General features: G+C 71.0%; 141 protein-coding genes, 2 pseudogenes and 1 riboswitch (1 of these 144 cut by a window edge). Of the genes and pseudogenes, 74 read left to right on the top strand and 69 right to left on the bottom strand.

Annotation, left to right across the window (positions count from 1 at the left end):
* Positions 1-161 precede the first annotated feature (161 nt).
* Both ACFY6S_RS06695 and ACFY6S_RS06690 read right to left on the bottom strand, forming a co-directional pair.
* Positions 162-437 (bottom strand): helix-turn-helix domain-containing protein, encoded by a 276-nt coding sequence (locus ACFY6S_RS06695; protein WP_388823570.1) that lies wholly within the window; start codon positions 435-437, stop codon positions 162-164.
* Positions 434-1,123, bottom strand: a complete 690-nt coding sequence (locus ACFY6S_RS06690) for a hypothetical protein (protein WP_388823568.1) — start codon at positions 1,121-1,123, stop codon at positions 434-436. Before ACFY6S_RS06690 ends, ACFY6S_RS06695 begins: the two co-directional genes overlap by 4 nt.
* A 794-nt stretch (positions 1,124-1,917) precedes the next feature.
* Here ACFY6S_RS06690 and ACFY6S_RS06685 point away from each other — a divergent pair.
* Complete coding sequence (locus ACFY6S_RS06685; protein ID WP_388823566.1) at positions 1,918-4,650, top strand: tetratricopeptide repeat protein; 2,733 nt, start codon at positions 1,918-1,920, stop codon at positions 4,648-4,650.
* A 25-nt stretch (positions 4,651-4,675) separates the two neighbouring features.
* Here ACFY6S_RS06685 and ACFY6S_RS06680 read toward each other — a convergent pair whose 3' ends face one another.
* Positions 4,676-5,578 (bottom strand): serine/threonine protein kinase, encoded by a 903-nt coding sequence (locus tag ACFY6S_RS06680; protein WP_388823564.1) that lies wholly within the window; start codon positions 5,576-5,578, stop codon positions 4,676-4,678.
* Positions 5,579-5,731: 153 nt separating this feature from the next.
* Between ACFY6S_RS06680 and ACFY6S_RS06675 the strand changes: the two genes are divergently transcribed.
* From ACFY6S_RS06675 to ACFY6S_RS06655, 5 genes are all read left to right on the top strand, one after another.
* On the top strand, positions 5,732-7,237 hold the full coding sequence (locus ACFY6S_RS06675; RefSeq protein ID WP_388823562.1) for a PD-(D/E)XK nuclease family protein: 1,506 nt from the start codon (positions 5,732-5,734) through the stop codon (positions 7,235-7,237).
* Positions 7,234-8,436, top strand: a complete 1,203-nt coding sequence (locus ACFY6S_RS06670; protein WP_388823560.1) for a hypothetical protein — start codon at positions 7,234-7,236, stop codon at positions 8,434-8,436. Before ACFY6S_RS06675 ends, ACFY6S_RS06670 begins: the two co-directional genes overlap by 4 nt.
* A gap of 13 nt (positions 8,437-8,449) precedes the next feature.
* Positions 8,450-11,962: a hypothetical protein gene (locus ACFY6S_RS06665; RefSeq protein ID WP_388823558.1), complete on the top strand. Its 3,513-nt coding sequence runs from the start codon at positions 8,450-8,452 to the stop codon at positions 11,960-11,962.
* A 9-nt stretch (positions 11,963-11,971) separates the two neighbouring features.
* Positions 11,972-14,767, top strand: a complete 2,796-nt coding sequence (locus ACFY6S_RS06660; RefSeq protein ID WP_388823557.1) for a pPIWI_RE module domain-containing protein — start codon at positions 11,972-11,974, stop codon at positions 14,765-14,767.
* An 888-nt stretch (positions 14,768-15,655) separates the two neighbouring features.
* Positions 15,656-15,842, top strand: a riboswitch (cyclic di-AMP (ydaO/yuaA leader).
* A gap of 4 nt (positions 15,843-15,846) precedes the next feature.
* The gene (locus ACFY6S_RS06655; protein WP_388823555.1) at positions 15,847-16,641 is read left to right on the top strand and encodes a transglycosylase SLT domain-containing protein; all 795 of its coding nucleotides are present in this window, start codon (positions 15,847-15,849) and stop codon (positions 16,639-16,641) included.
* Between the two features lie 87 nt (positions 16,642-16,728).
* On the opposite strand, the gene ACFY6S_RS06650 is transcribed toward ACFY6S_RS06655, so the two are convergent.
* Positions 16,729-17,634 (bottom strand): nitrilase-related carbon-nitrogen hydrolase, encoded by a 906-nt coding sequence (locus tag ACFY6S_RS06650; RefSeq protein ID WP_388823553.1) that lies wholly within the window; start codon positions 17,632-17,634, stop codon positions 16,729-16,731.
* Between the two features lie 49 nt (positions 17,635-17,683).
* Between ACFY6S_RS06650 and ACFY6S_RS06645 the strand changes: the two genes are divergently transcribed.
* The gene (locus ACFY6S_RS06645; protein WP_388823551.1) at positions 17,684-18,598 is read left to right on the top strand and encodes a LysR family transcriptional regulator; all 915 of its coding nucleotides are present in this window, start codon (positions 17,684-17,686) and stop codon (positions 18,596-18,598) included.
* 37 nt (positions 18,599-18,635) lie between these two features.
* On the opposite strand, the gene ACFY6S_RS06640 is transcribed toward ACFY6S_RS06645, so the two are convergent.
* Both ACFY6S_RS06640 and ACFY6S_RS06635 read right to left on the bottom strand, forming a co-directional pair.
* On the bottom strand, positions 18,636-19,685 hold the full coding sequence (locus tag ACFY6S_RS06640) for a Gfo/Idh/MocA family protein (protein WP_388823549.1): 1,050 nt from the start codon (positions 19,683-19,685) through the stop codon (positions 18,636-18,638).
* Positions 19,686-20,003: 318 nt separating this feature from the next.
* Positions 20,004-20,690 (bottom strand): ScbR family autoregulator-binding transcription factor, encoded by a 687-nt coding sequence (locus tag ACFY6S_RS06635; RefSeq protein ID WP_388823547.1) that lies wholly within the window; start codon positions 20,688-20,690, stop codon positions 20,004-20,006.
* A 162-nt stretch (positions 20,691-20,852) separates the two neighbouring features.
* On the opposite strand from ACFY6S_RS06635, the gene ACFY6S_RS06630 reads away from it, so the two are divergent.
* From ACFY6S_RS06630 to ACFY6S_RS06615, 4 genes are all read left to right on the top strand, one after another.
* Complete coding sequence (locus ACFY6S_RS06630) at positions 20,853-21,860, top strand: ScbA/BarX family gamma-butyrolactone biosynthesis protein (RefSeq protein ID WP_388823545.1); 1,008 nt, start codon at positions 20,853-20,855, stop codon at positions 21,858-21,860.
* Between the two features lie 229 nt (positions 21,861-22,089).
* A complete protein-coding gene (locus ACFY6S_RS06625; protein ID WP_388823543.1) occupies positions 22,090-22,836 on the top strand; it encodes an HAD family hydrolase in 747 nt (248 codons plus the stop codon).
* Between the two features lie 45 nt (positions 22,837-22,881).
* Positions 22,882-23,310: a hypothetical protein gene (locus tag ACFY6S_RS06620; protein ID WP_388823541.1), complete on the top strand. Its 429-nt coding sequence runs from the start codon at positions 22,882-22,884 to the stop codon at positions 23,308-23,310.
* A gap of 148 nt (positions 23,311-23,458) precedes the next feature.
* Positions 23,459-24,601 carry a DUF5954 family protein gene (locus ACFY6S_RS06615; protein ID WP_388823539.1) on the top strand — a complete coding sequence of 381 codons (1,143 nt, stop codon included), beginning with the start codon at positions 23,459-23,461 and terminating at the stop codon, positions 24,599-24,601.
* Positions 24,602-24,645: 44 nt separating this feature from the next.
* On the opposite strand, the gene ACFY6S_RS06610 is transcribed toward ACFY6S_RS06615, so the two are convergent.
* From ACFY6S_RS06610 to ACFY6S_RS06590, 5 genes are all read right to left on the bottom strand, one after another.
* Positions 24,646-25,449, bottom strand: coding sequence for an endo alpha-1,4 polygalactosaminidase (locus tag ACFY6S_RS06610; protein ID WP_388823537.1), 804 nt, complete (start codon positions 25,447-25,449; stop codon positions 24,646-24,648).
* Positions 25,450-25,568: 119 nt separating this feature from the next.
* Complete coding sequence (locus ACFY6S_RS06605; protein WP_388823535.1) at positions 25,569-26,510, bottom strand: carbohydrate ABC transporter permease; 942 nt, start codon at positions 26,508-26,510, stop codon at positions 25,569-25,571.
* Positions 26,507-27,493 (bottom strand): carbohydrate ABC transporter permease, encoded by a 987-nt coding sequence (locus ACFY6S_RS06600; RefSeq protein ID WP_388823533.1) that lies wholly within the window; start codon positions 27,491-27,493, stop codon positions 26,507-26,509. Before ACFY6S_RS06600 ends, ACFY6S_RS06605 begins: the two co-directional genes overlap by 4 nt.
* A gap of 183 nt (positions 27,494-27,676) precedes the next feature.
* Positions 27,677-28,921: an extracellular solute-binding protein gene (locus ACFY6S_RS06595; RefSeq protein ID WP_388823531.1), complete on the bottom strand. Its 1,245-nt coding sequence runs from the start codon at positions 28,919-28,921 to the stop codon at positions 27,677-27,679.
* 142 nt (positions 28,922-29,063) lie between these two features.
* Entirely contained in the window at positions 29,064-30,113 is a 1,050-nt protein-coding gene (locus tag ACFY6S_RS06590) for a LacI family DNA-binding transcriptional regulator (RefSeq protein WP_388823529.1), read from the bottom strand.
* A gap of 155 nt (positions 30,114-30,268) precedes the next feature.
* Between ACFY6S_RS06590 and ACFY6S_RS06585 the strand changes: the two genes are divergently transcribed.
* The 7 genes from ACFY6S_RS06585 (at position 30,269) to mmuM (ending at position 37,232) form a co-directional block, all read left to right on the top strand.
* Positions 30,269-32,386, top strand: coding sequence for a glycogen debranching N-terminal domain-containing protein (locus ACFY6S_RS06585; protein ID WP_389461623.1), 2,118 nt, complete (start codon positions 30,269-30,271; stop codon positions 32,384-32,386).
* Between the two features lie 129 nt (positions 32,387-32,515).
* Entirely contained in the window at positions 32,516-32,902 is a 387-nt protein-coding gene (locus ACFY6S_RS06580; RefSeq protein WP_388823525.1) for a cell division protein SepF, read from the top strand.
* 101 nt (positions 32,903-33,003) lie between these two features.
* Positions 33,004-34,158: an ATP-binding protein gene (locus tag ACFY6S_RS06575; RefSeq protein ID WP_388823523.1), complete on the top strand. Its 1,155-nt coding sequence runs from the start codon at positions 33,004-33,006 to the stop codon at positions 34,156-34,158.
* 11 nt (positions 34,159-34,169) lie between these two features.
* The gene (locus tag ACFY6S_RS06570) at positions 34,170-34,505 is read left to right on the top strand and encodes a nucleotide pyrophosphohydrolase (protein ID WP_388823888.1); all 336 of its coding nucleotides are present in this window, start codon (positions 34,170-34,172) and stop codon (positions 34,503-34,505) included.
* Positions 34,506-34,650: 145 nt separating this feature from the next.
* Positions 34,651-35,196, top strand: coding sequence for a DUF6099 family protein (locus ACFY6S_RS06565; RefSeq protein WP_388823521.1), 546 nt, complete (start codon positions 34,651-34,653; stop codon positions 35,194-35,196).
* 58 nt (positions 35,197-35,254) lie between these two features.
* A complete protein-coding gene (locus ACFY6S_RS06560; protein WP_388823519.1) occupies positions 35,255-36,178 on the top strand; it encodes an LLM class F420-dependent oxidoreductase in 924 nt (307 codons plus the stop codon).
* 154 nt (positions 36,179-36,332) lie between these two features.
* A complete protein-coding gene (gene mmuM / locus ACFY6S_RS06555; protein WP_388823517.1) occupies positions 36,333-37,232 on the top strand; it encodes a homocysteine S-methyltransferase in 900 nt (299 codons plus the stop codon).
* Positions 37,233-37,458: 226 nt separating this feature from the next.
* Here mmuM and ACFY6S_RS06550 read toward each other — a convergent pair whose 3' ends face one another.
* Positions 37,459-37,704, bottom strand: coding sequence for a hypothetical protein (locus tag ACFY6S_RS06550; protein ID WP_388823515.1), 246 nt, complete (start codon positions 37,702-37,704; stop codon positions 37,459-37,461).
* Positions 37,701-37,904, bottom strand: a complete 204-nt coding sequence (locus ACFY6S_RS06545; protein WP_388823513.1) for a hypothetical protein — start codon at positions 37,902-37,904, stop codon at positions 37,701-37,703. Before ACFY6S_RS06545 ends, ACFY6S_RS06550 begins: the two co-directional genes overlap by 4 nt.
* 174 nt (positions 37,905-38,078) lie before the next feature.
* Between ACFY6S_RS06545 and ACFY6S_RS06540 the strand changes: the two genes are divergently transcribed.
* The 6 genes and pseudogenes from ACFY6S_RS06540 to argF all read left to right on the top strand — a co-directional run bounded on the left by ACFY6S_RS06540 (position 38,079) and on the right by argF (position 43,432).
* Positions 38,079-38,831 carry a DUF6879 family protein gene (locus ACFY6S_RS06540; protein WP_388823511.1) on the top strand — a complete coding sequence of 251 codons (753 nt, stop codon included), beginning with the start codon at positions 38,079-38,081 and terminating at the stop codon, positions 38,829-38,831.
* Positions 38,832-38,841: 10 nt separating this feature from the next.
* The gene (locus ACFY6S_RS06535) at positions 38,842-39,693 is read left to right on the top strand and encodes a helix-turn-helix domain-containing protein (protein WP_388823509.1); all 852 of its coding nucleotides are present in this window, start codon (positions 38,842-38,844) and stop codon (positions 39,691-39,693) included.
* A gap of 89 nt (positions 39,694-39,782) precedes the next feature.
* Positions 39,783-40,328 (top strand): hypothetical protein, encoded by a 546-nt coding sequence (locus tag ACFY6S_RS06530; protein WP_388823507.1) that lies wholly within the window; start codon positions 39,783-39,785, stop codon positions 40,326-40,328.
* Between the two features lies 1 nt (position 40,329).
* Positions 40,330-40,770: pseudogene (locus tag ACFY6S_RS06525) on the top strand (metallophosphoesterase); the annotation flags it as partial.
* Positions 40,771-41,028: 258 nt separating this feature from the next.
* Positions 41,029-42,261, top strand: coding sequence for an arginine deiminase (locus tag ACFY6S_RS06520; protein WP_388823886.1), 1,233 nt, complete (start codon positions 41,029-41,031; stop codon positions 42,259-42,261).
* 151 nt (positions 42,262-42,412) lie between these two features.
* The gene (gene argF / locus ACFY6S_RS06515; protein WP_388823505.1) at positions 42,413-43,432 is read left to right on the top strand and encodes an ornithine carbamoyltransferase; all 1,020 of its coding nucleotides are present in this window, start codon (positions 42,413-42,415) and stop codon (positions 43,430-43,432) included.
* Between the two features lie 33 nt (positions 43,433-43,465).
* Here the strand turns inward: argF and ACFY6S_RS06510 are convergent, their stop codons facing one another.
* Positions 43,466-43,876 (bottom strand): ATP-binding protein, encoded by a 411-nt coding sequence (locus ACFY6S_RS06510; RefSeq protein WP_388823503.1) that lies wholly within the window; start codon positions 43,874-43,876, stop codon positions 43,466-43,468.
* A 294-nt stretch (positions 43,877-44,170) separates the two neighbouring features.
* Here ACFY6S_RS06510 and ACFY6S_RS06505 point away from each other — a divergent pair, with 294 nt between their 5' ends.
* Positions 44,171-45,001, top strand: a complete 831-nt coding sequence (locus ACFY6S_RS06505; protein WP_388823501.1) for an enoyl-CoA hydratase family protein — start codon at positions 44,171-44,173, stop codon at positions 44,999-45,001.
* A complete protein-coding gene (locus ACFY6S_RS06500) occupies positions 44,998-47,352 on the top strand; it encodes a bifunctional salicylyl-CoA 5-hydroxylase/oxidoreductase (protein ID WP_388823499.1) in 2,355 nt (784 codons plus the stop codon). Before ACFY6S_RS06505 ends, ACFY6S_RS06500 begins: the two co-directional genes overlap by 4 nt.
* On the opposite strand, the gene ACFY6S_RS06495 is transcribed toward ACFY6S_RS06500, so the two are convergent.
* A complete protein-coding gene (locus tag ACFY6S_RS06495; RefSeq protein WP_388823497.1) occupies positions 47,339-48,163 on the bottom strand; it encodes a PaaX family transcriptional regulator C-terminal domain-containing protein in 825 nt (274 codons plus the stop codon). The two genes, ACFY6S_RS06500 and ACFY6S_RS06495, sit on opposite strands and share 14 nt — an antisense overlap.
* Before the next feature lie 4 nt (positions 48,164-48,167).
* On the bottom strand, positions 48,168-49,850 hold the full coding sequence (locus ACFY6S_RS06490; protein WP_388823495.1) for an AMP-binding protein: 1,683 nt from the start codon (positions 49,848-49,850) through the stop codon (positions 48,168-48,170).
* 117 nt (positions 49,851-49,967) lie between these two features.
* Here ACFY6S_RS06490 and ACFY6S_RS06485 point away from each other — a divergent pair, with 117 nt between their 5' ends.
* Together ACFY6S_RS06485 and ACFY6S_RS06480 are read left to right on the top strand one after the other, a co-directional pair.
* Positions 49,968-51,116, top strand: a complete 1,149-nt coding sequence (locus ACFY6S_RS06485; protein WP_388823493.1) for an acyl-CoA dehydrogenase family protein — start codon at positions 49,968-49,970, stop codon at positions 51,114-51,116.
* Positions 51,116-51,514, top strand: a complete 399-nt coding sequence (locus ACFY6S_RS06480) for a RidA family protein (protein WP_388823491.1) — start codon at positions 51,116-51,118, stop codon at positions 51,512-51,514. Before ACFY6S_RS06485 ends, ACFY6S_RS06480 begins: the two co-directional genes overlap by 1 nt.
* A 144-nt stretch (positions 51,515-51,658) precedes the next feature.
* On the opposite strand, the gene ACFY6S_RS06475 is transcribed toward ACFY6S_RS06480, so the two are convergent.
* Positions 51,659-53,311: a hypothetical protein gene (locus ACFY6S_RS06475; protein WP_388823489.1), complete on the bottom strand. Its 1,653-nt coding sequence runs from the start codon at positions 53,309-53,311 to the stop codon at positions 51,659-51,661.
* Between the two features lie 241 nt (positions 53,312-53,552).
* Entirely contained in the window at positions 53,553-55,202 is a 1,650-nt protein-coding gene (locus ACFY6S_RS06470; protein WP_388823487.1) for a hypothetical protein, read from the bottom strand.
* 349 nt (positions 55,203-55,551) lie between these two features.
* Here ACFY6S_RS06470 and ACFY6S_RS06465 point away from each other — a divergent pair, with 349 nt between their 5' ends.
* Positions 55,552-58,902, top strand: a complete 3,351-nt coding sequence (locus ACFY6S_RS06465; RefSeq protein WP_388823485.1) for a S8 family serine peptidase — start codon at positions 55,552-55,554, stop codon at positions 58,900-58,902.
* 108 nt (positions 58,903-59,010) lie between these two features.
* Here the strand turns inward: ACFY6S_RS06465 and ACFY6S_RS06460 are convergent, their stop codons facing one another.
* Complete coding sequence (locus tag ACFY6S_RS06460; RefSeq protein ID WP_388823483.1) at positions 59,011-60,063, bottom strand: LacI family DNA-binding transcriptional regulator; 1,053 nt, start codon at positions 60,061-60,063, stop codon at positions 59,011-59,013.
* Positions 60,064-60,343: 280 nt separating this feature from the next.
* Between ACFY6S_RS06460 and ACFY6S_RS06455 the strand changes: the two genes are divergently transcribed.
* The 4 genes from ACFY6S_RS06455 (at position 60,344) to ACFY6S_RS06440 (ending at position 65,634) form a co-directional block, all read left to right on the top strand.
* On the top strand, positions 60,344-61,717 hold the full coding sequence (locus ACFY6S_RS06455; RefSeq protein WP_388823481.1) for an extracellular solute-binding protein: 1,374 nt from the start codon (positions 60,344-60,346) through the stop codon (positions 61,715-61,717).
* A 23-nt stretch (positions 61,718-61,740) separates the two neighbouring features.
* Positions 61,741-62,694 (top strand): carbohydrate ABC transporter permease, encoded by a 954-nt coding sequence (locus tag ACFY6S_RS06450; RefSeq protein ID WP_388823479.1) that lies wholly within the window; start codon positions 61,741-61,743, stop codon positions 62,692-62,694.
* Between the two features lie 2 nt (positions 62,695-62,696).
* Positions 62,697-63,596: a carbohydrate ABC transporter permease gene (locus ACFY6S_RS06445; protein WP_388823477.1), complete on the top strand. Its 900-nt coding sequence runs from the start codon at positions 62,697-62,699 to the stop codon at positions 63,594-63,596.
* A gap of 214 nt (positions 63,597-63,810) precedes the next feature.
* Positions 63,811-65,634, top strand: coding sequence for a glycoside hydrolase family 2 protein (locus ACFY6S_RS06440; protein WP_388823475.1), 1,824 nt, complete (start codon positions 63,811-63,813; stop codon positions 65,632-65,634).
* A 91-nt stretch (positions 65,635-65,725) separates the two neighbouring features.
* Here the strand turns inward: ACFY6S_RS06440 and ACFY6S_RS06435 are convergent, their stop codons facing one another.
* From ACFY6S_RS06435 to ACFY6S_RS06420, 4 genes are all read right to left on the bottom strand, one after another.
* Positions 65,726-67,390, bottom strand: a complete 1,665-nt coding sequence (locus ACFY6S_RS06435) for an RICIN domain-containing protein (RefSeq protein ID WP_388823473.1) — start codon at positions 67,388-67,390, stop codon at positions 65,726-65,728.
* 557 nt (positions 67,391-67,947) lie between these two features.
* On the bottom strand, positions 67,948-68,640 hold the full coding sequence (locus ACFY6S_RS06430; RefSeq protein WP_388823471.1) for an SRPBCC family protein: 693 nt from the start codon (positions 68,638-68,640) through the stop codon (positions 67,948-67,950).
* 109 nt (positions 68,641-68,749) lie between these two features.
* The gene (locus ACFY6S_RS06425) at positions 68,750-69,163 is read right to left on the bottom strand and encodes a Dabb family protein (protein WP_388823469.1); all 414 of its coding nucleotides are present in this window, start codon (positions 69,161-69,163) and stop codon (positions 68,750-68,752) included.
* Between the two features lie 32 nt (positions 69,164-69,195).
* Complete coding sequence (locus ACFY6S_RS06420) at positions 69,196-69,339, bottom strand: hypothetical protein (protein ID WP_388823467.1); 144 nt, start codon at positions 69,337-69,339, stop codon at positions 69,196-69,198.
* 155 nt (positions 69,340-69,494) lie between these two features.
* Here ACFY6S_RS06420 and ACFY6S_RS06415 point away from each other — a divergent pair, with 155 nt between their 5' ends.
* The 3 genes from ACFY6S_RS06415 to ACFY6S_RS06405 all read left to right on the top strand — a co-directional run bounded on the left by ACFY6S_RS06415 (position 69,495) and on the right by ACFY6S_RS06405 (position 77,842).
* A complete protein-coding gene (locus ACFY6S_RS06415) occupies positions 69,495-71,336 on the top strand; it encodes a multicopper oxidase family protein (protein ID WP_388823465.1) in 1,842 nt (613 codons plus the stop codon).
* A gap of 25 nt (positions 71,337-71,361) precedes the next feature.
* Complete coding sequence (locus tag ACFY6S_RS06410) at positions 71,362-74,052, top strand: ATP-binding protein (protein WP_388823463.1); 2,691 nt, start codon at positions 71,362-71,364, stop codon at positions 74,050-74,052.
* Positions 74,053-74,722: 670 nt separating this feature from the next.
* A complete protein-coding gene (locus ACFY6S_RS06405; protein WP_388823461.1) occupies positions 74,723-77,842 on the top strand; it encodes an amino acid adenylation domain-containing protein in 3,120 nt (1,039 codons plus the stop codon).
* 84 nt (positions 77,843-77,926) lie between these two features.
* Here the strand turns inward: ACFY6S_RS06405 and ACFY6S_RS06400 are convergent, their stop codons facing one another.
* Positions 77,927-79,498, bottom strand: coding sequence for a glutamate--cysteine ligase (locus tag ACFY6S_RS06400; RefSeq protein WP_388823459.1), 1,572 nt, complete (start codon positions 79,496-79,498; stop codon positions 77,927-77,929).
* A 1,008-nt stretch (positions 79,499-80,506) separates the two neighbouring features.
* Here ACFY6S_RS06400 and ACFY6S_RS06395 point away from each other — a divergent pair.
* Positions 80,507-81,454 carry a lytic polysaccharide monooxygenase gene (locus tag ACFY6S_RS06395; RefSeq protein WP_388823457.1) on the top strand — a complete coding sequence of 316 codons (948 nt, stop codon included), beginning with the start codon at positions 80,507-80,509 and terminating at the stop codon, positions 81,452-81,454.
* A gap of 355 nt (positions 81,455-81,809) precedes the next feature.
* On the opposite strand, the gene ACFY6S_RS06390 is transcribed toward ACFY6S_RS06395, so the two are convergent.
* Together ACFY6S_RS06390 and ACFY6S_RS06385 are read right to left on the bottom strand one after the other, a co-directional pair.
* Entirely contained in the window at positions 81,810-83,339 is a 1,530-nt protein-coding gene (locus tag ACFY6S_RS06390; protein WP_388823455.1) for a helix-turn-helix domain-containing protein, read from the bottom strand.
* A gap of 209 nt (positions 83,340-83,548) precedes the next feature.
* Positions 83,549-85,135, bottom strand: a complete 1,587-nt coding sequence (locus ACFY6S_RS06385) for a trypsin-like serine protease (RefSeq protein ID WP_388823453.1) — start codon at positions 85,133-85,135, stop codon at positions 83,549-83,551.
* A gap of 336 nt (positions 85,136-85,471) precedes the next feature.
* On the opposite strand from ACFY6S_RS06385, the gene acnA reads away from it, so the two are divergent.
* Entirely contained in the window at positions 85,472-88,186 is a 2,715-nt protein-coding gene (gene acnA / locus ACFY6S_RS06380; RefSeq protein WP_388823451.1) for an aconitate hydratase AcnA, read from the top strand.
* A 103-nt stretch (positions 88,187-88,289) separates the two neighbouring features.
* On the opposite strand, the gene ACFY6S_RS06375 is transcribed toward acnA, so the two are convergent.
* A complete protein-coding gene (locus ACFY6S_RS06375) occupies positions 88,290-92,156 on the bottom strand; it encodes a GH92 family glycosyl hydrolase (protein WP_388823449.1) in 3,867 nt (1,288 codons plus the stop codon).
* Between the two features lie 502 nt (positions 92,157-92,658).
* On the opposite strand from ACFY6S_RS06375, the gene ngcE reads away from it, so the two are divergent.
* From ngcE to ACFY6S_RS06330, 9 genes are all read left to right on the top strand, one after another.
* Positions 92,659-94,104 (top strand): N-acetylglucosamine/diacetylchitobiose ABC transporter substrate-binding protein, encoded by a 1,446-nt coding sequence (ngcE, locus tag ACFY6S_RS06370; RefSeq protein ID WP_388823447.1) that lies wholly within the window; start codon positions 92,659-92,661, stop codon positions 94,102-94,104.
* 190 nt (positions 94,105-94,294) lie between these two features.
* Positions 94,295-95,218: a carbohydrate ABC transporter permease gene (locus tag ACFY6S_RS06365; protein WP_388823445.1), complete on the top strand. Its 924-nt coding sequence runs from the start codon at positions 94,295-94,297 to the stop codon at positions 95,216-95,218.
* Entirely contained in the window at positions 95,218-96,168 is a 951-nt protein-coding gene (locus ACFY6S_RS06360) for a carbohydrate ABC transporter permease (RefSeq protein ID WP_388823443.1), read from the top strand. Before ACFY6S_RS06365 ends, ACFY6S_RS06360 begins: the two co-directional genes overlap by 1 nt.
* A gap of 247 nt (positions 96,169-96,415) precedes the next feature.
* Positions 96,416-97,615, top strand: coding sequence for an ROK family protein (locus tag ACFY6S_RS06355; RefSeq protein WP_388823441.1), 1,200 nt, complete (start codon positions 96,416-96,418; stop codon positions 97,613-97,615).
* 133 nt (positions 97,616-97,748) lie between these two features.
* Positions 97,749-98,849: a sugar ABC transporter substrate-binding protein gene (locus ACFY6S_RS06350; protein ID WP_388823884.1), complete on the top strand. Its 1,101-nt coding sequence runs from the start codon at positions 97,749-97,751 to the stop codon at positions 98,847-98,849.
* A 336-nt stretch (positions 98,850-99,185) separates the two neighbouring features.
* A complete protein-coding gene (locus tag ACFY6S_RS06345; protein ID WP_388823439.1) occupies positions 99,186-99,974 on the top strand; it encodes an ATP-binding cassette domain-containing protein in 789 nt (262 codons plus the stop codon).
* The gene (locus ACFY6S_RS06340; protein ID WP_388823437.1) at positions 99,971-101,293 is read left to right on the top strand and encodes a sugar ABC transporter permease; all 1,323 of its coding nucleotides are present in this window, start codon (positions 99,971-99,973) and stop codon (positions 101,291-101,293) included. Before ACFY6S_RS06345 ends, ACFY6S_RS06340 begins: the two co-directional genes overlap by 4 nt.
* A gap of 277 nt (positions 101,294-101,570) precedes the next feature.
* Positions 101,571-103,478, top strand: coding sequence for a 1-deoxy-D-xylulose-5-phosphate synthase (gene dxs / locus ACFY6S_RS06335; RefSeq protein WP_388823882.1), 1,908 nt, complete (start codon positions 101,571-101,573; stop codon positions 103,476-103,478).
* Between the two features lie 164 nt (positions 103,479-103,642).
* Positions 103,643-105,169: an amino acid permease gene (locus ACFY6S_RS06330; RefSeq protein ID WP_388823435.1), complete on the top strand. Its 1,527-nt coding sequence runs from the start codon at positions 103,643-103,645 to the stop codon at positions 105,167-105,169.
* On the opposite strand, the gene ACFY6S_RS06325 is transcribed toward ACFY6S_RS06330, so the two are convergent.
* Positions 105,166-105,549 (bottom strand): NTP pyrophosphohydrolase, encoded by a 384-nt coding sequence (locus tag ACFY6S_RS06325; RefSeq protein WP_388823880.1) that lies wholly within the window; start codon positions 105,547-105,549, stop codon positions 105,166-105,168. The two genes, ACFY6S_RS06330 and ACFY6S_RS06325, sit on opposite strands and share 4 nt — an antisense overlap.
* 149 nt (positions 105,550-105,698) lie before the next feature.
* Here ACFY6S_RS06325 and ACFY6S_RS06320 point away from each other — a divergent pair, with 149 nt between their 5' ends.
* Positions 105,699-106,829: a hypothetical protein gene (locus tag ACFY6S_RS06320; RefSeq protein WP_388823433.1), complete on the top strand. Its 1,131-nt coding sequence runs from the start codon at positions 105,699-105,701 to the stop codon at positions 106,827-106,829.
* A gap of 87 nt (positions 106,830-106,916) precedes the next feature.
* Here the strand turns inward: ACFY6S_RS06320 and ACFY6S_RS06315 are convergent, their stop codons facing one another.
* From ACFY6S_RS06315 to ACFY6S_RS06295, 5 genes are all read right to left on the bottom strand, one after another.
* Positions 106,917-109,043: a 3-hydroxyacyl-CoA dehydrogenase NAD-binding domain-containing protein gene (locus ACFY6S_RS06315; protein ID WP_388823431.1), complete on the bottom strand. Its 2,127-nt coding sequence runs from the start codon at positions 109,041-109,043 to the stop codon at positions 106,917-106,919.
* Positions 109,040-110,260: a thiolase family protein gene (locus ACFY6S_RS06310; protein ID WP_388823429.1), complete on the bottom strand. Its 1,221-nt coding sequence runs from the start codon at positions 110,258-110,260 to the stop codon at positions 109,040-109,042. Before ACFY6S_RS06310 ends, ACFY6S_RS06315 begins: the two co-directional genes overlap by 4 nt.
* A gap of 153 nt (positions 110,261-110,413) precedes the next feature.
* On the bottom strand, positions 110,414-111,694 hold the full coding sequence (locus tag ACFY6S_RS06305) for a ribonuclease D (protein ID WP_388823427.1): 1,281 nt from the start codon (positions 111,692-111,694) through the stop codon (positions 110,414-110,416).
* A 76-nt stretch (positions 111,695-111,770) separates the two neighbouring features.
* The gene (locus tag ACFY6S_RS06300) at positions 111,771-112,430 is read right to left on the bottom strand and encodes a LuxR C-terminal-related transcriptional regulator (RefSeq protein WP_388823425.1); all 660 of its coding nucleotides are present in this window, start codon (positions 112,428-112,430) and stop codon (positions 111,771-111,773) included.
* Positions 112,431-112,732: 302 nt separating this feature from the next.
* Positions 112,733-113,422 carry a DUF3000 domain-containing protein gene (locus ACFY6S_RS06295; protein WP_388823423.1) on the bottom strand — a complete coding sequence of 230 codons (690 nt, stop codon included), beginning with the start codon at positions 113,420-113,422 and terminating at the stop codon, positions 112,733-112,735.
* 91 nt (positions 113,423-113,513) lie between these two features.
* Between ACFY6S_RS06295 and hemE the strand changes: the two genes are divergently transcribed.
* Positions 113,514-114,578, top strand: coding sequence for a uroporphyrinogen decarboxylase (gene hemE, locus ACFY6S_RS06290; RefSeq protein WP_388823421.1), 1,065 nt, complete (start codon positions 113,514-113,516; stop codon positions 114,576-114,578).
* Between the two features lie 29 nt (positions 114,579-114,607).
* Here hemE and ACFY6S_RS06285 read toward each other — a convergent pair whose 3' ends face one another.
* Both ACFY6S_RS06285 and ACFY6S_RS06280 read right to left on the bottom strand, forming a co-directional pair.
* Positions 114,608-115,984 carry an FAD-dependent oxidoreductase gene (locus ACFY6S_RS06285; RefSeq protein WP_388823419.1) on the bottom strand — a complete coding sequence of 459 codons (1,377 nt, stop codon included), beginning with the start codon at positions 115,982-115,984 and terminating at the stop codon, positions 114,608-114,610.
* Positions 115,985-116,159: 175 nt separating this feature from the next.
* Positions 116,160-116,282, bottom strand: a pseudogene (locus ACFY6S_RS06280) (DUF4349 domain-containing protein); the annotation flags it as partial.
* Between the two features lie 140 nt (positions 116,283-116,422).
* Here ACFY6S_RS06280 and hemG point away from each other — a divergent pair.
* Together hemG and hemQ are read left to right on the top strand one after the other, a co-directional pair.
* Positions 116,423-117,880, top strand: coding sequence for a protoporphyrinogen oxidase (gene hemG, locus ACFY6S_RS06275; RefSeq protein ID WP_388823417.1), 1,458 nt, complete (start codon positions 116,423-116,425; stop codon positions 117,878-117,880).
* Positions 117,881-117,884: 4 nt separating this feature from the next.
* Positions 117,885-118,601 (top strand): hydrogen peroxide-dependent heme synthase, encoded by a 717-nt coding sequence (hemQ, locus tag ACFY6S_RS06270; RefSeq protein WP_388823415.1) that lies wholly within the window; start codon positions 117,885-117,887, stop codon positions 118,599-118,601.
* A gap of 302 nt (positions 118,602-118,903) precedes the next feature.
* On the opposite strand, the gene ACFY6S_RS06265 is transcribed toward hemQ, so the two are convergent.
* The 3 genes from ACFY6S_RS06265 to ACFY6S_RS06255 are packed head-to-tail and all read right to left on the bottom strand — an operon-like array spanning position 118,904 to position 121,682.
* Complete coding sequence (locus ACFY6S_RS06265) at positions 118,904-120,034, bottom strand: hypothetical protein (RefSeq protein WP_388823413.1); 1,131 nt, start codon at positions 120,032-120,034, stop codon at positions 118,904-118,906.
* On the bottom strand, positions 120,031-120,936 hold the full coding sequence (locus ACFY6S_RS06260; protein WP_388823411.1) for an NAD(P)-binding domain-containing protein: 906 nt from the start codon (positions 120,934-120,936) through the stop codon (positions 120,031-120,033). Before ACFY6S_RS06260 ends, ACFY6S_RS06265 begins: the two co-directional genes overlap by 4 nt.
* Entirely contained in the window at positions 120,933-121,682 is a 750-nt protein-coding gene (locus tag ACFY6S_RS06255; RefSeq protein ID WP_388823409.1) for a hypothetical protein, read from the bottom strand. Before ACFY6S_RS06255 ends, ACFY6S_RS06260 begins: the two co-directional genes overlap by 4 nt.
* On the opposite strand from ACFY6S_RS06255, the gene ACFY6S_RS06250 reads away from it, so the two are divergent.
* Complete coding sequence (locus ACFY6S_RS06250; protein ID WP_388823407.1) at positions 121,681-122,277, top strand: transcriptional regulator; 597 nt, start codon at positions 121,681-121,683, stop codon at positions 122,275-122,277. The two genes, ACFY6S_RS06255 and ACFY6S_RS06250, sit on opposite strands and share 2 nt — an antisense overlap.
* Positions 122,278-122,290: 13 nt before the next feature.
* A complete protein-coding gene (locus tag ACFY6S_RS06245) occupies positions 122,291-122,872 on the top strand; it encodes an HD family hydrolase (protein WP_388823405.1) in 582 nt (193 codons plus the stop codon).
* Positions 122,873-122,914: 42 nt separating this feature from the next.
* Here the strand turns inward: ACFY6S_RS06245 and ACFY6S_RS06240 are convergent, their stop codons facing one another.
* The 5 genes from ACFY6S_RS06240 to ACFY6S_RS06220 all read right to left on the bottom strand — a co-directional run bounded on the left by ACFY6S_RS06240 (position 122,915) and on the right by ACFY6S_RS06220 (position 129,057).
* The gene (locus tag ACFY6S_RS06240) at positions 122,915-124,582 is read right to left on the bottom strand and encodes an alpha/beta hydrolase (RefSeq protein ID WP_388823878.1); all 1,668 of its coding nucleotides are present in this window, start codon (positions 124,580-124,582) and stop codon (positions 122,915-122,917) included.
* A gap of 192 nt (positions 124,583-124,774) precedes the next feature.
* Entirely contained in the window at positions 124,775-125,734 is a 960-nt protein-coding gene (locus ACFY6S_RS06235; protein ID WP_388823403.1) for a TIGR04222 domain-containing membrane protein, read from the bottom strand.
* 8 nt (positions 125,735-125,742) lie between these two features.
* Positions 125,743-127,197 (bottom strand): DUF692 domain-containing protein, encoded by a 1,455-nt coding sequence (locus ACFY6S_RS06230; RefSeq protein ID WP_388823401.1) that lies wholly within the window; start codon positions 127,195-127,197, stop codon positions 125,743-125,745.
* 181 nt (positions 127,198-127,378) lie between these two features.
* Entirely contained in the window at positions 127,379-128,170 is a 792-nt protein-coding gene (locus ACFY6S_RS06225) for a DUF4142 domain-containing protein (protein WP_388823399.1), read from the bottom strand.
* A 113-nt stretch (positions 128,171-128,283) separates the two neighbouring features.
* A complete protein-coding gene (locus ACFY6S_RS06220; protein WP_388823397.1) occupies positions 128,284-129,057 on the bottom strand; it encodes a peptidyl-tRNA hydrolase in 774 nt (257 codons plus the stop codon).
* A 95-nt stretch (positions 129,058-129,152) separates the two neighbouring features.
* On the opposite strand from ACFY6S_RS06220, the gene ACFY6S_RS06215 reads away from it, so the two are divergent.
* Together ACFY6S_RS06215 and ACFY6S_RS06210 are read left to right on the top strand one after the other, a co-directional pair.
* A complete protein-coding gene (locus tag ACFY6S_RS06215; RefSeq protein WP_388823395.1) occupies positions 129,153-129,821 on the top strand; it encodes an AIM24 family protein in 669 nt (222 codons plus the stop codon).
* 100 nt (positions 129,822-129,921) lie between these two features.
* Complete coding sequence (locus ACFY6S_RS06210) at positions 129,922-130,080, top strand: hypothetical protein (RefSeq protein ID WP_388823393.1); 159 nt, start codon at positions 129,922-129,924, stop codon at positions 130,078-130,080.
* Positions 130,081-130,176: 96 nt separating this feature from the next.
* On the opposite strand, the gene ACFY6S_RS06205 is transcribed toward ACFY6S_RS06210, so the two are convergent.
* The 5 genes from ACFY6S_RS06205 to zapE form a co-directional block, all read right to left on the bottom strand.
* The gene (locus tag ACFY6S_RS06205) at positions 130,177-131,040 is read right to left on the bottom strand and encodes a polysaccharide deacetylase family protein (protein WP_388823391.1); all 864 of its coding nucleotides are present in this window, start codon (positions 131,038-131,040) and stop codon (positions 130,177-130,179) included.
* A gap of 67 nt (positions 131,041-131,107) precedes the next feature.
* A complete protein-coding gene (locus tag ACFY6S_RS06200; RefSeq protein WP_388823389.1) occupies positions 131,108-132,082 on the bottom strand; it encodes a PPK2 family polyphosphate kinase in 975 nt (324 codons plus the stop codon).
* Between the two features lie 92 nt (positions 132,083-132,174).
* A complete protein-coding gene (locus tag ACFY6S_RS06195; RefSeq protein ID WP_388823387.1) occupies positions 132,175-133,542 on the bottom strand; it encodes an alkaline phosphatase PhoX in 1,368 nt (455 codons plus the stop codon).
* A gap of 196 nt (positions 133,543-133,738) precedes the next feature.
* On the bottom strand, positions 133,739-134,164 hold the full coding sequence (locus tag ACFY6S_RS06190; RefSeq protein WP_388823385.1) for an OsmC family protein: 426 nt from the start codon (positions 134,162-134,164) through the stop codon (positions 133,739-133,741).
* A 109-nt stretch (positions 134,165-134,273) separates the two neighbouring features.
* A complete protein-coding gene (zapE, locus tag ACFY6S_RS06185) occupies positions 134,274-135,374 on the bottom strand; it encodes a cell division protein ZapE (RefSeq protein WP_388823383.1) in 1,101 nt (366 codons plus the stop codon).
* A 37-nt stretch (positions 135,375-135,411) separates the two neighbouring features.
* Between zapE and ACFY6S_RS06180 the strand changes: the two genes are divergently transcribed.
* From ACFY6S_RS06180 to ACFY6S_RS06155, 6 genes are all read left to right on the top strand, one after another.
* A complete protein-coding gene (locus tag ACFY6S_RS06180; RefSeq protein ID WP_388823381.1) occupies positions 135,412-136,185 on the top strand; it encodes a pyrimidine reductase family protein in 774 nt (257 codons plus the stop codon).
* 163 nt (positions 136,186-136,348) lie between these two features.
* Positions 136,349-136,801: an indole-3-glycerol phosphate synthase gene (locus ACFY6S_RS06175; RefSeq protein WP_388823379.1), complete on the top strand. Its 453-nt coding sequence runs from the start codon at positions 136,349-136,351 to the stop codon at positions 136,799-136,801.
* A 64-nt stretch (positions 136,802-136,865) separates the two neighbouring features.
* Positions 136,866-138,281, top strand: coding sequence for a UDP-N-acetylmuramate--L-alanine ligase (gene murC, locus ACFY6S_RS06170; RefSeq protein WP_388823377.1), 1,416 nt, complete (start codon positions 136,866-136,868; stop codon positions 138,279-138,281).
* A gap of 10 nt (positions 138,282-138,291) precedes the next feature.
* A complete protein-coding gene (gene msrB, locus ACFY6S_RS06165) occupies positions 138,292-138,699 on the top strand; it encodes a peptide-methionine (R)-S-oxide reductase MsrB (protein WP_388823375.1) in 408 nt (135 codons plus the stop codon).
* Between the two features lie 90 nt (positions 138,700-138,789).
* Complete coding sequence (locus tag ACFY6S_RS06160) at positions 138,790-139,749, top strand: hypothetical protein (RefSeq protein WP_388823373.1); 960 nt, start codon at positions 138,790-138,792, stop codon at positions 139,747-139,749.
* Positions 139,750-139,843: 94 nt separating this feature from the next.
* A complete protein-coding gene (locus tag ACFY6S_RS06155; RefSeq protein WP_388823371.1) occupies positions 139,844-140,974 on the top strand; it encodes an aminopeptidase P family protein in 1,131 nt (376 codons plus the stop codon).
* Between the two features lie 19 nt (positions 140,975-140,993).
* On the opposite strand, the gene treZ is transcribed toward ACFY6S_RS06155, so the two are convergent.
* Positions 140,994-142,763: a malto-oligosyltrehalose trehalohydrolase gene (gene treZ, locus ACFY6S_RS06150; RefSeq protein WP_388823369.1), complete on the bottom strand. Its 1,770-nt coding sequence runs from the start codon at positions 142,761-142,763 to the stop codon at positions 140,994-140,996.
* Positions 142,764-142,983: 220 nt separating this feature from the next.
* Here treZ and ACFY6S_RS06145 point away from each other — a divergent pair, with 220 nt between their 5' ends.
* Complete coding sequence (locus tag ACFY6S_RS06145; RefSeq protein ID WP_388823367.1) at positions 142,984-143,532, top strand: FHA domain-containing protein; 549 nt, start codon at positions 142,984-142,986, stop codon at positions 143,530-143,532.
* Between the two features lie 242 nt (positions 143,533-143,774).
* Here ACFY6S_RS06145 and treY read toward each other — a convergent pair whose 3' ends face one another.
* The gene (treY, locus tag ACFY6S_RS06140) at positions 143,775-146,132 is read right to left on the bottom strand and encodes a malto-oligosyltrehalose synthase (RefSeq protein WP_388823365.1); all 2,358 of its coding nucleotides are present in this window, start codon (positions 146,130-146,132) and stop codon (positions 143,775-143,777) included.
* A 612-nt stretch (positions 146,133-146,744) separates the two neighbouring features.
* Here treY and ACFY6S_RS06135 point away from each other — a divergent pair.
* Positions 146,745-147,038 (top strand): hypothetical protein, encoded by a 294-nt coding sequence (locus ACFY6S_RS06135; protein WP_388823363.1) that lies wholly within the window; start codon positions 146,745-146,747, stop codon positions 147,036-147,038.
* An 836-nt stretch (positions 147,039-147,874) separates the two neighbouring features.
* Here ACFY6S_RS06135 and ACFY6S_RS06130 read toward each other — a convergent pair.
* From ACFY6S_RS06130 to ACFY6S_RS06110, 5 genes are read right to left on the bottom strand one after another with little or no spacing between them, the layout of a single operon-like run.
* On the bottom strand, positions 147,875-148,966 hold the full coding sequence (locus ACFY6S_RS06130) for a hypothetical protein (RefSeq protein ID WP_388823361.1): 1,092 nt from the start codon (positions 148,964-148,966) through the stop codon (positions 147,875-147,877).
* Between the two features lie 53 nt (positions 148,967-149,019).
* Positions 149,020-152,811, bottom strand: a complete 3,792-nt coding sequence (locus tag ACFY6S_RS06125; RefSeq protein WP_388823359.1) for a hypothetical protein — start codon at positions 152,809-152,811, stop codon at positions 149,020-149,022.
* The gene (locus tag ACFY6S_RS06120; protein ID WP_388823357.1) at positions 152,804-155,425 is read right to left on the bottom strand and encodes a hypothetical protein; all 2,622 of its coding nucleotides are present in this window, start codon (positions 155,423-155,425) and stop codon (positions 152,804-152,806) included. The genes ACFY6S_RS06125 and ACFY6S_RS06120 overlap by 8 nt, the downstream gene beginning before the upstream one ends.
* On the bottom strand, positions 155,422-161,028 hold the full coding sequence (locus ACFY6S_RS06115) for a DUF6603 domain-containing protein (protein WP_388823355.1): 5,607 nt from the start codon (positions 161,026-161,028) through the stop codon (positions 155,422-155,424). The genes ACFY6S_RS06120 and ACFY6S_RS06115 overlap by 4 nt, the downstream gene beginning before the upstream one ends.
* An 8-nt stretch (positions 161,029-161,036) precedes the next feature.
* A complete protein-coding gene (locus ACFY6S_RS06110; protein WP_388823353.1) occupies positions 161,037-163,280 on the bottom strand; it encodes a hypothetical protein in 2,244 nt (747 codons plus the stop codon).
* On the opposite strand from ACFY6S_RS06110, the gene ACFY6S_RS06105 reads away from it, so the two are divergent.
* Complete coding sequence (locus tag ACFY6S_RS06105; RefSeq protein ID WP_388823351.1) at positions 163,264-163,896, top strand: transposase; 633 nt, start codon at positions 163,264-163,266, stop codon at positions 163,894-163,896. The two genes, ACFY6S_RS06110 and ACFY6S_RS06105, sit on opposite strands and share 17 nt — an antisense overlap.
* 671 nt (positions 163,897-164,567) lie before the next feature.
* Here ACFY6S_RS06105 and glgX read toward each other — a convergent pair.
* Positions 164,568-166,688: a glycogen debranching protein GlgX gene (glgX, locus tag ACFY6S_RS06100; protein ID WP_388823349.1), complete on the bottom strand. Its 2,121-nt coding sequence runs from the start codon at positions 166,686-166,688 to the stop codon at positions 164,568-164,570.
* Positions 166,689-167,087: 399 nt separating this feature from the next.
* On the opposite strand from glgX, the gene ACFY6S_RS06095 reads away from it, so the two are divergent.
* The 3 genes from ACFY6S_RS06095 to ACFY6S_RS06085 all read left to right on the top strand — a co-directional run bounded on the left by ACFY6S_RS06095 (position 167,088) and on the right by ACFY6S_RS06085 (position 170,243).
* A complete protein-coding gene (locus tag ACFY6S_RS06095; protein ID WP_388823347.1) occupies positions 167,088-168,320 on the top strand; it encodes an SAV2148 family HEPN domain-containing protein in 1,233 nt (410 codons plus the stop codon).
* A gap of 109 nt (positions 168,321-168,429) precedes the next feature.
* Positions 168,430-169,143 carry a 3'-5' exonuclease gene (locus ACFY6S_RS06090; RefSeq protein WP_388823876.1) on the top strand — a complete coding sequence of 238 codons (714 nt, stop codon included), beginning with the start codon at positions 168,430-168,432 and terminating at the stop codon, positions 169,141-169,143.
* Between the two features lie 266 nt (positions 169,144-169,409).
* A complete protein-coding gene (locus tag ACFY6S_RS06085) occupies positions 169,410-170,243 on the top strand; it encodes a class I SAM-dependent methyltransferase (protein ID WP_388823345.1) in 834 nt (277 codons plus the stop codon).
* A gap of 105 nt (positions 170,244-170,348) precedes the next feature.
* Here ACFY6S_RS06085 and ACFY6S_RS06080 read toward each other — a convergent pair whose 3' ends face one another.
* Together ACFY6S_RS06080 and ACFY6S_RS06075 are read right to left on the bottom strand one after the other, a co-directional pair.
* A complete protein-coding gene (locus ACFY6S_RS06080; RefSeq protein WP_388823343.1) occupies positions 170,349-170,882 on the bottom strand; it encodes an EF-hand domain-containing protein in 534 nt (177 codons plus the stop codon).
* 276 nt (positions 170,883-171,158) lie between these two features.
* Positions 171,159-172,025 (bottom strand): phosphotransferase enzyme family protein, encoded by an 867-nt coding sequence (locus ACFY6S_RS06075; protein ID WP_388823874.1) that lies wholly within the window; start codon positions 172,023-172,025, stop codon positions 171,159-171,161.
* A gap of 175 nt (positions 172,026-172,200) precedes the next feature.
* Here ACFY6S_RS06075 and mgt point away from each other — a divergent pair, with 175 nt between their 5' ends.
* From mgt to ACFY6S_RS06060, 3 genes are all read left to right on the top strand, one after another.
* Positions 172,201-173,406 carry a macrolide-inactivating glycosyltransferase gene (gene mgt, locus ACFY6S_RS06070; protein ID WP_388823341.1) on the top strand — a complete coding sequence of 402 codons (1,206 nt, stop codon included), beginning with the start codon at positions 172,201-172,203 and terminating at the stop codon, positions 173,404-173,406.
* 37 nt (positions 173,407-173,443) lie between these two features.
* Positions 173,444-173,998 carry a DUF1697 domain-containing protein gene (locus ACFY6S_RS06065; RefSeq protein WP_388823339.1) on the top strand — a complete coding sequence of 185 codons (555 nt, stop codon included), beginning with the start codon at positions 173,444-173,446 and terminating at the stop codon, positions 173,996-173,998.
* Between the two features lie 314 nt (positions 173,999-174,312).
* Positions 174,313-174,741 (top strand): hypothetical protein, encoded by a 429-nt coding sequence (locus ACFY6S_RS06060; protein ID WP_388823337.1) that lies wholly within the window; start codon positions 174,313-174,315, stop codon positions 174,739-174,741.
* Between the two features lie 32 nt (positions 174,742-174,773).
* On the opposite strand, the gene ACFY6S_RS06055 is transcribed toward ACFY6S_RS06060, so the two are convergent.
* Positions 174,774-175,604 (bottom strand): ABC transporter ATP-binding protein, encoded by an 831-nt coding sequence (locus tag ACFY6S_RS06055; protein WP_388823335.1) that lies wholly within the window; start codon positions 175,602-175,604, stop codon positions 174,774-174,776.
* Positions 175,605-175,822: 218 nt separating this feature from the next.
* Between ACFY6S_RS06055 and ACFY6S_RS06050 the strand changes: the two genes are divergently transcribed.
* The 4 genes from ACFY6S_RS06050 to ACFY6S_RS06035 all read left to right on the top strand — a co-directional run bounded on the left by ACFY6S_RS06050 (position 175,823) and on the right by ACFY6S_RS06035 (position 179,360).
* Positions 175,823-176,815, top strand: coding sequence for a hypothetical protein (locus ACFY6S_RS06050; RefSeq protein ID WP_388823333.1), 993 nt, complete (start codon positions 175,823-175,825; stop codon positions 176,813-176,815).
* Positions 176,816-176,846: 31 nt separating this feature from the next.
* Complete coding sequence (locus tag ACFY6S_RS06045; RefSeq protein WP_388823331.1) at positions 176,847-177,575, top strand: sortase domain-bontaining protein; 729 nt, start codon at positions 176,847-176,849, stop codon at positions 177,573-177,575.
* Between the two features lie 189 nt (positions 177,576-177,764).
* Positions 177,765-178,811 carry a ketopantoate reductase family protein gene (locus ACFY6S_RS06040; RefSeq protein ID WP_388823329.1) on the top strand — a complete coding sequence of 349 codons (1,047 nt, stop codon included), beginning with the start codon at positions 177,765-177,767 and terminating at the stop codon, positions 178,809-178,811.
* Between the two features lie 141 nt (positions 178,812-178,952).
* On the top strand, positions 178,953-179,360 hold the full coding sequence (locus ACFY6S_RS06035; RefSeq protein ID WP_388823327.1) for a hypothetical protein: 408 nt from the start codon (positions 178,953-178,955) through the stop codon (positions 179,358-179,360).
* Between the two features lie 57 nt (positions 179,361-179,417).
* Here ACFY6S_RS06035 and ACFY6S_RS06030 read toward each other — a convergent pair whose 3' ends face one another.
* From ACFY6S_RS06030 to ACFY6S_RS05985, 10 genes are all read right to left on the bottom strand, one after another.
* Positions 179,418-180,272 (bottom strand): sirohydrochlorin chelatase, encoded by an 855-nt coding sequence (locus ACFY6S_RS06030; protein ID WP_388823325.1) that lies wholly within the window; start codon positions 180,270-180,272, stop codon positions 179,418-179,420.
* 5 nt (positions 180,273-180,277) lie between these two features.
* A complete protein-coding gene (locus ACFY6S_RS06025) occupies positions 180,278-181,213 on the bottom strand; it encodes an ABC transporter permease (RefSeq protein WP_388823323.1) in 936 nt (311 codons plus the stop codon).
* A complete protein-coding gene (locus ACFY6S_RS06020; RefSeq protein ID WP_388823321.1) occupies positions 181,200-181,991 on the bottom strand; it encodes an ABC transporter ATP-binding protein in 792 nt (263 codons plus the stop codon). Before ACFY6S_RS06020 ends, ACFY6S_RS06025 begins: the two co-directional genes overlap by 14 nt.
* 34 nt (positions 181,992-182,025) lie before the next feature.
* Complete coding sequence (locus ACFY6S_RS06015) at positions 182,026-183,141, bottom strand: aliphatic sulfonate ABC transporter substrate-binding protein (protein ID WP_388823320.1); 1,116 nt, start codon at positions 183,139-183,141, stop codon at positions 182,026-182,028.
* 255 nt (positions 183,142-183,396) lie between these two features.
* Positions 183,397-184,755 (bottom strand): sulfate adenylyltransferase subunit 1, encoded by a 1,359-nt coding sequence (locus tag ACFY6S_RS06010; RefSeq protein WP_388823318.1) that lies wholly within the window; start codon positions 184,753-184,755, stop codon positions 183,397-183,399.
* Between the two features lie 2 nt (positions 184,756-184,757).
* Positions 184,758-185,696 (bottom strand): sulfate adenylyltransferase subunit CysD, encoded by a 939-nt coding sequence (gene cysD, locus ACFY6S_RS06005; RefSeq protein WP_388823316.1) that lies wholly within the window; start codon positions 185,694-185,696, stop codon positions 184,758-184,760.
* The gene (gene cysC / locus ACFY6S_RS06000; protein ID WP_388823314.1) at positions 185,693-186,238 is read right to left on the bottom strand and encodes an adenylyl-sulfate kinase; all 546 of its coding nucleotides are present in this window, start codon (positions 186,236-186,238) and stop codon (positions 185,693-185,695) included. Before cysC ends, cysD begins: the two co-directional genes overlap by 4 nt.
* A gap of 23 nt (positions 186,239-186,261) precedes the next feature.
* On the bottom strand, positions 186,262-186,960 hold the full coding sequence (locus tag ACFY6S_RS05995; RefSeq protein ID WP_388823312.1) for a phosphoadenylyl-sulfate reductase: 699 nt from the start codon (positions 186,958-186,960) through the stop codon (positions 186,262-186,264).
* Entirely contained in the window at positions 186,957-187,133 is a 177-nt protein-coding gene (locus ACFY6S_RS05990; RefSeq protein WP_329062232.1) for a hypothetical protein, read from the bottom strand. The genes ACFY6S_RS05995 and ACFY6S_RS05990 overlap by 4 nt, the downstream gene beginning before the upstream one ends.
* Positions 187,130-187,973, bottom strand: partial view of a nitrite/sulfite reductase gene (locus ACFY6S_RS05985; RefSeq protein WP_388823310.1) — the 3' portion only. It continues 854 nt past the right edge of the window; the window shows 844 of its 1,698 coding nt (coding positions 855-1,698); its start codon lies beyond the right edge, outside the window — the gene reads right to left on this strand; the stop codon is at positions 187,130-187,132. The genes ACFY6S_RS05990 and ACFY6S_RS05985 overlap by 4 nt, the downstream gene beginning before the upstream one ends.

Below are 187,973 nucleotides of genomic sequence, written 5' to 3'. Positions count from 1 at the left end.
CGTACGGGGGGGGGGGGGGGGGGGGGGGGGGGGGGGGGGGGGGGGGGGCGGGGGGGGGGGCGGGGGGGGGGGGGGGGGGGGGGGGGGGGGGGGGGGGGGCCCCGGGGGGGGGGGGGGGGGGCCCCCCCCCCACGGCCGGACGTCCGGCCGTCGCACCTGATCTACGGAGCGGCTCCGAGGCTGCCCGTATCCGTTTCCAGTTCCACTGTGTACACGGGGCGTTCCTCGATGCCCAGGACGCGCATCAACTCAGATGTCGGAATCCGGTACCTGCCGCCGACGCGAAGGACCGGGCAGGGGAATGTGTTTCTGCGGATCAGCAGGTACGCGGTCGTGGTGCAGATGCCGAGCGCCCGGGCCGCGGTCCGCAGATCGACCGCGACCGGCAGTTCGAAGATCTCGGTGAAGCTGAGCTGACCGTACGGCGGGTGCGTCACGGCCGCCTCACGGCACGGCGGATCGGCGAGGTGCCGACGCGACGCCTGATCCGACGCTTCCGGGGGCCACGCTCCACCCTTCGTGCCCCCGTCTCGTCCACGCTGTCGTCGAAGGTGTCTTCGCGCAGGTGCTCCGGGCGTACCTGGAAGCGCAGAGGGGCCTGGGGGCCGTCCGGTCCGTCCAGGCGGTCGACTCGGACGTCCAGACTCTCCCGCGTTGTCGTGGGGGTGTCGGCTGTCTCGTCGGTTGTGCTGACGGCACGGTCCTGCGCGAGGTCCTCCACCTGGGTGAAGGGAATCTCACGCATGCCGGCGCGGGCGAAACACCATGCCCTGATCCGCGCCGTGTCGATCAGGGTCGCGATGGCGACGTGGCTCGGGTCGTCCGAGGCCGTCTGCCCTTCGAGAAGGGCCAGGGTCATCTCGGCCTCCACGTCGGATCGATCGACGTGCAGGCGATCGCAGATACGATCGGCGGTCTCGGACAGCCTCGGCAGTGCCAGCCAGATGACCAGAAGCTTCTCGGTCCCGTGCGAAGTGCGGTCGGCCAGGGCGGTGCCGAGCACCGCCTGCCAGATCGCGGCTGAGAACTCGGGGTCGGCACCCGGCCCGTACAGGGCCGTGTGTGCTTCGGAGGGGGTCAGCCGAACCGGCTCGGACCCGGTCGCGTCTGCGGCGACAGTCACCAGGACCGCATCCCTGACGCGAGGGTTGTCGAAGTACTGCCTCACCGAGGCGAACACGCTGGCAGGAGGGGGATACATCAGGAAAAATCCTCTCTTGTGGCCAAATGTACTCGGGTGTTGGGCGGACTGAGCTGTGGTGCGGGACGGCCCTGTTTCGCGATCCGGACAAAACGGAAAGCAGTCACACGCGCCTCACTTTCCCGCGTTCGTGTGAGGTAGTGAACTCGTTGGCCGGGAAACGGTGTCGCGGACCACCGAGGTGTAACAGGTACCGAAGGGGAAAGCGTTCGCCGCCGCACGGGGGTGGCGACGAGCCGGCGCGGTGCGGGGCAGAACAGAGGGGGAGGGCGCCCGCCCGTGAGCGGGCACCCTCAAACTTGTGGTGGTCAGGCGGATTCGGGGGACGGCGTTTCCGGGGTCTCGGTCGGCTGCTGCGTGGGAGCCGTGCCCTCGGGGCGGTTGGTCGTTCGCCGGCGGTGGCTGGGAGGGAAGCCGGGAGACTGCCTGAGACGGCTCATTCGACGGCTTCGCTGACGATTGTTCATGAGGACAGGACGTCCTTCCTGATCGTGGCTGAGCCGGCATCTCGCTCTTCTGCGAGCGGCTGATGCCATCGTGCCCGGACGGACGAGGGCATCGCAGAGCGGAAACTGAGGGAAATCTGAGCCTCGGGGGCGTGAAGGAGCACACGCGTGTGAAGCGGGTTGCGGCTGCGCACAGATCAAAGGGCGCCGTTGAAGGGCGCGCGGCCCGCTGCTGTCGGCGTGTGGAGGGAGAAGGCGTTGGAGGGACATGTGCTGGGCCCGGTCAGAGCCCAAGTAGCCGGTCACGGGCGGGTCTTCGGGAAGACGAAGGCGGCCGCGCTGTTCGGGCTGTTGGCGACATCACCGGGATGCCGGTGCACCAGGAAGGAGGTCGCGGAGGTTCTCTGGCCGGGGAACGACAACGCGGACGGCTTGGTGGCTCGGGCGGTCGCGGACCTCCGGAAGCAGCTGGGCAAGGAGATCGTGCCCCGGGGCAAGTCGGGCTTCTGCATGCTTCGTCTGCCGGATGGGAGCGTCGACTACCTGCGCTTCCGTGAAGAAGTGCGGAGAGCCGCCCTGTCGAATCTCCCGGAGCGGTTCGAGCGGCTCGGCGTCGCCTTGGCGGAATGGGCCGACGACGAACCACTGCGAGGGTTGCCACAGAAGGGTTTCGGGGTCCGCAGGGAGCGGATGCGAGCGGAGCGGATGGCCGCCGTCTACGACCAACTGGACGCGGGGTGGAGATGCCGGGAGGAAAAGTGGCTCCGTGAGGAGACGGAGAGATGGTTCGAGCGCGCTCCGGAACAGCCCGAGATATTCCGGTTCTATCTGCTCGCCCACGGAAAAGAACTGTCGGACCGCCAGCGTGAACGCGTCATCAGCCAGTGGACGAGGCGCCACGGGAGTCCGGACGCCGATCTCCAGAGCACCATCGACCAGATGTCTGGGGGCGAAATCCAGTCCGGTGGGGCGATGCTCCCACCGGTTCCGAACCAGTTACCCGCTGATGAGCGACAGCCCATCGGGCAGGAAGACCTGCTCCGGGACCTCTTCGAAGCCGTATGCGAGCGGCAGGACGCCGGCCGTACGGCGCTCGTCGTCATCAGCGGCATGGCAGGCGTGGGCAAGACCACGGTGGGTCACTCCCTCGCGCACAGATTGAGGGAGCGGTTCCCGGACGGCATCCTCCACGACGAACTGAACGGATTCGCCGACGGCGAGACCCAGCCCGCCGATCCGGAGCAGGTCCTCGACGGGTTCCTGGCCGCCCTGCCGCCTTATTCCACGGCGACAGGGCGGCAGGGCAAGAGCGCGGCACTGCGTTCCGCCCTGGCCCACCGCTCGGTTCTGCTGGTGCTCGATGACGCGTTGAACGCCCAGCAGGTGCTGCCGCTGCTCCCGGGCGTCGGCACCAGCGGTGTGATCATCACGAGTCGCAATGACCTGGGCGGTCTGCGTGCCAAGAAGGAGGTGCAGTTTCGCAAGGTGGAGCCGTTGCGGGAGGAGGACGCCCTCGAAGTGCTGCTCGAAAAAGTCGCCCCGGCGGACCGGTCGACATACTTCCAGGCATTCGCCGAACTGGTCTCTCTGTGCGGCCGGTTGCCTCTCGCGCTGACGGTGGTGGCGCGGCAACTGGAGTTCCGTCCGATGGGCACCATTTACGCGTTGGTCCGGGAAATGAAAGAGGAGCGGGCGAGGCTGGACGCTCTGCACCTACCGGAACACGAGATGTCGGTGCGCGTGGCACTGAACTGCTCGGTGAACGCGCTCAGCGAGGAGGCCCGGCTGCTGTTGTGGCAGTTGGCCGTTCACCCTGGCCCCAGTGCTGCTTGGGATGCCGTGATGGATCTCGGGGCATCGGAGGGCGGGAGGATGCGCGCTGACCGCGCTCTGGGAGAACTCGTGGCGGCGAACCTGGTGGAACTCCACTCCGAACGCTACCGCCTGCACGATTTGGTGCGTGCCTTCGCCCGCCACCTCGTCCATCCCGTGCCCGCCGAGGAGACGGCCGACCTCAGGAGGAGAACACTGCGGCAGGTATGGGAACACCAATTGCAGAATGTACGCGCCTGTGACCGGATACTCGACCACCAGCGCACCCTGCCCATCGGGGAGCCGGACGGGGTCACGCTCATCGAACCCGCGGCGCCGGAGGAGGCGATGGCGCTGCTGGACAAGGAGTACGACACCGTGCAGCGAGGGGTCCAACTGGCCGTCAATCAGGGGATCGAACGGTACGTATGGCTGCTGCCGATGGCCCTGGTCACCTATCAGTGGCGTCGCCACCGGCTCACGGACGCGCTGACGGGCCTCGGGCGCGCCACCGAGGCAGCGGAAGCCGCCGCCTCTCCGGTCGACTGCGCCATGGTCTACCGGATGCTGGCGGGAACGGAGTGGCGATTGGGCAAGTTCGACTTGGCCACCGTGCATCTGAGTCGTGCCGTCCGGCTCAGCGAAAAGGACGACAGCAGCACCGGTCGGCTGAGTCTCGCCCGCTCGCTGTACGCGCTCGGGATCACGTTGCGCAAGCGGGGTGACGGAGAGGGCGCGGAAGAAAATCTCCACCGGGCGAAGGAGTTGTACCGGGAGGTGGCGGACCCGGTGGGAGAGGCGGCGGCCCTGAACGCCGTCGGGGCCCTCCACTACGACCGGGGGGAGTTCACGGACGCCTTGAGCCGGTGCGCGGACGCACTTCGAGCGGTTGAGCGGACGGACGAGCGCAATGGCCGGGCTGACGTGTTGTTCACCCTGGCCAAGGTGCGTCTGGCCCGCGCGGAGCGGGACGCGGCCATCTCCTTGTACCGGCAGGCCTCCGATATCTATCGCGAGCAGGGGAACTGGCCCAGCGAGGACCAGGTGCGACGGCTTTTCGCGGACGTCCTGGTGTCAGCCGGTCTCATCTGTGAGGCGGTGGCCGAGCTGGAGAGGGTCATTGTGCTGCGTGAGCGGATGGGGGACGTGGACGTGCAGGAGGCCCGGGATCTGCTGGAGGGACTGAGGTGAGGCTCACCGGCAGGCGATCGCGCTGTCACAGCCGCGGCGGATGGTTGCGGTAGTACTCGGTGGGGTCGGGACGCAGACGCCTGGACGGTCGCGACGAGCCGAGTGGGGGAAGATGCCGGCGGAGCCGGTCGAAGACCTCCTGGACGTCCGACGGGCGGTCCTCGGCCTTCCACCGGACCATCTGCAACGCGAGGGCCGCGAACTCCGGGGGAAGGGCGGCAAGTCGATCGGGGGGCAGCACTGGGCATTCCCGCTCCGCCCGTTCCTCCAGCCCGCCGTAGGGCAGCCGCATCACGGTCATCTCCAGCAGTATGCAGCCCAGCCCGAAGATGTCGGCCCGCTCGGTCAGACCCTGATCACTGGCGTCCGACTGCTCGGGCGAGGCGTAGCCACGGGTGCCGTGTGGCTCATGTGTCGTCGCTCCCACCCTGACCGCGTGCCCCATGTCGATGAGACGTAGGCGGCCGTCCGGTTCCACGATGACGTTCTCGGGCTTCAGATCGCAGTGCACCAGTTTCTTGTCGTGTACTTCCCGCAGGATCTCGCACAGCTGACCGATGATCGAGGCCACGATTCGCGTGTCTCTTACCGGACGTTTGGCCATCACGGCATCGCGGAGTTGTTTACCCTCGATGAATTCCATGACAAGGCACTCTCGACCCTTGTACGTGCCGGTGTGCAAGATGTCGGGAATTGCCTGAATGGCGGCCAATTGCAACATGCGGTCGCCCTCTTCGTAAAGATCTGAGCCCGCCCATTGGAAATCACTCAAGGGCCCCAGGTCCCGGGCTTTCTGAGTCTTCAGTGCCACCTTCGCCCCGGTCTTGTGATGACGGCCGACGAAAAGGTCGCCCTGGCCTCCGTCGCCGAACAGGCCCAGCACTTCATAGTGATCTTCGATTTCAAGAAGTCTCTCGATCTTCTTCATGATCGCTTCCGTCTCCTGTTCGAAATCCCGTCGGCGGGACGCCGATCCATCCCTGACGGCTGTACCCGAGAAAAGAGGCAAGGAATGTCACAGACATGGCTTCCCCCGGACGGGGTGCGCCGCACATCCGAGATCATCAAGGTATCTGCCGGCATGTTCAAGGGGGGAGAGTTCCGGTGCCCGGCGGCTGATGCCCTCAAGGCACGTGGCTATCAACCCGTCGAGCCCGCGCCACGTCGCCGTGAGCGGCTGGAGCACTTCGCTCTCGGCCCGTTCATGGCGGCCTGCGACGCCCGCGTCCGGCCCGCCGGTGCCACTGCCCATCAGGGTCGGAGGCGCAGCACGACGCCGCACGACGGCCTCCGGGTCTGGTCGGACCATGGGCTGAAGGCGTACGACGCGGCTTTCCCCGCAGATCCGGACCGTCCCCTGCGGGAGGTTCCGGAACCGTGGACGTACCGCTATCGGCCCGCCGGGCCGGCCCCGCTGAACGCGGCGGAGTTCCGGTTCACCGTGTGGGGGCGCTGTCTGGCCTCCAGTGACGGGGCGTTCCGTGAACTCCGCCTGCCCGTGAACCGCCTGAGTCGAAATCCTCCGCCCGAAGGGTTCATCGCCGCGGCCGCCCTGGTGCTGGCCGAGGGTACGCCCGGGCCGCTGCCGGAGCGGGTACGGATCGTGGAGTTCGCGCTGCTCGACGGCCGTACCCGTGAACTCCTCGCCGGAAGCCGGGCGCAAGCACTCGCCCGATACCGCGAACACGGTCCCGGCGCGCTGGCCGGCGTACTGGACGGCCGGGAGTACCGCCCCGGTGCCTCGTGCGGCGAGTGTCCCTATGCGTCCGTCTGCCCCGCTCTGCGTTCCGCGCACGGACTGCTGGGAATCGAGGCGACGCATCGACCGCGGCGAACGTGGTCGGTGACCAATGGGCGTAACTACCGTGTCTGTCCGGCGCGTGACCACATGCGCCGGTTGCACCTGCCCGCGGCGGACTCCATCGAACGCGAAGTGACGGCCGAGCGCGGCAGGGCGCTGCACGCCTACCTCGCCGACCGCCACGGCCACGGCTCTCCCCGACCCTGCACCGTTGAGGTGCCCGAAGACTGGGTGCCGGACGGATTCGATCTTCCCGACCACGAACGCACCCTCGGTGTGGACCTGTTGCGCCGGCACGCTGCGGTCTGCCCGCTGGGGTGCGTCAGGAACAGTACGGATGTGAGGACCGAACCCCGGGTGGTCCGGCACGACACAGCCGCGGACGTGGTGGTGGTAGCCGCCCCCGACCTGCTCTACCGCGACGAGGGCTCCTGGGTGTGGCGGGAGACCAAGACGTCGGCCGGCGACCGCCGGTCGAACCGCCCACTGTTGGAGCTGTACCCCCAACTGGCCCTGGCCGTCGTGCTTGTCGCGCGCGGCGATCTGGGGGGTACGTCGGCCCGTGCCCGGGTCGAGTTGGAGGTGCTGCGTCCCGGCGGCGCGGATCTGGAGATCGTCGACCCCTTCACCACCGCCAACAGGACGGCCGCGGAGCGGGTCCTGCGGAGCATGCTGGCCGATTGGCACGGGGACGACGACTACGCGCCCGTCCCCGGACCCGCCTGCCACCGGTGCGAAGTCGCCCGCTGGTGCTCGGCGTCGCGCACCACCGGGGTCGGCGCGTGAGCGCGGGGACGGCCGGGCGCCGGAGCGTCCCGCCGGGCTCCGGCGAGGCAGAGCGGAGTGCCGGAGCGGAGTTGTTCCGCGAACTCGCCCGCGCGGTGGCGGCTCTGGCCGAGGTACGGGGACTCCGCTCGTTCACATTGCCCTACCCCAGTCTCGCCCAGCGCGCGCTGGACCGTACGGTGACACACTGCCTGGACATCGGGGAGACCCCGCCGAGAAGTCTTCCGGAGCTGTGGGAGTGGTGCCGGAGCAGACCGGCCGGGGACCCGCTTTTCGAGGTTCCCGCCTCCCTCGTCACCCCGGACGCGACGCTGGTGCATCCCGTCGGCCTGATGCCCACCCGGACCTGTCTCGAAGTCGCCTCTCACGGATCGGCCGGGGGTGTGGCGGCGGACGCCCGCACGCTGCTGGGTGAACTTGAGGCACGGTGCGGAACGGCCGAGTGGTACCGGCGTAGCCGGAACTTCCTGGCGCGCCACCCCGTGGTGCTCCAGCAGGACCGCTTCGGGACCGGCTGGAGCAAGGCCGTCTGGAGCAGGGTCAAGGAGCTGTACCGGCCGCTGCCCGAATCCCTGCTCGTCGAGGATGTCTTCCTGCGCTGTCCTTCCTGCGGGCTTCCCGCACTGCCCCGCGGCCGTACCATCCCCGTTCCTGGGCCGCCCGTCACCGGATCCGGCTTCTGGTGCGAGGGCGAGGAATGCCCGCACGGTGAACCTCTCGGACTGATCCGCGACCCGGACCACGCCTGGGTGCTGCGGCGCTCGTTGCGCGCCTTCCTCGCGCTGCCGCACGGAGTCGAGGAGGCGGTCCTGAACCAACTCGATCGCGCCGGAATCGGCTACGAGGCCGTATCGGGGCACCTGTGCGCCTACCGCCTGCCGGTCGCGGGTTCCGAGACCGCGAGCGTCCAGGTGTACGACCGGTTGCAGCCGGGCCTTCTCGCCGCCCATCTCACCGCCGGCGCGCCGTCGGCGGACCGCACCTTTGTCGTGGTGCCGTCCCGGCTCGCTCGGCGGGACGGCTACCGCGCGACCTTCACCGCCGCCCTGCCCACCCCGTTCCGGGAACGGCTGGTGCTGACCACGCCCGCCGAACTCCTCCACCGCCTCGGGGAGGCACCCGCGAACCGCTACGACGCCGGGGTGGCACACCACCGAGATCCGGGGGTTCTCCGGGGAGAGAAGAGAGACGATGCGTAGCATCACACCGCCCTTGACCGATGTACTCCGGGCCCTGCAGGCATTCCTGGGATCGTCCGTGCGCAAGCCCGCGCTGGAGGGAATGTGCCAGGTCGAACTCGGCCTGTACCTTCAGCAGAGACTGATGCCCGGCAGCCCGGCCGGCAGTGCCTGGGTGCTGTTCAGCGGGTATGGATTCGCGGAGGCCCATGGAGCGCCGCTGCCGCCGGACGCCGAGAAGACGTTGCGCGTCGCACGGTATTCGCTGTGGACCCTGCGCAGGGGACGGGCGTGGCGCGAGGCCCTCGAAAGCTATCAGCGGTTCGATCCGAGGGTGCGCGGCTATGACGTGCCGGACATCGAGGCCCCGGCCCTCCGCCGCGAGATCTCCGTCGCGAGCGACCGCTTCCAGGCGTACGAGCAACTGCTGCGGGCCGCTCCGCCGCTGGCGGGCAAGCGCCCGCCGGTCGCGGGCCCGGGGCCACACGCTTTCCCCGTCAGCCGCTCTCTGGCGGTGGTCGACCTGCCCGTCGTCCCCGACACTCCCGTCGTGGCCCACGACATGGACCTGTGCCCCGCCGGGGCCGGCGAGCCTCTGATCTTCACCAGGAGCGGCCTGGAGCACACCGCTGCGGAAATGGACGCCACGCACGCCCGTGCCGGTACCGGAAGTCCGCCGCGCTGGCTGGAGCGACTCCGGGCCTTCGAGCTGTCCGCCAAGGAGAAAGAGGGGGGCACGTTTCACAAGACGCACGACTTCACATTCACGATCGACAAGATCCTGCACCTGCTCGGCATCGTCGGCGCCGGCAAGAGCACACTGCGCGACATCATCGCCGTCCATCTCGCGAAGCTCGGCAAACGCACCACCGTGGTGGTCTCCGACGTCGCGGAGGTGCTGAAGCTGGTCGAGCTCTACAACCTGTACACCGAGGGTGCGGCCGCCCCCGTGCTCGGCTCCTCCGGCCGGGAACGACACGCCCAGCGGCTGCACCGTCGGCTGGCCGGGCGGGGGGAGCACCGATTGCTCGCCCATGACGACCCCGCGTTCGTATACCTGGGGACCTCCTGCGCGCTGAACGTGCGAAGGCGGGAGTCCACGCCGTCAGCCGAGCCGCTCGCCTTCGGCGAGGCTCCCTGCACCCGGCTGCGACCGCCGTCGGACCCGCGACGTGGTAGAGGGCGCGGCCAGTCGTCCCCCTGGCAGAAGAGTCAGACGAGCTGCCCGTATTGGTCGGTCTGCCCCCGGCACCACGGATCCCGCGCGTTGGTCGAGGCCCGCATCTGGGTCGCCACGCCCGCCGGTCTGATCGACTCCTCGCCACCCCGCCCGCAGAACGGTGAACGTATCCGCTACCTCGAACTCGCCTGCCGCCGCAGCGACCTCGTGATCATCGACGAGGCCGACCACGTGCAGATGCAGTTGGACCGGACCTTCGCGCCCGCGGTCGTTCTCGCCAGCGACCAGGACAAGGGCCTGATCGATGAGCTGAGCCGGCACAAGATCCGGGAACTCGCGGAGAGCGGGCGCACCCAGCTCTCCGAGAGGGACGTGGAGATCTTCTCCGCCGCGCTGAACACCGCCGGAGCCGCGACGGACCGGTTGTACGCGATGCTCGTCACCGGGCATGACCTGCGCCGCTGGGTACGGACGGGATACTTCAGTGCCTGGACGCTCCAACTCGGGCTGCTGGACGAGCGCTATCCGCTCTCCGATGACGGTGAGCCGGACAGCCGCGACCAAACGCCGCGGGAGGCTCTGGGCAACTTCCTCGACGCGTTCCGCGACAACCCCTTCGGCGATCGCCTCCGACGGACGGACCAGGACTTCGGCGAGCTGACCGGACTGCTCAACGAACTGCTCCACACCGGAAATCCCGAGAAGACCCGGCGCCACCTGACGACGATCATGGACGAGGTCTTCCGCATCGACGCGACGTACCTGGCCTCCCGGCGACAGGATTACGAGGAGAAGCTCGCGCTGTGGCGCCTCAAAGAAGAGGAACGGCAGAAGAGACGCGTGCGCCCGGGGCGCGAGACCAAGCCGTCACCGCCGCCGCAGACCCCTGAGGAATGGCACGGAGAACTCGCCAAACGCTTCGAATTCACCCTGCTGCTGTGTGCTCTCGAACCCCGACTCGCCATGATCAACGCCATGTGGCCCCGGGTGGAGGCGGCCCTCAGCCTGGGCTACAACGAGATGTACCGCAGGCCACTCGACTACGGACCCATGGTGCCCGAAGCGCCCATGGGCAACGTACTCGGATTCCAGTTCCGGGTTTCCGGCGAGGACGAGGGCGGCATCCGCAGCGGCGAGCTGACCTTCTTCCGCTGCAGTGGGGTCGGCCGGGAGCTGCTGCGCGCCATGCCCCACCTCACCACCGTCGACGGCCGCCCCGGAGCCCATCTGCTGCTCATGTCCGGCAGCAGCTGGGCGGGCGCCTCCAGCCGTTACCACGTCTGCGTCCCGGTCGGCGTGATCATCGAACCGCCGGCCGACGTGACCGAGCGCATCGCGGAAGGGAGCCGGATGCGCTTCGAGTTCATCGATGACGGTGACGAGAAGCTGCGCCTGTCCGGTACCGATCCCGACGAGCGCCCCGAGAAACTGCGCCGCATCGCCACGCATCTGGGAGCGGGTGAGTACGACATCCTCGACGGCGGCCCGCTGGAGCGGGAGATGCTGTCTCTGCCGCCGGAGCGCCAGCAGATCCTTCTCCTGGTCGGCAGCTACGCCGAGGCACGTGTCGTGGCCGACACCCTCCACAACCTCAACCCCCGTTGGCGCGACAGCGTGTTGTGCCTTGTCTCGGACGACGAGGAGATCGCCCCGGAGGACGAGGCTCCGTCCGCCTACCGCGCCCCGTCGCTGCGCCGAGGCGACGTCGAGCGACTCAAGGACCTCGACACGAACATCCTCGTAGCACCCCTGCTGGCCGTCGAGCGTGGCCACAACATCCTCAACAGTGACGGTGAAGCAGCCATCGGCACGGTCTACTTCCTGGCCCGCCCCAATCCACACCCGGACGACCTGTCCCTGGCCGTCCACGCGGTCAACGACTGGATCGTCCGCGCCATCACGGGCGGCGACTTCGACTCGTGGGTGCGCGGATGCGCCACCGTCGAGCAGGGCGCGGACGAGGTCCGCCGACTTGCCCGCTCGCGCTGGTACCAGGTGCTCGAACGCTCGATGGCATGGAGCCGCCTCGGCGATGAACGGGAGCGGGTGACCTGGGACATGCTGGTTCTGATGTGGCAGGTGATCGGGCGGCTGGTGCGTGGTGGTGTGCCGGCCCGGGTGGTCTTCGTCGACGCCGCCTTCGCTCCGAACCGCGAAGCGACACCCCCGCGCCCCGACACCCCGAAATCCAGCCTTCTGCACAGCGTGCTCGACGTACTGGACCCGTACTTCGACGGCGACACGAAGAGCGCCGAAGAGCAGTTCATCGCCCGGGCCCTGTACGAACCGTTGCGGCGCATGCTCGCCCGGTTGCTCGCCGACCCACCCGCACCGGCCCACCCGAAAGAGCTCAGTCCCGCCCGCTAGGAGGCATCCGTGTACCAGACCATTCGCGTCACTGCCTACGAACCCGACCTGCTCCACGGCCCGTGGCGGGAGGAACTACGCGTCCTGCGGCTCGGCACGGACCTGTATACGGAACTCACCCGGCTTCATGGCGAGGCCAACGCCGGTGCGGGCCGCCCCGACCGGCTCCCCGTCCGTCAGCTGAACTCCCTGCTCCAGGCCATGGCACCGGGCGCCATCGCGACCGGACGCAACGCGGGAACCGACGGCAGCCTGCCGTGGCTCTACGCACGGGAAGCCGTGCCGCCGGAGGTCCTCGCCCCGCTGATCGGTACCTGGGCGGCGGGGCGGCTCCGGGAGGACGACGACGGCGGGGGACCCGATCTGGAAGAGCGGCTGCTGTCCGAGAACCCGGCTGCCGCGGTGCCGCTCCCGCAATGGGAGACCGAGCCTGTCGACCTCACCGAGACGGTGACATCGCCGGGAGGCACCGCCGAGCCCGTCCGACGGCTCTACAGCCTGTTGCCGGAGTGGATCGCCTTCCGGCTGGCAGCCCGACCGTTCCGTACACGAGGTGTCACCCTTCGATTCCGCGTCGAGAGTTCGGACAACGGAGCGCGTCTTGTCTCCTGGCCACCACAGAGGTACGAGTACCGCAAGCAGACCTGGTACTACTCCGCGTGCCTGAACATCACCGTCCACACGGTGCCGTTCGCCTCGCGGTTCCGTGTCCATGTCTCCACCCAGGTACGTCGGTGGGCCACGCGGCTGGACGTACGCCCCCACCGGCTCGGTGGAGCGACGGTCCTGCTCGACGCCCCACTGCCGTGGCCGGAAGGGCCTGACCGGGGCCACCGGCTGACGGTGAACTCCCTCGGTTACGACCGGCGTCGCAAGGAGCTTGCCTGGCGCCGCCACAGCCCCGCGCTGCTGCTGCCCGAACTGGACATCGTGCGTGGCTACCCGGAACCCGAGGAACTTTTCACCCATCCGGAACGCTGGATCAATGGATGCCGTGACGTGGCCGCCGGCATCGTCTACCACCCTTCGGTCGGTCCGCACGCGGTGGGCCCCGGGCTGATGCCCCGGGAGCGGGCGGACCTGGACGCCTGGGTGGAGGAAGGGCTGCGTCCGGTGCTGCGCCGGGTCAGCGATCTCACGCGAGTCACCAGACGCAACACCCCATCCCTGCTTCCCCGTTCGGCCACCAAGGGGCAGCCCGGGGTCCGGGACGCGCAGCTGGCGCTGCAGCGCCGCGCGGCACTGGCACGCGCTCTGAACGGCCGCCGCTTGGAGGTCGAGGTCTTCTGGCAGTCCCCGGAGACACGTGCCGCGCTGCTGTCGGAGCTGCCCAAGCTCATCGGTTCGGCCGCCGGGGAGAGAGTGGGCCCGAGCACCGACGACATCTGGCAGTGGCGGGATGACGGCATCGACATCCGCGTACGCGCCCGGCCCGCCGGACCCTTGGCCGAGGCACTGCCGGTCTCCCGGGACCGTAGGCGTTCCCGTGCCACGCGGCTCGCCGAGGCGACCGAAGGGCGGTGTGAAATCGTGGCGGACCGGTTGGCGCCGCCGCGTGGCGACGACGCCGGTGTCGTGATCGCGGAAATCGCGGGCAAGGGCCGCTTCGCCGCTGTCCCGGATTCCGATCCCAAACACGCGTTGCGTATCGCCTGGGCACGGCAGGGGTGGGTCAGCCAGTTCGTCAACGCGCCCGAGGACGCCGCAAGTGCCTTGGAACACCGGGCCCGGTGGACCTGGCTGGACGCGTTCCGGCAGATCGGTGCGATCAGCCCACCCGCCCACAGGGTGGGCGCCGGAATTCCCGGCGACCTCCAGTACGCGGCACTCTGGCTCGTCCGCCACACCCGGAAGGGACCTACGCGTTGCCCTGTCCGCCGTCTCGTCGCGGTGCGGATCCGCCCCGGAGACGGGCCCGACGCGATCGAAGGGTGGGACGCCGAGCGTGCTCAGTGGGTGCCGTACCCGAAGCTGTTGCTGCTGCTCTCCAAGACCCCCGGTCCGACAGCCGAGGCAGTGGACTCGTACGAGGGGCATGACGACGCGACCACCGGAACGGAGCGCGGGCCCGCCGAACGCCTGGGCGCGCGGCAACGCCAGGAGCGGGAGACCGAGCGGCAGCTTCGCGCCCTGCTCTTCCAACTCCGCGACCGCCCGACGCTCCTGCTGGCGGACGCGGCCAATCTGCGCCAGTGCTGGCCGCGCCTGCGCAACGGATCGTTGGCCCGCGACATGCTCGGTTTCGGCACCGAACCCGATCAGCGCCTCACCATCTACGGGAACGACCTGCGGTTGGTGCTCGTAAGGGATGCGAACGCGCGCGAGGAGGTGGCGGAGTGGTATGCCCATGACGGCAAGGAAAAGATCGGCTTCGCCGAGGGCGTGTGGGGGACGGCCGAGGATGAGAGCAGGGTGTTCGCCAGTACGACCGCCACTCCGCACACGGCGGCGAAACTCCCCAAGGGACTGATGAAACTGGTGCCGACGGCCCGGGGACGAACAGCCCCCGGCAAGTCCGCCTGGAACCCCGGGCAACTCGAAGTGACCGTGCTCGGCTGTCTGTCGGAGAAAGCGCTGGCGGACGCGGGGCGCGAAGGGGAGACGCCCGACCGGCCGGCGGAGTGGGCGACGCTGACGCATCAGCTGCGCTACCACGACGATTACCCACCGCTGGCCCGCCCGCTCCCGCTGCACCTCGCGCGCCTGGCCGGCCAGTATGTGCTTCCCCTGGCCGCCGCGCGGGAAAGCCGGAGCGTGCGGCCCTGCCCCGCTGATCCGGTCGGTTCTGTCCCCGACTCCCGGTGAGCGGGCTGTCGAGGGCGCGCGCCCGGGACGGCCCGTAGGGGTGCTCGGATTCGACCTGCTCGCCCGGACCAGGCTGAGGGCACCCGTGCCGGGACACGTTGGACGCACCGGCGTGTCCGATTCGCGGGGCACGGGTGCCTTCGGAGCCACGGGGCGATGACCGAGCTCGTGGAGGTGGTGGCGCCGACTCGGTCGGTCGGCCCGGTCTCCCTGGCACCACAGGCGGTGAGGCAGTCGCGGCGGGGCTCGCCATTCTGGATCTTCTCAGTGGCGGCCTCGCGGCCCCATGTGCTTTGGCGACCGACTCGGCGCCGTGTACGGCGGCCTTGAGAGCGGACGGTCCGGTTCGGGTATTCCTGTTCAGCGGGCGCGATGCCGAAACGCGAACAGAGCCCGCATTCGCGCGGAGGCGCGCTGAATTCTGACGTCGCATCAAGCCGTCACTGCTGTGAATTGACGACACATCAGCGTGCCCTTTGTTCGTGTTGATCTTTTCTTGGGCAAAGGGGAGTGGAGGCCGAACTGTGGCGTCTCGGACGGGTGAATCCCGATCCGGAGTCGCTCGGGCGGCAGCTCGCCCCTTCGTAGAGCTTTTGGGTGTTTTGGTGCTCTTGTCCTTGGTGGCGATATGGGTGATATTCGTGCATCTTGTAGCCCTCTGGGTGGCGTTGTGGCGACAGAAGATCCACTCGAACCCGTGACATGTGTCACGTAGATGATCGTTTCATGGGTATGCCTTCTCGTTCACTTGGCCCACGGGAATGGAGAGTTGAAGCCCTTCGGGGCCGAAGAATATTTCTGATCTTCCCGGCTGCAATGGCCTCTCGGATTGCGTTGCGATTTCTGGACTTGTCTCTCCCGGGACTTCTCGCTTACGTTCTCGTCACTCCGGACAGAACGCCGAATCCTGCCGCTGCCCGGAATCCCACACCTACTCACGTACGGCAGGAGCGGGGGACCCAGGTAAGTCGCCGGTTCAGTGGTTGGACCGGCTCGGGGTGAAGTCGTCGTTGTGGCGGCCGGGCATCTCCTGCCCGAACCCGACAGCTCACCTCGCAGGCGACGGAGAGGAATGCGTCATGTCCGCAAAGGCCAAACACCGCCGTCCCAGAACCGGCCCGCTCGCTCGTGGTGTCGTCGCCGTGAGCGCGGGAGGCGCCGTGCTCGCGCTGCCGCTGCTGGCGGCCACCACCGCCCAGGCGGCGCCCGCGACCGGGCACGCCACCGCCGGGGCCGCGGCGTCGACCGCCGGGGTCACCCGGCAGGCGCCCCTGACGTACTCCGTCGTCGCCGGTGACTCGCTGTCCAAGATCGCGAAGGCGCACTCCCTGACCGGCGGCTGGAAGAAGCTCTACGAGGACAACCGGGGCGCCATCGGAAGCAACCCGTCCCGGATCGTCCCCGGCCTGAAGCTGACCCTCGGCTCCACCGCGAAGGCCACGACCGCGAAGGCCACGACCGCGAAGACCGCCACCGCGAAGACCGCGACGGCGAAGACCGCCACCGCCACGAAGACCGTCGCCAACGCCACGCCGGCCGCGCTGAAGACGTACTCCAACAACCTCGACGGTTGGATCCGCGAGTCGCTGGACGTCATGGCGACGCACGGCATTCCGGGCTCGTACGACGGGATCTACCGCAACGTCATGCGCGAGTCCTCCGGCAACCCGGCGGCCATCAACAACTGGGACTCCAACGCCGTCGCCGGTACCCCGTCCAAGGGGCTCCTCCAGGTGATCGACCCCACGTTCCAGGCGTACCACGTGCCCGGCACGTCGACGGACAGCTATGACCCGGTCGCCAACATCACCGCCGCGTGCAACTACGCCGCCGCCAGGTACGGCTCGATCGACAACGTGAACGGCCCCTACTGACGGCCGGCGCCTGACAGCCGCGGCCCGACAGCCGACGCCCGGCCCCTCATCGCACCCCGGCAGGACTCCGACAGGACTCCCGCAGGACTAACGGGCGGTTTCGTCCACCGCCAGGGTGAAGATGTCGGGCCGGGCGTAGTGCCCTGTCACATCCAGGTCGAACCGGCCCCTGGCGATGTCCCCCAGGTCCAGCTCGGCGGTGAGGATCCCCTCCCCGTCCCTGAGCGGTCCCGCCAGCACCTCGCCCAGCGGGGAGACGATGGTGCTGCCGCCGCCGATCAGCACGGTTTCCGGCGCGTCGCCCTGTACGGGGTGGACATCGGCCGGGAGGTCGGCGCGGCGCAGGTACTGGTTGGCGCTCAGCACGAAGCAGCGGCCCTCCAGGGCCACGTGGCGCATGGTGGCCTGCCAGTTCTCCCGGTCGTCCACCGTCGGCGCGCACCAGATGTCGACGCCCTTCGCGTACATCGCCGCGCGGAACAGCGGCATGTAGTTCTCCCAGCAGATCGCCGCGCCGAGCCGGGCGCGGCCCGTCCCCACCACCGGCATCGTGGAACCGTCGCCGGTGCCCCAGATCACCCGCTCGGCGGCCGTCGGCATCAGCTTGCGATGGTGGGAGACGAACCCCTCCGGGCCGAAGAACAACGCCACGCAGTGCAGTGTCGAACCGCTGCGCTCGACGGCCCCCACCACCGCGTGGCAGCCCAGCTCGCGCGTGAGCGCGGCCAGCTCCGCCGTCTCGGGGCCGGGGACGCCGATGGCCGACTCGGCGTAGCGGCGGAACAGCTCCCGCCCCTCCGGCGTGCGGCTGCCGACGGTGACACCGAAATCCAGCCCCTTCGGGTAGCCGCCTAGGAACGCCTCGGGCAGTACGACGACCTCGGCCCCCCGGCCGGCCGCCTCACGGATCAGGTCCCGGGCCCTGCCGAGATCGCCGGGTGTGTCGAAGAGTCGGGAGCCCGCCTGGACGACGGCCGCGGTCAGATGCGTCATACGGCGACCGTACGAAGGGCTCGCGGCATCCGGCAAACTGATATCCACGATGATCGATATCTATGAAACCGAATTCAGGCGGGCCGATCTCAATCTGCTGATCGTGTTCGCGGCGCTGATGCGCGAGCGGAGTGTGACCCGCGCCGCCGCCGAGCTGCGGCTGAGCCAGGCGGCGGTCAGTGCCGCTCTCGGCAGGCTGCGCCGCCTCTTCGGTGACGACCTCTTCGTCCGGGTACGTACGGGTATGGAGCCCACCCCGCGCGCCCATGAGATCGCCCGGACCACCGAACCGGCCCTGCGCATCCTGCACGGCGCCCTCACCGGCGCGGCACGGTTCGACCCGGAGACCTCGGAGCGGACGTTCACGCTGGGCATGTCCGACGACATCGAGGCCCACCTCATGCCGAGACTGATCGAGCGGGGCGGCGCCCACCCCGGCGTGCGGTTCGTGGCGCGTCAGACCAACCGCACCGTGGTCGCGGACATGCTCGACCGGGGCGAGATCGACCTCGGCGTCGCCGTCGCACCGGCCCTCGGGGCCGCACACCGCCAGGAGGAGCTGTTCACCTCCGGCTACGCCTGCCTCTTCGACGCCGGGCTGCTGGACCTCCCCGTACCACTGACCCGCCGGGACTACCTCGCGCATCCGCATGTCCTGGTCTCGCACGACGGCCGCCGGGGCATCGTCGACGACCTGCTCGACGCCCAGGGGCTGACCCGGCGGGTGGTCGCCGCGACGACACACTTCGCCGGAGCGGTGGTGATGCTGCGCTCCGTCCCCGCCCTCGCGACCGTCCCGCGGCACGCGGCGGAGGTCTACGCCCGGATCGCGGGGCTCACGATCAGCCCGCCGCCGATCGCGATGCCGGAGTACCCGGTCTCCTCGGTGTGGCACGCCTCCCTCGCCGACGACCCCGCCCACACCTGGCTGCGGCGGACCGTACGGGAGTGTGCCGCGCCGTAGCGCCGGCGGACTGCCGCGCACCCCGGCCCCCACCGTCCTAATGACCCGCCCCGGCCGCCGGACCCGTCGCCGCGCCGCCTCCGTAGAAGGCGGGGCGCTGCTCCAGGGCCTCGACCCGGATCACCGCGCCGGACTCCAGGGCCTGGACGAGGGCGTCCGTGATGACGGTCGCGGCGTAGCCGTCCCAGGACGAGGGGCCGGTGGGCTCGGTTCCGGTCGCCACCGAGGCGGCCCATTCGCGGAACTCGGTGTCGAAGGCGCCCTCGAAGCGGCCCTGCCAGTCCTGGAGCACCCCGGTGGAGTTCCGGCCGGCCCCGCGCACCGCGACGGTCGCCGGATCGGGGAGGCGGACGAGGCCCTCCTCGCCGACGGTCTCGCACTGGATGTCGTATCCGTAGCGGCAGTTGACGAAGACCTCCAGGTCGATCCTGACTCCGGCGGCGGTCTCGAAGAGCATGATCTGCGGGTCCTGGAGGTGCTCGTGCCGGTTACGGGTACGGCGCGGCTTCAGCACCTGTACGGACCGGATCTCGTCGTCCAGCAGCCAGCGCAGTACGTCGATCTCGTGCACGGCCGTGTCCTGGGCGGCCATCGCGGAGGTGTAGGAGGCCGGGGCGGTCGGATTGCGGTGGGCGCAGTGCACGATCAGCGGTTCCCCGATCGCGCCCGACGCGATGACCCCCTTCATCTCCCGGTACCCGGCGTCGTACCGGCGCATGAAGCCGACCTGTACGAGCCGGCTGCCGTGGGCCGTCTCGGCCTCGATGATCTTGAGGCAGTCCGCCGCGGTGGTGGCCAGCGGCTTCTCGCAGAAGACCGGCTTGCCGGCGGCGACGGCCGCGAGGACGTGTTCCGCGTGGGTGGGGCCCCACGAGGTGACGACGACGGCGTCGACATCGGCCGACCCGATCACCTCGGCACCGCTGCGCAGGGCGCGGGCGCCCACGGGGGCGGCGGCCGCCTCGGCGCGCGCGGCGTCGATGTCGAAGACGGCGGTGACGCGGGTGCCGGTGACGACTTGGGTCAGACGGCGGATGTGATCCTGCCCGATCATTCCGGCGCCGATCACGCCGATACGGACGGTCATACGGGGATCTCCCTTACGGAGCGGCTCGGTTGGAGGAGGGAGCGGGGAGGCCCGGAGGCGGTGGCGGTGGCGGGGACGGCCGGGGGCGGTGGCATGGGCAGGTGGGGGTGGGCGGGACAGGCGCTCCGGGCGAGGCGGCGCGGGACCTTCGACGAACCCGACTCGCCACCAAACCCCTTACGCCGGTGGCCAGTACGATCCTGGATGTCCATATGTCATGTCAATCCCCATGGTGAACGCCCGCGCCGTGCGGGGGAGTTGCCGGGCGGCATCCGGCATCCGGCACACGTACCCGCACTTCGCCGGTCCCGCGTTCCGTCAGCCGACCGGGCGCAGGGCCGGTGTCCCGTCCCGGCCCTGCTCGCGCGCGCAGTACACGCGCACCCGCGCGAGCAGCGCCTCGGGATCGGGCTCCGGCTGGAGCGAGTTGAGATGCAGCAGCCACAGGTCGTGCAGCCCCTCCTCGATCTGCCGCCGCCCCTCCAGGGCGTCGGAGACGGTGTGCAGTCCGAAGAACGCGCACACCAGGCCGTACGCCGCGACCTCCGGCGGCACGCCGCGCGCGAGCTGCCCCTCCCGGCGCGCCTCTTCGAGCAGTCCGGTCACCGTCTCCAGCCAGCCCACGAACGGGCGCGGCAGCGTGACGTCGATGGCGCCGCGCTCCGCCCACAGCCGTGCTCCGGCCCGGGTGACGACATCGTCGCGGAATGCCCTGGCCACATCGAAACTCAGTGCGACCAGTTTTTCGAGTGAGGCGAGTTCGGCCGACGCGTAACGGCCGATCAGACCGGGCCAGGTCGCGAAATGTTCCTCGACAATGGCCAGCGCCAGATTCTCCTTGCTCGCGAAATGGAAGTAGATGGCTCCACTGGTGCGCCCCGACCGCGCGCTGATGTCACTGATGCTGGTTCCGGCATAACCTCGCTCGTCGAACAGGTGTGCCGCCGACTCCAGGAGAAACCTCCGCGTCGTTTTCGCTCGCACCTGCGCCGCTCGAACCTGCACGTGTACTCCGGATTGCCGTTCCGTTAACTGACAGCAGGCAATGTAGCGCGTTTGGCCGAACCGGGCTGGGGTGCGCAGTCGGGTGAATTGAGTTGTTCTTATCCTATGAACGCATCGGTGGATGGTGTAGCGGTCGGCGGCACGTCCGCGAGTGGCACACCCGTGAGCGACGCACCTCCGGAAAGCGCCCCCGTACTCCCGGACCGCACCCCCGCACCCCCGGAGCGCACCCCCGCGCGCCGCGCGCCGGCCCGGCTCCGCCCGCTCTCCTGGTCGCGCACCGTCCCCCGCGAGTGGGTCCACCGCGACTCCGTCGCCGAGGTGCTGCTCACCGATGTACGGCGGGCCAGGGGCGGCGGGTTCGAGGCGGCTGCCTCCTGGCCTCGGTCCCATCCGACGTTCCCGCGCGACGGCGCCGACCTGCACAGCCCGCTGATGATCGTCGAGACGCTCCGGCAGCTCGGCATCTGCCTGCCGCTCCGGTACTTCGGGGTGGCGCCGTCGGCCCGGCTGGTGATCACCGATCTGTACTTCGAGATCGATCCGCGCAGCGAACCCCTGGCGCGCTCCGGCGCCACCAGGGTCGGCTGCCATGTGCTGGTCGACGGGGTGCACCGGGGGCCGGACGGTGAGGTCACCGGGTTGCGGCTCCAGGTCTCCTACCGGTCCGGCGGAGCGGTCTTCGCGCGGGCCGGCGGCGGCTCGCGGTTCCTGAGCGCGGAGCGGTACGACGCCGTACGGACGGGGGGCGCGCGGCCTCCCGTCCGTACGGCGTGGGAGGCGCCGGGCGCGCCCGCGCCCGCGCCCACGGTCCGGCCGGTGCGGCCCGCCGCGCACCGGCTCGGGGTGAACGGCGCGCACGACGTCATGATCGCCGCCGACGGGCCCACCCTCATGGTGGAACCCGCGGATCCGCGACACCCCTACTTCTTCGATCACGCCACCGACCACCTCCCCGGCATGATCGTCCTGGAGGCGGCCCGGCAGGCGGCGGCGCTGGCAAGCGGGGGAAGACTGATGCGGCCTACCGCCGGTCGGCTGAAAACCGCGCGGTTCATCGAATACGCGCCGCCCGCCCGAGTTCTGTGCGTGCCGCACCACACGACCTGCGTCTTCCGCTTTCTTCAGGGCGGCGAACAGAAGGCATTCGGCGTGCTGCGCTACCAATAAACACATAGGGACACTAATGGCAATCGCTTGACTGCCCTGAGTGATGCTCCCTAGCGTAGTGATCGTTATGTTCTTCGGCGGTCGCCCGACAGGGTCTCCGTAGAGGCCGGTGCCCGCCTGGAATCCCACCCGCATGTCCGCGGGTGGCCACAACGCGCCCCCGGTGTTTCGCACCGGTGCGGCGGCCAGCGCTGCCGCGATCAGGGCTTTCCCGAATGGAAAAAGCCGGATGACAGCTCACCGCATCCTTTCCTGGACCCCCGCCGCCATCGTTTTCGACTGTGACGGCACACTCATGGACACCGAAATCCACTGGCAGGACGCGCGGATCAACGCTTTGCGCGAGTACGGATTCACCCCGGCTCCCGGTTTCGCCGAGCGGGCCAAGGGCCTGCACTACACGGAATGCGGCGTCCTCATGGCCGAGGAGGCGGGCCGGCCGGAGCTCGGCGAGGAGATGACGGGCAGACTGCTCGCGCACTTCCGCACGCTGGTCGACGACAACCCGCTGACCATGCCGGGCGCCCGCGAACTCGTCGTGGCGGCCGCGAGGTTCGCCCCGCTGGCGGTCGCCAGCAACTGCCCGAGAGAGGTGGTGGAATCCTGCCTCGGCACCGCGGGTCTGCTCGGCCACTTCGGCCATGTCGTCGTGCCGGACGGCTCGATCAGGCCCAAACCCCACCCCGACGTCTATCTCGCCGCCGCCCGGCTCTGCGGCGCCGAGCCCGCCGACACCCTGGCGGTCGAGGACTCCCATGTCGGCATCCAGTCGGCGGAGCGCGCGGGGATGCGCGTCATGGGCGTCGGCCCCTGGCCGGGCGACCGGACCGTCGCGCTGGTGGACCTGTGGGTCCGCTCCCTGGACGAGCCGGAGGTGCGCGGCTGGGCGGGCACCCGGGTGCCCGCCCAGTTGTCCCGCCCGAGTCTCCCGCCCGAGCGCGCCGGTGCGGGAAATCGGCCTACCATGAAGTCCTGAGGGACAGATCAGCCCCGATGCCGCCGCGCAGGGAGATGGCCACGGATGGATGAGGAACGCGCCGGCCGTCTCGTCTCGTCGCTGCGCGCCCGGGGTGTGCCCGCGCACCTCGCCCATCTGGGCGTCTACCAGTGCGGAGTGCAGATCGTGCTCATCGGCGGCGGTGAGGCGATCTGGGACATGGACGCGGCGATGGGGCTGCGGGCGGAGGTCGTGCGCGACGGCGTGCTGGTCGGATTCGTTCCGCAGGTGCGCGGCTCCGAGGAGTTCACCGAGGAACAGCTCGTGGAGACCATCGCCACCACCCGGTACGACGAGGAGGGGCTGCACCCTCCGCTGGACACCGGAACCGGCCCCGAGGGAACGGGCGGTGGCGACACCGGCCTGCCCTACCGGGGCGCCGGTCCCGCGCTCCCGCCACGGGCGCGCCGCCGAGGTCTCCGGCTTCCCCGCTGGCCCCGGCGACCGGGATAGCGCGCCGCGAACGGAACGGCGTGCGGCGGCTCCCGACGCGCCCCTTGTTCTCAGACGTATGCACGAGTGTGGATCCATGTCACGCGGTCGGCTGTTGTTTCCGCTGATTCACCCCGTCCGCCCGGTACGAGTGGGCATGCTGGTGGGCATGGCTGAGCATGGTGAGAACGTGCCCGCGTACCGCACGATCCGGGTGACAGGCCCCGACGGCCCGGTCGACGCGGTGGCGGACGTGGCGGCGTGGCAGGCGCGTGAGGCGTACCCGGACATTCTTTCGGCGGGTGGTCCGCTCTTCGGTGTGGTGCGTGAGCGCGAGGCGGGCGGCTGGGAGCTGGTCTCGTCGCTCTCGGGTCTGGCTCCGCAGGACGGCCGCGACAGCATGGGCGCGCAGTTCCGGCTGCTCGCCCAGAAGTGTGAGCGCGCCGGTGACGAGAGCGCGCGCGAGGAGTGCATGCGCGCGGCGGAGCGGACCGAGTGGGAGACGAACGACGAGATGACCGTGCTCGGCGCCCGCTACCGGGTGGCGCGGGCCGAGTGCTACGTACGGTCGGGACCCGACGGGCCCGAGCCGCCGCGTGCCACCGACCCCGATCCCATGGAGCCGGGCGAGTCGCACCGGGCTCCGGACCCGGCCGCCGGGTTCGTCTTCGATCCGGTCATCGCCACCGGTATGTCGGAGGGCATCCTGAAGGTCGAACTCCTCTCCCTGATGCCGAAGGCGGGCACGGTCCCGGCGGACGTACGCGGAGACGCGCTGGCCGCGGCCCGGACACATCCCGGAGGGGTGCTGCTGCCGGCCGCCTTCATGACGACCGAGTGTGTGCGCGGGCAGTGGCGGCCGGACTCCCCCGCCACCTCCGTCACCCCGCAGGCCGCGCGGGACTCCCTGGCCATGAGGCTGCGGGTGATGATCCCCTGGAAGCGCGGGCTCGGGCCGGCGGAACGTGTGCCCTACTCGGCGGCGGCGGACCACCTCGACGCGGAGCGCTGCGACGAACTCACCGTCGAGGGACGCCACTTCAGAATCGTGCGGATCGAACGCCTGGTGCGCATCGGCCCCGACGGCCCGGAGGGCCCGCGCCCCTCCGACCACGACCCCGAGCCGCCGGTGATGGTGCAGCACCAGCAGCAGCTCGAACAGGGGCTGATCTCGGAGGACGACGACGAGGACGAGGACGCCCCTGACGAACACGACGAGTACTCACGGCGGTTGACCGCGCTCTTCGAGGAGGAGGACACGCGCCGCAAGAGGCTGCGGGCCGGGCGCGGCCGGGCGGGCGGAGATTCCTGAGCGGCGCCCGCGGCCGGGCGTGCGGTGACCCGTGCCCGAGCCGGTCAGCAGCGCTCGTTCACATGGCCCGGCTCTCCCGCCGGTACGAGATCGCGGTCGCGCAGCACGATCGCGAGCCGCCCGTCCCACTCCCGGCAGGCGGCCTTCAGATCCGCCCGGCGGTACTCGATGACCAGCACCTGGTCGTCGTAGGCGTCCGCGTAGGCCGCGCACTCGTCGTAGCGCGCGCACTCCTCGGCGATGGCGAAGTCGAACCCGAGCTTGTGGCCCAGCGGCGCCATCTCCGCCGCGTTCTTCTGGCCGATCGCCAGCCCGGCCTGGTGGGCCCGTGCCACCAGCAGCTCGGCGAAGGCGGCCGCCTGCTTCCGGTCGAGAAGCCCGTCCGAGCGCAGATACGAATCCAGGTTGTCCGAGTCGAGCCCGTCGAACCCCTTCTCCGCGCAGCCGTCAAACCAGCCGCCGACGATACGTGCCAGCCGCTCACGGCGGTCGGCCGTGGAGATGTCCAGCAGCGGTTCCTGCCAGTCCTCGTCGACGACCAGTTCGTCGTCCGCGTCCCGCAGCAGCAGATCGGGGTGGTTCTTCTGCCACCACTTCACGGCGTCCGGCTGCGTCTGGTACGCGTTGACGTAGCAGATGTTGTACGCCCCTGGCTCCGGCGAGGCCGTACGGTCACGGACGACCGTACGCACCCCCTCGGGCGGGGTGTAGGGGCCGCCGAGCTGGTAGTCGAAGGGCCGGTCGGCCGGCAACTGCTTGACCTGGCGGTCGGGGGCGGCGGTGGAGTCGCCGGTTCCGGTGGCGCACCCCGACAGGGCGAGCGGGAGAGCGAGCAGCAGGGACGCCACCGATATACGGGTGACGGGTCTACGGGGGACGCGGATGAACGGCAAAGTGGCGCCTTGAGTCGGAGGGGACGGCGGACGCGTCAAGTTTCCCACCGCGCCCGCCGCCCCCTCTGACCAGGTCACTCCTTGACGGCTCCCGAGTTGGCCCCGTTCACGAAGTAGCGCTGGAAGCAGAAGAACAGCGCCGCGACCGGCAGGGTGGACAGCAGCGCCGCCGCCAGCTTCAGCGGATACTGGGTGCCGCCGCCGAGCCCGCCCGAGACGAAGCGCGCCAGCCCCGTGGTGAGCGTCTCGTACTGGCCGGACTGGGTGGCCACGAGGAAGTGCGTGAACTCGTTCCACGACCCCTGGAACGACAGGATCGTCAATGTGATCAGCGCGGGCCTGGCCATCGGCAGCACCACCGACCAGAAGATCCGGAACACCCCGGCCCCGTCGACCCGGGCGGCCTCCTCGACCTCGCGCGGCACCGACTCGAAGAACTGCTTCATGATGAAGATCCCCGCTGCGTCCACCAGCAGCGGCACGATCATCGCGGTGTAGGTGTCGAAGATCCCGAAGGTGTTGAGCACCAGGAACTTCGGGATGAGCAGCGCCACCCCCGGCACCGCCATCACCGCGAGCACGAAGCCGAACAGCACGGAACGGCCCCGGAAGCGCAGCCGCGCCAGCGCGTACCCCGCCATCGAGTCGAACAGCACCCGGCCGGCGGTCACCAGTACCGCCACGAACGCCGAGTTGGACAGCCAGCGCAGGAAGGGCACCCCCTGGGCCGACTCGCTCAGCCCGAACAGCCGCTGGTACGCGGCCGTCGTCGGGGTGGCGGGCAGCAGCGACAGCGGATGCGACGCCGCGTCCGGGTCCGTCTTGAACCCCGTGACCAGCTGGATCGCGAAGGGCAGCAGATAGAGCAGCCCCACCCCCACCACCAGGGTGTATCCCAGCACCCTGGCCGGAGTGGGGAATCGGGGCAGCACCGGACGGGACGCGGCGCGCGCGGCCCTGCGACGGTCCCGCCGGGACCGCCGGTCCTCGGCCGTGACGGTGGCGGTGGCGGTCATCGCTTCCTCCCGGTGCGCTCGCCGCGTTCCCGCAGCACCCAGCGCTGGAGCGCGGTCAGGCAGAGGATCAGGGCGAGCAGGATGAACGCGATCGCCGAGCCCTGACCGAAGTCCGCGTTGTCGAAGCCCGAGGAGTACGACAGGAACGCGGGCGTCAGCGTCGTATTGCCCGGGGCGCCCTGGCCCATCACGTACACCTGGTCGAAGACCTGCCAGGTGGAGATCAGTCCCAGGGTGAGGACCAGGAACAGCACGGGGCGCAGCGCGGGCAGCGTCACGTACCGCAGCAGCTGGCGGCGGTTGACCCCTTCCAGGGCGGCCGCCTCCTCCAGCTCCCGGGGGATGTCCTGGAGCGCCGCGAGGAAGATCAGCATGAAGGTGCCGGAGGTGGTCCACACGGCCAGCAGGATGATCGTGCACATCGCGACCGAGGGGCCCGAGAGCCACTCGAACCAGGACAGGCCCATGAAGGAGTGGTCCGCCAGCGCCCCGGCCGGCTTCGCGGGATCGACGATGCCGAGATCGCCCAGGATCAGGGAGAGGACACCGCGCGGGTCGGCGAACCAGTTCGGCCCCTTGACCCCGATCCAGGAGAGCAGGGAGTTGACGGCCCCGCTGCCCTGGAAGAGGAAGAGGAACACCGTCGAGACGGCGATGGAGCTGGTGACCGAGGGGAAGAAGAACGTCGTGCGCAGGGCGCCCCTGGCCCGCAGCACCTTCTGATTGACGATCAGCGCCAGACCCAGCGCGAGCAGGGTCTGGAGCGGCACCGTCAGCAGGACGTAGTACGCGTTGTTGCGCAGCGAGGTCGCGAAGAGCGTGCGGTCGAGACCGTCCTGGGTGAGCAGCGCCCGGTAGTTGTCCAGGCCCACGAAATCGGCCTGGGCGCTGAACGGGTTGGACTGCCCGTCCCAGTGCAGCAGGCTCACCCAGAGTGCCATCAGGATGGGCAGCACCAGGAAGAGGCCGAGGACGATCACCATGGGGCTGACGAACAGCCAGCCCCAGGCGCCTTCCCCCCGACGGCCCGCGCGCGGGGCACGGTTGCGGGCCGTCGGGGGCGTACCGGCGGCACCGGGCGTGTCAGGTTCGCCCGGTGTGCCGGTCGTTCGGGGTGCGCCGCGCTCCGCGGGGCGCGCGCGTGTGGTGCGGAGGGACATGAGGGCTCAGTTGCCCTTCGCGATCGCCTGTTCGCCGTTGCGCTGAAGGTCGGCGAGGATCTTCTTCGGGTCGGCGGTACGCAGCGACTGGAGGTCGGTGTTGAACTGGCTGAGCACCTTGTCGAAGCCCGCGATGGTCACCGGGCCCTGCGCGTAGGCGCTGCCGTCCACCCACGCCTTGGCGGTGGGGTGCTTCTTCGCGTATGTCGTGAGCGCGGAGGTGCGCGAGGGCATCACACCGAACGCGTCGGCGAAGGTGTTCTGCTGCTCGGCGGAGGTGAGGTACTTCACCAGGTCGACGCCCGCGGCGCGGTGCTCGCTCTCCTGCGCCACGCCCCAGCAGTTGCTGTAGGCGAGCGTGCCCTGGCCGGCCGGGCCCGCGGGCAGCGGGGCGATGGCGTACTCGACGTCGGGGTAGTCGAGCTTCATCCCGCCGTCGAGCCAGTTGCCCTCGATGGTCATGGCGGCCTTGCCCTTGCCGAGCGCCTCGCCGCCCCAGCTGGTGTCGACCTGCTTGGCGAACTTCATCGAGCCGGACTTCAGCATGGACTGGACGAAGGTGAGCCCCTTGACGTTGGCGGCGGAGTCGGCGGTCATCTTCTTCTGGTCCGCGTCGGTGATCCAGCCGCCCGCCTCCTTCATGAAGACCCCGAGCCGCTGGAACTCGTCGCTGGTGACCAGCCCGGTGACCCCGCCGCCGGTGAGCTTGCCCGCGACGGACTTCAGCTGGTCCCAGTCCTTCGGGTAGTCCTTCTCCGTCAGCCCGGCCTTCTTCCACAGGTCGGTGTTGATGGCGAGGCCGAGGGTGGAGGTGTCCTTGGGCAGACACACCAGCTTGCCGTCGTACGAGAACGAGGTGCGCAGCTGCTCGGAGAAGTCGTCCGCGTCGGATATCTGGTCGCCGTACGGGTACAGCGAGCCGCCCTTGGCGTAGTTGGCGAACTGGTCGGAGTTGACATAGAAGACGTCCGGCGGCTTGTGCCCGGCGAATGCCTGGGCGAGCTGCTGGTTCATGTCCTTGGCCACCTCGACGGTGACCGAGTTGCCGGACTGCTCGGCGTACGCGGCGGTAGCCGCCTTGACCGCCTGGGTCTCGGCGTCCCCCGAGGTCGCGATCAGTACGGTCAGCTTCTGCTGGGCGGCCTTGTCCTGGGCCGGCTCCTTGCCGCTGTCGAAGCTGGACGAGCAGCCGGTGGCGGTCAGCAGCGCCGCGCAGGTGGCGAGGGCGGCGACGGCCGTGCGGGTGACCATGTGTTCCTCCATGAAAGATGAGAAGTGCGGCTCAATCGCCCTGAAGGGGGCGTGGTTCGAGTGACTCTGGGGGCGCCTCGGGCGCTGCGGCTCCGGGGACGGCCCGGGCGGTGGCCGGGGGAGTGTGCCGGGCGGTACGGGTTCAGCCGCCGGGCGGCGGCGCGCTGTCCCGTACGACCAGCGTGGGTTCGAGCAGGACGCGCTCGGGGGCGGCGTCGGGCTTCGCCATCCGGGCCAGCAGCAGCCGGACGCACTCGCGGCCCACCGCCTCCAACGGCTGGGCGAGGGTGGTCAGTCCGGGGGAGAGCAGCGGGGCGGTGGGGGAGTCGTCGAAGCCGATGACGGCGACGTCCCCGCCCGGCACGGCGTCGCGCTCGCGCAGCGCCCGGTAGCAGCCCATCGCCAGCACGTCGCTGGCGGCGACCACGGCCGTCGCGCCCGCGTCGAGGAGCGGACCCGCGGCCTCCCGCGCCGCTTCGATGTCATCGACGCTCTGCCCCCGCCGGCCGCGCACGGGCAGTCCGTGCCGGCGCATGGCCCGCCGCCAGCCGTCCGCGCGGTCGTCGCCGACGCCGGAGCCGCGCGGCCAGCCGAGGAAGGCGATCCTGCGATGGCCGAGGCCCACCAGATGCTCGACCGCCGCGTCGGTGCCCGAGGCGCCGTCGACATCGGCCCAGTCGCCGATCTGCCGGCCCGACCACATCCGGCCGAAGCCCACGAACGGCACCCCGCTCCTGGCCAGCCACGCCTGACGCGGGTCGCCCCGGTCGGTGCCGCTCAGCACGAAACCGTCGACGCTGTGCAGATCGAGCAGTTCCTCGTGTCCGTCCAGGCTGGCGCTGCCGGGCGGCGAGGCGAACAGCAGAATCCGGTATCCGGCCTCGTCGGCGGCCTCGGACAGGGCGTGCAGGAAGCGGTCCATCACCGGGGCGGGGGCGCCGGGGGCGGTGGGGCGTATGCCGTAACCGATGAGCTTGCTGGAGCGGGTGCGCAGCGTCTGGGCGGCGCGGTGCGGGCGGTAGCCCATCTCGTCGATGGCGCGGCTGACCCGTTCCAGCGTCTCGGGACGCAACAGCCCGGGGGAGTTCAGCGCGTTCGAGACGGTCTGCGGGGACACACCGGCCCGGCGCGCCACCATGGCCAGGGTCACGGGACCGGCCTTGGGCGCGGGGCTGTCGGCGGGGCGGGGCATGACTGTCTCCGGAACCGTTCGTGCGAAGTGATGAGTTGATTGGAGCGTTCCAATGCCATTGTCAACGAGCTGAAGTCGTCGTTAGGGTTCTTGGAACGCTCCAATAATTGAGAGGTTCTGCTCTGTTGTCCACTACTGTCAAGACCCACGACGTTATGAACTCCGTCGCGGCGGCGGCCGGCCCCTCGGCCGAGGGCCTCCAGCCCTTCCTGCACGACGCGTGTGTGACGCTGTACGCGCCGAGCTTCGCGATATCCCACGCGGACGGTCAGATCGCCGGGGGTGCCGACGGCTTCTACCACGGCGACAGCAGAGCGCTGGCCCGGCTGACCGTCGAGGCGGACGGCATCGCCGTCGTACCCGCCAGGGGCGGACTCGACGGCGCGGACCGGGCCGCCTTCCGCGCCGTGCTGCGCGGCCTGGGCGAGTCGACACCCGACCCCGCCGTCACCCTGCACCGGCGACGCCGCCTCACCTCCGGGCAGTTGGAGGAGACCCTCGAAGTGAGCAACGCGGGCATCCGCGACGTCACTTTCCGGATCGTCGTCACCGCCACCACCGACCTCGCCCCGATGGAGCGCGTCAAGCAGGGCGACGCGTGTGATCTCCTGCCCGCGACCCCCAACGCCGCCGGCGACGGGTTCGGCTGGACCCGGGACACCTTCTCCTCGGACCTGACCAGCTCACCCCGGCCGACCGCCCTCGACGCCGGGTCCGGACGCCTCGCGTACGACGTCGACCTGGCACCCGGCGGGACCTGGACCGCCGTACTGCGCTGTGACGCTTCTCATGCGGACGGCGACCAGTTCCCGGCGCCCCCGGCCGGCGCCCTCCCCTGGAGCACCCCGGTCCTGCGCAGCGCCGACCGGCGCTTCGACCAGTGGCTCAGCCAGTCGGTCGCGGATCTGGACCGGCTCCGGCTGACCGACCCGACCACGCCCGCCCAGTCGGGCCCGGCCGATCAGTTCCTGGCCGCCGGCGCCCCCTGGTTCCTCACCCTCTTCGGCCGCGACTCGCTCTGGGCCGCCCGGATGCTGCTGCCGCTGGGTACCGGTCTCGCCGCCGGCACCCTGCGCACGCTCGCCCGCCGCCAGGGCACCGCGACCGACCCGGCCACCGAGGAACAGCCCGGCAAGATCCTGCACGAAGTGCGCAGGGCCGCCCAGAACTTCGACGACGACTTCTCCCTGCCGCCCTGCTACTACGGCACGGTCGACGCCACCCCGCTGTGGATCACCCTGCTGCACGACTCCTGGCGCTGGGGCCTCGCCCCCGAGCAGGTCGAACAGCTGCTGCCGCACGCCGAATCGGCCCTGGACTGGATGCGCGCCCAGAGCGACGCCGACCCCGACGGCTTCCTGAAGTACGTCGACCAGACCGGGCGCGGCCTGGCCAACCAGGGCTGGAAGGACTCCGGCGACTCCATCAGACACCGCGACGGCCGCCTCGCCGCCTCCCCGATCGCGCTGTGCGAGGTCCAGGCGTACGCGTACGAGGCGGCGCGCGGCGGCGCCGCCCTGCTGCGCGCCTTCGGCCGGCCGGGCGCCGACCGCTGGGAGGAGTGGGCCGAACGGCTCGGCGACCGCTTCCGCAGCCGGTTCTGGGTGGAGGACGAGCGCGGCGCCTACCCGGCCGTCGCCCTCGACCGGGACGGCAGGCCGGTCGACTCGGTCACCTCGGGCTTCGGCCATCTGCTCGGCACCGGTCTGCTCGACCAGGAGGAGAGCGCCCTGCTCGCCGCCCGGCTCGGCGCGCCCGACCTCGACTCGGGGCACGGGCTGCGCACCCTGAGCAGCGACTCCGTGGGGTTCAACCCGTACGGCTACCACATCGGTTCCATCTGGCCGCACGACACCGCGATCGCGGTCCACGGGCTGGCCAGGGCCGGGTTCGCGGACACCGCCGCGAGCCTCGCGGGGGGTCTGCTGACGGCCTCCGCCGGGTTCGACGCGCGGCTGCCCGAGCTGTTCGCCGGCCATGGCGCGGCGAGCGATCCGGTGCCGTCGCCGTACCCCGCGTCCTGCCGCCCGCAGGCGTGGGCGGCGGCCTCGTCGGTCGTGGTGCTCCAGTCGGCGCTGGGGCTCTCCGCCGATGTGCCCGGCGGCACGCTGACCGTCGCGCCCGCCTTCGCTGAGGCGTACCGGCCGCTCAGGGCCGAGGGGTTCGAGGTCGCGGGCGGCCGGCTGGACATCTCCGTGGACGCCGACGGCACCGCGCGCATCGAGGCGCCGGCCGGTCTGGAGATACGACGGGAGCACCCGACGGCCCGCTGACCCGGACGGCCGACGGCGGGCGGCCCGGCCGAAGCCGATCACCGGCCGGGCCGTGTCGCTGATGGGCCGAACGGGTGAGGGGCGGGAGGATGTCCGGATGCAGACACAGTGTGCGGGCGAGGTGATCCGGTGAGCAGGTACGACAGGTACGACGCCACCGACGAGCAGTGGGAGGGCCTGGCCCAGGTCGTGCCGCTGCGCGGACGTGACGAATGGCCGTCGAGGGTCGACCACCTGACCGTCCCCGACTACGCGGCGGAGACCCGGAGGTTCATCGTGCTGCGGGTGCAGGTGTTCGGCGACGCGCGGGAGGTCGCCGACCACCTGCTCGCCGAGATCCCCGTGCTCCTGGACCTGACCGCCGCCGAACCCGATGTGGCCAAACGGATCCTGGACTTCAGCAGCGGTGTCGTCTTCGGCCTGGGCAGCGCGATGCACCGGGTCGACAAGAACGTCTTCCTGCTGGCTCCCGACGGTACGGAGGTGGAGGGGGCGCCCGAGGACACGCTGCCCTGACCGGCGCCCGGTCCGTGCCGTTGTCCCGGCCGTCCCCCGATGGTGGGAAGGGGGCTCCGCAGGAACGGTTCGGCGCACGGGCCGCCGCATACGGTCCGGCCATGGAACCTTTCCGTCCCCGTCCCGCCGTCACCGAGCTGCGGCTCTCCGCCTTCACCTCGCACCGCGGAGCGGCCTTCCCGCTGGGCCCGATGACGCTTTTCACCGGGGCGAGCGGCAGCGGCAAGTCCACGGCGCTGCGCGCGTACGAGTCGCTCGCCCGGCTCGGCGCGGGCGCCCCGCTGACGGAGGTCTTCCCCGACGCGGCGGCCTGTGTCCCGGAGCGGGCCGCCGCCGACGCGCAGGGACGGCGCGGGTTCCGTATCGGCTGCACCGTCGACGGGCCCGCCGGTCCCGTACGGCTCGATCTCGCGGTCCAGGCCGAACCCGAACTGCGCATCGTCGGCGAGCGGCTCACCGGCGGCGGGCAGACCCTGCTGGCCACGGCGCTGCGCGATCCCGGTCGCCCCACGGTCCAGGCGGCCTGGCACACGGCGGGCACCGTGCCCGTGACCCGCGCGCCGCTGCCCGACGACCGGCTGAGCACGGCGCTGCTGCCGCTGCGGGTCGCGGGCCGGACACAGGGGCAGCTGCGGGTGCTCGCCGCCGCCGAGCAGACGGTGCTGGCGCTGCGGTCCGTCCTCGTCTGCGACCCGCAGCCGCAGCTCATGCGGCGACCGGTGGCCGCGGGGCGGGCACGCCTCGGCCGCGGCTGCGAGAACCTCCCCGCCGTCCTCGACCGGCTCCTCGCCCGCGCCAGGGACCCGCACGGCGGGCTGCCCGCCCGGCTGGCAGCGGCCGCGCGGGCCGGCTGCGCGGGCCCGGTCACCGAACTGGCCGTCGAGCGGCTCGCCGACGGCACGGTACGGGCGCTGCTCGCCCGGGACGACTCGGGTCGCCGGGCCCCGACACCGCTGGAGCGGCTGGGCGAGGGCGAGTTGCGGTATTTGGCGCTCGCCCTCGTGCTGATCAGCGGGGTGAGCACCCCCGGCGTGGCCATACCGGCCGGTCCCGCCGAGGTGGACCCGGCGCTGCGGTCCCTCACCGTGCTCGCCGACGGGTTCGACCGCAGTCTGGACCGGCGGCAGGCGCGGGAGCTGCTCTCCCTGGCGGCGGGTGCGTGCGCGGAGGGCGGCCTCAGACTGGTGGGGACGGTCGCCGACGCCTCGTGCGTGCGGGGGACCGCCGGGGCAACGGTGGTAGACCTGACCCCGTGACGGACATGGATATGGCACGGCTGCGGGAGCGATTGACCGAGTTCGCGGCGGCCCGCGACTGGGAGCGGTTTCACACCCCCAAGAACCTGGCGGCGGCGCTGAGCGTCGAGGCGTCCGAACTGCTGGAGATCTTCCAGTGGTTGACACCCGAGGAGTCGGCGCGGGTGATGGAGGACCCGGAGTCGGCGCACCGGGTGGCCGACGAGGTCGCGGACGTGCTCGCGTATCTCCTCCAGTTCTGCGCGGTGCTGGGGGTCGACCCGCTGACGGCGCTCGCCGCGAAGCTGGAGCGGAATGAGGCCCGCTTCCCGGTCAAGGAGTCGACACAGCCCCCGGATTCCGCCTGATCGTCACTCTGCGGAGTGAGCGACTTATGCACAACGAGTCAGCTGTCCACAGATTTCCGCAATGCTCTGGCCTTTCTGTCGCTATTCCCTCACTCTGGGTAGTGGGAGTTGGTGGGCAGGATTGTCGTACGAATGGGGGCAGCGGATGAATGCGGAACGGCTCATCGGGGTGAGCCGCCATGCCCTGGCGGGAAGCACGGAGGCGTGGGAGGTCCTCACGGAGGCATGGCAGGCCCAGGCACTCGCCCGGGCGATCGGCCACTGTCTCGCGCTGGGCGGGCCGGCGGAGCTGCGGGGCGAGGCGCGGGAGCTGTGCGAGGCGGGCGGGCGCGGCTGCGGACTGCCGGACCAGCCGGGGCTCGTCGAAGGGGTGATACGGGCGCGCAGGCTCTCGGGGATGCCCGACGCGCGGGCGGCGTTGACCGCACTGGCCGCGCTGCTCGGCGAGGTGGGGATCGCGCTGGTCGCCGTGGCGTGCGACACGGACGAGGAGGGACTGTACTGGCAGTGCATGGAGGCGATCGACGCCGCCGACGAGACCGGCGACCGGGTGGGCGGGATGCTGCGCCGGCTCCTGACGCGGGACCGTGACCGCGAGCGGGAGCGGGAGCGGCACCCGGAATGGGCCGGGGCCCCGGAGCTGTGCTGGGAGCGGGACGGCGCGGAGGACTCGCCGGTGGGGCCGGTGTGACATCGGCCGCGGTGGGACGGTGCGGAAGTGCACCGGGCGAAGGTGCAGGATGGAGACCATGGATCTTCGAATCTTCACCGAGCCCCAGCAAGGGGCGAGCTACGACACACTGCTGACCGTGGCCAGGGCCACCGAGGACCTGGGCTTCGACGCCTTCTTCCGCTCCGACCACTACGTGAAAATGGGCTCCGTCGACGGGCTGCCGGGGCCGACGGACGCCTGGATCACCCTCGCCGGGCTGGCCCGGGAGACCAAGCGGATCCGGCTCGGCACCCTGATGACCGCCGGGACGTTCCGGCTGCCGGGGGTGCTGGCCATCCAGGTCGCGCAGGTGGACCAGATGTCGGGCGGCCGGGTCGAGCTGGGGCTCGGCGCGGGATGGTTCGAGGAGGAGCACACGGCGTACGGGATTCCGTTCCCCAAGGAGAAGTTCGCCAGGCTGGAGGAGCAGCTGGCCATCGTGACCGGGCTGTGGGCCACGGAGGTCGGCGAGACCTTCAGCCACGACGGTACGCACTACCAGCTCACCGACTCGCCGGCGCTGCCCAAGCCCGCACAGCACAAGGTGCCGGTCCTGATCGGCGGACACGGCGCGACACGCACCCCGCGGCTCGCCGCGCGGTACGCCGACGAGTTCAACATCCCGTTCGCCTCGGTCGAGGACACCGAGCGGCAGTTCGGCCGGGTGCGGGCCGCCGCCGAGACGGCCGGGCGCGAGGCGGACGACCTCGTGTACTCGAACGCGCTGGTGGTCTGCGTGGGCAAGGACGACGCCGAGGTGGCCCGGCGGGCCGAGGCGCTCGGCCGGGAGGTGGAGGAGCTGAAGGCGAACGGGCTCGCGGGCTCGCCCGCCGAGGTGGTCGACAAGATCGGCCGCTACGCCGCCGTCGGCTCGTCCCGGATCTATCTCCAGGTGATGGATCTCGACGACCTCGACCATCTGGAGCTGATCTCCGCGCAGGTCCAGTCCCAGCTGAGCTGAGCGGACGGCGGCGGCCGGGAGACACCCGGTACCGAGTCCTGACCTCTCCGGTGCCCCGGGCGTGGAAGCGCCTCGGGCGCCGGAGCGCCGGAGCAGCCGAGCATCTGAGAGCTGGAGCATCCGAGAACCGGAGCGCCGGAGAACCGGAGCAGTTGTGAAGCCCACCCGTACCCTCGCCTCGGCCATCGCCGAGGAGACCGTCGTCCTCGACGGCGGTCTCTCCGACCAACTCGTGGCCCAGGGCTGTGACCTGTCCGACCCGCTCTGGTCGGCCCGGCTGCTCGTCGACAGTCCCGAGCAGATAGAGGCGGCGCACGCCGCGTACGTACGGGCGGGTGCGCGGGTGCTGATCACCTCCAGCTACCAGGCGACCTATGAGGGCTTCGCCCGGCGCGGCGTCGCCCGCGACGGGGCGACCGCGCTGCTGGCCCGCAGCGTGGAGCTGGCGCGCCGCGCGGCCGACGCGGGGGAGCGGGAGGTGTGGGTGGCCGCCTCGGTCGGCCCGTACGGCGCGATGCTCGCGGACGGCAGCGAGTACCGGGGGCGGTACGGGGTGCCGGTCGGGGAGCTGGAGCGGTTCCACCGGCCCAGGATCGAGGCGCTCGCCTCGGCGGGTCCCGATGTGCTCGCCCTGGAGACCGTGCCCGACACGGACGAGGCCCGGGCCCTGTTGCGGGCCGCCGAGGGTTGCGGCGTACCCGTGTGGCTCTCGTACTCCGTCGAGGGCGGGCGCACCCGTGCCGGTCAGCCGCTGGCCGAGGCGTTCGCCCTCGCCGCCGGGAACGATCAGGTCCTCGCCGTGGGCGTCAACTGCTGCGACCCCGCCGACACGGACCGGGCCGTCGAGATCGCCGCCTCGGAGACGGGCAAGCCGGTCGTCGTCTACCCGAACAGCGGCGAGCAGTGGGACGCGACGGCGCGGGACTGGCGCGGGCAGGCCGCGTTCGACCCGTCCGGGGTGCGGTCCTGGGGCAGGTCGGGGGCGCGGCTGGTCGGCGGCTGCTGCCGGGTGGGGCCCGCCGGGATAGCGGAGCTGGCCGCGCTGACGGCATAGCGCCTTTCCGGAGGGACCGCTCCTGCTTCCCGGACCCGACCGCGTCCCGCACAGGGCCCCGCCCGGTGAAAACTCCTCGTCGTGACGGGGGCGAGGGGCGCTACGCGGCCAGGTGTTCCTGACGGCCCGGGAGGGCATTCTCCCGGGCCTCGCGTCTGCCCGCCGGTCCTGGGGGCCGGGGGCGGGGTCTCGTGCGCTCCGTATTGCCACCGGAGGCCGGGACGATCTATGTGGCGGCTCCGGGCTCTGCGGGCTGGACGCGCTCCAGCGGTACGTCCCACTCAAGTCCGCCCCCCTCCGGCACTATGAACGCTTGCTGGCTGACCAGCTTGCCCGACCCTTTCAGACGCTCCTCGAGGACGCCCATCAACAGGCCCTTCCGCTCCGAGATCGTGTCCACCACGAGCGTGCCGCGCGGGTAGGGCAACGCACCATGGCTGAGGGTCGTCGGCGGCTTCTCGAATCCGGTCACTCGTGGCCCCTTCGCTGAAGTGCTTCGGCCGGGCGGCTGACCACGTCGGCACGCGACCGCCCCAGTTCAATGAGCCGCAACGCGGGGGACGCGCTGTCCGAGCTCGGGGAGAGAAGGACGAGCCCGACATCGGCCAACGCTGCCCGCAGCGACTGGATCGCCACGAAGGGGGCGATGTCCTGCTGTTCCTTGATTGCCATGAACGTGACGCTAGAAGCAGGGAGCCGCCCGACAGTATGCTGATTTCTCGAATTTGCTCGACCGATAACGAAGATTGCTGCTGTTTTCTCCTGACCCGTGCTTGACCTCATGGTGTCGAGCTGAGGCCCTGGCCATGCTGTTGGATCAACCCCCCCTTGGAAGGGAGAGCGTCCATGGCTCGTCAGTTGCGCTTCACCGGCACAGACAGCAAGGTCGACGGTTGCCCCGCTCTACACACAGGCGAGGGCGCCGGCGAGGTCATCGTTCAAGGCAAGCCCGTGACGGACCCCGGAGAGCTCGCACAGCTCCAGCACTTCGGGCCGGACGACGTAGCGGTGGCCGTCCCGCGCGAACTGCTCGTGAACTGGGGACCGAAGGAGATGGAGCGTGTGCCGGAACTGGTCGACCGGGACACCTTCCGGCGTCTCTTCAAGACCTTCAAGCACACGGCTTGGCGACTGGAGACGCGGCGTGGTTACGCGTCGGATCGACAGGACCTCGACTTTCAGGCGTTCTTGGCCACCGGGTCATCGCCCTGCGATCCCAACGAGCCCTGGTTCGTCAACATCAAGGCGCAGACGGAAGCCGGCAAGCGCGTCGGCCGCGTACGTGTCGCCGACAACCCGCCCACCACCGAGCAACTGTTCCTGCTCGACTACGCCCGGCACAACGCGGCGGTCGGCGAGGACATGCGCTACCTGTGGCGCGCGGACGCAGACAGGGCCGCTCTGCCCGCTGAGGACTTCTGGATCTTCGACTCACGCATCGTCGCTCTGCTGCACTTCGATGACGAGGACAACATGCTCGACACCGAGCTGATCACCGAACCGGCCGCAGTCGTGCGGTACGCCATCATCCGCGACGCGGCCGTACACCACGCTGTCCCGTACGGCCAGTTCGCCGCGCAAGTGGCCCCGACCGAATAGCGCGTGACGGATGATCACCGACTACCAGCAGGCACGGGCAGCCTTGGGGAAGCGGCTGCGCGAACTCAGGTTCACGTGCCCTGGCGGTCGGCTCACCGGTCAGCAGCTCGCCCAGCGGCTCGGCTGGCAGGGCTCCAAGGTCAGCAAGCTGGAGAACGGTAAGCAGACAGCCACCCCCGAGGACCTTCGAGCGTGGGCCGCCGCGACCGAGCAGCCGGGCGTGTACGCCGAGCTTGCCGCCCGACTGGCCGGGTTCGAGTCACACATCAGGTCATGGCGTCGCGCCCTGGCGAACGGCTTCAAGCCGCTGCACGACGGGCTGAGCGCGGAGATCGAGCACACCTCGGAGATATGGATCTGGGAAGAGTCGGTTATCCCTGGGCTGTTGCAGACCCCCGAGTACACGCGCCACGTCATCCGGCGCTACTCGGAGCTGCTGGGCGGAGCCAGCGACATTGAGGCCGCCGTGCTCTCCCGGGCACAGCGCCAGGAGTGGCTGTACCGACCCCGCCGCAAGCTGCACGTGCTGATGTGGGAGGCCGCGTTGCGGTCGCTGATCTGCCCGCGCTCAGCGCTGGTCGCCCAGCTCGACCGCCTCAACGGCATGATCGGCATGGACACGGTGGAGCTTGGCGTCATCCCGTTCACGGCGTCCGTGAAGATCGTGCCCGCCAACGGTTTCTGGATCCTTGATGACCGCCTGGTGGTCGCGGAGGACTGGCACGCCGAGATGTGGTTGGACGACGCCGACAACGTCGCCTTGTACTCGAAGGTCTGGCGCACCCTCCGCGAGTCGGCCGTGTACGGGGCCGACGCCCACCATGTCATCAACTCGGCCATGCGTGCGCTGAACCCGCGTTGAGACGCGCTGGCGTGCCCTTCGATCATGACTGCCGGAGTTGCTCTGGATGGAGTTGACGGAACGTCAGTCGCTGTGAACGGGGGCCCGAGGTGGTGGAGACGACAGGCGATGACGACACCCCTGAGAACGTCATCATTAACGGAGACGTAGACGCCGGGCGTGTCTATCAGGCTGGACGCGATGCGAGCCTCCCGGAGCAGCGACAGAAGTTCTACTTCGACTTCCTGAACCACACGCTGAAGCAGGCGGAGTGGACATTTCGCCTGAGCGTGTGGTTCATGACGGGCGGCGGGGTGGTGATCCTCGCCGGGGCCGTTCTGGCGCTGGTGCGCGCGGGGAATCCCTACCTCAGCCACCTGCCGCTCCTGACGAGTCTGACCGGCGCGCTGATTACCGTCGGCGGTGGCGCTTCGGCGCTTCACTCGAAGCGCACCATGGCCAGCCTCACGAAGGCCGCCGAGGATAACGAGAAGAAGATCGACATCGATCACAAGCTCGAAATCGCGACGACCTTCATCGACCGTGTTCAAGACCCAACCTCCAAGGCTCGTCTGAACTCGGCGGCGGCCATGAAGGCTCTGGATATGCGGGCGGAGCCCGAGACGATGGTCAACCGGCTGCTGCCTGACCGGTAGGCCAGGCCATGTGATCAAGCGGCACCAGCGCGAACTGCGCCGCTCGCTGCGCGGCCTGGAGCGCGAGGGCTTCCGGAAGGTTCACATCCTGCGCGGTGAGGCGGAGGCGGCCGGCGTCCGGGTCGTGCTCGAACGCCGCTACAACGACCTCGGACACCGGCCCCCTCGACATCATCGGGGACGTCCACGGCTGCCACTCCGAGCTGGAGACCCTGCTCTCCCGGCTCGGTTATGTGGACGGGGCCCACCCCGAAGGCCGTACGGCGGTCTTCGTCGGCGACCTCGTCGACCGGGGCCCCGACAGCCCCGGTGCGCTGCGCCGGGTGATGGACATGGTCGCGTCGGGCGACGCGCTGTGCGTGCCGGGCAACCAGGAGAGCAAGCTCGGCCGCCTGCTCCAGGCAAGAAGGTCCAGGTCACCCACGGACTCGCCGAGACCGTCGCCGACGTGCGGGGCAGGCGGATCGTGGAGACCTGCCACCTCGCGCGCCTCGCCGTACGCGAGGAGAACGCGGCGGCGGCCCTGGAGGTCATGAGCCGCCTCGCGGTCGCCCCCTGGAGTCGGAACCGGTCGACCCCCGGCTCCGACACCGACCGGCGGCGGGACCCGGAACGCCGTCCGGCGGCGGCACGGCCCGGATCCGGCCGCCGCCGGACGGTGACGGTGGTGCTCCCGGGACGATCGCGCCACGATGGGGCCATGGGATTCCAGGTGAACTCGGAGACCGGGCGGCTGCGCCGCGTCGTACTGCACCGCCCCGGCTTGGAGCTGAAGCGGCTCACCCCGGGCAACAAGGACGCGTTGCTCTTCGACGATGTGCTCTGGGTACGCCGCGCGCAGGAGGAGCACGACGCCTTCGCCGCCGTGCTGCGCGAGCGGGGGGTACGGGTCCACCTCTTCGGCGATCTGCTCCGGGAGTCGCTGGAGCTGCCGACCGCGCGCGGGCTCGTACTGGACCGGGTCTTCCACGAGAAGGAGTACGGCCCGCTCGCCACCGCGCACCTCCGGGACGTCTTCGACGAGCTGCCCACGGACGAGCTGGTGGAGGCGCTGGTCGGCGGGATGACCAAGCGGGACTTCCTGGAGCGGCACGCCGAGCCGACCTCGGTCCGCTTCCATGTGATGGATCTGGACGACTTCCTCCTCGACCCGCTGCCCAACCACCTCTTCACCCGGGACACCTCCGCCTGGATCTACGACGGGGTGTCCATCAACGCCATGCGCTGGCCGGCGAGACAGCGCGAGACCGTGCACTTCGAGGCGGTCTACAAGCACCATCCGCTTTTCACGGGAGCGCTCGCGGCCGGGTTCCACCACTGGTCGGAGGGGCAGGACGACTACCCCTCGACCATCGAGGGCGGCGATGTCCTGGTCATCGGCAGGGGCGCCGTGCTGATCGGGATGAGCGAGCGCACCACCCCGCAGGCGGTGGAGATGCTGGCGCGCGGTCTCTTCGCGGCGGGCTCCGCCACCACGATCGTGGCGCTGGACATGCCCAAGCGGCGGGCGTTCATGCATCTCGACACGGTGATGACCATGGTCGACGACCACACCTTCACGCAGTACGCGGGGCTCGGCATGCTCCGCTCGTACACCATCGAACCGGGCGTCGGCGGCCGGGAGCTGAAGGTCACCGACCATCCGGCCGAGCACATGCACCGGGCCATCGCGGCGGCGCTGGGGCTCGACGCGATCCGGGTGCTGACCGCCACGCAGGATGTGCACTCGGCGGCGCGCGAGCAGTGGGACGACGGCTGCAACGTGCTCGCCGTCGAGCCCGGGGTCGTTGTCGCGTACGAGCGCAATGTCACCACCAACAGCCATCTGCGCGAGCAGGGCATCGAGGTGATCGAGATCCCCGGTGGCGAGCTGGGCCGGGGGCGCGGCGGGCCCCGTTGCATGAGCTGCCCGGTGGAGCGGGACGCCGCCTAGCGCGAGGCCGCCCGGTGGCACGGCGGGGTCCGGTGGGGCGGCGGTCGGGGGCGGGCGCTCCACGGCGGCTGTATAGCAATACGGGACATCGTATATAGTTACGGTTTCGACCGTTCTTCCGCCACCCTCACGCGCTCCGGGAGCAGCCATCATGGCGATACACCTCGAAGGCCGCCACTTCCTCAAGGAGCTGGACTTCACCGCCGAGGAGTTCCGCGACCTGATCGATCTGGCCGCGGAACTCAAGGCCGCGAAGAAGGCGGGCACCGAGGTCCAGCGGCTGCGCGGCAGGAACATCGCGCTGATCTTCGAGAAGGCGTCGACCCGGACGCGCTGTGCCTTCGAGGTGGCGGCCGCCGACCAGGGGGCCGCCACGACGTACATCGACCCGGCGGGCTCGCACATCGGGAAGAAGGAGTCGGCCAGGGACACTGCCCGGGTGCTCGGCCGGATGTTCGACGGCATCGAGTTCCGGGGGGACGCCCAGGCGACGGTCGAGGAGCTGGCGGCGCACGCCGGTGTCCCCGTGTTCAACGGCCTCACGGACGACTGGCACCCCACCCAGATGCTCGCCGACGTGCTCACCATGACCGAGCACTCCGACAAGCCGCTGACGGAGATCGCCTTCGCCTATCTGGGTGATGCCCGCTTCAACATGGGCAACTCGTATCTGGTCACCGGCGCCCTGCTCGGGATGGACGTACGGATCGTCGCGCCGCGTGCCTACTGGCCGAGCGAGGAGATCCGCGCCCTGGCCGACGAGGCGGCGGCCGTCAGCGGCGCCCGGGTCACCCTCACCGAGGAGGTCGCGGACGGCGTCGCGGGCGCGGACTTCGTGGCCACCGACGTCTGGGTGTCCATGGGGGAGCCCAAGGAGGTCTGGGACGAGCGGATCGCGGCCCTGGGGCCGTACGCCGTGACGATGGACGTGCTGCGTGCCACCGGCAACCCCGAGGTGAAGTTCCTCCACTGCCTGCCGGCCTTCCACGACCTGGGCACCGCCGTCGGCCGCGAGATCCACGAGCGGCACGGATTGACGGAGCTGGAGGTCACGGACGAGGTGTTCGAGTCGGCGCACTCGGTCGTCTTCGACGAGGCCGAGAACCGGCTGCACACCATCAAGGCCGTTCTGGTGGCCACGCTGGGCCGCCAGGACTCCGCTCCCGCCTGACGGGGCCCGCGAGGGATCCGGCGTACGAGCGGCTCAGCACGCCGGCAGGGTGAACCAGACCGCCTTGCCCCGGTCCGTGGGGCGGTGGCCGCAGGCCGAGCTGAGCGTGCTGATCAGCAGCAGGCCGCGGCCGTCCTCCTGCCAGGGGTCCGGCATGACGCCCGGGCGCGAGAGATCGCCCGGCGGGGCCGGGTCGCGGTCGTGCACCTCGACCTGGCAGCCGGTCGGGAGGAGCCGCACCACCAGCTCGATGGGGTGGTCGCCGCCGGTGTGCTGGATGGCGTTGGCGACCAGCTCCGCGGTGAGCAGCTCCGCCGTATCGCTGTGGGCGCTCTCCTCCACGTGCGCGAGCGCCGTACGGACCAGGGCGCGCGCGAGCGGCACGGCTTCGGTGCTGTGCGGCAGCGTGACTCGCCAGGGGGATGAGTCTGCGGCTTCGGTCATGGGCGGGCGGTCCGATCGGGGGCGCGTGGAACAGGAGCGGGTAAGTCCTATTACGTTCAACTTTACGGAGCGTAAAGGCAAGGGCAAGGGGCGCCGGCCCGGCCGGGACAGGACCTTGGACCCCGTCGCACGGGACCTTCGGCCCCCTGCGACGCCGGCTTATCGCGCACTCGTGACGATAGTCACACATGGGTGATACCTTCGAACGGCGACGGTGCACGCCGACCGACGCGCGGTACACGGCACACGGCAACAGCATCCGCGGCACACACGCGCTGAAGGAGGCCGGCCTCCATGAGCCCGTTCCGAGGTTCCGCGTCCCGTACCCGGGAGTGGCGGCATCTGCGGCTGGTACGGCAGGACGACGGCGTCGCGACCGTCACGCTGGCCCGCCCCGAGAAACTCAACGCGCTCACCTTCGGCGCCTACGCCGATCTGCGCGATCTGCTGGCCGAGCTGTCCCGGGAGCGGTCGGTGCGTGCCCTGGTGCTGGCCGGGGAGGGGCGCGGCTTCTGCTCGGGCGGCGACGTGGACGAGATCATCGGCGCGACCCTCGCCATGGACACCGCCGCGCTCCTCGACTTCAACCGGATGACCGGACAGGTCGTACGGGCGATCCGCGAGTGCCCCTTCCCGGTGATCGCCGCCGTGCACGGAGTCGCGGCCGGGGCCGGAGCCGTCCTCGCGCTCGCCGCCGACTTCCGCATCGCCGACCCCACCGCCCGCTTCGCCTTCCTCTTCACCCGCGTCGGCCTCTCCGGCGGGGACATGGGCGCCGCCTATCTGCTGCCCCGGGTCGTCGGGCTCGGGCACGCGACCCGGCTGCTGATGCTCGGTGAGCCGGTACGCGCGCCCGAGGCCGAGCGGATCGGCCTGATCAGCGAAGTGACCGAAGAGGGCCGGTCCGCCGACCGGGCCGGCGAGCTGGCCCGCACACTCGCCTCGGGCCCCGCCCTGGCGTACGCGCAGACCAAGGCCCTGCTCACCGCCGAGCTGGACATGCCGCTCGCGGCGGCGGTCGAACTCGACGCCGCCACCCAGGCGTTGCTGATGAACGGCGAGGACTACGCCGAGTTCCACGCGGCCTTCACCGCGAAGCGGGCCCCTCTCTGGCGGGGCCGATGACCGCCCCCGGCACGGGCACAGGAGCCGGCACGGGCACAGGTCCGGGCGCACGCGCCGGCCGCGCGCTGCGCGTCGCCGTCATCGGCGGCGGACCCGGCGGGCTGTACGCGGCCGCCCTGCTCAAACGGTTCGACCCCGCCCGGGAGATCACCGTCTGGGAGCGCGGCGCCCCCGACGACACCTTCGGCTTCGGCGTCGTCCTGTCCGACGAGACCCTCGGCGGCATCGCGGACACCGACCCCGTCGTCCACCGGGCCCTGCGGGCGTCGTGCGTGCGCTGGGACGACATCGACATCGTCCACCGCGGCCGTACCCTCACCTCCGGCGGCCACGGCTTCGCGGCGCTGGCCCGGCGCGGGCTGCTGGAGATCCTGGCCGAGCGCTGCGCGTCCCTCGGCGTACGGCTCCACCTCCGTACGCAGGCCCCGACCGCGGCCCGGCTCGCCGCCGGCCACGATCTGGTGATCGCCGCCGACGGTGTGCACAGCCCCACCCGCGCCGCCCACGCCGACACCTTCGGTCCGACGATCACCACCCACCGCTGCCGCTACATCTGGCTCGCCGCCGACTTCGCCCTCGACGCCTTCCGCTTCGAGACCGCCGAGACCGAGCACGGCGTGATGCAGCTCCACGGCTACCCGTACGCCCCGGACGCGAGCACCGTCATCGTGGAGATGCGCGAGGAGGTGTGGCGCGCGGCCGGCTTCGCCGGCCCGGACACCCGGTCGTCGGTGGACCGCTGCGCCGAGATCTTCGCCGGCGCCCTCGGCGGCCGGCCACTGCGCTCCCGCGCCTCCTCACGCTCCCCCGCCTCGTCCTGGACCGCGTTCCGTACCGTCGTCAACGACCGCTGGAGCCACGGCAGTACGGTGCTGCTCGGCGACGCCGCCCACACCGCCCACTTCTCCATCGGCTCCGGCACCAAGCTCGCCATGGAGGACGCCCTCGCGCTCGCCGCCTGTATCGAGGAGCGGCCGGATCTGCCGGCCGCGCTGGCCGCGTACGAGAGCGAACGCCGCCCGGTCGTGGAGTCCACCCAGCGCGCGGCGGCCGCCAGTCTGCGCTGGTTCGAGGAGCTGGCCACCTACACCGCCCAGCCGCCGCACCGGTTCGCCTTCGGGCTGCTCACCCGCAGCCGCCGGGTGACCCACGGCAATCTGCGGCTGCGCGATCCCGGCTTCACCCGGGCCGTGGAGGAGGACTTCGGCTGCCCGCCGGGCACCCCGCCGATGTTCACCCCGCTGCGGCTGCGCGGGCTGACCCTGCGCAACCGGGTCGTCGTCTCCCCCATGGACATGTACAGCGCGGCGGACGGTGTGCCCGGCGACTTCCACCTCGTCCATCTCGGGGCGCGGGCCCTGGGCGGCGCGGGTCTGGTGATGACCGAGATGGTGTGTGTGAGCCCCGAGGGCCGGATCACCCCCGGCTGCACCGGCCTCTACACCCGCGAACAGGGCGAGGGCTGGCGCCGCGTCACCGATTTCGTCCACCACCGGTCGCCCGGTACGGCCATCGGCGTCCAGCTCGGCCACTCCGGCCGCAAAGGGTCGACCCGGCTCATGTGGGAAGGCATGGACGAGCCGCTGCGGGCCGCCAACTGGCCGCTGTACGCCGCCTCCCCGCTGCCGTACCGGCCGGGGATCAGCCAGGTGCCGCATCAGCTCGACCGGCGCCAACTCGACACCGTACGCGAGCAGTTCGCGGCGGCGGCGCGACGGGCCCAGCGCTGCGGCTTCGATCTGCTCGAACTGCACTGCGCACACGGCTATCTGCTCTCCGGATTCCTCTCCCCGCTCACCAACCGGCGCACCGACGCCTACGGCGGTTCGCTGGAGCGGCGGCTGCGCTTCCCGCTCGAAGTCTTCGACGCCGTACGCGCCGACTGGCCGGCCGAGCGCCCCATGACGGTCCGCATCTCCGCCACCGACTGGGCTCCCGGCGGGACCACCCCCGAAGAGGCCGTGGCGATCGCCCGCGCCTTCACCGAGCACGGTGCCGACGCGATCGACGTCTCGACCGGACAGGTCGTCCCGGACGAACGGCCCGAGTTCGGCCGCTCGTACCAGACGCCGTTCGCCGACCTGATCCGCAACACCCTGTCCGTCCCGGTCATCGCCGTCGGCGCGATCTCCTCCTGGGACGACGTCAACTCCCTCGTCCTGGCGGGCCGTACCGATCTGTGCGCCCTCGGCCGACCCCATCTCCACGACCCGAACTGGACGTTGCACGCCGCCGCCGCCCAGGGGTACGAAGGGCCCGCCGCGCCCTGGCCGGTGCCGTACCGCGCGGGCAGCCGCCCGCCCCCGGCCGGCCGGACCGACGCCCCGAAGCCACGCCTCACCCCGCCGTGAGGCTCCCGTCGACGAACTCCCGTGCCGGAGCACTCAGCCGGGCGTGCAGCCGGGCGAAGACCTCGGCGGACCGCTCACCCGGCCAGTCCGGCGGCAGCAGCTCGGCGGGCAGACCGGGATCCGCGTACGGCAGCAGCCGCCACGAGTCCAGCGCGAGCAGATAGTCGCGGTAGGCGTCCTGCGGCGAGCCCTCCCGGCCGCCCTCCCAGCCGCGCAGCACCGGCTCGTGCACGGCGAGGAACTCCTCGTACCGCCCGGCGATCGTGGCCAGGTCCCACCAGCGCGCCACCGCCTCCGCCGTCGCCCCGAAGCCCAGATACTCACCGCCGAACAGCTCCACGTACGCGTCGAGTTCGAGCCGGCGCAGCATATGGACCGTCTCCTCGCGCAGCCGCGCGGGCGCGATCCACACCCCGGGCGCCGCCGTACCGAAGCCGAGCCGGGCCAGCCGGGAGCGCAGCAGATGACGCTTGTGACGCTCCGACTCGGGGACGGTGAAGACCGCCAGCACCCATCCGTCCGCGAGCCGGGGCGGGGCGGAGGCGTAGATCCGCCGGTCCCCGTCGTCGAGCAGCTGCCGCGCCTGCGCCGACAGCACATATCCGGCCGAACCCCGCTCCGTACGCTCCGCGACCAGCAGCCCGCGCCGCTTCAGCCGCGAGACCGACGAACGCACCGAGGGCGCGTCCACACCGAGGGCGCCCAGCAGCCGGATCAGCTCGGCCACCGCGAGCGGGACGCCGTCGGGGGCGCGCCCGTACGCGCCGTACAGGGTGACGATCAGGGAACGGGGGGAGTGCTGCTCGGCCACGTGATCACTCTAGAACGTGCCCTGTCCCGGACGTGTCCCCGTCCGGCTCCCGCAGCCGGAAGCGCTGGAGCTTCCCGGTGGGCGTCCGGGGGAGCGCGTCCACGAACACGATGACCCGGGGGCACTTGTACGGCACGAGCCGCGCCCTGACGAACTCCCGCAGCGCCTCAGCGGCCCCCTCGCCGCGTGCCGACCCCTCGCGCCCCACCACGTAGGCGGCGACGACCGTGCCGCGCACCGCGTCGGGACGGCCCACGACGGCGGCCTCCACCACATCGGGATGGGCCAGCAGCGCCTCCTCGACCTGCGGTCCCGGTACGTTGTAGCCCGCCGACACGATCATGTCGTCGGCACGGGCCACATAGCGGAAGTAGCCGTCCGGCTCCCGCACGTAGGTGTCACCGGTCAGATTCCAGCCGTCCCGTACGTACTCCCGCTGGCGCGGATCGGCCAGATAGCGGCAGCCCACCGGGCCCCGGACGGCCAGCAGCCCCGGCTCCCCGTCCGGTACGGGCGCGCCGCCGCCGTCCACCACCCGCGCCTGCCACCCCGGCACCGGCACCCCGGTCGTCCCCGGCCGGATCGCGTCGTCCGCCGCCGAGATGAAGATGTGCAGCAGCTCGGTCGCCCCGATGCCGTTGATGAGACGCAGCCCGGTGCGCTCGTACCACGCGTGCCAGGTGCCGGCGGGCAGGTTCTCGCCCGCCGACACACACCGCCGCAGCGAGGAGATGTCGTACGGCCGCTCCGTCAGCTCCGCCAGCATCAGCCGGTAGGCCGTCGGCGCGGTGAACAGCACCGAGACCCGGTGCTCCGCCACCGCCGCCAACAGCTGGACCGGGCGGGCCTGTTCGAGCAGCAGCGCGCAGGCACCGGCCCGCATCGGGAAGACCACGAGACCGCCGAGGCCGAAGGTGAAGCCGAGCGGCGGGCTGCCCGCGAAGAGATCCCCCGGCTCCGGGCGCAGCACCTCGCGCGAGAACGTGTCCGCCACGGCCAGCACATCGCGGTGGAAGTGCATACAGCCCTTGGGCCGGCCCGTGGTCCCCGAGGTGAAGGCGATCAGCGCCACGTCGTCCGCCGCCGTCGGCACCGCCGGGTACGGCTCGGGTCTGCCCTCGGCGAGCCGCAGCAGATCGTCCGGCGCCTCCCCGCCGTACGCCGTGATCCGCAGCCCCGGCACCGAGGCGAGGGCGAGGCCCTCCAGCGACCTGGCGTCGCACAGCGCGTGCCCGACCCGCGCGATCTCGCACATGGCGGCCAGCTCCGAGGGGCGTTGCCGCGCCAGCACCGTGACGGCCACCGCGCCCGCCTTGAGCACCGCCAGCCAGCACGCGGCCAGCCAGGGGGTGGTGGGTCCGCGCAGCAGCACACGGTTGCCCGGCACCACGCCCAGGTCGGTGGTGAGGACATGGGCGATCCGGTCGACCCGCTCGCGCAGCCGCCCGTACGACCACACCTCGCCCGCGGGGGTACGGAAGGCGGGGCGGTCGGCGCCGAAGCGCTCGACGGTACGGTCCAGCAGCTCGGCGGCGCAGTTGAGCCGGTCGGGCGAGCCCGGCCCGCCCGCCCGGGAGGCGCCGGCAGGCCGTTCCGGGGGGAGGGGGAGGAGCCGGGGCCACTGCTCCGCCGGCGGCAGATGGTCACGCGCGAAGGTGTCGGTGTGGGCGGACGGTGTCAGCTCCATGGATCGCCCCCTCTTGCCGGTCACGGCAGTACCTGTGGTGGGGTCGCCCAACGAGCGTATCGTGAACGTGACGACAGTCAACGGTCCGCGATACAACCGCTGGAAGTGGGGGATCGGATGTCCGTGTTCTCGCTCGATCCGGTACAGACCGCGTGGTGTGCCGAACTGCGCACCCTGGCCGCCCGGCGGCTGCGTCCGCTCGCCGAGCGGGGAGAGCCGGGCCGGGTGAACCGGGAGCTGCTCGCCGCGCTCGGTGAACTAGGGCTGCTGGAAAGGCTGTTCACCGCCGGGGCGCTGGACCTGTGTCTGCTCAGGGAGTCCCTGGCCCAGGGCTGCACGGAGGCCGAGACCGCGCTCGCGCTCCAGGGGCTCGGCAGCTACCCGCTCGTGCTGGCCGGTACCCCCGCGCAACGCGCCCGCTGGCTGCCCGAGGTCGGCGCGGGCCGCGCCGTGGCGGCCTTCGCGCTGAGCGAGCCGGGCGCCGGGTCGGACGCGGCGGCGCTGTCCCTGCGGGCCGTCCCGGACGGCGGGAGTGCCGGGGGGTGGCTGCTGACCGGTGAGAAGCGCTGGATCTCCAACGCGCCCGAGGCCGATTTCCACACCGTTTTCGCCCGCACGGGCGGCGGCCCCGGAGCCCGTGGTGTGACGGCCTTCCTCGTGCCGTCGGGGCGCCGGGGGCTGACCGGCTCCGCGATCGAGATGCTCGCCCCGCACCCCGTCGGCTCCCTCGTCTTCGACGCCGTACCGGTCGGCCGCGCCGATGTCCTCGGCGAGGTGGACCACGGCTTCCGGGTGGCCATGGCCACCCTGAACCGCTTCCGCCCCAGCGTCGGCGCCTTCGCCGTCGGCATGGCGCAGACCGCGCTGGACGCGGCCGTCCGGCACACCGCCACCCGTACCGCGTTCGGCGGCCCGCTGCGGGACCTCCAGGCGGTCTCCCACCAGCTCGCGGAGGTGGCGACCCGGATCGAGGCGGCCCGGCTGCTGGTCTACGCGGCGGCCCGCGCCTACGACACCGGCGCCCCCGATGTGCCCGCGCGTTCGGCGATGGCCAAGCTGTACGCCACCGAGACCGCCCAGTTCGCCGTCGACACCGCCGTACAACTGCACGGCGCCCGCGCCCTCCAGCGCGGCCATCCGCTGGAACACCTCTACCGGGAGGTCAGGGCTCCGCGCATCTACGAGGGCGCCAGCGAGGTCCAGCGGGCCATCATCGCCAAGGAGTTGTACCGGACGGCCGACAACACCCGGGACGGGGAGCGGTGATGGGCCTGGAACGGATCAACCCCGCCGGGCTCTCCCCGGCCACCGGCTTCTCGCATGCCGTCACCGCCACCGGCCGCCGGCTGGTCCTGCTGGCGGGACAGACCGCGCTCGACGGTACGGGCGGGATCGTCGGCGGCACACTCCCCGCCCAGTTCGCCACCGCGCTCGGCAATCTGCTCACCGCGCTCGCCGCGGCGGGCGGCGGTCCGGGCGATCTCGCCCGGGTCACGGTCTACACCACCGATGTCGCGGACTACCGCGCCCACGCGGCGGAACTCGGCCGGATCTGGCGTCGTGCGGCGGGCCGGGACTATCCGGCCATGGCCGTGATCGGAGTCGTACGGCTCTGGGACGAGCAGGCCCTGGTGGAACTGGACGGGATCGCCGTGCTGCCCTGACCGCGCACCGCACACGAGAAGGCGGCCCCGAAGCGGCGAGGACGCGCCCGCACACGCGAAGGCGCACATGGCTCCGGCCCGCGGCGCCGTGCCCCCGAGGGGGGAGCAGCCGCGGGCCGGAGCCCGACCGGGGAGGGGAGGACGTCAGATCGGTGTGGTCTGGGTGCAGTTCTTCCACTCGACCCAGGGGCGGCCGCCGCCCTTCTGCGGGCCGGTGGCGTAGGTCGGGTCGCCGGTGATGGTCTGTTCCTTGTGCTCGTGGGTGATGTCGATGCCGAAGAGTTTGAAGCCCATGGTGACCTGCCCGGCCGAGACACCGAAACCGATACCGAGCGAGGCGTTCCACCAGTCGGTGTTGGCGGTGTAGTCCAGCCGGGAGAGCTTGGCCTTGTCGTGGAGGAGTGTTTCGAGAGGGCCGGCGTCGTCGCCGAGGGGTTCGGCGGCGTCGGAGGGGGTGGGCAGGGCGTCACCGGCGGGGAAGTCGCCGCGTCCGCGCAGCCAGTCCTCCACCAATGTGCTGTCGTCGTCGTTGTCGAGCGGCAGCTCCGCCGACTCGGTGTGGATCGTCGACGTGATCTCACCGGCACCGCCACCGACATCGATGGTCACCGGGAGCGGACCGGCGTTGGCTCCCGCGCCGACCTTGATGCCCGTGCCCTCGCCTGCTTCCTGGCTGGTGGTGATGGTCAGCTTCTGCGGGTGGTGGGGGTCGCCGTTCTCCTCTTCCTCGTCGTAGGCCGCGGCGTCGTAGGTGACGGCGACCTGCTGCATCTTGCTTCCCTTGCCCTGCACTCCCTCGCCGCCCTGACCGCTGACGGAGAACGTGTAGACGAAGGTGACCTTCCCGGCGTCCGGGCCGGTCTTGGTGCGCAGGACCACGACGTCCTCGGTCATCGACGCGGAGAAGAGGTCGGTGGATATGGAGCCGAGGTCTTTCTTGTCGTCGCCCTTGCCCTTGGTGAAGGACTTGCCGAAACTCAGCCCGCCGGCCAGTTCGGTGGTCGACTTGGTGATGTCGACGTCCGGAGCCTTCTCGGGATCGAGATCGGGCCGCTTCTTGTTGGCGGCGTGGTCACAGATCATCCCCAGCTCCGCGCCCCACGCGCGCGGGGGCGCGCTCTTGCACTTCGAGGAAGCCTTGAGGTACTCGGCGAACTGCTTGGCGTCCGCGAGATTGGCCTCCAGGTCGGCCTGCGGGTCGTCGCTCTTGTTGCCGTTGAAGAGCCACTGGCCGCCGCTGCCGCTGCCCTTGGAGTAGCTGCCGCTGAGCGAGGCGCTGCCGCCCCAGTCCTTCAGACCCGGTATGCCCGCCGAGACGCTGGCGGTGACACCGACGCTGCTGTCGACGACACGCTCCAGCGTGACGGTGCCGTCCGACCACTGGCTGACCTTCACCTGCTCGGATCCACTGATCTTGATGAAGATGATCTGGACGGTGTAGGTGTCCTTGGTCTGGTCCTCGGCCAGCAGGCACTTCGCCGGCTGGAAGGGGTCGTTCTCGGGTGGGTCGACGGGGTCGTCGGGGTTGTCCGGGTCGTCGGCGGGGTTGTCGGGGTCGTCGAAGTCGCCGCTGGAACACGCCTCGGAGCCGCTGGTCGGGTGCAGGACGCGGCACACGGCGGCCTTCAGCCCGGTCGCCTCGTCCTGCGGGACCGAGAGGCCCACGATCGCGGCGCAGATCATGGCGACGACCAGGATCATCGCCACGTACTCCGTACCCGCCACACCCCGGTCCCGGACGCCGCGCACACGGCTGCCAGGTGCGTGCCAGGCACGGAAATCCTCGGTCCTTCGCATCCGAACTCCTCGTTGCCGGGCCGTCGCCAACTCCCCCGAGCGGTAGCAGCCTAGGTATGGGTCCGGGCCCATCGGCAGGGCCCTCGGGCCCAGTTGTGGGCCCAGTGGGGCGGGTGTTCGGCGAGTGGCGGGCGGCCGGAACAGAGCGGTGGCGCGGGGTCGCGCGGGCCGCCGCGCGGGGGTACGGCACGAGGCGCCGGCGGTGTGGAAACCGCCGGCGCCTCGGACCGTACGGCCGGGATCAGACCGGGACGGGTGTGGTCTGGGTGCAGTTCTTCCATTCGACCCAGGGGCGGCCGCCGCCCTTCTGCGGGCCGGTGGCGTAGGTCGGGTCGCCGGTGATGGTCTGTTCCTTGTGCTCGTGGGTGATGTCGATGCCGAAGAGTTTGAAGCCGAGGGTGACCTGCCCGGCCGAGATGCCGAGGCCGATGCCGAGCGAGGCGTTCCACCAGTCGGTGTTGGCCTCGTAGTCGAGCCGGGAGAGCTTGGCCTTGTCGTGGAGGAGTGTTTCGAGGGGCCCGGCGTCGTCGCCGAGGGGTTCGGCGGCGTCGGAGGGGGTGGGCAGGGCGTCACCGGCGGGGAAGTCGCCGCGTCCGCGCAGCCAGTCCTCGACCAGGGTGCTGTCGCCGTCGTTGTCGAGGGGCAGTTCGGCGGTCTCGGTGTGGATCTTCGAGTTGATCTCGCCGCCCCCGCCGCCCACGTCGATGGTCACCGGGCCCGCGTTGGCTCCGGCACCGACCTTGACACCCGGGCCGTCCCCGGCTTCCTGGCTGGTGGTGATGGTCAGCTTCTGCGGGTGGTGGGGGTCGCCGTTCTCCTCCTCCTCGTCGTAGGCCGCGGCGTCGTAGGTGACGGCGACCTGCTGCATCCTGCTTCCCTTGCCCTGCACTCCCTCGCCGCCCTGACCGCTGACGGAGAACGTGTAGACGAAGGTGACCTTCCCGGCGTCCGCGCCGGTCTTGGTGCGCAGAACGACGACGTCCTCCGTCATCGACGCGGAGAAGAGATCGGTGGATATGGAGCCGAGGTCTTTCTTGTCGTCGCCCTTGCCCTTGGTGAAGGACTTGCCGAAACTCAGCCCGCCGGCCAGTTCGGTGGTCGACTTGGTGATGTCGACGTCCGGGGCCCGCTCGGGGTCCAGGTCGCCTTTCTTCTTGTTGGCGTTGTAGCCGCAGAGCATGCCCAGCTCCGACGAATGGGGCCCCACCGGCGCGTTGTTGCACTTGGACTGCGCCCTCAGGTACTCCGTGAACTGCTTGGCGTCCGCGAGGTTGGCCTCCAGGTCGCCCTGCCTGTCGTCGCTCTTGTTCTTGTCGAAGACCCACTGGCCGCCGCTGCCGCTGCCCTTGGAGTAGCTGCCGCTGAGCGAGGCGCTGCCGCCCCAGTCCTTCAGACCCGGTATGCCCGCCGAGATGCTGGCGGTGACACCGACACTGCTGTCGTCCACACGCTCCAGCGTGACGGTGCCGTCCGACCACTGCTGAAGTTTGATCGTCTCCGATCCGCTGATCTTGATGAAGAGGATCTGGAGGACGATGGTGTCCTTGGTCTGGTCCTCGGCCAGCAGGCACTTCGCCGGCTGGAAGGGGTCGTTCTTCGGTGGGTCGACGGGGTCGTCGGGGTTGTCCGGGTCGTCGGCGGGGTTGTCGGGGTCGTCGAAGTCGCCGCTGGAACACGCCTCGGAGCCACTGGTCGGGTGCAGGACGCGGCACACCGCCGCCTTCAGCCCGGTCGCCTCGTCCTGCGGGACCGAGAGGCCCACGATCGCGGCGCAGATCATGGCGACGACCAGGATCATCGCCACGTACTCCGTACCCGCCACACCCCGGTCCCGGACGCCGCTCGCCGCGCCTTCCGGCCGCCGGGCCGGAAACGTCCTGGCTCCCCTCATGCGCACTCCTCGTCCCGTCGCCACAGCACAACTGCCCGAGCGGCAGCAGCCTAGGTACGGGATCGAGGCGTCAGCAGGGCCCACGGGCCCAGTTGGGGGCCCAAGGCGGCGGACCCGAAAAAATTCGATCGCCGTACGAGTGAACCCATCGAGGATCGCCCTCGTCTTCCGTGCAGAAGCGATCACCAAGAGCGGGAGTCACGCCAATCGCGCCCGAGGAGACGCGAGTTGCGTGCGGTGTGCGTCTTGGTGGGCGGTCGGTTCTCCGCATGTGCCGGATGTGCGCATACTCAGCACCTCCTGCATGTCGGGGATTTGTTCGATTAATACCTCAAGAGTTGGGGGAATTTTGCGCACTGACAAGAAGAGAGCCGGCGCGGCGATGGTGGCCGCTCTGCTCACGGCCGGACTCATGTCCGCGGCCACCGCGGGTACGGCGTCCGCCGCCGGCGAGGCCGGAGCCGCCCAGTCGTTCGCCGCCAAGGCGCGGCAGGCGCGGTCCGGCGGGTCCGCGGTCACGCTCATCACCGGCGACCGGGTCCACCTGGACGACCGGGGCCGGGTGACGCGCGTACAGCCCGCGAACGGACGCGAGGGCGTCCGGATGAACGTGAACCGTGTCGCGGGCCAGATGTACGTCCTGCCGGCCGACGCCGCTGAGCTGGTCGCCCAGGGGAAGCTGGACCGGCGGCTGTTCAATGTGACGGGTCTGCTCAAGGCCGAGTACGACGACGCGCACCGGGCGACGCTCCCGCTGATCGTGTCGTACGCCAACGAATCGAGTCAGAAGGCGCGGGCGAAGTCGGCCATCGCCGAGGCGGACGTCTCGGTGCGCCGCGTCCTGCCCGCCGTTCGCGGCGAGGCGCTCACGGCGCAGAAGGACGACACGGCGGACGTCTGGGAGGCGCTCACCGCGCCCGGCGATCCCCGGAGCGAGGCCCGTGAGGCGGCCCCCGGCATCGCCAGGGTGTGGCTGGACGGCAGGCGCAAGGCCGCCCTCGACAAGAGCGTGCCGCAGATCGGCGCGCCCGCCGCCTGGCAGGCCGGGTACGACGGCAAGGGCGTGAAGATCGCCGTACTGGACACCGGAGTCGACGAGACCCACCCCGACCTCAAGGGCGCGGAGATCGCGCAGAAGGACTTCTCGGGCTCGGGCAACACGGTCGACCACGTCGGTCACGGCACGCATGTCGCCTCGATCACGGCCGGAACCGGCGCGAAGTCGGGCGGGAAGTACAAGGGGGTCGCGCCCGGGGCGAAGATCCTGGACGGCAAGGTGCTCGACGACGACGGCTGGGGCGACGACTCCGGCATCATCGCGGGCATGCAGTGGGCCGCCGACCAGGGCGCGCGGATCGCCAACCTGAGCCTCGGCGGCCAGGACACCGCGGAGACCGATCCGCTGGAGGCGGCGGTCGACAAGCTGTCCGCCGAGAAGAACATCCTGTTCGTCATCGCCGCCGGCAACGAGGGACCGGACGCGCAGACCATCGGTTCCCCCGGCAGCGCGGCCTCCGCCCTGACCGTGGGCGCGGTCGACAGCAAGGACCGGATCGCCGAGTTCTCCAGCGTGGGCCCGACGGCCGACGGCTCGCTGAAGCCCGACGTCACCGCGCCCGGCGTGGACATCGTCGCCGCGAAGGCCGCCAAGGGCGTCGCCGGTAGCCCGGCCGCCGACGGCTATGTGGCGATGTCCGGCACGTCGATGGCGACCCCGCACGTCGCGGGCGCCGCCGCGCTCCTCGCCCAGGAGCACCCGGACTGGACCGGCGCGCGGATCAAGCAGACGCTGACCTCCTCGGCCAAGTCCGGCTCGGGACTGACCCCGTACCAGCAGGGGACCGGCCGCGTCGACCTGACGAAGGCGATCACCCAGACCGTCGTCAGCGAGCAGACCGGGCTGAACTTCGGCACCCAGCCGTGGCCGCACACCAATGACAAGCCGGTCACCAAGAAGATCACGTACAACAACAGCGGTACGCAGGACGTCACCCTCGACCTGTCGCTGGAGACCGTCGGCCCCCGGGGCAAGGCGGCCCCGGCCGGCTTCTTCACCCTCGGCGCGAACCAGGTCACCGTCCCCGCCGGCGGTACGGTGAGCGTCGACCTGACCTCCCACACCGCCGTGGGCAGCCAGGACGGCGCCTTCAGCGGTACGGTCGTCGCCAAGGCCGCCGACGGCCAGGGTGTCCGGACGACCTTCGGTGCCGTCCGCGAGGTCGAGTCGTACGACCTCACGGTGAAGTTCATCGACACCAAGGGCAAGCCCTCCCCGTCGATCGGCACCCTCTACGGCCACGACACCGGCCTCTGGAAGGACCTGGCCGCCACCAAGAGCGACGGGACCGCCAAGATCCGGGTTCCGAAGGGTACGTACCTGCTCGACGGCCAGGTGCAGACCCCCAACGGGAAGGCCGACCCGGACATCGCCTGGATGGTCCAGCCCAAGCTGGAGCTGACCAAGAACCTCACGGTCACCATGGACGCCCGCAAGGCCAAGCCGGTGAACGTCACCGCTCCGGAATCCGCCAAGCTCGGCGGGGCGTACGTCAATTACGACCTCGCGTCGGCGAACGGCGGCTTCGTCAGCACCTGGATGCTGGACTCCTACAAGGGCTTCCGCGTCGGCCAGGTCGGCCCGTCGGTCCCGGCGAAGCTGTTCAACGCCCAGGCGGGCGGCATCTGGCAGAAGGGCAGCACCACCTACAACCTGCTCTACAACCGCGCCGGTTCGTTCTACACCGGGTTCACCCACAAGGCCGCCAAGAGCGAACTGGCCCTGGTGAACACCAAGGTCGGCTCCACCGCCAAGAGCCGCAAGGGCTCCGTCACCGCGTACTGGGTCCTCCCGTCCGGTCAGTTCGCCCTCGGCATGATGGGCAACCCGTTCGCCCTGCCCACCACGGCCAAGACCTTCTTCGCCACGCCCAAGGGCTACACCTGGGGGCTCGGCGTCGAACAGCTCGACGGCCGGGGCAACTCCGAGGTCTCGCTGGCGTCCTCGGCGCCGAAGTCCTACACGGCCAAGAAGACGTACACGGAGACGTACAACGTCGGTGTGTTCAGCCCGAAGGTCGGCGGAGACAGCGGCGTCGAGCGCTACAACAACGAAATGCTGGCCTGCATAGCCGATTTCACCGACGGCGCCGGCCACCTCGGCGGATCGAAGGTCAGCAAGCAGCAGTCCGTGCTCACCGTCGACGGCAAGCAGGTCGTCAACGAGAAGGACAGCCTCTGCCTGTACACCGACGCCCTTCCGGCCAAGTCCGCCAAGATCAAGCTCAGTACGGACGCGACCCGCTCCACCTCGGTCGCGGGCGTCAGCACCCGGCTCACGGCGGCCTGGACCTTCGCGACCAAGAAGGGCGCGGCCGACAAGGTCGTGAAGCTGCCGGTCTCGACGGTCCGGTTTGCCCCGAAGCTGAGCCTGGCGAGCACCGCCAAGCCCGGTCAGAAGCTCACGGTCCCGCTGACCGTCCAGGGACCGGCGGCCAAGAACCTCAAGTCGCTCGCCGTCCAGGTCTCCTACGACGGTGGCAAGAAGTGGTCCAAGGCCCCGGTCACCACCAAGAGCGGCAAGCGGACCCTGTCCCTGAGCCACCCCAAGAAGGCCACCTCGGTCTCCCTGAAGGCGAAGCTCACCGACAAGAGCGGTAACACCTACGACGTCACCGTCATCAAGGCGTACCTGCTCAAGTAACCACCCGCACGAACGGTCGACGGATCCGGCCGCGCCCGGGGAACGCACCCCACGTTCCCCGGGCGCGGTCACGCGTGGTGCCGTACGCCGCCGCGGGGCCCGTACGGATCAGTGCCGCGTGCCCTCGGTGCTCTCCCGCAGGACCAGACGGTGTGCCACGACGTGGTCCTGCGGCGACAGGGGCGCCGACGCCGGCGCCTCCGCCCGGCCGCCCGGCCGGTTCGCCTCGTCGATACGGCGCCGCAGCAACTCGACGGCGGCTGTGGCCACCGCTCCCTTGTCGGGGGCCACGGTGCTCAGCGTCGGGACGCTGTAGCGCCCGCCCTCCACATCGTCGAAGCCCATCACGGCGATGTCCTCGGGCACCCGCGCACCGTGCTCGTACAGTGCCCGCAACGCCCCCAGCGCCAGCTGGTCGTTGAGACACAGCAGCGCGTCGGGACGGGCGCCGCCGGTCAGCGCCCGGGCCACCGCCTCGGCCCCTTCGGGCATCCGGAAGGCGGCCACGGGGAGCAGCGCCCCCGCGTCGTAGGCGATGCCCGCCGCCGCCAGTGCGGCGCGGTAACCGCGGGTGCGGGCCTCCGCCGTTCCCAGCCCCGGCTCGTCCCGCCCGCCGATGACCAGGATGTCGCGGTGCCCGCGGGCGATCAGATGCTCGGTGGCCTCGCGGGCGGCCCGTTCGTTGTCGATCGCGACATGGTCGGCCCCCTCCTCCAGCAGCTCTCCCAGCAGGACCGTCGGCGGGGACCCGGCGTGTTCGCGCAGATCGTCGGAGGTCAGGGCGAGCGGACTGAGGATGACGCCGTCGACGAAATCGGAACCGAACCCCGACAGCGCCGCCAGCTCGTGGTGACGGTCCCCGCCGGACTGGTGGACCAGCACGGTCAGGGAACACCGCTCGGCCGCGCGGATCACATGCCGGGCCAGTTCCGCGAAGTACGGGACGTCCAGCTCCGGTACGACCAGCGCGATCACCCCGGTGCGCCCGGTGCGCAGATGGCGCCCCGCCAGGTTCACCCGGTAGCCGAGATGGTCGATCGCCTCGCGCACCACGCGCCGGGTGCGGTCGGAGACGTGGACATAGTCGTTGATCACGTTCGAGACGGTCTTCTCGGACACGCCCGCGTGCCGTGCGACGTCCTTGATCCTGGGTCGTGCCACCACCGATTCCCCCTGCTCCCGTGCGTCGCCGAGTCTATGCCGTACCCGGACCGGAGGGTCGCGGGGGCGCGGCCGGGGCTTGGTGCGGCCCCGGCCGCGCCCGCCGTACAACAGACCTTGCCACAACTCTTTACAGCCGATGTACATCGTTGTAAAAACATGGCACCGCGCCGGTCGCCGGAGCGGTGCCCACCCATTGCCCGCGGTGGGCCGCCCCCGGTCACCCGTGCCGGTGGCCGCCGTCAACCGGCAGAGTCGACCGGCCGTCGAAAGGTCCGTGATGAGTTCTTCTCCACCCGCTCCTGGTCCGGGGCCGCTGTCCACGCCCCCGCCGGCCGAGGGCGTCAGCCGCCGCGGGCTGCTGCGCTACGGCATGGCCGGAGCCGGCGCCGCGCTGCTCGCCTCCGGCACGCTGGCCGGCTGTGCCTCGCCGGCCGCGTCGTCGGACGCCTCCGCCCTGCGCGTCTGGGACCTCTTCCAGGGCGGCGACGGCATTTTGATGAACGACATGATCAAGGCCGTCTCCACCGCTCGCGACGGCTTCACCGTCGACCGCACCATCCTGGACTGGGGCCCGTCGTACTACACCAAGCTCGCGATGTCGGCCGCCGGCGGCCGGGCGTCCGATGTGGCCGTCCTGCACCTCTCCCGGCTGGCCGGATACGCCCCCGGCGGGCTGCTGGACCCCTTCGACCTGGACCTGCTCGCCGAATTCGGCTGCCGCGAGGCCGACTTCACCCCCGCGGTCTGGAAGCGGACGCAGCACGAGGGAACCGTCTACGCGATCCCGCTGGACGTCCACCCCTTCATCGTCTTCTACGACCGTGACGCGGCGGACAAGGCCGGACTGCTCGACTCGGCGGGCGAACTCGCCCCCATGGGCTCCCCCGAAGCGCTGCTGGACGCCGGAAAGGCGCTCGCGAAGGTCACCGGCGGCTCGGGCATCCTCTTCGGGCATGTCACCGACACCGCGCAGAGCTGGCGCCAGTTCGCCGCTCTCTACGCCCAGACCGGCGCCGCCTTCACCCTGCCCGAGGGCGGACCCGCCGAGATCGACACCGACGCGGCCGTCCGGGTCGTGTCGTTCATGCAACGCCTCTTCGACGGCAGGACCAATCCCAACAACCTCGACTACAACGGCGCGATGGCCGCGTTCATGGGCGGTCGCGGCGGTATGGCGATGCTCGGCGAGTGGGAGCTCCCGGCCCTGCGGAAGTCGGGCGTCCGCCTCGGCGCCGCCCCCTTCCCGCAGGTCTTCGACCGGCCCGCCGTCTACACCGACTCGCACAGCTTCGTCCTGCCGCACCAGTCCGACCCCGACCCCGCGCGGCGGCGCGAGGCGCACCGGTACGTGGCGCAGATGATCAAGCAGAGCCTCACCTGGGCGAGCGCCGGGCACATACCCGCTTACCAGCCCGTACTGTCCCGTCCCGCGTACGCGGCGCTCGACCCCCAGTCCTCCTACGCGGACGCGGGCAAGGTGGCGGTGCTCGACCCGCCGAACTGGTTCGCCGGAGCCGCGTCGAACTTCCAGAACCGCATGTGCCAGCCGCTCCAGTCGGCGCTGCTCGGCAACACCTCGGCCGAGAAGGCCGTACGGCAGATGGTCCGCGAGGCGGAGACGCGGCTGCGGCAGCCCAACCCGGTGGCCTGACCGGAGCACAAGGAGCTACTGACGTGACAACCACCGCACCCACCGGCGGTGCCGTGCCCCCGAGCACGGCGCCGCCGGCCCCCGCCCCGCGGAACCGGCTCCGCCCCCGGAACAAGGGCGCCGCGGGCCGGAGCAACGGCCTCCTCTTCGTCCTGCCCTTCGCGGTGCTGTTCGCGCTCTTCCTGGTCTGGCCGGTCGTGCACGGCCTCTGGATGAGCCTCACCGACAGCTCGCTCGCCCTGCGCGACACCTCATTCGTCGGCTTCGCCAACTACGCCGAGGCGTTCGGTGACCCCGACGTCTGGAGCAGTCTGGGCAACACCGTCTTCTTCACGCTCATCTCGTGCGTGCCCCTGGTCCTGGTCGCGCTCGCGATGGCGCTGCTGGTGCACAGCGGCCTGGCCGGCCAGTGGGTGTGGCGCCTGGCGTTCTTCGCGCCCTATCTGCTGCCCGTCACCGTGGTGACCGTCATCTGGCTCTGGCTCTACCAGCCGGACGTCGGCTTCGGCAACCAACTGCTCGGCGCGCTCGGCGTGGAGCCCGTCGGCTGGCTGTCCGACGAGTCGGTCGCCATGTGGTCCGTCGCCGCCCTGACGGTGTGGTGGACGGTCGGCTTCAACTTCCTGCTGTACCTGGCCGCCCTCCAGTCCCTGCCGGAGGCCCTCGACGAGGCCGCCGCGATCGACGGCGCCGGCGCCTGGCGACGGCTGTGGTCCATCACCCTGCCCCAACTGCGCAGGACCACGGTGATGGTGGCGATGCTCCAGATCCTGGCCTCGCTCAAGGTCTTCGACCAGATCTACATCCTCACCAAGGGCGGACCGAACGGCTCCACCCGTCCCATCCTGGAGTACGTCTACGACGTCGGGTTCAGCGGCTACCGGCTGGGCTACGCCTCGGCCATCTCCTACGTCTTCTTCGCGCTCGTGATCGTCATCTCGCTCGCGCAGCTCCGCTTCTTCCGCCAGGAGGACTGACCGTGTCCGCTACCGCAACCCCCGCGCGCCCGAGGCGCCGCACGCCCCGCGAGGCCGGCGGTTCACCGATGCTCCTCGGCCCGGGGCGAGTGCCGCGTGTCCTGGCCGGAACGGCGCTGGTCGTGCTGGCCGCCGCCTGGCTGCTGCCGCTCGTCTGGGCGGTCATCACCTCCCTCCAGAGCGAGCGGGACGTGGCGAAGCCTGGCCTCTCGCCGTTCAAGGGCGCCTTCACGCTGGACTCCTACCGGCAGATCCTGGACCGGGGCAACGTACTGACCTGGGCCTTCAACAGCTTTCTGGTGGCCGGGCTGGTCACACTGATCACCGTGGCCGTCTCCACCCTCGCCGCCTACGGGTTCGCCCGCGGTACGTTCCGGGGCCGCAAGGCGCTGCTGGCCGTCACCGTCGCCGCCATCATGGTGCCGCCGCAGCTGCTCATCGTCCCGCTCTTCGAGCAGATGCTGCTGTTCAACCTGGTGGACACGTACGCGGCCGTCATCCTGCCCCAGGTGGTGGCGCCCATGATGGTGTTCATCCTCAAGCGGTTCTTCGAGGCGCTGCCCCGCGAGCTGGAGGACGCCGCCCGGATCGACGGCGCGTCCGAGGCGCGGGTCTTCCTGTCGGTCGTGCTGCCGCTGTCCCGGCCGATCGTGGCCGCCGTCGCCATCTTCGTGTTCATCGGCGCCTGGAACAACTTCATGTGGCCGTTCATCGTCACCAACGATCCCGGTCTCATGACACTCCCGGTGGGGCTCGCCACCGTCAAGGACAACTTCGGCATCCAGTACGCCCAGTCCATGGCCGCAGCGCTGCTCGCGTCGCTGCCGCTGATCATCATGTTCCTCCTCTTCCAGCGGCGCATCGTCAAATCGGTGGCCACCACGGGCTTCGGCGGCACCTGACCGGGACCGCCGCCGCGCGCTCCGCCCCGTCCGTTCCCGGCCCCCGGGCCGGGAACCCGGGTCCGAGCGGGCCCCGCTGCCGCGTGCCATCCCGTACCGCCGCGCTCCCCGCCCCGTTCCCGCGCGTCGAGGACCACTGCGCGACGCGTTTACATCGATGTACATTGTGGGTCCGGTGACCGCACCGCCCGCCTTCACCCCGACTGGAGTACGTGTGCCCACTCCCTCCGTACCGCGTCCGGAACACCCGCGACCGCAGTTCGTCCGCGACGACTGGCTCAACCTCAACGGCGCCTGGCAGTTCGAGACCGACCGAGGGGACAGCGGTCTGGAGCGCGGCCTCCTGGACCGTGACCTGACCGGCGCGATCGTCGTCCCCTTCCCGCCCGAATCCGAGCTGTCCGGCATCGGTGACACCGACTTCATGGAGGCCGTGTGGTACCGGCGGGTGGTCACACTGCCCGCCGAGTGGGCCGGGCGGCGGGTGCTGCTGCACTTCGGCGCCGTCGACCACGACACCACCGTGTGGGCCGACGGCGTCGAAGTGGTCCGCCACCGCGGCGGGTTCACCCCGTTCACCGCCGACCTCGGCGACATCGCGGGCGCGGGCGACGAGGTCACCCTCACCGTCCGCGCCCGGGACCCGAGGTCGGGCCCGCAGGCCCGGGGCAAACAGGCCGTCCAGTACGCCAACCACGACTGCAACTACACCCGGGTCACCGGTATCTGGCAGACCGTCTGGCTGGAGCCCGTCCCCGACCTGCATCTGCGGCGCCCCCGGATCACGCCCGACCTGGCGGGCTCCGCGTTCCACCTGGAACTGCCCCTCTCCGGCAATCGCCCCGGCCACCGGGTGCGTGCCGTCCTCACGGACGCCGACGGCGAGGTCGGCCGCGCGGAGGTGCGCGCCGACCTCGATCTCGCGCCCCGCCTCCATCTGCCCGTACCCGAGGAGCGGCGCCGTGAGTGGGGACCGCAGGACCCGCATCTGTACGGCCTGCGGATCGAACTCCTCGACCCGGCCGGCCGGGTGGTCGACAGCGCGGACAGCTACGCCGGTCTCCGGGCCGTCGGCATCCGGGGCAAGGCCGTCACCCTCAACGGGCGGCCCGTGTTCCAGCGGCTGGTGCTCGACCAGGGCTGGTACCCGGACGGCCTGATGACCGCGCCGACCGACGAGGCCCTGGTCCATGACATCGAGATCGCCCTCGCGGCGGGATTCAACGGCGCGCGGCTGCACCAGAAGGTCTTCGAGGAGCGCTTCCTCTACCACGCCGACCGCCTCGGCTACCTGGTCTGGGGGGAGTTCGGCGACTGGGGCTGCGAGACCGGCGGTTCCTCGGGCGACAACCAGCGGCCGGACGCCTCCTACACCGCCCAGTGGCTCGAAGCGCTGGAACGCGACTACTCGCACCCCTCGATCATCGGCTGGTGCCCGCTGAACGAGACCTACCAGAAGCTGCACGACCGCATCACCCAGCTCGACGACGTGACCCGGGCGATGTTCCTGGCCACGAAGGCCATGGACACCACGAGGCCGGTCATCGACGCGTCCGGCTACGCCCACCGGGTCACCGAGACCGACATCTACGACTCCCACAGCTACGAACAGGACCCGGCCGCGTTCCAGCGGCTGATGTCCGGCCTGGCCAAGGACGAGCCGTTCGTCAACGCCTACGAGAACGGCGCCCCCTACTCCCAGCCGTACCGGGGCCAGCCCTACTTCGTCAGCGAGTTCGGCGGCATCTGGTGGGACCCCGCAGCTGCCGCCGCGCAGTCCGGCGAGGACCGCACGGAGTCCTGGGGATACGGCGAACGGGTGGGCGACGAGGAGGAGTTCCACGTACGGTTCGCCGGCCTCACGGGTGTCCTGCTCGACGACCCGGCGATGTTCGGCTACTGCTACACCCAGCTGACCGACGTCTTCCAGGAGCGCAACGGCGTCTACCGGTTCGACCGAGGCGGCAAGCTGGACATCGAGCGGATCCGCGCCGCGCAGATCCGTCCGGCCGCCATCGAGCGGCAGGACCCCGCGTAGCGGCGGGACCCGGCGCAGCGGCCAGGGCCCCGTACGACGACGCCTCCCCGGCGGGTGCCGGGGAGGCGTCGTCGCGGTGGGGCGAGGTCCGTCAGACCTTTCGCAACTGCCAGAGCTGGGGCTGGAGGCCGTTGCACGTCCACTGCCGTACGTTGCCGCCCGGCTGCCGCGAGCCCTCGGCGACGTCCAGGCACTGGCCGCTGGACCGGGCGATCAGCCGGTAGTAGCCGCGGCCGGCGTTCTCCAGCCGCCAGTCCTGCGCGGCCAGGGCGTTGCAGTACCACTGCCGGACGTTGGCGCCCGGTGTCTGCGAGCCGTCCTGTACGTCCAGGCAGTAGCCGCTGTTGCGGCCGGTGAGGGTGAAGGTGTTGGCGCCGTGGGCCCGCAGATACCAGTCCTGCGGGGTCAGGCCGTTGCACGTCCACTGCTGTACGTTGCCGCCCGGCACCCGGGAATCCCCGGCCACGTCGAGGCAGTGCCCGCTGTTGGCGTTCACCAGCCGGTACAGGGCGCCGTCGACCACGCCGGCCGCGTCACCGCTGCCGGTGATCCCGCCCGTGGCGTAGTACGGCTTGCAGACACTGCCGTCCCAGTCGGTGGCGATCTGGAGCACCTGCCGCCCGTCGGCCGACGGCAGCAGCGGGGAGCTGTAGTTCTGGCAGTAGTTCGCGCTGGGCGACGTGACCCGCACCGGCGACTCGATCTCGTACCACGGGCCGGTGCCGTTCTCCGTATTGGCGAGGATCGTGCGTCCGCTCTCCGCCGCCGGGGTGCCGTCCCGGTTGAGCAGCATCTGCCCGATCAGCAGCAGCCGGCCGTTGGCGCCACCGTCCGGCGCGGGCGCCCAGGCGACGGTCGGCGCGGCTCTGAAGTACTTGCCGTCGACGGTCTCCGGCCGGAACCCGAGCGAGGTCGCGCTCCCCCAGTTCCAGCCGTCCGTCGAGGTCCGGTAGTGCACCACACACTGGTACTGGCCACCGGGGTTGCAGATCTCGTAGCTCATGAAGTAGGTGCCGTTGGGGAGTTTGCGCACCACCGGCATCCCCGGCCGGTCGGGCGACCAGCTGCTCGCCACCGTGTCCCGGCGGTCCTGCCAGTGCACACCGTCGTAGCTGCGGGTGGCGGACAGCTTCTGACTGTGTCCCGAGTCGGTCTCGTCGGCGTAGTGGCAGACGAGCGCCCCGTCGGAGGCCACGGAGAACTCCGGCTCCCACAGTCCGCCCGTGCCGGTCGCGGTGGCGCAGGAGGACAGATAGGACCAGGTGCGGCCCACATCGTTGCTGCGCCAGACGCGCAGCGCCATACGCCGGTCGGTCTCGTCCTGCCCGGCGGACGCCGCCCACAGCAGGGTCCCGGCCGGCAACGCCCCCACCTGACGGGGCAGTTCGAACAGCGTGCCGCAGCACTGGCCCTGGCCCGCCGACGATTCGGGGTCGACGATCCGGCCCACCTCGCGGAAGACCGAGCCGTTGTCCGTGCTCTCGTGAATGGCGCCCACCCCGTTGTTGCCGTCGAAGGTGGTCACACTCGCCAGCACCCGGCCGTTCGCGGCTCCGTTGTACGCCAGCCGGATGGCCCGGGGGTAGAGCCCGGTGCCGTTGCGCAGCGTGGTCCCGGTGGCGGTGGGGGCGGCATCCGTCACGGCGGTGTCCGCCGCCAGGGCGGAGGTGGCGGGTACGGCCAGGGTGAGGCTCAGCGTCCCGACGAGCCCCAGCAGCAGGGCCCGGACGGCTCGCCGGGGGAGACGGCCGGCCACGCCGGAGCGGGCCGGGGGAGCGGACGGGGGGAACGGGCCGGGTGCGGGGGGCCGGCGGAGTGTGAGGAGGCGTGGTCGGCGGAGACGGAACACGGGGGGCTCCTTCCTGAGCGCACTGGGGCGTACGGCAGGACGCGGCACACCGCCGTCGCGCGCGGCCGACGCACGGCGGAGCCCGGCCCGCCATCGCATGGGGGGCGGTGGCACAGCCGATGGCGGGACCGCCTGCGTGCGGGTGCACGAGCGGGCCGCGTCGACCGCGAGCGCCACAGTAGAGCCGCTTGTACATCGATGTACACAGACGCGCGCCAATTTTTTACATCGATGTACAGCCGCTGGCCCAGCGGCGGTTGACGTTTTCCGGCGCCGTCGGTCGGGGGCCCGCTTCATCGAAGGCGGCAGGGCCGGCGACACGGCGGTGCCGGCCGCGCTCACGGATCGGTGCCCACCCGGATTCCGCCGCGCCCGGGGTCGGACAGGGCGCGACGGTATCCGGCCCCGGCGGCGCCGGAAGGGAACGGTCTACCCCGTGGCCCGGCCCCGCCGTCGAGTCGTCGTCAGGCGCACGGACCGCCGCTACGCGCCTCCGCGGTGGTCTTCAGCTCCTGGAGCCACTGTTCGAGTCCCGCGCCGAGGACCGCTGTCGCGGTGGGAACGTCCGCCTCGACCTGGGCGCCGGTCCAGGTTTCCTCGGTCCGTACGCGTACGCCCCCCTTGACCTCGGTGAAGTTCCATACGTGGACGCCCTCGTCGATGCGCAGCCCTTCGCCGATCGCGGGGCCGGTCCACCGGACGCAGGAGCCGCGGTCGAGCTGACGGACCGTGGAGGTGATGTTCAGGGTGGTGTCGGGGGTGGTGGGAGTGGCGGGCGCCGGGGTCGTCCACCGGAACTGCGAACCCCTGCGGAGCGGACCGGAGTCGAGGCGCTTCGCCGAGAGGACCGGTGCCTGCCACGACGGCCACCGTTCGACGTCGGTCTGCAGCTTGAAGACGGTGCTCAGCGGCGCCTTGATCACGATGTCGGTCCGGTAGCGGATGACGGCGCCGGGGTCGACGCCCTGCCCTTGGCACTGGAGCCCGCCGGTGTGGTGGGCCCCGGCCGGCCGGGCGGGCGCGGCCTCGGCGGTGCCCGCGCCGGCGAGCACCCCGACGGTGGCGAGCGAGAGCGCGACCGCGGTGGCGCTCAGGCGTGTCCGGGGCCGGCGCCGGGACGGCTGACCTGCAAGAAGCGAAGAGTGGTCGCTGGGCATGGTGTTCCTCTGCCTGTGGGTGAGCGGATCGAGTATCCGGGTGGACGGGACAAGTCCGGGGCGGTGTAAGGCGCGTGAGCCCGGTCCGGCCCGCCCCGGGCGGAAAGGGTCAGTCAGGATCCGGGAGCGCGCTGCTGCCCGTATGGGAGGGAAGGGCCGCGACCAGCCGCACCAGCTCCGGGTCGGCCGCGTAGTGGCGCTGTTGCAGTTGGGCGACCTTGGCGCCGAACTCGGGGTCCGGGTCGTCCGTGATGTCGTACGACTCGAACTTCTCCATCAGGGGGAGCGCGAACCGTTCGGACCTGGTGTGGGCCGGGTGGATCAGATACTCCCAGTAGGCGTCCAGGTCCTCCAGGACGAAGAGGGCGTTCCAGTCGAACCCGCCGCCGTACTCGCGGCCGATGAAGTACGACTTCACCGCGGGGATGGTCCTGCCCTGCTCGTGCAGGATCCGCTGCGCCTCCTCGAACTGCCGAGGAGTGATGCCCTCCTTCAGCGTGATCCGGTTGCCGTGATAGATCATCTTGCTTTCCTTCGGTTGCGTGGCGCGCCGGTTCATGAACCGGACGTCCCGGAACGGACCGCCGTGCTGACGGCCGCGAGCGGGGCGACGGCGCGGGTGAACACCTGGGTGCCGACCCCGGCCGTTCCTTCGGGACTCTCGGAGACCTTCAGCGGCTTCGAGGCTTTCGGGGACACGAGGACGCTTTCGGGGACGGCGAGGCCGGACGGCCAGACTCACACCCGCTCACACGCTCTCGCGTCGGTGACATTCACCTACCGGGCGAGGCACGGTGCCGGACGGGCGATCACCGCCGACGCCCGCACGGGCGGCTCACGGCCACGGTGACCGGGTGTTTGAGACTCTCTTCCTCACAGACGCGGTGCTCGCCCTGCTGGCGACGGCAGCCGCGCTCGCCGTCGGCCGGCCCGCGTCCGGCACGGCACGGCGTCTTCGCCGGTGGCTGTACTTCACCGCGGTCCTGGTGGCGGCACGTCTGGGCGTCGCCTGCGTGATGCTCGGCGGCGGGACGGAGCTGGCCGACTCACGGCTGATCGTGCAAGTCCCGCTGGCGGCCCTGCCGGTCGCCTGGGCGCTGTGGAAGCCCAGCGGGACGGCCGCACGTGTCGGCGCGGCCGGAGTGCTGTTGTCGGCCTGGTGGCTCTACGTTCCGTTCGGTCCCCAGGACACGCCGTACGTGCTCATCGGATCCGTTGCGGGGCTGGCGGTGGTCGGCGGGCTCTCCCCGGCGCTCGCCCGGTGGCGCCGAACGGGCTCGCGTGTCTCACGCCTGCCCTGGCTGTCGGCGGTCTCCCTGCTGGTGCCCGCGGTCGCACTGGTTCTGGGCGGCCAGGCGAGCGCGGCGGCGGGCGCACACCACCATGTGGCGGCCGGCGAGGTCGGTGTCGATGAACTCACCGGCCCGCGCGACCGGGAGCCCGGCCTCCGGCTGACCCTGACCGCGGCCCGGAAGACGATACGGCTGGCCTCCGGCCGCTCCGTCGACGCGCTCACCTTCAACGGCACCTCGCCCGGACCCGAGATCCGGGCCGAGAAGGGGCAGTTGATCGAGGTGACGCTCGTCAACACCGACGTCGAGGAGGGCGTGACCGTGCACTGGCACGGTGTCGATGTGCCCAACGCGGAGGACGGGGTCCCCGGCGTGACGCAGAACCCCGTACGGCCGGGGGAGCGGCACGTCTACCGCTTCGTACCGAACCGCGCCGGAACCTTCTGGTACCACACGCACCGGGACGCCCTGGAGACCGTGGAGCGCGGGCTGTTCGGTGCGCTGATCGTCCAGGACACCGGCGAGGCGGCCTTCGACGGTGTCGAGCACACACTCTTCACCCACCGATGGCCGGCGGACGGCGGCCCGGCCCCCGCCTTCGGCAGGGACGACCGGCCCGCGCGGCACACCGCCCGCGCGGGCCGCGAGGTCCTGCTCCGGTTGATCAACAGCTCCATGGATCCGCACCGCGTCCACATCGACGGCACGCGCTTCACGGTCGCCGCCCTCGACGGCAACGCGATCGAGGGCGCCGAACCGCTCGGCCCGGGCACCGACCTCCTGCTGGCCGCCGGCGGACGCTACGACATCACCTTCACCATGCCGGACCGTCCGGTCACCCTGGCCTACACCGAGAACCAGGGCTCCGCCGCACTCGCCCTCAGCCCGGACGGCGCGGCCGAACCCGCCGACCTGACCGACGGCACACTGTTCGACCCGCTCACCTACGGCTCAGGGGCCCTCGCCGCCCCGGACCGCCACGACCGCGCCTACGACCTCCGGCTGGACGACGGGTTCGGCTTCAGCCGGAACGGGTTCGGCTTCGCCAGCAGCCTGATCAACGGCAGGCTGTACCCGGCGGTGCCCGCGCTGGAGGTCACCGAAGGGGAACGGGTCAAGGTGCGCGTCGCCAACCGCGGCATCGGCGACCACCCGCTGCACCTGCACGGACACCGCGTCCGTGTGCTCTCCCGCAACGGTGAGCCGGCCACCGGCAGCCCCTGGTGGACCGACACCCTCAACATCGCCCCCGGAGAGGTCTTCGAGATCACCTTCACCGCCGACAACCCCGGCATCTGGATGGATCACTGCCACAACTTCGAGCACGCCGCCAACGGCATGATCATGCACCTCGCCTACACCGGCGTCAGCAGCCCGTACTCGGGGGACCACATGCCCGAGTGACCACGGCTCGCCTAACGTATGCGGCATGACGTCAGCTCACCCACCCGCCCAACTCGTCGGCAGACAGGCCGAGATCAGGCGCATCGACGAGCTGGCCGAGGCGGCGCGCGCGGGCCGGGGCGGCGCACTGGTCCTGCGCGGCGAGGCGGGCATCGGCAAGAGCGCGCTGCTGGACCACACCCGCCGGACGGCCTCCGGATTCCGGACCGTAGGGGCGGACGGGTCGCAGTACGAGAGGGAGCTGCCGTTCGCCGCACTCCACCGGCTCTGCGTGCCGATGCTGCCGCATCTCGCCGAACTGCCCGCCCCGCACAGCGAGGCACTGCGTACCGTGTTCGGGCTGGTCACGGGCGTGCCGGACGTCTTCCGCATCGGTCTGGCGACCCTGGAGCTGCTGTCCCGCGCCGCCCGTGACCGCCCACTGCTGTGCCTGATCGACGACGCCCAGTGGCTGGACACGGCCTCGTCCAAGGTGCTGGCCTTCCTCGCGCGGCGCGTCTCCTGCGATCGCGTCGCCATGGTGTTCGCGGTCCGCCCCCAGCAGCCACCGGGCGAACTGGACGACCTGCCCGGCCTGTTCGTCGGCGGGCTCAACGACTCCGAGGCGCGGACCCTGCTCGCGGCGAGAAGCCACGCGCCCCTCGACGACCAGGTGGGTCAGCGGATCGTCTCCGAGGCACGGGGAAACCCGCTGGCGCTGCTCGAACTGCCCGGGGCGGGCGGGTTCACACCGCCGGACGCGTCGTCCGTACCGACCCGGATCGAGCGCGGATTCGAGGCCAGGCTGGCCGGCCTGCCCGACGGAGCGCGACTGCTGCTGACCGTCGCGAGCGCCGATCCGACCGGCGACCCCGGGCTGTTGTGGCCCGCAGCCCGGCAACTGGACATCGACCTGACGGCGGCCGGCGCGGCGGCGACCTCCACCGGGCTGGTCGAGTTCTCCACCCGTATCCGCTTCTGCCACCCGCTGGCCCGGTCCGTGGTCTACCGCTCCGCCGAAGCGGCACAGCGCGCCACCGCTCACCGGGTACTGGCCGCGGCCACCGACCCGGTCGTGGACCCCGACCGGCGGGCCTGGCACCGCGCGCAGGCCGTCACGGCCCCCGACGAGGACGTCGCCGCCGAACTGGAGCGATCCGCGCTCCGCGCCCGGTCGCGCGGAGGGGTGGCCGCGGCCGCGGCCTTCCTCGCACGCGCGGCGGAACTGTCGATGGACACCGCCGAGCGCACCGAACGGACCCTGGCCGCCGTGCGGGCCAAGCTCGACGCGGGCATCGGCGACAGCGCGGCGGAACTCCTCGCGACCGTCGAGAACACGAAACTGGACGAACTGCAGTGTGCGAGGGTCGATCTGCTGCGGGGACAGATCGCCTTCCAGCGCCACAACGACGGCAACGGCCCGATGTTCATGCTGCGCGCCGCGCAGCGGCTGTCCGAATCCGATCCGGAACGGTCCCGCGAGAGCTTCCTGGACGCGCTCGAAATGAGCCTGGTCGTCGGCCGCGCCAGCGGTGTGATGGACATGGTCCTGGCGGCGGCCCGGACCGCCGCTTCGGCCCCCGGGCCTCCTGACGTCCTGGACGCGTTGACCCGCCTCGCCGCCGAAGGGCACCGGGCGGCGGTCCCGTTGATACGGACCATCCTCGACGGCGAGGACACACCGATGTGGACCCGGCGCCCCGGGCTCGCCGTCATGCTGGCCTGCGAGTTGTGGGACCCGCACACGCACAGGGCGATCGTCGAGTGGCTGATGAAGACCGGCCGCGAGTCGGGTTCGCCGCTCCTGCTGCGCCTGGGGCTCGCCCAGCTGACGTCCAGCGCCGTGCTGACCGGCGACTTCGGGCAGGCGATGGCCGCTGTCGCCGAGGAGGAGGCGATCGCCGACGCGATCGGCGGGCCCCCGGTGACGTATCACCGGCTGCAACTGGCCGCGCTGCGCGGCCACCGCCGGGAGGCGCTGGAGCTGTTCGAGACGGTCACCGCGGCAGCGACCGAGCGCGGCGCCGGGCAGCTGATCGCCAACACCCACTGGGCGGCGGCCGTGCTGCACAACGGCCTCGGCGACTATCCGGCCGCACTGGCCGCGGCCCGCCGGGCCACCGCGCACGGTGACCTCTTCCTCACCGGTTTCTCCCTCCCCGAGCTGGTGGAGGCGGCCGTCCGGTGCGGTGAGCGGGACGCCGCCACCACCGCCCTGGAATCACTGACCGAGCGCACCGACGCCAGTGGGACGACCTCGGGCCTGGGCATCGCGGCGTACGCGCGCGGACTCGTGACCGGAGTCGAGGACCACTACCGGGAGGCCGTCGAGCACCTGGAGCAGAGCCCCATGATTCCGTACCGGGCCAGGGCCCATCTCCTGTACGGGCAATGGCTGCGCCGCGAGGGCCGCCGGCGCGACTGCCGCCATCATCTGCGTACCGCCCACGCGTTGCTGTCCGAGCGAGGCATCGACGCGTTCGCCCGGCGGGCCGCGGACGAACTGCGGGCCACCGGCGAAAAGGCCCCCGCCCGGTCCGGGCCCGCCTTCGACCAGCTCACCGCGCAGGAGATGTACATCGCCCGGCTGGTCGCCACCGGCGCGACATCCAAAGAGGTCGCCGCCCGGCTGTTCCTCAGCCCGCGCACCATCGACGCCCATCTGCGCAACATCTTCCGCAAGCTCGGCGTCACCTCCCGCAGGCAGCTCCGGGACCATCCCGGCCTCGGCGTCTGACGGGCTCCCCCACGGTCCGGTGATGCCCGGGCCCGCCGGTGTTCACCGAGAGGAAACAGACCGTCGGTGATACCTTTGGGAGTGGCGCGCGGGCACCGGCCGGAGCCGGAACCGCAGGGAACGCCGGAGCGAAAACCGGCGGCGCATGGCGCGATTGCCGCCTCACGGACGTTCGACATCGGCGATATCGCGACCACCCTCTTCCTCCGGTTGTGACCGATCTCCGCTCCTGGTGCGAGGGACCTTCGGTTGCGCGCGGGATCGGTGTGGCTGTCGGTCCGCCGTATGACCCGCCGCCCCGAACCGGCCGCCGTCGACTTCGTACGAGGGCTTGTTCTGTCCCACCGTGCGGCGTCGACGATCAGCACGGGTGGGCGGGCCGGGGTTCGCGGACCGGGCGGGCGCCACAGCGTTCACCCGAACCCACGCCGGAGGAGTACGCCATGAATGCCCGGCGACTGATCGAATCCCGTGCCGCGCGGCAGCCGGAAGGGAACCGGAGCGCCGCTGGAGTTCGCCCGCCGACCGGATTCGATCGTCTCCGACCACTGGGGTGACGAGGCAGGGGAGCAGGACCGAGGGCGAGCAGAACCGGGTGAAGCGGCGCCGCCACCAGTTCGATGACCCACGAGGAAGTTGCCATGCCCCAGGGACCCACGAGGAAGTTGCCATGCCCCAGGCCCAGCCCCCTGCCAGCGTTCCCGACCGTGTGCGGGCCTGGAACGACACCTCGACCGACTACCCACGCGACGCACTGGTGCCGCGGCTCTTTCGCGACCAGGCCGAACGGAGCCCCGACGCACCCGCCGTGGCGTGGGACGACGGCGGGTGGACCTACGCGGAACTCGACGAACGGATGCGCCGGGCCGCCGCCCGCCTGCGCGACGACGGGGTCGGGGACGGTGATGTGGTCGCCGTGCCGCTGGAGCGCTCCCCGCAGGCCGTGGTCGCGATCCTCGCCGTCCTGGAGGCCGGTGGGGTGTATCTGCCGATGGACCCCGCTTATCCGCGGGACAGGCTGCGGACGATACTGGAGCGCTCCGGAGCGGTGCTCGCCGTCACCTCGCCCGACAGCGAGGCGGAGCCGGTCGGGCGGATGTGCCGCCGTGTCACCACCGAGGACCTGGCCCGTCACGCGGTGCCCGGCCGGGACACACACTGGGCCGAGGACCGCCGCGCCACCGACCCCGCGTACGTCATCTACACCTCCGGGACCACCGGCGCCCCCAAGGGCGTGCTGTGCCCCCACCGCGGCCCCGTCCGGCTGGTGACGAGCCCCGGCGACCTGCGGCTGCGGCCCGACGACCGGCTGCTGGCCACGACCAGTCCGACCTTCGACGTCTCCTGCTTCGAGTTGTTCGCGCCTCTGCTGAACGGTGCCTGCCTCGTCCTGCCCGCCCCCGACGCGCTGCTCGACACGGACCTCTTCGAGAGGACACTGCGCGACCAGCGGATCACCGTGTTGTGGCTGAGCGCCGGCTTGTTCCACCAGTACGCCGAGGAACGCCCGGAGATGTTCGCCGGGCTGCGCCTGCTCATCGCCGGCGGCGATGTCCTCAACCCGACGGCCGTACGGGCTGTACTGGAGAAAGGCCGCCCGGAGATGTTCCTCGACGGCTACGGCCCGACCGAGAACTCGACGTTCTCCACCACCAGCCGGATCGAGAAGCTGGCCGACCACGCCGAGTCGGTGCCGATCGGCCGTCCCGTGCCGAACTCCACGGCCTACGTGGTGGGTGAGGGCGGCCGGCTGACGCACCCCGGCGAGGTGGGCGAGCTGTGGGTCGGCGGCGACGGCGTGGCGCTGGAGTACCTGGGTGACCAGGCAGCGACGGAGAGCCACTTCGTCCCCGACCCTTTCGGCGACGAGCCCGGCGCGCGCCTGTACCGCACGGGCGACAGGGCCTGCTTGCGCAGAGACGGTGTCCTGGAGTTCCGCGGGCGCCGCGACCGGCAGGTGAAGATCCGCGGGTACCGGGTGGAGCTCGACGAGATCGAAGGCGCGCTCTCCGCCCACCCCCAGGTGGAGGATTCGGCGGTGGACGTGGTCGGCGAGGGAGCCGGGCAGCGGCTGGCCGCCGCCGTCGTGCCCGTCGCCGGGGCCGACACCGACGGGCTGGTCACCGCCCTGGTCGCGCACACGAAGGACCGGCTGCCGACCTTCATGGTGCCCACGCAGATCGCGACGGCCGAGGAGATCCCGCTCCAGACCAGTGGCAAAGTGGACCGCGAGCGCCTCCTGGACCTGGTGGACCGGCGGGGCGAGGGCGCGGACACCGGCACGGGCGGGACACCGAGCGGTTCGCTGGAAGAGGCCGTCGCCGACGTCTGGTGCGGTCTGCTGGGCATCGACACCCCCGGACGCGAGGACGACTTCTTCGCCCTGGGCGGCACGTCGTTGCGGGCCACCCAGGTCGCCGCGGCCACCTGCGAGCGCGTCGGCATTCCGCCCGCGTCCAGCCGCGCCCTGATCCGCAGCCTGCTCGGCAACCCCACACTCGCCGCTTTCGCCCGCCACGCCGGGGAACTGCGCGAGTCCCCCGACAGCGACACGGCCGAGGAGGCGGTCGACTTCGCCGCCGAATCGGTCCTGGACCCGGAGCTGCGCTGTGACGCCGAGCCGTCCGGGGACGCGAACGCCCCGCGCACGGTGCTGCTGACCGGCGGTACCGGCTTCCTGGGGGTGTATCTCCTCGACCGGCTCATCAGCGCGGGTGTCGAGCGGGTGTACTGCCTGACCCGGGCCCGCACCGCCGAGGAGGGCAGTGCCCGTATCCACGCCCGCATGCGCCGCTACGGCCTCGACCCGTCGTGCTGCGAGGACCGGATCACACCGGTACCCGGTGAGCTGTCCGAACCGCGCTTCGGCCTCGACACCACCCGGTGGGAGGAGCTCGCCCGGGAGGTGGAACTCATCGTGCACGGCGGTTCCCAGGTCAACTTCGCCTACCCGTACCGCGCCCTCGCGCCGATCAACGTCGGCGGAACACGTACGGTGCTGCGACTGGCCACCGCACACTCGCTCAAACCCGTGCACTACGTGTCCACCATCGCGGTCCTCGCCGGTTTCGGTACGGCGGGCGTCCGGCACGTCCAGGAGGACACCGAACTCGACTTCCCCGAGCGCATCGCGCTGGGCTACCCCGAGACCAAGTGGGTCGCGGAACGCCTGGTGGCGCGGGCGTCGGAGCGCGGACTCCCGGTCGCGATCCACCGCCCGTACGAGATCACCGGCGCCGGGGGCAGCGGAGTGTGGAACACGGACACCATGATGTGCGCGCTGTTCCGCACCATCGCCGAGACCGGCATCGCTCCGGACATCCAACTCCCCCTGGACTTCGTACCGGTGGACTGCACAGCCGACGCGATCACACACATCCTCACCCACCAGAGGCCCGACGGCCGCGTCTACCACCTCACCAATCCGCGCGCCGCCCGGCTGGGGCTGCTGGTGGACAGGCTGCGGGCCGCAGGCTACGGGATCGAGGACCAGCCCTACGACACCTGGGTCGAACGCGTCACCGAACTGACCGCCCGGAACCCCGAGCACCCCATGGCCCCGTTCCTCCCCATGTTCATCGAACCCGCCCGCTCCTCCGGAATCTCCGCCAACGAGACGTACTTCACCGGGACCTTTCCCGAGTTCGGCAGGGACAACGTCGACCACGCCCTCCAGGGCAGCGGCATCACCTGCCCGCCGGTGGACGAGCGCATGATCGATCTCTATCTGCGCTACTTCCGGGACAGCGGTTACCTGGCTCCGCCGGAGCGGCGGGCCGCCGCGGCGTGAACCTCCGCGCACCCCCCGATCCGCCGGGCAGCTCCCACGGGGGACGTCGACGCCGAGGTCGGGGCGGGTCGGTCGACCTGAAGATCACTGGCCGACGGGGATGTCCTCGGCCTCGTCGCCGACTTCTCGGGGTTCTGCGGGCAGAGCCCAGGTGTGGACGGGCGCGCCCTGCGCGGAAAGTGTCGCGTACCGCTCGGTCAGCTCGCCCGCCCGGAGCCTGCCGAGAGCAGCCGTGGCGGCCGAGTCCGGCCTGCTCTCGTCGTCCTGCCGGTCCGGCCGCCGTCCCGCGAGTACCTGGCGGGCCCGCAGCTGCCACCACGCCCCCGTGCGGCCGGTGGCGACCCGCTGGTCCAGCAGGTCCAGCAGCATGCGCGCCTCCTCGCCGGCCACTCCGGCCGCTTCGAGGCCGGTACGCGCGGCGGGGATCAACTCCCGTACCAGGTCGGCCGCGCGGTGTCTGCGCGGGCCGGCGGCCGACGTGCCGGACGGCCACCACAGGAGCGCGTCGGGACCCTGGCGGGCCGCCCGGTAGAAGTTCGCCTTGGCGTACGTGAACGGCAGCCGCGAGGCCACATCGTTCCCCCCGGCGGCCAGCGACAGGGTGAGACCGACCAGGAAGGCGGCGTTCGCCGCCATGTCGAGAGGCGTGGGGCCCGAGGGCAACGCCCGGAACTCGATCCGCAGATGACCGTTCGCGTCGTAGACCGGACGGTTCCACGACCACACCGTGCTCAGATGGGTCTGTAACTCCTTCAGCGCGGGAAGGGCCGTCCCGGCCGGCGGCTCGTCCCCGGCCGGGAAGAACGCGGGCAGCAGAACGTCGTGACCGTACACGGACTCCTTGAACGCGGCGAGCGGCCCGCCGCTCACCCATCCGCGGCCGAAGCCGACCCGTGCCCGGTTCCGGCGCCCCTGCCGGTCGCCGAACCCCCGCTCGTACAGCGGGATACGGCCCTCCTGCCAGCCGCTGCGGCCCAGAGGCAACGGGGAGTTCACCGCCGCCGCCAGCGCGGGTCCGGTCGCGAGCTGGGCGGCGTTGAAGGTGGAGCAGAAATGGTCCGGAGGGACCGTCAGATGGATCTGCCACGAACAGGCGGCCCCCTGCAACGCCACGGACCGGGCCTCGACGAGCCCCCGGTGCCCGTCTCCCACCCGCAGGGTGAAGGGGCGGGAGCGCCGCCGGTCCCAGGCGCTCTCCAGCGCGTGGTAACGCGGCACGTCGGTCAGCGCTTCCGCGCCGACATCGTCCGGGGTCAGCGTCGGCAGGGTCCCGATCGGCACCGCCCGCGCCCCGTAGCGGGGCAGCGACACCCGGGTGATCGCCGCCACCAATCGCCGGGCCTCCGTGGCCATGGTGGTGAACGGCCGTCCGGCCAGCGGCACAGCGGTGAGGTTCACTTCCAAGTTGGACCGGGACACCTCGAGAACGACCCGGTCGTCGCCCAGGATCTCGCACACGGCGCCGTTCACAGCGGCCGGGCGGCCACCCTCCGCGACGAGGAACACCTCCAACTCCGCCCCGACCGTGGCCGCCGCCGCCCCGAATCCAGGGTCGGCCACCACCTCCTCCAGGACGCGCAGGCAGTCGACCACCCGGACGCGGAACCGCGCGAAGTCCCGTTCGGCGAATCCGATTTGACCGACTCCGTGGCCCATGCGTCCTCCGAAAGCGGGTTTCCCGGTACCTCGATCCCTCTGCAGGATCCCGGAATTCTCCGTCCGTGGCGACCACGCGCCACCAGGCGCGGAGCGCCGGCTCCGCCCGCGGAGCGCCGCAGGAGGGCGCTCGGGTGGGCTGGGACGTTGGGCCCGGCCTCGCCCCGGAGTTCAGCGGCAGGCTCGCCAGGGACGGTCGGCCGGTGCGCTGAACCCGGCAGGGCTGGAACAGATTCGCGCGCCCGGCGTTTTCGCGGACCCCGGGTCACCCAGGACGACCACGCCGGACTCGGGTAGTTCACCGCCGAGGCGCTCGACTGCGGTTGCACTGCCATGTCCGCGTACGTCCTGAGCTGTCTGCGAGCGCATTTCCAGCGCCTTCGCAGGGCTGGGGGCCCCACAGTGGGCGGCATCGCGCCGATGGTGAGAGCGACCAGGCCGCGGCGGACTCGTCGTTGGGGCCAAGGGCTGTCCCGTCATGCCCGGCGGGCGCGCGACGACAGCTACGGCACCTCGCCGCGTTGCCGGAACATCCGCGTACATCCAGTATGCGGACGCTCCTCCGCCGTGCGATGCACCGCATCTGACGCCGCGCGCTGATCCACCAGGCATGACGGGACAGCCCTTAGGCGACCGAGGGAGTGGGGGGTGTCATGGGCGAACTACCTCCGGAGGACGTGGGTCTTCACCTCTGAGGGCAGAGACGTGCGATTTGCCCGGTTCAGTTGCCCGTTCCTGACGATGGGAGCGCCCGCGTCGTCAAGTCTTGACCAGTGCCTGTCAATATCTGGACGCGACGCGGCCATTTACTACTCCGCCCCCACGCGCTACAACAGATGGGAGCGCTCCCATTGCCCTCGTTGACCCCCCACCATCCACGCCAGACCCTCTCGCAGGTCGATCGCCGGGCCCGAACGGTCGGCTCCCGCAGCATGGGGCGACGCCCGCGACAGGTCCCGGCCGATCGGTCGGTGCTCGAAAGAGAACCTTCACGAAGGAGACCAACTCATGGCCATCAACTCGGTCCGCGCCCGGCGCACACTGGCCCTAGCCGGGGCCGCTGGCGTTGCCGCAGCGGTGCTCTCCGTGCCGTCCCCGGCATCGGCGCACGGCGTCAGCATCATGCCCGGTTCCCGGACCAACCTGTGCTACAAGGACCTGCTCCAGAACAGCTCGACCCAGATGCCGTCCAACCCCGCCTGCGCCGACGCGGTCCGGCAGGCCGGTACCACCCCGCTGTACAACTGGTTCGCCGTTCTGGACTCCAACGCCGGTGGCAGGGGCGCGGGTTACGTCCCGGACGGGAAGCTGTGCAGTGCGGGCGACCGCAGCCCGTACAACTTCTCCGCGTACAACGCGGTCCGCACCGACTGGCCGAAGACGCACCTGACCTCGGGTTCGAACATCCAGCTGAAGTACAGCAACTGGGCGGCCCATCCGGGCAAGTTCGAGGTCTACCTCACCAAGAGCGGGTGGAGCCCGACCCAGGCCCTCGCGTGGGGCGACCTGGACCACCTGCAGACGGTGACCAACCCGCCGCAGAACGGTGGTGTGGGTACGAACGAAGGCCACTACTACTGGAACCTCCAGTTACCGCAACGGAGCGGTCAGCACCTGCTCTTCGTCCAGTGGATCCGCTCCGACAGCCAGGAGAACTTCTTCTCCTGCTCCGACGTCGTCTTCGACGGCGGCAGCGGTGAGGTCACCGGTCTGGCGGGCGGCGAGCGGTCGGCCGCCGAGGTCGAGGCGCTCGGGGCGGACGTCGAGAACACCAAGGCCGACCCGATCCACGCCGCCGGACACACCGAACACGCCGCGGCCGGCGAGAAGCTGGCAGCCTCCGGCAAGGAGTCGGCCGTCGCCGTGCCCGCGGCAGTGGCGGGCCTGGGGGCAGTCGTCTTTGCCAGTGGCGCGATGGTCTTCAACCGGAGCCGCCGGGCCAGGCGGCACGGCTGACGGCAGAGGACCCCGGCGCCGCCGCCGGGGTCCGCGGCCGGACCCCAGGCCGCGTCGCGAGGTCGGAACGTCGGGCGGATGGCGGTTCACCTGGTCGACCGGACGCGGTCGGCGTGACACGACCTGCATCGGACGTTGCGAGGCCACTTCGGCAGTAACCCTCCGAAAGAACTGACGGTCGCTCATCCAGATCTGACGTACCGTCAACCATGCAAGATCCCCTTGCACGTGCGTTGCGCAAGGTGCTGAAAGGCAACAGTGATCAGTGAAGGGCCGCGAAGGTAAGTATTCGCTGGTCAGGCGGCAGGTTGCGGTGTTGTGCCCCTTGGGCTCAAGGGGCACGACACCCCGCCGGTCAGATGTCCCGGAAGATCTCGATCTGGGCGCCCACCGAGTTCAGGCGCTCCGCCAGGTCCTCGTATCCCCGGTTGATGACATAGACGTTCCGCAGCACGGACGTCCCCTCCGCCGCCATCATCGCCAGCAGCACGACCACGGCCGGCCGCAGTGCCGGCGGGCACATCATCTCGGCGGCGCGCCAGCGGGTGGGGCCCTCGACCAGGACGCGGTGGGGGTCGAGGAGTTGGAGACGGCCACCGAGGCGGTTGAGGTCCGTGAGGTAGATGGCGCGGTTGTCGTAGACCCAGTCGTGGATCAGGGTCTGTCCCTGGGCCTCCGCAGCGATGGCCGCGAAGAACGGCACGTTGTCGATGTTCAGGCCCGGGAACGGCATCGGGTGGATCTTGTCGATCGGCGCTTCCAGTTTGGACGGCCGTACGGTCAGATCGACCAGCCGCGTACGGCCGTTGTCGGCGGCGTACTCCGGCGTGCGGTCGTGGTCGAGCCCCATCTCCTCCAGGACCGCCAGCTCGATCTCCAGGAACTCGATCGGTACACGGCGGATGGTCAGCTGGGACTCGGTCACCACGGCGGCGGCGATCAGGCTCATCGCCTCGACCGGGTCCTCCGAGGGGGAGTAGTCCACGTCCACGTCGATGGAGGGCACACCGTGCACGGTCAGGGTGGTCGTGCCGATGCCGTCGACCCGTACCCCCAGCGCTTCGAGGAAGAAGCACAGGTCCTGGACCATGTAGTTGGACGAGGCGTTGCGGATCACGGTCGTGCCGTCGTGGCGGGCGGCGGCCAGCAGCGCGTTCTCGGTGACGGTGTCGCCCCGCTCGGTCAGCACGATGGGGCGGTCCGGCGCGACCGAGCGGTCGACCTGGGCGTGGTACAGCCCCTCGGTCGCCGCGATGTCCAGGCCGAAGCGGCGCAGCGCGATCATGTGCGGCTCGATGGTCCGGGTGCCGAGGTCGCAACCGCCCGCGTACGGCAGCCGGAAGGTGTCCATCCGGTGCAGCAGCGGCCCCAGGAACATGATGATGGAGCGGGTGCGGCGGGCCGCCTCCGCGTCGATGGCCTCCATGTCCAGCTCGGCGGGCGGCACGATCTCCAGGTCCACGCCGTCGTTGATCCAGCGGGTGCGTACCCCGACGGAGTTCAGCACCTCCAGCAGCCGGAAGACCTCCTCGATCCGCGCGACCCGGCGCAGCACCGTACGGCCCTTGTTGAGCAGCGAGCCGCACAACAGTGCCACGCAGGCGTTCTTGCTCGTCTTGACGTCGATGGAGCCGGAGAGCCGGCGTCCGCCGACGACCCGCAGATGCATGGGCCCGGCGTAACCGAGCGACACGATCTCACTGTCGAGCGCCTCACCGATGCGCGCGATCATCTCAAGGCTGATGTTCTGGTTGCCGCGTTCGATGCGGTTCACGGCGCTCTGACTGGTGGCCAGCGCCTCGGCGAGTTGACTCTGCGTCCATCCTCGGTGCTGACGGGCGTCGCGGATGAGCTTGCCGATGCGTGCGAGGTAGTCGTCTTCCATGGCGTCACGTTATCTCATCTGTGAGATAAGGCGCTTGCTGGGGTGGGCTGTCCGGGTGTCTCCCCCGTCCGCCCGGCCCCTCCCGATGGTCGGCGCGCGAAGCCGATCCGGCAACCGCCGCGCCGCCGTACGGGTGTCTTCCACGGATCGGGGGCCGCGGGGCGCGCCGGTCACCGGACCGGCGCGCCCCGTCAGGGGTGTTGATCGCGTCAGCGCTTCCGGTGACCGGAGGCGCCCTGCCGGTCGGGGCCGGGTGCGGCGCCGGTGAGGGTGCAGTCGTGGCGGGACAGGGCGAGCTTCGATCCCTTGGTCAGACAGGCCGCGATCATGTGCACCTGCTGGCCGTACCCTCGGCCCCGCACGGAGGTCACGGATCCGTCCGGGCCCACCTCGCAGGGGTTGTTGTCGGTGCACCGCTCGCCGGCTTCGTTGTGGGTGTTGTGGATTCCCACGACCGTGTCGCCGTCGGGGGCCAGCAGGGCCGAGCCGGATGTGCCGGGCCAGGGGGCGCAGCCCTCGCTGGTGGCGTAGCGGATCGAGTCGTTCATCCGGTAACCGCCCTCACGCAGCAGCGTGACCACGGCCTCGGCCGTGCAGCTCGGACGGAGGCTGGTGTAGGCCATGGTCAGCGGATGGCCGGCGCGCACGGGGGTGGAGGTGAGCCGGAAGACCTTCGCGCCCTCGGACTCCATCTGGGCGTAGGTTCTGTCCAGCCGGTAGAGCGCGATGTCGGTGCCGGTCATCGTGGCGTACACCAGCCGGTTGGCGCGGGCGGTGGCCTGCGGGTAGCCCTGACGGTCGGCGATCGGCACCTCGCGGTCGGCGGGCTGATCCACCAGCGCCGCTCCGGGAGCGGGCCGCTCTCCCGCCACGCAGTGACCGTTGGTCAGCATCAGCGCCGGGTCCTTCGGCCGGGAGGCGGCGGTGCGGACCACCGAGCCCACGCAGCCGTTCAGCTCCACCGAGCCCTCCACGTTCGGGATCTCGTCGTCCGGCGGGACGTCGGTGCCGGAGACGATTCCGTTGATCCAGTCGGCGTGCAGGGCGACATCGGTGTACAGCGTGGGTGGCGAGTCGGTGTTGGCACCGGGTCCGCTGACCACACCGGCCAGGGTCCACTCGTCGCCGTCGCGGACGAGCGCGGGCCCGCCGGAGTCCATGTTGGCCGCGGCGACACCGCCGTCGCGGCTGCCGACGCACAGGTCCCCGCTGGGCTCGGCCACGGGGCAGACCGACAGCGGCTGCACCACGGTGTCGGCCTCCCGCAGCCGGGTGGGGAGGCACGCGGGGTCGTCCATGTCGTCGCAGGTCATGCCCCAGCCCATGATGCGGACCGGGGTGCCCTCCGAGGGCGTGGCCGAGGCGATGCGCAGGGGCTTGGCCCGCACCGGGGTCCGCAGGTGCAGCAGTGCGAGGTCCTTGCCCCAGAACCCTCCTTCGTCGCGGTTGGTGGCCAGCCGGTAGTAGTGGTCGACTTCGGCGACCTCGCCCCCGGATGTGGTGTCCAGTGACCCGACCCGGACCTTCCAGCCGCGCGGGACACCCGCCTTCGCCCCGGTCGGGTTCCGGCCGGCGCAGTGACTGGCGGTCAGCACCCACCGCGGCGCGAGGACCTCCACCCCGCAGCCGTGCCGGTCCGGGCGCGGTGGCGCGGGAAAGGAGGGCTGGAACGAGCCCATGAACGAGTAGGCCCGGCTGGACTCGGTGCCCCCCTTGATGGCCTGTGCCGGAGAGGCGGCCATCAGGGGGACGGTCAGCACGAGTACGGCGCCGAGCAGCGGAGAACGGTTTCGCATGCCCCGCACCGTAGGAAGCCGGTGTGCGCACCGTGGGGTCAACGTACGACCGTCCCGTGACAGCGCCCGGCCCCGAGACGGGAGCCGGAACGCCACGGTTTGTCAAGAAAATGACGCGATGGAGTGATACAGGTGACTGATGCAGGACGGCCGGGCCCGGGCATGACCGGGCAGCGGTCATGTACTAGAGTTATCTCGACATCGAGATATCTGCCGAGGGCGTACCGCGGCCGCCAATCGGTAAGGGTTACCTAACTAAGCCTTACCTTAGCGGATCGGCGAGGAGCCGTGGCGGCAGCATGACGTAGTACGCGCACATTGATGAAGGAGACTGTCGTGTCGGCGAACAGCTTCGACGCCCGCAGCACGCTGCGTGTGGGCGACGAGTCGTACGAGATCTTCAGGCTGGACAAGGTCGAGGGCTCCGCGCGCCTCCCTTACAGCCTGAAGGTGCTGCTGGAGAACCTGCTCCGTACCGAGGACGGCGCGAACATCACCGCCGACCACATCCGCTCCGTCGGCTCCTGGGACTCCCAGGCCCAGCCGAGCCAGGAGATCCAGTTCACGCCCGCCCGCGTGATCATGCAGGACTTCACCGGTGTGCCCTGCGTGGTGGACCTCGCGACCATGCGAGAGGCCGTGAAGGAGCTGGGCGGCGACCCGGCGAAGATCAACCCGCTGGCCCCGGCCGAGCTGGTCATCGACCACTCCGTGATCGCCGACAAGTTCGGCACGCACGAGGCGTTCGCGCAGAACGTCGAGCTGGAGTACGGCCGCAACCGCGAGCGCTACCAGTTCCTGCGCTGGGGCCAGACCGCCTTCGACGAGTTCAAGGTCGTCCCGCCCGGCACCGGCATCGTCCACCAGGTCAACATCGAGCACCTGGCCCGTACGGTCATGGTCCGCGGCGGCCAGGCGTACCCCGACACCCTCGTCGGCACCGACTCGCACACCACCATGGTCAACGGCCTGGGCGTGCTGGGCTGGGGCGTCGGCGGGATCGAGGCCGAGGCCGCGATGCTCGGCCAGCCGGTCTCCATGCTCATCCCGCGCGTCGTCGGCTTCAAGCTCACCGGTGAGCTGCCGGCCGGCACGACCGCCACCGACCTGGTCCTCACGATCACCGAGATGCTGCGCAAGCACGGCGTCGTCGGCAAGTTCGTCGAGTTCTACGGTGAGGGCGTCGCCGCCACCTCCCTCGCCAACCGCGCCACCATCGGCAACATGTCGCCGGAGTTCGGCTCCACCGCCGCGATCTTCCCGATCGACGACGAGACCCTGAAGTACCTGCGCCTGACCGGCCGCAGCGACCAGCAGGTCGCCCTGGTCGAGGCGTACGCCAAGGAGCAGGGCCTCTGGCTCGACCCGGCCGCCGAGCCCGACTTCTCGGAGAAGCTGGAGCTGGACCTCTCCACCGTCGTCCCCTCCATCGCCGGTCCGAAGCGCCCGCAGGACCGCATCGTCCTGGCCGAGGCCAAGGCGAAGTTCGCGGAGGACGTGCGCAATTACGTCTCCGAGGACGAGGAGGCGGGCAAGGAGTCCTTCCCGGCCTCCGACGCCCCGGCCTCCGCCAACGGCGTGCCGACCCGCCCGACCCTCGTCACGGCTCCCGACGGCTCGACCTACGAGATCGACCACGGCGCCGTGACCGTCGCCGCGATCACCTCCTGCACCAACACCTCGAACCCGTACGTCATGGTCGCCGCCGCGCTCGTGGCCAAGAAGGCGGTCGAGAAGGGCCTGTCCAGGAAGCCGTGGGTCAAGACCACGCTCGCCCCGGGCTCGAAGGTCGTCACCGACTACTTCGACAAGGCGGGCCTGACCCCCTACCTCGACAAGGTCGGCTTCAACCTCGTCGGCTACGGCTGCACCACCTGCATCGGCAACTCGGGCCCGCTGCCCGAGGAGGTCTCCAAGGCGGTCAACGAGCACGACCTCGCCGTCACCTCGGTGCTCTCCGGCAACCGCAACTTCGAGGGCCGGATCAACCCCGACGTCAAGATGAACTACCTGGCGTCCCCGCCGCTGGTCGTCGCGTACGCCCTCGCCGGTTCGATGAAGGTGGACATCACCAAGGACGCCCTCGGCGTCGACCAGGACGGCAAGCCCGTCTACCTCCAGGACATCTGGCCCACCGAGGCCGAGGTCAACGACGTCGTGGCCAACGCCATCGGCGAGGACATGTTCAACAAGTCCTACGCCGACGTGTTCGCGGGCGACGCCCAGTGGCAGGCGCTGCCGATCCCCACCGGCAACACCTTCGAGTGGGACCCGCAGTCCACCTACGTCCGCAAGCCCCCGTACTTCGAGGGCATGACGATGGAGACCAGCCCGGTCGAGGACATCGCCGGCGCCCGCGTCCTCGCGAAGCTCGGCGACTCGGTCACCACCGACCACATCTCCCCGGCCGGTGCCATCAAGGCCGACACCCCGGCGGGCAAGTACCTCACCGAGCACAGCGTCGAGCGTCGCGACTTCAACTCGTACGGTTCCAGGCGCGGCAACCACGAGGTCATGATCCGCGGCACCTTCGCCAACATCCGCCTGCGCAACCAGATCGCGCCGGGCACCGAGGGCGGCTACACCCGCGACTTCACCCTCCCGGACGCCCCGGTCTCCTTCATCTACGACGCCTCGCAGAACTACCAGGCCGCCGGCGTCCCGCTGGTCGTCCTGGCGGGCAAGGAGTACGGCTCGGGCTCGTCCCGCGACTGGGCGGCGAAGGGCACCGCGCTGCTCGGCGTCAAGGCCGTCATCGCCGAGTCGTACGAGCGCATCCACCGCTCGAACCTCATCGGCATGGGCGTCCTCCCGCTCCAGTACCCGGAGGGCGCCTCGGCCCAGGCCCTCGGACTGACCGGCGAGGAGACCTTCACCTTCACCGGAGTCACCGAGCTGAACAACGGCACCACCCCGCGCACGGTCAAGGTCACCACCGACACCGGCGTGGAGTTCGACGCGGTCGTCCGCATCGACACCCCCGGCGAGGCGGACTACTACCGCAACGGCGGGATCATGCAGTACGTGCTGCGCAGCCTGATCCGCAAGTAACCGCGCGGGCAGGACGCAGGACGGCCGAGGGCCGCGCTCCGTACGTACGCGTACGTACGGAGCGCGGCCCTCTCCCGTGGCCGTGTGGGTCACCGGGACGGGACTAGCGCAGCAGCTCCACCTCGGCCAGCGTCGCCGGGGCGGCGCTCACCAGGCGGTACTTGGCGTACGTACCGGGCTTGGCGATCGTGAAGGCGCGGGTCTGGCCGTCCCAGGCGAAGGACTCCCCGGAGCGGGTGTCCAGGGTCTTCCAGGTTGTGCCGTCGGCCGAGCCCTCCAGTCTCCAGCCCGTCGGCGCGCCGGCCGCCTTCCCCGACGTCAGGGTGTACTGGACCGCCCGGGTCGCCGAGGTGACCGGCAGGTCGACCGAATCGACCGGCGCCTCGGTGGTGGCCGAGTTGTCGAAGAGGGCTCCGGGACCCGTCAGGGCGTCCGTACGGGGCGCGGGGACCTTGTCGTCCCGGGTGAGCGAGACGGGGCCCGCGTTCTTGCCCGTTCCCCAGGAGGAGGGGGCCGGTCCCATAGCGAACTCCAGCCGGCCGCCGCGCGCCAGCACATCGTGGGGGAGCGCGGTGGAGTTCCAGGTCTTGCCGTTGACCTTGAGGCCCTGCACGTAGATGTTCCGCGCGTTGTTCTTGGGCGCCTTGATCTCCAGGGTGCGTCCGTTGTCCATGCGGACGGTCGCCTTCGTGAAGAGGGGCGACCCGATCGCGTACTCACCGCTGCCCATCACCAGCGGGTAGAAGCCGAGCGCGGAGAAGACGTACCAGCCGGACATCTCGCCGTTGTCCTCGTCGCCCGGGTAGCCCTGGCCGATCTCGCTGCCGACATAGAGGCGGCTCAGCACCTCGCGCACCTTCTCCTGCGTCTTCCACGGCTGCCCGGCCGCGTCGTACATGTACGGGATGTGGTGGGCGGGCTGGTTGGAGTGGCCGTACATGCCCATCCGTACGTCGCGGGCCTCCGTCATCTCGTGGATGACCGAGCCGTACGAGCCCTTGAACTCGGCCGTGGCCGTCTCGGGCGTCGAGAAGAAGGTGTCCAGCTTCTTCGCGAGCCCCGCCGTGCCGCCGTACAGGTTGGCCAGTCCCCGGCTGTCCTGCACCGCGGTGAACGCGTAACCCCAGCCGTTCGTCTCGGTGAAGTCGTTGCCCCACACCCGCGGGTCGAACTTCTCCGAGTCCACCCGCCAGTCGCCCTTCGCGTCGCGGCCCTGGAAGAAGCCGGCCTTCTCGTCGAAGAGGGAGACATAACTCCGGGCCCGGTTGAGGAAGTAGGCGGACTCCTCCTCGTAACGCGCCTTCTCGCGCTTGTTCCTGGTCGTCGCGGCCAGCCGCTCGCCCATCCGCGCGATGCCGTAGTCGTTGAGGTACCCCTCCAGCGACCACGACAGGCCCTCGTGGGTGGCGGTGGAGGCGTAGCCGGTGAAGGTCGAGGTCTCCATGCCCTTGCGGCCCACGCCCGAACGCGGCGCGACCACGGTGGCGTTCTTCACCGCCGCCTCGTACGCGGCCTTCACGTCGAAGTCGACGCCCTTGACGTACGCGTCGGCGAAGGCGACGTCCGAGCTGGTGCCGGTCATCAGGTCGGCGTACCCGGGGGACGACCAGCGTGAGGTCCAGCCGCCGTCCTTGTACTGCTGGACGAAGCCGTCCACCAGCTTGCCCGCCTTCTCCGGCGTGAGCAGCGAGTACGCGGGCCAGGTGGTGCGGTAGGTGTCCCAGAAACCGTTGTTGACGTACACCTCACCGTCGACGATCTTCGCGCCCGTCCGGGTCGGGGTGTCGGGTCCGGTCTGCGGGGAGAACGGACTGGCGTAGCGCTGCTTCGGGCGGGACTTCGTACCGGTGTTCTCGAAGCCGGAGTTGGGATACAGGTAGAGCCGGTAGAGGTTGGAGTAGAGCGTGGTCAGCTGGTCCTGGGTGGCCCCCTCGACCCGCACCCGCCCCAGGATGCCGTCCCAGGCGCGCTGGGCGTCCTTCTCGACCCGCTCGAAGCGGGTGGCGGCCGGTATCTCGTCGGCCAGGTTCTTCTTGGCCTGGTCGAGACCGATCAGCGAGGTCGCGAGCCGCAACGTGACCGTGCGGTCCTTGCCCGCGTCGAAGCGCAGATAGCCGGTGACGTCCGCTCCGCCGCCCCCGCTCAGCTTGCCGCTCGCGGTGACCGGCGCGTCGAAGACGCCGTATACGAAAAGGCGCGTCGCGCCGGTGGACAGTCCGCTCTTGACATCCGAGTAGCCGCTGAAGGAGCGGGTCGCCGGATCGAGGGTCAGACCTCCCGCGTTGGAGATGTTGTCGAAGACCATGCTCGCGTTGTCGTCCGGATAGGTGACGCGCACCATCGCCGCGTGATCGGTCGGGGCCATCTCGGTCTTGAGACCGTTCTCGAAGGTCACGCCGTAGTAGTGCGGTCTGGCCGTCTCGTTCTCGTGCCGGAAGGGCAGCGCCCTGGCGGTACGGGAGGCGTCCGGCACCCCCGCGGCCGTCGAGGGCATCAGCTGGAAGGTCTGCCGGTCGCCCATCCACGGGCTCGGCTCGTGGCTCGCGCTGAACGCCTGGACGGTGGGCAGATTGTCGGCGTTGTTGGCGCGGCTGTACTCGTACAGCCAGCTGTTGGAGCCCGCGTTGGTCACCGGCGTCCAGAAGTTGAAGCCGTTGGGCACGGCGGTCGCCGGGAAGTTGTTGCCGCGCGAGAAGGAACCGCTGGAGTTGGTGCCCCGGGTGGTGGACGCGTAGTCCGAGAGGTGCGCCAGCGGCTTCTCCACCGGTTTCGGCTTCAGACTGATGTCGTCTATCCAGCCCTGGAAGGAAGCGGGCCCCTTGCGGGAGTCGTACGCCACCAGGATCCGGGCCACGGTCCTGCCCGCCGCGACCGCGCCGATCCGGGCGTCGACCTGGTTCCACTGGTTGACGTAGAGGCGCTTGGCGTCGCCCTGCCCCTGCGGCGTGAGCAGCCCGCCGTGCGCGTCGGTGGCCTTGAGATCGCTCAGATAGGTGCCGTCGGTGAAGGCGAGGTCCACGGCCACGTTCGTGGCGGGATAGTCGAGGTCGGGCGCCGGGAGCGCCGGCAGCTCCGGGTAGATCCGGTACGAGAGCGCCGTGTCGGGGCGCACCGGCAGATCGACGTCGAAGACCTTGTTGTACGAGTAAGCGCGTCCGGCCGCCGTGTGCGTGCCCGCGTACTTCAGCGCCCTCTTCCCGGTGAACCCGGCACCGGACTTGGCGGTCGGGGAACCGCTGGGGCCGCGGTCGGTCCGGGTGCGCATGTCCTGCGGCGCGGGGGTGCTCGTATCACCGTCGGACAGCTGCACATCGGCGAGTTGGGTGGCGTCGGAGGCGCCGTTGTTCGCGGTGATGTCCAGCCGGTAGTGCGGGTAGGCCGCGGCGGCCGACGCCGCCACCTCGTAGGACCTGGTCTGGAAGCGCTGACCGAAGGTCTCGCCCGTCCTGCGGTCGAGGTCCTTCCACTCCTTGCCGTCCACCGAGCCCTGGAGCGTCCAGTCCCGGGGGTCGCGCTCCGGGTGGTCGTTCGCCGAGGTCAGGGCGTATGTGACGGCCTTGGCCGGTGCGTCGAGGTCGAACTCCACCCAGGCGGTGGACCGGAAGGCGAGCCATTTGGTCGAGGGCTGGACGTCGACCAGGTTCTCCTTGGTCTCACCGCCGGCCGCGTTCTCGTCGCTGGCACGCACCTCGACCACACGGTCGGTGAAATTGCCCGGAATTCCGCCGGTGGAGCCGCCGTCCACACCGGATGCCCGCTTCTCGCCCCCGGGCCCCACTTCGACGGTGTTGCGCCAGTCCGGCTGGGGATCGTCCTCCTCGAAAGACGAAATGAATTCCTTTTGTGGCGGACGGTGTTGAGATGGCTGTGCTATGGCGGCGGATTGGGCCGTCACGACGAGCAATGAGGCCGCCGCCACCAGGGCGGCCGTATGCCATTGTCTGCTCCGGGTTCCGGTTCTCTGCTGCATGGCGGGCTTTTCCTCCTGCTTACCCAGTAGGACAACGTTGTCAAACGAGAAGCGCAGGGTCCAGTAGGAGCCAAGTGGCGGTTGGTGTCAAGGGTGTTGACGTGGCGGCGTGTCCGGAATATGTCCCCGGGGGCTGACTGCCATGATCGAAGTGCCGAAAAGCCGGGCCGGATATCCACGAGGTCTCAACTAGGGAAAGACTGCCGTCCTCACCCGTTTTCGATCTTGCTCAGTCGGCGGGAAGTGGACTATACCTGTCGGCATCCGTTCGGACGGTCGCGAAGGCCGGACGGACGCTCGATGCCGGTGGGCCGCGGGCGGCGGGGAGGGCTCTGCCCGATCACGCCGGGCGTTATCCGGACACGGTAATTCCGCACGGAAATCCAGCACGACCAGCCTTAATTTCGACGGCGGTGGCCAAGTCTCCTCCTCTCTCCCCTCCGCGGGGAAGAACGGGCGACCGGCACACCGCCCGAGCCCTGACGAAGGCGAGGACTTGAGCATGGGATCCATCTCCGCTCGACACGACGGGGGCCTCGGCCGCCGCGATGTGATCAAGCGGTCCGCCGCGATCGGGCTGATCACCGTTCCCACCATGAGCTTTCTCGCCTCGTGCGCGAGCAGCGGCGGCGGGAGCGGCGAGAAGGCCGAGAAGGGCGAGAAGTCCGAGAAGAACCCGCTCGGGGTGAACAAGAGCGCGCCGCTCGACTTCGTCCTGTTCGACGGCGGGTTCGGTACGGAGTACGCCACCGACGCCGTCAAGCTGTACGAGAAGGCGTTCCCCGGGGCGAAGGTGGGCTTCACCCCGACACAGAAGATCCAGACCGAGCTCCAGTCGCGCTTCAACGGCGGCACGCCGCCCGATCTGATCGACAACTCGGGCGCCGAGCAGATGGACATGGGCGTCCTCGTCGGCAAGAAGCAACTCGCCGACCTCACCCCGCTGATGGACGCGCCCTCCTACGACGACCCGGCGAAGAAGGTGCGGGACACGCTGCGTCCGGGTGTCCTGGAGATGGGCCGCCTCGACGGCGATCCGGTGTGGATCATGTACTACGCGTACACGGTCTACGGCGTCTGGTACTCGCAGACCGCGCTGGACAACCTGGACGCGGAGTACCCCGAGGACTGGGACGCGATGCTGGCCCTGTGCGCGAAGGCCAAGAAGAAGGGCATCGCGGGCTGGACGTACGCCGGCAAGTACCCGTACTACATCCCCTTCTCCCTCTACCCGTTCATCGGCAAGATCGGTGGCCGCGAGGTTCTCGACGCCATCGACAACCTGGAGCCGAACGCCTGGAAGCACCCGGCGGTCAAGGCGGCCTTCGAGGCGTACTACGAGCTGTTCCGCAAGGGATACATCCTCAAGGGCACCCCGGGGCTCGACCACATCCAGTCGCAGACGGCGTGGACCGAGGGCAAGGCGCTGTTCATCCCCAACGGTTCGTGGGTGGAGAACGAGGCGGCGAAGACGACGCCCGAGAACTTCGCGATGAAGGTCGCCGCGCCGTCCGGTCTGGACAGCTCCGACAAGCTCCCGTTCGGCACGCTCTGGGCGTCGGGCGGCGAGCCCTTCGTCGTACCGGCCAACGCCAAGAACCCCGACGGCGGCATGGAGCAGCTCCGCATCATGCTGAGCGAGGCGTCCTCGAAGAACTTCACGTCCAAGGTGAAGTCCCTGAGCGCCTTCAACGGGGGTACGGACGGGCTGACGCTCCCCACCGCGCTCCAGTCGGGCGTCGACTCGCTGGCCAAGGCGGGTGACAACGTCCTCAACCCGCGGCTCCAGGACTGGTACGTGGCCCTCCAGAAGGAGAAGATCGGCTCGGGCGCGCTGGGCGAGATGATGGCCGGGCGCATGACGCCCGCCGAGGCCGTCAAGAAGTGCCAGGAGTACGCGGACGACGCGGCCAAGGACGGCTCGATCAAGCACTACAAGCACCAGTAGGCGCGGGGACGGGTCCGAGGAAGCGGCACCGGCCGCGCCGAGGGCGGGGCGGACGGTGCCGGCCGGGCGGTACTTCGCGGACCCGGCCCGGCGGCCGCAGGCCCCGCCGGGGCTTCCGGTACCGGCCCGCCCGGCGGGCCACCCCCATGGCAGTACGGCGGCTTCCGCCGGAGGATTCGGGGTCGGAGACATGCAACACGGCAAGTACCGGTTCATCGTGGGCTTCCTCATCGGCCCACTGGCGCTCTACGCGCTGTTCGTCGTATGGCCGTTCGTCCAGTCCATCTACTACTCGTTCACGGACTGGACCGGGCTCAGCCCGGACTTCACCATCGTCGGCGTCGACAACTACCGCCGGATGTTCGGCGACGACACCTTCTGGAGCTCGCTGCGGCACAGCCTCGCCTTCGCCCTGCTGCTGCCGGTGGTGGTGCTCGGGCTCGCGCTGTTCTTCGCGTTCATGCTGAACGTCGGCGGGCGCCGGCGGAAGGGCGCGGCGGTCGCCGGGGTACGGGGCTCCGGCTTCTACAAGATCGTGTATTTCTTCCCGCAGGTGCTGTCGATCGCGATCGTCGCACTGCTCTTCCAGTTCGCGTACAACCCGAACAGCGGTGCCATCAACTCCGCGTTCGCGGCGGTCGGTCTGGACAGTGTGCGGCCGGACTGGCTGGGCGATCCGCAGCTGGCGCTGTGGTGTGTGATGGCCGTGCTGGTCTGGTCCACCACCGGCTTCTTCGTGGTGCTGTTCTCGGCGGGCATGGCCTCCATCCCCAAGGACTTCTACGAGGCGGCGCTGCTGGACGGCGCGAGCCGGGTCACCACCTTTTTCCGGATCACCCTGCCCCTGCTGTGGGACACCGTGCAGTCCGGCTGGGTCTACATGGGCATCCTCGCCCTGGGCGCCGAGTCGTTCGCGGTCGTCCAGATCATGACCGTGGGGCCCGGCGGCCCCGCGGAGTCCACCAATGTCCTGACGTTGCTCGTCTACCAGAAGGCGTTCCGTGACGGTCAGGCCGGTTACGCGACCACGATCGGCGTCGCCCTTCTCGTCGTCACGCTGGCCTTCGCCGCCGTCGTGATGCGACTGGGCCGGCGCGAGCGGCTGGAGTACTGATGAAGACCACCGACACCCCTCCGCCCGCCGACACCCCGCCGCCCGGCACCCCGCCCGTGACCGGCACGGTCACGGCCCCGACCACCGCGCCCCGCAAGCCCGTGCCGCCCGCCGAGCAGTCGCGCGGCGGCGGCGTCCTCAACGTCTTCTCGCACGGCGTGCTGGTGATCTGGGCCCTGCTGGTCACGCTGCCGCTGCTGTGGGCCGTCATGACGTCCTTCAAGGACGACCGGTCCATCTTCACCTCGCCGTGGGCGCTTCCGGACACGTTGCACTTCGAGAACTGGTCGCGCGCCTGGACCCAGGCCCACATGAGCGACTACTTCCTCAACACCCTTCTGGTGGTGGCCGGTTCGCTGTTCGGCACCCTGCTGCTCGGCTCGATGGCCGCCTATGTGCTGGCGCGCTTCGAGTTCCCCGGCAACCGCTTCGTCTACTACCTGTTCATCGGCGGGATGAGCTTCCCCATCATCCTCGCGCTGGTCCCGCTGTTCTTCGTCATGAAGAACGTGGGCCTGCTGAACACGTTCCACGGGCTGATCCTGGTCTACATCGCCTACTCGCTGCCGTTCACGGTCTTCTTCCTGACCTCGTTCTTCCGGACGCTGCCCACCTCGATAGCGGAAGCGGCCCTCATCGACGGCGCCTCGCACACCCGGACGTTCTTCCAGGTGATGCTGCCGATGGCCAAGCCGGGGCTGATCAGCGTGGGCATCTTCAACTTCCTGGGGCAGTGGAACCAGTACCTGCTGCCGACGGTGCTGAACACGGACGCGGACCACAAGGTGCTCTCGCAGGGGCTGGTGCAGCTCGCGGTCAGCCAGGGGTACAAGGGGGACTGGTCGGGCCTCTTCGCCGGGCTGGTGATGGCCATGCTCCCGGTGCTCGCCGCCTACATCATCTTCCAGCGCCAGGTCGTGGCCGGTCTGACCGCGGGGGCGCTGAAGTAGCCGGTCTTCCCTCCGCACCGTCCGCCGGCCTCGGCCGGCGGACGGTTTTGTCATGGTCCGTGCCCGGCCGCAGCGGTGGCGTGAACCGCGCTCATCCGTAGGCGTACTCGCTCAAGGTCTTGACGGGAAGCTGACCGAAAGGCTGAGCTTAGGGTTCACAAGTTGGAGATACGTCGGGGTCTCATCGTCGCGGCCCCGGCCGGGGGCGGTGGTCGTGCCGCCCGCCAAGGGCAGGAGTGGATGCTTCGTGGAGACTCCAGGGTCGCAGTCTTCGCTGCACCGGGCCAACCTCGAACGGGTCGTACGCGCGGTGCGTATGGCCGGTTCCCTCACCCAGGCGGAGATCGCCAGGTCCACGGGACTGTCGGCGGCCACGGTCTCCAATATCGTCCGTGAGCTGAAGGACGGCGGAACGGTCCAGGTCACGCCCACCTCGGCGGGCGGCCGGCGGGCCCGCAGCGTCTCGCTGAGCGGGGACGCCGGCATCGTCGTCGGGGTGGACTTCGGCCATACGCATCTGCGGGTCGCGGTCGGCAACCTCGCCCACCAGGTGCTGGCGGAGGAGTCGGAGCCGCTCGACGTGGACGCCTCGTCCGCCCAGGGCTTCGGCCGGGCCGAGGAGCTGGTCGAGCGGCTGATCGTGGCCACCGGCGTCAGCCGTCAGAAGGTGATCGGTGTCGGACTCGGCGTCCCGGGCCCGATCGACGTCGAGTCGGGCACGCTCGGCTCCACCTCCATCCTGCCGGGCTGGAGCGGGATCAACCCCGGTGACGAACTGGCCGGACGGCTGGGCGTGCCGGTGTACGTGGACAACGACGCGAACCTCGGCGCGCTGGGCGAACTGGTCTGGGGCAGCGGGCGCGGCGTCCGGGACCTCGCCTACATCAAGGTCGCCAGCGGCGTGGGCGCCGGACTGGTGATAGACGGCCAGATCTACCGGGGACCCGGCGGCACGGCGGGCGAGATCGGCCACATCACGCTGGACGAGTCGGGTCCGGTGTGCCGCTGCGGCAACCGGGGCTGCCTGGAGACCTTCGCGGCGGCCCGCTACGTGCTGCCGCTGCTGCGCTCCAGCCACGGGCCCGACCTGACCATGGAGCGGGTCGTCCAGCTCGCCAGGGAGGGCGACCCGGGCTGCCGCCGGGTGATCGCCGATGTCGGCCGTCATGTCGGCAGCGGGGTGGCCAACCTGTGCAATCTGCTCAACCCCAGCCGGGTGGTGCTCGGCGGAGACCTCGCGGAGGCCGGGGAGCTGGTGCTCGCGCCGATACGGGAGTCGGTCTCCCGGTACTCGATCCCCAGCGCGGCCCGGCAGTTGTCGGTGCTGCCCGGCGCGCTCGGCGGCCGGGCGGAGGTGCTCGGCGCGCTGGCGCTCGTGCTGAGCGAGATGGGGGATTCGACCCTGTTGGAGAGTGCCCTCCCCACCGGGCTTCCTGCCTTCACTTAGATAACGAATGGCACCGTTGTCATCTCGTTAAGGATTTACTCCTTGACGCTGGCCCTGTGGCCGAGTTGACTTCCTGCCACCTCGGCCGCAACGACGCGGCCTCGTCAGGGAGGTTTTTGAAGTGAACGCAACGATGCGTCGCGCCGCCGTGGCCACGGCCGCAACCGCGATGGCCGTCTCTCTCGCCGCCTGTGGCAGCGCGAAGGAGTCCGGCGACAAGGCCGAAGCGTCCAAGTCGGACGACAAGGGACCGATCACGGTCGGCCTGCTTCTCCCGGAGAACCAGACAGCCCGGTACGAGAAGTTCGACAAGCCGCTGATCGAGAAGAAGGTCAGCGAGCTGACCGACGGCACCGGCAAGGTCGTCTACGCCAACGCCAAGCAGGACGCGACGACGCAGAGCCAGCAGGTCGAGACCATGATCACCAACAAGGTGAGCGTCCTGATGGTGGACGCGGTCGACTCCAAGGCGATCAAGGGATCGATCCAGAAGGCCAAGGACGCCGGTATACCCGTCGTCGCCTACGACCGGCTCGCCGAGGGCCCCATCGACGCGTACACCTCCTTCGACAACGAAGAGGTCGGCCGGGTCCAGGGCAAGGCCCTCCTCGAAGAGCTGGGCGACAAGGCCAAGTCCGGCGACATCGTCATGATGAACGGCGCCGTCACCGACCCGAACGCCGCCCTGTTCAAGAAGGGCGCGCACTCCGCCCTCGACGGCAAGGTGAACATCGGGAAGGAGTACGACACCAAGGAGTGGAAGCCGGACAACGCCAACGCCAACATGGAAGGCGCCATCTCCGCGCTGGGCAAGAACAAGATCATCGGTGTCTACTCGGCCAACGACGGCATGGCGGGCGGCATCATCACCGCGCTCAAGGGCGCGGGCTACTCCAAGCTCCCGCCGGTCACCGGACAGGACGCCGAACTCGCCGGTGTGCAGCGCATCGTCAACGGCGAACAGTTCATGAGCGTCTACAAGTCGTACCCGCAGGAGGCCGAGATCGGCGCCGAGATGGCCGTCGCGCTCGCCAAGGGCGAGAAGCTCGACTCCCTCGCCAAGGACAGCGTCGACAGCGACTCCGCCAAGGGCATCCCCACCGTGCTCGTCCCGGTCGTCTCGCTGACCAAGGACAACATCAACGAGACGGTCATCAAGGACGGCTTCTACACCGTCGGCGAGATCTGCGGCGGCAAGTTCAAGGCCGCCTGCGACAAGATCGGCCTCAAGTAGTACCGCGCGGCGGTGCCCGCCCGACCGGGTGGACACCGCCGAGAGAGCCGCCGGCCCCGTCCCGGTACCCGCGCTCCGCCAGGAGCCGGGACCGGCACGGCCCCGCGCGGCCCGTCCCGGTGAAGCCCGTCCGGCACCCCGCCCGTCCACGCCCCGCAGCTGGGGCGGGGTGCCGGACGCAACGACGGGACCCGTCCGGTCCGCCCGCGCCGACCACGCGGAAGCGGACGGGCGGGCCCGCGTGCCGCCGCGCCGGACACTCCAGCCCCGTTCTCTTCTGCTCGACCTCCGCGCCGCCCCCGGCGCGGCATCCCCGCCGGTCAGGCGGCGAAGGAGATGGTTCACGTGACCGCTACGCCCGTGCTGGCGTTGCGAGGGGTCTCCAAGCGATTCGGTGCCGTCCAGGCGCTCACCGATGTAGAGCTTGAGGTCCACCCCGGCGAGGTGGTCGCCCTCGTCGGCGACAACGGCGCCGGTAAATCCACGCTGGTGAAGACCATCGCCGGCGTACACCCCATCGATGACGGAGCCATCGAGTGGGAAGGCGACCGCGTCACGGTCGGCCGCCCCCAGGACGCCCAGGGCCTGGGCATCGCGACCGTCTACCAGGACCTCGCGCTCTGCGACAACCTCGATGTCGTCGGCAACCTCTACCTCGGCCGCGAACTGCGCCGCTGGGGCGTGCTCGACGAGGTCGAGATGGAGCGCCGCTCGCGCGAGCTGCTCACCACCCTCTCGATCCGCATCCCGAGCGTCCGGATCCCGATCGCCTCGCTCTCCGGCGGCCAGCGCCAGACCGTGGCCATCGCACGCTCCATGCTCGGCGAGCCCAAGCTCGTCATCCTCGACGAGCCGACCGCCGCGCTCGGCGTCGAGCAGACCGCCCAGGTGCTCGACCTGGTCGAGCGGCTGCGGGAGCGCGGTCTCGCCGTACTCCTCATCAGCCACAACATGGCCGACGTCAAGGCCGTCGCCGACAAGGTGGCGGTGCTCAGGCTCGGCCGCAACAACGGTGTCTTCGATGTCGCGAGCACCAGCCAGGAAGAGATCATCGCCGCCATCACCGGTGCCACGGACAACGCCGTGACCCGCCGCGCGTCGCGCACTGTGGAGGTTCAGAAGTGAGTACGGACAAGCCCTCCACGTCGCTCGACGAGGCGGCCGAGCCCACCGCGACCGGCGCCCCCGCCCCGGTCGACGCGCCGCCCGCCGCCGAAGGCGCGGTCACCGTGGTCGACCCCCGGCTGCTCGTGCGCGAGCAGGGACTCGCCGGCTACGTGACCGAGTTCCGGCGCAAGATACGCGGCGGCGACCTGGGCGCCATCCCGGTCGTCATCGGCCTGATCGTCATCTGGGGCATCTTCCAGAGCCTGAACTCGAACTTCCTCACCGCGGGCAACCTCTCCGACATCTCCGTGGCGATGGTCGGCACCGGCATGATCGCCGTCGGTATCGTCTTCGTCCTGCTGCTCGGCGAGATCGACCTGTCCGTCGGCTCGGTCAGCGGTGTCTCCGGCGCGATCGTCGCCGTGCTGAGCGTCACCCACGGCATGAACGAGTGGCTGGCGGTGCTCGTCGCGATCGTCAGCGGCGCCGTCATCGGCTCGATCCACGGCTTCTTCTTCGCCCGGGTCGGCGCGCCCGCCTTCGCCGTGACGCTGGCCGGACTGCTGTTCTGGTCCGGCTTCATGCTCCAGATCCTCGGCGACAACGGCACGATCAACCTGGACTCCGACGGCGTCGTCGTGAAGCTCACCAGCTACTACTTCACCGATGTCGCCGCGGCCTACGGCCTCGCCGTCGTCGCGGTCGTGGTGTTCTTCCTGACGACCTTCTTCGAGAACCGCCGCCGGCAGGCGGTCGGCGTCCCGTCCAGGCCGCTCAACGAAATCGTGCTCCGCACGGCCCTGCTCGCGGTCGCCGCCTTCGCCGTGGCGATCGTCTACAACCAGTACAAGGGTCTGCCGCTCGCCGTCGTCATCTTCCTCGCGATCCTCGTCGTGACGGACTTCGTGCTGCGCCGCACCGCGTACGGCCGCAAGGTCTTCGCACTCGGCGGCAGCGTCGAGGCCGCCCGCCGCGCCGGTATCAACGTCACCCTGGTGCGGACCTCGGTCTTCGCCATCGCGGGCACGTTCGCTTCCATCGGCGGACTCTTCATCGCCTCGAAGATCGCCTCGGCCAACCAGAGCGCCGGCGCCGGTGACCTGCTGATGAACGCCATCGCGGCGGCCGTCATCGGCGGTACGAGCCTCTTCGGCGGCCGCGGCCGCACCTGGAACGCGCTGCTCGGTGTGCTGGTGATCATCTCCATCCAGTACGGTCTCGCCCTCCAGGGCGTCGCCTCGGCGGTCCAGAACATGATCACCGGTGCGGTGCTGCTGGCCACCGTGGTCATCGACGCCGTCACCCGGAAGACCCAGAAGACCGCCGGCCGCGCCTGAGCGCTCCGCCGCGGCCTCCCGCCGGCCGTCCCGCTGTGCCCGGCACCCCTTCACCGGGGTGTCGGGCACAGCCGCGTCCCGGCAGGCGTCAATATGACGTACGTACCGTCGAATGGGTGACGTACAACGCACAGCCCGGCGTCCACCCGCGCGGGTGGAACATTAGACTCGGCGGATCGGCAGGCTCGACCAGTTCCAAATGCAGCAAGGAGGCACAGTGACGCAGGTGCCGCGCGAAGCGCGTCGGACAGGGACGGCGACCGGCGACCAGGGGGAGTTGCTGAGTCGCATCCGGGGACCGCGCGATCTGGACCGGCTCGGACCGGAGCAGCTGGAGCAGCTGGCCGGGGAGATCCGGTCCTTTCTCGTGGACGCGGTCTCCAAGACCGGCGGCCATCTCGGCCCCAACCTGGGGGTCGTCGAGCTGACCATCGCCCTGCACCGGGTCTTCGAGTCCCCGAAGGACAAGGTCCTCTTCGACACCGGCCATCAGTCCTACGTGCACAAGCTGCTCACCGGCCGTCAGGACTTCTCCCGGCTCAAGAGCAGGGGCGGACTCTCCGGCTACCCCTCCCGCGCCGAGTCCGACCACGACATCATCGAGAACTCGCACGCCTCGACGGTCCTCGGCTGGGCCGACGGCCTCGCCAAGGCCAACGAGGTGCTCGCCAAGGACGACCACGTGGTCGCCGTGATCGGTGACGGGGCGCTCACCGGAGGTATGGCCTGGGAGGCGCTGAACAACATCGCCGCCGCCAAGGACCGCCCCCTCGTCATCGTCGTCAACGACAACGAGCGCTCGTACGCGCCGACCATCGGCGGCCTCGCGAACCATCTCGCGACCCTGCGCACCACCGACGGATACGAACGCTTCCTGGCCCGCGGCAAGGACCTCCTGGAGCGCACCCCCGTCGTCGGCAAGCCCCTCTACGGCACCCTGCACGGCGCCAAGAAGGGCCTGAAGGACTTCATCGCCCCGCAGGGCATGTTCGAGGACCTCGGCCTGAAGTACGTCGGCCCCATCGACGGCCACGACCTCGAAGCCCTGGAGTCCGCGCTGCTGCGCGCCAAGGGCTTCGGCGGCCCGGTCATCGTGCACTGCATCACCGAGAAGGGCCGCGGCTATCAGCCCGCCCTCCAGGACGACGCCGACCGCTTCCACGCCGTCGGCAAGATCCACCCCGACACCGGTCTGCCGATCGCCTCCTCGGGCGTCGACTGGACCTCGGTGTTCGGCGAGGAGATGGTCAGGCTCGGCGAGGAGCGCGCGGACATCGTCGCCATCACGGCGGCCATGCTCCAGCCGGTCGGCCTCGACAAGTTCGCGAAGGCGTTCCCGGACCGGGTCTACGACGTCGGGATCGCCGAGCAGCACGGCGCGGTCTCCGCCGCCGGTCTGGCCACCGGCGGGGTGCACCCCGTCTTCGCCGTCTACGCGACCTTCCTCAACCGCGCCTTCGACCAGGTGCTGATGGACGTCGCCCTGCACCGCTGCGGGGTGACCTTCGTCCTCGACCGGGCCGGGGTCACCGGCACCGACGGCGCCTCGCACAACGGCATGTGGGACATGTCGATCCTCCAGTGCGTGCCGGGTCTGCGGATCGCCGCGCCCCGCGACGCCGACCAGGTACGCGCCCAGCTGCGCGAGGCCGTCGCCGTCGAGGACGCCCCGACCGTGGTCCGCTTCTCCAAGGGCGCGGTCGGCCCCGCCGTGCCCGCCGTCGCCAAGGTCGGCGGCATGGACGTGTTGCGCAGGACCGAGGACGGCACGGCCGACGTCCTGCTGGTCTCCGTCGGCGCCCTCGCCCCGATGTGCCTCGACATCGCCGGCCTGCTCGACAAGCAGGGCATCACGACGACCGTCGTCGACCCGCGCTGGGTCAAACCGGTCGACGAGGCGCTCGCCCCCCTCGCCGAACGGCACCGGGTGGTCGTCACCGTCGAGGACAACAGCCGGGTCGGCGGGGTCGGCTCCGCCGTCGCCCAGGCGCTGCGCGACGCCGGGGTCGACGTACCGCTGCGCGACTTCGGCATCCCGCCGCGCTTCCTCGACCACGCCTCGCGCAAGGAGGTCATGGCCGAGATCGGACTGACCGCCCCCGACATCGCGCGCCAGGTCACCGGCCTGGTCGCGAAGCTGGACGGCCGGCTGGCCGACTCTCACGCCGAGGTCGCCCGCGACTGAGCCGGCGGGCCGGCCGCGGCCCCCGAACCGCCGATGGGCCGTTCGCACCTCCCTGTACGGGTGGTCCGAACGGCCCATCCGTGTGAAATACCGCGTTACCGGGTAAGTGGCGTCGGCAAGCCTCTCGATCATTGCCGGATGAACGCGCATACGGAGGTACGCCGGTGAGCACGCAGCAGGACCCGGGACCGGGCGGAAGCGGAAAAGGTATCTTCCGCACGAAGGACGTGGAGCAGTCGATCCGGGACACCGAGGATCCCGAGCACGCGCTCAGAAAGTCCCTCTCCGCCCTCGACCTGACGGTCTTCGGAGTGGGGGTGGTCATCGGGACCGGCATCTTCGTCCTGACCGGTGTGGTGGCCAAACAGACGGCGGGCCCGGCCACCGCGATCGCCTTCGCCGTCGCCGGGGTCGTCTGCGCGCTGGCCGCCCTGTGCTACGCCGAGTTCGCCTCGACGGTGCCGGTCGCCGGATCCGCTTACACCTTCTCGTACGCCTCGCTCGGCGAGCTGCCCGCCTGGATCATCGGCTGGGACCTGGTGCTGGAGCTGGCCCTCGGCTGCGCGGTGGTCGCCGTCGGCTGGTCCGGCTATGTGCGCTCCCTGCTGGGCAACGCCGGGCTGAGCCTGCCGGACGCGCTCTCCGGTACCCAGAACGGGAGGTTCGGCTTCGACCTCCTCGCCTTCCTCCTCGTCCTGATCCTCACCGCGATCCTCGTCATCGGGGTGAAGCTGTCCTCACGGATCACCGCGGTCATTGTCGGCGTCAAGGTCACCGTGGTGCTGCTGGTGATCATCGTCGGCGCCTTCTTCATCAACGGCGCCAACTACAAGCCGTTCATCCCGCCGTCCCAGGAGAGCAGCGGCGGCTCCGGACTGAGCGCGCCCATCATCCAGCTGATGGCCGGATTCACCCCCAGCAACTTCGGCGTCATGGGCATCTTCACCGCCGCCGCCGTGGTCTTCTTCGCCTTCATCGGCTTCGACATCGTGGCGACCGCCGCCGAGGAGACCGTCCACCCGCAGCGCGACGTACCGCGCGGCATCCTCGGCTCGCTGCTCATCTGCACCGTGCTGTACGTCGCCGTCTCGCTCGTCGTCACCGGCATGCAGCACTACACCGAGCTGTCCGTGGACGCCCCGCTCGCCGACGCCTTCAAGGCGGTCGGCCATCCGTTCTGGGCCGGACTGATCAGCTTCGGCGCGGCCGTCGGCCTCACCTCGGTCTGCATGATCCTGCTGCTCGGCCAGACCCGGGTGTTCTTCGCGATGAGCCGTGACGGACTGCTCCCGAGGACCTTCTCCCATGTCCACCCGAGGTTCTCCACGCCGTACCGCTCGACCATTCTGCTGGGTGTGATCGTGGCGATCGTCGCGGGCTTCACCTCCATCGAGGAACTCGCCGAACTGGTCAACATCGGCACGCTCTTCGCCTTCGTCGTCGTCGCGCTCGGCGTCATCATCCTGCGCAGGACCCGCCCCGACCTGCCGCGCGCGTTCCGTACCCCGCTGGTGCCGTTCGTGCCGATCGCGTCCGTGCTCGCGTCCCTGTGGCTGATGCTCAACCTGCCCGCCGAGACCTGGCTGCGCTTCGGCGTCTGGATGGTCATCGGCTTCGTCGTCTACTTCGTGTACGGACGCCGGCACAGCCGCCTCGACCGGTCCTCGTCCTCCTCGTCCCCCACGCCCTAGGAGGACGACGGGCGGCGGCGTACGGTCCCGGGCCCCGCGCACAGCGCGCCGTGCGCCGTCACCCGGCGGCGCAGCTCCCGGTCGGCCGTGACGACCAGACACGGGACGCCGTCCGCCGCCGCCCGGCCGGCCAGCTCGGCGATCAGGTCGTCGCCGCTGCCCTCGGCCCGCTCGACCCGCACCCCCGCCACCGGCTCCACCCGCCGGGCCGCGCCCTCCACCACCAGGACGACCTCGACCGGCCCCGGATGGCCGGGTACGCCCTCCTCGGCGTGCGCCACCAGGGCGTCGCGCAGCCGCTCGGTGGCGCCGTGCCGGTCGCGCCACCAGCCGTCCGGGACGGAACCGACCACATTCGCCGCGTCGACGATCAACCGCATCAGCACACCGGCAGCCTCCCACAACGCCCCGCCCCCGCGCCGTACGGAGGGCTCCCGGCCCGCCCGCGCACCCCGCGCGTACTATCGTGCTCTGGGTTTCCGGCGGCTCGGGAAGGCGGCAGCAGGCCATGACACCGCGGTCCGGACGGATGTCGAAGCGACCGGCGGAGGGCGAGGACCCGGCCACCGACCGGCGGCGGAACCCCGCGCCCCCGCCCCCCGCCGCCGACGCGCTCCCCGCGACCACCGGCTGGCTGCTGCGCGGCAAGGACGGCAGACTCACGGCCTACGCCCCGACGGCCGGGGGAGTGCTGCGCTGGACCGAGCGACGGCCGGGCGGCCCGGACTGGGCGGGGCCCGAACTGCTCGCGCTGCCGGGCCTGGTGCCCTATCTCAGCGTCACCCGGAGCCCCGAGGGCTACGTCCATCTGCTGGCGGTACGCAGACGGCCGCGGGCCGACGGACCCGACGACACGGATCTCGTGCACGCGGTCCAGTTCCAGACGGGCCGCCCGCTGCGGGACTGGCACTCACTGGGCAATCCGCACGGCAAGGACCGGGAGAAGGGCGCCGACATCGGACTGCCGTCCGCCGCGCTGGACGACACCGGCTCCCTCCAGCTGTTCCTGCGCAACGCCAACGGCGGCCTCTCCGCCAAGAGGCAGTCGCCCACCGGCCGTTGGAAGCCGTGGGGCGGCGCCGACCCCGAGGGGACGCTGCTGACCGGCGAGACCGCCGCCGCCGTCACCGACCACGGCCGCCTCGACCTCCTGGTCCCGGCCGGTGGCGCGGTGGTGCGCTGGCTGCGCGAGAAGTCCGACGCGCCGCTGACCCGCGCCGAGGACGAACCGGCCGTCGGAGCCGCCTCCGGCACCCTCTCGGCGGAGCGCACCGGCGCCGGCCGGCTCACCCACTTCTGGCGCGACCCCGACGACGCCACGCTCCGTGCCTGGCGGCCGGGGGCCGACCCCGTCGCCCTGGGCGGCCGGGGCAGCGGCCCGCTCGCCGCGCTGCGCACCCCGGTCGACGGCCACGACTGCGTGATCCTCGCGCAGCGCGGCGGCGACGGCCGCCCGCACGTCGCCGCCTACCCCACGGAGAACGAGGAGGCGGGCCTCAACTGGACGGGGACCGGCGAGCGCTGCGCGGGCGCCCCCGCGCTCGCCCTCGACGGCCTCGGCAGAGTCGTCCTCGCCGCGGTCGGTGAGGACGGCACGCTGCGGGTGACGCGCCAGAAGGCCGAGCCCGGCCTCGCCCTGGAGGCGTGGGTACGGGTCTGACCCGAAAGGGCCGCGCGTCGGCGCGGGCGCGCCGAACACGCGAACGGGCCGTACGGGAGACTCCGCACGGCCCGCTCCACACCCGCGCTACACCGGTACGCTCGCCACTCCGGGAGCCAGGAACGGCTTGCCGTTCACCCGCTCCGAGACGCCCTCACGGTCCAGGTACGGCGTGACACCGCCCAGGTGGAAGGGCCAGCCCGCGCCCGTGATCAGACACAGGTCGATGTCCTGCGCCTCCGCGACGACGCCCTCGTCCAGCATCAGACCGATCTCCTGCGCCACCGCGTCCAGCACCCGCTTCCGGGTCTGCTCCTCGGTCAGCACCGTGTCGCCCTGCTTCAGCAGCGCCGCGACCTCCGGGTCCAGCTCCGGCTTCCCCGAGTCGTACACGTAGAAGCCGCGCTTGCCCGCCTTCACCACCGCCGCGAGGTTCTCGGAGACGGTGAAGCGGTCCGGGAAGGCGCCGTGCAGCGTCTCGGAGACGTGCAGCCCGATCGCCGGGCCGACCAGCTCCAGCAGGACCAGCGGCGACATCGGCAGCCCGAGCGGCTCCACGGCGCGCTCCGCGACCTCGACCGGGGTGCCCTCGTCGATGACGTTCTGGATCTCGCCCATGAAACGGGTGAGGACGCGGTTGACGACGAACGCCGGGGCGTCCTTCACCAGCACGGCCGTCTTGCGCAGCTTCTTCGCCACCCCGAACGCCGAGGCCAGCGCCGCGTCGTCGGTCCGCTCACCGCGCACGATCTCCAGCAGCGGCAGGATCGCGACCGGGTTGAAGAAGTGGAAGCCGACGACCCGCTCGGGGTTCTTCAGCTTCGACGCCATCTCGGAGACCGACAGCGACGAGGTGTTGGTCGCGAGGATCGCGTGCGCCGGGGCGACCGCCTCCACCTCAGCGAACACCTGCTGCTTGACGCCCATCTCCTCGAAGACGGCCTCGATGACGAAGTCGGCGTCCCCGAACCCCTCGGCCTTGTCCAGCACGCCCGAGACCAGGCCCTTGAGCCGGTTGGCCTTGTCGTGGTTGATCCGGGACTTCAGCAGCAGCTTGTCGATCTCGCCGTGGACATAGCCCACGCCCTTGTCGATCCGGTCCTGGTCGACGTCGGTCAGCACGACCGGCACCTCAAGGCGGCGCAGGAACAGCAGCGCCAGCTGCGAGGCCATCAGCCCCGCGCCCACGACACCCACCTTGGTGACCGGACGGGCCAGCGACTTGTCCGGAGCACCGGCCGGCCGCTTGGCGCGCTTCTGCACCAGGTTGAAGGCGTAGATCCCGGAGCGCAGCTCGCCGCCCATGATCAGGTCCGCCAGCGCCCGGTCCTCCGCGTCGAAGCCCGCCTGGAGGTCACCGTCCTTCGCCGCCTCGATGATCTCCAGCGCGCGGTAGGCGGCCGGCGCCGCGCCGTGCACCTTGGAGTCCGCGACGGCCCGGCCGCGCGCGACGGCCTGGTCCCACGCCTCGCCCCGGTCGACCTCGGGCCGTACGACCGTGACCTCGCCGTTGAGGACGGCCGCGGTCCAGATCAGCGACTGCTCCAGGAAGTCCGCGCCGTCGAAGAGCGCGTCGGCGATGCCCAGGTCGTAGACCTGACCGCCCTTGAGCTGCCTGTTCTGGTTGAGCGAGTTCTCGATGACGACCGTGACCGCGCGGTCGGCGCCGATCAGGTTGGGCAGCAGGGTGCAGCCGCCCCAGCCCGGGACGAGCCCGAGGAAGACCTCGGGCAGCGAGAACGCGGGCAGGGCCGCCGAGACCGTGCGGTACGTGCAGTGCAGGCCGACCTCGACGCCGCCGCCCATCGCCGCGCCGTTGTAGTACGCGAAGGTCGGCACGGCCAGCGAGGCGATGCGCTTGAAGACCTCGTGGCCGCCCCGGCCGATCGCGAGCGCGTCCTCGTGGCGCTTCAGCAGCTCGACGCCCTTGAGGTCCGCGCCGACGGCGAAGATGAACGGCTTGCCGGTGATCCCGACGCCCACGATCGAGCCCTCGGACGCCTCCCGCTCGACCTGGTCGAGCGCCGCGTCCAGGTTGGCCAGCGACTGCGGACCGAAGGTGGTGGGCTTCTTGTGGTCGAACCCGTTGTCCAGCGTGATCAGGGCGAACCGGCCCGCGCCCGCCGGGAGTTCGAAGTGGCGTACCTGCGCCTGGGTGACGACCTCACCGGGGAACAGCTCGGCCGCGCCCTTCAGGAGTTCCGTGGTGCTCACTTGTCGCCTCCGTCGAAGTGCGGGTTCTCCCAGATGACCGTCGCGCCCATGCCGAAGCCGACGCACATCGTGGTCAGGCCGTAGCGGACCTGCGGCTGTGCCTCGAACTGCCGCGCCAGCTGGGTCATCAGCCGTACGCCGGAGGAGGCCAGCGGGTGGCCGAAGGCGATCGCGCCGCCGTACTGGTTGACGCGCTCGTCGTCGTCCGCGATGCCGTAGTGGTCGAGGAAGGCGAGCACCTGCACGGCGAACGCCTCGTTGATCTCGAAGAGACCGATGTCGGAGATCGAGAGCCCCGCCTTGGCGAGGGCCTTCTCGGTCGCGGGGATCGGTCCGTACCCCATCACCTCGGGCTCGACGCCCGCGAAGGCGTACGAGACGAGCCGCATCCTGACCGGCAGCCCCTGCGCGCGGGCGAAGTCCTCGGCGGCGATCAGCGAGGCGGTGGCGCCGTCGTTGAGCCCCGCCGCGTTGCCCGCCGTGACCCGGCCGTGCGGCCGGAACGGCGTCTTCAGGCCGGCCAGCATCTCCAGCGTCGTCCCGGGCCGCATCGGCTCGTCGGCGGTGGCCAGCCCCCAGCCGGTCTCTCCCGCCTCCGGAGTGGTGCGGCGGAGCGAGATCGGTACCAGGTCCTGCTGGATCGAGCCGTTCGCGTACGCCTTCGCGGCCTTCTCCTGCGAGCGCACCGCGTACTCGTCGGCGCGCGCCTTGGTCAGCTGCGGGAAGCGGTCGTGCAGGTTCTCGGCCGTCATCCCCATGAACAGCGCGGAGTCGTCCACGAGCTTCTCGGACACGAACCGAGGGTTCGGGTCGACGCCCTCGCCCATCGGGTGGCGGCCCATGTGCTCGACGCCACCGGCCACGACGATGTCGTACGCGCCGAACGCGATCGAGCCCGCGGTGCTGGTGACGGCGGTCAGCGCGCCCGCGCACATGCGGTCGATCGAGTATCCGGGCACGGACTGCGGCAGCCCCGCGAGAATGCCGGCGGTCCGTCCCAGGGTGAGCCCCTGGTCACCGATCTGCGTGGTGGCGGCGATGGCGACCTCGTCGATCCGGGCGGGGTCGAGGTCCGGGTTGCGACGCAGCAGCTCCCGGATCGCCTTCACGACGAGATCGTCGGCCCGGGTCTCGTGGTACATGCCCTTCGGGCCCGCCTTGCCGAACGGGGTGCGGACGCCGTCGACAAAGACGACATCCCTGACGGTACGAGGCACGATGGCTCTCCTCCAGGGTGCGGGGTGGCACTGCGGTGCGCTTCCGCACCCCATGCTACTTGCGAGTAACCAACCTGCCCAGTCCCCCTCCGTTTTTGTGGTCCACCCGGTCCCGCGCGACCCCGCCCCGCCCGGTTCCGCGCGGTCTGTCCGTTACGCGGGGGCGGCGGCGGCCAGCGCGCGCGTCAGCAGCGGCGCCACCTGCTCCACCTGCCAGGCCCGTGCGCCGTGCGCGGACAGCGCCGCCCCGACACTCTCCACCGTCCGCTCGTGCGGCGGCTCCCAGCAGACGCGGCGGACCGTGTCCGGCGTGATCAGGTTCTCCTGCGGCATGCCGAGCCGCTCGGCGAGCGCCGAGACCGCCGTGCGGGCGGCGGACAGCCGCGCCGCCGCCTCCGGGTCCTTGTCGGCCCAGGAGCGGGGCGGGGGCGGGCCGGAGAAGGGCTGGCCGGGCTGGGGCAGCTCGCCGTCGGGCAGCTCCCTCGCCCGGTCGATGGCCGCCTGCCACTGCTCCAGCTGACGTCTTCCCATCCGGTGGCCGAATCCCGGCAGCCCGGTGAGCGCCTGCACGTTCACCGGCACGGCCAAGGACGCCTCGACGATGGCGCTGTCGCTCAGCACCTTGCCGGGGGAGACGTCACGGCGCTGCGCCACCCGGTCACGGGTGGTCCACAGCTCCCGTACGACGGCCATCTGGCGCCGGCGGCGCACCTTGTGCATCCCGGACGTACGGCGCCAGGGGTCCGTGCGCGGCGGCGCGGGCGGGGCCGAGGCGATCGCGTCGAACTCCTGGTGGGCCCAGTCCAGCTTCCCCTGCCGGTCCAGCTCCTTCTCCAGGGCGTCCCGCAGGTCGACGAGCAGCTCCACGTCGAGCGCGGCGTACCGCAGCCACGGTTCGGGGAGCGGACGGGTCGACCAGTCGACGGCGGAGTGGCCCTTCTCCAGGGCGTACCCGAGGACGTTCTCGACCATGGCGCCGAGGCCGACGCGGGGGAACCCCGCCAGCCGGCCGGCCAGCTCGGTGTCGAACAGCCGGGTGGGGATCATGCCTATTTCGCGCAGGCAGGGGAGGTCCTGGGTGGCGGCGTGCAGAATCCACTCGGTGTCGGCGAGCGCCTCGCCGAGGCCCGACAGGTCGGGGCAGCCGACCGGGTCGACGAGCGCCGTCCCGGCGCCTGCGCGGCGCAGCTGGACGAGGTAGGCGCGCTGGCCGTACCGGTAGCCGGACGCGCGCTCCGCGTCCACGGCGACGGGGCCGGTGCCCGCGGCGAAGGCCGCGATCACCTCCGCGAGCGCCTCATCGGTGGCGATCACGGGCGGAATGCCCTCGCGGGGCTCCAGCAAGGGGATCGGCGCCGGTTCGACGTCGGCCGGGGGAGCGCCCCCGGTGGTTCGCAGTGCTGGCTCTGCTGCGGTGTCTTGGGCGTCGGTCACCGGTCAAGGGTATCTGTGAACGGACGGCGCCTGTCGACGGAACGTTCCGTCGACAGGCGCCGGGGGCGAGAAGTGGTCAGTGGATGATTCCGGTACGGAGGGCCACGGCGACCATTCCGGCCCGGTCGCCCGTGCCGAGCTTGCGCGCGATCCGGGCCAGGTGACTCTTGACGGTGAGTGCGGACAGGCCCATCGAGACTCCGATGGCCTTGTTGGACTGGCCCTCCGCGACGAGCCGGAGTACCTCGACCTCGCGGCCGGACAGCTCGCGGTAGCCACCGGGGTGGCTCGGGGCGCCGGGCGGGCGGCGGTGCATGCGCTGTCCCGCGCCCAGGGGGGCGACGCCGGGACGGCCGGGGTGGCCGATGTTCGTACGGGTTCCGGTGACCACGTAGCCCTTGACCCCGCCCGCGAGGGCGTTGCGCACCGCGCCGATGTCATCGGCGGCGGAGAGGGCGAGCCCGTTGGGCCAGCCCGCCGCGCGGGTCTCGGACAGCAGGGTCAGCCCGGAACCGTCGGGCAGGTGGACGTCGGCAACGCAGATGTCGCGCGGGTTGCCGACGCGGGGGCGGGCCTCCGCGATGGACGACGCCTCGATGACGTCCCGTACTCCGAGGGCCCACAGGTGGCGGGTGACGGTGGAGCGGACGCGGGGGTCGGCCACGACGACCATGGCCGTCGGCTTGTTCGGGCGGTAGGCGACCAGGCTTGCGGGCTGCTCAAGGAGAACGGACACCAGGCCTCCTGGGGAAGGTGCGGGACGGAGCCGGCCGGGGGATGGGGATGAAGCCGGGGCGAACCGTGCGGGAAGGGTCATTGACCTCTTCGGCAGCAATCCCGCTCGCCTTTAGAGAATGATCACGAATTGATGAGTAACAATTCGGGCAATTCGGATACGTGATCGATCATCCTACGAGTGGCCCCACTCCGGGCCCCGCACGGACGCCCGGCGCGCGCGGAGGCGATGCGCGCCTGAAGGGCGGGTACGGAAAGTGCGGTGCGGGGCCGGTGGGGAGGCGACCGGCCCGTGAGAGCCCGTCAGGGAGCCTGCGGGCCGCGCCGCTGCGGCAGCGACACCACGCCCGCGCCCGTTCCGCTCTCGCCGGAACCCGGAGCCGAGCCGGGGGGAAGCGGTGGCAGTCCGGCGATCTGGCAGAGCAGATCGCACCAGGCCGCCAGATGCGCCGCCGCGTCGGGCACCCCGCCCAGTCCCTCGTGCGGAGTCCAGGAGGCCCGGATCTCGATCTGGGTGGCCGGCCTGCGCTCGCCCAGTCCCCCGAAGTAGTGCGATCCGGCCCGGGTGACGGTGCCGCTGGCCTCCCCGTACGACAGCCCGCGCGCCTCCAGCGCGCCCGTCAGCCAGGACCAGCACACCTCGGGCAGCAGCGGGTCGGCGGCCATCTCCGGCTCCAGCTCCGCCCGCACCAGCGTGACCAGCCGGAAGGCGCCCTGCCAGGCGTCGTGGCCCGAGGGGTCGTGCAACAGGATGAGCCGGCCGTCCGCGAGGTCCTCCTCGCCGTCCACGACCGCCGCCTCCAGGGCGTACGCGTACGGTGCCAGCCGTTTGGGCGCCGGTGTCGGGTCGATCTCGATCTCCGGGCGCGGCCGCGCCGCCCGCAAGGTCTCGACCGCCGAACGGAACGCGGGCGGGACGGAATCAGCCTCCTTGCCGCCTGTTCCCTCGGTGCCGTTGGAATGATCGGAAAACTGTCCCTGCGCCGCAGCCATGCGGGGAAGAGTAGGCGGAACCCGCGCCTCGCGCAGGCAGGGACACCCGGGCCGGGGCGGCGGCTTCCGCGTGCGTGCGAAGATTCTCGGCGTGAGCGCCAACGACCGCCCTTCGGGCCAGCAGACGAAGACGTACGAATCGGCCTTTATGAAGGCGTGCAGGCGCGAACCCGTGCCGCACACGCCGGTCTGGTTCATGCGACAGGCGGGACGCTCGCTGCCGGAGTACCTGAAGGTGCGCGAGGGCATTCCGATGCTGGAGTCGTGCATGCGGCCCGAGCTGGTCACCGAGATCACGCTCCAGCCGGTACGGCGCCACAAGGTCGACGCCGCGATCTACTTCAGCGACATCGTCGTCCCGCTCAAGGCCATCGGCCTCGATCTCGACATCAAGCCGGGCGTCGGTCCCGTCGTCGCCGAGCCGATCCGCACCCGCGCGGACCTGGCCCGGCTGCGCGACCTGACCCCCGACGACGTCTGGTACGTCACCGAGGCCATCGGCATGCTCACCGCCGAGCTGGGGGAGACCCCGCTCATCGGCTTCGCCGGCGCGCCGTTCACCCTCGCCAGCTATCTCGTGGAGGGCGGCCCGTCCCGCAACCACGAGCACACCAAAGCCATGATGTACGGCGACCCGCAGCTCTGGGCGGACCTGCTGGACCGGCTCGCGGACATCACCGGCGCCTTCCTCAAGGTCCAGATCGAGGCGGGCGCGAGCGCGGTCCAGCTGTTCGACTCCTGGGTGGGCGCGCTGGCCCCCGCCGACTACCGCCGCTCCGTCCGGCCCGCCTCGGCGAAGGTCTTCGACGCGGTCGCCGCCTACGGCGTGCCGCGCATCCACTTCGGCGTCGGTACGGGCGAACTGCTCGGCGCCATGGGCGAGGCGGGCGCGGACGTCGTCGGCGTCGACTGGCGCGTCCCGCTCGACGAGGCCGCCCGCAGGGTCGGCCCCGGCAAGGCGCTCCAGGGCAACCTCGACCCGGCCGTGCTCTTCGCGCCGCCGTCGGTCGTGGAGACCAAGGCCGACGAGGTGCTGGAAGCGGCGGCCGGCCTTGAGGGCCACGTCTTCAACCTCGGCCACGGCGTGCTGCCCAGCATGGACCCCGACGCGCTGTCGCGGCTGGTGGAGTACGTGCACGAGCGCACGGCCCGCTGAGCCGCCCGGCGGGACTTTCGCGGCACGCCCTAGATCCCCGCCGCGCGCACCGCCGTCACGGCCTTGCGCGCGGCGACCAGGACCGGGTCCCAGACCGGTGAGAAGGGCGGGGCGTAGCCGAGGTCCAGGGTGGTCATCCGCTCCACGGTCATCCCCGCGGTCAGCGCCACCGCCGCGATGTCCACCCGCTTCGCCGCGCCGTCGCGCCCGACGATCTGGACCCCCAGCAGCCTCCCCGTACGGCGCTCCGCGAGCATCTTGACCGTCATCGGGACGGCCCCCGGGTAGTAGCCCGCGCTGTTGGTTGACTCGATCGTCGCCGTCACGTACTGGAGGCCCGCCCGCCGGGCGTCCCGCTCGCGCAGCCCCGTACGGGCGATCTCCAGCTCGCACACCTTGCTGACCGCCGTACCGACCACGCCGGGGAACGTGGCGTAGCCGCCGCCCGCGTTCGTACCGATGATCTGGCCGTGCTTGTTGGCGTGCGTGCCCAGCGCGATGTGCCGGTGCGCGCCGGAGACCAGGTCGAGGACCTCCACGCAGTCGCCGCCCGCCCAGATGTTCTCGTGGCCGCGCACCCGCAGGGACATGTCCGTCAGCAGCCCCTGGTGCGCCCCCAGGGGCAGCCCGGCGGCGCCCGCGAGGGCCGTCTCCGGCTCGACGCCGATCCCGAGCACGACGACGTCCGCCGGATACTCGCCGCCCTCGGTGACCACGGCCCGCACCCGGCCGTCCGCGCCGGTACGGATCGCGGTGACGGCGGCGCCGCCCACCGTCGTGATGCCCAGGCCGTCCATCGCCTCGTGGACCAGCCGTCCCATGTCCGGGTCGAGTGTGGCCATCGGCTGCTCGCCCCGGTGCAGGACGGTGACCTCGTAGCCCCGCTTCAGCAGCGCCTCCGCCATCTCGACCCCGATATAGCCCGCGCCGACGACGACCGCGTGCCGGCCCTCCGTGGCGGCGAGGGTGTCCAGCAGGGCCTGGCCGTCGTCCAGCGTCTGCACGCCGTGCACGCCCGGCGCGTCGATCCCCGGCAGCGCGGGCCGCACCGGGCGGGCGCCCGTCGCGACGACCAGCTTGTCGAACCCCGTCCAGCTCTCCGAACCGTCGGAGAGATCGCGGGCCCGCACCCGCTGTCCGGGAACGTCCAGCTCCACGACCTCCGTGCGCATGCGCAGATCAATGGCTCGTTCTCGATGCTCCCGAGGGGTGCGCGCGATCAGATCGTCACGATTCGTCACGTCGCCGCCCACCCAGTAAGGGATGCCGCACGCGGAGTACGAGGTGAAATGGCCGCGCTCGAAGGCGACGATCTCCAGCTCCTCGGGCCCCCGCGCCCTGCGGGCCTGCGACGCGGCGGACATTCCCGCCGCGTCGCCGCCGACGACCACCATGCGCTCCACCATCGCGTGTCCCTCCGGACGTGCTCGATCGCTTCCGTGTCCCGCGGGGCACGCTACGCGGCCGCGCCCGGTCAGTCCTGCTCACGGCCCTCCGCCGCGGGCGCCGCGGGCGCCGCGGGCGCCCCGGCCGGCACGGCGGTGGGAGCCGAGGCCGCGGCGGGAGCCGAGGTCCGGCGCCGGACGCCTGCCGCGCGAGCGGCGACTCCAGCTCCGCCTGACGTTTGCTCAACCCGCCTCCCAACGCCACCACATCGCTGAGTTCGGTGGCCCGGTCCCTCAACTCCCGCACCCGCGTCACGCATGATCGGCCCCCCGGAACGTGTGGCGTGGTGCCGGTTCGACGTACGGGACGGGTGAGCGGGTTGCCGTTCCCCGGTACCGGAGCGGTCACGAACCGGACTCGGAACGGCGGTTGCGAGGCGCCGCCGGGCGTTTGAGAGAGTGGAGGCCATGGAGTCGTCGAGCGCACCGCACACGGACACCCGCACCGGCCATGTCGTCGTCATCGGGGGCGGCATCGCCGGTCTCGCCGCCGCACACCGGCTGCTGGACACCGGGGTACGGGTGACGCTGGTGGAGGCCACCGACCGGCTCGGCGGCAAGCTGCGCACGGGCGAGATCGAGGGCGTCCCCGTCGATCTGGGCGCCGAGTCGATGCTCGCGCGCCGCCCCGAGGCCGTGGAGCTGGCCGAGGCCGTCGGGCTCGGCCCGCTGCTCCAGCCGCCGACCGCGACCACCGCCTCGGTCTGGACGCGCGGCGCCCTGCGGCCCATGCCCAAGGGCCATGTGATGGGCGTACCCGGCGACCCCGCCGCCCTCGCCGGGCTGCTCTCCGACGAAGGGCTCGCCCGGATCGCCCGGGAGCCGGAACTCCCGCCCACCGAGGTCGGCGACGACGTCGCGGTCGGTGAGTACGTGGCGCGCCGGCTCGGCCGCGAGGTCGTCGACCGGCTGGTGGAGCCACTGCTCGGCGGGGTCTACGCGGGCGACGCGTACCGCCTGTCCATGCGGTCGGCCGTACCGCAGCTGTTCGACGCCATCAGAACCCATGACTCCCTGCTCGCCGCCGTCCGCGACCTCCAGGCGAGGACGGCCCGCAACCCCGCGACGGGCGCTGTCTTCGCCGGGATCGAGGGCGGCGTGGGCCGGCTGCCGGGCGCCGTCGCCGACGCCGTACGGGCCGGCGGCGGCGACATCCTCCTGGAGACCCCCGTCCTGGGTCTGAGCCGCGCCGTCGACGGCTGGCGCGTGCGCACCGACCGGCGGGTGCTGAGCGCCGACGGGGTGATCCTCGCGACCCCCGCCTGGTCCGCCTCCGCGCTGCTCGCCGCCGAGTCCCCGGCCGCCGCCGCCGAACTCGCCGAGGTCGAGTACGCCTCGATGGCCCTGGTCACCATGGTCTTCCGCCGCGACGACCTCGGCACCACCGTGCCCGAGGGCAGCGGCTTCCTCGTCCCACCGGTCGAGGGCCGCACCATCAAGGCGGCGACCTTCTCCACCCGCAAGTGGGGCTGGGTCGCCGACGCCGGGCCCGGCCTCTTCGCGCTGCGCACCTCCGTCGGACGCTACGGCGAGGAGGAGCAACTCCAGCGCGAGGACCACGAACTGGTCGAGGTGTCCCTGACCGACCTCGGCGACGCGTTCGGACTCGCCGCCAAGCCCGTGGACACCCGGGTGACCCGGTGGACCGCCGGTCTGCCGCAGTACCCCGTAGGCCACCTCGACCGGGTCGCGCGGGTCCGCGAGGCCGTCGCCGCGCTGCCCGGTCTGCGGGTCTGCGGCGCGGCCTACGACGGCGTCGGCATCCCGGCCTGTGTCGCGAGCGCCCGGCGGGCGGCGGACGAGATCATCGCCACGTCGACCCTGGCGCGGGGCACCGGCCGGGGCGCGGGAGAATAGCCGTATGACTGCTGCTCCAGAGAAGACCCCGAACGCGGGCAAGAAGGCCAAGGACCTCAACGAGGTCATCCGCTACACGCTGTGGTCCGTCTTCAGGCTGCGCGAGGCGCTGCCCGAGGACCGCTCCGGTTACGCGGACGAGGTCCAGGAGCTGTTCGACCAGCTCGCCGCCAAGGACATCACCGTGCGCGGCACGTACGACGTGTCCGGTCTGCGCGCCGACGCCGACGTCATGATCTGGTGGCACGCGGAGACCGCGGACGAACTCCAGGACGCGTACAACCGCTTCCGGCGCACCGCCCTGGGCCGGGCGCTGGAGCCCGTCTGGTCGAACATGGCGCTGCACCGCCCCGCCGAGTTCAACAAGTCGCACGTGCCGGCCTTCCTGGCCGACGAGACGCCCCGCGACTACGTCAGCGTCTACCCGTTCGTCCGCTCCTACGACTGGTACCTGCTCCCCGACGAGGACCGCCGCAAGATGCTCGCGGACCACGGGAAGATGGCCCGCGGTTACCCGGACGTACGCGCCAACACTGTGGCATCCTTCTCGCTCGGCGACTACGAGTGGATCCTGGCCTTCGAGGCCGACGAGCTGTACCGGATCGTCGACCTGATGCGTCATCTGCGCGGCTCCCAGGCGCGGCTGTACGTTCGGGAAGAGGTGCCGTTCTACACCGGCCGCCGCAAGTCGGTGGCGGACCTGGTGGCCGGGCTCGCCTAGGGCCCGGACCTGACGTGGCCGGGCCCGCCCAGACGCGGACCCGGCCATTCCACCCGGAAGATCAGACGACGGGCGGCAGTCTCCTGCTGCGCGCACGTCCGTCCAACGACACCGGGTTCGGCTCCGGGTTCCCATCGGCCGCCGGCCTGCGGAAGCGTGGTGACCGGGGACGGGGAAGGATCTCCTCCTTCCCCGTCCCCGCCCCCTCCGCGCCGATCGCGGCCGATGGAACCCGGGTCGGTGCTCCCGCGGGGACGGGAACCGCTCGCTGTTCGCCTCTGTCCTCTTCGTGGCCGGAGAACTCAGACCGCGTCGGCGACCTTGTCCAGCAGAACGGCGCTTGCCGGGATGTCATGGTTCAGCCGGACGGCGCGGTGCGGCAGCGTGGCGAGACGGGAGGCCACTTCGGCGCGCGCGCTTTCCCGGCCGCCGCTGTCGACGCCCTGAGCCTGCTCGAAGATGTCCGGGTACCGGTCCTCCGTCGTGCCCGACATGAAATCGCCCTCTCTCAGCGTGCGCGTACCGTCGGTCACATCCGGCGCCGCGTCGGCGTCGATCTGAGGGAAGAGGAGGGCCGCCGCCCGACCTCCCGTGGCCAGCGGCACGTTGAACAGGTCAGGGAACTGGTCCGGGAAAACCTGGACCTTCCGCTCCCGCCTCTTGTTCTCCCACAGCGGGGTGTGGTCGCCGGCGAGCAGTGCCTCGGTCACGGACTCGTGCTGAGTCGGGTGGAAGCTGCCTCCGGCCCGGAGGTGCTGGCGCGCGATGACGTCCCAGCCGAGCGAGTGGAGCAGCCCGAGGCCGAGCGCCGCGGCCGACGGCCAGGGGACGACCTCGACATCACGCTCGCCGGTCGGCCGGACCAGGACCCGGTCGTTGGCGAGGAGCTGCCAGCCGCGCGAGGCCAGCAGAAGAGCCGTGCTCGTCTTGCCGGACCCTTTGTCGCCGAAAGCGAGGAGCGTCGCGCCGTCGGTCGGCCTCACGACTGCGGACGAGTGGAGCACAGCCCAGCCGTCCCGCAGGAGCTGACCGCGAATCGCCTCCCGTGCGAGGCGCGCGGCGGCCAGGGCGAGAGGCTGTACATCGGTACCGGCGAGGACGAGACGGCCGGAGGACGGCGTTGCGCGGTACGCGATCCCCTCCTCCGGCGACGTGGCGATGATGTCCTCGCCGTCCTGCGCCACCAGCAGCGGGTGCTTCGCGTAGTCCACGGCCGTCGTGGGCCGGCCGTCGTGGACGAGGTGGGTGATCTCCTCGTAGTCGGTCGGTTCGACGTCCGCGATCACGACGCCGTCGGCGCAGACGGCGTCGTCCATCGATGTGGCGTTCCACCATGGTCCGAAGTAGCGCAGGGCCCAGTCCGTGACCTCCGGACGGTTGCTGAGCACGGTGACGGCCGCGGCGGCGGTCTCCAGCCGGGTAGCAGCGATCATGTGGCGATCCTCTCGGTATGAGCAGGGAGATGGGTGTAGGCGTCACGGAGGCTGCTGGCCGCAGAGTCCAGACACAGACGTTCGGAACGGGTGAGCCGAGGCAGGCGCGGTGCGGCCTTCCCGCCGGTGAAGAGTGTCGGAATTCCCAGCCAGACGTCCCCGTACGGCACGGACAGCTCCTCGACGCCGTCGACCAGGCCGAGGGCTTTGCGGAGCGTGGACAACACGGCGCCCGCGGGTCCGCAGCGGGTCCGGCCGACGCCGTTACGGATCAGAGCCGGCCGACGCTGGAGGGCCTCCATGACTGTGTGCACCGGGACCGCGACGGGTCGACCGGCTACGGTTGTCGTGGACACGCACACGACGGCGCGCTCGCCGTGCTCACCGATCACGTGGCCCCGTACGAGTTCCGGGGATACCTGGGCGTACCAGGCCAGCAGGAGCCGGTACCGGGCCGAGTCGAGGTTCGATCCGATCCCGAAGACCCGTGCACAGCCCGACACTTCGGTGAAGCGGCGGGCCATCAGGTCCACGGGGTTCGTCACGACGAGGACGGTCCCGTCGTACCCGCGCAGCTCCCGCGCGAGGGCTCCGAGAGCGGGAGCGTTCGCAGCGGCGCCGCCGCGCCGGATGTCTCGCGTGGCGGTGTTCGTGAATTCGGCGCGCAGGGCGATCACCACCGCGTCGCAGCCGTGGAGGTCAGTGACTTCACCGGCCTCGACTGCTGTGCGCGACCGGGTGGCGAGCGAGAGATCCTGGAGGTCGGCGGTCAAGCCGTGGACCCGGGCCGGTTGCCGGGACACGACGAGGAGCCGTCCGGGCAGCGCGGCAGCGACGAGACCGGTGGCGAGGGTCTGCCCGACGCCGCCCGCTCCGACGATCCCCACCACCGGGCCGCTCACCGAGCGCTCCCAGCGGTGTGCTCGACCTCGGAGAAGACACCGTCCAGGAGCCGGGGACCGGCCGTCGACCCGGCGAGGAGGACGCTTACCCGGTCCACGATGCCTGCCACCGTGCGAGCCCGCGCGACGAGGGACTGCTGCTGGGGCGCCAGGGGGAGACCCGCAGGGGCGCTGAGGCATGTGCTCAGGATGCTCACGGTGTCCATGAGCCACAGAACCACGACCTCACGGAGCCGTCCCGCCCGCTCGTGTCCGGGTAACGCCGCGACGTGCCGGGCGAGCGTGGAGGCGACCCCTTGGACGATCTGACGCCGTGCGCGCGGCTCCGGATGCCCGAGAGCAAGGAGCAACGCCCGGCCGACCAGCTTCGCGACGTCCGGCTGAGGCCCGGCCGCCCACTGCACGGCCGGGTCGATGAAGTGGAGGCGGGGGCCGTCGATATGGACGTGCTCCGGTTTGAGGTCCCCGAATACCACGGTGTCCCGGCGGGGAGAGATCGCACCGGCCATCCGGAGCAGCCGCAGCACCGCGTTCTGGACCAGCTCCACGACCTCCTGGCGCTCGGACTCCGGGAGTCCGCTGTCCCGGCCGAGCGACCGCATATGGCTGGTGGCGCTCAAGCCGTTGAACTTCCGACGGAAGACGCCGACGATGGACCGCTCATCGATCGGAGCGACCCCGCGCAGGCACTCCGCCCCGGCCGGGCCGTGCAGAGCCCCGAGAGCGAGGAGCGCCGAGTCGCGCATGCGGACCACGGCCGAGCAGGCGCGCGGTCCAGGCCAGTTCCTCCTCCGCCGCCAAGCCCTGTACCTGTCCGGGTACGGCGTGACCTCCGACATCGAGGAGTGGTTGAGTCAACAGCAGTGCGTGGAACGCTCGGACACCTGGCTCACCGCCTGGCTCACCGGCCGGTCCGTCGCCGCTGTCGCCGCGAGGCAGGGCGACCGTGACCGTATGGCCCATTTCATCGACAGAGCGCTCCTGGACGACGACGCCGGAGAGGCCGCGAACTTGGCCTACTGGGCGTACTGGATCGGTGAGACGACCGCTCCGCAGCTCTCGGACGACTTCATCGCTGACGGCTCCCTCGGCGCGTGGACCGGGGACAGACTCCTCGCCCATCTCGTGGAAGGCATGGCGCCCCACCACGGATATGTGGACCTGAACATCCACAGTGTGTGGTCACTTCTCCAGGCCCGCCCCAACCTCCTGTACTCCGGAGCAGCGGCCCGCGCCCTACGTGATCGGCTCCCTCTCATGTTGGATAGCCGTGAACTCTCGGCGCGCGGGCGACGGGAGATGGAGAGCATCCGGTACGCGATCCGCCTCGCGGAGGCGTGAGAGGAGCCCGACCGTGTCCGAAGAGCTGACTGCCGTGGCCCGATTCCTGTACGAGGCGGGAACGTTGAAGTCCACCAGGCGCAGCGGCTGGTGGATGGCCGGCGTCAAGGACCCCGAGTCCGTCGCCGATCACTCCTGGCGCACCGCCCTCATCGCCTCCATCATCGCGAAGCTGGAGGGAGCGGACCCGGCTCGGGCTGCGTTCCTCGCCGTCTGGCACGACTCCCAGGAGACCCGCAGCGGGGACGTCAACCACCTCGGCAAGAAGTACACCGAGGGTGAGGCCGATCCCCGCGACATCACCGCCGACCAGGTGGCCGAGATGCCCAAGGTGCTGGCCGAGACCATCCAAAGTCTCGTCGCGGAGTACGAGGCGAAGGACTCGCCGGAGGCCATCTGCGCGCGCGACGCCGACAAGCTGGAGTGCATGATCCAGGGCGTCGAGTACCGGGACCAGGGCTACGCCAACGCGCAGCGCTGGATCGACAACAGCCGCGGCCGGATCACCACCAGGTCCGGCCAGGCGCTCGCCGACGCGGTGCTGGGGACCGGATCACTTGACTGGCTGCGCTCGGCCCTCGGAGAACCACTCTGACCCGCGGGCCGCGGCACGCTTCCGGCGGCGTCACGCCGTTTGTCATGTGTTCCCGAGCGCTCGGTGGCGAGGCGCCGGACCGATTCGGTGGGGCAGGGCGGCGCGCCTGTCACTCGGTTCCAACGACACCGGGTTCGGCTCCGCGTGCGGCGCGCACTCCGCGCGCCGCACCGGCGCCTTTCCGAGGAGGAGATAGTCCTCCAGGTAGGTGTCGATACAGGCGTTGGAGCCGCCCGCGACGCCATGTGTGCCCGCGTTCCGCTCGGTCACCAGCACCGACCCCGCCAGCCGCCGCTGAAGCTCCAGCGCCCCTTCGTACGGCGTCGCCGCGTCACGTTCCGCCGCCAGGATCAGGACCGGGGGCAGCTCGCCGGGCCGGGTGCGGACATCGAGCGGCTGCTGCCGGGGCGCCGGCCAGTAGGCGCACGGCAGATTCATGAAGGCGTTGTCCCAGGTCTCGAACGGCGCCGTGCGCGCGAGTTCGGTGTTGTCGCGGTCCCAGACCCGCCAGTCCGTCGGCCACGGCGCGTCGTTGCACTCGACGGCGGTGTACACGGCGTTGCCGTTCTCGCTGTCGGCGGCGGCCTCGGACCTGGGCGTGGCCTGCTCGACCAGCGGCTTCGGGTTGCCCTTGACGTACTCGGAGAGCGCGGTGGCGCGGATCGCCCAGTAGTCGTCGTAGTAACCGGCCGAGAGCATCGCGCCCTGGAGCTGACCGGGCCCGACCTTCCCGCCGGCCGGCTCGTGGGTGACCCCGGCGCGTACCTTCTCGTAGTTCTTGCGCACCTCTTCGACGTCGCCGCCCAGGTGGTACGTCCTGTCGTGCTTGGCGATCCAGGTGAGGAAGTCCGTCCAGCGCCGCTCGAACGCGGCCGACTGGTCGAGGTTGCCGCGGTACCAGATCTTCCGGGGATCGGGGTCGACGGCGGAGTCGAAGACCATCCGGCGTACGTGCGACGGGAAGAGCGTCGCGTACAGCGCGCCGAAGTAGGTGCCGTACGAGGCGCCCAGATACGTCAGCTTCCGCTCGCCGAGGGCCGCGCGCAGCACGTCCAGATCGCGGGCGTTGTTCAGCGAGTTGTAGTGGGGGAGGGCCGCCCCCGCGCTGTCGGCGCAGCCCTGGGCGCGCGCCTTGGCCTCGGCGATCCGCTCGCGCTTGTACGACTCGGAGGGGTGCACCGGGGCCTGGGTGGGGGCCCGCAGGGTGTCCGCCGGGTCCTCGCAGGAGAGCGGGGCGGAGCGGCCGACTCCGCGCGGCGCGTAGCCGACGATGTCGTACGCCCCGGCGATCCGCTTCCACTCGGGCAGCTCGGCGGCCAGCGGGAAGTACATGCCGGAGGCGCCGGGGCCGCCGGGGTTGAAGACCAGCGCGCCCTGCCGCTGCCCGGCCGGTCCGCTCGCCTTGACGCGGCTCACGGTGAGGGAGATCTTCCGGCCGTCGGGCTCCGCGTAGTCGAGGGGGACCTCGACGGTGCCGCAGGTGACGGGGGCGGGCAGCGACTCGGCCTCGGGGCAGGCGCCGAACGCGATCCCGGCCGCGCCGGCCCGTTCGGCGGCCCGGGCCACGCCCCGGGTCTCGTGGGCGCGGGCCCGGGCGGCGCCGTACAGGTCGGCGGCCGTACCCGGCTCGGCGACCGCGCCGTCGGCGGGGGCGGCGACGAGCGCCGACAGGACCAGGGAGCCGAGGGCGGTCAGAGCCCCGCACTTCACAACTGCTCTCATCGCGTTCCCTTCGTGCGTGCGGATGTGGGATCAACCGCAGAACAGAGGGTCGACAGCACGCGAGGGCGAAGCAAGGACCGGTGGGCGGTGTCGGGCCCAATGACCCCTATGCGCTCGGCGGGCGCTCCGGAGCGCGTCCCGGAGCGCGGGGCGAGGGCGGGGAGGCGAGGTGACGGGCCGTCAGGAGCTGCCGCCACCGCAGGAGCTGCCGCCACCGCAGGAACTGCTCCCCCCGCAGGAACTGCTCCCCCCGCAGGAACTGCTCCCGCAGGAGGCGCCCCCGCCGCAGCCCTGCCCGGCGTCCCCGCCGGAGCCGCCCGACTCCGCGCCGGCCATGCGGCCGGAGGACGACGTCCCGTCCCCGGCGCGCAGATAGCGGCGCAGCACCGGGTCGGGCACACCCGCCGCTCCGTACACCGCCACCGTCCGGGCCACGCCCGCGCCCGGTCCGCGCACCCCGGCGCGGACATCGCGGAACGCCTGCCGCCCCGTCCGGGTACGCGGCCAGGCGGCCAGCGCCGCTCCCAGGACGCCGAGGGCGACGCCCGCGAACAGCGTGGGCAGCAGGGTGAAGGAGAAGGCGAACGACACGAACTCCTCGTCGGAGCCGGAGGACGTGGTGGTCGACGCCTCGCTCAGGACGCTCACGACGAAGACCACCGGCAGCCCGACGAAGCAGGCCGCACCCTGGACGACCCCCCACAGCCGCCAGATCCGGGTCCGCGCCGGGGACACCAGCAGTCCCCTGCGCACCAGCGCCTCGCCCATCTCCCGGACGGCGGGACCGGCGGCCACCGCCAGTCGCAGCCGCAGCAGCCGGCCGTTCGGGGCCGCCGCGTACTCCTGGAGCACCGACCGCTCCACCGGATCGTGGGCCACCGCCCGCTGTACGGCGACGATGCCGGGGCCGCCGACGGCCAGCCGGCCGTCGGACTGCATGGTGGCGATCGCCGCCTCGGCGACCCGGCGGGGGCCGCCGCCGAGGTAGGCGGCCTCCAGGTCGGTCGGCGGGGCGGGCGGGTTCCCGGCCTCGGGCGGCGCGACGGGGCCGCCGCGGCGCATCACGAGCACGCCGGTGAGGAGCGTGAGGGACGAGAGGGCTATGACGGCGTGGAGCGCGAGGACGGAGGCATCGTTCATGGAAGGTGTCACCTTCCCGTGAGCGCGGCACGGGCCACGCGGACGAGACGGGTCGCGCGGCGCGGCGGGCGGGCTCCGGCGCGCTCCTGCCACCACAGGGACAGCCGGCGCCGGGCCGCGTGGCTCTCCGGCCGCCCGGCGATCAGCAGGTGTTCGGCGAAGTCGAGCGCGTCGCGCCGGTGCCCGGCGCGCAGCGGCCGGCCGGCCGCGTACCCGAGGAACTCCGGGCGGTAGTCGTCGCCGAGGATCTCCGGCAGCTCCGGGGCGACCTTGGCGACGACACCGGCCCGCTTGACGGAGAGCGCGCGGCTCTGGACCCGCAGCCTTCTGCGGTCGAACCCCTCGGGGACGGGCGCGCCGGCGACCAGGGCGGACAGCAGGGAGGTCTCGGCGAGGGCGAGGCGTCGGCGGGCGGGCTCGACGGAGCCGTCCTCGCCGCCCTCGACCCCTCCCGCGGCGGTGTCCTCCGCGGGCTCCACGGGCTCCACGGGCTCCGAGGGCTCCACGGGCTCCACGGGCTCCGCGGGCTCCGCGGGCTCCACGGGCTCCGCCCCCGTACGGCCGTCCCGCGCGAGGCCGCCGGTGAGCGCCGTATGCGCGGCGCCCCCGGCCGCCGCTGTGATCCGGAGGGTCTCCCGTATCGCCGCCAGCTCACCGGCCAGCTCCCGTGCGGGCGGGAAGTCGTCGTCGCGCTCCAGCAGCACCCCCGGCGGGTCCACCCGCGAGCGCAGCTCCGCCAGCACGTCGAGGACGGGCCGGGACACCGGGTGGGCGTGCGTGTCGTGCCAGACGCCGTCGCGCTCGATCCCTCCCGCGACATGGACGTACGCGATCGCCTCGACCGGCAGCTCGTCCAGCGCCTCGGCGGGGTCCTCGCCCCGGTTCACCTGGTTGGTGTGCAGGTTGGCGACATCGATCAGCAGCCGGACACCGGTGCGCTCCACCAGCTCGGCGAGGAACCGGCCCTCGCTCATCTCCTCGTCCGGCCAGGAGATCAGGGCGGCGATGTTCTCCACCGCCAGCGGTACGGGCAGCGAGTCCTGGGCGATCCGTACGTTCTCGCACAGCACCCGCAGCGCGTCCCGGGTGCGCGGGACCGGCAGCAGATGCCCGGCTTCGAGCAGCGGCGACGCGGTGCGCTCGCCTCCCGCCCGTACGAACGCGATGTGTTCGGTGACCAGGGGCGAACCGAGCGCCTCGGCCCGCTCCGCCAGATCCGCCAGCCGGCGCGTGTCCGGCCGCTCGGCGCCGCCGAGCCCCAGCGACACCCCGTGCGGGACGACGGTGACGCCGCGCTCGCGCAGCCGCACCAGCGAGTCGGGCAGATGGCCGGGGCAGAGGTTCTCCGCGACGGCCTCCACCCAGTCGACGCCGGGCAGCGACTCCACCGCGTCGGCGATCTCCGGCCGCCAGCCGATGCCGACTCCCAGCCGTGGTGTGTTCCCGCGCGGTGTGCCGTCCATCGCGTCCCCCTTCGCCGTTCGTATGCGGGTGCTATCGCCCCGCCGGGCGCTCCTGAATCCGGGAAGGAGGACGTTCAGAGGTTGATTTGAGGTTTCTCCCGAGAGCGATTGATTCCGTGGCTGACCGATTCCGTGGCTGACCGATCCCGTGGAGGAGCGGTGGTGGAGGAGCGGGCGAACGTCAGGGGGTGGGCGCCGGTGAGTCCTCCGGGTCGGGCCGGTCCGTGTTGATCGCGGTCGGCGCGCCGGGCCCTGTCGAGGGTTCGGAGGTGAACGTCCCGTTCCCGGTGGGTTCGACGGGAGCGGCGGCCGGCGGCAGGTTGCCGTTGGGCGGCGGCGGGCCGGTCGGGCTCGCGGTGAGGTTGCCCGCGGCCTCGTCGGCGAGGGCGTCGAAGTCGACCTTGCCGGTGGCCTCCAGCATGGTGATGTGGTCGAGCACCGTGATGTTGGCGTCGCTCGCCAGCTGCCGGACCAGTGCGTTCCTGGTGGTGTGCCGGACCAGCGCGATGGCCGAGAAGACCTTGCCGTGCGCGTTGCGCAGCAGTTGGGCGAACTTCCGCTCGTACTCGTCGCCCTGAGCCGCCGACAGCTCCCGCAGCCAGCCCTGCTGCTGCTCGTTCGGCTGGTTCGGCAGCTCGACGCCGAGCTGCGCCGCCACCGAGACGACCCGCTTGTCCAGGTCGGTGTGGCCGACGACCAGATGGTCACCGCAGTCCTTGATCGCCTGGCTGGGCGCCCGGTCGATCGCCTGCTGCCCGGCCGGCAGCTCCCAGAGCCCGGCCAGCCGCACCTTGACCAGCAGATCGCGGTCGGACGCGGTCAGCGGCCCCCACTGGGTCGAGACCGTCGACGCGGCGATGTTCGCCTGCCCCGTCCCGGAACGATCGGCGTACGACCACACGGGGAACGCCAACGCCGCGACCGTCGCGACCAGTGCCGCGATGATGAGCGCCGTACCGTTGATGCGTCGCAACAATGTGCTGCCTCCCGAACCGATGTGTGACACCGCTGAATCAACCACCGGGCCGACGGCTGTCCCGACCCGCGTGGCGGTACCGGGGGATACGTACGGGAGGGCGCGAGCGTTCAGCCCCGCAGCGCCGGATGATCACCGACCACGGTGGCCGACCCCGCCGCGATCTCCGTGAACCCGGCATCGCGGACCAACGGCAGCCCGCTGGAAGCGAGTTCGCGCCAGCGGGCCGGGGACGCGGTGCGTACGGCGAGCGGGAAACCCGCCTCACGCCACGCCACGCGCTCCTTGTCCGGCAGCTCCCACCAGACGAGTTGGGCGCCGTGCCCCGCCTGGGCCATGGCCTTGCCAGCCGACATGTCCAGGCCGGGGCTCAGCCACAGGACCGGCAGGTCCCGGGCCGGGGCCGGCGGCGGCTCGGGGTCGTCCAGGTCGGTGCCGGAGACCTGTAGTTTCACCAGTTCCTTGGGCCAGCCGTCGAGCGGGACGGGCGGGAAGACGCGTACCTCCGCCGGGGGCGGCGGCATCGTGCCCGGGTCCGCCTCCGCGGCCGTACCCGTACCCGTGCCGGTCAGTGTGAGGCCGGGGAGCGAGGTGGCGCGGCGCCACTCCGCGCCGCGCGCCCGCCGCACCACCTTGCGGATCTGGGTGTCCTGCCACTCCCGCATCACGCGGGCCCATTCGCCCTCGGTCTCGCCCTCGCCCAGCGAGCGTTCGTCGGAGAGCATCGTGAGCACGGCGCGGGCCGCCGTCTCCAGCGCGTCGGTGCGGGCCGGGGGAGCACCCTTCTCGATCCGTACGACCAGGGGCAGCACGAACCGCGGCACCTCGTCGGGGGTGGGATGTCCGGGCCGGACGGGGCTTTCGGTGGTGCTGTCGCTGCTCACGCGTCCAGTCTGCCAGCCCCGGCGTCGCCGCCTCACGGCGGAAACCCCGGAATACTCCTTGGCCGGACGGGGGTCCTCGGGTGACGATGCTCGGTATGCAGAGCGATCTCTTCTCCTCGGAGTACCTGGCGCAGCCCGCCACCGCCCCCGGGATGACACTCCAGAACTCCAAATCGATCAAGTACGCCGTCAACGGCGAGATGCTGGCACGGCAGGGATCCATGATCGCCTTCCGCGGGAGTCTCCAGTTCGAGCGCAAGGGCCAGGGCATCGGTGGTCTGCTCAAGCGGGCCGTGACGGGCGAGGGCCTGCCGCTGATGACGGTGAAGGGCCAGGGCGAGGCGTGGTTCGCGCAGGAGGCGGCGAACTGCTTCATCGTCGACCTCGACCAGGGCGACGCGCTCACCATCAACGGCCGCAACGTGCTCTGCTTCGATCCGACCCTCTCGTACGAGATAAAGACGGTGAAGGGCGCGGGCATGGCCGGAGGCGGCCTGTTCAACAGCCTCTTCACCGGGTCCGGAAAGCTCGGCCTGATCTGCGAGGGCACCCCCATCGTGATCCCGGTCACCGCGCAGGCCCCGGTGTACGTGGACACGGACGCGGTCGTCGGCTGGAGCGCCCAGCTCGCCACCTCGCTGCACCGTTCGCAGTCCGTGGGATCGATGATCCGGGGCGGCTCGGGCGAGGCCGTCCAGCTCATGCTCCAGGGCGAGGGGTTCGTGATCATCAGGCCGAGCGAGGCCACCCCGTCCGAACACTGAACCGGCCCGTGCCGTCCGGCGGCTCCGGCGGGGAGCGGCGGGCGCCCGCGCGGCGCCGCCCCCGCCGCGCCGCGCGGCCCGGCTGAGTACGCTCGGGGACATGACGGAAAAGAGCGTGGCCGAGGAGACCGCAAGGGCGGCGTACGCCGACTGCGTACTGTGCGGGCAGCCCACCGAGCACCTGGCGACGGTCAGGGGCGCGACCCTCTGCCCCGTCTGCGAGTGGCAGGAGGCCCAGCGCACGGCGTGCTCGGGCTGACCGCCGCCGCGCGCCACCGCCGTGCCCGCCCGGTGACCCGCTGCCGCTCCCGGGCAGCCTCCACGGGCCGCGGCTCCCCGGCTGCCCGTCCGTGGCTCAGTGCTTCATCAGCTCGGAGACCTTGACGAAGCGGTAACCGCGCTTCCTCAGCTCGGGGACGACCTGCCGTACGGCCTCCTCCGTCACCGGCGCCGCGCTGCGCGTGCAGTGCATCACCACCAGCGAGCCGGGCTTCACCCCCGTGAGCACCTCCTGGGCGACCGCGTCCGCGTCCGTCGCGAAGGCGTCGCCGCTGACGACGTCCCACTGCACCGCCGTGACCTTGACCGGGGCGAGGGCGCGTCGCGCCGTGTCGTCGTAACAGCCGCCGGGGAAGCGGAAGTACGGCACGACATTGCGCGCCCCGGCCTTCTCGAACGCGGTGAAGGCCCGCCGCACGTCCGAGGCCATCCGCTCCTCGCCGACGACCGGCAGCCCGTAGCAGTCGGCGGTGAAGGCGTAGTGGCTGTACGAGTGGTTGGCGATCTCGAAGAGCGGATCGTTGCCGATCTCCTTCGCCTGCGTCGGGTACTCCTCGGCCCACCGCCCGGTCATGAAGACCGTGGCGGGCACGTCGAGCCGGCGCAGAAGGGCGATCAGCGACGGATTGTCGAACCGCTCGCCGCCCGCGGCCCGGGGGCCCTGATCGGCCGTCATGTCGGCGTCGAAGGTGAGTGCCACGGTCTTTCCCGCCGCCGCGCCGCCGTGTTCGAAGACCGGTGTGAGCCCGCCCGCACCGGGGCTCAGCGTCGGCGGCCCCTTCATCGCCGCGCCCGGGCTCCCGGCGCCGGAGGAGGAGGCGGCCACGGAGCGAGCGGGGGAGGGGGCGGCGGCCGAGGGCTTCCCGCCGCCGTCACCGCATCCGGTGAGGGCGACGCTCAGCACGGCCAGAGCGGCGAGTACGCGTACATATCTGGTCACACCCGGAAAATATATGATGATCTTCGCTGGGGAGGTGTACGGCGCTCATTCGACCGCAAGATGACGCCTATGCCTCCTCCAACAGCCTCTTACGGCACTTCTCGACATCGAAGTCCCCCGCGGGATACGTCGGTGCCAGCGCCTCCAGATGCTCCAGCAGCAGCGTGCTGATCGCCCAGTTCCGATACCACTTGCGGTCCGCCGGGACCAGGTACCAGGGCGCCGCCGGGGTGGAGCAGCGCCGCAGCGCCAGCTCGTACGCCGCCCGGTAGTCGGCCCACAGCGCGCGCTCGTCGAGATCCGCCGTGCTGAACTTCCAGTGCTTGTCCGGATTGTCGAGGCGGGCCAGCAGCCGTGCGCGCTGCTCCTCGTGACCGAGGTGCAGAAAGACCTTCACCAGGGTCACGCCGTCGTCGGCCAGCTCCTGCTCGAAACGGTTGATCCGTTCGTAGCGGTGGCCCAGCTCCCGGTGGGGCGCCAGGTGGCGGACGCGGGCGATCAGGACGTCCTCGTAGTGCGAACGGTCGAAGATCCCGATCTCGCCCGGCTCCGGGAGCGCCCTCCTGACCCGCCAGAGGAAGTCGTGCCGCCGCTCCTGCGGCGTCGGCGTCTTGAAGGCCCTGACGCGGCAGCCGGACGGGTCGAACAGCCGGATCACATGCTTGATCGTGCCGCCCTTGCCGCTGGTGTCCGTCCCCTGGAGCACCAGCAGCACCCGGCGCCGGTCACCGGTGGTGCTGCCCGCGTACAGCCGCTCCTGGAGCCCGGCGAGACGCTCCGCCGACCGGGCGACCGCCTTCAGCGCCGCCGCCTTGTCCTTCGGCGCGCCCGGACCGCCCGGGGTGGCCCGGGTGTCGTACGCGGTGAGGTCGACCGGTACGCCGCCGGGCACCCGCAGCAGCTCGCGGAGGCCGGGCGACGGCTGCTGCCGCTCCGCCGCCGCCCGGTCCTTCCCTCGGCCCCGCCTGCCGCCGGTCCCCGGCTTCCCGGCGGACCCGCCGCCGTCCTTCTTCGCCTTCTTCTTCGTGTCGCAACCGGCCATCGCGCACACCTTCCGTCGCTTCCTCCGAGACCTCCGAGTCCTTCGAGGGTGCGACGGATCGGGCTCCACGGCGACCGCCCGTGGAGCCGCCGTCAGCGCCAGGGGCCGGTCACGGCGAAGGTCGTCCCCGGGTTGTAGCAGTTCACGTACATCGTCTGGCCGTCGGGCGAGAAGGTGACCCCGGCGAACTCGCCCCACTCCGGCTTCTCCGCTGTCCCCACGTTCTGCGCGCCGCGCGCCATCGGGTACACCTCACCGCGCCGCGTCACGCCGAAGACGTGCTGCGCGCCGCCCCCGTCCTCGCAGACCATCAGGCCGCCGCTCGGCGCGAGACAGATGTTGTCGGGGGACTCGCCCGGCAGATCGATGTCCGTGTCCGGGCCGAAGACGATCACCAGGGTGAGCCGGCGCCGCCGCGGCTCGTACTTCCACACCTGGCCGTAGTGGTCCGCCGCCGAACCCTCCGAACGGTGCGCGAAGCTGGAGACGAAGTAGACGCAGCCCTCGCCCCAGTAACAGCCCTCCAGCTTCTGGGCATGGGTGATGCCCTTCGGACCGAAGTCCTGGTACCGGATGGGCGTCCCGTCCGCGAGCGGGTCCGGTACGGGCACCCACTCGATACGGTCGAAGGACGCGCCCGGCTCCTGGACGGTCGACAGGTCCGGCACCCCCGGCACCCGCATCGCCTCCAGCGCGCCGCCGGCGCGCAGCGACCCGATGCCGCCGCGCGGCTTCTCGGGCAGGAAGCGGTAGAAGAGGCCGAACGGGTGGTCGAAGGCGTCCTCGGTCTCGTACACGGTCCCGCTGTCCGGGTCGATCGCGACGGCCTCGTGCTGGAAGCGGCCCATGGCGGTCAGCGGTACGGCGCCGCTGCGGTGCGGATCGGAGCCGTCCACCTCGAAGATGAAGCCGTGGTCCTTGGTGTACCCGTTGGTACCCGCCCGGTCCTCGGTCTCCTCGCAGGTCAGCCAGGTACCCCAGGGCGTCGGGCCGCCCGCGCAGTTGACGGCGGTGCCCGCGATGGCCACCCGCTCGCCGAGGACATGGCCGCGCCCGTCCAGTTCGAGCGTCGTGCAGCCGCCCTTGCCCATCGGGTCGTAGGTCAGTCCGGGAACGGTCGGTACGGCGAACCGGGCCCCGACCCTGTTCTCGTGATTGCGGACGAGGTGCACCCGGCCCCGGCGTCCCGCGAAGGCGGCCATGCCGTCGTGGTTGCTGGGCACCCGGCCCTCTCCCGAGAGCAGCTGGTCGCCTTCTCTGGAGAGCACCTGGTAACGGAAGCCCCGTGGCAGATCGAGCAGCCCGTCGGGGTCGGTGACCAGCGGGCCGTAGCCGCTGCGGCCCCCGTGGGGGGCGGCGGTGCTGGAGCCGGTGAACAGCTCGGAGACGGCCCCGGTGAAGGCGATCGCGGCGGCGGTGGCACCGGTGCGGGCGAGGATCTGACGTCGTGTTGCGGTCATGAGGCAACTCCCTGCTGGCGGACAGGAGACGTGACCCGCACGTGTCTAGCACGTCCCGTGGGACGTGTGGACCATGCGGGTCGCCAGCAGCCTCTGGTGTCGCCGGGGCGCCCGCAACGGGCCGCCCACCGGGGTCGGCTGATTCCGGTGGGCGGGGGCGACGCGGCCACCGGGAGACCGTCCCGGTGCCCGGAGGTCAGACCAGGGACGCGCTCAGGGTGATGTCCGTACCGGCGAGTGCCTGGCTGACCGGGCAGTTCTCCTTCGCGTCCCGGGCCGCCTGCTCGAAGCCGGCCGCGTCCAGCCCCGGCACCTCGCCGCGCACGGTGAGATGGATGCCCGTGATGCCGGTGCCCGGCTGGAAGGTGACCTCGGCCTGCGTGGTCAGCCGGGTCGGCGGGGTGCCGCCGGTGGCCAGGCCGTTGGAGAGGGCCATCGAGAAGCAGCTGGAGTGCGCGGCGGCGATCAGCTCCTCCGGGCTCGTCTTCCCGTTCGCCTTCTCCGCGCGGGACGGCCAGGAGACCGCCTGGTCGGCGATGCCCGAGGAGTCGAAGGTGACGGTGCCGGTGCCCTTGAGGAGGTCGCCCTCCCAGACGGTGTGCGCCTGACGTGTGGTGGCCATGGTGAACCCTTCTTCCTGCTGCTCGAACGGGTGACAGGGGCCTTGACGGAGGTCGCGCGGCCTCCGACCGCTCGGGTGCGGTCCGCGGCGGGCGACGACGGCACCGAACCTACTCGGTGACCAGCCCCTTCGCGTCCCGCGCCAGGGCCGTCAGCCGGGAGATCGCCCGGAAGTACTTCTTCCGGTATCCGCCGTTCAGCATCTCCTCGCTGAACAGCCGGTCGAACGGCAGCCCGGAGGCGAGGACGGGCACCTCCCGGTCGTACAGCCGGTCCGCCAGGACGACCAGCCGCAGCGCCGTCGACTGGTCGGGCACCGCCGTGACGTCCGTGAGGCAGACGGCCCGCACCCCGTCCGTGAGCGCCCCGTACCGGCTCGGGTGGACGGAGGCCAGGTGGCCGAGGAGCCCCGGGAAGTCGTCCAGGCTGGCGCCCTCGGTGGCGTACGCGGCCCGGGTCACCTGCTCGTCGGAGTACGGCGCCGGGGCCTCCGGCAGCCCCCGGTGCCGGTAGTCCTCGCCGTCGATGCGCAGCGGCCGGAACCGCGACGAGAGCCCCTGTATCTCGCGCAGGAAGTCGGCGGCGGCGAACCGGCCCTCGCCGAGCTTGCCCGGCAGCGTGTTCGAGGTCGCGGCCAGCGCCACACCGGCGTCGACGAGCCGGCCGAGCAGCGTGGAGACGAGGACGGTGTCGCCCGGGTCGTCCAGTTCGAATTCGTCGATGCACAGGAGCCGGTGGCCGCCGAGCGTGCTCACGGTCTGCTGGAAGCCCAGCGCGCCCACCAGATTGGTCAGCTCGACGAACGTGCCGAAAGCTTTCTCCTCCGGCGCGGCCGGGGTCGCGTGCCACAGGGACGCCAGCAGGTGGGTCTTGCCGACCCCGTATCCGCCGTCCAGGTACACCCCGCGCGGCCCGGTGGGCGGCTGCGGCTTCCTGGCGAACCAGCGCCGTTTGCCGCTCCCGGATCCACCGGCGGGCTCCCCGGCGCCGAGCCCGGCGGCGAAGGCGCTCAGGACGGTGACGGCCTCGGACTGGCTGGGCTGGTTCGGGTCGGGCACATACGTGTCGAACCGGACGGAGTCGAAGCGCGGCGGCGGCACCATTTCGGCGACCAGCCGCTCGGCCGGGACGCGCGGCTCACGCGCGCAGAGGGAGAGCGGGGCCGCTTCGGTCAGGGGGGTGCGGCCGGAGGCGGCGGTGGATGACGACACAGTTCATCACTCTATGCTCCGTGCCAGACTGCTTCACATGCGACGCCTGTTCCCTGTGACCGATCAGACACCCTCCGCCGCCGATCGGGACTGGACGCTCGACGAACTGGCGGACGCCTACGCCTACCCGGTCACCGACGGCGGGAACGGCGTGTGGCTGCGGGCCAACATGGTCGGCACCCTGGACGGCGCGGCCCAGCACGAGGGCCGCTCGCAGTTCCTGTCCTCCGCCGCCGACATGCGGATCTTCGGCACCCTGCGCGGGCTGGCCGATGCCGTGGTGGTGGGCGCGGAAACGGTTCGTCTTGAGGGGTACAGACCGGCCCGCGCCCGGGACGCCTTCGCCGGGCGGCGGGCGGCGGCCGGCCAGGACCCCGCGCCGGTGATCGCCGTGGTCAGCGCGAGCCTGGACCTGGACTTCACCGCTCCGCTGTTCACCGAGCCGCTCGTCCCCACCCTCGTCCTGACCGGCGCTGCGGCTCCCCCCGAGCGGCTCGGCGCGGCCCGGCGGGCGGGCGCGGAGGTGGTGATCGCCGGGGACGGTCCCGGGGTCGACCCCGTACGCGCCGTGCGGGCCCTGTCCGACCGAGGTCTGACCCGGCTGCTCACCGAGGGCGGGCCCCGGCTGCTGGGTCAGTTCGTGGCGGCGGGGGTGCTGGACGAGATGTGCCTGACGGTGTCCCCGACCCTCACCGCCGGCTCGGCGCAGCGCATCACGGGCGGCCCGGCCCCCGCCGTACCCGAGTGGTTCGCGCTGGCCTCGCTGCTGGAGCAGGACGGGTTCCTCTTCACCCGGTACCGCCGCGTCTGACCGTCCTGCCGTTCGGCAATCAGCGGAATTCATCGTTCCGGTTAGCTTCCTGTGGGCAGACTTAACACCACAGACCCCGTGCGGGCACGGGGAAGGATGGTTTCAGCAGGGGCCGGAAGGCCCCTGAAGCGGAAGGGCGCGTGCCGTGTTCACAAGCGTTTTGATGATCGAGAAGCCCCTGTCGCCGGAGGACGTCGAATTCGTCACCACCCTGCACGGCGACGAGACGGTCTCCTTCGTCGTGCTCATGCAGCCGCGGGGGGACCAGGCCGATCTGCTGCTGCGCGCCATCGACGACGTCGCGGTCGGCGAGCTGCGGGACGCCGCCCGGGAGGGTGAGGAACCGGAGGGCAGCCAGGCCAGACAGCCCGCGGAACTGGCCCTGAACCACTCGCTGGCCGGACTGCGCGACCGGGGCGCCGAGGCCACCGGGCTGGTCGTCGAGGACCACCCGCTCGACCGGCTCAAGGAGGTCGTGGACGACACCGGGGCCGATGAGGTGATCGTGCTCACCGAGCCGCACTACGTGGAGGAGTTCTTCCACCGCGACTGGGCCTCCCGGGCCCGGCACAAGGTCGGCGTACCGGTGCTCAAACTCTTCGCGCACAGCGAATAGGCTGGGGCGACGGCGACGCCCACCACGCCCGCCGCAGCCCGAACGCACCCTGGGAGAGACACGTATGGCATCCGGTACCGGTATCCCCGTCGCCATGGAACGGCCGCACTTCATCGGTATCGGCGGCGCCGGAATGTCGGGAATCGCCAAGATCCTCGCCCAGCGCGGAGCCAAGGTCGCGGGCAGTGACAGCAAGGAGTCGGCGACCGTCGAGGCGCTGCGGGCGCTGGGGGCCACCGTGCACATCGGTCACGCCGCGGAACATCTCGCGGACGACGCGTCGTGCGTGGTCGTCTCCAGCGCCATTCGCGCCGACAACCCCGAGCTGGCACGGGCCGCCGAGCTGTCCGTCCCCGTGGTGCACCGCTCCGACGCGCTGGCGTCGCTGATGACGGGCGCCCGGTCGATCGCCGTCGCGGGCACCCACGGCAAGACCACGACCACCTCCATGCTGGCCGTCGCGCTCACCGAGCTGAACCTCGACCCCTCGTACGCGATCGGCGGCGACCTGGCGGGCCCCGGCACGAACGCGCGCCACGGCGACGGGGAGATCTTCGTCGCGGAGGCGGACGAGAGCGACCGCAGCTTCCAGAAGTACGACCCCGAGGTCGCGATCGTCCTCAACGTCGAGCTGGACCACCACGCGAACTACGCGTCCATGGACGAGATCTACGAGTCCTTCGAGACATTCGTCGGCAAGGTCGTCCCCGGCGGCACCCTGGTGATCGCGGCCGACCAGCCGGGCGCCGTCGAGCTGACCGAGCGGGTCCGCTCCCGGTCCGCGCTCAAGGTCGTCACCTACGGCGAGTCCGCGGGCGCGGACGTACGCGTCCACAAGGTCACGGCCCGCGGCCTGACCAGCGAGGTCACCGTCGTCCTCGACGGCCGCTTCCTCACCTTCACGGTCTCGGTCCCCGGCCGCCACTACGCCCACAACGCGGTCGCCGCGCTCGCCGCCGGCGTGGCCCTGGGCATTCCGGCGCACAATCTGGCCTCGGCGCTCGGCAGATACACGGGCGTCAAGCGCCGCCTCCAGCTCAAGGGCGAAGTGGCGGGCGTCCAGGTCATCGACTCGTACGCGCACCACCCCACCGAGATGACCGCCGACCTGGAGGCGATGCGCGCCGCCGCGGCCCCCGGCTCCCGGCTGCTCGTGGTCTTCCAGCCGCACCTGTTCTCCCGTACCCAGGAGCTGGCCACGGAGATGGGCCGGTCCCTCGCCCTCGCCGACCGGTCGGTCGTCCTCGACATCTACCCGGCCCGCGAGGACCCGATCCCCGGAGTCACCAGCGCGCTGATCACCGACGCGGCGCGGGCGGCGGGCGCCGAGGTCACGGCCGTCCACGACAAGGACGAGGTCCCGGACGCCGTGGCGGGAATGGCACGGCCCGGTGATCTCGTTCTCACCATGGGCGCCGGAGACGTGACGGACCTCGGTCCGCGCGTGCTCGCCCGGCTGACCGACCGACCGGCCGACTGAGGAGAACGAAATGCCGTACGACATCGAGAAGCCGGACGAGCAGTGGCGCGCCGAGCTGTCGCCCGCGGAGTACCAGGTGCTCCGCAAGGCCGGCACCGAGCCCGCCTTCGTCGGTGAGTACACGGACACGAAGACGACCGGGGTCTACTCCTGCCGCGCGTGCGGCGCGGACCTCTTCCGCTCCGACACGAAGTTCGAGTCCCACTGCGGCTGGCCCTCCTTCTACGACCCGAAGGACACCGATGCGGTCGAGCTGATCGAGGACACGTCCCACGGCATGCGACGGATCGAGGTGCGCTGCGCCCGCTGCGGCTCGCACCTCGGGCACGTCTTCGAGGGCGAGGGCTACCCGACCCCGACCGACCAGCGGTACTGCATCAACAGCATCTCGCTGCGGCTGGCGCCGGACGAGGGCTGAGCGCGGGCGGGGACCGGCGCGGGACCGGGAACGGGACCGCGCCGCCCCGCGCGGCGGACGCACAGGACGGACACGGGCGGAGGCGATGGTGTGAGGCTGTTCCGGCGGGGGCCGAAGCGCGACGGGCGCGAGACGCCCCGCGACCCCGCGTTCTCCTTCTTCTCCGTCCAGGAGGCCGCCCTCTTCCGCAGCCAGGTCCGCGAGGCGTTCGCGGAGCACGGGCTGGAGGTGACGCTCTACGCGGACATGGTGGCCGACAGCTCCGGGCGCCAGTTCGGGCTCGGCAACCTCGCGGCGGTCTGCCACAACGACGAGCGCGGACCCCGGGTCTGGGGCGATCTCGCCCGTCGGCACGCGGGCATGGTGCTGCGCGCGATGGACGGCCCCTCCGCGCTGGACACCCTGCCGCCCGAGCGCATCCGCGCCCAGCTCTACCCCCGGGTGATCAGCGAGGACAGCCTCGACCCGCAGTCCTTCGGATACGCGCGCTCGGTCGCCCCCGGGCTGTACGAGGTGCTCGCCCTCGATCTTCCCGAGAGCGTCATGATGCTCACCGACGAGGCCCTGGAGCCGCTCGGCGAGATGCGGCGGCTGCGGCAGCGCGCGCTGGAGAACCTCCGCGAGCTGCCGGTGGAGGGCCGCGAGACCGTCAAGGACGCCGACGGGGCGCGCTTCGAGGTGATCCTCGGCGACTCCTTCTACACGGCGAGCCGGGTGCTGGCCCTGGAATCGGTCGTACAGGACGTGACAGGGCAGCGGATTGCGCCGGAGGGCGCGCTCGTCGCGATGCCTTTCCGGCACCAGCTGGCCTTCCACGTCATCCGGGACACCACCGTCGTCCCCGCCCTGAACGCGCTCGCCGCCTTCGCCGCCTCGGGGTACGAGGACACTCCGGGCGCGATCAGCCCGTACGTCTACTGGTGGCGCGGCGGTACCCTCACCCAGCTCAGCGCGCGGGACGGCGACGGGCTGCGGATCGTCGTCGGGGAGGACTTCCACGCGTTGCTGGAGCGGCTGGCCCCGCGCGACCCGCGCGACGGCTCGGGCTGAGGCTCTTCGTGGGTGCGCGTCGGCCGCACACCGCGAACCGCACACGTCACCCGCTGTCCCGGGAGCGCGGGACGGCCGTCACCGAGGAGCCCGTATGGCCACCCCCACCGCGCCGCCGCCCTTCACCCCGGACGACTACCGCGCCCGGATCACCCGCGCCGCGAGGGACGCCGCCGAAGCGGGACTGGCGGGGCTGCTCGTCGCGCCGGGCCCCGACCTGACGTACCTCACCGGCTACCGGCCGACCGCCGACACCGAGCGGCTCACCGTCCTGGTCGTCGTGCCCGGCCGGGACCCGGTCCTGGTGGTGCCCGCGCTGGAGGCGGCGGACGCCGCCGCCGCTGCCGGGGCGCCCGCCCTCACCCTGCGCGGCTGGACGGACGGTGAGGACCCGTACGGGGTCACCGCGCCGCTGCTGGACCGGGCCGGGCGCTTCGGTGTCAGCGACAACGCGTGGGCGCTGCATCTGCTCGCGCTCCAGCGTGCCCTGCCCGGCACCTCGTACGTCGCGCTGACCGAGGGCCTGCCCATGCTGCGTGCCGTCAAGGACGCCCGTGAGCTGGCCAGGATCGAGGCGGCGGGCGCGGCGGCCGACGCCGCGTACGAGGACATTCTCCAGGTCCGGTTCGCCGGGCGGGCGGAGACGGACGTGGCGGCCGACCTGGCCGCGCTCCTCCTCGGCCACGGCCACTCCCAGGTGGACTTCACGGTCGTCGGCTCCGGCCCCAACGGCGCCGACCCGCACCACGAGGCCGGCCCGCGCGTCATCCGCGACGGCGACATGGTCGTCCTCGACTTCGGCGGGCTCAAGCACGGCTACGGCTCCGACACCACCCGTACCGTCCATGTCGGCGAGCCCACCGCCGAGGAGCGGCGGGTCCACGAGATCGTGCGCGAGGCTCAGCGGGCCGGTTGCGAGGCCGTCCGTCCGGGCGCTGCCTGCCAGGACGTCGACCGCGCGGCCCGCGCGGTCATCGAGGCCGCCGGATACGGCGAGTACTTCATCCACCGCACCGGCCACGGCATCGGGGTCACCACCCACGAGCCCCCGTACATGATCGAGGGCGAGAGGCTGCCGATGGTCCCCGGCATGTGCTTCTCGGTCGAGCCCGGCATCTATCTTCCGGGCCGCTTCGGCGTACGGATCGAGGACATCGTCACCGTCACGCGCACCGGTGGCCGGCGCCTCAACCGCACCCCCCGCGCGCTGGCGATCGTCGAATGACCGCTGTGGCGGACGCCGTTCACCCGTCGGCGAGCACCACGCACGACTCGGCCGGAAGCCGCAGCACCCCCTCCGCCCCGTCCAGGCCCGTCCCCGGCCGGTCCCAGGCGGCCAGCACCCGGCCGGCGCCGCCCACCGGGATCTCCACCGCCCGCGCCGAGAGGTTCACGGCGACCCGCAGATCGCCCCTGCGGAAGGTCAGCCAGCGCGCCACCTCGTCGTAGGCCACCCGTACCGCCGCCAGGTCCGGGTCGGAGAGATCCGGCTGCGTGTGGCGCAGCGCGATCAGCTCCCGGTACCAGGCCAGCAGACGCGCGTGCGGTTCCCGGGTGCGCTCGGAGCGGTCCAGGCAGGAGCGCTCCCGGGTGAGGGGGTCCTGCGGGTCGGGGATGTCCTCCGCCGCCCAGCCGTGCGACGCGAACTCCCGCCGTCTGCCGTCGCGTACGGCCGCGGCCAGCTCCGGATCGGTGTGGTCGGTGAAGAACTGCCAGGGCGTGGAGGCGCCCCACTCCTCGCCCATGAACAGCATCGGCGTGCAGGGCCCGGTCAGGACGAGCGCGGCGGCGCAGGCGAGCAGTCCGGGGGAGAGCGTGGCCGAGAGCCGGTCGCCGAGCGCGCGGTTGCCGATCTGGTCGTGCGTCTGGGCGTAGCCGAGGAAGCGGTGCGCGGGGGTGCTCGCCCGGTCGACCGGGCGGCCGTGGGTCCGGCCCCGGAAGGTGGAATACGTACCGTCGTGGAAGAAGACCCGGGTGAGGGTCTTGGCGAGCGCGGCCAGCGGCTCGCGGGCGAAGTCGGCGTAGTAGCCCCGGGATTCGCCGGTCAGGGCGGCGTGCAGGGCGTGGTGGAAGTCGTCGTTCCACTGCGCGTGCAGCCCGAGTCCGCCCTGCGCGCGGGGGGTGGTCGTACGGGGATCGCCGAGATCGGACTCGGCGACCAGGAAGAGCGGGCGCCCCAGATCGGCGCTCAGGGAGTCGACCGCCTCCGACAGCTCCTCCAGGAAGGTCAGCGCCCGCCCGTCCACCAGGGCGTGCACGGCATCCAGCCGCAGCCCGTCCAGACGGAAGTCCCGCAGCCACGCCAGGGCGCTGCCCAGCAGATAGGCGCGCACCTCGTCCGAGCCGGGCGCGTCGAGATTGACGGCGGCGCCCCAGGGTGTGTGGTGGGTGTCGGTGAAGTACGGGCCGAAGCGCGGCAGATGGTTGCCGGAGGGGCCGAGATGGTTGTGGACCACGTCGAGCACGACACCCAGGCCGAGCCCGTGGGCCGCGTCGACGAAACGTTTGAGCCCTTCCGGGCCGCCGTACGGCTCGTGGACCGCCCACAGCGACACCCCCTCGTACCCCCATCCGTGCGTTCCGGGGAACGGGCACACCGGCATCAGCTCGACATGGGTGATCCCCAGCGCGGCCAGCTCACCGAGGTGTTCCGCCGCGGCGTCGAAGGTGCCCTCACGGGTGAAGGTGCCGATGTGCAGCTCGTACAGGACGGCGCCGGCCGGTCCCCGCCCTGGCCAGGGGAGGCGCCATTCGTACGCGTTCTGGTCCACGACGGCGCTCGGCCCGTCGGGGCCCTCCGGCTGGCGGCGGGAGCGCGGGTCGGGCAGCGGGGGACCGCCGTCGAGCGAGAAGTCGTACCGGGTGCCGTCGGCCGGGTCCGGCACCTCGGCCGTCCACCAGCCGGGGCGCTCGGGGTCGGGCCGCATGGGCAGGCCCGTGGGGGCCGGGGCCGTTCCGCCGAGCCGTAGCGCGACCCGTTCCCGCGCCTGCGGCGCCCACACCTCGAACCGCACGAGGGGTTCCCCCTTGTCGTCGCCTGGTCCTGCCGTCGTCCCCGCTCCCCCCATGGTGACAAGAGTGACGGCCCGGGGCCCGGTGATCGCGGCGAATCGGGTGGCCGGACCGGTCGGACGCCCGGCGGTCCGGCGGGCCGACGACCGGGGCGGGAGCCGGAGCGGCGGGAATGATGGTCCGTCTGGACACCTCCGGTCCCTCGGCAGGACAATCACGTCTGTGACGTCCTCCTTCGAGTCCCACACGTCCCCCGCGCGGCTCTCCGACGGCGAGCGGGACCGTGTCCTCGCGGTGCTCAGAGAGGGCGCGGCCCAGGGCAAGCTGTCGCACGACACCTTTCTGCGCCGGATGGATCTGGCGCTGGCCGCCCGCAGGGTCGAGCAGCTGCGGCCGCTCACCGCCGACCTGGAGTCCGAAGCGCCTTGGGCGCGGCGGGTGTTCGGCGCGGTCGGGCGCGTATCGGCGTTCTCGCAGCGGCTGCGCCGGGCCTGGGAGGCCGAGAAGCTCCCGAAACTGCTGCTGCCCCAGCCGGGCCCGTACCCGCTGCGCATAGGGCGCGATCCGCTGAACGGACTACGGCTCAGCCATGACACGGTCTCCCGGCTGCACGCCGAGCTGAGCATGCAGGGCGGGCTGTGGATCCTGCGCGACCTCGGCTCCACCAACGGCACGACGGTCAACGGCCGCCGGGTGACGACGACGGCCGTGGTGCGGGAGGGCGACCTGGTCGGCTTCGGGCAGATGAACTTCCGGCTCGCCACGGACTGAGCGCCCGGTGAGCCTCCGCTTCTCCGGCGGGTCCTGGACGGTCGACGGCCCGGCCCGCCGTCACAGGGTGGAGGGTCACGACGGCGGGCCGGGCGTTTCCGGCGTCCGGTGGGGGCCGGGCCGGAACCGGGGGCCGGCCCGCCGCCCGGTGGATCGGCGGGCCGGCCGGAGTGGCGGGCCGGAGATCAGTGGACCGAGCAGGAGGGGCCGGCGGCGCCTCCCGCCGAGCCGAACCGCCGCCCTCAGATCACGGTGAGCAGCGCCACCGGAAACGCCTCCAGCAGCTCTCCGAGCCGTACCGCGCCCGACATCTCACGCCCCGTCAGCACCTCCCGCCACCGCCCGGCGGGCAGCGGCAGCTCCGTCTCCCCCCAGCCACCGGCCCGCTCCAGCCCGTACGGGAGCCGGGTCGCGACCGTGACCACCCGGCCGGTGCGTGCGAAGGCCAGACAGTGCGCCGCCGCCGGGCCCACCGCGTGCAGCGGGGTGTACGTGCCCGACTCGCCGAAGACGCCGGGCTGTTCCCTGCGCAGCCGCAGGGCCGCCGTCGTGACCACCGTCCTGTCGTCCGGCGGGCCCGTCCTGAACGGCCGCCGGTTGTCCGGGTCCACGAGTGCGATGTACTCGCGCTCCGTGCCCTGGTAGAGGTCCGGCACCCCCGGCATGGTCAGCTGTACCAGCGCGGCGCCGAGCGCCCCCGCCCGTACGTGCGGCGCGAGCGCCCGGGTGAAAGCGGCGACCGTCCGCCGGGCCGGTCCCGCCGGGCCCGTCTCGACGAACTCCGTCACGGCGCGCTCGTACAGCGGGTCCGGCTCCGTCCAGCTGGTGTGCAGCCCGGCCTCCCGCACGGACTTCAGCAGCGCGGGCACCATCCGCCCGCCATCGGGCGGGAGGCCCTCCGAGGCCGGAGTGAAGCCCACCGCCGTCTGCCACGCCTGCCACGCCACCTGCGGGTCGGGGGCGGGCGCCCCGGCCGCCCCCGCCGCCTCGGCCACCTGGCCGAGCAGTTCGTCCCACCGCTCGGGGCACTGCGACAGGACGGCGATCCCGGCCCGCACGTCCGCGCTGCGCTTGGTGTCGTGCGTGGTCAGTACGGTCCCGGTGGCGGGCCAGTCGCGCGCCAGCCGGAGGCAGTACGCGTGGAAGCGCTCCGGCGACACCGAGGGGTGCCCCGGGTCCCCGCCCACCTCGTTGGCCGAGATCAGCGGCACGTACCGGTAGAACGCCGTGTCCTCCACCGACTTGGCGCGCAGCGCGGACGCCGTCTGCGCGAAGCGCGCGCAGAACGCCACATGGTCGGGGCCGGTACCGAGCCGGCCGAGCGCCAGCTCGCGCACCACGTCCACGGCGGCGGCCTCCCGCTCCACCGTGAACACCGCCTTCGCCTGCCGGACCGCCTCCTCGGGGACCGCCGCCTCGGCCGACTCCGGGCAGGGCCCGCCCGCGCGCGCGTACGGGCGGTAGACGGGCACCCGTACGAGCAGCTCCCTGATCGCCGTGCGCAGCGCCCAGGGCGCGTGGTCGCGCAGCGCGGGGTCCGCCGCGCAGACTCGCTCCGCCGTACGCACGAGGGCGGCGGTCTCGGCCGCCAGCTCATGGAAGATCACTTTGTACGCGGCCCTGCGCACGGTCCCCGCCCAGTAGCCGCCCCGGTCCCCGACCGGCGCCGCGATCTCGCGGTAGCGCCGCTCCAGCGCGGCGGCGCCCACCGGATCGGTGAACACCCCGTCGATGTGGCGCAGCGCGTCGTACCCGGTGGTGCCGGCGACCGGCCAGCCGGCGGGCAGCACCTCGTCGTCGGTGAGGATCTTCTCCACGACCGTCCAGCAGCCGCCCGTCGCCTCGCCCAGCCGGCGCAGATAGCCCTCGGGGTCGGCGAGCCCGTCCGGATGGTCCACGCGCAGCCCCTCGACCACTCCGTCCCGCACCAGTTCGAGGATCTTGGCATGGGTGGCGGCGAAGACCTCCGGGTCCTCCACCCGTACCCCGATGAGTTCGGAAATGGTGAAGAAACGGCGGTAGTTGAGCTCGGTGCGGGCCAACCGCCACCAGGCGAGCCGGTAGTGCTGGGCGTCGAGCAGCTCGGGCAGCGGAAGGTGTTCGGTCCCGGGGGCGAGCGGGAAGCGCAGCTCCTCGCCGTGGCGCAGCTCGCCGTCCTCGACCCGCAGCGCGCCCAGTTCGTCCCCGACCGGGGCCGGCAGCACCGGCAGCAGCACCTTGCCGCCACCCGCGGCCCAGTCGATGTCGAACCAGCGGGCGTACGGGGAGCCGGGCCCCTCGCGCAACACCTCCCACAGCGCCCTGTTGTGGCGGGGCGAGGCGGCCATGTGGTTGGGCACGATGTCCAGGACGATCCCGAGGCCGTACTCGCGGGCCCGGACCGCCAGGGCGCGCAGCCCCTCCTCGCCGCCCAGCTCGGCGCGTACGGCGCCGTGGTCGACCACGTCGTAGCCGTGTGTGGAACCGGGCACGGCTTCGAGAACGGGCGACAGGTGCAGATGGGAGACCCCGAGCGCGGCGAGATAGGGCACCGCGCGGGCGGCGGCCGAGAACGGGAAGTCCGGCTGGAGCTGGAGCCGGTAGGTGGCGGTGGGAGTCATACGATCGTACGTACCCCGGATAGCGGGTGATGCGCCATACGAGGGGGCCGAGTGCCTGCGGCCTGTCCACACCGGGCGTGGTCGTGTCCGGCGCCGTGCAGCCGAGCCGTTCGAAGGACGGGCCGGCCCGGCACCGCCCCCGTCGAGGCCCCCGGGCCCGGGGGTGCGGGGGCGCGTCACGGCACGTTTCCGCATGGAGGTGCTCCAATTCCGCTGGCTACTGCGGCGCTCGGGCCGCACGGGGCGAGAAAGACCTGGCCGCAGGCGGGAAGGCTGAGCGCAGAGCAGTGGACGATGCCGGCAACCGCTCAGTGACCGCGGGCCGCCGCCGCGGAACGGAAGGCGGCAGGGCGAGTCGGGCGGAATCCGTATCGACAGCACCGCTGCGGTGTCCGGCCGCCGCGACACATCGCCATCAGGAAGAACATCCCTCGAAAACGCTTTCGTTCATTCACCAGAACAGAAAGATTGAGGGAAGGGGACACCGGAAATGAAGGCTACGAAGGGTTCCGGAAACCGGGGGGCCGGGTGGGTTTCCCCCGCCAACCCAGGAATCCCATGCGTACCGGAACTCATATCGAGGATTCAGAGGACGTTGAGAGGACAATGAAAATGGCCGATTCGATCACCCTTGGCTCATGGACGATCCAGGAGGATGGCGACGGAGCCCTCAAATTCCAGAAAGGCGGCTCCTGGGCCCGGGTGACCACTTCCGGTGGCCTGGAGAGCAGTGGGGGGAATTTCATCAGTGATGGAGACACCGTGAAAATCTACGACGAGCAGCGGGACGCCTATCTCAATGGCACCCACTTCGGAGACGGCACCCATCCTTCCGGCTGGAAGGGTTGGGCGTTCTTCATGCATAACCCCGACGACGAGAGCAAGATGAAGATCTCCAAGGCGTAGTCACGTCCGCCGTCCCCGTCCGTCCACTCCGGCGGCATGGGTGAGCCTTTCTCTCACCCGTGCGTTCCTGTGGTCGTCGCACCGACCCTCGACGCCCGGCATCGCCGAACCCGACAGCCGGCCGCCCGAGACGCCCGGCCGGGAAACCCCAGCCGGGCGTCTCGCTGCCCTCTTGCCCCGCTCACGGCCGTCTCCCCGACCGAGATCCAGCTCCGGCGCACCGCTGGGGAGGCACCTGTGACGCGGACGCATCGGCGACCGAAACGGCGTGGCGTGCTCATCCTCGGGGGGAGGGCTTCTCCTCGCTCCGCTGTCGCCGGCCGTCCTCCTGGGGGAGGGGCGGTCCATACGACAGGCCGCCTCGGCCGCTCCGGAGGCCCACGCCACCCGGCAGCTCCATGCCGCGTCGGCCTTCTCGGTCCCCTCGGCCCCCTCCTCCCGGATGGATGCCGGGCGTTGCCAAGAAGCCGATCGACACAAATGTCAGCCGGACCGGGCGGAGGGAGCAGGATCTGATCCTGTATATGCAGGAGGGTGAGGGGTCGCTGTTCGAGCGGTTCTCCGACCCCGCGACGCGACGCTCAGCCCACTTCCGGGCGTCACAGGCGGGGGAGGTCAAGCAGTGTGTCGGCCCATGATCACGTCTGCCCCGGGACGGTACGGGCGCAGCAGCGCGAGGACATCATGAGCCGTGTGCGGCATTCTCAGCCGCCCTGACGAACACGGGCTGACGTCAGGGCGGCCGGAGATACACCGACGATCCGTCACCGCTCAGCGCCCCAGCTGTCGTGATCGTCGCTGTCGTGGTTGTCACTCTGTCGCCCGGGACGCCCTCCTCAAGGCGACTTGATCGTGAGAGTGCCGACCTGAGCGCTCTTCGCTGTGATAGAGCCGTCGCCGCCGTCACCCTTCTCGGTGACCTTGACGAGGTTGGTGTCGACCTCTCCCACCGTGATCGTGCTGGCGGTGATGGTGGTCGCCCCAGCGTGCAGCTTCTCCGCGGTCACGGCTCCGGCCCGCACACTGCCGCTGCCGACGTCGAGGCTGCTCCCGGTGACCGCGCCGTCCGAGCGCAGGGTCCCGCCGTGGACCTGGCCGCTCGTGCTGACCCCGGTGTCCAGGGTGACCGTTGCCGCCCCACCCGGCACATCGACCACTTGTAGGCCGGTGACCTGGGGGTTCTTAACGGTGACGGTGGTGGTCAGGTGGTAGTCGGTCTCAGCGATCGTGTACTGGACCTTGAAGGTGGTGTCCCGGTAGACCTTCCCCTTCCACTGGAAGTCCCCTTCCTGCTTCCCGACCGCACCGGAGCCGGCCGTGACCGCGTAGCCAAGGCCCTTCGGGCCGCTCCAGTTCAGGATCACCTCCTCGCCGGCCGCGACATCAGAGGTCACAGCACAGAAGTTGTTGACCGTGTAGGCCGGGATCGTCGGCGGCGGGAACTTGCTCACCGGGCAAGGCAGATAGCCCGGGGTGACCGGCCACGTGCCCAGTTCGGTACTCGCCCGCTCCCGGATCTCGACATGCGCGGTACCGGCCATCTTGCTGATGCGCAGACCTCTGAGGGTAATGGTGATGCCCGAACGGTCGACCCTCTCCTTCCCGCTTCTCGGCTGAGCCGAGAAGTGGGCGTAGTCGCCGGCGGGCAGCGCGATGAACACCCCCTTCTGAATCTCCTCGACCGTCCAGTCCTCAGCCTCTCCCTTGATGCTGTGCACCGAGTTTTCGACCAGGCTCTGCGCCAGATCGCCGTTGGGCAGCGAGAAGAGAATCTCCTGGCAGTAGACAGCGTCACCGCCGCCGTTGGAGACAACGATATGGAGGGTGGAGGGCGGGGTTTCGTCGTTCGCCCTCGCATAGAGGGGAAATGGATCGCTGAGGATCGCGTAGTCCAGTAGACACTGGCCAACAGTCGTCACGCTCGGCACGATGGCTCCTTCCGGAGGGCAGCAGAGGGGAGGGGCAGATCCGGAACACCCGGTCAGCTGAAACCACCAGTGAGCCGGAGGTACCCGGTACGGACGGTGGGACCGTCCTCGTCCAGCCGGGCGGTCTGGTCGATCTGGACGATCGGTTGGTGCGTCCAGCCGGGACCGGCGGAGCCGTCCTGGTCCACCTCGGTCGAAGCAGTGGTGTTCAGCGCCAGTTCGGACCAGTCCCAGTTGCCTTGGGGGGAGGTGGGGTGCGGCAGCGCCAGTTCGGTGACAAACCCGGGGTCGACGGCCGGCACCGACGCTTCCACCGCCGAACCCACTGCGGAGACCGGCCCGGCTGATCGTGCTGCGGCTGACCGACCGGGCTCCACCGCCTTCGCCTTGACCGGCACCCGGCGCGGTGCCGTCAGCACCGGGCTGAGCCGTAGCGCCACACTCATCGCGGACATCGCCGTCCGGGTGAAACGGCTGGGCAGCTGGAGGGTGCTGACCGGCAGCAGATCGGTGGTGGCGTGCACAGCGGCCTGCGGGTCCATCAGCAGGGTGAGATGGGTGCGCTGGGTGGAGTCGGCACGTAGCCGGGGCCAGTTGTCGCTGCCGATCTCGTGCACATATCCCACCGACGGGTGGGTGTCCGGGGTCGCCACCGAGTAGAACGTGGTGGAGTCGGCCTCGGAGAAGTAGCCGACCAGCCCGTCGCCCTGCTGTCCGGCGTTGCCGAGCCGCACCGGCCACTGGTAGTTCAGATGGTCCAGCTCCGCGGGGGCCTTTCCCTTGAGGGCCTGTACCCGCTGCCGCCAGTCGGTCAGCACCTTCCAGTCCAGGGCGTACTGCCATCCCGGATCGCTCACCGGTGGGCCGTCCAGCTCAAATCCCAACCGGGCGCGGACCAGGGCCAGCGGCCGACCGAGCAGATTGCCCAGCACATCGTCGCCGTAGGGGTTGCCCGGGTCGATTCCGGTCAGCGCCCGGCCGGTGCTGGAGAGCAGTTCAAGGAAGGCCGCCGGGCCCCGGGCCACCAGCTCGGCAGCGAAGGAGTACAGCCGGGGCCGAACATCCTTCAGGGCCGCGAGGGTGTGGTACGCCGAGTCCGGCAGCGGACCCCACCCGACCACGTTGGAGACCTCTTTGGTCGTCTGGTCGACGGCCAGCTGGAGGCGCAGCTCACCCAGCGGGGCGCCGGTCGGCGCGTAGCAGAGCAGGGCGCGGTCCACATAGCTGGGAACGATCCAGGCGCAGACCGGGGTGGTGTCGGCGGTCAGGTCCACCAGCTGTTCGTCGTTGTGTTCGTTGACGAAATCGAAGCGCAGCCGGGCGGGCTGGAGCAGCCGGGGTGCCAACTGGGCGAACCGGTCGTGCAGGTCCTTGTCCGCGTAGAGGTCGCCGGGCAGCATACTGGTGGCAACGACCGGGTGCCGGTTCAGCTGGTCACCGTTGAGCACGACGTCCAGGGTGCGGCCGAACTCGTCCACCACGCTCAGTCGGCTCAGGGCCAGCTGGCCGGCCCGGATCTGGGTGAAATCCGACGGCTGCCAGCCCTTGAAGGGCTCCGGCAGGGGCCCGGGGTTGGGAAGGTGCCCGTAGACGTCACCGACCAGCTCACCCATCCGGCCGGGCGGGCTGAGGTTGGGGGCACGGTCCCGGCAGGCGAGCGCGTCGGTCAGGCCGTCCAGGCTCTGGGAGAGCAGATCCAGGTCCTTGACCTGCGCCGCGGCGGCGGCGAACGCGTCGGGGGAGCCGACCGAGCGGTCGGCGGCGTACTTCCCGAGCTGGTTGCTCAGCGTGTACTGGGGCAGCGGCACCAGGAAGCGACGCCCGGCGGCGGTGTGCGGCTCGGCCGCCGTGCCCCGCACCCAGCGGTAGCTGCTGCCGTCGAACTCCCAGTTCGGCGCCGCGGCGCTGCCCTGTGGAACCGGCCAGTACGTCACCTCCCACTGGCAGAGCAGCGGCTTCCACGGCTGTCGCCAGGCAGGTGTCAGATGGACGTTGGCCGGGTCCAGCAGATAGCCGAACTCGCCCAGCAGGGCCGAGACGATCGTGGGCAGCCCCCCGCGTTGCAGGGCGTCGAACGGCCGGGGAAAGGGGTCGCCGGGCCGCACCCCGCCCAAGATGTCGGCGGGCAGTCGGCAGAGCAGCGTGCCGGCGCCTTCCAACGGGCGTTGCTTCTTCTGCTTGTTGGAGCCCGAGATGACCACCGTGGGGTCCGCCGGCTGCCAGAACGGCGGCAGCGCCTCCCGGCGCAGCTCATGGCCGGGGGGCAGGGTCAGCTGGTGCGCGGTGAGGTAGTCCTGGATGGACAGGGCGAGCGCCTTGGCGTCCGCACCGTGGGGGACCGCGTCCCGCAGTTTCTGTACAGCGGCCTGCTCCTCGGCCACCTTGGCGGCGAGTCCGGTGGGTTGCTCCGGGTCGATCTCGACGCGGAACTGCTCCCTGCTGTACTGCTGTGGGATGAGGGGCAGTCCATGCATCCACCACAGCGCGTAGAGCCGGCCCTGGAGCGCGGTCAGCTGCCGCGCCCGCGAGTCGTATTCGGTCTGGGCGGCGTTGAGCGCCGCCAGCAGCTGCTCCTCCTTGGCGGCGACACCGGACCAGGTGACCTCGTCGGGGTTGCCGGAGGTGTTGCCCTTGTCGGAGGTGTCCACCATCCGCCAGATGTAACCGCCGGGGTGCTGTTCGAACCAGCCCCGGTGCATGGCCTGCGCGGTCTCGATGCCACCGTCCTTGCCGTCCAGCGTGTCCAGCAGGCCGCGGCCGAGGGCGTGCAGCAGGACGGGGTCGGCCCGCCCCGCCGAGCTCTGGGCACCCGGGGCGCTGCCTGCGGCGCTCTCCGCATCCGTGGCCCGCGCCGACTGCTCGGTGCGGCTCCGGAGCCGGTGCAGGCCCTCGCTCAGCAACGCAGCGGACGCCTCGTCGGCGCTGCTGCCGAACGCGAAGGGCACCGAGTCCCGGTCGTGGTCCAGGACCGGCCGGTCCGAGTCGGGCGCCTCTCCCTTCCGGTCCCAGGCCACCGCGCGAGTCAGCCCGCAGTAGGCCGTGGCCTCCGGCGTCCAGCCGTGCGGCAGCTGGTCGACCTTCCAGTCCAGTCCCGCCAGCACCTTCTCCAGGGTCGCGCCGCCGAGGCCCAGCCGGCGGCGCAGTTCCTCCTGCGCGGGGTCGGAGTGCCAGCCGATCACCTGGTAGCTGATGGTGCCGGTGTCCAGGCCGGCGAGGTCGTCATGGAGTGAGAACACGTCCTGGTGGTACGGCTGGAAGGCGTGGAAGGTCATCAGTCCCGGGCCGACCGCCGTGAGGAAGAGCTCCTTGCGCTCGGGACCGGTCGGCTCGCTCCAGCCGGTGGAGCCGGCGATGTCCTGACGGCGTCCCAGCTGGGTGAGGGTCAACGAGGAGCGGTACGGGGTGACCGTCGGGTCCGTCACGCCGGGCCGGATCGGGTGGATGGTCCGGGAGGTGCCTAGTTCCGCGTCCAGATAGTCGCTCTCCACGACCCAGCCGGCCACACTGTCCGCGCTGCCACCGATGCCCTTCACATGGCGGACGACCAGCCAGCGGTTGGGCACCAAGGGGAACTCGGTACGTCCACCCGGCTCGCGCGGGGCGCCGTGCCGCAGGGCCTCGGGAACCTCCCAGCGCACATAGACACCGTCGTTCTTCTCGTCCAGGCTCCAGTCCCACTGGTCGTTGCTGAACGGGTCGGGCTCCGGGGTCTGGTAGTGGCGCAGCAGGTTGAAGTTCGGCTGCCAGCGGCGGAAGCCCTTCCCGCCCTCCTCCCGTACGTGGTAGTTGACCACCAGGGCGTCCACCTGTACCGGGACGATCAGTAGCTTGTCGCTGTCAGTCATGGGGGTGTGCTCCCGTCGTCTGGACGCTCTCCCGCGTGGCGGCCCGGAAGGTACGGCGCTGTGCTGCGTTGATCATCTGGATGGCGAAGTCGCTGGCGGTGATCGCGTCGCCGGTCAACTCGCCCTGGTTTTTCAGCTCGCCGGCGATGCCGGCTGCCAGGTCCGCGATCCGGAACACGTGGTCCGGTACGCCAGGGCCGGCCGGGCGGAGAAAGCCCTGGAGCCCCGGCGTGCGGGGGAAGCGCACCTGCTCGCCGATCTCCTGTCCGATGGTGCCCTTCAGCCTGCGCAGCCGGATGATGCCGTCCGCCACCGGGTCGTCCGAGGTGCCGCCCTCCGGCTCGTCGATCCCAAAGTGCACGCCCTGCTGTGGTTCGGCGATCTCCACCCGCGCCGGCACGCCCTCGACCAGCACCAGCAGCACATCGGCGGCGAGGGTCTCCCGGCGGAGGACCGGCAGTACGATCTCCCCACCGGTCTCCTCCACGTTGGGGTACGGGCGGATCTCCAGGGCGGGCCAGCCGGTCACCAGCTCCGAGCGGATCAGCAGACCGGTGAGCGGCTGGTCGGGCACCGGCAGCGGGGCCTGGCCCTTGGGCCCGAACAGCAGGTCGTCCACCACCAGATCGAAGTCATGGGCGAGCCCGACGCTGAGCGCGCCCTCCACCAGGGTCTCCGTCCAGTCGGAGTCCACATGGAAGAACCGCAGGCTCTCCGGTGGCAGCATCCGGTTGTCGGGAACCAGGTGGGCGAAGGGGACTCCGGTCAGATTCCGGAGCTTGATCAGCCAGTTCCGCACCGCGGTGAGGTCCTGGTCGGGCTGCTCCTCGGGCTGTTCTTCATCGATCGCGGTGGGGGCGGGTGGGGCAGCCCGTGCCAGTGCGGGTGCGGGTAGGAAGGTCGTCCCGGTCAGACCGGTGAGCGCCGCGCCCAGTCGCTCCCGCAACGCGGGCTCGGTCCGGAGCCGTTGCACGGTGAGGCTCGCCGCGGCGGGCAGCCTGGTCGCAGCGGCCGCCGGGGTCACCAGCGGCGTGGGAGTGGCAGCGGTCGATGTCCGGGACCGGCCACCGGCCCCGGAGAGCCTGCCGGGGGGCACGTCCGCCGGAGCGGCCAGGGCAGGAGCGAGCCGGTCGCCGAGCCCCTCGGCCACCAACTGTTCCAGCCGGGCTCTTGCACCCCCCGGCAGCAGCCGGACCGGCTCCGGCGACCGAACGACGGTTCCGGCCTCAGCAGTGCGGGTGCCGGTTGCGACGGTGTCGGTGCCGGTGTTTTCGGCGTCGGTGTCCGTGGCCGAGCGGTAGGCGGCAGGGGACAGACCCGACTCGTCCGAATTGGTCAGCGCCTCACGGGCCTTGGCGCGCAGCCTCAACTGCGCTGCGGCAAAGGCGTGGTCGGCGAGTGCGACGCCCCGGCCGGCGGTGAACGCCACGGCGAGACTGACGTCAAAGATGCCGTACTGCTCCAGATGGATCAGCGCCTCGGCGGCACAGCGACGGCGGTCCCGGTCAGTCCTCGACTGGGCCGGAACGGGGATGAACGGGCCGCGGTACCAGCCGTAGGTGGAACGGCCCGCCTCGGTACGGCAGGAGAGCGGCAGATAGCCGCCCGCCAGCCGCTTCACCACTTCCTGCTGCTCAGCGCCGGCCACCCGCCGGTCACCCGTCGGCACCTTCAGCAGCAGTCCGGTGCCGCCCGGACCCTGGGTGTCGACGAAGTTCTCGGTGAGCGCCGCGAAACCGGGCGAGTGGTCGGGCAGCGACTCAAAGGCCCATGACCAGAGCGAGACCAGCCGCACTTTTCCCTCCGCGCCCTGATCATGGGGCTGCTGCCCATCGGTCGGCAGATGCTTCAGCCAGCCCTCCAGCGAGACCAGGTGGGCCACGTAGCGCCCACCGAGTGCGCGCGGCAGCCGGTTGCCGACCACCACCGCGTAGTCGCCGATCGCGATCAGGTCAAGGTCGTCGCGGGCCTTCTGGTGCTGCTCGTTGACCCGGCGAACATGGGTCAGCAGCGGCAGCTCCCGCTGGGTGGGCGCGACCGCCCGGAAGGTGGCCTCGGAGACCAGGACCGTCCGGCAGACCGTTTCCTTGTCCTCCTCGGGGATCGGGCTGCCGACGGTGTCAAACGGTGGCAGGGTCACCCCCGCCTCGGAGCCGAGCAGTTGGGTCACCGTGCGCGGCTCGGTCTGACCGAGACAGTGCGGGTCGTTCTCCAGCTCCTTCTCGCCGAAGACCAGCAGCGCCAGCCACGGCAGCCGCGAGCCGTCGTCGAGCAGGTGTGAGGCGTCGTCCCGCTCCCATGGCAGGGTCTGCCGGTGCAGGGTCACATGGGGCAGCACGGCGGAGTAGAGCCCGGTGGCCCCGTCCGGCGGGTACTCGCCGTGGATCCACTCCGGCTGGACGCCGAACCGCGGGGCGCGCACCTCCAGCTGCTGGGTCACCGCCGACGAGCCGGCCGGCAGATAGCCCTGGTCCACCGGGTTCTTGCTGGTGTCGACCAGGGTCTGCTGAGCGGTGAGCACATAGTGGCCGGCGGCGAGCGCCGGCACCATCGAGTCGATGAAGTGCACCTCAAGCGGCGGGTCGGTCTTCTCGACGGACTCGATATGGCTCATGCCCGGTCCCCCTCCTTCTGCGTAGTGTCCCCGGCGGCTGCTGCGCTGGGGAGCGGGCCGGGTGGTGCCTGGGTGACCGTCAGCGCCAACGGCAGGTCGGTCATGGTCAGCTGGACCGGCAGCCGGACCGGTGGGTCGGCCACCGTGTCGACCAGTTGGATGTCCTTCGAGGCGGCCAGCGCCACGAAGAGCCGGTCGCTCTCCGGCGCGACCGCCAGGGCGATCGGCTGCGGGCCGATCCACAGGGGTTCACCCCACTCGATGGGGGTCGCGCCGGAGACGTCGAACACCGACACCGTGCCGGGCACCCGGTTGGCCACATAGAGCCGCTTCCCGTCCGGGGACGCGGCCAGCGCGCTGGGATCGCTCTCGGTGGGGAGGGTGGCCACCACGCCCTTGCCGTCGGCGTCGGGATCCACCACCGAGACCGTCGCGTGGCCCTCGTTGATCACATACAGCCAACGGCCCCGGGGGTCGGCGACCAGCCGGGTGGGTTGGGGACCGGCGTTCAGGAGCTTGCGGCTCGGTTGGGGATTGTCCACCTGGGTGACGTCGACGGGCAGCAGCTGCCCCTTCGCCGGCAGGGCCACGTACACCCACTTCTTCTCCGCCGACCACCAGTGACCTGTGCCCGGCACCACCCCGTAGGGGATTTCGCCGCCCATCGACACGTCGTGCCGGCTGACCTGACCGGTCGGGTTGAACACCGGCATCTGATCGGATTCCGCGAAGGTCAGAAACGCCCGGTCGCTGTCCGGGGAGATGGCCACCGACCGGGGCCGCGGCGGCACCCAGGTTTCCATCTTCACCGGGGTCGCCTTCGTCGGCGGTCCGGCAGAGATGTCCATCACCTCGGGATGCTGACTGCCGCTGGGGCCACAGGTCCAGCGCCCGTCGGGGCTTGCCGCCAGGTCCAGCGGGGCCGATTGGCCGGCCGCCGAAACAGCCGCGGTGGAGACCGTGAGGCTGTGAATATCGACCGGGGTGAGCGTGTTGGTGGCGCCCAGCACATAGAGCCGTGGCCCGGTGGGGGTGGGCTTGCCGTGGAGCACCGGTGTTTTGGCCGTGAGGTCGCCCGCGACCAGCGGATCGTCCGGCTGCATGGCCTCGTTGGTGCCGGGACTGACCTCCAGGTAGTCCATCGCCTGGAACAGCCGGTCCCGGGCCCAGCCCACCGACTCACCGGAGACCGCGAGCGCGGCCCGGCTCAACAGCGCCCGATCCGTCTGCTCGGTACGTTCCGTCCGTTCGGTGCGCTCGGCGCCGCCGGCCGTGGGGGTGGCGGGGGTCCGCGGCCCGGTCGGGGCCGGCTGCCCAGGGGTGGCAGGCGCGGTCCGCTCCGCTCGCGGTCCGGCGTCGGTGTCTCCCGGCACGAGGGACGCCTTGAGCGGCAGGATCCCGTCCGGCTTGCGGTCGTCGTTGCGGAGGGTGCCGGCCGCGACCGGCCCCGGGGAGCTGCCCTCGGTGGGCTTCGGTAGGTGTAGGTCAACCCCGGTGAGCTGGTTGTCCACCTGCTGGGCGCTGGTGACGTTCAGGGTGCCGTCGTTCGGGCCCCACAGGGCCGCGGGCAGGCTGCTGGTGATGGGCAGGGCGGTCCAGGTGCTGAGATCCGCCTCCTCGGCGCCCTTGGCCAGGGAGAGGATGAACGTCGACGTCAGGTTCTTGCCGGCCTTGCCCAGGGGCCGGAGGTTCACCTGCCGGCCGGGCACCGACCGGGCGCTCTTGGTGCCCAGCCGCAAGGTGGTGACCGGGACGGTGGTGCGCAGGGCGAACGAGAACGCCCCCGGGCCGATCACCCAGAGCTCGGTGGCCTTGGACTTGACCGGGATCAGCCCCGCGGTGACGGCCAGCCGCACCGCCGTCTTTGAATCGGCCGGCAGCTGTCGGCGCACATCCGACCAGACGCCGGTCCGCTCCCCCGAGGTGTCCGCGCCGAAGGAGACCGTGAACTTGATGAACCACAGATGGACGGTGACCGTGCCGGCGGTCGGCGGCCCCCACAGCTGGAGGTCCGCGCCGACCTCCACCCGGATCGTCTCCCGGACCAGCCAGAGGTCCAGCACAAAGCTGACGCCGATGCTGATTCCGATGCCCACGTCAAACCGGAAGGGGGCCCACTCGATCAGCATGTCCGCGTGCGCGGTCAGCCAGGCGTGCAGATCACCCGAGCGGTAGTTCACCTCCAGCGCGCCACCGGCCATGATCGCGCCGGGAGTGAGCGCGAAGTACGCGCCGCCGCTGATCGTCAGCTCCGAGGTGACCGGCCAGGAGAAGCCCAGCCTGGGCACCGCCGGGTAGTGCTTCGGCACCGGATAGCGGGGGTGGTATCCGCCGAGGGTGAGCACAAAGTCCCCGGCATGGGTGTCGTCCAGCCACACATAGAGGGCGAACCCACCGGTGAGCACACACGCCTCGTCGATCACATACGAGCCCGGCGCCAGCTGTGCGGTCAGCTTCAGCACCCCCTCGCTGGCCCGGTACTTGACCGACATACCGAGCCGGGCCTGCGCATATGCCGTGCTGCCCTGTTGCGGGAACCGGGCCTCCGCCGTGCCCAGCACCGCCACCGCGAAGTCGTCTCCGACCTCCAGCACCAGCAGCGCCTGACACTTCAGGAACTCGAACACGGTGAACGTCAGGCCGGCGGCGAACCACATCTGCCCCACGTCCGGCCGCACCCAGGGGTCTTTGCCGGTCATCAGCCCATCGAGCAGGACCATCGGATCGTCGCCCGGTTTGATGGTGTCCAGGTCCTTCAGGAACGGGAAGTCCAACACCTTGTTGGCCTCCGGCACCCGCAGGGAGGTGTTGTAGCCGAAGCCGGCCATGATGCCGGTGACATCCACCGGCGGCGGACCGCCGAACTGGCCGGTCACCTTGCCGAAGAGGAACATCGAGGGCTGGTCCGGGCCGGTCCTCGGCCGGGAGTAGGCGCCCAGCGCGGTCAGCCCGAAGCCCTTCACCGAGATCACCAGCGCGCCTTCGACCAGCACCGCGTAGGTGCCGTCGGGGCGGTTGACCAGCGCACCCATGATGGTCAGCGGCGGCCGGTCGTAGCCGGCGCTCAGCCCGTCCAGCGTGAAAGCGACACTGCCACCGTCCAGCGACACCCCGATGCCGAGCCCCTCCACTCCGAGGGTCAGGCCGGCCATGCCCAACGAGGCGTCGAACAGTACCCAGATCTTGTTGTCGGCGTAGCTCACCCCGACCCGGCGCAGCCGCAGCGGGCCGACGGACCGCTGGACGTTCACCCAGGCCACCAGGGGTGGCGCGCCGCCTCCCGCGGCAGGGCTGGTGGGGGTGGGGCTGGTAGGGGCGCCGGCTGTGGGGGTGCCCTGGGCGGCCCGGGCTAGCTCGGTTGAGCTGAGCACCACACCCTCTACCACCTCACCGGGGCCGCCGTCCGCGCCGGCCCCGGCTCTCTGGGGCGTGGACGCGGTCGGACTGTCGGCCCCTGTATGGGTGGCCGGTGTGCCGGCGGTCGTCGTGCCCTCGGCCTCGGCAGCCGTACTGAGCTGCTTGGTTCCTCCGCCGCTCTTGACCATCAGTGAGGTTGGCGCCGTGGCCCCTGGCAGTTGAACGTTCACGGTGAAGGCAACCCCCTTGGCCATGCCCTCGGCCGGAAGTTGCGGCGGGGCCCAGTCGACCGCGGCCAGTGCCTGGTTGAACTCGCCCATCCGCTGGGTGGTCAGCGGCCCGGAGGCGTACAGCACCCCCAGTCCCCGTACCCCGATGTCGTCCCCGGCCGGGATCTGGCCCCTGAGCAGCGGCACCTGCGACAGACTCGCGTTCAGCCCCAGGGCGGCACACATCACCCACTCCCGCGGACCCTCCTTGGGCCGTACGGAGGCAACCACCAGCGATCCATTGTGGTCCTTCTCGTGCACCGCAAACACAAACGACTTACGGGTGGACGAGTACCCGATGGCCACCTTGTCGATGGCGCCCAGCCGGCCGAGGAAGTCGACAACGGGGGTCTCCTGCACGCCCAGCAGCTCCGCCAGGTCCTTGAAGGTCACCCCCTGGGAATCGGTCAGGAGGGCGGTGAACTCGGCGTTCTGGACGTCCTTCAGGGTGAAGGCCAGCAGCCGTGGTTCGCCGGTCCGCCTGGGCACCGACAGCACCAGACGGCCGGTGTAGGTCTGGTCGTAACCGGTGTTGCCCTCGCCCTTCTTCGTCAGGGCCACCTCCAGCCCGAGGGCAACCGTGATGTCGCCCAGGCGGACCGTCGCCCTGACGTCGAGGCCGAACTGGGCGGTCTTGCTGTGGTAGCTGATCCCCAGCAGTTCGACGGTGGCGTCGGCGAGCACCGGCGGCGGGGTGATCCCGAAGATCCGGAAGATCTCGGCGGGCTTGACCTCCTGGGCCGTGGCGTACAGCTGCCAGCCACCCTCGGTCGACCAGGCGCCGCCCACCTGCACGGTGGTGCTGTCGCCCAGCTGCCACACCGCGTCGAGGGACGCCTCCGTGGAGGTGCCCTGTTTGTTCACCGTCAGTACGACATCCGACAGCTTGATGCTGTCGGTGATCTCCAGCGCGTCGTCCAGGACCAGGCTGAGACCGTAGCCGGCGGACGCGCCGCCGAACTCGCCGTGCAGCGAGAGTTCACTTACCGTCAGCCCGGTCTTGGCCGGGAAGTCGGGGAAGTGCTTCTTCAGCAGCGGCTCCACCTTGACCGGGCGCAGCAGGGAGCCGCTCACCTCGACCCGCTGGTCCTGCCAGCTGATTTCGGCGCCGATGAGGACACCGTCCGCCAGCTCGACTGTGCCACCGATCAGCGCCTGGAGCCTGGGCGAGCCGAACGGCTGGATCACGCCGAACTCCGCGTGCGCGTCCACCACGGTGAGGCCGTCGCAGATCGTCCAGGGCTTCTCGACGCCGACCCGCAGCCATACGGACTGGATGAAGCCCGCCGTGCGGAACTTGCCGGGCGCGGCGAAGGTGATCACCAGATCCGTCAGCGCCAGTCCACCCGCCACCGTGGCCAGCGCCGGCGGCAGGGTGAAGGCTGATTCCGAGGTCTGTTTGGCGAAGGACTTGAGGTCGTCGATCTTGGGCACTGCCACCGGGAGGAAACTGCCGGACAGGCTCCATGCCTGGGCGGGGTCCAGCGGCAGGTATCCCCATAGATAGGGCCTGGTGTCCCCGCCGCCGGGATGGAAGTCCAGTTCCACACCGAACCCGATCCGGGCCATCGGATCCCCGGTCGGGCCCGGCTCGATCCCCAGCACCAGGTGCACGGCGGAGATGCCCAGGGAAGAGACCGCCTTGAGTAGGTCAAACGCCGGTTTCAGCTCTTCGGGAAGTCCCGTGACGTCCTTGAGTACAACATCCGCCCGTACCCCGGCCACCTCGTTCCCGCCCGGACTGGTGAGGAAGCTGACCTTCCCCGGGGCCATCGCCCGGCCGGTCAGCTCGATCCGTCCGGCGACCTCGAGCCGTTCATGGTCGGCGGTGGCCTCCATGACCCGCAGCACACCATCCGGAAGGTGCTGGGCGAACGCATCTGCCGCCGAGCCGAGTTGAAGGGCCTGGGGGGCGATCGCCAGCATGCCGTGCGGAAGCACGAGCTGATCCAGCAGGGTACTGACCGACAGCCTCATCGCAGTCCTCACTCGTACCACAGCTCATAGCCGCCGTTGTCGTCCAGGAGCAGATGCCAGTCCGCCCCTTCTCCTTGAAGAGGTGGATTAGAGACGGGCGCGGCCCGCGAGAGATCCCCGGCCGATGGGATCAACGACGTACACAGAGCGGTATTCGTGGATTGATGGCACAACGCAAAGCCACTCTTCCCCTTCCCGCCGTCCTTCCAGAAAACGAAGTGGTGGTTCAGGAACGGAGCGATCTTCACTCCTGTGGTGATATTAGGTTTTTTCGCGGGATCGATGGTGGGCACTTTGTCCGGGGAACCCCACGCCTCCCCCCACGCCTTACGGATGGCATCCATATGGCCGGACCGCGGGATGTGGTAGTTCTTCTTCCCGGAACTGATGAACAGGCCGGTGGGTTTGAGGAGCTTGACCCAGTCCGACGAGGTTGATGTCTCACTCCCGTGATGCCCGCACTTCAGCCAACGATCCTTCGCGCCCTGGAGGAACGGGTCCTTCTCGTAGCGGATCTTCAACAGATACTCAACTGTCATGACGGCGTCGGCCATCAACCACACCTCCTGGGCCACCGTTTTTCCCTTGAGCACAAAGACCATGCTGCTTCCGTTGGCCCAACCGATCTTGGCTTTCGCCTCCCATGGGCGACGTGTGTCCGCGCGGTATTTCGTCAGTAATTCCTCGACGTAGGTGGCGTAGATCTGCCCGGCGGCCAGGTCCTGCATTTCCTTTCCTTTTGGGTCCAGGTCAGGGTAGAGCGACATTACTGGAGCGAGTGATCTCTTCCATTCAAACCACTCCGCTTCGGGGAAATGCTGGTTGTAATCAAGGACACCCTGATTGTATTTCATGACCGCGATGTTGTAATCGATGACCAGTCGGTTGTACTCGACCGGATCCTTCACCGGCAGCACATCAGGCACTGTGAGATGGTGATTTTTATCCTTCGTCTTGTTGTAATCGTCCGCGTCCTTGTTTCCCTTCTCCATCGACGGATTTCCGATATTCTTGACGCGATCGTTTCCTTCGGTTCGAAACGTTGAAATCAAAGCGATAGTCTTGTCCAGGTCATCCTGTCGTTGCTTTGGGGAAAGATTTTTCAGATATTCATTAGCGATCTCCTGGACGGCCCGCGTCTCCAGGTAGTCATCGTATTCGAATCCTTCTCGAGTAACCGGTCGAGTTTTCATCTGGGCAATGCGCCCCAGACGCTCGTTCTCCAGGGACTTATCTTTTACGTATGCGTCACCAAGCTTTCGGTGGGCTTCCGCGTCGAACCAGGCCGCCCGTTTCGTCTCTTCGTCCTGAGCGATTCTCGCCGAGAGGATGAGCCAGCGGGGCGGCAGTGCGCCAGAGTTTTTTGCTGCCACAACAGCAGCGGCAAGCACTCTATCTGGATCCGAGATCTTGGTCAGATAATCCTTGCCGTAATTCTCATTGACCACGTTCAGGCAATACAGGTCCAGTTCATCGCCTTGGAGTTTTTTCCCCTCTCCCTTCTCTTTCAGATCAATGATTCTCTGCTGAATAGCGAAGATCTGGTCTGCCGGGGCCGGTACACTTCCATCCAGCTTCATCCTCTTTCCCGGGTGCTCCAGCCGGTCACCGTCCGCCATGTCCTTCCTTTTCTGCCCTGGACGCCACTCATCGGGATGCGGCCCATAGGGTTGGCAGCTCACAAAGTAAAGATTCGGGTCGGTTGTGTCGAAAAGCGGAACGGGGTCCGTCGGGGACTGCATCCGTACCGGAGGTTTCACCAACTTATGCTTCGTAGGATGATCCGGGCAGACCGTGTACCCTGGATTATCACTCAATAGATTCGTAATGTAATCCCCCCTTCCTTCGCGATAGTTCTCCACGTCGCACGAGTACCACACATTTCGAATTTCGTACTGCAGCTTATTGGTCTTCGATTCCTTCTCCTGATGACAGATGATGTCCTGAATGAGATTGAAATGATCCTGATCCGGATGGCTGATCAGAAGGTAGTTCAGAACGTCGCCATTCTCCTTGAGGCGCTCGGCGATTTGATTCCGGAGATACTCTGCCAGCACTTCCTTTTCTTTCTTCTTCCTGGCCCCCGGATCCTTCTTTCCGGGGGCCATATTCCCGGCAGAGAGCGTTCCGCAGTCCAGCAGGACCGTCCACAGTGACTTCCCTCTGCTGCCGGCCCCGGCACCTTTTTCATAGCAGTGCAGGAAGGTGCAGTCCCCCTGGCCGACATTGAAGAAGATGACCTCGACCGGCATGTGTCGCCTTCCGATTCGGAGAAGGAAAACTGGCTACCGCATCCACCGCCCGTGCGAGAGAACAGCGAACGCTGCGCAGGATCCTAGGGAGCGCGGTGTGTTGTTTGCCGACAACGACATGTTTTGGCTGAGATGTGCAGCCCACGCGTGTCTCATGCGGCTTGAGTCGTTATGGCACATTGTGACGATCATCGAACGACTCGTGCCCGACCTCCTGTGGGAGCTGGCACACCAGCTGATCCCGCCGCCCCCGCCCAGGCCGCAGGGGGGTGGCCGGCGCCGGACGGACGACCGGGCGGTACTGGCGGCGATCGTCTTCATCACGACGACCAGCTGCGCGTGGCGGGAGCTGCCGACGTGTTTCGGTACGTCATGGCAGACCGCACACCGCCGCTTCACCGAGTGGAGCGCCGCCGGGCTCTGGTCACGACTGCACCATGCAACCCGCACCGCGCCGGGTGCCACACCAGGGGACGGCCCTTCGGGCGACCTTTGGACGGAGACCGTCGTGGCATCCCTGCGGAGCCGGGCCCGGGGAGAGCTAGGTCACCCGCTCCCGCTCGGGCCGCCGGCTGTTTCCGAGGAATCGACCGATGCTGGACGGCAGCGGCGGTGACGGGCTGAGCAACGGGATGAGCGTCGCCAAACGAGACAGCCCTCCCATGACGCTTTCTGGCCATAGTGTGAGGAACTGCTGCCACATGGTGCTCAGTACCCTGGGGCGCTCCTCTGACGCGTCGGCCATGCACGGAGACGGCGGGCGGGGGCAACGTGGCAGGCCCACCCCGCCACGGGGGACCGCGCCTCCGGAATGGGAAACCGTCCGACCGGCGGGTAGTTGCTCCCCCGGGAATGCCCGCGCGGGGCGTATCGCACCCGTCGGCGGCGGCAGGCTGCCGGCTCGCATGGTGAGCTGACGCGCACGCCGACCGCCATCGGCGCCGGTGAAGCGGGTCTGCGCCGGCCGACGGATCCCGTGGTTCCCCCCGGCCGGTACGGACCGTGGCCAAGGGCTGTCCCGTCATGCCCGGCGGGCGCGCGACGACAGCTACGGCACCTCGCCGCGTTGCCGGAACATCCGCGTACATCCAGTATGCGGACGCTCCTCCGCCGTGCGATGCACCGCATCTGACGCCGCGCGCTGATCCACCAGGCATGACGGGACAGCCCTCAGTCGTCAGACCGCTGACTCGGATCTATTTCTGGCAGGTCGACGACTTCGTCTGTCCCCGCCTTGGCACACCACACCCAGCGACCCCGACAAGCCCGAAGTCACTGGTATCGGGGCTACGCCAGCCGCATCAGCACCGTCATGCTGCGGCCGATCATCGTGATCCGCTCACCCCCGTCGGTCTTCCCGCCCTGTCCCGGCACCACGCCCTCCGGCCGGGCCGTGTCCACCACGAGCTGCCAGCGCTCCCCGAGGTTGACCGGCACCACGAACTCCAGCTCCTCCGCCCCGGCGTTGAACATCAGCAGGAACGAGTCGTCCGAGATCCGCTCACCGCGCGGACCCGGCTCCGAGATCGCCTGTCCGTTCAGGAAGACCGTCATGGCCTTGGCGTGCGCCGCCTGCCAGTCCTGCTGGGTCATCTCCTCACCCTCCGGGGTGAACCAGGAGATGTCCGACAGGTCGTCGTGCGTCCCCTCCACCGGCCGCCCGTGGAAGAAGCGCCTGCGCCGGAAGACCGGATGGTCGCGCCGCAGCCACACCATCGCCCGGGTGAAGACGAGCATCCCGTCGTCGGTCTCGGTGCCCTTCTCCGGCCAGCGGACCCAGGAGACCTCGTTGTCCTGGCAGTAGGCGTTGTTGTTGCCGCCCTGGGTGCGGGAGAACTCGTCCCCGTGGCTGAGCATCGGCACGCCCTGCGAGAGCATCAGCGTCGCGATGAAGTTGCGCATCTGGCGCTCGCGCAGCCCGGTGATGCCGGGATCGTCGGTCTCGCCCTCGGCCCCGCAGTTCCAGGACCGGTTGTGGCTCTCGCCGTCCCGGTTGTTCTCGCCGTTGGCCTCGTTGTGCTTGTCGTTGTACGAGACGAGATCGTGCAGGGTGAAGCCGTCGTGGCAGGTGGTGAAGTTGATGGAGGCCAGCGGGCGGCGTCCGTCGTCCTGGTACAGATCGGATGAACCGGTCAACCGGGACGCGAACTCCGCGAGCGTCCTCGGCTCGCCGCGCCACAGGTCGCGCACGGTGTCGCGGTACTTGCCGTTCCACTCGGTCCACAGCGGCGGGAAGTTGCCCACCTGATAGCCGCCCTCGCCCACGTCCCAGGGCTCCGCGATCAGCTTCACCTGGCTGACCACCGGGTCCTGCTGGACGAGGTCGAAGAAGGACGACAGCCGGTCCACCTCGTGGAACTGACGGGCCAGCGTCGCAGCCAGGTCGAAGCGGAAACCGTCGACGTGCATCTCGGTCACCCAGTACCGCAGCGAGTCCATGATCAGCTGGAGGACGTGCGGGCTGCGCATCAGCAGCGAGTTCCCGGTGCCCGTGGTGTCCGTGTAGTAGCGCTGGTTCTCGCCCAGGCGGTAGTACTGCGCGTTGTCCAGGCCCCGGAAGGAGAGCGTCGGGCCGAGGTGGTTGCCCTCGGCGGTGTGGTTGTAGACGACATCGAGGATGACCTCGATCCCGGCGCGGTGCAGCGCCCGTACGGCCTGCTTGAACTCCAGGACCTGTTCGCCCCGGTCGCCCCAGGAGGCGTAGGCGTTGTGCGGGGCGAAGAAGCCGATGGTGTTGTAGCCCCAGTAATTCGCGAGACCCGCGTCCACCAGCCGGTGGTCGTTGACGAACTGGTGCACCGGCATCAGCTCCAGCGCCGTCACCCCCAGCTCCGTCAGGTGTTCGATCACCGCGGGGTGGGCCAGTCCCGCGTAGGTGCCGCGCAGCTCCTCGGGCAGCTCCGGGTGGAGCATGGTCAGGCCCTTCACATGGGCCTCGTAGAGCACCGTGCGGTGGTAGTCCGTACGGGGGAGCCGGTCGTCGCCCCAGTCGAAGTACGGGTTCACCACGACCGAGGTCATCATGTGGGGCGCCGAGTCCATGTCGTTGCGCGACTCCGGCTTGCCGAAGTGGTAGCCGTACACCGACTCGCCCCACTCGATGCTCCCGCTGATCGCACGTGCGTACGGATCGAGGAGCAGTTTGGCGGAGTTGCAGCGGTGCCCGTGCTCCGGCTCGTACGGCCCGTGGGCCCGGAAGCCGTAGCGCTGCCCCGGCATGATGCCCGGCAGATAGGCGTGGCGTACGAAGGCGTCCGTCTCGCGCAGCTCCACCGCCGTTTCTGAACCGTCGTCGTGCAGGAGGCACAACTCGATTCGGTGGGCGGCCTCTGAGTAGACCGCGAAGTTGGTGCCGGCGCCGTCGTAGGTGGCGCCGAGTGGATACGTCTGTCCCGGCCAGACCTGCATAGATATGACTCTTCCACTTCTGATCCGGGTGCTGCGGGCTTCTTGAGCCAGATCTTCCCCGAAATCGAGGCAACCACCTAGGACCCCGGGAACTTCTCGGCGCTTCTCGCCGGGCGTCAACCCTGGGGGTCAACCTCGTGTGCCGCGCTGTCGGACACAGCGGGGCCCGCTCCGGTTGACCGGCTCGGCCGCCCCTTGGGCGTCCCCTTGTCCCGTGAGCCCCGGCGCGGATCGGGTGCAATCGCTATGAATCGGCTCACTACGGTCCAACTCGACGTCCGGAACAAGCCTCACGAACAAGGGAGTTGGGAAAGGAGCCTGCGCATCGGGCTGCACCGTCTCCGCTCGGCGGAGTACCCTTCCTTGATCGTTGAATAGGGAGAGAAGGCAGGTGCGCGGGTGAGCTCGGGAGGGCTGGAGCTGCCGCCCGGTGACGCAGGTCACGCGGGGGAATCCGGCGACATTCCGCCCGGAGCGGTCTCGCTCGCACGGCCGATGGAGATCGGGGCGGAACTGGACTGGGGCGCGGACGCCTGGAGCGAAGTCCGTACGCGCGCCCAACGCGCCGGGCGGGCCTATATCTGGCTGAATCTGGTGGAGCAGCGGCTGCGCGCGGTCGTCGCCGCTGTGCTGCGGCCCATCTACGAGCCGGTGCACGGCGAGGAGTGGGTGGTCGCCGCCGCCGGGCCCGCCGGGCAGGAATGGGTGCAGCGCGCGGTCGCCGTACGGGAGGTGTCGCGGCGCAAGGGCTATCTCCTCGACCCGGCCGACGACAATGTGCTGAGCTTCCTCACCCTTCCGCAGCTGCGGGAGCTGATGGTCCAGCACTGGCCCTGTTTCGAGCCCTACTTCGACGACCGCCGCGACGTGGAGCTGGCGCTCGACGAGCTGGAGGTCGCGCGCAACGTCGTCTCCCGCAACCGGGCCCTCTCCGAGACGGTCCTCGCCCAGGCGGAGCGGGCCTCGGCCCGGCTCCTGGAGATCCTGGGCAGCGGCGGCGGCGGTCCGGCGTCGGCGCGGCTGCCGGTCGACGCGGTGGAGGACCTGGTCGGCGACCGCTACGCGGACGTCGTCTCCGTCCACTCCGACCGGGTCAGGCTGCAACGGCAGATCCCCGCCGAGGACCTCTTCGGCGGGGCCCGGCGAGTCGACGCCATCGGTATCGGTCTGAACCTCCTCGTCCAGAATTTCTCCGGGCGCCGGCTGATCCGCCTGGCCGAGTCCGGCTGCCGGATACGGCTGGTCTTCCTCAACCCGGCCAGCAGCGCGGTCAAGCGCCGCGAACGTGAACTGGGGCTGCGCAAGGGCGAGCTGAGCCGCTCGGTGGAGATGAACATCCTCCATATGCGCCGGGTGCGCTCCAAACTGCGTGACCCCGGCGCCTTCGAGATCCATGTCTTCGACGAGACGCCGCGCTTCACCGCGTACCTGGTGGACGGCGACGGTCCCGACGGACTGGCCGTCGTGCAGTCCTATCTGCGCCGGGCACGCGGCATGGAGGCGCCGGTGCTGGTCCTGCGGGGCGGCGGGCGTGAGGTGGTGCGTTCGGGGCAGGACACCGAACACGGACTCTTCCAGACGTACCGCGAGGAGTTCGAGTCGGTCTGGACGGACTCCCGGCCGGTCTCCTGACCGGTGTCCCGGCCGCCGTCGAGCGCCGCGCCGGCCCGGTTGTCAGTGCCGCGTGGCAGGGTGAACGTCCAACGGGGGAAGCTCCACCGCGGCATGAGGGAGGGCCATGATGACCTGGCACGGCGAACCACTGGTCGGTTTCGATCTGGAGACCACGGGGACCGATATCGAGTCCGACCGTATCGTCACCGCGGCGCTGGTGGCCGTGGAGCCGGACGGGCGGCTGAGGAGCGAGCGGACCTGGCTGCTCGATCCGGGCGTGATGATCCCCGCGCAGGCGGCCGGGATCCACGGCATCTCGACGGACCACGCACGGGCGCACGGGACGCCTGCCGCCCCCGCCGTCGAGGAGATCACCTCGGCCGTCGCCGATGTGCTGCGCTCGGGCGTCCCGCTCGTGGTGATGAACGCCCGCTACGACCTCTCGCTGCTGGACCGCGAGTGCCGGCGCCACGGGGTCGAGCCGCTGGCCGAGCGGCTGAGCGGCCGGCCCCTGCCCATCATCGACCCGCTGGTCCTGGACAAGCACGTGGACCGGTACCGCAAGGGCCGGCGCAATCTCCAGGCGCTCTGCGAGCACTACGGCGTGGCGTTCGACAACGCGCACGACGCGGTCGCGGACGCGGTGGCAGCGGCCCGCACGGCCCGCAGTCTGGGGGTCAGGCACGCCAGGATAGGCGGGGCGGCCCCGGCGGATCTCCACGACCTCCAGGTGCGTGCGGCGGCCGAGCAGTCGGCATCGCTCCAGAGCTATCTCCGGCGCACGTCGAACCCCGAGGCGACCGTCGAGGCCGCCTGGCCCGTCGTCCCGTACAGCCGCTGAGGACCGGCTCCGGTCCCGGCCGACGCCGCTGACGGCCTGAGCCGGTGCCGGCCGGAGCCCGCTGCCGCGTCACTCCATGGGTGACGACACTTCGTCATGCTTTGGCCGATGATTTCAGGTTGTGGGTGGTTTCTTCCGCAAAGGTGCCCGCGGGACCTCCGTTCTCTGCCACCGTGGCGGGGCCGGTCCGTTCCGATCAGTGCGCTGTCGGACCGGCCGGGGCCCGAGCACGGCCGCCGCTGGTCCACGCGACAGGAGACCGCCTCATGACGACAGAGCTTCCGTACGCCGTACCCCGCCCGCCCGATGCCGAGCCTCCCGCGCGGGACCGCTACAGCGAAGGGATTTTCAGCCACGCGTTCGACGATGAACGGCACCGGCTGGAGCTGCTGGAGTCGCTCCTGGACGAGCACACCCGGCAGCGGCTGACCGCGCTGGGCGCCGGGCCGGGGACCGACGTGCTCGAAGTGGGCGGCGGTGGCGGGTCGGTGGCGCGCTGGCTCGCCGACCAGGGAGCGCGGGTGACGGTCACCGATCTGGACACCCGCTATCTGGACGAACTGGCCGAGATCGGTGTGCGGGTACTCCGGCACGACCTGCGCACCGACGATTTCCCACCGGCGTCGTTCGATCTGGTGCACACCCGGTATGTGGTGGTGCACCAGACGGACACGGACCGGGCGGTGGAGCGACTGGTCCGGTGGCTGAGACCCGGCGGGGTGCTGGTGGTGGAGGAGCCGGCGTCCTTCACCGTGATGGAATCGCCGCACCCGGGCTACCGGAAGGTGATGCGCGGCTTCCGCGCCCACCTGGAGCGGTCGATCGGCTCGGACACCGGATGGGCCCGCACCCTGCCGGAGCCGCTGCTGCGTGCCGGACTGACCGATGTCGGACTGGACGCGCGGATTCAGGTGGTCCACGCGGGCGGCACGGAGGCCCGGTGGTGGCGCATGAACCTGGAGCGGTCGCGGGAGGCGATGGTGGCACACGGGGACGTGTGCCACGACGACTTCGAGGCCGCGTACCAGGAGATGGAGACCCCGGGCTTCCATGACCTGGCCCTGACCGTGATGACGGCCTGGGGGCGGCGGGCGGGCTGAGGGCCCGCGCCCCGCCGGGAGCGTCAGCTCGCCCGCCGGTCCCGCGGACCGCTCGTGGAGCGGTCCGCGGGCCCCGGGGCCGGGACCTGGGGCCGGGGGCCGCGGTCAGGGCGCCGCGGGGACCGCCAGCAGGTCGGCCGGGATACCGCCCTTGCCAGGGGCGTAGTAGTTCCGGATCTCCGGCTCCCAGACATCCACCCTGATCCGGTCGGCGCTGTCGGGCTCGAAAGCGTCGAAGAGGGCGTGGATATTGGGCAGTTCGAAGCCGACCCCTCTCATCATGCCGATGAAGACCGGCCGGGTGACGGTGCCGCTGCCGTCCAGATCGCCGAGGCGCGCGAAGCCGGCCGCGAACTCGGCCAGCGCCTCGTCGAAGCGCTCCGGGGACAGGACGCACGCCTGGTATTCCTCGTAGCTGATCCGGCCGTCGCGGTCGGCGTCGAGTTCGCCGAGCAGCGTGGTCCAGAAGCGCGTGAAACCGGCCCGCATCGCCTGTTTGCGTGCCTCGTCGGCCCCGGGCGCGGCCGCGGCGACCCGATTGCTCATCAGGTCGAAGTCCTCGGATTCCAGGAAGCCGTTGCCATCGGCGTCGAACAGGGTGAACACGAGCTTGACCCGGTTGACCGCTTCTGTCCGCATGGTCTCTCACCTCTTGTCAGGCAGGGAGGGGCGTGGTGCCGTCGACTATGCGGGCTGCGGAATCCGGGAGCGTGGGGAGGGGCGAGCCTTCATCAGAAAGAATGAAAAAAGCGGTACTTCGGCATGAAACGCCCCGCCGTGCAGCCCTGCCCCCGCCCCGCGTCTGCCCCCGCCCCGCGTCTGCCCCCGCCCCGCGTCTGCCCCCGCCCCGCGTCTGCCCCCGCTCTCGTCGCCCTGGCCGGCGGCTGCCGGGGCGGTCGGGTGTTGTGCGCGAGGTCAGAACGGGTACCAGCGGACCTCGGGGTCGTCCTGGCGCAGCGAGGTGACCCGTCGGCGGAATTCGTCCAGCGCCTTCGGATTGGCCGGGGCGTGCTGGGCGACCCACGCGCAGCTCGCCGTCTCCCGCGCACCGCGCAGCACCGGGCAGCCGGACCATTCGCGCACGTCCCAGCCGTAGACCTCGGTGAAGGACGCGTACGCCTCGGCGGGCAGGCCGTACCGGTCCCTGGAGAGCGCCATGACCACCAGGTCGTGTTCGCGGAAGTCGGCGGAGAAGGTCTCCAGGTCCACCAGGACCGGGCCGTCCGGGCCGACATGGACGTTGCGCGGCAGCGCGTCGCCGTGGATCGGGCCGGTCGGCAGCCGGGGTACGAGTGTGGCCGCGGCCTCGGCGAAGCCGTCCCTGCGCCCCCGCAGGTAGTCGGCGTCGGCCGGGTCGATCGCGTCGCCCGCGATGCGCAGCCAGCGCTCGACGCCGCCGAGCAGTTCCCGGCGGGGGAGCGTGAAGGAGACCGGCGCCGGCAGCGCGTGCACCAGCCGCAGCAGCGACGCCAGATCGGCGGGGACGGCCGGCCGTACGGCGGGCGGCAGCCGGTGCCAGAGGGTCACCGGATGCCCCTGTACCGAGCGCGCCTCGGGCTCGGCGGCGCGGACGGCCGGGATGCCCGACTCCGCGAGCCAGGAGGCGAGGGCGACCTCCCGCCGTGCCCGGTCGAGCAGTTCGGTGTGGGCGGTGGCGTCCCGGCCTACCTTGACGACCAGCCCCGCCGTGCCGAACACCGCGTTCTCGCCCAGGGCCAGCAGCTCCGCGTCGTGCGGCAGCCCGGCCGCTGCCAGGATCTCGCGCGCCCGCACCTCGTCCATCGATGGCTCACTCACGTCAGGTGGTTCCGATGGGCCAAAGTCTCGCATCCGGGCCGGACACGGCTCGCATCCGGTCGGGGCGTGGTCCGCGCGGGGGAGTGGCGGGGAGGTTCGGGCGGGGAGGCGGGCGGAAAACATATTGCACGAGACGTCTCGTCTCGTCTAAGTTCGGGGCATGACCGCAACGAAGCGTTCCCACATCGCCATGTTCTCCATCGCCGCGCACGGCCATGTGAACCCGAGCCTCGAAGTCATCAGGGAGCTGGTGGCCCGCGGCCATCGCGTCAGCTACGCCATCCCCGCCTCCCTCGCCGAGAAGGTCGCCGCGACCGGCGCCCGGCCGGTGATCTACTCCACCGTTCTGCCCTCGCCCGACGACGACCCCGAAGCCTGGGGGACGGAGCTGATCGACAACATCGAACCGTTCCTCGCCGACGCCATGCAGGCGCTGCCCCAGCTGACGACGGCGTTCGAGGGCGACGAACCCGATCTGGTCATCGGCGACACCACGTCCTACCCGGCGCCGGTCCTCGCGCACCGGTGGAAGGTGCCGTACTTCCAGGTCTCCACGCACATGGTCGCGTGGGAGGGCTACTACGAGGAGGTGGCCGTGCCGATGATCGCGGAGCTGGAGTCGTCCGAACGCGGCCGCGCCTACCGGGCGCGCTTCGCCCGCTGGCTCGCCGAGCACGACATGGGCCACACGGACCCCGAGATGCTGGCCGGCCGGCCGGGCCGGTCCATCGTGCTGATGCCGAAGGCGCTCCAGTACAAAGCCGACCGGGTGGACACCTCCACCTTCACCTTCGTCGGCGCCTGCCAGGGCGACCGCACGGACCAGGGGCAGTGGCAGCGGCCCGTCGGGGCGAAGAAGGTGCTGCTGGTCTCGCTCGGTTCGGCCTTCACCAAACAGCCGGACTTCTACCGGGCGTGCGTCGAGGGCTTCGGGGATCTGCCGGGCTGGCACGTCGTGCTCCAGATCGGCGCACACGTGGACGAGGCCACGCTCGGCGTCGTACCGTCCAATGTGGAGGTGCACCGCTGGGTGCCGCAGCTCTCCGTGCTCAAGCAGGCCGACGCGTTCATCACCCACGCGGGCGCGGGCGGCAGCCAGGAGGGGCTGGCGACGGCCACACCCATGGTCGCCGTACCTCAGGCCGTCGACCAGTTCGGCAACGCCGACATGCTGGTCTCGCTCGGCGTCGCCCGCCGGATCGATACGGACGCGGTCACGCCCGAGGCGCTGCGCGAAGCGGTGCTCGCTCTCGACGCCGACCCCGAAGTGGCGCGCAGGCTGGGGGAGATCGGCCGGGAGATGGCGGCGGAGGGAGGGACCCGCCGGGCGGCGGACCTGATCGAGGCGGCGCTACCGACGGAATGACGGCGGCGTTGTCACACCCCCCGCCTATCGTGGGCACATGACCACGAGGTACGCGGCGCTGCTGCGCGGGATCAATGTGAGCGGGCACAGACCGGTCCCGATGGGGGACCTCCGCGCGCTGCTGTCGGAGCTGGGGCACGGTGACGTCCGTACCCATCTCCAGAGCGGCAACGCCGTCTTCACCAGCGCGTCGGACGACGAGACCGCCCTCGCCGCCGCGCTGGAACGCGCCATCGAGGGCCGGTTCGGGTTCGGCGTCGACTGCCTCGTGCGGAGCGCCGCGTATCTGCGGGCGGTGGCGGAAGCCTGTCCGTTCCCGGCCGGCACCCTGGAGGGCAGACAGCTCCACTGCACTTTCTACTCCGGTGAGATCGGCCCGGAGAGGTTCGCGTCCGTCGACCCCGCGGCATATCTGCCCGAGGAGTTCCGCTTGGGCGACCGGGTGCTGTATCTGTACGCCCCGGACGGCCTCGGCCGCTCGAAACTGGCCCAGGCCCTGTCGCGACCGGCCCTTTCGAAGGGAGTCACAGCCACCAGTCGGAACTGGAACACCGTCGCCAAGCTGGTGGAGATGACCAGCGGCCGACCGTGACCGGGCCCGCTTCGAGACGTATCGGTCTCCCTGCCAGTGCCTTGGGGCGGCGCTCTGGGGGAGAGCGCGGGGAGCGTCGCGCGGGTGGCGGCGAGTGCCGCCGCGAGGACGGGTGTGAGGACGGCTCGTGGGCCTTCACGGACCGGCGTGGCCACTCACCCGCTCACCCGTCCGTGTCCGAACCGGCCGGTAACGTCCGCTGTGCGGCATACGCTGACAGCCTGTCGACACGGGGAGCCCGCATGCCGTCACCGCCTCCGGAGCAGCGTCAGCCGGATTACCCGCCGAAGACGCCGCCCCCGCCGAAGCGCCCTGTGCAGCCACCGCGGCCCGAGCCGGACACCAAGCCGAAGTCGTCACCGGTGACGATGGCGCGCAGGCGGATGACCGTGGTGAACCGGCGCTGCGTCAACTGGACGCTGGAGTCGGCGCCGTGGACGGTCGGGACGGCGCGGCGGCGGGTGCTGGAGCAGCTCCACACGTGGCGCCACACGGGCGTCGACCGGGCGGCCGGTGGCATCGTGACCGTTCTCGTGCGGGCCGCCATCGCGGACGGCGGGCGACGGGTCAGTGTCCATCTCGCCGACGAGGACCAGCGGTTGCTGATCCTCGTGCTCTCCCACCGGGCGGGCGATAAGGCCGAGGCGGATGTACTGCCAGAGGTCGCGGGGTTGGGCGCCACCTCGTGCGGCACGGATACCGCGGAGGACGGCCGCCGGCTCTGGGCTGTCCTGGACCTGTGACAGGGTCGGCCCGCCCGTCAGCCTGACACCCGTCAGGACCGGTCGGACCCCGGGCCCGGTACGGTCGCCGTCGCCGGGGCGACCCGTTCCGCACGGGCCGTCCAGCGGCCGTCGGTGCGGGAGATGCGTACCGGATGGTCGAAGCACTTGCTGACCTGGTCCGTGGTGAGTACGTCGTCCGCCGGGCCCGAGCCCACGCACTGGCCCGCCCTCAGCAGCATCGCGTGGGTGGTGGATGCGGGCAGCTCCTCCAGGTGGTGGGTGACCAGCATCGTCGCCAGCTCGGGGTGTTCCAGGCGCAGCGCGTCCAGACTGCTCAGCAGCTGCTCGCGGGCGGCGAGGTCGAGGCCGGTGGCCGGCTCGTCGAGGAGCAGCAGCCGGGGCCGGGGCATCAGGGCGCGGGCGATCAGCGTACGGCCGCGCTCGCCCTGCGAGAGCGTCGGCCAGCGCGCGTCCTCCTTGCCCGCCATACCCAGCATGGCCAGCAGCCGCTCGGCCCGCTCGCGCTCCCGCGCCGGAGGCGACCAACGCGGCAGCGGCTCGACGGAGTTCGTCAGCCCGGTCAGTACGACATCGAGGACCCGCAGCGGCGAACGCAGCGGATGGCGCGGATTGACATGGCCGAGCAGGGCCCGCAGCTCCCGCAGATCGACCCGTCCGAGGGCCTCGCCGAGGATCTCCACCGTGCCGCGGGTGGGGTGCGTGACCGCGCCCACCATCCCGAGCAGCGTGCTCTTGCCGGCGCCGTTGGCACCGAGCAGCGCCCAGTGCTCGCCGGCCCGCACGGTCAGGGAGATCGAATCGAGCAGGAGCTTTCCGTCGCGGACGACATCGACATCGTTCGCACGCACCACCGTGGTCATGGGCGGATGCTATCCCTTCGCACGGGTGCCCCTTCTGCTCTTCTCACGGATCGGTCTTCACCCGTCTCGCCCATCACTGTGGGACAACCTTCGTCGCCGCGCGTCACCATGGAGCCAGAACGCCGCCCCTCATTTCCCGACGTGCGGCCCCCTGCCCGAGCACCGTACGGCCAAGAGACGGCCGTGCCGGTCGCGGGCGTCCGAAAGGATTCCAGGAAATGAGCGAGATATCCGGCAGGCCCCGTCCGGTCCGCCTGGCCGCCTGCGTCCTCGGTCTTGCCCTCGCCGCCATCGGCACGGCCGGTACGGCCGGGGTCGCCGTGGCCGGTGATACGGGCGCCCTCGGGGGGAACCCCGACTTCGGCTTCGGCCCCGCGCCGACCGGCGACCGTACCGTCCAGCCGCTCAAGAACGCGTGCTCGTCGGGGCGGCCGCAGGACCTGTGCCGCAACATCGGCGTCACCGAGGGCTGGTACGAGGGCAGCACCGTCACCTTCCTGTACACCCAGAACTTCTACTGCGATCCGTCCGTCCCCTCCGGGGCGGCCAGCAAGTGCGAAGCCGGTACGAAGGCCAACCGCGTGCCGCCCGGGACCACTTCGGAGCGGTTCACCGACCCGCTCTACATCCCGGTCCCGCTGTTCTCGCCGGGCCCGGCCGCGCTCCAGTGCCCCGCGAACGAGCCGTGTGTCGACCATCCCACCAGCATCGACCTCTCGGCTCTCTCCGCCGCGCTCAAGACACCGGCCGCGAAGCTGAAGAACACCATGCTCCCGGGGCACGACCACATCATCGCCGACCGCAACAAGAACCGGCCCGAGTGGTGGCCCGTCAAGGTCGTCGCGGTGAGCGACCCCGACTCCTACGCCAAGATCCAGGCGGGCAAGGACCTCGCCACGGTGACCAAGCTGGCCGCCGACCCCAACTCGGGGGTCTCCCGGCCCATCGACACCAATGTCTTCCTCTGGTTCCAGACCCTGCCAGGGACCGATCGGGCCGGCGCCGCCTCCGACGACGGGGGCGCGTCCAAGGACGGTACGACGCCGCCGGCCGCCCGGGACGGCCTGCCGAAGGGCGGGGTCGCCGCCGGGACGGGCAGCACCCAGGGCCTCCAGCACCCCGTACTGATCGGCGCGGGCGGCGCGCTGCTCGCCGGAGCGGCCGGCGCCCTGGTGCTCAGGCGCCGGAAGGGCATGGGCGACGAGGGCTGACGGCGCGGGAGCCACGGACGCGGGAGTCACGATGGAACAGGGCCCGCGGGAGCCTTGCCCGCGGCAACAGGGCTCGCGCCGGGCCCGTGGGGACGGCCGCCGCACCGGCTGGACCGTGGCGGCCGCCCTGTGCGCGCTCACCGGTAGCGTGGCGATCGTCGCGGCCGTCGCCGGTCAGACGCCCCCGCCGCCCCGGGCCACGGTGGCGGGGACCGTGCCCTCCGGGCCCCCGGCGGGCCGTGAGGGGCAGGTCGGGCCGCCGGGCATGCCCCGTTCCGTACCGGTCGAGGTCGCCATCCCCGAGGTGCGTCTCGCCGCGCGCCTCCAGCCGGTCCGCACGACCGACCGGGGCGAGCTGCCGCTGCCCGCCGATCCCGCGCGGGCGAGCTGGCTCGCGTCGTCGGTCACGCCGGGGGAGCGCGGCACCGCCGTGCTCGCCGGACACGTCGACTCGGCCGGCGGCCCCGCCGCGTTCTACGGACTCGGCGCCGTCACCCCCGGCATGACGGTCACGGTCCGCCGCGCCGACGGCAGCACCGCCCGCTTCACCGTCGACGCCGTCGCCGTCTACCCCAGGGCCCGGTTCCCCGACAGCGTCTACGCCCCCACCGCCACCGCCGGCCTGCGCATGATCACCTGCACCGGCTGGGACCGCGCGGCGCGGACGTACCGGGACAACGTCGTCGTCTACGCCACTGCGGGGACACGGGAAGGGGCGCGGGAAAGGACACGCGAAGGGGCGCGTGAGGGGGCGGGGTGACGGATACGGCACGGCGCTGAGATCGAGGCGCGCCGCGCCGCGAGGACCCCAGGGCGCGTCCTCCACCGCCCCCCGCGCGCGGGCACAGGCCAAGAGGGGAAGGCTTGATCCGTTCCACCGGGCGCAGGAGACTGGAGCGGTCCACGCCACCACCCGTGCCGCCCTGCGGCCCGTCCGAGCGGAGTCCGCATGCGCTACGTCATCATCGGGGCCGGAGCGGTCGGCGGCAGTATCGGCGGACGGCTCGCGGAGGCCGGGCAGGACGTGGTGCTCGTCGCCCGTGGCGCGCACTACGAGGCGCTGCGCGAGCGCGGACTCAGACTCGTCACTCCCGAGGGCACCCGGGTCCACCGGCTGCCGGTGGTCGACCGGCCCGAGGCGCTCGAACTGCGCGCGGACGACGTGCTGCTGCTCTCGGTGAAGACCCAGGACAGCGTGGCGGCGCTGGACGCGTGGTCGGCGCGGCCGGTGACGGGCGCCGGCCCGGCGGGCTCCACGGCCGGGGAGCTGCTGCCGCTGGTCTGCGCGCAGAACGGGGTGGAGGGCGAACGCCTCGCCCTGCGGCGCTTCCGCCGGGTGTACGCGATGTGCGTCTGGCTGCCCGCGACCCATGTCGAGCCGGGCGAGGTCGTGGCGCAGTGCGCCCCGTACACGGGCATGCTCCACCTCGGCCGCTACCCCTCCGGCAGCGACGGGACGGTGCGGGCCCTCGCGGCCGGGCTGGAGAAGGGCCGGCTGCTCGCCCCGCTCGCCCCCGACGTGATGCGCTGGAAGTACGCGAAACTGCTGTCCAATCTCGTCAACGCGATCGAGGCCGTCACCGGCCTGCTCGGCGAGGAGGCCCACGACCTCGTCGACCGCGTGTACGCGGAGGGCGCCGCCGTGCTCGACGCCGCCGGGATCGCCTTCGCGAGCCGCGAGGAACAGGCCAGGACCCGGGGCGACCTGGTCAGCTTCGCGCCCACCGGCGCCACGCCGCGCGGTGGCGGCTCGTCCTGGCAGAGCCTCAGCCGGGGTACGGGCACGATCGAGGCGGACTACCTGAACGGCGAGATCGCCCTGCTCGGCCGCCTCCACGGCGTACCGACCCCGGTCAACGACACCCTCCAGCGCGTCGCCGACGCCTTCGCCCGGGAGCGCCGCCCCGCCGGCTCCCTGGGCATCGCCGAGCTGACCGCGCTGGTCGACGGGGAACAGGCCCTGTCCGGGCTCGACAGCGGACAGACCCTCTCCTGACGGACTCCGCCGGTTCCGGAACGCCCGGAGCCGGACCGGCACCCCCGATCCGCCCGCACCGCTCCTTGGGGTGAAGCTCACCCCACGGGCTGTCAGTGTTCCCGTCCCGGCGCGACACTGGCTGCTCGGAGGTGACAGGCAATGTCGATTCGTCGGGTGTCGTGTCCGGCACGGATCCTCTTCCTCGATGCGGAGATGGCCGTGCTCGACAAGCTGGAGGGCGGGTTCACCGCCGAGCGCGCGCTGTGGTGCGCGCTGGAGGAGGGCCACGAGGGGCTGCACCATGTGATCGCGCAGTGCGTGCGAGGTACGGAGACGACGCCGCCCTGGGTCATGTGGGCCCGGTGGCCGAGGGGCAACGAGTACGGCCCCGAGCGCGAACTGCTGCGTCTGGACCCCTGCCCCGCCAGATTTCTCGCGGGCGCGGTGTCGGAGGAGGCGTGCAGCCTGCCGCTGGACCATGTGGGCCGCCACGACTACGAGTTCGGGCCGCCGATCACCGAGGCGGACGTCATGCCGGACGTGTTGCTGCGGGGCCTGGACGAGTAGCGCGAACGCCGATCCGCCTTCCCTCCTCCGGCACCCTTCACCGGAGGGCCGCCGCGGCTACGCGGGCCGCGCCAGCGCCCCGCCCCGCTCCGCCCGGCTCCACCCGGCGCCGTGCCCGACCCGCCCCGTACCGGTCGGCTCCCCGTCCGCCGCCGCCTCCTCGTACCGCCGCAGCAGCAGCCGCACCAGCTCCGGCGCCGTGCCCAGCACCTCGGCCAGTACGTCAGCGCCGCCCGCGCGGGCGCCGTCCGCGATGCGGTCGGGCAGCCGGCCCGGAGCGACGACGTACGGGGCGACGGCGACCCGCCGTACCCCGTGGTCCGCCCGCAGCTCCCGCACCACGTCCTCGGTGCGGGGGAGAGAGGCGGAGGCGAACGCGGGCCGCACGGCGCACCAACCGGTGTGCCGCCACTCCCGCGCGATGTGAGCGATCACCGCGATCGCCTCCGGGTCCGAAGAGCCCGCCGAGGCCAGCACGACCCCGGTCGAGGCTCTGTCGCCGGGCGTCAGCCCGGCCTCGTACAGCCGCCGGTCCAGCGCCTCGGTCAGCAGCGGCGCTGGGCCCAGCACCCCGGCCTGCCGGATGCGCAGCCGGGGATGGCGCTCCGCCGCCTCGCGCAGCACCGCCGGGAGGTCGGACTTGGCGTGGAAGGCGCGGGTCAGCAGCAGCGGCAGGGCCACCACGTCCCGTACCCCCTCGGCCACCAGCCGGTCCAGCCTCTCCGGCACCGAAGGCGCGTCGAAGTCCAGGAAGGCGGTCTCCACCCGCGGCCCGGGACGCAGCGCGCGCAGCCGCCGGGCCAGGGCCCGTACGGTCGAGGCGTGCCTCGGGTCGCGGCTGCCGTGCGCGACGACGAGCAGCGCGGGCGGCGGGTGCGGTGCGGGCACCGGCCGGGGTACGTGCAGACGCATCGCGATCAGCCCCTCGCCAGCAGGCCGCGACCGCGCAGGACCCGTCGCTCCAGCGGGCTGAAGATCAGCAGGTCGATGGCGATCCCGACGACCAGGATGAGGAAGATCGCGAGGAACACCGTCGACATGCTGCTGTTCGTGCGGCCGTTCTCCAGCAACTGGCCGAGCCCCACGCCCAGATCGGGCGAGGACGCGATGATCTCGGCCGCCATCAGCGAGCGCCAGGAGAACGCCCAGCCCTGCTTGAGTCCGGCCAGATAGCCGGGCAGCGCGGCCGGCATGACGATGAGCCAGGTCCCGCGCAGCCCGGTGGCGCCGAGCGTGCGCCCGGCCCGCAGGAAGAGCGGCGGGACCTGGTCGACGCCGGAGACCAGCCCGTTGGCGATCGAGGGGACCGCGCCGAGCAGGATGACCGCGTACATCATCGCGTCGTTCAGCCCGAGCCAGATCACCGCCGGCGGCACCCACGCCACCGACGGCAGCGACTGGAGTCCGGACAGGATCGGGCCGATGGCCGCGCGGACGAACTTCACCCGGGCGACCAGCAGTCCGAGCGGGGTGCCGATGACCAGCGCCAGCAGGAAGCCCAGCAGCCCGCGCGAGACACTGGTCCAGATGTAGCCGAGCAGGGTGCCCTTGTTCCAGGCGTCGCTCACCTCGCCCCACACCGCGCCGGGCGACGGCAGCCGGTAGTCGTCGGTGACCTTCGCCCAGACGAGGATCTGCCACACCACCAGCACCAGCGCGACGGCGACGACCGGCGGCAGCACCTTCTGGGTGAGGGTCTGACGCAGCGGGACCCGCCGGGTCTGTACGGTGTCCAGCGCGTCGAGCCCGGCTTCGAGACCGGCCATGTCACCCTGCGCCGCGGGCTTCCCCGGCTCGCCGTCCCGCCGCGCCGGGCCCTTCGGCGCCGTCGTCCCGGTCTCAGTGCTGGCCATGGCGGCGGATCTCCCCACGCAGTTCTTCGGTGATCTCGACGGACAGCTCCGCGACCGCGGGGTCCTCGATGCGGCGCGGCTGCGGGATGTCCACCCGCCACTCGCGGGCGACCCGGCCGGGCCGTGACGACAGCAGCACGACGCGCTCGGCGAGCCGTACCGCCTCCCGTACGTTGTGCGTCACGAACAGCACCGACAGCCGCGTCTCGCGCCAGATCCGGGTCAGCTCGTCGTGCAGCACGTCCCGGGTGATGGCGTCGAGCGCGGCGAAGGGCTCGTCCATCAGCAGCAGACTGCTGTCCTGGGCGAGCGCGCGGGCCAGCGCGACCCGCTGCCGCATCCCGCCCGACAGCTCGTGCACCCGCTTGCCGTACGCGCCCTCCAGCCGTACGAGACCGAGCAGCCGCTCCGCCTCGCCGCGCCGCTCCTGCTTGGGCACCCCGCGCAGCCGCAGCGCCAGTTCGATGTTCTTGCCGGCGGTCAGCCACGGGAACAGCGCGTGTTCCTGGAACATCAGGGCGGGCCGGCCGCCCGGCGTGCCGATGGACCCGCTGGACGGCAGGTCGAGGCCCGCGACCAGATTGAGCAGGGTGGACTTGCCGCAGCCGGAGGCTCCCAGGAGGGTGACGAACTCGCCGGGCGCGACATCGAGGGTGATGTCGTCCAGGACGAGCTGCTGTCCGTCCGGTGTCGCGAACGACTTCGAGACGTTCGCGATACGGGCGGCGTGGTCCACCGCCGGGGTGCTCTCGGCGGCCTTGGCGAGTGTCGATGCCACGGTCGTCACCTCCTGGGAACGGACGGATACGGGGTTACTTGACGCCGAGACCGGCGTCGGCGACCTCGGGTTCTCCGGCGGCCTTGAGGACCTTGTTCAGGGGCTTCAGGTCGTAGATCCCGTCCAGGTCGGGCTTCTTCAGCAGCCCGGCCTTGACCGCGTGGTCGGCCTCCGACCGGAGCGTCGCCGCCAGCGGGTCGTCGGTGAACCGCAGCGACTTCCAGGCCGGGTCCAGCACCTCGGCGGGCAGCGCCTTGCCGGAGAGGGATTCAAGCGCCTTGTTGGCGGTCGCCTTCGCCTCGTCCTCGTGGGAGTTGATCCAGCTGTTCGCGCTCACCGAGCCGCGCAGGACGGCCTCGACGGCGGCCGGGTGCTCCTTGAGGAACTTCTGCGACACGATGATGTTCGTGATCACGAACTTCTCGTCGGGCCACAGCGTCGACTCGTCGAGGATCTCCTTGGCGCCCTCGGCGACCAGCTTGGACGCGGTCGGCTCCGGTACCCAGGCGCCGTCGATGGAGCCGGACTTGTAGGCGTCCGGGGTGATCTTGTTGTCCGTGCGGACGACCGAGACATCGCCCTTGCCGGACTGCGCGTCGACCTTCCAGCCCTTCTCCGCGATCCAGTTGAGGAACGCCACGTCCTGCGTGTTGCCCAGCTGCGGGGTGGCTATCCTCTTGCCCTTGACGTCGTCCAGGGTCTTGATCTTCGCCGGGTCGACCACCAGCTTCACCCCGCCCGAGGCGGCGCCGCCGATGATGCGCAGGCTCTTGCCGCCGGTCTGGGTGTAGCCGTTGATCGAGGGGGAGGGGCCGATGAAGCCGATGTCGATGCTGCCCGCGTTGAGCGCCTCGATCTCGGAGGGCCCCGCGTTGAAGGTCGAGGTCGCCACCTTGGTGCCGCCCAGTTCCTTCTGGAAGAGGCCCTTCTGCACGCCGACCAGAGCGGTGGCGTGGGTGAGGTTCGGGAAGTAGCCGATCTTGACGGTGTCGAGGCCGTCGACCTTCTTCGCGCCCGCCTCGACTCCGGTCGCGTCGTCGGAGGAGGTCTTCTCGGAGCCGTAGCCGCACGACGACAGGACGACGGCGAGGAGGGGCAACGCGGCGACGGCGGCCAGACGGCGGCGCGTGGTGGTGCGGGAGGCAGGCACGGGAGGGGTTCCTCTCGTTGGCCCGGTGCTCACGCCCTGGACGGATACGGGGGCGCGGCCGGGAAGGCGGCAGGTCTTCGGCGACAGGAGTGGTACGGGTGGCGCGTGGGGTGGGGGGTGCGGGCGCGCGAGCGGTGCGCGTACGTCATCGCGCACATCGCGCCACCCCGCCGGTTCCCGCGCCGAGGGCGCCGCTGCCCACCCGGCCGCCCTCCTTCGCGAACGTGGCGTACATGTCGTACGCGGCCGAGGTCATCAGAAGTCCCAGCCCTGGTCGTCGGCGGCCGGGGCGGCGGACTCGTCGGCGGCGGCGGGGGAGTCGGCGAAGGCCGCGCCCGCCATGCCGGCGGTCAGCGTCGTGCCGTCGGCGGGGTCGATGAGCAGGAAGGAACCGGTGCGGCGGGAGTCCGCGTAGGCGTCGAGCGCGAGCGGCTCCGCCGTACGGATCACCACGCGGCCGATGTCATTGGCGACGAGCGCCCCGGGCGCCGGGTGCTGGGACAGGTCGTCCAGGGTGAGCCGGGACGGGATGTCCTTGACGATCGCCTTGACCGTACGGGTGGTGTGCTTGAGCAGCACCCGCTGCCCCACGTTCAGCGGCTGGTCGGCGACGTGGCAGACGGTCGCCTCGATGTCCCGGGTCGTCGCGGGCGCGTCGCCGGAGGGCACGATCAGGTCGCCGCGCGAGATGTCGATGTCGTCGTCGAGGAGGAGCGTGACCGACTGCGGGGTCCAGGCCGCTTCGACGGCCCTGCCCAGCAGGTCGATCCCGGCGACCTTCGACGTACGGCCGGAGGGCAGTACGGTCACCTCCTCGCCGACGCGGAACGTACCGGCGGCGATCTGGCCCGCGTACCCCCGGTAGTCGGGGTGCTCGGCGCTCTGCGGCCGGATGACGTACTGCACGGGCAGCCGGGCGTGGCAGGTGGCCAGGTCGTGGCTGACCGGGACCGTCTCCAGGTGTTCGAGGACGGTGGGGCCGCCATACCAGTCCATGTGCGCGGAGGGCTCCACGACATTGTCCCCGGCGAGCGCGGAGATCGGGACGGCGGTGATCTCGGGGACGCCCAGGGTGGCCGCGTACGCGGTGAACTCCTCGGCGATGGCGGCGAACACCGGCTCCGCGTACCCCACCAGGTCCATCTTGTTCACGGCGAGGACGACATGCGGGACGCGCAGCAGGGCGGCGACGGCGGCATGGCGGCGGGTCTGTTCGACCACTCCGTTGCGGGCGTCCACGAGCACGACGGCCAGCTCCGCGGTGGACGCGCCCGTCACCATGTTGCGGGTGTACTGCACATGGCCCGGGGTGTCGGCGAGGATGAACCGCCGCCGGGGCGTGGCGAAGTAGCGGTAGGCGACGTCGATGGTGATGCCCTGCTCGCGCTCGGCCCGCAGCCCGTCCGTCAGCAGCGCCAGGTCGGGCGCCTCCTGACCGCGGCTCAGGGAGGCGCGTTCGACGGCTTCGAGCTGGTCGGTGAGGACCGACTTCGAGTCGTGCAGCAGCCGGCCCACCAGCGTGGACTTCCCGTCGTCCACCGAGCCGGCGGTGGCGAAGCGCAGCAGGGTGGGCGTGGCGAGGCGCGTGGCGTCGTCCGTGTGAGTGCTCGGCATGGCTAGAAGTACCCTTCGCGTTTGCGGTCTTCCATCGCGGCCTCGGACATCTTGTCGTCGGCGCGGGTCGCGCCGCGCTCGGTGAGCCGGGAGGCGGCGATCTCGGTGATCACCGCGTCGAGGGTGGTGGCGTCGGAGTCGACGGCCCCCGTGCAGGACATGTCGCCGACCGTGCGGTAGCGCACCAGGCGCGTCTCGACGCTCTCGCCCTCCTTGGGACCGCCCCAGTCCCCGGCGGTCAGCCACATGCCGCTGCGGCTGAACACCTCGCGCTCATGGGCGAAGTAGATCTCCGGCAGCTCGATGCCCTCACGGGCGATGTACTGCCACACGTCCAGCTCGGTCCAGTTGGAGAGCGGGAAGACCCGGACGTGCTCGCCGGGGGCGTGCCGGCCGTTGTAGAGCTGCCACAGTTCGGGGCGCTGGCGGCGCGGGTCCCACTGGGAGAACTCGTCCCGCAGTGAGAACACCCGCTCCTTGGCGCGCGCCTTCTCCTCGTCGCGCCGCCCGCCGCCGAAGACCGCGTCGAACCGCTCGGCCTGGATCTTCTCCGTCAGCGGCACGGTCTGGAGCGGGTTGCGCGTGCCGTCGGGCCGCTCGCGGAGCTTCCCGGCGTCGATGTACTCCTGTACGGAGGCGACGTGCAGCCGCAGTCCGTGCCGCTCCACCGTGCGGTCGCGGTACTCCAGCACCTCGGGGAAGTTGTGTCCGGTGTCGACGTGCAGCAGCGTGAACGGCACCGGCGCGGGCGCGAACGCCTTGAGCGCCAGATGCAGCATGACGATGGAGTCCTTGCCGCCGGAGAAGAGGATCACCGGCCGCTCGAACTCGCCCGCCACCTCGCGGAAGATGTGCACGGCCTCCGACTCCAGCGAGTCCAGGTGGCTCAGTGCGTACGGCGCGCTCGTGCCCTCGGTGACGGCGGCGACGGTGGTGGTCACGCGAGACCCCTCTCGGTGAGCAGCGCGTGAAGCGCGCCGGCGGACTCCTGCACGGACTGGGTGTGCGACTCGATCCGCAGATCGGGCCTCTCCGGCGCCTCGTAGGGGTCGTCGACCCCGGTCAGGCCGGTCAGTTCACCGGCCGCCTGCTTGGCGTACAGGCCCTTCACATCGCGTACCGAGCAGACGTCGACCGGGGTGGCGACATGGACTTCCAGATACCGGGTGGCGGCCTTCTCGTGGTGCGCGCGGACGGCTTCGCGGCTGTCCGCGTACGGGGCGATCACCGGCACCAGCGCCTTGACGCCGTTCGAGGCGAGCAGTTCGGCGACGAAGCCGATCCGGGTCACGTTGGTGAGCCGGTCCGCGCGGCTGAAGCCGAGGCCGGCGGAGAGGAACTCCCGGATCTCGTCGCCGTCGAGGACCTCGACGCGGTGGCCCTCGGTACGGAGCCGGTCGGCCAGCGCGTGCGCGATGGTCGTCTTGCCGGCGCTGGGCAGACCGGTGAGCCAGACGGTGGCACCCTGCTCCGCCACGTTCACGGATTCCTCCTGATGGTCCGTCATCAATGCAGCCCGCATTCCGTCTTGTTCCGACCGGCCCAGCGTCCGGCGCGCGCGTTCTCGCCCGCCAGGACCCGGCGGGTGCAGGGCGCGCACCCCACGGAGGCGTAACCGTCCGTCAGCAGCGGGTTGGTGAGCACGCCGTGCTCGGCGACATAGGCGTCCACGTCGTCCTGCGTCCAGCGGGCGATCGGCGAGACCTTGACCTTGCGCCGCTTCGCGTCCCAGCCGACCACCGGGGTGCCCGCCCGGGTCGGGGACTCGTCGCGGCGCAGCCCGGTGGCCCAGGCGTCGTAGCCGGTCAGTCCCGCTTCGAGGGGCTGGACCTTGCGCAGCGCGCAGCACAGGTCGGGGTCGCGGTCGTGCAGCCTCGGGCCGTGCTCGGCGTCCTGCTCCGCGACGGTGCGCGTCGGCGTCAGGGTGATGACGTTGACGTCCATGACGGCGTCCACGGCGTCGCGGGTGCCGAGGGTCTCGGGGAAGTGGTAGCCGGTGTCGAGGAAGACCACGTCGACGCCGGGGCGTACCCGGGAGGCGAGGTGGGCGACCACCGCGTCCTCCATCGAGGAGGTGACGCAGAACCTGGCGCCGAAGGTGTCCGTGGCCCAGGTGAGGATCTCCAGGGCCGTCGCGTCCTCCAGCTCGCGGCCGGCGCGCTCGGCGAGGGCCCTGGGATCGTCCGTCTCCGTCGGTGCCGTCATATCTCTTCCCCTCCGTCGCTCCGCTGGAGCCCCCGGGTCAGCAACCCGAGGAACTTCAACTGGAATGCGCGATTGCAGGCCGCGCATTCCCAGGCGCCGTGGCCCTGCTCGTTCGGACGCAGGTCCTCGTCGCCGCAGTACGGGCAGTAGAACGGTGCGGCGCGCTCGCTCATGACAGCGCCTCCTCGCTGGCCCGCGCCGCCCAGGTGGCGAAGCGCTCGCCGTCCTCGCGCTCCTTCTGGAAGCGGCCGAGCACCCGCTCGACGTAGTCGGGCAGTTCGTCGGAGGTGACCTTCAGCCCGCGTACCTTGCGGCCGAACCCGGCTTCGAGGCCGAGCGCGCCTCCCAGGTGCACCTGGAAGCCCTCGACCTGGTTGCCGTCCTTGTCCAGCATCAGCTGGCCCTTGAGACCGATGTCCGCCGTCTGGATGCGGGCGCAGGCGTTGGGGCAGCCGTTGAGGTTGATGGTGATCGGTTCGTCGAAGTCCGGGATGCGGCGCTCCAGTTCGTCGATCAGGGTGGCGCCACGCCGCTTGGTCTCCACGATGGCCAGCTTGCAGAACTCGATACCGGTGCAGGCCATGGTGCCGCGCCGGAACGGCGACGGGCTGACCCGCAGGTCCAGCGCTTCGAGACCGGCCACGAGCGAGTCGACCCGGTCCTCGGTCACATCGAGGACGATCATCTTCTGCTCTGCGGTGGTGCGCAGCCGTCCCGAGCCGTGCGCCTGCGCCAGCTCGGCGATCTTCGTCAGCGTGGTGCCGTTCACCCGGCCGACGCGCGGCGCGAAGCCGACGTAGTAGCGCCCGTCCCGCTGCCGGTGCACCCCGATGTGGTCGCGCCAGCGCTGGAGCGGCTGTTCGGGAGCGGGCCCGTCGATCAGCTTCCGCTCCAGGTACTCGTCCTCCAGGATCCGGCGGAACTTCTCCGCGCCCCAGTCGGCGAGCAGGAACTTCAGCCGCGCGCGGGTGCGCAGCCGGCGGAAGCCGTAGTCGCGGAAGATCGAGATGACC

Origin of the sequence: Streptomyces sp. NPDC012835 (genome assembly GCF_042900885.1) — a bacterium.
GTDB lineage: Bacteria > Actinomycetota > Actinomycetes > Streptomycetales > Streptomycetaceae > Streptomyces.
This window is presented reverse-complemented; position numbering and strand designations above follow the sequence as displayed.

Excerpts from the sequence above, each read along its gene's own strand:
- ACFY6S_RS06475 (WP_388823489.1), bottom strand. The coding sequence starts at position 53,311 with ATGCGAAGGACCGAGGATTTCCGTGCCTGGCACGCACCTGGCAGCCGT.
- ACFY6S_RS06055 (WP_388823335.1), bottom strand. The coding sequence starts at position 175,604 with ATGACCACGGTGGTGCGTGCGAACGATGTCGATGTCGTCCGCGACGGA.
- ACFY6S_RS06410 (WP_388823463.1), top strand. The coding sequence starts at position 71,362 with ATGACGTCAGCTCACCCACCCGCCCAACTCGTCGGCAGACAGGCCGAG.
- ACFY6S_RS06350 (WP_388823884.1), top strand. The coding sequence starts at position 97,749 with ATGCGTCGCGCCGCCGTGGCCACGGCCGCAACCGCGATGGCCGTCTCT.
- ACFY6S_RS06510 (WP_388823503.1), bottom strand. The coding sequence starts at position 43,876 with ATGACCGAAGCCGCAGACTCATCCCCCTGGCGAGTCACGCTGCCGCAC.
- ACFY6S_RS06600 (WP_388823533.1), bottom strand. The coding sequence starts at position 27,493 with ATGGTGATCGTCCTCGGCCTCTTCCTGGTGCTGCCCATCCTGATGGCA.
- ngcE (WP_388823447.1), top strand. The coding sequence starts at position 92,659 with ATGGGATCCATCTCCGCTCGACACGACGGGGGCCTCGGCCGCCGCGAT.
- ACFY6S_RS06325 (WP_388823880.1), bottom strand. The coding sequence starts at position 105,549 with ATGCGGTTGATCGTCGACGCGGCGAATGTGGTCGGTTCCGTCCCGGAC.
- ACFY6S_RS06615 (WP_388823539.1), top strand. The coding sequence starts at position 23,459 with ATGGCTGAGCATGGTGAGAACGTGCCCGCGTACCGCACGATCCGGGTG.
- ACFY6S_RS06210 (WP_388823393.1), top strand. The coding sequence starts at position 129,922 with ATGACGGAAAAGAGCGTGGCCGAGGAGACCGCAAGGGCGGCGTACGCC.
- ACFY6S_RS06255 (WP_388823409.1), bottom strand. The coding sequence starts at position 121,682 with ATGCGCGACTCGGCGCTCCTCGCTCTCGGGGCTCTGCACGGCCCGGCC.
- ACFY6S_RS06115 (WP_388823355.1), bottom strand. The coding sequence starts at position 161,028 with ATGAGGCTGTCGGTCAGTACCCTGCTGGATCAGCTCGTGCTTCCGCAC.
- ACFY6S_RS06195 (WP_388823387.1), bottom strand. The coding sequence starts at position 133,542 with ATGACCGCAACACGACGTCAGATCCTCGCCCGCACCGGTGCCACCGCC.
- ACFY6S_RS06035 (WP_388823327.1), top strand. The coding sequence starts at position 178,953 with ATGTCGATTCGTCGGGTGTCGTGTCCGGCACGGATCCTCTTCCTCGAT.
- ACFY6S_RS06455 (WP_388823481.1), top strand. The coding sequence starts at position 60,344 with ATGAGTTCTTCTCCACCCGCTCCTGGTCCGGGGCCGCTGTCCACGCCC.
- ACFY6S_RS05995 (WP_388823312.1), bottom strand. The coding sequence starts at position 186,960 with ATGACGGCACCGACGGAGACGGACGATCCCAGGGCCCTCGCCGAGCGC.
- ACFY6S_RS06110 (WP_388823353.1), bottom strand. The coding sequence starts at position 163,280 with ATGCCGGTCGAGGTCATCTTCTTCAATGTCGGCCAGGGGGACTGCACC.
- ACFY6S_RS06560 (WP_388823519.1), top strand. The coding sequence starts at position 35,255 with ATGGATCTTCGAATCTTCACCGAGCCCCAGCAAGGGGCGAGCTACGAC.
- ACFY6S_RS06265 (WP_388823413.1), bottom strand. The coding sequence starts at position 120,034 with ATGATCGCTGCTACCCGGCTGGAGACCGCCGCCGCGGCCGTCACCGTG.
- ACFY6S_RS06155 (WP_388823371.1), top strand. The coding sequence starts at position 139,844 with ATGGCCACCCCCACCGCGCCGCCGCCCTTCACCCCGGACGACTACCGC.
- ACFY6S_RS06125 (WP_388823359.1), bottom strand. The coding sequence starts at position 152,811 with ATGACTGACAGCGACAAGCTACTGATCGTCCCGGTACAGGTGGACGCC.
- ACFY6S_RS06625 (WP_388823543.1), top strand. The coding sequence starts at position 22,090 with ATGACAGCTCACCGCATCCTTTCCTGGACCCCCGCCGCCATCGTTTTC.
- ACFY6S_RS05990 (WP_329062232.1), bottom strand. The coding sequence starts at position 187,133 with ATGAGCGAGCGCGCCGCACCGTTCTACTGCCCGTACTGCGGCGACGAG.
- ACFY6S_RS06590 (WP_388823529.1), bottom strand. The coding sequence starts at position 30,113 with ATGCCCCGCCCCGCCGACAGCCCCGCGCCCAAGGCCGGTCCCGTGACC.
- ACFY6S_RS06405 (WP_388823461.1), top strand. The coding sequence starts at position 74,723 with ATGCCCCAGGCCCAGCCCCCTGCCAGCGTTCCCGACCGTGTGCGGGCC.
- ACFY6S_RS06175 (WP_388823379.1), top strand. The coding sequence starts at position 136,349 with ATGATCGAGAAGCCCCTGTCGCCGGAGGACGTCGAATTCGTCACCACC.
- ACFY6S_RS06215 (WP_388823395.1), top strand. The coding sequence starts at position 129,153 with ATGCAGAGCGATCTCTTCTCCTCGGAGTACCTGGCGCAGCCCGCCACC.
- argF (WP_388823505.1), top strand. The coding sequence starts at position 42,413 with ATGGCGATACACCTCGAAGGCCGCCACTTCCTCAAGGAGCTGGACTTC.
- ACFY6S_RS06075 (WP_388823874.1), bottom strand. The coding sequence starts at position 172,025 with ATGGACGAGGTGCGGGCGCGCGAGATCCTGGCAGCGGCCGGGCTGCCG.
- ACFY6S_RS06105 (WP_388823351.1), top strand. The coding sequence starts at position 163,264 with ATGACCTCGACCGGCATGTGTCGCCTTCCGATTCGGAGAAGGAAAACT.
- ACFY6S_RS06295 (WP_388823423.1), bottom strand. The coding sequence starts at position 113,422 with ATGGCTGCGGCGCAGGGACAGTTTTCCGATCATTCCAACGGCACCGAG.
- ACFY6S_RS06030 (WP_388823325.1), bottom strand. The coding sequence starts at position 180,272 with ATGCGTCTGCACGTACCCCGGCCGGTGCCCGCACCGCACCCGCCGCCC.
- ACFY6S_RS06470 (WP_388823487.1), bottom strand. The coding sequence starts at position 55,202 with ATGAGGGGAGCCAGGACGTTTCCGGCCCGGCGGCCGGAAGGCGCGGCG.
- ACFY6S_RS06040 (WP_388823329.1), top strand. The coding sequence starts at position 177,765 with ATGCGCTACGTCATCATCGGGGCCGGAGCGGTCGGCGGCAGTATCGGC.
- ACFY6S_RS06655 (WP_388823555.1), top strand. The coding sequence starts at position 15,847 with ATGTCCGCAAAGGCCAAACACCGCCGTCCCAGAACCGGCCCGCTCGCT.
- ACFY6S_RS06045 (WP_388823331.1), top strand. The coding sequence starts at position 176,847 with ATGGAACAGGGCCCGCGGGAGCCTTGCCCGCGGCAACAGGGCTCGCGC.
- ACFY6S_RS06360 (WP_388823443.1), top strand. The coding sequence starts at position 95,218 with ATGAAGACCACCGACACCCCTCCGCCCGCCGACACCCCGCCGCCCGGC.
- ACFY6S_RS06490 (WP_388823495.1), bottom strand. The coding sequence starts at position 49,850 with ATGGAGCTGACACCGTCCGCCCACACCGACACCTTCGCGCGTGACCAT.
- ACFY6S_RS06575 (WP_388823523.1), top strand. The coding sequence starts at position 33,004 with ATGGAACCTTTCCGTCCCCGTCCCGCCGTCACCGAGCTGCGGCTCTCC.
- ACFY6S_RS06520 (WP_388823886.1), top strand. The coding sequence starts at position 41,029 with ATGGGATTCCAGGTGAACTCGGAGACCGGGCGGCTGCGCCGCGTCGTA.
- ACFY6S_RS06400 (WP_388823459.1), bottom strand. The coding sequence starts at position 79,498 with ATGGGCCACGGAGTCGGTCAAATCGGATTCGCCGAACGGGACTTCGCG.
- ACFY6S_RS06230 (WP_388823401.1), bottom strand. The coding sequence starts at position 127,197 with ATGGACGGCACACCGCGCGGGAACACACCACGGCTGGGAGTCGGCATC.
- ACFY6S_RS06645 (WP_388823551.1), top strand. The coding sequence starts at position 17,684 with ATGATCGATATCTATGAAACCGAATTCAGGCGGGCCGATCTCAATCTG.
- ACFY6S_RS06500 (WP_388823499.1), top strand. The coding sequence starts at position 44,998 with ATGACCGCCCCCGGCACGGGCACAGGAGCCGGCACGGGCACAGGTCCG.
- ACFY6S_RS06480 (WP_388823491.1), top strand. The coding sequence starts at position 51,116 with ATGGGCCTGGAACGGATCAACCCCGCCGGGCTCTCCCCGGCCACCGGC.
- ACFY6S_RS06085 (WP_388823345.1), top strand. The coding sequence starts at position 169,410 with ATGACGACAGAGCTTCCGTACGCCGTACCCCGCCCGCCCGATGCCGAG.
- ACFY6S_RS06505 (WP_388823501.1), top strand. The coding sequence starts at position 44,171 with ATGAGCCCGTTCCGAGGTTCCGCGTCCCGTACCCGGGAGTGGCGGCAT.
- ACFY6S_RS06190 (WP_388823385.1), bottom strand. The coding sequence starts at position 134,164 with ATGGCCACCACACGTCAGGCGCACACCGTCTGGGAGGGCGACCTCCTC.
- ACFY6S_RS06250 (WP_388823407.1), top strand. The coding sequence starts at position 121,681 with ATGCGGACCACGGCCGAGCAGGCGCGCGGTCCAGGCCAGTTCCTCCTC.
- ACFY6S_RS06650 (WP_388823553.1), bottom strand. The coding sequence starts at position 17,634 with ATGACGCATCTGACCGCGGCCGTCGTCCAGGCGGGCTCCCGACTCTTC.
- ACFY6S_RS06120 (WP_388823357.1), bottom strand. The coding sequence starts at position 155,425 with ATGAGCCATATCGAGTCCGTCGAGAAGACCGACCCGCCGCTTGAGGTG.
- ACFY6S_RS06675 (WP_388823562.1), top strand. The coding sequence starts at position 5,732 with ATGTTCAAGGGGGGAGAGTTCCGGTGCCCGGCGGCTGATGCCCTCAAG.
- ACFY6S_RS06545 (WP_388823513.1), bottom strand. The coding sequence starts at position 37,904 with ATGGCAATCAAGGAACAGCAGGACATCGCCCCCTTCGTGGCGATCCAG.
- ACFY6S_RS06010 (WP_388823318.1), bottom strand. The coding sequence starts at position 184,755 with ATGCCGAGCACTCACACGGACGACGCCACGCGCCTCGCCACGCCCACC.
- ACFY6S_RS06395 (WP_388823457.1), top strand. The coding sequence starts at position 80,507 with ATGGCCATCAACTCGGTCCGCGCCCGGCGCACACTGGCCCTAGCCGGG.
- ACFY6S_RS06485 (WP_388823493.1), top strand. The coding sequence starts at position 49,968 with ATGTCCGTGTTCTCGCTCGATCCGGTACAGACCGCGTGGTGTGCCGAA.
- ACFY6S_RS06385 (WP_388823453.1), bottom strand. The coding sequence starts at position 85,135 with ATGCGAAACCGTTCTCCGCTGCTCGGCGCCGTACTCGTGCTGACCGTC.
- ACFY6S_RS06570 (WP_388823888.1), top strand. The coding sequence starts at position 34,170 with ATGGCACGGCTGCGGGAGCGATTGACCGAGTTCGCGGCGGCCCGCGAC.
- murC (WP_388823377.1), top strand. The coding sequence starts at position 136,866 with ATGGCATCCGGTACCGGTATCCCCGTCGCCATGGAACGGCCGCACTTC.
- mgt (WP_388823341.1), top strand. The coding sequence starts at position 172,201 with ATGACCGCAACGAAGCGTTCCCACATCGCCATGTTCTCCATCGCCGCG.
- ACFY6S_RS06535 (WP_388823509.1), top strand. The coding sequence starts at position 38,842 with ATGATCACCGACTACCAGCAGGCACGGGCAGCCTTGGGGAAGCGGCTG.
- ACFY6S_RS06680 (WP_388823564.1), bottom strand. The coding sequence starts at position 5,578 with ATGAAGAAGATCGAGAGACTTCTTGAAATCGAAGATCACTATGAAGTG.
- ACFY6S_RS06285 (WP_388823419.1), bottom strand. The coding sequence starts at position 115,984 with ATGGTGGAGCGCATGGTGGTCGTCGGCGGCGACGCGGCGGGAATGTCC.
- glgX (WP_388823349.1), bottom strand. The coding sequence starts at position 166,688 with ATGCAGGTCTGGCCGGGACAGACGTATCCACTCGGCGCCACCTACGAC.
- ACFY6S_RS06595 (WP_388823531.1), bottom strand. The coding sequence starts at position 28,921 with ATGGTCACCCGCACGGCCGTCGCCGCCCTCGCCACCTGCGCGGCGCTG.
- ACFY6S_RS06620 (WP_388823541.1), top strand. The coding sequence starts at position 22,882 with ATGGATGAGGAACGCGCCGGCCGTCTCGTCTCGTCGCTGCGCGCCCGG.
- ACFY6S_RS06180 (WP_388823381.1), top strand. The coding sequence starts at position 135,412 with ATGCGACGCCTGTTCCCTGTGACCGATCAGACACCCTCCGCCGCCGAT.
- ACFY6S_RS06135 (WP_388823363.1), top strand. The coding sequence starts at position 146,745 with ATGGCCGATTCGATCACCCTTGGCTCATGGACGATCCAGGAGGATGGC.
- ACFY6S_RS06390 (WP_388823455.1), bottom strand. The coding sequence starts at position 83,339 with ATGGAAGACGACTACCTCGCACGCATCGGCAAGCTCATCCGCGACGCC.
- ACFY6S_RS06320 (WP_388823433.1), top strand. The coding sequence starts at position 105,699 with ATGTCGAAGCGACCGGCGGAGGGCGAGGACCCGGCCACCGACCGGCGG.
- treY (WP_388823365.1), bottom strand. The coding sequence starts at position 146,132 with ATGACTCCCACCGCCACCTACCGGCTCCAGCTCCAGCCGGACTTCCCG.
- ACFY6S_RS06090 (WP_388823876.1), top strand. The coding sequence starts at position 168,430 with ATGACCTGGCACGGCGAACCACTGGTCGGTTTCGATCTGGAGACCACG.
- ACFY6S_RS06025 (WP_388823323.1), bottom strand. The coding sequence starts at position 181,213 with ATGGCCAGCACTGAGACCGGGACGACGGCGCCGAAGGGCCCGGCGCGG.
- ACFY6S_RS06080 (WP_388823343.1), bottom strand. The coding sequence starts at position 170,882 with ATGCGGACAGAAGCGGTCAACCGGGTCAAGCTCGTGTTCACCCTGTTC.
- ACFY6S_RS06585 (WP_389461623.1), top strand. The coding sequence starts at position 30,269 with ATGAACTCCGTCGCGGCGGCGGCCGGCCCCTCGGCCGAGGGCCTCCAG.
- ACFY6S_RS06605 (WP_388823535.1), bottom strand. The coding sequence starts at position 26,510 with ATGACCGCCACCGCCACCGTCACGGCCGAGGACCGGCGGTCCCGGCGG.
- ACFY6S_RS06565 (WP_388823521.1), top strand. The coding sequence starts at position 34,651 with ATGAATGCGGAACGGCTCATCGGGGTGAGCCGCCATGCCCTGGCGGGA.
- ACFY6S_RS06640 (WP_388823549.1), bottom strand. The coding sequence starts at position 19,685 with ATGACCGTCCGTATCGGCGTGATCGGCGCCGGAATGATCGGGCAGGAT.
- ACFY6S_RS06430 (WP_388823471.1), bottom strand. The coding sequence starts at position 68,640 with ATGCCCAGCGACCACTCTTCGCTTCTTGCAGGTCAGCCGTCCCGGCGC.
- ACFY6S_RS06540 (WP_388823511.1), top strand. The coding sequence starts at position 38,079 with ATGGCTCGTCAGTTGCGCTTCACCGGCACAGACAGCAAGGTCGACGGT.
- ACFY6S_RS06425 (WP_388823469.1), bottom strand. The coding sequence starts at position 69,163 with ATGATCTATCACGGCAACCGGATCACGCTGAAGGAGGGCATCACTCCT.
- ACFY6S_RS06050 (WP_388823333.1), top strand. The coding sequence starts at position 175,823 with ATGAGCGAGATATCCGGCAGGCCCCGTCCGGTCCGCCTGGCCGCCTGC.
- ACFY6S_RS06375 (WP_388823449.1), bottom strand. The coding sequence starts at position 92,156 with ATGCAGCAGAGAACCGGAACCCGGAGCAGACAATGGCATACGGCCGCC.
- ACFY6S_RS06065 (WP_388823339.1), top strand. The coding sequence starts at position 173,444 with ATGACCACGAGGTACGCGGCGCTGCTGCGCGGGATCAATGTGAGCGGG.
- hemQ (WP_388823415.1), top strand. The coding sequence starts at position 117,885 with ATGACTGCTGCTCCAGAGAAGACCCCGAACGCGGGCAAGAAGGCCAAG.
- ACFY6S_RS06345 (WP_388823439.1), top strand. The coding sequence starts at position 99,186 with ATGGTTCACGTGACCGCTACGCCCGTGCTGGCGTTGCGAGGGGTCTCC.
- ACFY6S_RS06365 (WP_388823445.1), top strand. The coding sequence starts at position 94,295 with ATGCAACACGGCAAGTACCGGTTCATCGTGGGCTTCCTCATCGGCCCA.
- msrB (WP_388823375.1), top strand. The coding sequence starts at position 138,292 with ATGCCGTACGACATCGAGAAGCCGGACGAGCAGTGGCGCGCCGAGCTG.
- ACFY6S_RS06200 (WP_388823389.1), bottom strand. The coding sequence starts at position 132,082 with ATGGCCGGTTGCGACACGAAGAAGAAGGCGAAGAAGGACGGCGGCGGG.
- ACFY6S_RS06235 (WP_388823403.1), bottom strand. The coding sequence starts at position 125,734 with ATGAACGATGCCTCCGTCCTCGCGCTCCACGCCGTCATAGCCCTCTCG.